Genomic DNA, 230686 nt, shown 5'->3' on the forward strand with positions numbered 1-230686 from the left:
CCCGTATACACGGGAATGACGGCAAATGAACGTTTACATCATCCAAGCACTGGCGCTGTCTCTTCGTCATTCCCAACTCGATTGGGAATCCTAATACAAGAAACCTTTCATAAACCACATAGTTTTTTATGATCAAGTCCTTTAAGATTCCCGTATACACGGGAATGACGGCAAATGAACGTTTACATCATCCAAGCACTAGCGCTGTCTCTTCGTCATTCCCAACTCGATTGGGAATCCTAATACAAGAAACCTATGCAGTTTGAACCGTGAACCTAGCTAGACTTACGAAGTTTTGAAAACTTCGTAAGTCTTCCTTTCATAGGCAGAGAGGGTGAAACATACAACACCAACCTCTCCCTAACCCTCTCCTTGAAAATGAGAGGGGATTGGTAGTGCTTAACTATGCTTACTACTAAACTTTAGAGTCTTCACAAACCTCTCCCTAACCCTCTCCTTGCAAAGTAGAGGGGACTGACACTGCTTAACTATGCTTACTACTAAACTTTAGGATTTGCACAAACCTTTCCCAAGCACACCTCTCACCCTCTTAGGGACAGATGTCCAAAGGACAGAGAGGGTCTAAAAAAAACCTCGCAAGTTTTAACACTTACGAGGTTCAGCGCTCATCATTTAATTACATGCTTTAAGCCTAGGGCTTAAATTTCTTATAAACACTATCAGGCAATAACTTAAGTGTTTGTATAATTTGGTTGTTCTGCGATTTATATTGATTAAACTCGCCAATCAACTGATTTTTTCGGTTATCATCCTGCATCGGCTGCAAGTCAAAATTATCACCGATGTTAAACAAAGTCTGTCCGTTTAAAAAGTACTCGCCCGAAACATAGTCGATCAAGTCACTAACAGTTTGTTTAAGCGGGTAGCGATGTATATTTCTAAACTGTCTTACCGTGTCTAAGCCAGTACCTACCCAAGTCACCACGTTAGGTGTCTTCACTTTGTAATTAGCTTGCATAAACTTCATTAACGAAGGTGTAATATCCAAATGACTTGATACTGCCCTAATACTGGCACTGCGTTTAAGCATAGGCGAGTAAATGATCAAAGGCACGTGGTAACGATCAATCTTGGTCGACATTGGGATTTCAGGTAGCCTGTGGTCACCTGTAATCACGAAAATGGTATTTTGATACGCAGGAAGCTTAGCAAACTCCTGAAAGAAATATTTCAACGCCTCATCACTGTACATGATGGTCGCATATTGGTCTTTGTAGTTTCTGTGCTCCCCTTTTTGCCCCTCATCAAAGCCCAATTTGTTCATTTGACTTTCCATTAAGCCATAATAACGATCCATTTCTGGCACCTTATAAGGCGTGTGCATGGAGATGGTTTGGATATAACTTACAAAAGGTTGGCTGCCTGGCAACTTGGCGTAATAACCGATGGCTTTCTTCATCAGGTCCAAATCAGGGTAACCCCAATAAGAGTTGTGCGCCGCAGGAAAATCATTAAAGTTAGCTTTAGAAATGATTTCATCAACCCCTTGCGATCGGATAAAAAGCCCTTCATTATCAAAAGCCACATCAGTGCTCATTAAAAACGACGAGTGGTAGCCATTATGTTTTAGCAAACCCAAAGTAGTAAAGGCTTTTGGCATACGTGCCCCCAATTCGTTATAGCCTTTATCAAAAAAAGGCAGCGAACCTAAAATAGAAGGCAATGAAGCAAAAGTACGTCCCTGTGCAGCCAAAAAGTTCTCAAAGTACAAACTTCTACCCCTTAACTGATCTAAAAACGGTGTGAAACTTCCCAAATAAGAATTAGGTCCACTAAAGGCCCTTCCTAAACCTTCAACCTGAATAAAAACAATATTAGGTCTTCTGGCACTGTCCACATTAAAGAAGTTGCCTAACACATCTGCGGTATTTTCCTCTCTCAAAAAAGGATAAGCGCTATTCACATACTTCATTTGTGGACCAAGAGCGTTTCCGCCATCAGCACCATCTTCAAAGTAGTTGGCCGCGTAAATATCTACATTAGGTTCGTTATCAAAAAAGTAAGCATAGCTATTCTCAAAGAAAAATGCTTCCTTATTAATGGCCACATTGTACTCATAATCCCTCTTAAAACCAGTTTGCGACGGCAATGAAGAAACATTAAAATAAAGTAACGCCAACGAAACCACCAACACTCCTGCGGCAATACGATAGTTGAAAGACTTTATTCTGGCAGCTATTTTAAGCGCAAACCATAAAAACACAAATGGTAAAATGAAAATAACGATGCTCAAAAAGTCAATACTTAAACCTGCTGATACAGTTTGCTTGATATCGGCATATGAATAGCCATAAAAATCAGATCCAAGCGGTACCAAAGCCGTAAAAAAGTATTTGAGCAGCAAAAGATAAATGAGAATATAAATGCTAAAAATGATACCCGCAGCAATGTAAATTTGCTTTTTCACTTTCAACGAGAAGAAGAAGAGCAAAAAGGGCAAATAAAGCACTGGCAAACATTTAAGCACAAAAATCACATCAAAAAACAATGACTTTAAAGCCAACAAGAAAAATTCCGATGGGATATTACCTTTGATGATAATGTAAGTATACTCCAGTAGCTTAATAAAAAACACCGTTGCCAACAGCGCTACTGCATATTTAATAAACAGTATGGCGCTATTCTTAAACCTGTCTAAAACTGGATATTCTGGTGCTTCAAAAAAAGTATTTTCCATATCTATCTAAATAGTCGTTGTTTGTTGTGGTACTTCTTCAGTCTTTTTTTCTTCCTTAAAACCTTTACGGGTCATCGCTCCCCAATTATTCTTCCCTATAAACTTGTGGATATTTCCTTTGATAGACCAATACACCGTTAAAGGATGGTACAAAATAGGCTCTAAGAAAGCAGCCAATAACAGCTTTACCAAATCACCGCCCTTAGTGTACTGTTGGTACGACATCTCTTCGAATAAAATGGCTATGGTAGACAACGCCAGTGAGAAGAAGTAAACCATAGAAATCAAGATCAGCGAAAACTCCCAGTTAATGTTCCCCATTAAAGCTAGCAGTATAAAAATACTGATACCCAAAAACTCGATGATAGGCGCCAACCATTCAAAAAAGAACCAATAAGGATAGCTTAGCATCCCTAAAATACCATATCTGGGATTAAAGAAAAGGTCTTTGTGCATCCACAAGGTTTCTATGGTACCCCTAGTCCAACGGTTACGCTGACGGCCCAAAATCTGCAAGTCACCAGGAGCCTCTGTCCAGCACAACGGATCGGGAATGTAAACCACTTTAAACCGTCTATCCTGCTCATACATGTAGCGTCTCATTCTTACCACCAACTCCATATCCTCCCCTACCGTACTGTCGTCGTAGCCACCTACCTTAATCACAATATTTTTATCAAACAAGCCCATAGCACCTGATATGATCAACAAACCATTCAATCGGCTCCAAGCCATACGTCCCATTAAAAAAGCACGAATGTATTCCAACACCTGAAAACGCGGCCATAAATTTTTGGGCATGTTCACTTCCACCAACTTACCATCCTCAACCTTACATGAGTTGGCAATACGTACCACACCACCCGTAGCAATCACCTGATATTTCTCTTCCAAATAAGGCTTAGCCAGTTTCAATAAAGCATCTTCCTGTACAATACAATCTACGTCGATACATAAAATCAAATCTTTTCCAGCTACGTTAATCCCTGCGTTAAGCGCATCAGACTTACCCCCGTTCACTTTATCAACCACCGTTAACTTAGAAAAAGAAGGTAACTTGGATTTATAAACGCCCCTGATCTCGTTACACTGAATTTGATAGTTCACCGCAAAATCAACCTTTTCCAACTGATAATAGTCGAACATCCGTTGAAAGGTATTGTCCTTACTGCCGTCGTTAATAATGATTACCTCATAATTACCGTAATGCAGCGAAAGTAGCGATCGGATATTTTCGATAATGGTTGCTTCCTCATTATACGCAGGTGCTAAAATGGATACCGACGGAGCCAAAGGCGATACCAATATTTCACGGTAGTTCACATAGCTGTTCTTTTTCATATAGCCATTCATTTCAATGGCCGAAAGCAAAGTAAGCACCACATACGACCCCATTACAAACATCGCGTAATAGAATATCCCATTGTTAAAGAAGGTCTCAAAAGTGGCTAAAAACTCTCTCATTATTGCTTAATACGGTGGTCTAAAACGTGTTTAATCAAGGCTTGGTTCTCTAACGTAGTTTGCTTATATATTTCTCTAAGCTTAGCTTCGCCATACGCAGGGTTTCTCTTAATGGCATATAGCGCTTCCTTTTTTATCTTTGGATCACTAGAGTAAATCCTCGATGATAAAAATTCATTATAGTTACCCGATGAAATTTTACCTAGGGAGTTCAATATCTCTAGCTTGATCTCTTCAGGCTGGTCAAAATACACTTCAAACATGTGTTTTTCTGCATCTGCCAACTCCAATTTCCCAATAATTTCTACCGATTTTTTTACCACTTTAGGATTATGGTGCTTTAAAAGTCGCTGCACCTCTTGTGAGGCATCAAACTGCATAAAATGATCAATCAGCTTTAAACAGAGCATCACTACCGTATCATTGGGCGAACGAAGCCAATGTGAAAAAGACGGAATGACTAATTGCTTGTTTTTGGTAATGATTTCGAACAATACCACTTGGTGCCAATCTAAGATACGTTCTTGCGCCCTGTCTAAAAAGCGAAAAGGATATTGTTCAGATAGTTTGATATAAGCCGCCTGCGCTTCCATACGTAAAAGGCCATTTTCATCATCAGTATACTTAATAATCTCTCCCGCCATTTCCTTAATACGCATCTCATTCGCTTCACGAATCCCCTCTATCTTTACCTCCCAATTTTTATTGTTGATTTTCTTCTTCGATTGCTTATCTAAGTTAAGGCGCCTATACAAAATAGAAAGTACTTCCTGTATCTTGCCTGTGAAGTTTTTATGATAAGTAAGAATTTCGGCTGTTAAAACTTGATTGACAATTGGATTTCGCAATGGCAACTTGCTCATTTTAGGATAAAAATGATCGACAATCTCCTCCGTACTATCGCTCTCATCAAAAATCACCAAATTAGCCAGCATATTATCAATATACTCCTTCCATTTAGCCTCATCTCGTTTCTTTTTAATTTGCTGCGCACGCCTAAAACTGATATAGAGATAAAGCTCCAATACCGCAATCACGCAGAAAAGAATGATCAGGAGCGAAATCCTAATATTAGATGGGAAATAAAATAAGCGATCTGTATAGGTTTCCCTGATGTAGTTGAAGATCGTTTGGAAAAAGTTCATGTTTTAGGCCAATCGTTTACTAAAAAACGTTCTGCTTGATGTATCTTTTGATCCTAACTGAAAGTTCGTTAAGGTTAAAGGGTTTGTAAATGAAATCGTCGGCTCCCAAATGAAAACCTTCTAATACCACATTTTCCAAACCTACCGCAGAAATTAATAATACTGGAGTACTCTTCTTAATCGGATCGTTTTTGATATAGCTCAAAATTTCCATTCCGCCCACAAAAGGCATCATGATATCCGTAAGAATTAGGTCGTAAGTATTGCTTTTTACCTTTTCCATAGCCTGCCTTCCATCGGCGGCCACATCAACCTGATAGCCATCTTTCTTTAGTTTAAACTCCAAAGCTTTAAGCATCAAAACCTCATCTTCAGCAATTAATATTTTCGACATCTTTCTTCCTGTTATATTAATGACATTACAATTTTCTTACCACTTATAAGAATGTGCCTAAACTCGCAAATACAATGGTTATCAAATACAAATATAGCGTTAAACACTCTTTTTCGGAGTACTAAATTCCCCACAATGTGGAAACGAGATATTAAAGGACAGTATCTAATCTATAAATTTGTCCTTTTCCGTCTACTAGGATCACTAATCCATCGGATGCTTTCACTGCATTACAGCTCAAACCCGAAATATTTTGCCAACGCTTGCCACCATCTCTTGAAATATCAGTACCCGAAGTACCAGTGGCTATTAAAAAATCTTTGGTTACAAAGGTCACTCCCGAACGATAACCACTTACAGGTTGAATGGGCTTTTTCCATTTTTTGCCTCCATTACTGGTCAATAGCACATTATTTTGGTTATCCTTATCATTTAAATAATTACCGCCAACCGCTACGCCATTCTTTTCATCAAAAAAATCAATAGAAAAAACACCTGTGCTATTTTCTCCTTGTATAATGGGACATTTGAAAACTTTCCAGCTTTGACCATAATTAGCCGAATAATAGATGTTGGAAACTACACCACCAGTAGCAATCCAAACCTTTCCGTTTCCTGCGGTTTTAATAGAAGTCCCACTGGCAGCAAAACCTGCCTCTCCTACTTTCATTGGCTGTTTGAGCTTTTCAGAAATATTTTTCCAGGATAAGCCCCCATCATCAGTACGCAGCAGTTGCATTTGATGATGAATTGGATCTCCGAACACGATACCGTTTTGAGCATCCCAAAAATCCATCCCGTTAAAAAATGCGGCGCTATCTGTATTCTTGTAATTTTCTCGCCAAGTTTTACCACCATCAACAGTTGATAAAATGTAAGCTGGCGATCCTGCATTCACGACAATAGCCTTGTGCTGATCAAAAGCTTGGATGTCCCTAAAATCAAGTTTCTCATAGCCTTTTGGTTGCATCCATTTCCAGGTTTTACCTCCATCTACTGATTTTCCGATGGTTCCCTTGGTGCCACTCACCCAAATCACTTGTTTATTGACTACCGCCAAACCACGCATGCTAATTTTAGCATCGGTAACCAAAGGTTTAAGTTGATAACTTTGGCCAACTGCCCAAAAAGGCAATACCAAGAATAATAAGATGTTGAAGAGCTTATGCATTACTTTATTTTATCCGTTTCCAAACTTCGGTTCTACCGATTAACGACACGCCAATAAAACCTCTAATGCTTAATTGATTAGGTTCTTTTAAAGTAAGTTTACAGCTATAGGTTTTGCCCGACTTGGGATCATAGATCGTTCCATCTTGCCATTTACCTCCGTCAAACTCAAAGTTTTTCAGAATCTCTAAGCCCAAAACAGGCTTGTTGCGCAAACTCTCATTAGGATTTTTATCATCGGTTTTTGGCTTTCCTTTTTCATCATTAGGTTCTTTGATCCAAACCAGTTTACCGAAAAATTTCTCTCCACGTTTGTAGATTTCTATTTGGCCTTCACCCGATGGATTAACCCATTTACCCAATATATCGTCTTTCTTTTGTGCAAATAACTGTAGCGAAAACGCTATGAACGCAATCAATAATGAAGTTTTCCTTAACATAATCTTGATATTTAATCTTTATAAAGTTAAGGATTAAGCGCCACAAAAGTTTCAAGAAATTAAAAATTAAGAGGTAGTATACGCTAAAAGGTTGTAACCCGCAAAGCACATCACAGCATCAAATTTAGAGGATGCTGGAGCATTACCTGATGCTCAAAAAAGCAATAATCCCAGCTTGAGTCTCCAATAACTGCTCTTCTGCTTGATATACTGCAAAATCATCATGATCATCTAAAGGCGTGGCGGTATACCCTTTGGAAAGGAATAGGGTAATGATTTGGTCTTTAAGTAGGATGGGTTCAAAATCACCACACACCCGTAAAATGTGGTCACAATCTTCAAGGTCAAAACTAGCATCAACACCCAAAGGCATTGCTTTGATCTCGTCAACAATTTGTTGAGCTACAAAAGTGCTGTCTATATTTGTTTTGAATACCTCGATCATCGTTTGATAGTGGGCGATAAAGCAAATAAAAATCTAGTTTTTTTTAAAGAGCTATAATAAAGATACTAAAGTAAATAGCAATATGAGCAACACTTCATTTATTTTTATCAGTGTTGCTCATTGCATTAGTTTAAGCCTTTTCTGGAAGGTTGTTCATGTCTAAATAAGAGATCTCCCAAATATGTCCGTCAGGGTCTTCAAAACTACGGCCATACATCCAGCCATGGTCTTGCGTGGGCACTGGCGAAAAACCACCAGCTGCAATGGCTAATTCAACCATTTCATCTACTTCTTCCCTACTTTGGGCAGAAATGCAGATTAACACCTCGGTGCTTTCCTTTGCGTTAGCAACAGGTTTATTGGTGAACTTCTTGAAAAAATCTTCTCGCAGCAACATCACCAAAATATCATCGCCCAAAATGATACTCGTTGCATCCTCGTTGGTGAATTGCTGATCAAAGCTAAAGCCCAATTTGGTGTAAAAATCAATGGACCTGTTTAGATCCTTCACAGGAATATTCAAAAACATTTTTCTACCCATCTCTGCTAAGTTTTGGTCATTAAATAACAAGTAACATGATATTATTGAGCAGCCTTTCCGTCCTGCGCCTCGTTATAGCTAATCATCCATTGAATTTGGAACTTATCGGTTAGCATGCCATAATAATCGCCCCAAAACATGTCAGCCATAGGCATCTGCACCGTTCCACCCTCGCCAAGCGCAGCAAAAATTCTGTCGGCATCTGCACGGCTATCTACACTTACACAAAGGGAGATATTAGTTCCAGCGGTCACTTGCGGCATGGTCGAGGGCACATCAGTCCCCATCAACATACTTTTGCCGATAGGAAGAGCAATATGCATGATCCCGTTGGCCTCATCTTCAGGAATACCTTGGTCCATACAACCTTCTTGATCATTTGATTCAGGAGGTGCTTGGTTAAAACGCATTAAGAAAGGAAAATCTCCGCCAAAAATGGCTTTGTAAAAATTGAAAACTTCTTCAGTATTACCGTTAAAGTTTAAATAAGGATTAATAATCATAGCTTTATTATTTTGATTTGAGATAATTGTTGGTTACAAATTTAACGGCCCTTTTTAGCTTTCCACGTTGCCGAACAGGTCAACTTTGAGGGCATTTAAGACATCTTTTTAAAAGGTTATTTGTTGAAGCTGGCGGGTATGTCGCTGAGTATGGTAAATCACAAAATGGATAATTTCCAACCGTGTCATGTATCCCCATACAGGAACTTCAAAAGCTAAACAAGTCGGACTTAAATCGATATCGTTCACCAACTTTACAAGGGTATCGCCTACATTTTTTAACTGGGTTAACAAAGCATTTTGGTCATAAACCTCATCCGCAGGTTCAATAAAATCTGGCGAAGTCATCTTCAAATCGAAATTGAGAAATACGTCTTTGATGCTAGCAACCTGTCTATCGGGAGCTCCTTCTGTTGCTCGAGTTTCCCCTAACAATACGTCATCTATTCCAGTTCCTGCCAAAGCTAAATGTTGCGCTACTTGCGCAGGTGTCCAGCCGCCTTTTGCTGGCCTTTGGTTAAAGGTACTTTCATCAAAGCGTTTAATGGCCTTGTCCAGTTCCGAAAAAGTACTTTCTAAAGTACTTACAAGGGTTGTCTTACTTTCCATCGCTTACATGTATTTCATGGCATCGTAACCTAGCAACCTGCGCCACAATGCAATTTGACCAATGCAATTCGCTTCACGATAGGTGTTAAAACTCACCATTTCAAACAAGGGGAAGCTCATTTGTTCCACTGGAAAATAAATCACTTTATCCAATTCCTCTTCACTCACATTCAAAAGTTTTTCTCTTAATATCGGCGATATACGATCCCACTCTTCTTCGTAAGTTTTTAGCGAAGGATATTTTTCTCCTTCCTTAATTCCTTGATGATGCTTAAACAACTCATCGGCACTTTGCTGTAACGATAGTCCCATTAAATTGCCCAGTTCAAAACGTTCTTGCAGCAAACTTCCAGCAATCCATGCAATATGGTTGGCCTTTGTATCTAAACGTTTCAGCGCATCTTCATCCTTTATGCCATCCAATACGTTGTGGTAATAAGTAGTGTGCATATCGTACAGTACCAAAAACCCGTACATTCTGTTACTAATTGGTTTAATGTTCATAGCTTTAAATTTTATAACACTAAGTTACAGCGGTTTTGCCCAATCATAGCTTGCCATTGTCGTCAAAGTTCGGGGGCATTCGCGACATTTTTAGTAATTTAGGTCTACCAAAATATAGACATGAAAAAAATAGGATTGCTCTTAAGCAGAGATTATAAGCTGTTGAGCGTAGCGGCAGTATTAGAAGTATTCGAAACCGTTAATAAATTTTCTGCCGCGAGTGAACAAGCAGTTCCTTTTGACATTTACCTCCTTGCTAGTGAAGAAACCATAGCGCAAACCAAAGAAGCTTTAGGTTATCAACTAACGGATTTAAAGGACGCCCCTTTGATGCAGATCATCTTAATCCCAGCCTTTACCTCCGATAATATGCAGGCCTCGCTAATGGCCAACCAAAAGTGTATCCCTCACCTTGTTGCACAATATCAGAAAGGAGCTTGCTTAGGCAGTTTTTGCACAGGTGCTTTTCTATTGGGAGCCAGTGGCCTTTTAAACGGCAAAATTGCCACTACTCATGTCGATGCCAGCGATGGCTTTGCCAATGCTTTCCCCGATGTAAAGCTTAAGGCAGATAAAACAGTTACGCAGGATGGTCGTTTATATACCAGCGGTGGTGCCACTTCTTCGTTCCATTTATTGCTCCACTTGATACATGAATACTGTGGTAGGGAAATGGCCATTCGTATTGCCAAGGTATTTGCCATTGATATGGACCGGGAAAATCAATCATACTTCAGCACCTTTCAGCCTTCCAAAGATCATACCGATGAATTGGTAGCCACAGCGCAGCGAAGGATTGAACAGAACTACCACGATGCCGCGACTATCGAAGAACTGATTAAGGATATCCCGACCAGTCGCAGAAACATTGTTCGCCGTTTTAAATTGATTACAGGCATTACCCCTATTGAGTATTTACAGCAAACTAGAATCGAGGCCGCTAAACAACTGTTAGAAAAAACCAGCCAGCAAATGAACGAAATCATTTATAGCTCTGGGTATAACGATGCAAAAGCATTTAGGAAAGTATTTAAGAAAAGTGTTGGAATGACCCCAACGCAATACAGGGAGAAATTTCAAGTAAGGTAATTAATCTGTCATTCCTGGTAAATCTCACACGCTGCTAAAACCTATTTGAGGGAATGACATAAGAAAACTCCCCTCTTTAAGAGGGGTGCCCAACGGGCGGGGTGTTTCAATCGTTAGATCTCTCTCCCGAAAGTTCGGGATCGAGATGACGACCCGTCATTCAGAAAGAGGATACCACACTAAAAAACCAACAATTCAACAATCAAACATTTACTCTTTAATCCGCTTCTTCTCAGCTTCCCAATAATCTTTATTCAATTCAATATAGTGCGTAGGGCTATCAATATACTTTGCATTACGGTCAACCCCACGATCAATCAAATCCTTCAAAGTATCGGGAATAAACCTGAACATCTTATCGTAATACTCCTGCTTACTCAAAGGCTTCGCATAGTACAAATCCTCTGCTTTAGGTTCACGAGCCTTCAATTGCGTTTTCAACAATAACTTCTCCAAATACACCCCCCTTAGCCAAACCATCAAATTCCCATCATTAGCAATTCCCACTACAAAATGTAAACCCTTCTTTTCTTCACCCCCAAGGTTGGTAGACATTACCAACAGTTGATTCTTTTCTTTAGCTTCTTTAAAGGTATCCTCAATCAATTGCTGAGGTAAATCCAAGGTATCCCTGTAAAACTTCTTATCCCTATACGAAACATACTGCAATACCAATTGCTTAGGAAAACGCAGGGGATCTGACACCCGCGGAGAATAATATTCATTTCCCCAATGACTATTAAAATTATTCACTTCTTCCCTGGTGTAAGAAAATCCCTCTCCATATTCATCCCCTACTGGATATAAGAAATAAATGTCGCGGATATAGATAGGAAAGGTATAAGGCGCATTTACACTGGCAAAAAAATAGTGTCTGTCCCAAGGCTTAAATCGCCATATTTTCCAAAGGCTAGCCAATACCAACGCCACCGCCATACCGATATATATTTTATTAACGAGGTTGAACTTCATAAAACAGTATTAATGTTGAAAGGCTTTGCCCAATTGCGCTGCGTACCAAATTAGGCCCATAAAGATTAAGAAAATCACCAAAGCAATGCCGAAGATCCATTTGCCCGCTCGATAAGCTTTTCCATGATAACTGAAAGCATACAAACCCATCAATACCACAAAAGCGAAGCTTATGAAAATAATCGACTCGAATTGCTCATTTTCAGAGTTGGGCGTGATATTCAGGAAAATTAGTAACAACAGTAAGTTAACGCCAATCATGATGACCGACAAACTACTGTTCTTTTGCTTAAGTGTCTCTTTCTCCATAAAATTCTCTCTGTGATAACTAGTAACCATACAAATATAAAATTGCTTTGTTCGCTTCAAAGAGATTATTTTAGCAGCTATAATTGATCAATCGTGAAAAAACAACTTATTCTTTGCTATTGCCTACTGATTGCACTGCCACTTTATGCGCAAAAATCGGAAACTAAAACACTACCATTCGACAGTGCTGCATTTGCATTGAGCAGGAAACAGCTTAACTCGCTTGATGCAAAACCATTTGAGAAATTAACATACAACACCGCAGGAGTAGTGCTACCCTATCGGTTATTAGCTCCCAAGGAAATCAAAAGCAGTGCAAAATACCCATTGATTATCGCACTACATAATTCATCAAGATTGGGCAATGACAACGAAAATCAATTAGAACCGTTAACCAGAACTTGGCTAGCAGCAGCAATGAGGACAAAGTTTCCAGCTTTTGTATTGGCTCCTCAATTTGAAACCCGACCAACGCAATATGCCTTCAACGATGCCTACCAAGTAACGACAGCTACGCCTCAAAAAAACCTGCAAGCCTTACTTCAATTGATTATAGAAATGTCCAAGAATCCGCAAATAGACACCAAAAGGATTTACCTGATTGGCTATTCTATGGGCGGATCAACTGTGCAGCATTTATGGAGTCAACAACCAACATTGTTTGCCGCTGCTATTGCCGTAGCGGGAGTACCCGATTTTTCTAATTTAGCCAGCATTAAAAACAAGCCCATTTGGTTGATCCACGGCAAGCAAGATGACGAAAATCCTTTTTCAGGTAGCCAGAAACTTTTTGAACTATTAAAGGGAAATACCAAAGCCCGTTTTACCATTTACGAAAACTTGAATCACAACAATATCAACTACCCCTTATTAGCCACAGATGAACTGGCCAAATGGTTATTCAAATGGAAACTTACTAAACACTAACCACTAGCTACTAATCACTATTTCAACGTTTCTTTAACCTCACCACATTCCAACATACTTTCGCCGTAATACGGGTTTTTGATTTCTTTTTGGTTGCTCAACCAAGATGCGCCTTTGTCATTTAAAGCCATCGGGCAATATTCCACATACACTTCGCCAGATTGTAAGCCTACCGCTTTTACTTTCGCCAGCATTTCATTGCTTAGATCAGAAAACAAGATCCTTTGTGCTTCAATGTTAGCCGCAGCGGTAATTTTTGCCGCCAAGCTAGCCAACTTGCCACCATTGCTAATGGCCTTTGCACCAAGCTCAACCGCCATTCCTGCTTCTTTAGCTCCTGCCATATCCGAATTTACCAAAGCTTTGCTCAGCAATAAATATTGCTGATAAACCAAGTTCAATTGATCGTCTTTTAAACTTACTTCATTAGCACTAGGCTGCGCAACATTTTTTTGCTGAACCTCCTGTTGTACGCCATGTTGATGTTGGTGTCCATTTTTCTTTTCAGAAGTTGTATTACATGCAGCTAATAACATTACTGCTGCTGTTAAACCTATTATTACTTTCATATTTTTAATCATTGTTTTTTATTTGATAAATCCTTTAGGGACTGCTTCGTTCCTCGCAGTGACGACCCCATTTACGTCATTGCGAGGAACGAAGCAATCTCTGTGATAAAAGTGATTGGGAGCGAATTTTAAACAATTTCTAAAAGTTCAGCACCGATCGTCAACCCTTAATTCTGCCGCTGTTAGCATCCTAGCGCTAGCCCGTTAAACCCAACGTTCTCCGTCAAACCCGACCTTGGCTGGTGCGGTCAGCAACCATTGGCAAAACCACCAACTCTCCAATGCCAGATGCAGTCGGTGGTTTTTGGTCCTTTTTTCCATAAAAAAGGACTAGGACACGCTGGCTATTGAGGCGTAATTAAACCCGTTAAGCCAATGCCAGTTACCAACACAACTATCCCAAAGGATGCTTCCCCCTTTTTAACACATACTCACTATACAACAAATAGGCACCAGTAACCACCACTTCTTCACCTGCACTAAGCCCCGAAGCAATCACTACGCTATTTTCATTGGCCGCTCCTGTAGTTACTGCTTTAGGCTCAAAACTATCCTTACCAGTTTTGATCCATACATGTTCGCCCTTTCCATCCCTAATCACGGCATCAATAGGCAAAGTCAGCCCCTTGCTCGAGCTTTCTCCATCCAACAATACTTTCACCTGCAAACCAGGTTGCCATTGTCCCTTTACATTGGGAATGCTACCTCTCATTTGAGTGAGCTGTGTTCCTACCTGTAAAGACGGATTAATAAAATCAACGGTCATCCATTGCGCCTGATCTTCCCAACCGTTCACAATCACTTTAAGTTTCTGACCGCTTTTAATCAACTTTGCTTCATTCGGATAAAGATCAGCCTCTACCCATAATTGATGGTAGCCCTCCAAACGCATCAAGGGACTGCCTTCAGAAACGTATTGTCCTTGGGTAACACTTAACTCGGCTACTACACCGCTTTGCGTAGCATAAACCGTTACATAAGGACTTTTCTGCTTGGTTTTACTCAAGCTCTGCACCTGTGCTTCCGTTTGTCCGTACAACAATAACTTTTGCTTGGCCGAGGCTACCAATTGTTGCTCCAATTTATCACCTGCAAACTGTTGCTGTTGTGCCAAAGCCATTAAATACTCTTGTTGTAAAGTAGCCAACTGTTCAGAGTAAAGCTTAAACAAAGCCTGTCCCTTAGCAATAGTTACACCCGTTTCTCTCATATAAAGCTGCTCTATCCTTCCCGCAATGCGGGCCGAAATATAATTGCTTTGTTGTGGGTCAACCACTAGTTTTCCATTCAACACCGTCTGGTTATTCACCTGTCCAGCATCGCCCAACTTCAAAGTGCCAATATTGGCCAGCAATTGCCTTTGAGCATCCACTTTCACGCTTTTATCATTGCTGTTTTTTTCAAATGGCACCAAGTCCATTCCGCAAATAGGGCAAGTACCCATTTCGTGCTTAACAACTTGAGGGTGCATCGGGCAAGTAAAAGTTTGAGATGGCTTCTCGGCCTCTTTAGCCCCACTTTTCGCATGCGCCTCATGCCCTTTCTCCGTTTCATTACCACTGCCCTTACAGCCCAGCAACACCCACGACATCAACAGGGCTATCAATAAGTTGATTGTAATTCTCATCACGCTATTATTTTGATTTCACAAAACTTTCACTATCCACTAAATAAGCAGCATTTTTAGCCAACTGCCAATCAGCCACATCACTTTTAACCTGTACCATGCCATTCATCCGCAATCCAGTTTGAACATTTTGGGCCACCATTACAGCACCCTCCTTTTTAAACACAATACTTTTGTTGCCCATGGTTAACACTGCAGATGCTGGCAGCCAATAACTACGTGGCACCAATACAGGAATTTTAGCCGTCAATATTTCGCCTGCCTTAAAACCTGGCTCATTAAGGTAAACCCTAGCTAAGGTGAAGTTCTCTCCAGCTTTAATGGTCGGTTGGATCATGCCAATTGCAGCCGTTTGAAAGGTACCTGCCTTATCTACTGTTTTAAAGAAAGCCAGCTTAGTGCCTTTAGCTACAAAGGATGCCAAATCAGGCTTCAACATAAATTCAGCAAGCAATTGGTTACTTTTATAAATGGTAAACAACGCTTCCCCTGCACTTACATATTGTCCTTCTCGCAACAGTACTGGTGTACTTTCAACCTTTGCTGGCGCAGGCGCAGCACTTGCGCTACTACTGCCACCGCTCATTCCAGACATACCATCACCTCCACCGCTACTACTTGGAGCCATCGAGGCACTTGCTGCAGCAGGTCCTGTACTTGTTGCCGACTTTTCTAAAATAAAACCATCGGCAGGGCTATATACTGGAATACGATAATTGACTTTCTTACTGCGTAAAACCGCTTGAACACTTTGTGCACTCATTCCCAACAACATCAAACGTTGTTTTGCTCGCTCCAAAAGTGCTTGGTCGCCCTCACTCTGCGAAAGGTAGATCAGTTCCTGTTGTGCCGCCGCTAAATCTGGGGCATAAATCTCAAAAAGCAATTGTCCTTTTCTAACGGGCTGATAATTGTATTTGATCCACAGTTTTTCCAAACGACCCGCAATTCTACTCGCCACACTGGTCTCACTACGCAAATCGTAATTCACAATCCCCTGCACTTCAGCCATCAAGATTTTGGTTTCGTGACTAGCCTTTACCAAAGTTGTTTTACCCACCACTAATTCATTGGAAGGTTTAACCAAAGCCTTTAGCGTACTATCAACGGTAATCTTTCCCAAATCATGATGTGCCTTTTGAGGCTTGCTTTTACAAGAAGTGATCAATAGCGTCACGGTCGCCAATAACATCAGCATTCTAGCGCTAACTTTCGTCATTCCGAGCGTAACTTGTACCGCTACTTCGGTAGCCGAGAACCATGAAGTGCTCAGCGAAGCTAAATCTTTGGACTTTAACAACCTCTGATTTCCGTCTCCAATCAAAATAATGCGGGTCAATAGCTTACTTATACAATTCCTTTTCATAATCCGCAATCATTAAGTAAAGTTTCAATTTTTCATCTAGCACGTTGCTCTGCATCATGTTAAGGGCTTCCCAAGCTGCAATCACCTCAGGAAGCTCCATTTTATTTTCACGGTACGACAACACACTTACATCTAAGGTTTTCTGCAGGGTTGGAATAATCTTTTTCTCCATCGCAGTAATTTGCTGTTGCATGGTTTTAATTTGGTACTGCATCCCATAAAGCATGCCCTGCGTTTCTTGTAACATGGCTGCCTTTTCCATTTGCATGGCTTCTACTTCATATTGCATGCCCTTCACTTCCGATTTGTACATCTTAGAAGACCACGGCACAATAGGAATACTCACCATTCCCATCACACTAAAAGCTTTGGGCATTCCCGAGCCTAAAGGCGACATATGGTCAAAGCGTAACCTAAAATCTGGCTTGCTTTGCTTTTTCATCGAAGCAATATTCAGCTGCATCGATTGGATATTATAGTCCATCTTTTGAATATCCTTTCTGGCCATCGCCAAACTTGCGGTATCTAAATTGGAAGCGGCTACAAATTGCGGTTCATAAGTAATATCTATAACAAAATCTGTATTTCCTGGTCTGTTCATTAGGCTATTTAACCAAGCTTTGGCCTTGCCAATTTCGCCCAACTGCATACGCTTCATATTTTCCGTTTCCTCCAGTTTTGCGGTAGTTTGGTAAACGCTGCCCAATTTCGATTGATTGAAAGGATACCTGATCTCCTCAATCTTCTTCATGGTCTGCATAATTTGCGTACTCTTATCCAGTACCGCTATTTTTTGCTGTGCCACCAACCAAGCGTAGTACAACTTTTTGGCCTGTGCTTTAAAATCATTTAAGGTAACATCCCTAGTGGCACGCTCTACCTTTGCTTTCGACTCAATGTATTTCTTTTGCGCATTTTGCTTGGCAAAGTTGGGAATGTCTTGCTCCAATTGCAGCATCAAAGAACCTTTATCCCTACCATCCATAATCATTTGTCCAGGATAAGGCGTCATAAACGTCCCTACCCCAACCATGGGTGCCATCCAAGCCGTAGCTGCTTTGGCATTGTATTGATAAGCCTCTGCTTTTAACCCGTACGATTTTAGCAATAAATTATTAGCATCAATGCGTTGTAAAACACTATCTAAAGGCAATACTGGCACTTTCTGCGCTTGTGCAAATGCTGGAAATAATAACAACAAGACTATTAACACCATGCCTACAAAGCGGAAAGTATTGTTCTGCAATTCCCCCCCTTGCACTAAACGCTCCTTACCCGTCATTTCGAGTGTAACCGAGAACCACGAAGTGCTCAGCAAAGCTAAATCTTTGGACAATGTAAGTTCCTCCCCCTGCCCCCTCAAAGAGGGGGATATAGCTTTTGCTATTTGCGCCCAGTGTCTCCCTTTGGAGAGCCTGCTCCGATCCTTCGGAGGAGAATTAAAAAGGGAGGAAATTTCCCATATTCGAACTACATTACCCTCAAAACCACAAGAAATATTCACATCCCCCCTCTCTCCCTCTAAGGGAGAGATGCCCAACGGGCAGAGAGGTTTTTTAATGCTGTACATCATGCACCTCCAATTTTCCAAATTTTCTCAATTCATATTCTTTCGACATCAAAAAGATGAGCGGTGTCACTAACAAAATGTGCGTCGACGAAGTCAAAACCCCACCAATCATAGGCAATACAATTGGGCGCATTACATCAACCCCTACTCCAGTAGCCCATAACACAGGTACCAAACCAAACAACGACACACAAACGGTCATTAACTTTGGTCTTAGCCTTTTAGCAGCCCCATGAATCACGTACTCCCTTAAATCCTCTTTGGTAATCGTTTCCCTCGAGTTGCCTTTTAACTTAATCAGCTGCTGCATGGCATCATTCAAATAAATCACCATTACAATACCCGTTTCCACCGCAATCCCAAACAAAGCAATAAAACCTACCGCTACCCCTACCGAAAGGTTTACGCCCCAGAAATAAATCATGTAAGCACCACCAATCAAGGCAAACGGCACCGTAATTAGACTTAAAAATGCTTCTCTAATGGAGTTAAAAGCAAAGTATAGCGAGAAGAAAATAATCAATAATACCACAGGCGCAATCCACATCAAAGTTTGTTGTCCTCTAATCAGGTTTTCATACTGTCCGCTCCACTCCAAAAAATAACCTTCAGGTAAAATCCCATCCTTTTTATTCAGCTGCTCCATCGCATCCTTCACCGTACTGCCCAAATCCCTATCCCTTACGTTAAACATTACCGCTCCACGTAAAATGGCATTGTCCGAACTAATCATCGGCGGGCCATCCTCAAATTTCACCTGCGCAACCGCCGAAAGTGGGATTTCACCAAAACTAGGCGACTGCAAAGGAATACGCTCAATTTGTGCTACGCTATTTCGGTAAGCCTGCGCCAAACGTACACTAATCGAAAAACGCTGCCTACCCTCAATGGTATTGCCAATACTAGCACCACCCAAGGCCGTTTCCACCACTTGGTTCACGTCATCAACATTTAAACCGTAGCGGGCCAGTTCTTCCCTTTTAATATCAATAGCCAAGTATTTTCCGCCAGTAATAGGCTCTACAAATAAATCGCTAACGCCAGCAGTACCCTCTAAAGCCGCCTTTACTTTTTCCGATACCGCAGCAATTGTATCCAAGTTTTGTCCAAACACCTTAATGCCCACATCCGTACGAATCCCCGTAGCCAACATATTTATACGGTTAATAATAGGCTGTGTCCACCCATTCACCACCCCTGGAATTTGCAACTTGGCGTCCAGTTCGTTAATAATATCCTTTTTAGTTACCCCCTCACGCCATTCGCTTTTGGGCTTTAAGGTAATAATCGTTTCAATCATGCTAATGGGCGAATTATCCGTAGCCGTACTTGCCCTACCCGCTTTACCCAACACCTTATCCACTTCCGGTACCGATTTGATGATTTTATCCTGCACCTGCAAAATGCGCTTAGCCTCTGCATTAGAAACATCAGGCAAGGTAACAGGCATAAACAAAATGCTCTGCTCATCCAAAGGCGGTATAAATTCAGTACCCAATTTGGCCAATAAAGGAATGGTAATCAACAAAGCCAAAAGGTTAATGCCAATGGTCGTTTTTCGCCATTTCAATACCCTTCTAATAATCGGCTCATAAATTCGCTCCAAAAAGCGGTTTACCGGATTGGCACTATCAGGCTTAAATTTTCCTTTCATAAAAAAAGAAATCAGCACAGGAGCCAAGGTAATCACCAATAACGCATCCACAATCATAATGAACGTTTTGGTGTAGGCCAACGGATGGAACAACTTACCCTCCTGCCCAGTAAGCATAAATACGGGCAAAAACGAGGTAATAATAATCACCGTTGCAAAAAACACTCCCCTCGAAACCTGCTTGCTCGATTTAGAAATGATTTCGATACGTTCTTCTTCGCTAATCCAACTCGGTTCTTTGCGAAAGATACGCTTTAACCAATTTTTCATGGTGTAATTGTTTTAAATAGTTCTTTATTTTCTAGAAAACATACAGTAGCAGTTCATCACCTACCAAAGCCCTGCTTTCCATTCCAAGTCCTCGCTTGCTGCGCTCGCTTGCGGGCTTTCCATTTCAATCAGGTTTAGGATACAAAAGCCTCTACAAGGCACTAAATTTTACTCTCGTTCCTAATAAAAATGAAAATCAACTCATCCATTCAAGCTTCGTCCTGTTTAAAATCCGCTGTCTTTCCAACTTTCAGACTCCCCAACTTCCAGACTTTCGGACTTCCTGACTCCTTAACTTCCCGACTTCCTATTTTTCACTTCCCTGCTTTCCCATTACCTCCGCATAACGCTCCGACAGATGTTTATAAGCATTCTCGCTCATGATAATCCCATTGTCTACAATGACCCCAATAGCCAGTGCAATGCCCGTAAGCGACATAATATTAGATGAAATACCAAAAGCATTCAATAAAATAAAACTCGCCGCAATAGTAATAGGAATTTGGATGATGATACTGACCGCACTGCGCCAGTGAAATAAGAAGATGATGACCACTAAGGAAACCACAATCATTTCCTCAATCAAGGTATGTTTAATGGAGTCTATCGATTCCTTAATTAACTCTCCGCGGTCATAAACAATGTCAAATTTAACGCCCTTAGGCAAACCTTTGGCCACTTCGGCCATCTTGGCCTTCACCTTATCAATCACCTCGGCAGCATTTTCACCATAGCGCATCACCACAATACCGCCTACCCGCTCACCTTCGCCATCTTGGTCAAAAATACCCAAGCGAGTTTCCCCAGTCATTTGCACCGTACCAATATCCGATACCCTAATAGGCGTACCATTCTGATTTTTAATAGGAATACTGGCTATTTCCTCTACAGATTTTAAATAGCCCGATGTTTTAATGATATAACCAATATCACTCATTTCAAACTTACGGCCACCAGCTTCGTTGTTGTTACTTCGCACCGCAGCAATCACCTGTGGCACCGTAAGTTTGTAATACAGCAGCTTATTAGGATCTAAAGCAATCTGATATTGTTTTTGGAAACCGCCAAACGAAGCAATTTCACTTACACCCTGTACATTTTGCAAGGCAAATTTCACGTACCAATCCTGTATAGCCCTTTGCTCGCCCAAATCAACTTCAGGCGCATCCAAGGTGTACCATAACACGTGGCCCACCCCTGTTCCATCAGGACCCAGTTGTGGTGCAGCCCCTTCTGGCAATGCTTTAGAGATGGTACTAATACGCTCCATTACCCTCTCCCTTGCCCAATACACATCTACATCATCCTCAAAAATCACATAAATAAAGCTCATCCCAAACATAGATGAACCACGCACATATTTGATTTTTGGAATGCCCTGCAAGTTGGTCACCAAAGGATAGGTAATCTGATCTTCAATCAATTGTGGCGAGCGCCCCATCCATTCCGTAAAAACAATCACCTGGTTTTCCGATAAATCTGGAATAGCATCTATAGGATTTTTCTTTACCGCAAAAATGCCCCAAACAAAGATACCAATAGCCAATACCAGCACGATAAACCGGTTGTGTATCGACCATTCTATAATTTTATGTACCATTTTAAAATACCCTCTTTCTTTAATGGCTAAATATTTTCAAAAATTCCCCCTCTCTCCCTTTTTAGGGGAGAGATGCCGAAGGCAGAGAGGGGTTTAGTGCGCTTTGCTAGTCTTGCCAGTACGATCGTATTTGCAGCAGCCAGGCAAATTCTCGTAAGTTTCGTCTTTAGCTTTATTTTTAGGCGTATCATGTCCCAATCCAGCTACTTTTTGCTGAATGGCATCATTAGTGATTTTAGAACTATCATAGCTAACCGTTAAAACTTTGGTGTCTTTGTCCCAAATGGCACTGCTAATGGCTGCATCCTTTAAGCCACTCTCGATACGCTTTTTACACATACCACAGTTGCCCAACACTTTAATTTTGTCTGTTTTAGTTTGTGCAAAAGCTGCACTTCCGATCATAGTCAATGCTACAATAGCAATCGTTTTTAATGCTTTCATGATTTTAATTTTTTGTTGCTGACCAAAATGCTTGCATAGCAAAACACCATATAATCAACGGGTTAAATAAATTGGTTTTTGGATAAAATGGCTTGAATAGCCGATTGGGTATGGATGTACTTTGTGTAGTCGTCATTCCCAACTCGATTGGGAATCTTAATACGATAACAAAGTTCATTACAATTCCTGCTGATGCTGGAACTATGGTATGGAGAACATACCCAAATAAAGAAAGAGGATATTTTAAATCCTGTAGGTACAGTTTTTAATAAAAAGGGGGAGTTGCTGCCCTAAAGGCGGCGCATTGCTATTTACTTCGTAAGCAATGGTGCTTACCAATGGGGTTATCTCAGCCGTAATAGGCTTTAATGAAGGTAAAATAAAAATCTGTTGCTCAAACTTGTAGATCTGCGCATTTGCTTTCTGCGCTTGGTCTACCTTGGCCTGTTGCTGCACATCCTTACAACAAGATTTTTCAGAAGCTTCCTTTTTCTCCATTCCGCAGAAATCGCAAGCCGCCTGTTGTGAATGTACTAGGCTCCAGTCTACCAATTCGCCCATGCAGTAATGAAGTTGCACACCAGCACCGCTGGCTACTGCCAGATAGAAAAATGCCATTAAGGTGAATACGATCTTCTTCATTACGCAGCAAATATGAACAAAAAGTTTAAAAGCTTTTTATATAATTTTCAAAATCTGTTACAGAATTGACAATAAAAAATTTGTGTTAGCCATGCAACCTTTAAAAATATCCACCGTCTTTTAAAATAAAAACCAAACACAAATGCGCCATCTTATTACAACCCTATCCTTTTTTCTCTTACTATCCAACTATGCCTTTGGCCAAACCCAAGTCGTAGTTTTAGGTAGTGTACATTTCCCTACACAGAAGGTAAATGCCGATTCTATTTACAACATCCTACAAAAATTCAAGCCCGATATCATTTTGTTAGAAGCCGATTCAACAAACTTCTACAACGACTTTACCTTTAAACATTTGTATGATGAGAATGAATATATTGCCACGGTAAGATATAAAATGAAAAATCCGAAGGTCAATATCAGGCCTATTGAGTTTGAGGGACGGAATAGCTATAGAAAAAGCATCGGGATCTATCCTGAAGCGGGGCCTGTATGGCAAAAACTAAATCAGCTCAACAACGAAAAGAAATTCAATAAAGAAGAGCAAATCATCTGGGACGAATTAGCGTATCTAGATTCGGTGGCAAGCGCCTATAAAAATGCCAGCTTACAAAACATCAATCAGCCTAAAATTGATCAAATCATTAACGAATTAATCGTGTCGCAATATGTATCCATTAAAAAAATTGTAGACACCAATCCTGTATTTGCAGAAGCAAAGCTAATTGACGCAAAAAAGGATACCATTACCATGAGGCAATATTTTGCATTATGGGCAAATTTTGAAGGCAACCTGAGAAACAATGCCATCGCCAACAACGTCATGAAACAGATCAAACTAAACCCTGGCAAAAAAATAATTGTCATCACAGGTTTTTACCATCGACCATTTATCTTAAATAAACTGACAGAAAACAAAATTCCCACCAAAGAATTTTATCAAATCAAATAACCCATAGCACTACAACCCTAAACACTAGCACAACTAATTACTAACCACTAATTCCTAATTCCTAGCTCCTAATTACTAGTTCCTAGCCCCTAAATTCCCTATCTTCGCCATCAAAAAAAGACAATGATTGCACACCACGTATTATTCTGGCTAAAAGCCGATACCACTGATGCCCAAAAAGAAGCTTTCTTAAATGGCCTTAAAAGTTTAGAAGAAATAGAAGTAGTGAAAAGTTTTCACGTAGGTACGCCAGCACCTATTGAGCGTGCCGTGGTAGATACCACCTATACCTTCAGCTTAATTTTATTTTTTGAAGACCTAGCAGCACATGATGTATATCAAGTTCATCCAATACACAAAGCCTTCTTAGAAGAATTTAGAGTGTTCTTTGAGAAAGTGGTCATCTACGATGCTCAATAAAAATGAAAAAGCCGAAGTTAAAACTTCGGCTTTTTAGTGGAATAACCGGCCTATTAAATTAGGTAGACCTAGTGGTAAATAGCTATTGTTTTTTCCACAGTCCAATCTCATTAACTGCCCATTCATCAACTTTACCAAGTTCTTTTCTATCATCTATGGACATTACGTAACAATTAAATCTGAATATGCCAATCTTTGTAAAAAGATAGCATTTATTACTATTAGGTAATTTTTCTATTTTATCACCGAGATAAGAAGCATTATATAACAGCGAATCGGTAAAAATGATATGCTTAATATATTCACCGACATTAGGTTTATTAAAGGCTTCTTTTTCATATAACGTATCCAATGCAAGCTGTTTTTCTTTTGATACTTCATCAGCTAAATACAAATAAAAACCTCTTTGATTATTTTTATAAGCAATATACCCAACAAATTTTTCGTTTAGTTGAATTTTAAAAAACTCCACCGACTTAGGCTTAATAATTAGATAATTTATTATAATCATAAAAACCAATATTACTAATGCTACTATTAACAAATTTTTCTTCATGCTCTATTTTTGATATCCTTTGGTATGCGGAACCAGCTTGAACGCTTTATTTAAAGCTTTAATATAGCCAGTTACTCCATGACTAAAGCTTGCTCCTGCTTTTAATTGAGGAGGCCCGACTGCGCCGCCTCCTGAAACGCCGCTCCAAGTCTTCTCGTATTTATAATTATTATCAAAATCGTATACTTTTCCCATACCTGGCCAAACCTCTGGTTGATTAGACTGCAGGTTGTTCCCCCACCAATAATTGCCAGATACTGCACCCACTCCAGCATTGTAAGCTGAAACGTTTCCTAGATAATCATTCATAGTCATATTCTGATCTCCAGAAGATCCGATATAATCCCCAGCAAATACTGAAACTCCAGCCCCAACAGACAAACCTAAAGTACCTGAGGCGGTTGCGAAGAAAGCCCCATTTCCGGCGTCTTTACCATCTAAAAAGTATGCGTATTGAAAACCTACAGAAGCTCCTCCTCCCACCGTAAACTCTCCTCCAATATTAATCCCAATAACATCTACATCGGGAAGCTTATTTGTAATTTTATTTAAATTAATATTTAAATCCTTCCCAACACTGACACTCTCGATTTTAACGTCCTTATCAATTTTATCAGTATAATATGTCGCGATAAGATTGCCCTCACTATCTTTAAAACGAATGTCCGTTGCCTCCATCCCATCAGGATCAATAAACCTCATCGGATTATTAAATACATAATTATACGGCGAATACCTCCTCATTTTCTCAGCCAACGGATCTATCACATTCCACCTTCCAATAATCGGATCATAGAACCTTGCCCCGTAATCATACTGTTCCAGTTCATCCTGCAACTCCTTGCCATTATAAAGATACTTATTCTGTAGCGAAACTGCACCGATATCATTCAATGCAGATTTCCTCATCCCGAAGGCATAATAGTTATCACGCTGTAATACCTCAATGGCGCTGCCGTTCACCTTGAAAGTTGCCCTAACGTTGCCCAAATGGTCGTTCAGATTATATTCATAAGTGTAAGCTCCATTGCTGTTCCTGGCAATCCCCTCCTCGGTCTGGATGAAATCAATGACGTTATTGGTGTACTGGATGCCGCCCACATAATCCGTAATGGTGGTAGCTCCTGTGGTGGATACCTTCCTCAGCTTAGCTCCAGTAGCATCGTAGGTATAGGTAAGGTTCAAACCACTCTTGCTGGCAGTAGTGGGCAAACTCAGGTGGTTGTAGCTAATCGTTACCCCGTTACGCCCATCGGTAGTGGCATTGCCATTGGCATCATATACATAAGTACCTGTTAAGCCTGAGACGCTTTGCAGTTGATTGCCCGTGTAGCTATAGGTCTTTACGCCTGTACCATCACGGTTAAGGCTGAGGATATTGCCCATCACATCATAATCCAGTACCTCCGTCATACCGCTGGAGGTTGCATTATACAACCTGTTCAACTTGTCATATTGATAGGTGAACGTATTGTTCCCGTTATTCGTGTAAATCTGCCCTGAGATATTGCCGTTGAACTGTTGATGGGCGCCATCGTTGTACTGCAAGGTCATATTAAACAATGGCGCACTGTTGCTGGTCTTCAGCCAGCCACGCTCATTGTAGGTAAAATTAGTCGCTTGCATGCCGTTATGTAGTTCCTTCGCCCTCAGCTGACCAATCTCATTGTAACGCATTTCAGAGAGCAGCACCTCCGTTCCACCCGTCTGCGGAGTACCGTAGGTAGTTTGATAAGTCTTGCTTTTACGGCCCATGTGGTCGTACTCGTAGCGGTTGGCCACTACCGTACTGTTGCCGTTATTCAAATGCGTGCGGGTGGTGTTCTTCACACTCCCGTCAAAGTTGTACTCCGTATCCACTACATCCGTACCATTGTTCAAATGGTGTTCGCTTTTGACTTGTATCGCACGACCGTAGCTATCGTAATAGCTTACAGCAAGCAACATGGTACCCGTGCCCAGTACCGTGGTTCTTGTTCCAGTGGGCAATCCCTTAGTCCTCGCCGAGCTTACCTGCGTGGTGCCATTGGGCTGGCCAAAAGTATTGTTGTAGAAATCATAATCATCATAATAACTAAAGCCATGATAATAAGTAATATTATTAACTGGAAAAGCCAAATTGCTGTAGCCCGTGCCCACAGCATTACTGTTGGCATTGTCACGTTCTTCCCAAAGTACCGCATGCCCATCTACCGCCAACTGCATGGCTGCTATGCCTGCAGTATTGTTGTACACCCCTGTAATCACAATACGTCCCAAGGCATCATATTTGGTAAATAACCATTGGCCCGCACTGCGCTGTAGAGCGTCCTGCGTGAGCACTACCTGATCCAGCTTATTGTAGACCATATGTTCCCAGCCCTTGCCTGGCAACTTCTTCTCGGTCAACCGTTTCAGCCCATCATAGCGGTATTGATAACAGAACTGTTCTAGTAGAGTACCATCTGGTACGCCCGCATCGGGATTGGCTCCTGGGGGCAGCACAAAACTGAGGTTGCCCAGGTCATCGTATACATAATAGGTACTCAGTACCTCGATATTGCCTCCTTTCTCATTGAACATACGTCTGAGCACTATTCGGCCCTCTTTGTCCTTGTACTCCTCTACCGTTCCCTTCTTGCCATCACTACTTTGCCAGTTCTCATCCTTGCTGATGGTTAAGTACAATTGGTTTGCGCCATAGTTGCCGTCGCTGGCCAAAGTACGTTCATGCTCTTGACCTGCCGTAGTTACAACATTGGCTTTGAACAACCTTACCGCAAAGCCCGTAGTGCCATAGTTGGTATCACTATTGTTGGCACCATATGCCAATCTTGTCGTATGCTCGTTGGCTACACTCCCTGGCTGCCATGCCCCACCAGAAAAGCCCTGGCGCTCCACACGGTTCAGCGGGCTAGGCTCAAACTTGGTAATGCTAAATGGATAGTCAGTTTTTACCACATTACCATCCCAACCGGTAGGCAATGTCTTATAATAATTGGACTGGTTGGTAAACCCGCTGGTCTTGTAACTGCCGTCAGCAGCCGTCTGCTCAGCATAGGGCAAATATTTTTTGCTCTCACGTCCCAGGGCATCATATTCAAATACCTGCACCAGATCCTTTCCTGCGGGGCTCCCCTGCCAAGTCACCGTCTGTAAAGGGCGACCAAGGCCATCAAAATACTGGATGGTGCGGTTGGCCTGACTCACAGGAAGTCCTGCCAACGAAGCCACAGTGGTTTTTCCAGAAACCTTTACCGAGGTTTCCATCACATAGTTTTGATTGGTGCTTGGACTTTGAGCAAATGCCGTCAGTCCCGTTCCAAATAATATACTTGTAATCAATAGCTTCTTCATAGCGCGTTAAGGTTTATAGTGATAATCATAGGCTTTAACAAGGTCACCAAAGCGATCCTTAAGGGACATCAGACGTCCATAAACATCATATTCAAATCGCTGCAACTGTGCAGGCTCCAAAATGTCTCTTACACCAAACAGTGGGAAATAAGTAAACGACTTCATAGGAAGGGCATCTGAAGGATAGATCATCACATCATCGATAATGCCACTGATCGACATCGATGGGCTGTAGGCCTGCGAAACCATATTCCATTTGCTACCGTTCCAGCTCCAATAGTTCAACACATAGTTTTTTCCATTAGGAGGCACAAAACTAAGCGTGAAATTACCATTATAAGACAAACCTCCAGTATGGCCGATAGCATAATTTCCATTGGTTTCAAAATCCGCCACATAAATTTCTGAAGCATCTGCATTATCAAATAATGCTTTCAAACGCAAGCCATCAGGTTGCCATAGCAGACCACTCTTCGATCCCTCAAAAGCACTAACAGTTAAAGGAGCGCCTTTGCCATTATAAGCATGAATAGCTTCTTTCACTCGATAACTTCCAGCGGGTAAAAGTTGCGAAGAATGATGTGCCATTGGAGCATATCCAGCCGTTTTCACTTGATAGGTAGCCGAAGCCCTAAGCGCCGAACCGAAGGTCGCAAAGTCCGTAGCTTCTCCAGAAATCAATGTCTGTTCTACCCCACCATCAAGTCTCCAAAGCTCCGTTTTCACAGCATTAGCAATTCTATTTTCAGCAACCAGTTGGTTAAACTGCCACAAACCAGTAAAATCATAAGGATAATATAGCTTCGTTTTGATACTACCATCGCTGGTTTGTTTGGTAATGGTCTTGGTTTGGTGCATCAAATCGTAGGTATAGCTCTGCTCCGACACTATTGCAGCTCCATTCTCATAAGTGGCTTCCTTTTGCCATTGTTTCAGAGAATTGCCGTAAATCGGATATTCTTGTCGAACCACAAATTGTTTATAGTCATTAACACCTGTATTGGCAGAGTAGGCAAGACCAGTTTTTAAAGACCTAAAATTTTCGTTCGCATGTTCCTCTATCGTAATCGCGTAACTATTTTCAACCAGCTTAAGCAAAGTTCCTGAAGCATTGTAGGTCTGTTCCTTTAACGGAAGTGCCGCAGCCCAAGAAATATATTCGCCTGGCAAAAAGGGATAAGAACCCGATCCCCCTCTATGAATAAGATCACTAAATTCATAAACCGTTTTGCCATTAGGAGTACTATTGCCCTCAAGTTCCTGTACAGTCACCCTGTTGTAGCCAATGGGGCTACCTTGTACCGAGCCCAAGGGTTGGCCCGATTCGCTGCTTCGATTAAAAAGATCTACTTTACCTGCTAAAAAGTTCGGGCCGTCGTATAATTCTCTGGTAGTTAAATAAAAAAAGCCATTAGTAGGCAGCGCGGCCAATTTCCCAGACGAACGCCCATTATCCATAAGATAACTAAAAGCCTTAGCAGAGGCAGGGATAGTAGCCGCTGTATCCAAATAATTGGTAATGCGCTTTGCCCTTAGGCCACCCACCAGTGTATTTTTAAAGCCCGTTTTATAACTAGCCGAAACATTCACGCTAAATTCCACGGGATATAAAAAGGCCGTACTCATTTGCACCTCCACTTTATATGGTCCCGAAGCAGGCAAGCTAAAACCGTTGAGCACAACTTCGCCAATATTCTTTATTTGCCCATAAGTCCCACTATACAATACGGTCGACCAAGTTCCCGCGGCATTACTCAGCACAATGTTAATCGGCGTGTTGTCTATATCTTCTTCAATCCACCATACGGGTTCTCCTGGCTGGGGCACAATCCTGCTTAACTCCATAAATTTTATGTAGAAATCTACCGCTCCAGGAGCATCACTAAAATCATAAGGATAAGCAATGTTAACAGTTGTTTTCCCTACGTTATAAGGACCTTTCTTTTTATAATCGATAAAAAAATCATTCTCCCCATAAGCCTCGTTAGCTTCCATCTCATATACCGTACTTCCTCCTGTAGGGTAAATAATTTTTTGTAACGAGCCCGATTTAACGGCTTCCGCATCTGTTCTTCTATCAGAACCATCCAAAAATGGATCAAAAGCCATCCCAAGAGTAAGTTTTGGAATAAGTGTTCCTGCGCCAGAAGTATTTGCATATCCCCAATAATCTATAGAAGTAGATGATCTTGCAGGCAAACTGCCATAGTAGCTAAAAATATAAGGAGGCTCTTGTTGCTGAAATGCAGACTTACGAAGTTCAAAAAGCTGCAACCTGCCGTTAAAATAACCTTGGGTCAATTTAAAATCATAGGCATAACCTGCATTATTAATTAAAATTCGATTCAAAGCATAGCCCCCAGTAAGATCCGTCCTTGAGCCGTAGCTAAAATCCACAAAAGTGCTATCTGGAAAACTAATTTTCTTTAACCTAAGGGCATACACGTGTGCATAAGTACTGGAACGAGAATGCTCATCTGTGTAGCCCACTGGCGTACCTTCTAATGGGTTGCCTGAGAGATTAATCGCCTTGCTTTCAGAATATCCTGTTTCATAACTTTGGAAACCACCATCATAATCAAAACGAATGCTGCTTTGACGGTCGGCAGACTTAATTTCAGAAAGATACCAACTAGAAGTATATTCATTCACATAATTCTCATTAAGCCCTTTTCCTGTAGTAAGCAGGGTATGCACAGTACTAGCCGTGGTTTCAGTCGCACTAAAAACATATAGCCTACCCTCATCATCAATCACTTCAAAACCATTCAATTGGAAAGGATGTAACCTAATGGGATTGATCTTCAAATTATCTAAGGATTGAATTAGAATAGAACCGTTTTTACCGATAAAAAACTTACCGCTCTTCCCATTAAAATTATAGAAAAAGATATCCTGAGCACCATCAAGGGAATTTCCTTCAATATCAAGTACCGTTTGAAAATCTGTCGGACTATTCGTCAAATTCACCGCATAACCTAAACCCACCTGCGGAGTTAAAATACCCCCACTGTATAGCGGCGTAGAGATATTGGGCAAAACTGAAGTATTCAAAAAACCAAGTGCCGCTTCATCTGGTCGCCCTCGCATCGTCCTAGTGATCACGCCACCTGCATTCAAGCTCCAACCTAAACCGACGTTAGAGGCTATCTCCTCTACCTTCACGCCACCTGCATGGTAGTTTAACGAAACATCGAGTGAAAGACCGCTAACTTCATTTTTCCAGTTGTAGATCGGAACACCTACTTGGGGCACGCCCGTATGGGTATTTACTGGAATATCCACAAATTTGGCCAAAGCCGCGGCATTTGGAGAGGGCGGCACATACCTATTGGCAGGATTGTGCTGCTGTGCATAAAGGGAGGTAGCTAATAAGGAAGCTACGGCTAAAAAAAAGCTTTTTTTGATCATGCGTTATTTAGTGGTTTAAAATATAAATGAAGGATTGGATACAAATTTTAAAGCAACCTAAAACGGTTGCATCCTTTTGGATTTAAACAAATAAAAATAAGGGATATAGGTTGCCTCTAAAAGGCTTGATGAACAAACGGAACAACAAATTGTTGCTAAATTAAACTGAGGAGCGATAATTAGCATAGAAGTGTTAATGAATATAACCAAAGCTAATCAATAACAAATAAAGATGCAAGCCATCTAAGAAATTGGAAGCAAGCTATTTCTTCATGCAAACCACTTCGAATTAAACCTTATCTCAATGATTATTAACCACATAATGAATTGCAGTTATGACATCAATAAAACTAAAGAGATAAAAAGGGAAAATAAATCACATTTCACCAAACCTTTTGATGGCGCTAGTGTTCTACAGCTATAAATCTTCAAAAAGTTTGTTTGGTTATGCCCACCGATGGATGTCAGTGGGCTTTATTTTTTTGCTCGCAACACTAGCAAGCACCTACGATCATAAAAGCGACATACGCCGCTACACTAAATGATCATTACGAAAGTGAGTTATACAATGCAAAAAATGAATGAGCACCGTCAAATCCCTTCTCCTTTTTACGAGTACCTGTTCCGATCTATCGGAAGGGCTAGGGAGAGGTTCATACGACAACTCCCCCAAACTTGCCACGTATTACCCCTCAAACTATTTGGTCATCACCACATAAACCGTCCAAAACAAAGCATTGATCCAAAAGAACAAAAAAGCTCTTCTAATGATTTTAACCTTATTAAAAGACAAAGGGAGTAAATATAAAAGCAGAATAATGACAGGAAAAACAAGTATTACTCCCTTTACAATCCAAAGCATCCAAGCTGAATCATCAGAAGGTACTGGAAGATATATCCCCAAAAGATGATATACCAAAAGACCTAGAGACAAGTAAGAGAATACAATTCCAGGAATAATTAAAATTATGGTGAATACCTTAAGGATTTTCATCTCTATCTATTACTTTTTTCTATCTAGCGCAAGCTTCAAATCGTAATTATCCCAATAGTTTTATTCCTAACATATATTTTTCACCAAAGAGGTGTCAGTATTTTTTCATAAAACGTTAGGGTTTATAGTGATAATCATAGGCTTTAACAAGGTCGCCAAAGCGGTCCTTAAGGGACATCAGACGTCCATAAACATCATATTCAAATCGCTGCAACTGTGCAGGTTCCAAAATATCTCTCACACCAAACAGCGGAAAATAAGTGAACGACTTCAAAGGAAGGGCATCTGAAGGATAGATCATCACATCATCGATAATGCCGCTAATCGACATCGAGGGACTGTAGGCCTGCGAAACCATATTCCATTTGCTACCGTTCCAGCTCCAATAGTTCAACACATAATTTTTTCCATTAGGAGGTACAAAACTAAGCGTAAAATTACCATTATAAGACAAACCTCCAGTATGGCCAATAGCATAATTTCCATTGGTTTCAAAATCTGCCACATAAATCTCAGAAGCATCTGCATTACCAAATAATGCTTTCAAACGCAAACCATCAGGTTGCCATAGCAAACCACTCTTCGGCCCATAAAAAGCACTAATAGTTAAAGGAGCGCCCTTGCCATTATAGGCATGAATAGCTTCTTTCACTCGATAACTTCCAGCAGGCAAAAGCTGAGAAGAATTACGTGAAATTGGAGCATATCCAGCCGCTTTCACTTGATAGGTAGCCGAGGCCCTGAGCGCCGAGCCGAAGGTCGCAAAGTCTGTAGCTTCTCCAGAAATAAGCGACTGTTCTACCCCTCCATCAAGTCTCCAAAGCTCCGTTTTCACAGCATTAGCAATTCTATTTTCAGCAACCAGTTGGTTAAACTGCCACAAACCAGTAAAATCATAAGGATAATATAGCTTCGTTTTGATACTACCATCGCTGGTTTGTTTGGTAATGGTCTTGGTTTGGTGCATCAAATCGTAGGTATAGCTCTGCTCCGACACTATTGCAGCTCCATTCTCATAAGTGGTTTCCTTTTGCCATTGTTTCAGGGAATTGCCGTAAATCGGATATTCTGGCAAAACTGCAAACTGCTTAAGAGAAACAGTATTACAATTATCTTTATAAATTAAACCTACTTTTAATGAACGGTGATTGTCATTTTCAAATTTATCAACACTCACGCTATAATCATTCTCTACTTTTTTCAACAGCACACCCGAAGCATTATATATTTCTTCTTTTAATGGCAAACCTGCCCCCCAATTAATGTACTCGCCAGATAAAAACGGATAAACATGATAAGACCCAAAATTTGTTAAAGAACTGAATTGATAGACCGTTTTGCCATTAATAGCATTATTGCCATCCATTTCTGCCACCGTAACCCTCGAATAACCTACTGGACTACCCTGCACAGAACCTAGGGGCTGGGTAGATTCAGAGCTTCTATTGATCAACTGTAAAGTTCCTGGTCCCGAAGGCCACCCGCAATTATACCATTGAACTAAGGATGATTTGTAGTAGTTAAAATTAGGAACCACAGAAAGTTTTCCTGAAGATAAATTGTTATTATCCAAATAACTGAAGCTCTTAACAGAAGCAAGCACCAATTCATTACTATCAAGATAATTAAGAATACGTTTTACCCTTAAGCCGCCTACCAACTTATCTTGAGGCTGGATATATACATTTGGTATAATCTGAGCAGAAAATTCAACAGGATAAAGCGTTGCAGTATTTGCTTGAAAATCTAAATAGTAATTACCGCTAGAAGGAACTGTTACACCATTTACTGTAATTCCTGTAGCACTTCTAACTTGACCATAAGTACCACTATAAAGTAATTGTGACCAAGTAGCTGCCCCATTTCTTAGAATTATGGAAACAGGAGTGTTGTCTTCCTCACCCTCTATCCACCAAACAGGCTCTCCAGGTTGAGGAGTAAGCCTACTTGTTTCAACAACTTCAATTCTAAAATCTATCTTATTATCCAATACATTTTCACAACTGATTAATTGTGGGGTATTCAAGTTCCCTTTATAAAAATTTAAAATATTAAGTTGCTGCTTATTCACGAAATAGTTTGTTTGGTCAAAAGCATCGTTACATTCCATTTCATATACTGTGCTTCCCCCTGTCGGATAAACTATTCGCGCTAAAGACCCATACTTAACTGCCTGTGCATCTGGCCTTCTATCAGAGCCCTCCAAAAACACATCATCAGAACGGTCCCCTAACGAAAGAATTGAAGAGATTCGAGATGTAATATTACGTTGGGTACCCACAGCATACCCCCAATAGTCTTGGCTCATTGAATCATGTGAAGGAAGTCCTGTATGATAAAAGAATTGATAAGGTATTTCTACCTCCATACCTGCAAATTTATTGAGTTTTAGCAACTTTAACCTCGCGTCTTGGTATCCTTGTTCCAAATTAAAACCATAATTACTCGTTCCTTCACCTATAGTTATACGCTTTAATGCATGAGACCCATTTAAATCCAACCTATAGCCATTTTCATAAGTAAATTCAACAAATGTTTCATCGGGAAACCTAATTTTTTTTATGCTTACCCCAAACAATTGTATAGCATTATACGATGCAGTATGGCTATTCAGCGTTCCTGGAGCATTTCCTGATAAAAAATCGGTATTATAGTTATAGCTTTTTGACTCGGAGAAGCCTGTATTATACGAATGAAAACCACTATCGTAATCAAAAAAAATAGAGGTTTGCCTATCAGCAGACTTAATCTCAGAGAGATACCAACTAGAAACATATTCGATGGGAGGCGATTGGTTTAAACCACTGTGACCTGTACTAGTAGTTAATTCCGTATCTTTGAATATATATAATCTGCCTTGCTCATCTATGACCTCAAAATAGGTAATTTTGTTACCTCCTGTTTGTACGGGGTTAATCTTAAGGTTATCCAGAGATTGAATCAATATAGAGCCATTTTTCCCAATAAAAAATTTTCCACTCTTCCCATTAAAATTATAATAGAAAATATCTTGTAGACCATCTGTCAAGTTGGCCTCTATATCCAATACTGTTTGAATGTAAGTAGGGTTGTTAGTACTGTTTACCGCTTGGAATGCATTAGTTGTCTGTGAAGTCAAAAACTCGCCATCATAAACCCCTGTATAAAGATTTGGCAAAACAGGTTGACTTAAAAAACCAAAGCCTCCCTCATCAGGTTGCCCACGCATGGTCCTTGTAATTACACCACCAGCATTCAAGCTCCAACCCAAACCAACATTTGAGGCAATTTCTTCTACCTTCACGCCGCCTGCATGGTAGCTTAAAGAAACATCGAGTGAAAGGCCACTGATGTCATTTTTCCAGCTATAGATAGGAATACCAACCTGCGGCACTCCCGTATGAATATTTACTGGAATATCCACAAATTTGGCCAAAGCTGAAGAATTGGGTGACGGTGGTACGTACTGGTTAGCTGGATTATACTGTGCATAAAGGGAGACAGACAGTAAAGTAGCTACGGCTAAGAAAAAGCTTTTCTTGATCATGCGTTATTTAGTGGGTTAAAATATATAAAGAAGGATTGGATACAAATTTTAAAGCAACCTAAAACGGTCGCATCCTTTGGGATTTAAACAAATAAAAATAAGGGATATAAGGCGAGCCCAAGAGGCTTGATGAACAAAAGGAACAACAAATTGTTGCTAAATTAGACTGAGGAGCGATAATTAGCATAGAAGTGTTAACGAGTATAACCAAAGCTAATCAATAGCAAAGAAAGATGCAAGCCATCTAAGAAATTGAAAGCAAGCTATTTCTTCACGCAAACCGCTTCGAATTAAACCTTATCCATATGATTATTAACCACATACCTAACTGTAGGTATGGCATCAACAAAACTAAAGAGATAAAAAATGAAAACAAATCACATTTCACCAAACCTTTTGATGGCGCTAGTGTTCTACAGCTATAAATCTTCAAAAAGTTTGTTTGGTTATGCCCACCGATGGATGTCAGTGGGCTTTATTTTTTTGCTCGCAACACTAGCAAGCACCTACGATCATAAAAGCGACATACGCCGCTACACTAAATGATCATTACGAAAGTGAGTTATACAATGCAAAAAATGAATGAGCACCGTCAAATCCCTTCTCCTTTTTACGAGTACCTGTTCCGATCTATCGGAAGGGCTAGGGAGAGGTTCATACGACAACTCCCCCAAACTTGCCACGTATTACCCCTCAAACTATTTGGTCATCACCACATAAACCGTCCAAAACAAAGCATTGATCCAAAAAAAAAAGCTCTTCTAATGATTTTAACCTTATTGAAAGATAATGGAAGTAAATACAAAAGCAGAATAATTAAAGGAAAAACCAGTATTAGTCATATTTCAAGCCTTAAACTAAAAATTAAATCATCAGGTGGCATTGGAAGATATAGCCCCAATAGATGATATACTAAAAGACTTAGAGACAAATAACAGAAAACAACTCCAGGAATAATCAGAATTATCGTAAATATTTTCAGTGCTTTCATTTACTAATTGCTAAAAAATATCATAAATACAGACTTACCTCCTTAACTCAATTCTTACTATGCGCAAAAGAGCTACAAAACAGTTTCCTCTACTTCCATTGATTTTTGAGAAAACTTTTCTATTACCTTTACATTAGCTGCATCTACCATTAACACATACGGTGTTAATATCGTGTCTCTTCCCTTAAAGATTCTTAAAGCAACATCTTCAACACTCTTTCTATCTACCACATAGCATATTTTTCCTTTTGGAAAATTAAAGAACTCATGAAATAAGTGCTTTTCCTTATTTGCTCCATAATAACCGTTAATATTGAAAGTAATGGATGAACGCTTGTTTAATATCAGGTGGTCAGCATTGAGGCCGAGAAATAATGTATCCCTCTCTGTTTTCAGATATAAATTATGTTTTTGATGGCTAAAATCATTAACAATTCTTTTGAATACCAAAAGAGCTTTTTTATTTGTATAATTTGTAAGTCTAACCCTTATAGGAAAAGAAGCCATTTCTGGAGGAAGTCTCACACTATCTATCTCCAATTTAATCTGATCAGGCTTAGCCTCTATGAATGTTAATGTTGGTTGGCTTCGAAAGCACCCTAAATTTAAAAGGCAGATGAAAAAAAAACTATTTCTTATTAGCGTATTCATCATATAAATTTTTTATCCATTGTTGAAAACCAGTTGTTGTACTTTTAAAACTAGAGTGATTCATCTGTAGCTTTACGGCATTGATATGCTCAGCCCTAGTTAGCCATCCATTATACATATGACCTCCCGCTTCGTGAACATATGTATTTTGTATATTGGCAACAGTTAAACTATTTTTAACTCCAGCAATATCTTTACTACCCCAGTTTTGTAAGTTAAAAGTAACCTTATTACCCACGGTATTAGCAAACGCATTGTCAGATATGCCCTTATTTACTTCCCCATAAACTCTTTCGCTTGCATTAACAGCTCTATTATCATACACAGAAGATACAGATCCTTCAAAAAGTTTACTAGGTCCCCAACCTTTCATATCATCTGTTCTTCCCGCTATATGATTAATAATTGAGTTTATTTCAGCCACCTCCTTGTCTACACGAGTACCACTAGGGCTTTTTGCAAGCCTATCTATTTTCTTGCCTAAAGTCTCTCCCAATTTCATTGCCTCAGAATGTTTCATTGTACCCTTCAGAATCTGCTCATCTTGTGTTTTAGAAAGCTTGCTCCATTGGTCTCTGGTCATCACAATTATTTCTCCATTAAAACCTTGATCATCCGTCCCCATAAAAAGTCCATCAACATAAATAGGACTAGCAGCATACATTCCGTCAACATCAATAAATCTAATAGGATTATTCAATGCATAATTATATGGGCTAAATCTTCTAGATATTTCTGACATCGGATCTATCGTATTAAAACGACCAATTTCTGGATCATACAGCCTCGCTCCATAATCATATTGTCCTAGCTCTTCTTGTAACTCTTTACCATTGTAAAGATAGTTGTTCACTCCTCCTAACACAGGCTTTCTTAACCCAAATGCATAGTAATTATCGCGTTGTAACACCCGAGGGGCATTATTATAAATATCGAAACTTACACGCACATTCCCAAGGTGATCTTTTATATCGTAATGATAAGTGTAAACTCCATTGCTGTTTAATGCCCGTCCCTCCTCTGTTTGTACGAAATCTATTAATCCATTAGTATATTGGACCTCGCTTACATAATCTATAGTGTTAGTTGTCGTCCCATTTGATACTTTTCGCAATTTTGCACCAGTAGCATTATAAGTATAATTTAAATTTACATTTCCCATAACACTTTGGGGCAAATTCAAATGGTTATAACTAATATCTGTAATTCCTTTACCACTGTCACTCCTTAAATTACCATTAAGATCATAGCCATAGTTACTATTGGTAAATCCATTTATACTGTTTAGCCTATTACCTGTATAGCTACTATAGCTATTTGTACCCTTATTATCTCTAGTAAGACTAACAATATTGCCCATAATATCATATTCAATCGTTTCGCCTAAATTTCCCGCAGCACTAGCTTCAAGCAACCTATTTAACCTATCATATTGATAAACAAAATTGTTTGACGTAAGGTTCTTATAACCTTGACCTGAAATATTACCATTATATTGAGGGTATGTACCATCATTATAGCTAAGGGCTAAATCAAATTCTTTACTGTTCATTGTCCTCAACCAACCACGTTCATTATAAGCATAGTCAATATGATAGGCAAATGACGAAATACTAGCGCTAAAACTAGCGCCTAACTTAACTTCAAACCCAGGCTCTAATACAATGCTATTACTAGCCACAACATCCCTATGCTCAGTACTTTCAACCACATCGGACACCCCTAAAAGAATATCTGTTCCCATAGCTGATCCTGTACTTTCTTTATGCAAGTTTTTTCCTTTAAGCTGTCCTACTTCGTTATAGGCCAGCTCAGAAAGTAATACTTCTTTACCGCTGGTTTGTGGACTGCCATAAGTAGTCTGCCAGGTTTTTATTTTTCTACCAAGATGATCATAAGCATATCGTTTTGCGATGGTAGTAGTGGTGTTACCTTTAACGTGAATTTTCTTTGTACTTTTTACACTTCCATCAAAATTGTACTCTGTATCTAAGCGATCACTTCCTCCTATATGATTTTTAGAAAGCACCTGTATTATTTTACCATTATCGTTGTAAGAGGTTATAGAAACCAACATCGTGCCTGTGCCCAGATCACGTACAAACCTACCAGTTTCTAATCCTTTGGTCATTATACTTCGCTCACCATATATTCCAAAAGGCACAAAGTTATAATTAACATTATAGTTAGGAAAATCATAGGTATCATAGTAACTAATCGTAAGATCCTCATTAAATGCTGTATATGGCCAACACCTATCGGTAGTATATCCAATACCATTTACGCTATTCAATTCCCATTGCTGAGCTTGTTGATTGACCGCGTTTTGTACCTGAACACGTTCAGGAACCCAAGCAGGAGTATTAGGTTTATGATAAATACCCGTCACAATTACCCTCCCAAAAAAATCATATTTTGTTACCACCCATTGTTGTGGCTGTTTACTTCTTTGAACAGCATCTTGCACTGCAACCAACTGATTTAGTTTATTATAAACAAAATACTCCCAGCCTTTGCCAGGCATTTTCTTTTCGATCAGCCGATGTCTATGATCATAACGATACTGATAACAATAATTATCCAATGTAGTCGACAAGGGAACTCCTGAATCAGGATTAGCACCTGGCGGCAATACAAAACTTAAATTACCCAAATCATCATAAACATAGTAAGTGCTCAACACCTCTAGTGCAGCATTCTTCCAGTTAAACATTCTTTTTAAAATAAGCCTACCTTCATGATCTTTATACTCCTCTACAGTTCCTTTTTTCCCATCTGTATCTTGCCAATTTTCATCTTTATAAATTGTCAATTGTAGCGCACCAGCACCATAAAAGTGATTAACGATTAAGCCCCCTGAATTAGACACTTTAAACAATCTTGCTGGAAAATTACTAATGGTACTTATACCATCATCATTAGTACTATAAATTACACGAGCTACATGACCTCCTCCCGAAGAAGAAGGTTGCCAAGGTGTTCCTTGAAAACCCTGAATAGTAACCCTATTTAAAGGACTAGCCTCAAATTTAGTTTCGCTAAAAGGATGCTGAGTTCTAATAACACTAGCATCCCAGCCCGAATTAGAATAAAAAATAGACTGTTGAGCTGATGCATTTGCTTTATAGCTACCATCGGCATTTTGTTCTCCATACGGTAAATACTTTTTGACCTCCCTGCCCAAACCATCATATTCAAAAAATTCCACAACATCTTTCTGCCTAGGGCTTGCCTGCCAACCTACTGTTTGTTGCGGTCTGCCAATACCATCAACATATTTAATTATACGATTTGCCTGATCCACAGGTAAGCCAATCAAAGACCCTTCTGTCGTTTTTCCCGAAACTTTCACATTAGTTTCGATAGTGTAGTTTTGAGTATTGGTCGGTGTCTGAGCGCTTACACCACTGATAACTAACCAAAACAATGCTAATAGCTGATATTTATGAATGATATATTTTTTCATGTAAAACTTCTTTTTATTGGCAAACTCCTTCTTCTACAATTACTCCCTGTTGAATCTTATACCATTTGTTCGGTCCTTGATCAGTTATTTTGAAAAAAGTATAATAGCCATTTGGAATAGCCATCTGCATAGTGCTATCGGTAAAACAATTCATTAAAACTTGGGGGGCATTATGGTAGTATAAACTCGTTACGTTTTTATCCATATCCGAAGTATATGCACACAAAGAGCTTAAATCATCAAAAAATACCATTTCATTAACTTGCCCATTTTGGAGCAAGGTGTTGCTGCCAGAATTTAAAACATCTATTTGATGAGCTGTACAACTCGTAAAGTTTGCAATCTGAAAGCTTTGACCTGGGATAATTTCAAGAATATAATCATGATACTCTCCCTCTTGATCTTCACCCATCGGACCAATGTATTCTCTTGTTTGTAGTTTTTCGCCCAAATTAATAACTCCAATTACACTAATAACAGTTTGCTGCCCATTATAGGTATAAGTAATGGGAACAGATGTCTGTTTAGGAAAAACCCCTTCTGGATCTTTAAAGGCTTTTATAGAGTAGGTAACATAGGTATCCCTATAGTTTCCAACAATTTCCTCTCTAGGTGATGTTGCACAAACTGTAACATAAGTTCCTTCCTCCAAACACTCTCCATTGGAATTAGCATAAATTTGCCCATTATTAGCAATTTCTATTGATGCCTGTGCATCTGCATCTGCTTGCGATACAATAGACGCATATTTAGCTGACGGCACAATATAGTTTTCCCCTAACCCATAATAGCCAATACTGCAATCATTTTTATAAACTTTTTTTGAAATCTGCTTATTATAATAGGTTTTTGGTCTCAAGTAATAATTATAATTTTTTATAATATTACCTTGATGATCTTTAACATTTAATAATCTTTGAAAACTATCATATTCATAATAAGTAGTCAATCCTTTAGCGTCAATCATACTGGTCATACCAACCAAAGGCTCATAAGTATAGGTGATCATTTCTGCATCCTTAGGGTAAATCCTAATATCGTCTACCGCACTCCCCATTAAAGTATGTGTATTATTTAGATAGGGGATTTCACCAGAATATTTCCATACACCATTTTGCACATAAAAATAGCTAATTACATATGATCTTTGATTAGGCACAACCCAATTTACAGTATGGTATGATGAATTTAAACAACCTTTACCTGTATGAGGTGTAGATGCACCAGACGTTCCTACTCCTGGCGCTTCAAAATCTTGGAAATAAAATTCCTTGTTTCCAGAAGGCACTGCTTTTTTCACTAGATAACTATAATTTACACCTGTAGTTACGGGCTTGTCTAAGGTAATTACTAGCGTATACGTTCCCGCTGGCATGTTGGTATAAGTAAAAGTAGAGGTATTACCTGAAGTACAAGCAGAAGGATTACCGAAGGAGAAACATAAAGTTTTATGATAGTATTGACCACCCGAAGAGAGTGAAGTTAAGATTTGAAAGTTAGTAGTTGGTGCACCAAAAAAGGCAATAGACAAATTAATATCACCTGCGTAAGCATGATTAAAAGTAACTGTACGTGTAGTTGCAACACCATAAGCCCCTTCTAGTGTCCCTGTAACTACCTGTGGTTCATACTCTACTTTATAGTTATTAGACACATTGGCTACCTCGGCAGTCATATATGTGTTCGTCACATCCCATTGAAAACTCTTTATTTGCCCCTGTAGAGTAGTTTGCTGGAGCAAGCTAGCATCTTCGGTATAATTGTCGTATTTTATTCTTTCTTCATATTTAGCATCATAAACAGCAGGATCCAGACTTGTTGGCATTAACGAACTAGAAGAAATGTTTTGGGGGTCAGCTTCATAAACCAACTCTTTATCAGCTACAATAGTTTCGGTTGGAGAAAGTCTGTATGGCGTCAAAATACTTCCTAGAAGTTGAGGCGCTTGCCCAATAGTCTGCATATATTTTTTTGTTTCTAAAGGAACCATCATGTTAGCGTCTGACATTCTCTTATACAAATTTGAAGTAAAAATAAACTGCATGGGATATGCGTAAGTCGTAAACTTACTAGTGCCATTACTATTTTTAGTTGTATTCTTAGTTAACAAGGAATTAAGATCATATTCGTATTCATTTTCAACAAGGCTCGGATTTTGACCAGAAACATTGTAAAGAATATCTATTTCTTTTTTGGGCAGATAAGAATTTGTATACATTTTAACTGCTGAACCACTCCAAGAAGACAAAGACCAATAATCAATTAAAAGTGAACGAGCATAGTCTTCATTTTTATTAATTCGTTGGTACTCTACTGTTCTCTCTTTTACCAATGCACCTTGATTATTGTAAGACCTAATACTTAGTGGCATACCTCTTTCATGGGCATTGGATATATAGTTATGTACAGCATATCCATCTTCAGAATAATGCACACTAACTTCGGGCTCATCCATATATTCTCCATTAGTACCATTATCAAAGTTGGAAAAAGTAGTTTTCACATACCCATTGTTTTCTTCAATCTCTGTCACTTCACTATAGGAAACATGAGGACCAATATTATTTGAGGCCAAAGGCGAATGACGAAAAGGAATTTGTGGATAGTATTGAGTAAACGAATTAGTAGCGCCAGAGATAAATAACGGCTGCCAGCCTAAGATACCCGATGACCTTCCTTGTGTATTTTGTAGAGAGTAGTTAATGTTATAGTTATATTTTTTCCTACCTAACAAAATATCAGAAGCATCATGGTTTGAAATCTCTTTAATTCTAACGCCTCCAGCATATTTATCGTTTAGATGTAACAACAGTGGCTCAGAACGCTGTATTTTTACTTCTTTTGCAAAAGTATGCGATTCCCAAACATAACTAGAATATCCCCCAGTTGGATATGTGATTTTTTGAAGCATTCCTACTGCACTATTAGCGACATCAGGCTCTCTAGAAGCCAAAAGAGCTGTATAAGGATTAGTTGCCAACGGTTTAGTGTTATAAAAACCCCAATGATCAGTATTAATAAAATGGTAAAAGTCTGGCACGTTGACGAAACTCCCGTTGTAATTAAAATCATACCTATTTCCAACAACATTATTTTTATCCTTCTCTGAGAGAGAAATAAGCGTTAAACGATCCATCGGAGTATTTTCATAATCAAAAAACTTCCTAATCAATTCATTTCCTCCTTTTTGCTTTACTGAAATATAATCTAACTTTGCAAACTCCTTCTGTTTTTCTGAACGATAGAACGTAATTTCTGAAATATCTGTAAGTATTTTTTTTAAATATACTGGATTGGACACCTGAACATTACTTCCTGAAAAAGATCCACCTTTCGGAAAAACTTCTGTAACCTCTTGTCCATTTTCATACTCATATAGAATCTTTTTACCTCCTGGAAATTTAATTTCAGTCAAATAAAAACTCTTAAAATCACCAGCTACTTTCTCAACTGACTGATTACTTCCGCCAAAAACATACCTAATCCCTTTAGTATCAATTAAGGTAACACGAAATAACCGTTTAATATTTGGAATAGTTACACCATCATATGTGGCGCGATATGGAGGTGTTTCAATAAAATCTGAACTATTTATTTCAACCCTAATCTTTTCTTTGCATCGCACTTTCCATTCCTTGTTATGATCTAAATAAAATTGCCCTGAAAGTCCTCCTGCCGAAAAAGAAAATTCATCTGGAGCAAAATCTCTTCCACTCTTTGCTGCAGCTTCTACTCTTGTCCTGCCAAACCAGTCATTACCTCCTAGTGAATGGTGATGCCAATAACCAGCCTGCATATCATAATTCTTTGGATATTCAAAATCATAACGATATGTTCTCTCATCATATCCTCCTAACACAGTCCTCGTAATCACTCCACCAGCACTCAAATTCCATCCTAGTCCTACCCAACTACCACAGAGTTTAGGCTTAACCATATTAGGATTATAGCTTAATTCAATTGGTAACGATAAACCTCCATAATTGAAATCATATACAGGAATATTAATCACCGGAATTCCAGAAGAACTCGAGGCAGGATAAACCCCAAAAATGCCAAAAGCAGATGCATTCGGGGTAGGAATTGTTTGACCTTTTAATAACCCATAGCATAAAAAAATCAACAAGGACAATAAATATTTCTTCATAAAAAACTTAGTAACTACTTTAAATAATAGACGATACGCTTAACAAACGGATTTAAACAATAAAATGAAATAGAATAACCTATTAAAGGCCTAAGAGTAATCTTATTTCGTTTTGAAACCGAAAAGCTAAAGAAAGGCGTTTTTTCATATGATGAGCATAAATATATTTAGATGAATCCGTAAGAGAGGATAAATATATACTTTAATTTAGGTATTAAAACACTAAATCTTAGCCCAATTCCTTAAAAACCTAACAATTAACAATTTAAATACGCACTTCGCTGTCGAGTAACAAATTACACCAGCCTACCCCTTCCGTTTCACCCAACCTACCTTTGTCACTTTTTTTCCCTCCTCAGACAAAACAGCCTTTTTCTCATAATTCACTAACTTCCCATCCTTAATTGCAACAGCCTCCATGATATTTGCCCAATAATAATTCTTATCATGCGAAGCAAAACTTCCATGGCCATCTTTATGCAGCAAATGCTGTTGGCAAGTCCCAAGTAACAACAATACCCCATTGCCCATGGGTTCAAAAGTAAAGCTAGCTTCCAAAGCCTCTTGCTTACGCCCTAACTTAATAAATAACTCATCCATCACCACCACATGCGAAGTTTCCTTATCTTCATCCAAAAAAAGCAGATAAAAGCGTATGCCCAAACCAATACAACGTGGATTTAACCTACCCTGCCCTAACACCAACGCATTCAAAGCCAATACTGTTTCACCACTTTTAGGCTCAACCCTCAATGACAACCTAAGGTTCAAAGAATCTTTCCACTGCCCATAATTATTGATTCGCCATTTTTTTAACAAAGCTACGTCACCTCCACACATTTGCTTATGCCCCACAGGATGTAAGCTATTTGTAGCAAACAGTTTCAACAAAACCTCTTTCAGTCGTCTAAATAAAGCATCTTCACATAGCCAATTTTCGTATTGCTTTAACGGTTCATAAATTTTTGAAGCCCAGCCCATAGCTCTCGAAAAATCAAGGCCTGCCAGTTTAGAATTAGCAGAAAGCGCATAGCTTTCCCCTTTCTCGGTTGATTTCTTTTTCATAAGGTAAATTATGTTATATTTAATCAAGCATTCTTGCAATACTCCTCCCATACATCTAAACTCCGTAAAAGTGCGTATAAGTCCATACAAGTGCGTACAAGTCCGTACATTTAGCACCTTGCTTCGCTCCAACTCCTATTCTGCTTCGTTCCAACTCCCACTCCAATAGCTTGATAACTCAATATAAGGATTATTTTTTTCCGATAATGCACTGCTGGTTAGCAAAACAAGGTAGGGTAGATGATCATTTCAGTCTCAAAGACTTTAGTCCCCATATACGGATACCATAAAATAGATTAACGCCTTGGTTTAAGCACCTCCAAAGATTTATGGAAGCGCAACTAGGCAAAATGCTAGTAAAAAGTGAATTAGGCAAAAGCAGTACTTTTAGTTTTTAGCTGACTGTGGTTTAGCATTCTCTCTTTTATAAAGATGCCCAAAAGACTGGTATTTGATGAAGGTTTATGATCGAATACCAATAAAAAAAAGCCACAATACTTATCGTACCACGACTTTAAGTACCAACCAACAGGAATACTTTAAACATTAAAAAAGCTTTTTCATTGCTTATTGAGCCCACAAACTATGACTTAGAACAAAAAAGATTCATATAAATGACACATCAAATTTCACTGCTTTTCATGAATGGGCTCTCACCAGATCATATCGGAACAAAAAAGTTGGCAAGTATTAAGCAAATACTTTTGTAGTATTGAATAACAGTCGCGGTTGTATTGAATAGGTAAAACCTAAAGGCCATTTATAAGTAGAAAAATTTCAGAAAACACCCCAACCTACACACTAAATATCTTTCCATTAGCAATAGCAGTAATTGGTAGTAAAAGCAAACACAAACAAAAGAAGAGCTTTTCATTTGGAGGGTATTTAATGACTTTTTGCTTAGTTTATACAAATTGTAGGAAAACAAACAATATTTAAAAGGAGTATTGAAAATTGATGAAATCAAAAAGCCGCAGTGCACGTAAAAACCACTTAAACGATAATCAAATTACTACGTATTTTATTTAAAAATCTCCGTCGGCGACATACCCGTCCAAGATTTAGGAAGGCCTTTTAATCCAAAAATTTTAGCTAACACTAATGACGTGTTTTTATTGCTACTAAAAAAGGAAGCAGTAATGCCTAAGCTTTTGATCTTTGGACCAGTAATGCCCCACGGGGTTTGCATTTCCTTCATCGATACCCCACCGTGGCCCGTGCCAACGCCGCCATGATCGGTAATCAGCAGAAAATAAGTATCGTTGAACAAATTCCGAGCTTTCAGCTGTTCGATAAAACCACCGATGGCAACATCAGCTTCTTCTATCGCCGAAATATACTCTGGAGACATCCACTTATGGCTATGCCCAGCATGATCGGTATGTACACTGTATAAAAATATCAACGTCGGGTCATTTGCGTTTTTCGCAGCAAAATCTATTGCCTTTGCGTAGTTATCTTGGTATTTATCATCTTTTTCGAAAGAAACCTCATCAATATACTTTTTGTTCATCGGGTTAACCAATTCGGCCCAATTGTAATAAAAAGCTGTTTTTGCGGTAGACTTTTTATCTTTCAACACCTTAAAAATGGATGGCGTATACCCGTTAGCATCAACTTCTATAGCTTGCAGCGGATGGTTATCGATCGTCCAGTTGTTGGCGGTTACTCCGTGTTCTTCGGGTCCTTGCCCCGTCAAATGGCTAGTCCAGTTAGGCAAGGTAACCGAAGGCATTACAGGCCTGTTATTTAAAGTTAATGTACCTTTGGCAAATAGCGCATCTATATTTGGATGTTTAGAACCCTTAAACCCCTCTGCACTAAAACCATCAAGACCAATAATGATTACCCGTTGCGCCTTAGCCTGAACAAATCCAATAAATAAAAGTGATAGTAAAAAGTGTTTTAATTTCATAATGTTATGGTGTTGATAGTTTAGATATTGATTTCATTTTCACCGAGGCCATAGAGATTAACAAGGTTGAGCACAACGCTGCAATAGAAACAACGACAAAAATTGGATGTGTGCTTCCAGAAACATCTAATATTTTACCAATTAATGGCTCTCCAAAAGCAGCAAATAGATAGCCAACCATATTCATACAGCCAATACCTGTGCCCGTTAACTTAGAACCCAACAAATCTGGGCTAAGCGGCCAAAAACAAGCTTGCGGACCGTATACAAAGAAGCCAGCTAAAAGCATCAATACTGATGATAAAACAAAATGGTCTTTAGAAACAAAATACATCGCAGCAGCAATAAATGTACTGGCCAACATGCCAATTTTTATCACTTGCACTCTATTACCTTTAAACAACGTATCAGACAACCATCCAAAACATAGGGCGCCAATAGCCATACCCAAGGGTAGAAAAAACGTTACCCAAATACTACCAGATTCTTGTTTCCAATTTTTCCCCAGATAATGGATAGGCACCCAAAAGATCAAACCATATCTCGCCATACTTTCGAAACCAAAAGCTAAGCAAATCAAAATAAAGTTCTTGTTTGCTAAAACTTTACGGTAACGTTGTTGCCAAGTTTCTTCTTCAGCAACAACAACATTTTGCGTCTCTTGCTCATTGTTATCAGGTTTATCTTTAACGAAAAGAAAAAAAATTGTCGCCGTTACCAATAAGCATAAAACAGGCAAACGAAACAACATTCGCCATTCATGCCCCTGTTGCAAAAGCAAAATAGAAAGTAAATAGGTAATTACGGATGACAATCCAGCCGACATGGTGTAAAAGCCAAAAGCCTTTCCCCGCTCCTCTTTGGCCCACCAATTGTTAATGATCTTGCCACCTGGCGCCCAAGCTAGAGATTGGAAATAACCATTTATCCCCCATAAGAAAAGGATAATATAAGCGTTATTAGCAAAACTAATGGCAACGTTGGTAGCTATAGATAAATAGGCTCCCGTTATCACCATTACACGCGGGCTAAAGCGATCGGCAAGATTCCCATTAACCAATTGTCCAATGGCATAGCCGATAAGCATAGCGAAACTGATCCATCCCACAAAACTAAATGGCATTTTTAGCTCCTCACTCATCCCAGATACTGCCCAACCAAAGTTATGCCTACCTGTATAAAAAAACAGGTAGCAAACCATAGTTAGCAACAACATAGTCCATTTATTCTTGGAATTAATTCTCATGACTATCGGTTGATAAATACGCCAACGCGTAATGGTTTTTTATCCAAAGCATAAGCAAATGCCTGATTAGCTTCTTCTAATGGAAATTCTTTGGTTACAATTTCATCAAAAGGAAAATCTTGATGGTAGTTGGTCATGAAATCTAAAGCGTGTTGTAAATCTTCAAAATTATAATTATGTAAGCCTTTGATCGTAATTAAACGACGGATAACCTGTTCTGCATCAACCTCAATTTTTCTTGTTTTAAAAACTGCACCTATCCAAACAGCAGTGCCGCCAATGGCTAACGATTCCAAACCAATTTCAGCGGCCTCTGGTGCTCCGCTCATTTCCAAAGCCACATCCACTTTTTGGGCAATAAGTTTTTCTTTCAAGTCTTTATCCTCTCCAATTTGATAAGTATGTGTTGCGCCAAAACGTTTTGCTTGTACCAACCTTTCCTCACTCAAATCTAAAGCGATAATATTTTTAGCTCCAGCGGTTTTGCTCATAGCTACCGCCAAGTTGCCCAATAGCCCCAATCCCGTTACCAACACGGTTTTCCCAGAAACATCTCCTGCTAAGCGCATGGCACCAGAAACTGTTGCCACTGCGCAATTGATGGTTGCAGCAATGGCCATTGACAATCCTTCTGGAAGTTTAAAAACCGCCGTATGTGGCTTTAAGACCGTATAGTCGCCTAAACCACCGTGAAACTTGTCATCTCCCTCTATTTTAGCGTGACCATACTTGAAAAGGTTTGCTGATTTTTGAGGCATTTTTTTGGCCAACCACTCATCTTGTGGGTCGGCAGCGAAAACTGCCCAGGTCACCAGGTCTCCGATATGCAACGAGGCACCATTGTAATCTTTTCCACTGTGGCCATTAGCAATCTCTGTTACCTTTCCTACAATTTCGTGACCTAATACAGTAGGTGTTTTTTCCTCACGCTTACCACAAAAGGTATGTAAATCACTACCACACAAGGTGGTGTAGGTATTTTGAATCAGCAGCTCACCACTTTTTAGCTCTGGGACTTCCATAATGTCGAGCCGTAATGGTTGATCTGCACCATCAAAAACAAGCAATCTTCCGTTTTTCATTTACCGTTTTTTTCTGAACGAGCTTAAGTTGACATCAACTCAATTAGCGTTTACCATCTATTATATTAACCAACTCTATTAAATCATTGACGATATAATTTGGCTTGGCCGATTTGAGCTGTGCCAAATTGTGGGCACCTGTGGTAATGCCAATGCTTAGGCCACAACCTGCATTTTGTCCTTCCTCAATATCTATGATTGAATCGCCAATTTTCACCACCTGAGCGGAATTTTCAATCTTGAACTTTTCTATTGCAAAGTTGATCATATCTGGATAGGGTCTATTTCTTGGCACATCCGATGCGGTTACCAGCGCATCAACATCCTTTCCTACCGTCCAATTTAATTTCTCCAAAATAGACTCCGCTGTTTTCCTGTCGTAGCCAGTATTTAGAACCCGAAGGATATTTCTATCTTTCAACGCACTAAATAGCTCATTTGCATTTGCATTGGGGAAAATATCTTCCACTTCATATGCTTTGGTGAGCTTTACCAAAAACACCTCGAACATTTTTTTGGCCAATTCTTCATCTTCTATATTCAAACAATTTTTTAAAACCGATTGAATGGCCTGCAATTTTTCCTTTCCAGCTCCATACGCTAATACTTCATCAAGTGAGAGCGAGAAATTGCCCACCTCGTTGATCACTTTCTGTAAAGTTTTGTAAACAATATTGTTTTCGTTTACCGATGTTCCTGCCATGTCAAACACCACCATCTTTATATTTTCTTTCACGTGCATTAAAAATTAATTTTAGCAAAATTAAAAATTGTTTAACAAAATTAAACAAAATAAGACTCATATTTTAAGTACAGCCATTTGTTAACAAACCAATAACATCAAATTAACCTTAGTAGGATCTCTTAAAAATCTTTTATTTTATGTTACATTTACCCCCTGTATTTTTATATATAAAATGAAAGACCACGCACTTCTACAGATCAGCCAGAAAATAAAAGATATCCGCAAAAGCATGAACATGACCGTTCAAGAACTTGCCGATAAAGCAGAGGTAACCAAAGGCCTGATCTCTCAGATTGAAAATAGCCGTACCGTACCCTCATTACTTGTCCTGATCCAGATCATCAAAGCGTTGGACATCGACATCAATGTTTTCTTTAAGGATATCAACGCTAACAAAAAAGAAACACCAATTTTGGTGGTAAGGGCAAACCAGACGAAGCCTTTTGAAAAGGAAGATGCAGTGGGCTACCAATATAACAGGATATTTTCTAAAAGTATAAAAAGCAGTACCACAGATTTCGTGCTGCTTGAGTTGGAGCCAGGTGCTGAGCGGGAAATGGTAAAAACCGAAGCTTTTGAATTCAAATACATCATTAGCGGCGAGGTTACCTATAAGTTTGAAAAAAAGAACATCATACTCAAAGAGGGCGATTCGATGTTTTTTGACGGCAGGATTGCGCATAGCCCAGTAAACAAAAGCAATTTGAAGGCGTTGATGCTCGTAGTTTATTTTTTTGAATAATATTGTAAAAGCAAACTCCCAATTCAGGCCTGGTTTTGTTTACAAAAACTAAACTATAACCAAAGGCTCTACATTTACAACCGCCTTAAAAAGAAGACTTCATAATCCAAACAGCTTCATAGATTACCTATACAATATTAAGTATTTATAAACTTTTAAATAAGGATTTATAACCATTCCTGAACGAAGATTATCTTTGCATTAACTTTTATAAACAATATTTACAAATACTAAACTGCATCTATTTTTGTTTCAACTTTTAACAGAAAATCAGATGAAACTTAAGTATTTACTTGTCATGCTTTTCGTAGGTCTATACTCATATTCCTACGCTCAAAAACGAACGGTAACCGGTGTTATCAAAGATCAGCAAGGTACGCTTCCAGGCGTTTCAATCACCCTAAAAAACGGTAAAATAGGCACCTCAACTAATATTTTTGGAGAATTCAGGTTGTCAAATTTGCCCACAGGGGATCAAACATTGGTCATCACCTCCATCGGTTATGTTACCCAAGAAAAAATGGTGACCATTAATGACAGCGCTGCAGTAAAATTAGATGCCATCGTGCTGATCTCCAATCAAAGAACGCTAAATCAGGTAGTAGTCAATGGAATAGGCTCTAACCGCGCATCAGAAGCCAGGGCGCTCAATATGCAAAAGACTTCTCCACGCATCGTAAACGTGATTGCCGCCGATGGAATTGGAAAACTACCTGATAGAAATGCTGGTGAGGCCGTGCAACGTATCCCTGGTGTTGTATTGGAACGCGACCAGGGTGAAGGTAGATTTGTTTCTTTACGTGGATTGCCTGCTGAGTGGAGCGCGGCTACAATTAATGGCGACCGTATTCCCACCGCCGAAGAACAAACCACTTCGCGCTCTACCGCATTTGACTTTTTCCCCTCAGAACTGATCCAGTTTGTTGAAGTATCTAAAGCCATTACGCCAGATATGGAAGGTGATGCCATGGGCGGATCCATCAACTTCATCACTAGAACATCTGTCGATAAAAAAACACTGAATTTCTCCGCTGGCGGTGGCTACAATGCTTATGCGCACGGTGGCTCCTATAGCGGAAACATCCTATATGGCGACCGCTCAAAAAATGGCAAGATCGGTTTTGTACTTAACGGCACAATCTGGAACAGAGATTGGGCAACAGATAATTTCGAACCACGTTTTTCTGGGAATAAAATTGCACGAATGGAACTTCGCGACTACTTCGGCACACGCCAAACGCTGGGTTTTAATGGCGCTGCAGATTATAAAATTGGTCAGCGATCAAAATTGTACGTACGTGGTTTGTTCGGAAAATTGAACGATGATGAAAAGCACAATAAGCTTCGCCTTAGATACGAAAACGGTCGCGCAGAAGCTCAAAGTATCCATAACATACTAAATTACAGAATGTACGGTGGAGACTTTGGCGGTAATTTCGAACTTGGCAGAAATTCGAGCCTCGATTTTAAACTATCGCACTACAACAACGATTTTAACTACGGCGATCTCCCAAATAAGGAATTTCCTTCTTATTATCTGGTCCAATACAACCAGACCAATGTGCCTTACGTGGGCAGAGATGCAGACAATTTTACCAGATATCAAATTGACGGTGGACCAATAAACCCAGAAAGCCCCCAAACATTGTTACCTAGCCAAAACACGGTAAACAATTCAAGCAACTATTCTTTCAACTCTGTTCAAATGGAAATCCACCACATCAATGAGACAGATAGAATTGTAGCACAAACGAATTATAAAATTAAGGTAATGTCCAACTTGGAACTCAAGTTTGGCGCCAAGTTTAGGGATAAAAAACGGACCGAACGTTATGAACTCCCAACTTGGACCTGGGACAACAAAGGAGGCACCCAACCTGCACCAGCCTATACCAGTTTGAACCTGATTGATAAACCATACGCCAATGATTATCTAAAAAATATCGGCAGCCAATATACTGGCATCTTCCCGAAATTTATAGCTCAAAATGATTTGGACGGCTTTTTTGACAAATATCGGAATAACCTAAAAGTAGATTCTGTAGGCTCGGCTTTGTTGGCCAATGGTGCGCAAGTAGGCTCTAATTTCGACGTTTACGAAAAACATACTGCAGCCTATGGAATGGGAACCTGGGAAGTAAGCAACAAATTTACAGTTATAGCGGGCTTGCGTGCTGAACGTACAGATTTGCGTGTAGACGGTTGGTTGTATGAAACAGTTGCGGGACAGCCCAACTACCGTGGCAAATTGACACCACAGACCAAATACAATGATTATACAACATTACTACCCATGCTACATTTAAAATATAGCCCTAACCAAAACCTGAACCTACGTCTAGCAGCTACCAAAACTTTCTCTCGCCCAGATTTCGGTTCTTTGGTTGCAGGCGGAACCTATAAGCTTCAGGATAATGTATTAACGTACGGGAACCCAGGTTTATCACCAATCAAATCATATAACCTAGATATTATGGCTGAATATTATTTCGGTGATGTTGGCGCAATCAGTGCAGGTGCTTTTTATAAAAACGTAAAAGATCCAATTTTTAGCAGTTCTCAATTGTATAGCTCTTTTAACGGTTATGATAATGTTAGAGTTTTACAAGACCAGAATGGCCAAGATGCCAATGTGGGTGGTTTTGAACTAGGCTTTAGCAAAAAACTAGATTTCCTTCCAGGAGTATTAAGCGGTATAGGTATAAACGCAAATTACACTTTCATCCGTTCTAAAATGCAGATCACCGATCGCGGTGGTTCTGTTAGAATACCAGGGCAATCAAACGACTTGTTTAACGTAGCCTTATTTTACGAAAAAGGAGCTTTGCAAGCTAGGGTGGCGTTAAACCACAAAGGAGTTAATATTATTGCCCATGGTGCATCGGCAAAATTTGATGAATATCTTGATAAAAACACCACAATGGATGCCAATATATCCGTTAAACTATCAAAACGTCTACAGCTTTTTGGCGAAGCTAACAACCTACTGAACACCAGATTTAGATTTTATTACGGAACACCAGAAAGGCCAACACAAGTAGAATACTACGGAATAAGAGGCCAAATGGGAATTAGAGCTAATATTTTCTAAAGACAACCCCATCATTTAAAGAAGCATCTCCCAACAGAGATGCTTCTTTTTTTAACATAAACACCTACAAACATTAACAATTTCTTAATCCGAAATTTGTTTACAAATAATAAACATTGTTTAAAATTGTAACATTAAAAAAACTTACAAATTCAAAATATAGGAAACTGTGGTTTTGAATTTGAATGGAATTACATACGAATATGCTATATAAATTTTCTTTAGTTAAAGCTAAAATTGCGAAATGCAATAGCATTTGGATAACCTTACTTGGCGCAATTGCTGCGTTTGGCTGCTATACTTCTATGTATGCCTTTAGGAAAGCCTTTGCTGCAGCCACCTTCGCCAATTTAGATTTTTTCGGTATTGATTTTAAGATTTGTATGGTTATTGCCCAGATGATTGGCTACACCATTAGCAAGTTTTATGGCATAAAGTATATTTCAGAATCAGACAAAAAGAATAGAGCACGCAGTATTGTAAAACTCATTTTCATTAGTTGGTTGGCTTTATTAGCATTGGCAATAGTGCCCGCACCTTACAACCTTGCTTTTATGGTTATCAACGGCTTTCCACTCGGAATGATTTGGGGACTGGTTTGCAGCTATTTAGAAGGCAGAAAAACCACCGAATTTATGGGGGCAGTTTTGGCCACCACTCTGATATTTGCTTCTGGTTTTATCAAAACGGTTGCGAGACAATTGATGGAATACACCCAAATTAAGGAAATATGGATGCCTTTTTGCATAGGTGCTTTGTTTTTCCTCCCACTTCTATTATTTGTTACCTTATTGGAGTTGATGCCTTCACCGACAGAAGAAGATAAAAAATTAAGGACCAAACGTGTTCCGATGGATAGAAAAGAAAGAGCTGCCTTTTTAGCTTTTTTCTTACCAGGAATCATCGTTACGGTAATCACCTACGTTATTTTTACTGCTTTAAGAGATATCAGAGATAATTTCGAGGTAGAAATATGGCATGGACTAGGTATTACCAATAACCAAATCTTTACGCAAATAGACACTATTATTAGTTTGGTGATCCTAGTATTGTTAAGCCTTTTAATTATTGTTAAAAGCAACCTCAAAGCATTTATGCTCATCCACGTAATGATTATTTTAGGCTGCGTGTTGATATTATTTTCATCTGTACTTTACCATTTCCAATACATCAACCCCGTGGTATGGATGACAAGCGTAGGAATCGGCCTTTTTATGGCCTATCTACCTTATAATGCCGTTTTCTTCGAACGTTTTATTGCTACCTATCATTACAAAAGCAATATTGGCTTTTTAATCTACCTTGCTGATGCTTTTGGCTATTTGGCCAGCATCGGTATCTTAGGGTTCAAACAATTTGGCAACCCTTCAATTAGCTGGCTCACTTTTTTTACAGATGCCTTAATCTGGGGTTCTTTTATTGGCGTAGCTTGTACCATATTCTCTATTTTTTATTTTAAACGCAAAGCGAGGCTTCAAGAAAAAAGAACCAGTCTGCAAACTTCAAACAACACAAAGCTATCTCTTATATAAACCGAAATGAAAAAAAATCACGATATCATTATTATTGGCGGCGGAATTCTTGGAACATTCCACGCCTATCATGCATTAAAAAAAGGTAAAACCGTACTTCAGTTAGAGAAGGACAATTACCCAGTTAGCTCGACAGTTCGAAATTTTGGTCAAGTTGTCCCTTCTGGAATGGAAGACAAATGGTTTGAATATGGCAGAACGGCAACCAAGATTTATAAAGAAATACAGGCTGAATTTGACATTTCGGTAAGAAACAATGGCAGTCTTTACCTGGCATCAGATGATGATGAAGCTACATTGTTGCACGAACTTAAAAAACACTACGATGGTTTGAATTATGAAGCAGAGCTGATGAGTGCTGAACAGGTGCTGGCCAAACATCCCAACTTAAGGAAAGAGTATGTTAAGGAGGCACTTTTTTTCCCTACGGAAGTAAGTGTTGAGCCTAACTTAATGATAAGAAGACTGCAGCTATATATGTCGAAAAAATTCGACAACTATACCATTTATTACAATACACCAGTTGTGGGTTGCGATAGCGTTACTGACGGCATTACAGTTACCACTTCAAAGGGCGATGTTTTTGAAGGTTCAAAAGCTATTCTTTGCAATGGCTACGAATTTAAATTGTTATTCCCCGAATTGTTTCTCTCAAGTGGTATCGTGATTAGCAAATTGCAGATGATGCGTACGGTTCCTATGCCCCATATCAACTTAGAAGGAAATATTCTAACTGGCTTAACAACACGTAGATACGAAAGCTTTGAACACCATTGCCCTTCTTTTAAGAATATTACAACGCCTGCTCATTACCAAGAGCTTAGAGAATGGGGCATCCATATTCTTTTCAAAAAAGCCGCAGATGGTTCTTTTATCATCGGCGATAGCCATGAATATGCGCCAGTTACCAATTTTGACGATTTAGGCTTTGATCTGAAACAGTACGTTAACGAATTGATGCTGACTGAAGCACAAAGAATTGTTGATTTTGATGTAAGGCAAATACAGCATTACTGGGCTGGTTTTTATCCGCAACATCCTACAAAGCACATTGTGACATACGATTTAGACGACCGCATTCATATTAGAACTGCCATAGGCGGAAAAGGCATGACAGCTAGTGCTGGTTATGTCCAAGAAAGTATCAATGAAATTTTAAGCTAGTTATAGAACAGGCTGTATACAATATATTGCTCAAACTTAATCTGCTAATCCTCCCGTAATTGTAAAGACCATGGCAGAAATAGTTTTGAACATAGATAAAGTAATGCAAAAGCGCTATTTAATATTAAAAAACCGTACTTTGACTTGTTCAAAGTACGGTTACACCCTAAGCATGCATACTTAGAACTGTACCGAGGATGGGAAATTCTTAGAACCACTTCTTAAGTTTTTAGATATTTTAAATCATGATAATTCAAACCAAATCACCATTTAATTATTTAATAAAGCGAAATTCAGTTTTTTAAAATCACCAGCGTATTTGTTGCTATCTTTAGTCTTTTAAGCAAATCATCGTATGAATTTATCAGAAGGCTTATTGAAAGATGGCGAGTCGAAAAATGGCACAGAAAAAAATAAAGAAGTAAAGATTTTGTCTCAGGAAGGCAATGAAACAAATAAAGAAAAGGTGGTATGGGATTTAAAGGATGTTAAAGGAAAACTTCATTTAGCCTACGACAATAATTCGGAAATCGAAGTACTAAAAATACTAAAGGACAATACATTTCTGTTCTATGATCTTTTTACTAGAAAATATGCAGTACAGCCCATCTTTCATGAACTGAATTTCGGCGGTAATTTTCGCTGTGATTTTGCTTGGCTAAATGATAATTCCTCTGGTCCTGAATGGGTGTTAGTAGAAATAGAAAAACCAAGTTTACGTCTTTTTAAAAAAGATGGAAAACCAACAGCGGATCTTCAGGGAGCAATTGAACAGGTCAAAACTTGGGACCAATATTTCAGTCAAAACCATGGTGAGAAAAGAAGAATATTTGGGGCAGTTGCACAATTTCGATTTATTCTCGTTGCTGGAACTGCCGAAGAATGGAAAACTGAGCATGCACAAAAATGGCGGGTACATCATCATCAAACCTCCAATATACAGATACGTTCGATGCAGACTTTCTTCGATGCACTCGACGTTCTTGAAAAACACCCTGAAGAATTTTGGAGCTTTGAAGAAACCCCAAGAACTTTATCCCATTCTAGGCTTGAGAGTTACTGGAAAAACTACGACTACATGGCAAATTGGAGAAAGATTTTGGATTAAATTTTTCTTTTTTAGCCTTTCAAAAAAGGCCTTATGCTGAGGACCGACACCCTATTTTGTATCAGTTTTAAATTAGTATCTTAGCCTTAAACACTTTTACCAACTTAACTACCAATCATATCATTGAGAGAAACCTGAACGCAACCTCTGCAAATTAACCCTTAAACCTCCTTCTTTAATGCCAATAGAAACAAACTATATCCTTACAGTCGGCAATAAACTACACTTTGAGGAAAAAATTATCGTACAAGTAGGAACAATCGTGAACTTTTGGGCACACGTCCTACCCGATTACCAATACTTTGATATAGCAGAAAGGATTGATTTCCAAGTCTACTTTCCTTTTGAAACGCCTAAAGGATTTCCAAATAAGATAAGATCCAGCCGTATTTCTGGTTTTGATCCTCGCTATTACTTTCGGATAGGACAAGGAGTTGCACGAGAAACCGGAGAATATAAATTTGGGATCAGGGCTACCGATGGTCCCAGAGAGCTGTTTGATGAAGATCCTTTTCTAATTATAATCTAAAATGCCCTTTCCAATACACATTATTACTTCAGAATCTGATCTATTGAACGATATCGCAACGTCCATACTTCCGTTGAACACCGTGCAAAAAGAGTTTATATTCCAGATAGCCGATTTGGATCAGCAAAAGAAAGGCTTCGATTTTAAAAGAGAAGCCTACACAAACGATGAAATCCATCAATGGCTCTCCGATTACAGAAGCAAACAAGGTTATTGCCCTTTTGTAATCCTTGTCATTTCCAAACCACTATCGGGCAAACTTGCCAACCTTTTTGGCAGTAAATCGAATGATGGGCTGGCCTGGTTTACCACTGAAACATTCGAACGCGGAACAGGGCAGTTTATCTTTGATCGGATAAGATTTTGCAGGTATTACTTTACAAGGTACGTATTGAGTTTTGTTAACCAGGATATCGCAAGTCATCAGACCAATACCTGTATGTTCGACAATAAAATATCTAAACGAGATCTGCTACTCTCTTACAGTACAGGAAAGCTCTGCGATAATTGTCGCCGTCAACTCAGTAGCTCTCCCAACTACACAGTAGCAGTTGGAGCCGCCATAGATAAACTTCTACATGTTGTGAGTAATCAAATGCCATTGGCCTTGGTCATGAAAGGCGGAGGGGTTAAAGGGCTTGCTTTAGTAGGAGCATTGAAGGAACTAGAAAAATATTTCTCCTTCAATACTTTTGCAGGAACCTCAGCTGGAGCAATTGCCGCTGCATTGTTGGCTGCTGGCTATTCTCCTTCCGAACTTGAACATATCCTACGAGAAAAAGAATTTAGCGAATTTAAAAATGGCTTCTTTACAAGATTTTGGAACGGCATAACCAAAAATGGACTTCACTCAGGCAAACATTTCCGCGAGTGGATTGACGAGCTAATTGTCGAAAAACTACCTAACCAGGTCTCGAATGTAAAGATGAAAGACTTACCGCACAGAGCAATCCTGTACGCTTCTTGGTCGCGAGGCGAGACACTGAAATTTGATAGTAAAGGGACACGTAACGAAACAGATGTAGCTTTCGCAACCAGATGTTCTATGTCAATACCATTGTTCTTTACTCCCGTTGAATTAGAGGGGAAAAAAGTATATGATGGAGGGCTTGGTAATAATTTTCCTCTTCGAAGATTTATGGCTGACAATAACCAATCCCTATTCATAGGTCTTTATCTTAAGCCGGAAAAATCCGCCGATAAAATTAAATCTGATCTGATAGATATCGTAACCGATTCGGACGAGCGAGAGATTGTCGATGCAAACTTGGACCGTATTGTCATTATCGATCCCTCCCCTATTAAAACGACGCAGTTTTCATTGACTGATTACCAAAAGGAATTTCTCCTTTCAGCTGGAAAGGTAGGAGCTCTTGAATACTTGTTGAAACATCATCAGGATATAAATGTAGATCTAGCATCACTGTCCAAGGAGAAGGAGAAAGTGAAACGCATGCGCAAGAATATCACAGATGCAAACAAAAAAGATATAGATGCTCACCAAACTGAATTAGGGATATCTAAATAGCGGAAAACCGAAGTTAGCGATAGATATAAAGACCCTTAAAACCATCGAAATGAGCGCTTTATACCAAAAAAAGCAGCTTTTCGAATATCCACCAATTTAATCACCTTTGGATGACCATTTTATTAATCCATCGATATATTCTTGCGAAAAGTTGTTACATACGATTGCGACACTGTATCTAGCTCTAGTCAAAGCCACATAAAATTTTGCGATATCGAATGCGTTTTTATGTTTTATATTGCCAGACTTATCTTTGACCTCTTTAGAGAGCCTTCCATCACACAAATATTTTGAGATAGTTTCGGTGGGATATATTAGTACCCGATCAAATCCCAATCCTTTGCAATTCCCGTAATTCCACTCTGGTTCAATTGCAAGCTGGTGTCTTAATACCACTGGATTGTATTTAACCCGATAAGCATCAATATCACCACTGCTTACAAGGAACACCCCATTGTGGGTACTGGAACTACTTCTACATTCAATGCAGTCGCATGGAATGCTTGGCTCAAGCAATGGATACAATTTTGACGAAAAGCTGCATATCTCAGCATTGTTCCTATGCGAACGACCCAGCGTGGTTTCATCAATAGTGCATTCCTTTGCACACTTATCGAGAATAAACTGTTTTATGTTACCATCTTTATAGTTATGATATTTCTTTTCGTTATGAGTAAGATAGGTAACTTGCCGTGGATCTCCGACCAGTGTCGTATTTATTTTGCTTTTAAAAAGTAACTTCAGAAATTCTAAATCGTTTCCAGCAAGATCCTGAACCTCATCTACGAAGACATAATTATATATGCGTTCAAGTCTATCCACCACCTTTCCTTTTGATTGCGTATTGCATTTAACAACAAATTTTGCAAGTTTATCGGAATACAACTTATCACTTTTTGAAAAGTAGTGCTTCTGAAAATCTTTTTCTTCGGTAAAGGGCACAGAGATACCCTGCTTATTTACGTAGTTTATTCCTGATGCTCCGTTAACTAACAGCATTCCTTTAATATGTCCGTCAAAAATAGTTCCTTGATATGGTCGTACTCCATGTTGAAGTAGGAAGGAAAACCAGGTCTGGATAGTAATATTAATCGGAATAGAACCATTGATGTCATAAAACTTCTTTTTAATCTCTTGCTCGTTAGCTTCTGTATAAGTTGTGATAAGTACGTTCCCATGAGACACTTTTAATGCCTCGCGAACTAAATAAGTCGTCTTACCAGACCCAGCAGCTGAAATTATCAGCTTGTTATTTTTCGATGGCATCCAGGATGTATTGAGGGAAAGTCAACTTTTCCTTTGTTTCAAAAATCTTCAGTGCACAATCGGTCTTGTTTGCCTTCATATACTCGTGAAGCTGATCTTCAGTTTTATTTTTCGTTCCCAAGATCCTATTGATGTTTTCTACGCCGTTTGACTTTAAAAACTTAGGCTCAAGCGTGTTATAGTTGAAAGGCTTATCAGCGATTTTTAGATCACCGACATCTACATTAACATCATAGCAAATCTTAATTCCTGGTTTGGAATTTACTCCCAAATAATCGGCATACTTAGCTTGGATTGCATCTGGCTTTCCATCATTATCTGTAACTACACTAACAGGTTTATTTATCTTTTCTGCAATCTGTAAAAACCTTAGAAAACTTGTTCCGACCGAAATCACATCCACTTGATCCTGTATAGGTAAACGGCCACCATTACTGTCCATATATGCACGTTGCACAAGCAGTTCATCGCAATCGCCCTCGACTAGAATTGCTTTTTTGCAAAGGATCAGCCTCAAGGTATCATATCCGGGTATCTTTTCAAAGAAGTCCTGTGTTGTAGAAGGAAGGTCTTTTAACCTCACAGACTTCCTATTTTCTACTATTATCAAATTTTCCAGGCCCAACTTATTTGCAACAAAACTACTATGGGTTGAAATCAGAATCTGCTTATCACTACACTTATCATGAATATTTCTGATCAATTGGTTTAGCCTAGAGTGTGACAAATGGTTCTCTGGCTCCTCTAAAAGGATGATGTTCGCTTCCTTTGACTTTTTATGTTCAAGAGCAAGTTTTGTTTTGATGATCGATTGTTCACCCTTTCCTATGTGGTGGAATGGAATATCTTCAACCGAGGTTAGAAAGCTTGCTTCCCAGGCATCTTTAGAAGAAAGATCAACAGTTAGTTTTATATTTTTATTATTGACCTCATCTTTTGCTAAGCCATTGATGATATTATTGACATTGACCACAGATGTGTCCTGAATAAAAGCAGCCTGCAATCTTCTATGGGCATGTGCCAATCCATTACGGTCCTTCTCGTCTAAGTGGTTTTTAATGATATGTGAGATATAAACGTCAGAACCATTCTTATAGCGATTTGAGCTAGAATCTATTAGAGCTGATTTAATAGGAATCTTCCTTGGAGTGATAGATTCTCTAGCGCAAGTTGTCCAGTCTACTTCGTAGAACTCAATTGGTAAGGCCGCAATTCCACCATCCTTTACGTAGTCATTATATTCTCCTCTAAATTTTTCAGCTAAAGCAATTTTGAAACAGATCCCACACTCGCTTCTTTTCGTGCTGTTATCATCTCCTTCAAAAAAAGGAAGATCATTTCCACCAATAAAAACCTCGATCGATATTTCAGGGGGCGGAAGTGGCTTATTCGTGTCCAAGCTATCGAGATATTCATGGACAGAATCATAATTAAAGAAATATTCTGATAGATCATTCTTAAAATATCTTCCGTTGGAAAGTCCAGACAAAGCAAGATGGATTGCCTCCAAGATTGTTGATTTACCAGTGCCATTATTTCCAACAATAATGTTGAGCCCCTTATTTAAATTCAAACAGAATGGTTCACGAAAGGATTTAAAGTTTTTTATAATGACTTTACTAATGTACATGATTGCGTTTTTGTGTTATAAGCTCACATATAAACAACAATCTTTTCGTCATCCAAGTAGCTTATAATCTATTATTTGTACAAAGTAGCATTTTTTTATTTTTTCTCAAAAATAGGTATAGAGATAAAGTAGTTAACATTACTGGAGGATGATTAGATATAATTCTATTCAACATCTGTTAGCTTGTTCTATGTGCTTTAACGGTTCGTTTAAATACCTTTACGATCATAAACCGTTAACCTTTCATGAAAACAACAATCTTATTAGCAGCAATTTTATCCAGCTGCAATCTTTTCTCCCAAACGCTCACCATTACTTCGGGAAAGAACCGTATTGTAACGGATGCTAAAGACTTTGCTTCGGTACAGTCAAGTTTCTTTGAAAGCGACTCGATGATCTTCACCTTAAATGATGGAAAGACTGGAAAGGACTCGGTTATTTGCTACATATTGATTGCCTTAAAAAAGAGTGCAACCAGCAAACCGTTCTGGATCACTGCCAAGGACGATGTGGTCATTTCAGGTCTTAAGAAAATTGATCTTAAACAAAGCAAAATGGTGATCACCATCCGAAGAAAACACAATAAGGACAAGATTTTTATTGTAGATGTCTCATAGCTTCGCTTCCTGATAATTTATCGTTCAAACTGCGGTGTTTTTTGCCGACCAAAAAAGCAAGATTGCCCCGTCTGTCAAACCGTGGCTGATACCTGATATATCCACGTTCGATCAGGTCGTTCAAAGTTCGGTGATAGGTATTAAAGCCGCCGATTCGGCTGATCGCCATCAGTTCCGCCCTTTTGAAAATAATGGGCTGCTCGCCGCCCTCCCTCTCCAATATGAACAGCAGGGCCGCATACAGGCTGATATGTATCGGGGCGATCCGCGGGTCGGTCCCGGCATCCATCAAAAATATTGACAATAGACTTTGCTCCATTACCTTCACCTTCCCACCTTCACTTCATTCCTACCTTGTTTATGGGAAATCTTTAATGGTTTCCCCTGTGCACCATTAGCAGGTACCTCATCAAGCTTAGCATTGTACTTCCTTCCATCCCGGTAGAGCTGCAGCGTCCTTTTTAGCGGCTGTGCTTCCAATTGAAATTTGGTTGGATTACCCCGAACTTCTATTTCCACTTCTACCCTTTTTCCCTGCTGGATAGCTTCGATAAGGTGCTTTGCACTGCCACTGATTGGCCTCAAGTTGTCTAGCTCTTTCTCCATATCAAAATCAGGTACGTTGATCTTACGGACCACATAGTTCCCCTGTGCATCGCGATCGTTGAAATCTATCATCTGCCAGTTGTTGCTTCCAACATAAACAGATCTTCCACCGGCAAGTTCAGCGGCCTGCGAGCTGTTGATCCCATCATCTGCCGTAAACTTGAAATGTTCCAGTTTTGTACCGGATTGCCTGGCCAGCTCGAAGCTCTCCACGCACAATCTCCCCCTGTCATCGGGGGCGATGTTTAGGGAATACTTCAACATTTCGGTTTCGTTTTTGGAAACAAGCTGCTGGATGGTGAAGCTGCGCTGGCCTTCCGCTAGCTTGCCACCGAGCTGCTCACCAAGACCTGTAAAGCCCAGCCTATCGATCTGCTGTAGAAGTTGGCTGTTCTCCTCTTTCTGTACATCGCCCTGTAAAAGTTGTGAAATCCGGCGGCCCACCGATACCGAACGGTCAAAAAGCCTTCGCACCATTCTGACCAGTGGATTTGGATAGAGCTGCTTTACCAATTGTCGGCGGTGTCCGCGGACCATCTTTTTCATCAGCTTTTCATCCCTGCTCAGACTGGGGTATTTTCTGTCGAGCAGGCGGTTGTACATGCCAAGTTCTGCCAGTTTAAAATCACGCCCGTTGCGCACCTCTTGCGAAAAGGAGAAAAGTTCGTCAAAACGTTTCTTCCATTTGATTATCTCCTGGAATGCCGACTCTATCCTGTTGATCATCTTATTTCCATTTTAGGAGAGTGAGTTACCTCACCCTCCCCCTTGAACGTTGCTTTTTGCTGGCCACCTTTTGCTTTGTTGCGGGGTCATTTTTCTGACCGTTCTTATGTTCCTGTTTTGCAGGCGTAGCCGCTACTGCCTTTGTATCGGCTGTCTCCTGTTTCTGCGTCTGTGCTTCTGGTTTCATCTTATCCACCTGTAAAACTTCGGTGCTTGTTTCGTTCACTACCGCTCCAGGCTTGTTTTCACCGTTCTCCTGCTTATGGGCAGAAACTTCGGTTTCCGTTGGCTGGCTTTCGGACTTTACCGCTTCGCTACCATTTTCCATTCGCTGGCTCTGGTCAAGTTGCTCACCAGTCTGCTGCTTTTTATCGTTTTCGTTGGCCAGGAACTGTCTTTTCATGTTCTCGTCATACAGGTTGATACCGTTGTAGCGCGGGGCGGCCTCGATATAGCGTTTTTCCTCCCTGTCGCCGTACACGAAATTCACCATCTGAATAGTGCCGCGGCCCAAGTTTGCTGCCAGGTTTTCCCGTACTTTTTCTACTTCGATATTCTTGATCGGCAGCTTCTGGAGCGCTTTGTCCAGGTCGAAGTTGAACGCCCTTTTCATTTGGAAGTTCCCGTCATCGGTGGTCTTCTTAAAGTCGATGTAGGCCCATGCGTTATACGGTTCCTTGTCTTTGGAGATAAAGGTCTTGTTCACCGACCTTCCATCCATGAGGTTATAGGCCTCATGCATCGAAAAGGAATTACCATAGTACATCCCAAAATTCTGCTTGATGGCATTTTCCTGTCCCTCCTTCTGCAACTGCATGTCGAAGGAATTGAAGAAATAGTATTCCTTGTCCGAAAGCTCGGGCCTGTTCTTGCCCTTGGCAAAGTTTAGGGTAACGTGCACCTTGTCCTTGCCTATCATTGCCGAGTGCTCGATACTGAACTCCTCCTTGTCCTTCAACATCTTCTTTTCCAGCTCCTGTTGGCTGATCTCGCTGAAGCCGCTGTAGGCCAGCTGTTTTGCCAGGTAGTCAAAGTTCTCCTGATTGATTTCTGCATTGCTCATAATCCTGTTGTTTATTGGTGAATGAATGACCTGATGGCATGTACCACCAGGCTAATTTTTACGATCAGAAGGAAATCGATCTTTCAAGGTGCCTGTTGGCTACCTTGAGCTGAAGATGCCTTCCCCCGTTCTTTTCATTGAGCTGGATGACCAGATTCTTTTTGTCGGGAATCGTGAACTTTTCAAGGGCCACTACGATCACCTGTTTGGATGCCGTATGTACCACCGTGGTGTTCCCATGGATATGCAGGGGTGACTGTTCAAGCTCCTGGGATGCGGTACGTTTGCTTTTTTTCTGGTCTATGATAAAGAAGCGCAGCTGGTCAATGTCATAGGGGATCTTACTGTTGTTGGCAAGCTGAAGCTGGAAGTAAAGTACGCCCTCTCTGATGAACATACCCAACAATTGCAGTTGGATGCCCGATCTGGAACTGCTCGGACCCGAAAGGCTCCTGTTCTTTACCGAAACGAATTCCGATGCGGTCAGTATCTTCTCCTGGTTGTCCTTTGCGGCGGCAAAAATGGCCAGTGGCTCATAGCCCATTGGCTTGTCGGCCAGCTGAAGATTCAGACTGGTCGGCTGTGCCGAAAAATTCAGCATGAACGAATAGAGCGAACCGTCCGCGGTGATGACCGAAAGGTTGGTCTGCTGGAAACTGTCCTTTGCCGCCTTGAGCTGCAGGACATTCTCCACTCCCTTGGCCTTTTGTACGAGCACCTCTGAGCTGCCCCTGTCCACACTGCGTATGGCAAAGGGAAAGATCAGGTTCGTTGTTTTCTGTAGCGAGATGCCCAGGGGCAGTGGTTCGAGCCTCGATTTGCTGTCGGTCTGGAAGGTAGCCTGCTGGGCCCATCCCTGGATGGCAGTCATCACCAGGGCGATGGCAATCAATAATGTTTTTGTTTTCATCTGATTTTCGATTAATGTTTATACCTATTTGTTCTTTTGCTGTTTAAGGTCGAGCAGCATGACCTGATAGCCCGATTTGACCTGTACCTTTACCAGTTTGACCTTCTTGGAGAACAGGTTCTTGGAAATCTCGATGCCTGCGCTTGCCGCCTGGGCCCCGAAAGACGGATCAAAGGTGCTCAGCCCCAGGTTCTGAACGGACCTGTCGGCCCCCTGTTTGGCCACTTCCCTGCTGATGGCACCAGGGATATAGATGCCCTCCATGCCGTCCATGTCATACACGCCCAGTTCTACGGGAAATAACTGGGAAAGGTAGCGGATGCTTTCAATGCTCACCGTGAGGCGCTCGCCGCTCAAATTGGCCGTTCCATAGACAAACTGGTCCTTGGGCAAAAACGTGCCGTTGATGAACACCGGATCAAGGAGCCTGAGCTTCACCGTACTCCCATTGACCAGGGTCTGGCTCTGGTGCACCACTGCCCTGATCGCCCTTGATGCGGCATCTGCTGGTTGCTCGGAAACCTGATCTAGTCCAAAGAAGCCGTTGGAACCCATGGGAACACTTCCCCTTCTATCCGGAACAGCTAGTGTACTGACCGGATTATCTTCGCCCGGAAGCGAAACGGGATACACACTGCCGCGGTTGAGCTCAGAGGTCTTTTTGATGCGCTGCTGTACGCGTTCAGGATGCTGTAGGTCAAGGATGTTCTCCAGTACAGCATTGACCTGCTTCATCTGCGGGTCCTCGGCCGGCTGCTGGTCGTTCATCCGCTGCATCATTTCTTCCAGTCGCTGCATCTCGGCGTTGACCGGTGCCTGCTCGGTCTGGTACCTTGCCCTTGGTGAGGACACGACTTCGGGTGCCGCGGGTTCTTTGAGCGACTGTTGCAGGGCGGCCAATTTCTGGTAGAGCCTTTTTTCGTTGGGATCTTCCATCTGCCCGCTGGTCCCAGAGGCAACTTCCATCCTGCCAAATCTGTCGATGCCGCCCGCGTGCTGTCCGTCAAGTGCAGCCGTATCAAATCCCATCTGCGAATACGGATCGTTCTTCATCAGCTTGGCCCTTTCCATCTCCTGTTTTTCGGCCTGGGAATAAAAGCCCATCTTGTCGGCAGGTTCCTCGACGTTGTTTGCGCTGGGCACTTCCAGGTTCAGGCCCCTTTTCTGTTCGGCACCTTTTGCAGCGCCTCCACTTCCACCGCCCAGGGCCCAGAAGATCAGCGTGGCAAAGGGGAACACCAGCACCGGAAATACCAATAGCATCCGGCGCTTTCTGTCATTGTTGTTGTTTTGCTGTTTCATATTTTATCTTTTTAATGGTAACATGTTCAGTTCAAGCTCGGCAATCGTATCCATAATGCCGGGATGACGGGCCAGGATACTGTCCCGTGCTTTTCTACCCGAACTCGATTTTCCCAGACTGTCCATGATCCGGTGGAACCTTTCGATATGCTGTCGCGTATCCTCCATCTGAGCTCCTGTAACCGCTTTCTGAAGGACAGGTCTTTGGATATGTCCCAGATCGGGCGGATCGTAACCTATCGCACCGATCATCAGCCCGATAAGGTAGCCGCCCGTAAGAAGGGCCGTGATGGTCATGGCGACCTTGCGCTTTTTGGGCGGACTGGCTTCCCATTTTTTGCCCAGCCAATTGGAGAACTTGCGCATCCTGGCATTTTCGACAGGGCTGGTGCGAGGGGCACCAGAGGTTAATATTGTTTTTAGGAATCTGATCATGGCTGACGCTGTTTAATGTCCATATCGTTGTTTTCGATGACCTTCCAGTTTTCTATTAAAAAACCGTGCGGATTGTTGTCCGATCTGTTGACGTTGCGCAGTTCACCTTCGGTCACCAAACTCCTGAGCACGATACTGGTGCTCCTGGTGATCTCCAGTTTGCCGATGCAGCGGAACAGGTAGGGATGGCTCTCCAAATTGACCACTACGCTATCAATGCGCAGGATCTGGCTGACGTTGCCCGAAATGATGTTATTGTAATAGCCCTTTTCCTTCAGGTTATCATATTCGCGCTTGGCGCTGGCATCGGCCAGATACAGGGCCCTGCCGATACTTTCCCTGATCACCTTGTCGTCGGGATCAAGATTGAAGAACAGCTGGTGGAAGGTCCTGACATGGTCGCGTGCCTCTACGGGAACGTTCTCCCTTCGGTCGGAGGCCAATGCTTCCAGAGCCTTTCCACCTGCAAGCACATAGATCTTCTGCTGCATCTTGGCAACAAAGTCCAAGCTTTTGAAGATGGCAAGGCCGCAGATCGTACAACTGGCGATGATCGCCACAAGACTAAATGCCCTGATATGCCTGAAGGCCGTATCGATATTTTTTGCTTTTTTGAACATGGCTGCCGGTCTATTGGTTTCCTTTTAACTTGTCCTTGAAATAGGGGTCGCTGTTGCCGTCATTGGCCATATCGCCGGAAGGGTTCATCGAGCCCATCTTTGCAAAATCACCGGCCATGTTTCCTGCGCCCGAAACGATACTGCCCGTGGCTCCCCCTGCCATGCCCACCATTCCGCTGGTCGTGCCGCCAAAGGCACTGGTGATCTTCTGCTGAAGGGCACCACCACCGGCTGCATGTACGATATAGTTGGCAACGGTCGGTACGGTGAAATAGCCCACGATGCCGATCAGAAGGAAAATCAGGTAACCTGCGTCCGTTGCGCTAAAGAAGGTGTCCCCTGCCGAATCGATCTGTCGGATATCAAGACGGATCATGTTCTCCTGTATCTTGCCGATGACCGCACCGAAGATGTTGGCCACCGGCAGCCAAAGGAAGATGTTGATGTAACGTGCAAGCCAGACGGTCAGCGTATGCTGGAACCCATCGAATACCGCCAGTCCGAAAACCAGAGGTCCAAGTATGGCAAGGACGATCAACTGGAAGGTGCGCAGCGTATTGATGCACAGCGCAGCTGCCTGGAAGAGGATCTCGAGCACCTGGCTCATCCATCCCTTGATGGCATTTCGGAAACTGTACATAGCCTTTTCGGCGGCAAAGCGAACATCGTTGCCGATACCTTCTACCCAACCCTCTTTCTGGTCTCCATAGGTGTACTTGTACCATTTCTCCCTGCTGCCTTCCCCCTCTGGCCCCACGTACATCTGCCATTTCGAAGTCTGCTTCAAAGCCTCCTGCTTCTGCTTCATCAAAAGCTCGATCGCCCTGTTTGAACCTTCCACCATCGCCGCCGTTCCGCTCACCGTCGGTTTCATGACCCCGTTGATCACCCCGATCACCGTGGGGAAGAACAGGATGCAAAGTCCGATGGCAAACGGCCTTAGCAGGGGATAGAAATCGATCGGTTCGGCACTGGCCAGGTGTTTCCATACACGCGAGGCGATGTACCATAGTGCCCCGAAGCCCGCAATGCCCTGTCCAATACCTATCAGTTGGGAGCAAAGCGGCATCATTTCTTCATATAGCTGGTCGAGTACACTATGCAGCCCCCCGATCTCGTTTGCTATCTGTGCACTGGCTCCCATGGGTACCATCAAGCACGTTACTGCGATAGCGGCAGCAATCATCCTTCCCTTCATCACCGTCATTTTTTTTACCTGATCCCGTGCAGCCCTTTCAGGTTCTGCATGTCCGTCCTTTCCCTCTCACGCTGTAGCACCAGTCCCTTGGCCTGGTTGTTGAACCAGCGCAGGAACATCACCTTGTCCTGTATATCGGCATGTATGCCGTCGATGGCCTTCAGCCGCTCATCGTCGCTCATCCGCAACTGACCGGCCGTGACGATCATCGTCAGCTCCTCCAGGTTGCGCAGGCTCGCCTCAAATAGGCGCTGGTAGATTGCCGCCAGATATTTCAGTTCATTTTCATTCAGCAGGTCGGCCCTTGCAAAATGCGCATTTGCCGCCCTGAACTCCCTGACCAGCACCAGCTGGTACTGGATGATCTCTGCCACTCTTCGGTATTTGCGTACCTGCGGGCTTACCGCATATAGGCCATCCAAAAAAGTCTTGTGCAGTTTGAAATTTCCTTCTGAAATATCCTTCACTGTTCCATAGCCCTTACTGATAATCTGGTAGCCGCTCTTCAGGTCCGAGAGGATCTGTTTGAACTGGGCCAGTTTCTCGATGTTCAGGGCAAGCTGGGCAAGCTCATCGGCCTGAGCCCTGGCTTTTGTTCCGGCCGCAACCATTACGGCCACCAACATGGTCCACCATAGTTTTTTCATATCCTATTTCTTTTGTAAGTACCTGCCCGAATTTTCCATTTCCATCTTTTCGCGTTCCCTTAAGATCGCCAGTTGCACCGCTGCAATGCCAAAGCTCTCCATGACCTGGAAATTGGACTGCATCTGACCGTAGAGATCGTTGATCCGCTCGATGCGCTCATCGTCCGACATTTGCAGCCCACCTGGGGCCAGCACCGCTTCCAGTTCGCCGGAAAGGGCATCGCAGTCCTTGAGTATCTCTCCAAAGATCCTTTCGATGTAGGCCAGCTCGTTTGCCGTAAGTCTCCCTTTGCCGGCAAGGGCTCCCCTGTATTGCTTCTCGGCGCTGATGGTAGCGCGGTGCAGCAGCAAAATGTCCTTTGCCTTCGGATAGTTGCGCACTTGCGGATTGACCTGCCCCAACGAGGTAAAGAAGGCATCGTGAAGATCCAGTTCTCCCTTTGTGGCCTTGCTGATAAAATCCAGCCCGTCTTTTGCGATCACATAGGTTTTCTGCACATGTCCGATATAGACCTTTAGTGCGGCGATCTGCTCAAGCAGATAGCGCGTCTGTGTCTTTTTTTGGTTGAACAGCTCGTCCCAGAGCTGCGCCCTTGCACTGCCCGCCGAAACAAGGCAGGCCGCAAGTATGATCAAAATCTTTTTCATCTCCCTTTCATTTATTACCTCATCCCATAGAACCGTTTGATGTTTTCCCTGTCCGCTTCGGATGCAGCGCGTGTCAGGCTCAGCCTTACGTTCTCATTGTTGAATGCCCTCAGGTCGCTGTAGTTCTCCTCTACCCGGTCGGCCGCATCGTTGATCAGCTCCAGCCTTTGGGCATCGCCCATCTGGGTTTTGAAACTGTTCACGACCAGCAACAATTGATCAATATTCTTGATGGTCTCCCGAAGAATGCCCGCATAGACGCGCGACATGTACTCGATCTCGGCAACCGTAAAATGCCTATCGGCCTTTAGTAATGCCCAGGTGCGCTCAAATTCCTTTACCAGTTGTATCTGTCGCTGGGCCATCTCTGCGATCCTTTTGTAATAGCTGATCATCGCCTTGACCCTCCACAGTTCATCGAAATACTGTTGATACTGTTCCCGCTGTTTATCTGTCCACTCGCTGATCTCTCCGAGCTTGAGCTTGGACATGGCGTTCTCAATGGTCTTCTGCGCATTCTGTAGCCAAATGACCTTATTCTGCTGTCTTTGGATGGCAAGGTCTGCCGCCTTGATCGCCTTGATGGCTGCTGCCCTGATGAGTCCGAACAGCGGGAATGCCGCAGTGGCTGGCCGGGCAAGGATGCCCACAATGAGTATCGCGCAGCAGATGTTGATAATTAGCTTTTTCATGATGTTGGTTTTTATCTTATGATTCTTTTGGGGCGGTTGGATAGCTTTTCCTTAGGTGGGGCCATCGCATCGATGACCTGCCGGCAGGTCAGGATATTTTTCGGATCGATGATTTCCATTGTTTTGCGGCTGAGTTCCTGATGGTAGCGATCCCTTAGGCTGATATCCATTTGTGATATCACAAAGGCATTGCATGCACCCAGCCGCAGGGTGAAATCGCAGATGATCTTTTCGGTATCCGTGTGGCGGGCATAGGTGCTCAATATGATCTTTTCACCGATCCCCTTTTCTCTGCCCAGCATGGACTGGAAAAGATATTTCTCCAGACTTGGCCCCAAATCGTCCGAGTATCCCCCATTGGTCTGGAATGCTCCCTGCCAGCCTTTTGCCATCAGCTGGGCCGAAAGCGAGCTGACCTCCTTCAATAATTTTTCTATGTATTCCCTCATCGCCTAGTGCTGTTTTGATCTGATCTCCTGTGCCATGGCGGCAATCGCCTTTTTCATGTCCCCTCCGTTTTCGGCGGCAAATTCCATCAGCCTGACCTTTTCGGTCTGTTCAGTGGTATAGGCCAGGTATTCCTCAAGGCTTACCTCCGTTCGATAAACCTTGCTCAGCATACCGCCCAGGCTGATGAATACTTCCTTGTATTTTCTGAGCGGATCGTTGGACCTGTTGACCGATAGCACCAGTGCCTTTTCCTTTTCGGTAAGCCCGAGCAGTTCCTGTATCTGGTCGAACTTGTTCTGGTACTTGCTCTGATCGAGCAGTATCTTGCAATCGCTGTTGTTGATGATCGCCTGTTTGACCACAGGCGATGAAATGATATCCTCCACATCCTGGGTCACCACGATGGCTTCCCCGAAGAATTTCCTTACCGTTTTAAAGAGGTATTTGATGTACTCTGCGAAGCCTTCCTTCATCAGCGCTTTCCAAGCCTCTTCGATCAATATCATTTTCCTTACGCCTTTCATCTTTCTCATCTTGTTGATGAACACTTCCATGATGATGATCGTCACTACCGGGAACAGGATCGGATGGTCCTTAATGTTATCCAGCTCAAAGACGATGAAGCGCTCCTGCAGCAGGTTGAGGTTTTCTGTAGCGTTCAGCAGGTAATCGAACTCACCTCCTTCAGCATAGGGACGCAGCACGTAAAGGAAATTATTGATATCAAAATCCTTTTCCTTTACCTGTTGGCCATGCAGTACCGGGACATAATCATCCTTTAAAAAAGTATAAAAGGTATTGAAGCAGGGAAAGATTTCCGGGTACTGTTCAAGATGCGAATAGTAGCCCGTGATGGCGTTGGACAGTGCTACATACTCACTACGTTTGAATTCTTCATCATCCTTTTTCCAAAGTGCCAATAGCAGGGTCTTGATGCTCTCTTTTTTCTCCGTGTCCAGGCTATCGCCCTCTCCGATGTAAAAGGGATTGAACCTGATGGGGCTGCTTTCCGAATAGGTGAAATAATACCCCTTTACCATATCGCAGAGCCCCTTGTAGGAATGACCTACATCGACCAGTACGACATGCGTCCCCTGTTCGTAATAGCTCCTGACCATATGGTTGGTAAAAAATGATTTTCCGCTGCCCGATGGTCCGAGTATGAACTTGTTCCGGTTGGTACAGATGCCCATCTTCATCGGTTCATCACTGATATCGACATGCACTGGCCTTCCCGTTAGACGGTCTCCCAAACGGATGCCCATCGGACTGAGGGAGGACCGGTAACCGGTCTCCAGGTTCAAAAAACAGGTTGCCTGTTCGGTGAACGTATCGAAGGTATCGTTCATCGGAAAGTCGGCGGCATTGCCTGGAATGCCCGCCCAGAATATCTGAGGAGCACCGAGTGTTTCCTGTTTGGCCACTGCATCCATCTGTGCAAGTGCAGAGGAGACCATGTTCTTCAGGTCCTTCAGTTCCTCCCTGCTATCGCTCCATACCAGCACATTGAAGTGCGCCTTTACCGGCAGTCGCTGCTGGGAAATGGCCTCGTTCAGAAAATCGTTTGTCGCATCCCTTGCGATCAGGTTTTCCCTGCTATAAGCGGATAAGGATTGCAGCCGTAATCTCTTGCTTTCAAGCTTTTGTATCGTCTTTGCAGAATCTTCTATAAAAATATATTGGCTGTACAGGTGATTGCAGGGAAGTAACTGTCCAAGTGTGCAGGCAAAGCCAACAGAGAATTTTGTGCGGTCGGTCGAATATTTATCATAGTTGATCCTGCTACCGCATAGCGATGGAAGATCCTGTGCATCGGCCAGGGTATATAGCTGGCAGTATTTGTCACCGACCAGTAGGCCTTCATCGAAAACAATATCACGGATAATCATCTCCTCCCATTTATCGGAAAGCTGCATATATTTTTCGATCAGTCCCCTTTTGCGGCCCTGGCTTTTGAGCTGGTCAGCTTTGATCCGCTCGAGCTTTACGAAACCACTGTCCTCCATGATACGTCTGAACTGTCCGGTGCTATCCAGGAAATCCTGCAGCAGCTGCACGCTCAGGGTCTGCTCGGGAACAATGGTTGTGCGGATGAGATTGGAGAAAAGCGAGGTGCTGATCTTTCTGCCCGAAGGTTTTTTGGTGAGCATGATGTAGCACTCATGGTCAAGGAACGGCCTTTCGTTGAAGAAACGGTCGCTGCTCCTGTTCAAAAAACTATCATCGGCCTTATTGAAATCAGGCCGGAACGTGCTTTCTACAAACCAATCCTGCTTGCAGAAGATACTGTGTTTGGGAAGTATCTTGATGGCCTTGATCCACGCCTGATGAAAGGCTTCATACTCCTGGTTGGAAAGCGTGAATATTTCGGGCAGGTGAGCCCTGAATATAACGGTAATGTCCCCCGATTTGCTCAGTATACAATCGTGCTCCACATCCATGATTGGTAAAATTTCCTCCAGCCTCTTTTCCATCTCGTTTACCTAATTATTGGTTGTACTATCTATGTGTTATAGCAGCGGTCTTTTCCGTTTGCCCCGTGACTGCTTTTTTTCCTGCCTGGCGACCTCCTTCAGTTTCTCGGTCCTGACCATAAGGCTATCGGCAAGACGTTCCCTGTTGGCACGAATGGCCTCAGGTATATTGGTGTCTTTCATCGGTATGACCACCGCTTCCAGCTTGGGGCGGGCAGGGTATTTAACCAGCCATGCGGTCGGCCCCATACCACTCTTGATGCCATATCCCACAGGATCAAGCTCAAACTCGCTCGGCACTGCAATGGCCTTCACCTGTTCGGGAATTGATACGGCGTCATGGTCCAGCAGGTATTCGCATTTCTTTACGGTATCGTACAAGAACATATAGCGATCGTTCTCAAAGTCAGGCTCCAGCTGGTTCAGGTGGATCTTGGTAACGTGCGTCATGGGCTCTGAATGCACGTGTCTCAGTTCTGCCAAGCGCAGATCGATTGTAAACTCGTCACCGCAGATCTCGATCACAGGCAGCTTTCCGCTCAGGCGCATGGCCAGTTCGGCATCCACCAGATGTACCCTATTATCGCTGGTGCGGCTTTCCCTGTTGAAGGCTGAAATGGACTCCGCATCCTTCCAGAAATCTTCTTTGCCCAGCTCAAGCGGTAGCCTGATGTGGATGGCCTCCACAATGTCGTCAGGACCGTCCGAACCTCTTACCGGCATCATTGTCCTGGCGTCCAGCGACACCTTGTAGTGTCCACTATCTTCCACCAGCTCGGCCAGCAGGATCTTGCAATCGGAATTTTCAGACCGGACCAGCACCTGTTCCGCACTGTCCAAATGGAACAGTTCATCGGCAATCAGCACGCTATTCTCTTTCACCTGTATCGGATACCTCATCTCTCTGCTGCTTGGTTTAATTATGCTATAGCGCATTTCAAAACTTAAGGGAGCCCTTTCCCCTTTTTTATCTTCTTCTTCGCCATTGGTTCAAAGGTTCTTTTGTTTGAACTGAGGCTACAGATGTCTTCCTTTTTTTCTTTGCGGTTTTATCGTAAAGGGTAAATCATCTACGTAATCTCCTCTTTTGCGTTCAATATTTTTATGGATATGGTTTGCCACAAACGTTTCTGCTAATGGATAAATTCTTGCCTTTAGCTCATGTTGTAGCGGATATTTTCCCAATAGTGAAAGCTCATCAATGTTTTGCTTTCTTGCCACACCGATAGGATCAAGCCACAATTCATGAGGCAATTCTATCATGACGGTATTTGGTGGTTCCTTTGTTATTTTATCAATATCTAAGTTTACGATATGATGCTTCTTATGGTCATAAAGAAAAACATAATTACCGTTGCCATTAATCGAAAGCATTTTTAGGATGATCCTCTTTGTTTGGTCATCTACGCTGTGCAACTCACCAAGCCTTACATCCACATGGTATTCCTTGCCCGCTATATCAATTTGTGGCAGCACTCCTTTCAAGCGTTTTTCGATTAATTTGGGATCGCAGCTTAGTCCGCTATCATCGGTTGGTAGGCTCTGTCTTTCTAAACCGTACTTGATACAAATTCCTTCAGGATCTAAAACTACCATCTGTCCGATAATATGTTTTTCATAAAGCGGATGCGGTGTTTCTGAAAGCCCCTGCAGCATCGGCTCAACATGTAATGCATAGCCACCTCCTTCACGGTCCATATTGTGGAAACTCACCCTACAATCGGGATATTCCTTGTGCCTTAATTCTGCAAAGGCTACATCTACGATCATGCTGATCCCGTCTATGACTATCTCGGGTAATTTTCTTTGTGCCTTCATAAGTTGACTTTTATAAATAAGTTGCCTGGTTCCCTGAACTAATGGCTTTGGCTAATCGCTTTTGCTAATGCATTCAGTTCACTTTCAAAACTTGCGGGAACGCCCTTTTTCCTTCTTTGCTGACACCTTTTTGGCCCTTGGAACAATGTTTTCCGCGATGTGCTTCTTAATGTTTTCCTGTACAAGCTTATCGACGCCCATTTCTTCCCATTCGACCTTGCGAGCAACGTAGTGCATCCTGACACCTGTCTCCTTGAGGTTGCTCAACTCATCAACTCCCAGATAACGGTTGTAGCCGACACGGTCCATGTCCTCTGGCGATTGTATTTCGACCAGGATAAGGCCCTTTGGAATTTCAAGGATTTCGTTTGACACATGTCTTAGCTCATGCTTTACCGCGTCATAGGGAAAGATATAAGTGCCGCTTTGATCTGCACGATAGACTTCTATATCATCGAAACGGATACCAGCCGCGCTGAAATCATCTTTGGGCCTTAATTCCCGCAGGCGGTGATCTACGAAAAATATCTGTCCTGCGATATCTACCGTAACCAACATACCGGCCCTTCTTTGCTGAAGGGCTTGCTGATCGACGATCAGATCGAAATCTGTCTTACCGGCCATCTCATCCATCTTCAGGCCATACTTGCGGGCCATACCTTCGGGATCGAGCACCACCAGTTCGGGGATTTTTACCAGCTTCACATCTTTATCGCCAGTACGGACTATCTTAACAGCTCTTCTTTCCCCTTTTTTGAAATGAAACTGGTAACCATTTCCATTTTCGGACATGTCCTTCAATACCGAAATCGTATTGGTGGAATACATCTTATCACGAAGCTCCATCCTCTCGACATCTATCCAGAATTCAGCGCCATGGATTTTAAAGACAGGAAGGATCTCTGCTGTCGGGGGAGCAAGCTTTACAGGATCATTGGGCCTACCGAGATGTATATTCCATCGATGGTCCTTACTGAACGAGTTCATTTCCGATATGAACAGGGGATCGTTCCAAAATTCTTCCTGCATAATCTCATTGGGTACAAATACTCCAAAGGAAAGCCGTTGTGTATCCTCCCACTCCATAAGTTCCCGTTGCGGCAACCTTGTATCCTTGCGGAGCAGAGCTGTTGAATGCGGACCTTCATCTTTCATGTCGGCCAAATAAAGTATATCATCCGGTTTATCGATCCTGATAAAAGCCTGGTTTTCGAAATCTACCCTGTAGCCGATATCTGCGATGTATAAAATCTTCTCTTCCATTTTCTATTTCCTTTCCTGGTTTTTCAGTGTAATGAACTTTGCCCTGCTCCTTATCCTGATGGCTTTGGGAATACTCCTTTGGGCCAGCGTTTTCATCAGGCCATGCTCCCCATATTTGTTGCTCATCCCATAGATCTTCACAACAAGGACGGTTCCCAAAAAGCCGATGATTACCACACATATCAATGGCGGTAGGCCGATGATGTACATAATGGCAAACACGATCAACAGCGCCACCACCCCCGCCCCGAGGTACCAGATGTACTGTGCCTTCAATCCCTTGAATTCAATGCTCTGGTTAATGCCCTTGTTGATTTGATATACACTGTTGCTCATTTTGATATTTTTGGTAATGTTGGATTAAAGTTCCCGGTGTACGATGGCGATGATGGCATGGCGCAGCTTAGTGTTGTCGACTTCCGCTTCGGTCGAAAAGCCAAAACCTTCAAAAGCATCGGCACAGCGTTCCATGATGCCTATGACCTTCGAGGTAAGTACACCCTGCTCCCTTAGTGCCGTAAACTCGCGCGGATACTCCTGCTCGATAACGGCCTTGAGGTAATTGAATTTTGAAGGCAGTAGTTCTGCCGTCATCAATGCCATATACCGCTCTATCATTTCATCATTGGTCATCCGTGCTATGTGGTGTTTTTCCAACTGCTCCATAGCAAGCTCAACTTTGTCATTGATGTACTGTGGAATGGAAAAACCACCTGTCCTCACCAATAGCTCCGGATTGTTCACCACGATATAGTGGTGCAGTCTTTCTTTCAGCAACTCTTTCATCGTGTTATGCTATATGCCAAAGAATGATCTGATCACCGTTGCCACCACTACCAGGAAAACGCAGCTGCCAAACCAGGCACTGGCCACCTTGCTGGTATCGGGATCGCCCGCATTCCATTTCTGGTACACCTTGATCGCCCCGATCAGGCCCAGGATCGCACCGATGGCGTACATCAGCTGCGTTCCCGAATTGAAATATCCCCTGACCTCGTTGTTGGCCGCATCGATCCCCGCGTTGCCACCCTGTGCACTTGCCTGCCAGGCCATAAAATTCAGCAGTGCCCACACTGCAATTCCCACAGCTCCCGCTGCGCTTCTGATCTTATCTTTCTCACTTTTCATATCCTTGATCTTTATTCTCTTTAAAAAAGGGAGCGGACAGCATCACGCCTTTCCCCAGCACCAATCCCGCTGCCCGTCTCCCCGTTGTACCGGAGCCGTAAACCACCCTACTTGCCTACTATGAAACCGGTCTCCGGTAATGCTTAGCGGGACAGGTTCTCCCACTCCTGCTCCAGTTCCTGCTCACTGAACGCTATCCCGCAATTTTCTCTGGCCTTTTCAATGATGTAGTTGTTGAGCGCATATCGGTAGCCGGGACGGCCCAACCCGCCAAAGCTTGCAACTCTTGAGCGGAGCTGATTGAGCAGCTCCTGTTTGGTTGCCTGTTTTCCCGGCTCCAACATATGCGCGATATCCTCGATGGTCCCTTCCAGATCCACCATCAGTTCGCCCAGCGGACTGTCATCGGTCTTCTCTTCCCATGCGTCTGTCTCTGTTTTTGTCGCTCTGCGATCCCTGATGCGCAGCAGCATCTCCTTCCTGTAGTAGATCAGCAGCACGGCCACGTAGTAGAGCGTAATCAGTACCGCCGCTGCCATCAGGTACTGTCCCCATGTAATGTCTTTGAATAAGTTGCTCATCGTCGTATCGATTAATGGTTATTGAAATCTTCGATACAAAGTTGGCCACGGCAACAGCGCATCTCTGACACCGCCATAGCACTACCAACTATTATTTTTGATTTTTTTTAAAAGGGCGGGATAGCGGCTGGGATCGGGTTTCAAGTGGAATTGAATGGAAGCGATATGAATTTTCCGCTGAAAAGAGTACACCGCTGCTGGAGTACCGATTTTCTATTTGCGCTCTTCGCTTTGGCAAGGCATCACCAACCTTAATGATTGTGCAAGAAAATAGAGATGCCAACTAGTGCAATTACAAAGATTGTTCTCATTGCAGAAGGTAGCACAAGTGCTAAAATCAGCTAGGGAAACACAAAAATTTTCAGCTCTGCAATCATCGTAGGACGCTAGGGAAACCATGGGCCGCGTAAAGAGATATCCTCTTGAACATTTTTTTCATCTGCCAGCCGTGACTATTTCTTTGGCAAACGTCTTATAGGAAAACAGTCGAAATCATGGGCAACAGACAGGATATCAGAGATCAGTTCTACAGTTACCTTCAGGGTACGGCAGATGCCAGAATTATAGAAGGGCTTTTTACATACTTTGCAACTGACCAGAGCAAAGTGCATCTTTCTGAATTGGTTAATGAAGCATTCGAAGATCAAACTGACGCTGATCCTGCCCTGTTGGCCAAGGTTGTACCGATTACCGATCGTGTAGGTATGAAGTTGGCTGAGCAGGTTAGACCAACAGATCAACGTCGAATGCTCTGGAAACAGGGATACACCATTATCGCTATCGCTGCGACCATATTGCTGGCGATCGCTTCTTTCCTGTACCTGAAGAATACTTCAATGCAAATGGAAATGCAGCAACACATCTTTGCCCTTGATGCCGCACCGGGTACCAACCGTGCCACACTGAAGTTATCGGACGGCAGGGTGATCGATCTTTCTTCGGCAGCCAATGGTAGCATCTCCGATCGAAACGGAATGCAGATCAGCAAGACTGCAGATGGCCAACTGGATTATCAAGGTGCAGAGAAAGGAACTGCACTGACCAATACCGTCACAACACCAAATGGAGGCCAGTATCAGGTGCGTTTGCCTGATGGCACCAAAGTATGGCTAAACGCCGCCTCATCTATTTCCTATGCAACAGATTTGTCTATATCCAACAAACGTATAGTCTATTTGAGCGGCGAAGCCTACTTTGAGGTTGCACATGACCGTGCAAGGCCATTCATCGTAGATACCAAGGAACAACAGATAGAAGTACTGGGAACACATTTTAACGTGAACAGCTATGCAGATGAGGGCCGCACGACAACAACACTTTCCGAAGGCTCTGTGAAGGTGACCCGTGATCAACAACATGTTACGCTCAAGCCCGGCCAGCAGGCAACGGGTGAAGGAAGTTCATTGCAGGTAATGCCTGCCGACATGGAGACTGCCCTTGCATGGAAGAACGGCAACCTTGCCTTCAAAAGTGCACCCCTCGAACAGATCATGAGACAGGTACAACGCTGGTATGATGTCGAGGTAGTCTACCAGGGTAAGGTCCGCCACCGGGTTTTCAGCGGTGGCATCCCGCGCAGCAGTAAGCTCTCCGTGCTGCTAAAAGTACTTTCCGACAGTGGAGTAAAATTTGAAATGAAAGAAACCCCTCAGGGTAAAACGCTCGTAATCCATGAATAAAACAACACAATGATTACAGTTAAAACCGAGCGCCTATGTAACATCCAACAGAACCAAAAATTAGGTTAAATAGTTAATTAAGACCCAATAAAAAACCGGGCTGATTCTGATCAATCAGTCCGGCAAATTTGGGACTACTGTTTTGCCTGTTAAGACAATCATTTTTCCAAAACCCCAAACAGAACAAAAGTATGAAATTATTTACATGCGGCAATGCCTGTCTTTTCAGGTGTTCGCGGCAGGTTGCATATTGGTTGCCCAAACAGGTACAAAATGCAAGACTATTAAAACAGATTATCATGCGCGCCTATCTCACAGCAGTTGTAATCACCTTGGCATTCGTAAATGTCAGTGCAGGCCTACGTGCGCAGAGCGTGACGCTGAAAGTCCAAAACGCCAAGCTCGTGCAGGTGTTCTCAGAGATCAAAAAACAGACTGGTTACCAGTTCTGGTACGAGGATAACATACTGGACAATTCCAAGAACGTATCGCTAGACCTTAGCAACGTATCGATAACTACAGCGCTTGAGACCACACTCAAAAACCAGTCACTGGAGTTTACCATCAATGACAAAACGATTGTGATCCGTGAGAAGGAGAAGAATTTATTCGACCGAATTATCGATGTATTTGCGCTGATCAACGTCAATGGCCGAGTTACCGATGAGAACAACCAGTCGATGGCTGGCGCGACAATAAAAGTAAAGGGTACAAACAAGCAAGCTCAGACAAACCGCAATGGTGAATTCTATCTGGAGAACGTCTCTGAAGACGCAATAATCGAGATCACTTTCCTAGGATACATCAAGCAGGAACTTAAGGCGAGGCCAAATATCAGCGTGCAGATGGAGCCGATCCCGAACGAACTGCAACAGGTGACGATCAACAAGGGATATTATAGCACCACAAGTGAGCTCAATACGGGTTCGGTGAGCACCGTCACAGCCTCCGATCTCTCCAGACAGCCCGTAAGCAATCCCTTGATGGCCCTCCACGGAAAGGTGACAGGCCTCTACCTGAGCCAGCAGAGCGGCGTACCGGGATCACCGATGACCGTTCGCCTGCGCGGTCTTAACAGCATTGCCAACGGAAACGATCCGCTGTTCATCCTCGATGGTGTACCATTTAGTTCAGCGGGCATTAACAATGCCAATGTATCCTCCGGGGGGACCTCGACCAGTCCCTTTTCGACCATAGGAATGGAAAACATCGAAAGCATCACGGTACTGAAGGATGCTGATGCCACGGCCATCTACGGAAGCAGGGGCGCAAACGGAGTCATCCTGATTACCACCAAAAAGGGAAAAGCGGGTTCCACCCGCGTGGATGCCAACTTTAACCAGGGATTTGGAATGGCAGTCAACCGATATGACCTGATGGACACCCAGCAATATCTGGAGATGCGCCGCGAGGCGTTTGCCAACGACAATGCCACCATACCTTCTACGGCCTACGATATCAACGGTACGTGGGACCAGAATAGCTATACCGATTGGGAGAAGATTTTTTTGGGCGGAACAAGTACACTGACCAATGCTTCGGCCAGTGTTTCCGGAGGGACCGACCTGTTGCAGTTTCTGATCTCGGGAAGTTATAGGAACGAAACGGCAGTCAATCCCGGCAACTTCCGCAACCGAAAGGTCGGAGTCCATTCCAATATCACCAACCGATCCGCAAACGGGAGGTTCAACAGTAGCCTTACCCTGGGCTATCTCAGGGACAACAACCTGCTGCCGACCCTGGACTACGCCAGCCAGATCTTGCTTCCCCCAAATACACCCTCGATCTACAATCCGGACGGCACACTGAACTGGGCCAATTCGACCTGGTCGAACCCTTTCGGACCGATCAATAACAACTACAGCAGCTCCGCTGCCGAGAACCTTTCCGGCGCGCTGAATCTCAGCTATGCCGTCATCGATGGCCTTAACATCAGTGCAAGGCTTGGCTACAACAGGATCAGTACCGAAACGCACAACGTGTTTCCGGCATCCGGAAAGAACCCCGCCAACCCAATCGTTCCGGCCAGCAGGCGCCATGAGCTAGGCACCAGGGCCACTGCTTCATGGATCGTAGAGCCTGCCATCAACTATGGCAGGAACATTGGAAAGGGAAAACTGGAAGCAACCATCGGAGCAACCTTTCAGGACACCAACTATTCGGGGGCATCCTTTGTCGGACTGGGCTTTAATTCGGATGCCCTGATGGAAGACTTCGGCGCGGCAGGCACCATCAGCTCCGCCCCGACGCAGTTTGGCAAATACCGTTATAATGCCCTTTTTGCAAGGGCCGGCTACACCTATAGGGAAAGATATGTCATAAATCTCACTGGCAGGCGCGACGGAAGCAGCAGGTTCGGGCCTGGCAAGCGGTTTGGCAACTTTGGTGCGATCGGCGCGGCATGGCTCTTCGCCAAGGAAAAGGGTATCATAGAGCTTCTTCCGATCCTGAGCAGCGGTAAGCTAAGGGCCAGTTATGGCATTACGGGAAACGACCAGTTATCCGACTACAAGTACCTTTCGACCTACAGTTCCAGCGGGCTGACCTATCAAGGCATTTCGGGCCTCAACGCCACACAGCTCACCAATCCCGACTATAGTTGGGAGAACGTGAAGAAACTTGAGGCGGCCATCGAGTTCGGCTTAATGAAAGAAAGGATGACCCTGCTTGCTGGGTGGTACAGAAACCGCACGGGAAACCAATTGGTGGGCTATCCCCTTCCCTCGATCACCGGCTTTACCAGCGTACAGGCCAACCTGCCGGCAGTGGTACAGAACCAGGGCTGGGAGTTGGAGGCGAGCGGCATCCTGGTCCATCAAAATGGTCTCCAATGGACCCTTGGCGCCAACATCAGCATCCCCAAGAACAAACTGGTCTCCTACCCGAACCTAGCTGCCAGCAGCTATGCCAACAGGTACATCATCGGCGAGCCGCTTTTCATCAACCAGAGATACCACCTTACGGGTGTTGATCCGCAAACCGGCGTCTATACCTTCACAGACCGCAATGTTGATGGTTCGATTACCAGTGCCTTTGACCGTTTTCCGGTCTTTGTTGGCCAGCGTTTCTTTGGCGGACTCTCCAGTGAGTTTAGCTACAAGGGTATCGAGCTGAGTGTACTGTTCCAGTTCGTCAAACAGCAGGGCTACGATAATAATATCACCTCGGCGCCTGGAAGGTTCGTTAGCGGACTGGGCAACGTTTCGCAGAGACTGCTTGACCGTTGGCGCAAGCCGGGCGATGTGGCCGCCTTCCAGAAATATACCCCGTCCACTTCAAGCCCGGCAGGTGCGGCATACGCCCTTTATCAGCTTAGCGATGGGATTATCACCGACAAGTCCTTTGTACGCATGCGCAACATCACCCTTTCCTACAGCTTGCCAAAGAGCATGCTGAAACATATCGGTATCGCGGGACTAAAGGTCTACGCTCAGGGACAGAACCTGTTGACCTTTACCAGGTACAAGGGCGTAGATCCCGAGATCTCGGCACTGGACCTTGCCACGCCCTCGATGAAAATGACCACATTCGGTCTTCAGGTATCCATTAACTAAACCAATGCACCATGAAAAAGAAACTATATACGATAATGCTCCTTTCAGTGCTTCTGATGCGCTGCGAGAAGTTCGTCGACGTGGGCGAACCAAAGAACCAACTGGTGACCGCCTCGGTATTCGAGAACGATGGACACGCCATAGCGGCCATTACCAATATCTATTCCCAGATGATCAACAAGGGCAACAGTTACCTGTTGCCATACTACACAGGTATTGCAGGCGATGAGCTGACCAACTATTCCACCAACGGCCTGTACGTACAGCTTTACCAGAACAGTGTCCAGCCGCTGGATGCGCCAACCAACAGTTTTTGGGACAGTGCCTATAGCAGCATCTATCTGGCCAATGCCGCCTACGAGGGGTGCGATAGGTCAAGAGGAATGAGCAGTTCGGTGAAAAAACAGCTGATGGCCGAAGCGCGATTTGTACGTGCCTTCTGGTACTTCTACCTGATCAACCTGTTCGGGGATGTTCCGCTGATCACCGGCACCGACTATCAGGCCAATGCCATTGCGGCAAGGAGCTCAAAGAACAACGTGTACGATCAGATCGTAAGTGATCTAGACTACGCCGTACAGAACCTGAACACAGGCTACGTAGATGCAAGTTCCGTGAGCACCTATAGCGAGCGTATCAGGCCCAACCAATTTGCAGCGCGTGCCCTGCTGGCACGTACATACCTGTACATGGGAAACTGGGCCAAGGCCGAAGAGCTATCGAGCACGGTCATCGCCAATACGGCAACCTATGATCTGGCAAGCCTTTCGGGTGCCTTTCTGAAGAACAACAAGGAGGCCATCTGGCAGCTGAGCAAGCCGGACAACGTCGGCAACCTATCCACCCAGGAGGGACAGGGCTTTATCCTAATTAACAAACCGATCGTCACTGGCGTGCTGAACTGTTCGGCGATCAGCCCGCAGCTGCTGGGGGCATTTGCATCCAACGACCTGCGCCTCTCTACTTGGATAGCCAGCTATATCGATAAGACCGTTACGCCGAACGTTACCTATTACTTCAGCAACAAATACAGGGAGCGCAACAATACCACGTCGGTAGAATACACCACGCCCCTGAGGCTTGCAGAGCAGTACCTGATCCGCGCAGAGGCGCGCAACGAACAGAACAACACTGGCGGCGCAAGGGACGACCTTAACAAGGTCCGTTCAAGGACGGGTACCGGAAATACGTCGGCAACCACGCAGGCTGACCTGCGCGTGGCCATATTGAAGGAGCGCCAACTGGAGCTGTTCACCGAATGGGGACAGCGTTGGATGGACCTCAAGCGCACGGGCAATATTAATACTGTGATGGCAACGGTCGCCACCACCAAGGGTGCAATTTGGAACAGCAACAAGCAGCTCTTCCCTATCCCGCAAAAGGATATCGAGGCCAACAGGAACCTAAAACAGAATACAGGATATAACTAAAAGAAAACATGTTAAGATTAAAGATAATGCTGGTACTGATGACCTTTCTGGTACCGGCTATCGCTCTCAATTCAAATGCACAGAACCACGATGACGATGAAGTCGACTATCCGAAGGTCGGCGAGCAGATCAAAGACCATACCTTCACCGACCTGGAGAACTTTCCAAAGAAAGAAGTGAAGATCAGTGATTTTAGGGGCAAGTGGTTGATATTGGATGTTTGGGGATATGCATGTGGAAGTTGCATTCTCAGCTTTCCGAAAATGAATAAATTGGCAAAGCAATTTGAAAAAAGGGTTCAATTAATCATGGTTGGAGAATATTCAAAAACTGGTCAAAGTTATAAAAGAACTAAAGATACTTTTGCGGATTTAAAGAGAGAACATGAGCTTACCTTTACAGTAGCTTACGATAGTACATTTTATAAAAAATATGATGTAAAGTTTGAACCATTTATATTAGTGATTGACCCCAGTGGAAAAATAGTTGCAAAAACAAAGGCTGTGGATGAAACGCAGTTAACCGAATTGCTTCAAGGAAAAAATCCAGCATTCACAAGAGCTTTTTCAAAACATGAAAAGATAGAATATAATGAATCAATTCCTCTATTAACAACTGGAACTTTGGCTAACGGTGGAATCGATACCGCATTCCTTAGCAGGTCATTGTTGATGAGATTCAATCACAATATCCCTTATTTGTTTCAGAAACCACTAACTCATAAAGACAGTGAGGCAGTAAAAACTGGCCATTTCGAAGTATCCAAAATTGGATTAAGCGGTCTTTACAAGTTTGCATACTTTGGCTCTGATGAGTTTACATTTGGAAGTTCAGATTATATTAAGTTCAATACAAATCTGGCATTGGAAGTAAAAGATAAAAAACCATTTTTCGAAAGTAAGGCGACCTTGGAAGGCCTTTATGCATATAGTTTGAAAATCCCTAAAAAGTACTCTTCAACAAATTCAATCATGCATGCGATACAGAATGATTTAAGCCGAAACTTCCCATACAATATCACTATTGAAAAAAGAAAGGCAGAAGTGTATAAGCTGATTGTAATCGATAGTAACTTAGCAAATAATATAAAAACGAAAGGAAATACCAGTTCTAGTTTTATAGTTGGAAAAGTTTTTAGTAAAGGCTATTCAGTAACAAATAAAAGTATAGCAAAATTTCTAGTTGTCTTTCTAAAATGCCTTCCGCCAAAAAGTAAGTTGATCGATAGGACAGGAATTGAATTTAACGTTGATATGCAAATTTTAGCAAACATGTATATAAAATCAGATGTAAACAATGCCTTGAAACAACTCGGTTTACAGATTGTGTCTGGATTCGAAGACTTTGAAACAATTGTAGTGCGAGATAAATAACTCAGATGAAAAAGGGCCGATAGGTGATCGGCCCTTTGAATAATTAGAAACCCTGATTCTGTTCGAGTGGCTTATTACAGCCAGGAAGTTCGTAAAGCTGATGAGCACCATCGCTTGTTGTTTCGTAAGTACAACCAACCCCTTCTATGTCACAGTCAATGTCAAGGAAGTCATTGGTACAGCCAGTCATGTTTATTTCATCCTGATAATAATACACAGTTTTCCATACTTGTGTTTTTGTGGTTGCAAACGCAGTTCCTACTGCGAACAACAGGGCGAATACACCCAATAAAGCATTTTTTTTCATGTTGTTTTTTAGTTTAAGTGGTTTAAAGATCAGCCCTCGTCAAGGCCAAGTGTGCACAGTATTATACGTACAGATCGGCAGCGGTCTGCCGTTGTACGGGCGGTCTCCGCTTTAACCAGATGGCTAATGCGGCAAGCAGCGTAAAGAAGATGTTGAAGAAGAAATGCTGTTTCCAGGTAAGCTCACGTATCAGTCCCCCGCATGAGCACGGCAGATGATCTTGCGTAAATACGAGTGCGGAAACATAGGCCGTAAAGGCGATCATCAGTGCAAGTGATCCCCATAGACCTAGCGTCCTTGTCCGCGGTACAAAGAGCAGTATTGAAATTGCAAACTCGATGAGCGGTAGCAGGATAGAAAGTGGTGCGGCCCACTCTCCGACAAATGGCGACCTTCCAAGATCCTTTACATAGATCGAATAGATGAACAGTTTGCTGAATGCCGTATAAAGGAAAAGGATGATGAATGCATAGGCAATGGTGTCGATAATGGTAGCGCGTTTCATAGGTATTTTTGTTTAGTCGATTTCTTCAATGGTTCCCAATAGCTTTGTTGTATTGGCCTGTCCCTCGAACACGCCGCGCAGGTTGCGGTCACGGTCATAGATGGCAAGCAGCGGCGTGGTAGCAGAATGGAAATGCCTCGGAAAATACATTTGGTAGTCATACGCAAGCATTATGTTCGGATACCTCTCCATGTGATAATGCCTTCTAAAGATGTCCACGCTCTTCAGACCGTGGATCGTGAGGAAAACAATGTTCGTTCTGCGTAGCTTATCGATGTGCAGCAACAGGGTATCGGTCTCCTGCTGGCATCCAAGACAGTCCGCATCAAATAATACGAACAGGTAAGGGACATCACGCGGCAGCTGCGATGTACTGATCGTAGAGCTATCAGAAAGCATCAGGTTAAAGTTGGGCATCCTTGCCAGTCTGTCCTCACGGCATGAGCCGTAAAAAAATAACAGGGCTAGTGCCACGATTAGGCCAAAGCAATGGTTCTTCATCGTACAAAATTTTTCAGAAGCCGTTTTCTTCGAACAGGCTCACGCGGCAATTTTGCCTGTCGTACAACTGGCGAAAACCGATCGCTGTTTCCTGGAAGCACTCCCCTTCCCCGACCTGGCAATCGACATAAAGTTCTTCCGCTAGGCAAACGTTCTTTTCGATATCATCATCCCAGAAATAAACCACACGGCTTGTGCGGCTATGGGTAGTTGCGTATGCAGACGATGCTGCAACCAGCAGCGCAAGCATAGCTGAGGAAAGATTTGGTTTCATGGCAAAGAGGTCTAATGGTTATACCCTTCAAATCTAGGTTCGGCACCAGTATAGACCATTATGATATCTGTCCGCTTAATTGTAAATATTGTCCGGAAAGTTGTGTGTGGTGACCGATCTCAAAAAAATCCCATCCCGACCGTGATAAAAGATTTGCTATTCGTCTTATGGATATGAGAAAGAAAATTTTAGAATACCCGCAGCATACTTTCCTGGCTGTGGTCATTGTCGCATCATCCTTTCTGATGTTCGCAGTTTTTAGTGCAGGGGCACAACAGGTAAAAAGCGAAAAAGAAGATGATGAGATCAGCTATCCAAAAGTCGGCGAACAGATCGAGGATCATGTCTTCACCGAACTTGAAAACTATGCCGCTTCAAGTGCGAAGGTCAGTGACTTTCGTGGAAAGTGGCTCATCTTAGATTTCTGGGGGTGGGCTTGCGGAAGCTGCATAAATAGCTTTCCAAAAATGGATAAGCTAGCAAAGGAATTCAAAGATCAGATTCAATTGATCATGGTAGGCAGCTATCAGCCAAAATTCAAGGACAGCTACCGTAAAACGAAAGAGGTCTTTAGATTAAGAAAAAACGATCTTGGACTTTCCTTCACCGTTGCTTACGATTCTTTGGTTGACAGAAAATATGATATCTATTCCGTTCCTTACATTTTAGTGGTTGATCCAAATGGGAAAATCGTTGCTAAAACATCCGCGGTAAGCAGAGAACAATTAAAAGAACTAATTGCTGGAAAAGAAGTACCTTTTGCAAAGGCATTTTCGGGTCATGAAAAGTTGGAGTATAATACCGCATTACCATTGCTGACCACAGGAAACCTGGCCAACGGAGGGGTTGATACTGGATTTGCTTTTCGATCGATACTCGTAAAGCATAACAATAAAATTGCACTGCTAAGACCTCGCCCACTTACTCATCCACAAAGTGAAGCGGTGAAATCGGGTGTTTACGAAATTTCGCGAATTGGTCTTTCAGGCTTGTATAAGGCTGCTTATTTTGGCGCCTCAAGTATTCTGTTTGGAGGAAAGGACTACGAACAACAAAGTGAGCAACTAGAATTAAATATCAAAGACAAGTCTCCCTTTGTCGAAAACAAAGCCAACCTCAGCGGCCTATGGGCTTATAGTTTGAAATTACCGACATCAAAGTCCTCTGCAAGTGAGATTATGACTGCCATGCAATCTGATTTAAAGCGCTTCTTCGGTTACAATGTAAATGTAGAGAAAAGAAAAAAGCTAGTTCATAAATTAATAATCATAGATACTTTACTTGCTCGCGCATTAGCGACAAAAGGCGGAAAGCCTTCCTATAAAAGTGAAGAGGGAATGGAAATAAAGGGATATGGCGTCATAAATAAGCGACTCTTTGATTTTACGCAAGCCCTACTGAAATGTATACCCCCTGAAAGCGTTCTTTTAGATCGCACCGGAATTACATTTAATGTTGACATCTATATCAAGGCTAATATGATGTCATTAACGGCCGTGAACGATGCTCTTGAAAAAGTTGGTCTTTGCATCAAACCAGATGAAGAAGAAATGGATGTTATCGTGGTGCGAGACGAATAAAAAATGGGCAACTAACGTCGCCCATTTTTATGTTTAGAATCCGGTTTCCTGATCTAGTGGATTGACACATCCAGGCAGCTGGTAAAGCTGATGGATACCATCATTCGTTGTTTCGCGGCGGCAGTTCTCATCACCGGGCGAGCAATCGATGTCAAGGAAATCATCGGTACAACCAGTTTTTTCTGTTTCATTCTGGTAGTAGTACACAGTTTGAGGTGTCCTTGCTTTAGTTGTTGCAAAGGCAGTTCCTACTGCCAGCAAAAGGGCGAAAAGGCCCAGCATAACATTTTTTTTCATGTGGTTTGTTGTTTAAGTGGTTTAAGTTTTCGCCTTCGTCAAGGCTTGAAATGTGCACGGTTTAGTAACCAGGTTACGGCTTCAAATCTATGCTGAATGCAAACCTCGATTGTTACCTAATGTGACCAACATATTGTAAATGTTGACCAGTAAATTGTGGATATTATCCTTTACAGCTGCACAGAAAAAAAAAGGAGATGAAAACTCACATTGTTAAATAAGGAACTACATCTAAAACAAATCATCAGTATCTTTATTGATTAACCATTTTAACACCTGTATGCCACGTATCACCATCGATAAAAAAATCGTAATCAAGTACGATCACCGTGCCAGAGATAAATATTGGAAGGCCCTTTCCACGCGCCTTTCCGATAAGCACGGAAAGGGGCCCCATACTGATAGTGCCAAGGTCGAGGAGATGTTGCTCGAGGCCTTTAATTTTCTTGTGGGCGCTTTCCGCGAACTCATCGGAAAGGAAAACCGATATACCTTTTTCCTATATGTGCACTGGCTCCACGAACAGTCGATAGAAATCCATCTGGCGACCTTGAACAAGCTTAAGCTTGAGAATATCACCGAGAGCGAATTCGCACTCTATCGTAGGATACTCAAGCTTATATTGGAGCAGGGCTGCGACAAGGATTTTCCGGCAACTGCACAGATCAATGGCAGGGATGTCCTTGCCATGGACGAGCTGATCCAGGAGCTGCTCTACATTGCCACCTGGATTTACAACTTTGCCGATATGGTTGCTCTTCAGAAGATGATCGAAGATTGCCACAGCATCGAATTTGAAGCAGATGGAATGTTGGCAGTCGGCTGGCAGTACCACTATGGAGGTGCCTACAAAATCCTCTTCCCACTGGTCAGCAGCGAATATGTTGCCGCTGCCTTGGATACGGAAGCTATAAAAGAATTCCGTGAAAAAATAGAGGAATGCTTCCAGACGGAATATGATTTTGCGGGAGGGATCATCTGGGAGATCCAGAAGCACCATAGCCCGAACGCCCCAAATTTTCAGACCGTCGAGCGGGCCGTTCTCCCACTTAACCTGATAGAAAACTATGGTATGGCCGCGGAGTTGGCCGAAGCATTCTATGACGGCCTTAGCATCTCTAGGGACAACAAGCTTTCCATTGAGGATGCGGTACTGAAACCGCATTCGCTCCAACGGTATATGTTCAGGCCAATCTTGGTGTATAATATCAACGGCGAACGTCGGGCCCTTGTCGGAAAACAGAAATGGATCGAAAGTATCATGGTACTTTCCACCAATGCCATACATTGGAATGCCATGTTCCCCGAATGGTTTAAATTACGCGTAATGAGGGATTTTTTGAACAAAAAGGGCCATGAGCACGACAGGATACTGGAGGATAGGATCGAAAAGATCGTGAAGGATAAGCGATTTTACTATACGCGGAACATCAAGTCGTTCAAAAGGCCTGGCATGAACAACCTAAAGATCGACAATGAACTTGCCGGGGAGATCGACCTGATAGTGGTCAATCCCGTACTTAGGATCGTTTATGTGGCAGATGCCAAATATAACCGGGCCCGTTACGAGCCTGTCGGCTACCGGACCGACTATACAAATTTTCTGAAATCCTACGAAAAGCAGTTGAAGAGGAAAGTGGATTGGATCGCTGCGAACTTGGTGATCCTACAGGAACATCTGAAGATCATCAACGGTAAAAATGATATCGATCTTACCGGCTATCAGGTTCAGGGCATCTTCATCATCAATACGCCAACTTTCTATATGTTCAATGGCGATTTTTGGGCCATTACGTTGGGAAGGTTTGCAACATTCCTCGATGGCAAATTGCCGTTGCCGGAGCTACATCTCAGTGATGAGAAAACAGGAAAGGTACAGATAGTGAAGCATCCATACTTTAGGAAGCCTGTGCAGAGTTAGGCAATCGAATCTCATTGGCATGCTTTGGCGAAAGTCCATAGTATTTGATGAAGGCATTGGTAAAGTTGGCTGGTTCGAAGTAGCCTACCGCCACTCCTACCTCACCAATGGTTAGCTTACCTTCCCTGAGCAGTAGCAACGCCTTCTCCATCCGGTTCTGCTGGATAAACCTGTATAGCGAAATGTGGTACTGCTTTTGGAACTGCTTCCTCATAGTAGAAGCGCTGATGTTGAACTTTTTTGCCAGATCGGTGAGCGATAGCCGATCATCCAAGTGCGATAGCACATGGTCGTGCAGGGCTGTAATATGGTCCCATACCGACTTCATGACGGATTGTGCATTTCAAGGGTGACCGTGGTTCCCCCCTTGGCAACCGAACTTATCTTTAGCTTTGCGTTGAGCAGTGCAGCACGTGTGCGCATGTTGGTAAATCCGTGCCTGGGCGGACCGAAGATCTTCTCATCTCCGATGCCGATACCATCATCGGTGATCGACAGCACCATATCCTTACCCTCCCTCTTCAGTTCTACCTTGATGAGCTTGGCCATCGCGTGCTCAGTCACATTCCTGATGGCTTCCCGTGCGATCCTGTACATCACCAGTTTGGTGCCATGGTCCAGCGCATCATCGTCGAAACCTTCACAGTTTAGGGTGACGCCCGTTCCGTCCCTTCCCGCCAGAACCAGTTCGGCCTCGATCAGTCCCGTAAGTGATTGAGATTGGAGGTAATCACCGTTCATCGAATTGTTTAGCATGCCAATCCGCTCGTTAAGCTTTACGATCAGATCAGCGGTATCGGTATCATCTGTTGCTATTTCGGGATGCTCTCTTTTCATCCTTATCTGATGGGTGATATGGACGAGCTCCTGCTGAATATGGTTATGAATCTCTGTCGACAGCTCACCGATAAAGAGCTCGTACTCCCTTATCATTGCCCTGAGCTTCTGCTCCTTCACCGTGACGCCCCTTAGCTCAATGATCGTATAGACAAATCCGCTAGCAATCATGGTCATCATGAGCGTAACGATAAACATCAGTGCGATTAAGGTGGCTGGAGTAATATACACGGCTATTGAATTAGTTGGCGTAACTGGAAGAACATCAGGGTAAATGTCAGGTACATCGCGATGTTAACATAAAGGTGCACGATGTTTAACATAATTGCATAGTGCGCATCCTGTTCAGAAAAATGGTTAAAGAACAGGAAATTCAACATACTGGCAATCCAATAGAACAGCAGGGCGCAATCGATCCAAAAGGGCGCATAAACGGAAAGGCCTATAGAGGTCTGCCGCCTTGAAAGAAGTATCATGTGATAGGTGGACAGTCCAATGACCGTAACTCCCGAGGCGATCAGAAAATAACTGTTGATATAACTATCAATCTGGACAAACAACAGGTTGAATATGCCGTACGCAACGGCAAGGGGCAACAGTAAGATCACAATGTTCCGACTGTTCATCGACACGGAGAAATAACAGAGAATTAGGGCAAGTTGAACGATATCTCCCACGTTGTAGACCACGGTATTGGAGTGTATCAAATATTCACTGGCCAGAGCAAGGAGCTCGATCAAAAATACAGAGATCAGGTAGCCATAGAAAACACGCAGCGGAAATCTCATACGCTTGATTACGCATGCACCGATCACGATACACAATGCAATGCAAAAGAGGTAGACACTCAGTAGGAAATTTATGGTATTCATGCTGCTAAGGGTTGGATGTACTGGCGCTGGGACAATTTGGAGGACAGGGCTTTGCCCTGTCGAGCAGGTAACTGCCCTGGTAGACGACCGTTGCCCCGGCAGCGTTCTTTCCCGAGAGGATCACCGTAAGCGCATTTGGATCAAAACCTGCAAAGACACCATAGTGCCCTGCGCGGATATAGCCTGGAGTATGCGATAGGGAAATGCTCACGTCGGTAATGCTGTTGTCCTGGAGATAGCTGCGCAGTGCATTGGCATCTATTGACCAGGACCGAAGCTTGACTGTGGAATCGCCGGCAAGGCTTGTTACATAGCTGGAGATCATCATCGCTGCGGTATCAACCGGGATAAAGACAGGATCTATCATCGCTACCGATGCGATTTCGCCCTGGGCTGCTGCGATCTGCTCCTCTCCTTCTTTATTGCAGTTACAAGCAAGTAGGTTAACGGAAAAAATTAAGATGTACCTGTACATATTTTTTGTATTTAATGGTTAGAGATTAATGATACCAAGCTGGATCGCTCGCAGCGTCAACTTTCCCTTCGAGGAAACCTTGAGTTTTTTGTAGCAGCTCACCTGTACCTTTTTCGCCCTGCTTGCCGTAAGGCCCATCTGCGTACCTACATCCTCGTACGTAAGATCAGAACCCGCATACAACTTGATGAACTGTCGCTCGCGGTCGGTAAGGACCTGCACTTCGATACTGCCTTTCAATACCTCATCGAACAGTTCCTGCCCCGCATTGCTCGTATAGGCCCAACCTGTATCTGCGATGGATACGATGGCCTGGTAAAGCTCTTCCAGTTTATGATCCTTGGTCAGGTAGCCATTTGCCCCATAAAAGATGGACTTGGTGATGGTGATCTCGCTGGGCTGCTGGCTATACATCAGGCAGGGCATACCAGGCCATCTTGTCTTGATCTCCTTTAGCAGGGTAATGCCGTCTACCAACGGCATGGAAACATCCAGCACGCAGATATTCGGTACCGGCACATGTTCCTGCAGGTATTTGATCAGCTTGCTGCCATCATCGGTCTCAAGTACTACCCTGATGTTCCCCTTGCTGTTAAGGTAGTTGGCAACCGAGCTGAGCACGACCGGATGATCATCCACGAAAGCTACTTTGATGGTATCCCAAAGGTTCATGATGGAATTTATCTACACGCTTAATGAAATCATAGCCGCTTTACGTAAAATTTTCCCAAAGGGGGAGTATTTACTCCCCCTGAAGAAAAATAATTATGATTTAATCCAAAAAAAGAGGGGAAATTTCATAGAAACTTACAAACAGCGATTTGTTTAACTATACGTTGGTTAAAACTGAAATACTTCACCTGTCGTTTTTTCGTACTTCGGCTTTTTCCATTGCCTGAATTCCCTACAACCGCCATAACCTGTATGCAAATTTGTGATCATCGGATTGCGCATTAATTGTACGGATATGATAAAATTTGCCAACCAGTTACGGACCGACATGGAGCGAGAACTGGAAGAAGTAGCCCTTCGGTATGAGCGCGATGCACTGCGCTCAAAAGCCAGCTTTGAGATTGTAAATCGTGCGATGCTCCAGTTAAGGGAATTCATGAGTTCCTACCAGTTTAGCGATGCCGCCGAGGAGGTCAGGTTCTTCAAGGACATCAAGCCCAGTTTTCAGCATTTGGCGATCTACTTTGGGGAGCTCGCCTACCTGCAGGGCTCCAGGCCCATCGGCGATAAAAAGGATATTGTCAGATATCTCCAGCGCGCTATAGCCAACAACAACGATTTCATCAACCGGCACGGACTGCTCTACAGTTATTATCTTCTGGGACATACCGCAGAGGATGATCGGCTCTTTGTGCGCAATGGTCTTCCAGCCTCTCTCTATCCCGTTTACACAGCTGCGCATGATACAAGTTTTTCATCCCAAAGCAGCGAATTACTTTCCCAACTGCTGGCCTATGAAAAGGTAAACGATCATCTGGTTCGCGAGATCGAATATATCGAAACAGGCATAAGGCCACAGGTTGCCCAGCAGAACCAGGCGATCGAAGACATGGTCTGGACGGACAAGATCTCCAACCTGATCGAACTGGCCTATGCACTCCATGCCTCGGGAGCGATCAACCAGGGCAAATGCCAGGTACGGCAGATTGTTACGGCATTGGAATTTATGTTCAAGGTCAATACCGGTAACTTCTACAGGGCTTTCCAGAACATACGGCTGCGAAAAAAAAACAGGACTTCCTTTCTCGATTCGGCAAGGGAAAGGTTGATCAGGCATATGGACGACACCGACATGCAGTAATATATACCTGTCGAATTGGAAAAAAACATCTAGTTGAGCAGCGTGTGTCCATTGCCATCGCCGTTCATATCGTTTCTGATAAGCCAGCGCGTATCGAGCACCTTGGCTTTCAGAAGGTCGGCGGAACCTTCATTCCTCAAAAATTTTTCGACCCAGATATTCAGGGATTCTTTCAGGCGTTCATGGATACGGTGCCGGTTTTCCAGCACTGCATTCTCGTTCCTGATCGTAGAAAAATGTAGGCCCCAGTAGATGTAAAGTGGTTCGGCATTTTCCTGGAGGAAAATCCCGTTGGCATGATGGAAGGCACCAAGGATCGTCCCATCAAATAGTTTTCCGTAGAAATTCTTTGCGAACCCTACTGCCTGCAGATTGGGAATCTCTCTCAACGAGCCTATGTAGCCCCTTGCCCCCGCCACAAGAAACTGGTTTGAGATAACCCCCCAGGACCAGCAGGCATTGTTGAAGATCACCGGACGACGTCTTGAGCCTACAAACTGCGAAAAGTTTGCGTTATAATGTGAATATTCACATGAGATCGCATTGGAGTTCTGCACCCTGTCCAAGTCCGCCAGATACTTGACTTTTTTATCTGTGAAGGCCTTACTGATCACGCCTTCAAGCGAAGCATAAAGCTCGTTTGGATAATCCATCGCATCAAGTTCTGCACTGCGCCACCTAAGGCCGTTAAGCTTCCTGAAATAGTAAAGCGATTCCACCAGGTGCTGATCCAAATATGGAGTGATACCAATACTCAATACATGGTCAAATTCTACGGAGTGCCTTGTTCCATTAGCATCGCTAAAACTAACCTTGCAGTAATGTCCCTTGACCGCGCCACCATGGCTGCAGATGTGGAGGATATCAAATGGATAAAGCTCGATGGTATTGCGCAGGTTGAATAGCGAGGCCCCCTTTCCAAGGAGCTTCCGGAGGTAGAAGTTGTGATGCTCGAACAGCGGAATGAAGGCATGCACTTCCTCATCGGGCGCAAAGAATCCCGGAGAGAAGACTGCAGCAGATCCACACCCCTGATCGTATTCGGAAATGATAGCGTTAAATACGAAGAAATCCGGCCGATAGATATGGTTCACCATCGAAGTGGGTATCTGTGTTACGCAGAGCGGATACGGAAGCCCGTCGGTGAAAAAAGTAGCAAAGGGATAACCTTCGAAATCTACCGCTCCGATCCTCATATTGATCTTTTCTCTCAACTGTCCAAGCGCCCCAAGGTCGCCGGCCTGCCAGCTTTCCAGCAGGTGTAGCACTTCATCGTTTTCCCTTTTCTGAAGTCCGTCGACCAGCAGCAGATCGGCCCCGATACTCAGTGCATATCCAACCCCTATGATCTCCTCGCCACTTCCAGTCCGTTCGACCACGATAAGTCCTCGGTCACGGGTGGCATCCGCCGGAGGGACAACCTGGCCCAGGACCGTTCTCCTTAGTTTAAGGTTATGGCGAGCTGCATAGAAAAGGGCTTCGCAAACCTCCTCGCTACGAAATTCAAAAACACCGCCCTTATCGACTGCAAAACCATCGAGGTACGGCTCTATATCGTCATGGCCATCTATATCCAGAATGTTGTAATGTGGACGTAGGCTTTCAAGAAAAGATTTTTGGTTATCGCTCAGGCCAAGGAATACGAGGTTTTCACAACCGTCGTTTTCGATGAGCGCATTGTTGAGGAAGACCGCGAACTCCTCTGCCCTCCTTCGCTGGATGGCATATACATCGGGTTTGAGAACCTCGCTATCCTGCGCCACCTCTACACCCGAACAAAGGAATACCGGCAGGTACTCACCAGATCTGTACAGGTAGGAAAGAGCAACCGCCAAAAGGGCGGGCTTTCCACGATGCACAACGATAGTAAAATCCTTTCTTGAAATGGGAGCGCTAAATTTTTTCAATGTTTACAAATATAGATTGTTGATAGATCAGTAGCGAAAAGATCACCGGTTGCTTCCAAGGATGATTCCAAGAATGATCGATAACTGCAGACCGGGACGTTTCAAAAGGTATTCCCTGATGGTATGCATCGACTTTTGGATATGGTCATTTACCGTCGTGGTGGAAACTTGGTACAGTTCCGCCACTTCCTTGTAGCTCATCCCTTCGAGCTTACAGTGCACAAATATCTTTCTTCGTTGCGGTGGCAGCTGATCAATGGCCCGCTGGAGCATAGCGTGGTTCTCCTTCTGGAAAAGTGCCTGTTCCACATGTTCGTAAAGCTCGGTGGAGGCGGCAATGATCTGGCTGTAGATCTGCTGTTCCCTGGTGGCCCTTCGCATCAGGTCGATCACCATGTTCTTTGCCACCTGGTAGAGGTACGCGCGAAGCGACGTTTCGATATTGATCCGATCACGGCTGTTCCAAAGCCGCAGGAACAGGTCCTGCAACAGCTCTTCGGCAAGCTCGGAAGATCTGACCATTCGCAGGATGCGCAGGCCCAGCTCGATCTTGTACAGGTCATAGATCTGGTGGAAGGCCCGATGGTCGCCCTGTTTAAGGGCAACGAGCAGCTCGGAATCGTTGGCAACCGCAGTCTTCATCTTTTATCAGGTGTTATAACCAAGTTCGACGGTGATCTGGCCACTGGCGATGATCCTACCCGCCCCGTCCCATTTTACCGGGGTGATCGCATCTTTTTCCATGATCCATTTGCCCTGCTTCTTTGCGGCGAAACTGCCGGCTGGCACCACGGGCGGGAGTTCCAGGTTCAGCGGTAGGCGGTTGCGCATGGCAATCGAGGTCTTTGACGAAACATAGGAAATGAATACGGGATCGCTATCGTTTATATCGCTCAGCCATTTCAGCTGGTCGATATCCAGTTCGATGTTACTGTCGATCCAGCCAATAAAATCCAGGTAGACATCCTGCGCCTGTGCCAACAGGGCCGCATCGGTCAGGGCATAAAGGTTGGTCTCTAGATCCTTGATGCCTTCAGGGGTAAGTGGAACCTTGCTCATAAATTTACTTGGTTAATGAAGCCGATATAAATTTCCGCATAAATCCAGCCTGTTTACGTAACAATGATGTTACAAACAAAACACCTGTCCATAGATGTACGTTATCGGATCGAACAGCCTCTAAATAATGATCACGTCCGTTTCCTCCAAACCCGTAATCAGCTACAGGGACAGAGCCTTCCGCTTCATCGCCTGTTTGATCGGGGCCCACATCATTATCCTGCTCGGCGAGGATATTTCCACCTTCAAGGCATTTACCATCAAATCCTACTACCCCACGCTGGCCATCAACTATGCCATCGCGCTGATCCTGGCATGGATCGTCCGCAGGGTCACTATGAAGCTTGACCGCCGTTTTTCGTGGGAAGAGAATATCTGGTGGCGCTTTATCCTGCAGCTGTTCTTCGGTGTGGTGATGGTCTCGCTGATCTGTTTCCTGCTGGTGTTCATCTACTTTCGCTCGTTTGGATACAGCATCATGGAATCGGACTATGCCACCTACCAGTTCCCACTTTCTGTCGCCCTTTTGGGCCTATTGAACGCCTTCTATGTCGTCTATTACTTCTACCACCGGGTAAGGATACTTTCGGCCGTTTCCGGACCTGCTCCATCCCAGTATGCTGCCCATATCATGGTCATTGACGGAAGGGAAAGGATCAACCTGCCCACGGGCGAGATCGCCTATATCAGCCTTGCCGGCAAGGAATCGCTGGTCACTACCTGGGAGAAGAAGAACTATCTGGTCGAGCATACCCTTGACGAGCTGGAAGGTCTGCTCGATCCCGAGCTATTTTTCAGGCTCAACCGTAGGGTGATCGCCCACCGGGCCGCCTGCCGCTCCTACCAGCCGCTGGAATATGGCAAGCTCGAGGTCAGCCTGGTGCCCGCATTTTCCGAAGGGGCAACCGTCAGCCAGCGCAAGGCCGCGCTGTTCCGCCAGTGGATCAAATAAAAAACTTGGCAAGAATCTGATTTTGATTCGATTATAAAATATTTTGTTGTTAGATTTGCGCCGAGAGCGTTAATTTAGATGGGATGCAGCTTCGCCCAGAAGCTGTGTTCCTTTCTTTTTAAAATACCTACTTCTGGGGATAGTTTCTTTTACGGAAAATGATTATCATTGTTCTGTAAACCAAATCATTAAACGCAACTCACATGAACCCGCTCCGACCTTGGGGCTTGTCCCTTTCATGGGTAACCTCTGCGATGTCATGTCATTGCATCCCTAAAAACCCAAAAACATGAAAAAAACAAACCTGATCACCGCAATTTTGGGCATTGGCCTAATTACCTATTATCTTACCTCCTGCAATTCCTGTAACCGGCGGGACATTGCCTACGAACTGGTAGAGGTGGACAGCACAGGGATCGACGCTTCCTTTAGGGCACGGGACAACCAACCGCTTGTACTGGCAAAGGGCCCGGTATGGGAAACTTGGAAAAAACTTCACAAGGCCTGTATGGAAAACGCCTTTTTCAGAAACCCGACCTATCTTGGCCTTTCCAATACGGTTGATCTTGGTTCGGTCTACAGCAAATCGGGCGACGTACTGGAATGGGACTTCAACAAGCTTTTCAGCGACCAGGATCGCAAAAAAGTAATCAACTTCGGGCAACCACAGCCCTGCACCTATACCGAACAGCTGAAGGTTGATTTCCAGTCCTTCCTCGCGACCGAACTACCAAGTACCGGTGTCGAGGGCGAGCTCTCTGCGGCGATCAGGAACAACAAGGATATCTCCGTGAAGATAGACAATTGGCAGATCGACAATCTTGTGAAGAGAGAGTTGAAGATGCTTTTGGATTCCTCGACAAACCCTAGGGTAATGCAGTTCAAAAAGGACCTGTTGGAGAAAAAAATGATCATGGTCTCGCAGGCAGCAAGGATCAACGGCTTTTCTTCTATCATCAAACTGGAGACCGATATGTCCGCTTCCCTTGAAGCAAAGTTAAAGGAGGGCATCGTCAAGAACATCGGCAACACACAGGCAAAGATCAAGTTCGAATATTCGACATCCAAGGAGATCAAGGTAACCACCCAGGGAAGTTTTGTGGTCTTCGTAGATTTCATCAGGGCAAAAAGGGTCAACGATTAATGGTAATCAGATGAACAAAATAATTCTTTCGCTGGCAATGGCCATTGGCGTCATGACCAGCACTTTTGCACAGAAGCAATTTGAGGTGGAGGTAAGATATCCCAGTGCTGGAGTCACTTCGAAAAAAATCACATCGCTGGCCAAGCTGTCCGATGCAGACATCAACAAGGCATTCAAGGCGATCAGGACCTCCGGAATGGAATTCCGCTATCCCCAGGGCGGATGCCAGCAAAGGGCCGAGATGATGCATGCTATACTACACGATATTGGTATCGACCATGCCAAGATATGGCTGTTCGCACCATCCAACACCGATCCCGGCTCCCAGACCAAACTGGAGATCAACGATCCCAACGGACTGGTTTTGGGCGGTAAGATAACATGGGGATACCATGTGGCACCGCTCATCATGTCCTCACGTGGCGACACGCTGATCCTTGACCCTTCCATAAGCAGGGATGCGCCCATTAAACTGAGGGATTGGTTCAGGGCGATCAACAACAGTTCGGTCTCCAGCTATACCATACTGGATCCCAACCAGTTTTTCTTCTACACGGACGGCAACGGCAAGATCACGGGAAGTTTTTATAAGTATGAACCATTGGCGGGCTATTCGACGATGTACGATAAGTTGGTGCTCGAAAGGGAGATTGCCGTAAACGACGTAGCCATGTTCCTTAAGGGCAAACTGGACAATGGCTACGCGGATTCTGCAAACCAGATAAGAACCCTTGTTTCCAATGTCAACAATATGGTCAACTTTTTTGCAGCTTCCGAGAAGATGGAAGCATATCTATCAGGTGTAACCGTTAGGAATCTGCTGACCAAACATCCTGCATTGATGAATGAAGCAATGAAGTATTATGCCGACAGGGTGACCTATTGGACTGATTTTAAGGGCAAGTTGAGGTAGATTTTGAATTACAATTGGGGATAGCGATTGGTTGGGCCGCTATCCTCTTACATATACCAGCATTAGGCCCTACGGCTTTCGATCGCCCGACCGATCTGTTCCAGTACATTGGGTCCGATCAGGTCCGTAGATACCCAGCGCTGTCCGGTGTCTTTATCGAACTCGGGCCAGATCCGTGCTAGGTGCATGGCTCCCTGATAGATTTCATAGATGCTTTCGGCGGCAAGGAACAGGTCACGTTCTACGCGCAGGGCCTCGATCTTTCCGGCAATCTCCAGTTCGATATGGAATACCTCCTTTTCGTTCATGGGGCGAAGGTATGGGATAAAGATGGACTATTTGATCAAATGGTTCCTGATCTCCATCAGTGTGCTGCTGATAAAACCAAGATCATCTGCCTGTGGCATCTTATAGGAGATATAGCCATAGAAGCTCCACAGCTCGCCTATTTCCTCTATCGGTGTACGGTACGGTTCATACTCGTTATTTAAAGAACGCAGCAACAGGTTGCCATCCTTTTCGATGGTGACATTCTTGAAGACCAGTCCGTGCTGCGCACTGATGACGATGCATGGGCTGTCCGCATTGAGCGTTGACCAGTCCTGGACATACCTGGCAATGATATGGCTGCCATCTACGATCGGTAGCATCGAATTCCCTTCGATCTGGAAAATGCGGAACGTACCTTTTTCCGGAAGAAAGGGAATATGTAGCTTATCCAGGGTAGAGATATATTCGGGATCGCCGAAACCGGCCAGGTAGCCCGCCTTGGCCCTGATCGGGACCACCTCGACGTTTTCCCTGTTCTTGCCATCAACGCTGATCGAAAGCACGCGCAGTGTCCCGCCCCTGATATAGACATCCTGCCCCCCTTCCAATTTGCGCAGGTTCAGCTCGCCAAGCTTGGATAGCTCCAGCCTCAGCAAATTATCGATCGTGATACTGAAATGGTCGGAAACCTTCATGTAGTCTTCGGGCAGGGGAGATTTTACGGTCGCATTTTCCCAGGAATTCAGCTTGGCCCTGGTGATGCCCAGGATTTCGGCCAATTCTTCCTGACTCAATTTCGCCCTGTTCCTTAGGAACTTAATGTTCAGACCAAAAATAAATTTTGCAGTTTCCATTTTCATTTGATAGTATTAATATCAACAATTTGTTATTAATAATAACAAACATAACAATTTTTTGCATTATGGAAAGAGCAATTGTGCATATGGACCTGGATACCTTCTTCGTGTCCTGCGAAAGATTAACGAACTCACAGCTCAATGGCGTCCCACTGATCGTAGGCGGGGGACAGCGCGGCGTAGTGGCCTCCTGTTCCTATGAGGCAAGGAAATTCGGCGTCCGCTCGGCCATGCCGATGAAAATGGCCCTGCGCCTGTGCCCCCAGGCCAGGGTGGTCAAGGGCGATATGGAACTGTATTCGAAGATGTCCCATACGGTGACCGAGATCATCAGGGAAAGATCGCCCGTGATGGAAAAGGCAAGCATCGATGAGTTCTATCTCGACATCTCGGGCATGGACCGTTTCTTCGGGGCCTATTCCTGGACCAGCGAACTGGCGGGCAGGGTCAGAAAGGAAACGGGCCTGCCTATTACCTTTTCCCTTTCGGTGAACAAGACCGTATCCAAGATCGCCACCGGAGAAGGCAAGACCCAACGTAGCAACCTGCACGTAGAACAGGCGCACGTCAGGCCCTTCCTGGATCCCCTTTCCATCAAAAAGATCCCCATGGTCGGCAAGGAGACCTTTGAGCTCCTTTCACGTCTGGGTATCCGTAATATCAAGACCCTTTCGGAAATGCCGCAGGATATCCTCCGGCAGATGATCGGAAAGAACGGCACCGAGCTATGGAACAAGGCCAATGGCATCGATTTGAGCGAGGTCAAACCCTATCGCGAACGCAAGTCGATTTCCACCGAGCAGACCTTTGCCGAAGATACCATCGACATTGCTAATCTACATGCCCTACTCATCGGAATGGTAGAGAAGCTGGCCCATCAGCTGCGCAGTGAACATTGGCTCACCTCGGAGGTGACCGTAAAGATCCGCTACAGCAATTTCGATACGGAGACCAAACAGCGCAGGATCGCCTATACCTCGGCCGACCACAAGCTCAATTCCCTGGTCAGGGAACTGTTCGATGGCCTATACCAGCGCAGGATGAGGCTCCGTCTGGTCGGCATCAGGTTTTCGGGACTGGTCAGGGGCACCGACCAGATCTCCCTGTTCGAGGATTCGGTGGAGATCATGAACCTGTACCAGGCCATGGACAGGATCAAGAAGCGTTATGGGTTCAGGGCCGTGATGCGCGCTGCCGGGGCACCACTTGACCAAAGGGAGGATTAACATGTTTTTGAACTGCCACTCTTTCCATAGCCTGCGCTATGGTACCATTCCTTTGGAGGAACTGGTGACCGAAGCAGCTGCACTGGGCATAACCGCTATGGCACTGACGGATATCAATACCGTAACGGGCATCTATGATTTCTACAGGGCATGCCGCAGTGCGGGCATCAAACCGCTGGTGGGCATGGAATTCCGTTCCGGCCAGCAACTTCGGTATATCGGCCTTGCAAAGAATGCCGCTGGCATTGCAGAGATGAACCGTTTCCTTTCGGCCCACAACCTGCAGGATACGCAGGTTCCCGACCGTGCCCCCTATTTCGAACATGTGCTGGTCATCTATCCGATGGAGAATGTGCCCGAAGAACTTCGGAATAATGAAAGTATCGGGGTCAGGCCGTACCAGATCAACAAACTGGTCAATAAACGCTGGACGGGCCTGCTTAACCGCATGGTCATCCTGCATCCGGTCACCGTGCGTTCGCAAAAGGAATTCGAGCTGCACAGGGTACTGCGGGCGATCGATGCCAACATCCTGCTATCGCAGCTGGACAGGGACAGCCATTGTGCCCTTTCAGAACAGCTGATCAGTGAAGGCCGGCTACTGGAAATGTATGCGGGGCATCCCCAGCTGATCGAAAGGACGGCCGAGGTCGTGGCCGCCTGCGATTTCCAATTTGATTTCGGCGTTTCGCGCAACAAGAAATGCTATACCAACAGCCGCAAGGCGGACATGAAGCTGCTGGCCACCCTTACCTGGCAGGGAGTGGAAAAGCGTTATGGCAAGGACCACGTGCAGGCCCGCCAGCGTGCCGAAAAAGAGCTGAAGGTCATCGATGAGCTAGCGTTCAGCGGGTATTTCCTGATCACCTGGGACATCATCCGATACAGTAATTCCATGGGCTTCATGCACGTGGGGCGTGGCAGCGGGGCCAACAGTATCGTAGCCTACTGTTTGGGCATCACCGATGTGTGCCCGCTGGAGCTCGACCTGTACTTCGAGCGCTTTCTGAACCAGAACCGCAAGAGCCCGCCCGATTTTGATATCGACTGGTCATGGAAGGAGCGCGACGTGATCCTGGAATATATCTTCGACCGCTATGGACGCGACCATGTGGCCTTCTGCGGCACCAATGTAGAGTTCAAGTACCGCTCGATCTTCCGTGAGGTCGGAAAGGTTTTTGGCCTGCCAAAAGAAGAACTCGATCAACTGGCAAAGAATCCCATGGCCCGCCACGACAGCAACAAGGTTGTGGCCGAGGTACAGGAATACGGCATGATGATGGAGAAATATCCCAACCAGCGCTCGATGCACTCCTGCGGCATCCTGATCTCCGAAGAGCCGATTACCAACTTCACTAACCTGGAGCTTCCGCCAAAGGGATTTCCCATCGTACAGTTCGATATGCACGTGGCCGAGGAGATCGGCTTTGACAAGTTCGACATCCTTTCCCAGCGCGGACTCGGCCATATCCAAGAAGCGGTAAAGCTCGTGGAAAGCAACCGCGGGATCAAGGTGGATATCCGCAACACCCGCGCCTTCAAGTCCGACCCGCTGCTCAATGAGCGGCTGGCCCAGGGCAGGACCATCGGTTGTTTCTATATCGAAAGTCCCGCCATGCGCGGACTGTTGCGGCGGCTGAAATGCGATAACTACCGGACGCTCGTTGCGGCCTCCTCGATCATCCGTCCAGGGGTGGCCCAATCGGGCATGATGAAGGAATATGTATGGCGGCATAACAATCCGGGCAAGTTCGAATACTTCCATCAGGCTTTCCAGGACCAGCTTTCCGAGACTTATGGCATCATGGTCTACCAGGAGGACGTGATCAAGATTGCCCTGCATTATGGCGGGCTGCAGCCCGCTGATGGCGATATCCTGCGCAGGTCGATGAGCGGCAAGGGAAGATCCAAAGCCGCCATGCAGAAGGTCAAGGAGAACTTCTTTTCCTCCTCGCAGCAAATGGGACATTCACTGGCCGAGACCACCGAGGTCTATCGCCAGATCGAAAGCTTTGCGGGCTATTCCTTCTGTAAGGCACACTCTGCCTCCTATGCCGAGGAAAGCTACCAGAGCCTTCTGCTGAAGGTCTACCACCCCATGGAGTTCATCACTGCGGTGATCAACAACAGCGGCGGCTTCTACCGGATGGAAGTCTATGTGCACGAGGCAAGGATGTCGGGGGCCACCGTGCATCCGCCATGCGTGAACCGTAGCGAAATGCTGGCCACCCTTGATGGGAACGATATCTATCTGGGGCTTTTGCACCTGCAGGGACTGGAGAATTCGCTGGTCAGTCAGATCCTTTCCGAGCGCCAGCGCAACGGCCCCTATTCCTCACTCCAGGACTTTATCAAACGCATACATATCGGTATCGAATCGCTGCAGGTACTGATCTTCATCGGGGCCTTCAATTTCACAGGGCTCGGCAAGAACGAGCTACTGATCAAGGCCAGGCTGATATTGATAAACTTCAGGCCCGAACAACGTGCGCCCTCGCTGATCGACCAGCCCATAAAGGAATACAAGCTGCCCCAACTGCAGCGCTCTCCCTTCGAAGATGCATTTGATGAGATAGAGCTGCTCGGTTTCCCCGTTTCCTGTTCCCCGTTCGACCTGCTCGTTACAAGACATCGGGGCGATGTGATGGCCAAGGACCTGACCAGCCACCATAAAAAACAGGTGCGCATGCTCGCCTACCTGATCTCAAGGAAACATGTTCCCACCAAACGGGGCGAAATGTTCTTCGGGACCTGGATCGATGTAGAGGGGAACTATTTCGATACGGCGCATTTTTCCGACTCGCTCAAAACCTATCCCTTTGAGGGCGGTGGCTGCTACCTCCTGCTGGGCACGGTCGAGGTGGATTTCCATTTTCCGACTGTGACCATCCAAAAGATGAAAAAACTGCCCTTTATTGCCGATCCGCGCTATTCGAATTCCGATACCAATCAGTTTGCTGCCCATCGTAACCTGCGCGAAGATGTGAGCATGACGCACCGTGCGCCCTATCCGAGCGAACAGGAGATCGGCCTTCCGAGGCATAGGATAAAGGGCTGACGGCTTAAGATAAATTCCTATCTTGTGGAACAGAGTAAACCCTTAATCAAACAGACCACATGGAAATATTTTTTGATCAACTGGAACAGACCTTGATACGCGAACTGGAGAGTGCCCGTAAATCATTACAGATCGTAGTGGGCTGGCTGGATTTCAGGAGATTTGAAGCTACGTTCATCAACCTTGCTAAAAAAGGTGTTGACATTAAGATTGTCGTAGGAAAAAATAACGATAATGATAAGTGGCTTAAAGGTACATCTCTTGGCTCAAGTAAAGCTGTCGATATCCGGTTCATCAAGGTACCCAGAGGGTATGGAATCCTGCACCACAAATTCTGCATCATCGATTCAAAGACAGTGATCACTGGCTCCTACAATTGGACCTATACTGCCGCCTCCGACAGTTTCGAAAACTTTGTAATCATCAGGGATCAGGAAAGGGTTGTAGATAGGTTCTCGGATGAATTTGATGTAGTTTTTCACATGACCGAAGATCGTTTGTACCACATACAGCATCTGGAAAACTGTACGGCAGAAAAATGTAAAGGAAAACTGGTGAACATCCTGGTCTACCAGGATACCTCTGATAAATATGGAGATGTCGTAGGAGATATCATAGAAGTATGCTCAGAGGAGCCCTATGAGCATTACCGTCAACTCGATGAAGTTGTGATCGATCCAAATCTCAATCGTATGGCCGAAGAATTTGTGGAGTTCAGCAGGGAGCTTTATGACCAATACCAGGATGAACAACTGACTAAAGAAGATATCGATGAACGGATAGCCTATCACATGGACCGTAGGTTTGTCAAGTATTCCAATACCCACGTCGTAAATATCGCTCCAGGCATCACACTACATGGATGGGGCATGATAAGGCAGTATCCCCTGTTACATAAACATGACGATCCGGAAAATTACGTCAAAATCTATTGGAAGGATAGGTTTGTCTCTGATCAAATCCTTGATGAATATGAAGACACCTTCTCTCTTTGAGGACGTAAGGTCAATCTGATAACCATTCTAATGAAAGTCATCTCTATCGCGCCCATCATTTAAGAATTTCTGGGATAAGCCATATCTGATGTTATTGAATTTGCTTTCCTGCTTCATCGAAAGGAAATAGTTGATGTTTTCATCCGTTTCTCCCCAACGTTCCAGAACGAATGAGATCATGATAAGGTGCTCATAGACAAATGGAAGTTCCACTTCCGCCGGCATTGTCACACGATAGCGCTTTATTATCTCCAAGAGGTAAGGCGTAAACCTTCTCAGATATTTTTCGTTGAACTTGTTATAGAAAAAATAGGCAATATATTTCAGACAGGATTCCAGACATGGCTCAGATTGCAACAATAGTTTATTCAGAAGTGCAATAATATGCATTTCATAGGCCGTGCGCTCATTGCGATAGTACAATAGACTCATCAACTCATTTACAGCGCCCAATACGTTATTATGCTCCCTGCTGGTTAGTCCTTCCAAAAGGTCATTATAGCTCCTCTGTTGGATATGGTGACGATCTATAAGATCAACAGTTTCATCATAACCAGGAAGTGTGTGCAACACCTGCTTCTCGTCTCTGAGAAAATCACGCATCTCTTCCAGAATGAAGGCGAACAGGTTTTCAATCATCGAAGCGCCCTGACGGACTTGCATCCACTCATTGATCTTTGCGGTGGTCTCCCGCAATTTTTGATAGATGACCGCAATTTCGGCGGGACTCCATTGAAGCCCTGTTACGGTATGGTTTTCTTCGCGGAGAGCCGTTAAGGAAATAAATTCCGAATTACCGGAAACCCCAGTGCTGTCTGGCCTGAATCCCGCATTCCAGAGGTCGCTGCTCTTAAGAATGGCATCCTTGATTTGTTGCAAAGCTCTCTCCCGTTTAAACGCACCGTCGGGTATCTTTTGGATCAGCTCATCCGTACCGATGAAGTGCAAAAATATTCGCCAGGATCTCGGATTGCTTACCTTTGAATAGTCCATATCCATCACCACGTTGCTGATTGCCAGATTCTCACCTTCAGTAAGAAGCTCCGACATGTTGCCTAACGCAAAGATCAGATTGGGTTGTTCATTTAACCTGTCGATAATAGGGAAAAAGCCCTTTACAAGTAACTTCCTAATTTCGGCTGATTTATGTTTAAGGGCATGGTTATTGGCCAATGCGTAAAGATAGTCACTCACAAGATCAGAAGGCACTTCCGATTTTTCAATGGCGTTCAAGCACGTATCGACCACTATGGCCAAAATTTTGGGAGCCTGAACATATCTGAGCGCTTTTTCCAGGAAATCGTCGCTTCTGTCGAATCTTGGTACAAATAATTTTCCATTTTTCTCCGCGTCTTTCCAATACTGTTTAAAAAATGGTTCCCAGAGCGATGGACTAACGGCAAGTACCAGCTCCGAAAGAAAAATCGGAATGCTTTTGAGATATTTTCTGGGAACATGTTTATCTGAATAGGCATGGGTCGTACTGCTTGCTATCCTTTCCAGCTCTTCGTTGGTAATATGTTCATTGTAGATATAGTCCTGGGCCAATCTTTTTAACATTTTCTCATCGCTATACTGTAGTGCATAAAAAAGCGTAGGAAAAGGATAATAAGAAAAAGATCTGCTTGCGACCAGATAAAAATCATCGCTACTAAGCCAAGCGGTGTAATTACCAACAGCAGGAAAACCGCTCTGCATAAGGAGACCTAATACCTGAAAGCTAAGTCCGTGGTCAGAATTATTGGTAAGGGTGATAGAACGGTTGAAACTTGCTTTACCACTACCATATGGAACAATTTTTTTCCTTGCCCTTTTCAGCTGATCAATCAGAAGCGTTACATGTTGGTTTAACTCATGTAATCCCTTGGCCTTTAACTGACGCCTTTCTTCTAGCTGCGCTCGGTCATCTCCATACCGTTCCCGAAGTCCCGAAAGGAGTTCAAGTTTATAAAGATGTTCCTGAAGATTTCTTTGAGTCTCTTCTTTTAGCACTCCCCTGGCCCGCTGCTGATCAATCAAGCTTAAAAGCCCGGCTTTATTGATTAGCCAATGACCATTGGCGCGCCAAATGGCCAACGACCTGTTCATGCTGCTAAAATTCAGATTTATGGCATCCTTAAGCGCTACGAGATACGACAGTTCTTGCTGGATTTTTCCATTTTTGGCCACCTCCAAAACTTTGATAATACTAACAGCCCGGTCATTTTCCAGCTTCCAGATTGAATCTCGGAGATCTTCCAAAAGAAATCCAAAGTGAGCATCTCTTCCAGCTTTCTCCCCCATCCCCATTAGAAATGCAAATTCGTTCGTAGTTTTATCAAAGATCGAGGAATGCGGATAATACTGTGATCTGATCAGCTGCAATATGCCAAATAGTTCAGCTGAAGGTATCTTGGTTTTCCGGTCCCGAACATAACGAACATAGTTTTGCAGAAAATCCGCACGCACAGCATCATAGTTAAAGTGTGGTGAGGGGAGTCTGTTAAATTCTGCCAGTTCTCCGATATCAATTAGTCTTCGGCTAAAACTTTTTTCATTCGGTATTTTACGATCCATGCTTCGAATTGGCAGCTCTTTACACAGGTTTTCATATTGGCTCCTTTTGTAAAGTTCCACAGCCGCCACTGCTCTGGCCTGCGACGCGGTTTTCCTCAAATAATCAAAAAATAGAGAAAACACCGCCTTAATGTGTAGTGCCTTCTGCGCTTTGCTCATCGTATCAAAATCCGCCGACGGATCGATATCTCCCCCGACTTCCCTTTTTAAAAAAGCAACACAATCAGGATGGAGAATCGGGATGAAGGCAATTTGATGGTTCTCATGGAAGATTGCAGTAGCGGCATCTGCCGGCTTGTTTGATGTGCCGATCAGATAAATCTTTTTCATGCCGCCCTTATCATCGTGCTCAAGTGGTTTTTTGAAAATAATATCACGCACCCATCCAATCCACGCCAGAAAGTTCGGATCGGTACCTGAAAAACCGACCAGGCAAAAAGCTTCACGAAGCAGAGAAATCCTCATAAGCTGGGTGAAAGCCTCGTGTTTAGTCGGATAGGTATCATAGTCCTCCTGACAGATAACATAATGTTTTCTTGGATCAGTATCGAACCCAAACTTATCTTCAGGGCTTAGCCTTAAAGATCCATGTAATTTAATAATGTTTCCATTACGTTTAAGGGCCAGCTCCGCCGAATGCCGTACGAGATTTGCGCAGTCCCGTAACTGCTCTTCCACCTTGTTAAGAAGCTCCTTATGTCGATCTAATTCTGACTTCTTCCAATATAACTCCCCATTTACCTGTCCCTGTGGAGCACGCTGCTCCGCCAAGCTCCTTTCATGCTGATCCCACTCCTCTTTTTCAGCATCACTTAGCACATATGAAAGATTTCGGATCTTATACCCCTCAACCTTCTTTTCCAGATCGGTGATCAGGTCATCTATATCCTTCTTTTTTTGGCCGAGCTCCTCAAGTTCCTTCTCGAGTGCATCCATGATCTCCCTTGTCATTTTTTTTTGTTCCGTCAGAGATCTTTCCAAGTCTTGATCGGTACAGGATTCCAAAAGATTGTCATAATTGGTCGTGAAGATGTTGTTCCATGGCAACCTGACCAACTTTTTATGCAGCTCCAGATCTTTATCAGTGAGGACTCGCTTTTTAGGTACACCGTCAAGATCATAACAGAGATTATGCTCCTTATCAACAAACGGTGTTACCTGCTCGATGTAGTGTTCCAGTGCTTCCCTGTAGCCCATACGGTCTCTGTACAGGCTGGGCACCTTAAGGTAGCCTACTTCATCAATAAATTCATTGTACCTGTTTTCGAGGTAAGCTTTCTTTTTGCTTGCGGGTAGCTTGGTCTTTTTGAAATCCTCCTCAAATTGTTTGCCTTTGATCTTGTCTACCATCCGATAGAGCAATTGTCCCCAACTGGGAAAGGCCGGATCAACATTCTTACTAAAGCCTGCCCCTACCAATATGGAAAGGTCTTGGCCGCTGAGATTTTTCTGAAGCTTTTCCAGATGGTGAACATAAGGTGTGTTAGAGCTCATTTAGTGTGGGCGTAAAAGGTTATTTGGCCTTTAAAATTATCCATTTACTTTTTGCAATCCAAATTACATTCCCTATAGGGTAACGAGACTTTGATACCCTTCGGTTTCATTTAATAAAAGTATCTTTACTTCATGAAGTCAAACTTTACATTAACTGTAGCGGAACATCAGCTCGACCTTATTTCAATGAATGCAGGATGTCCTAAACTATTCCAGATTTTTGTCAATGTCGAAGGACAAAGGAAACGCTTCCATTTACAAGGTGATGGAGCAACCTATCTTTCATTTGCCAATCCAGAGGATTGTCCCCCATTTCTTTTGGCTCTCGAAAAGGACATTGCCAACATGATATTCGACCAATACAGAAAAATTAGTTAACTCCATACAACAGCTGAGCATGCAGACAGATAAAGCAATCACAAACCACACGGAGGACAAACTGAATAGAGAGATGTTTGTCAACGCATTGGCCCAGGAAATCCTCGCAATCCAGAATCGAGATTGTACAGTGATCGGTCTATATGGTAAATGGGGGGCGGGAAAGACCAGCATTATCGGATTATTGGAACAGCTTCTGCATGAGAAGTATTATTTCACTGCCTATTTTAATCCTTGGAGATACAAATCCGAGGATATTATCCTTAGGGAACTGTTCATGAAGATAATAGAAGGCGCACGCAGCGATCGCAAGCTAGAAAGCAAATGGGAGAAACTGGGCGTGCTATTCTCAGAGTACGGTCAGTTTATTTCTCTGCCTTCTGCAAATATCAAAGGTATAAAAGTAGATTTTTCCAAGCCATTGCAAGGGCTGGTTACAGGCTTAGGAAGATTATTTAAGGGAAAATCAACAATAGATGATAAGAAGGCCGCCATCAACGAGATTCTTGACCAACTTGCGGTGCCTCTGGTGATCTTCATCGATGATGTCGACAGGCTTGATGTAGCTGAAATCCGTTCGCTATTTAAGCTGGTCAAACTGACCGCAGACTTTAATAAGCTAATCTATATCATTGCCTTTGATGAGGATATAGTAGCAAAAGCCTTGGCACAGAACTATGGCACCGGTGAACCTGGCGACGGCAAGGCCTTCCTGGAAAAGATAGTCCAACTGCCATTGAGGATTCCAACTGTACCCAATAAGGAACGATTTACATACACCATAAATCTTCTTAACGAATGGGCCCAATCACAAGCTTTCGAGTTTCCCGAAAAATATCAAGCGTTATTCGTCAAACATTTCAAAGATCTTCATGACAACTTTATCAAGACACCCAGGGATTCCAAACGCCTATTGAATGCCGTCTCCTTTTCCTATCAATGTCTAAGGGATGAAGTAAATGTTTACGATATCGTTCTGCTAGAAACAATACGCATATTTCTTCCCGCGGTTTTTGACGAGCTTTTAGCGGTACAAAGCGAGCTTTTCAAGTTGCAAACGGGGGAGAACGGCTACACGATAAACAATAAAAAAAGCGATGCAGGCGTTGCTTTTGAAAAGCGTATAAACATGTATGCGCACACCCTTCCACTTATAGCTGATGTAACGGATTATCTCTTTCCCTTCAACAATCTCTTTAATCTCGGCTTTAATAGTAACAGAAGCGAAAAGATTGCAGATCTTTTCGCCCACCAACGGGTCGCCATCCGAAGGTATTTTGACCGTTTTACCGAGTTTAAGATTGCAGGGGAAGACATTTCTGACCTAGAGTTCAAAGGTATTCTTTCCAGGTTCAACACTTTACCCTATTCGGAACTTACTGATGAAATACAACGGCTTTGCATGTTCCCTAAAAATGACATCTACCGACTGTTCCATTATTTCAGAAGTCAATTGGAAGAGACAGGTAAGATAAACGTTGCAACCATGCTGTGTACGAAAGAACATTTCTACTTCGACAACTCATTTGAATCAAGATTTTTCAGGATGATAGACTTATCGCTAGAGCTTTTAGCCGGAGTTGGCCAAATGAAACGTATCGAGAGCCTAAGACAGATTATATTCACCTGTCCAAGCATCCATCATTCACTGTCCATCATCTATGACGCACAATATGTAAGTGATAGGCAAAGAGATGCTAAATTTCATCCAATTGAAGCACTAAAGGATATCACAAAAGAGTACATTTTCAAGATACAACGGTTGCCCTTAGCTGATTATTTTAAAAATGTCGATGATGAAAAATGTGATATCCTCTGCCATCTGATTGACCAGTACGGTGACGCAGAAAAATTCAGGACGGAACTGATCAACTTTTTAGATCAAAAACCTGAAAACGTCATGCTGTTCATAAAATCGATGTTGCCCATGAGCTATATCAATATGTCTCCGATTGGCCAGTATAGCAACCGCATAGATTATGACAAGTTCCGCACCATTGAACAATATGTCCGAAGGGAGGTACTTATTGAAAAATGTCTAATTGTGTACCCCGATGCATACCAAAAAATAGATATTAACCCAGATGAACGCCAAAGCATGGAAATTGATCATAAGATCATTATTCAATACCTGCTGTTTGCACGGTCTGAACAGGCGACAGAGATGTCGGATGGTTGAAATGATGCACTCAATTTTCTATCTGTTTGAAATTACAATTATCACCTATCACACCTGAATAGTCTATCATTTTAATCCCTCACAAAAGACTTACATGGCCCTTCTAAAGACAAATCTTACACTAGGAAATCGATTTGTTATACTTGATGGCAACTACGATAAAGCGCAGCTATCTTTTATAGCACCAGACCCTAAAGATCGCAGTAAACTTACTGTGGTTACTTATGACCACCCTGGAGAACCGATCATTACGCCTTTGGACAACTTCAGTTCGGATTACTTTCCAGACCTATTACACCCTAGAATAATCCTGACCAGAAGACAATCAGAATTACGTTCGATATTTATCAAGATCCAGCATGAACTTGCGCAAACCCTATATGGTTCCAGTAACCGTCGGCTTACACTTAACCAAACCCTGAAGAAACTGGTTAGCCTGGGCTGCGCGGACAATTCCGAAGCCGAGGCCATGCTAATGCTCTATCTGGCAAGGGGGCTTTTCACATTTACCAAACTAAAGAAAGAGGGCTACATTTCGTTAAACAAGAACCTGCAAGGCATGGAGGACATGAAGCGGTTCCTGCATAGCATTACCGACGAGCTTATTTCAAAAAGCGACCGTATCGAGCTATTGGTCAAGCACAACGTTTCAAAGGGCAATTACAGGGAAATGCTCCTGCGCTCTGTTCTGCAGAAATATGTTCCTAAAAAATATGAAGTAGTTACCGGTTTCATCGAAGGCTGCCATCGCCAGTGTGATATCATCATCTACGATTCGCACAATTTCTCCCCCTATTTCCGTGAAGGCGATCTTGTTGTAGTTCCACATCAATCAGTGCGTGCGGTCATCGAAGTGAAGACGACCTTGGATGCCGGTGCGCTTGAGGAGGCGCTAGACCTATTATCGGACATCTCAAGGAATTATAATGATCCTGCTCCTTTCTTTAGGGCAGTCTTTGCCTTCAAAAAGGGTAATTATAAAACAGACGAAGCCTTGGCAACGGCGGTCAAGAAGTTCTACCACCGTAAGGATGCCAAAAGCGGAAAAGACAATACGATCCATGCTCTTTTCGAAACGATCAATACCTTCTGCGTGATGGATGAACAATGCCTGGTAACCGATGTGGTCGATTATACTTTCAATGACCATTCGATAAGGCCCAGGATATATTCGGTGAGATCTTCGACGACCGATCTGAGAGTTTATTCGGCTGCATTCTTCAGGGAACTGTTTTCCTATCTGGATGTCGAAAAACGTGCTAAAAGAGTTACCAAGGATTATTTCTGGTGGCTCAACGGGGAAATGCTTTATTACCATATACTCGATCTTTACGACAGGAGTTGGAAACCCCTTACGCAATTCAAGAACGAGCACGACTGGACCGAAGACGGCTTATGGCAACGGGTGTCCGATCTGTACAACTGGAAAGCTGGATTGGTCAGTGCACAGGATATGGAAGAAAAATATTTTGCTGAAATACTCCATCCCAGGGACCTGCAAAAGATTGCCAAAGGAGGATATCCATTTTAACAGTCCTCTGGCTGGAAAATACGCTATAAGCACCTTCCCTTTACCCTATAGCGGACCTCCGATCCCCTTTCTCAGAGGTACCGTTACCAACTATTTGCGTTGACCTATGCCCGCTGCCACGCACGGGCCTGCCCCAGGCTAAGGCCATTGCGGCCAGCGGCTGATCTGCCCTTCCAAACAGACTATGCAAAGCTACGGACGGCCATTGTCCTCCGAAACTCTTCGGCGCAGTGCCTGCGCCTTGCCTTGCGGTTTCCCAAAAAAAATCTCCACCGACCGGTTCCGCCCTTTCCCGAAAGTTAGGGCGGCGGTCGGTCGTATTTTTTTCCGGAAAACTTTCTCCGGAAAATGACAGTCCGTTCCCGGGCAACGGTTTGAAAGGCCAGGCTAACGCCGCTTTTGAGCCCCACAATGACCGGGAGCCTAGTGGCCGAGTTCCCGCAGTGGTCCAAAGCGGGCAAATTGGCCACCTGAACAGCAAATAGCCTAGTAAGGGCCCGGCATCGGAGAAAGCGGGTTGGAAACCAACTGTCCGGCTACCTGAGTAAAAAGAACGTCTGCTGGTACACCTCCAGCACTGATGAGACCTCAGGTAGGTCGAAACGTAAACAAAAATGGCTTATGCACTATTATGAACATGCGCTGCTAAGTGCACACAAATTTGGCTGCGCAATCGAAGACACCTTGCAGCTCCACAAACTGATGGATAGCTCCAAGTTCTTCTTTCCCGCCAGCCAGCACAGGTTGTTCTCGCACAACACATGGTTTGTCCATGTCCTTACCGAACTGATCGGTGACACCATTCCAAACTCCGTTAACGGCCAAAGACTATCTACGCGGGACGTGCTGTACGAGCACCTGCGCGAAGACCATAACGGAAAGACCCCATCGCTGCAGGACTGGCTCGGCTGCCTGCACTTTGAGCTGGACGAACAGACAAGGACCTGGTTCAACCACCCGCGGGGCAGCGACAAGAACCTGCTCAAAGAAATCAAATCACTGATCCTAAACCCCATTGACAATGAACAACCTACCCCTATCGATGCAACAGCGATGTGACGAGCTCACCGCTTCTGGCGCAGAACTGTCCCTTACCTGGCAAGGTGGCGGCGACGAGGGCTGCTTTGATCTGCTACTGGACGAAAAACCTTTGGAAGAGCAGAGTGAGCTGGAACAGGAGATCATACATTTCATGGAAGAGGCCATTGGCTATGGCTCATTTGCCGGAGAATTCTACACCGAAGGCAAGCTGGTGTATAACCATATCACGAAATGTTTTGGTGGAACCGATAACTACTCCGACAGTGAAGGGGCCACCAGGGAGTGCCAGATCGCCATCCACGTGCCCGAGCACATTTGGTTCGAGCACCTGGTTATCAACATAAGGGTCGAGTACGAAGACGCCAATCCAGAGGTCAGCATCGAGCCACGCCTGAGAAATGGCCCCCTGCCACCTGAACTTGATAGGCTGATCGCCAAATGGGAACGGTACCTTCGTGCAAAGTTCGCAACCGAGATCGACCAGTTGGAAGATTTCGAGTTTATGGCCATCGAACTCATCGCCGAGCGCTCCCAATTCACGGTGATCGGAGATATACTTCGCTTTGAGATCGATGCATTTGACTATAGCAAGTCTGTATCGAGCGAAAAGGAACTCTCTATCTACTTCACTGAAGAAGCCAAGAACCTGGCAGACCAGCAATATACCCTGCCGCTCTGAGCAGGTCATTATTAAACTTTCAATTTTAAGATCATGGATTTAAAACAGATTCAGCAGGCAAGCTACTATGTCAGCGGCCTGCAGGGCTTTGTACTCTCCGAGGCCATGCGCCTATGGAAAACCAAGTTCGAAACACTCCAGGATTTCCAAAGGGAGGTGATCATCCATCACAGCCTGAACGAACTCGGAAATTTTGTTTCAGAGATGTGGGAAACGATAGCGCCCATCACCATTGCACAGGCGCTGTCAGAACAGAACCTGGAAAAGCGAAGGGTCATGTTCGACTGCATCGGCGTTGCCAAACTCTTCGCCGGCCTGGAAGCGAAACTGCTCGATAAGACAACGCTCCAGAAAGTGCGCACACGCTGGGACGAGGAAAACAAACCCTATCGGCACACCTTCGAGGACACCTATGAGCTCTATCAGATCGATAGCGAGAAGCTCTTCGGCGTACAGCCCACCTTGCGCCAACTGACACCGGTATTTGCGGTGCGCTGCTGGTGCACGACAACCTCCAGGGAATATTGGATCTACGTGCCCGAACTGGCAGCACTTGGTGTTCAGCGCTGGCAGCTTAAGGATGCCAAACCAGACGCGATCAGGGCCATCGCATGGACGATAAGGATCGATATCACCGAGCCCAAAAGGATCTACCGACAGGGCGATATCATCGTCGTGGAGGAATCGGAAAATTCGAGGGAAGTAGCGCCCTATCACCTAAACAGGGAACAGTACCTGGAACTGATGTATTCGGAAACCTAAAAACAATAGTTATGTACACAAACAAAGCAAAAAGGCTTGTCCTTGGAGAGGGCGAGACTATCGGGCACAAACATGTGCTGGAGTCAAGTAAAGAGATCAGCTACCGAAGGGTGGACAATTGCATCCACCTTTTCCTACAGGGCACCGGGGTGCTGACGCACGACGAACACGACAGGATCGTGCTCAGCAAGCAGAAGTACCGAAGCTATCATCAGGTCGAATTCAATCCGATGGATGGCAGCATCAGCGAGATCTTCGACTGATCGATCAATTCACAGGGGGCCACGGCCCCCTTTTTTATTCACCTAAACTTTCAAGAAATGGGACAATACTATAAGGCCGTCAACCTGGACAGGCAAGAATTCGTATCACCATATACCTACCATAGCGGCGCAAAACTGATGGAGCATTCGTGGCTGTACAGTCCGATGGTCAATGCGGTAGTAACGGCAATAGCGCCTGCCGGAACCTGGCATGGGTGCAGGCTGGTCTGGGCTGGCGACTACATGGACGAACAGCTTTTTCTAAAGGGACTGGGCAAAAGGGCCAGATCGTTCAAAACACTTTATGACTGCTGCCAGTCCCCCGATGAAACCGATACGCCCTGTATCGCACCTGCCCAGCTAAAGATCACCGATGGCCCCGCAGGAGCTTACCTGGCCAACCATGATAAAAAACAACAGGTTGCCCTTAGCGATCTGCCCGAAGAGGACCCCAATGAAAAGGGCTGGCACATCCATCCCCTGCCACTGCTATGCTGCTCGGGCAATGGCCGTGGCGGCGGAGACTTCAGGGGCGAAAATCCATACACGGGGAGCTGGGCCGGGGACAGGATCTCGGCCGAGTACGGCCCTTTGGAAGGCTACCAGTTAATCGTCCCGGCATTCACCGAGCAGCAGGACAATCATGAACGTTAAAAATTACTGCGATGGATACCAACATCAAAATTGCCCAGGCAAGTATCTACGTGGGCACCTACTTCAAATACAACTCTGGTTCGCTCCAAGGTAAATGGATGGACCTTTCGGAATTTTCTACTAAGGAAGAGTTCTACAGGGCGGCCTACGAACTGCACAAGGATGAGCAGGACCCCGAACTGATGTTCCAGGATATGGAGCACATTCCCGATAGCCTGGCCAGCGAAAGCTGGCTGTCGGCAAAATTCTTTACCGTTCGCGATGCATTGGAGGGCCTGGAAGAAAAGCTGCACGAGCCCTTTTTCATGTGGTGCAACAACGACCACTATGATCTTTCCAAGGAGGACATCGATGAGCTGATCTCTTCCTTTGCCGACTGCTATCAGGGGCTATACGATAGCCAGGAGGATTTCGCGCGCCAGTACGTGGCGGAACATCATCAGCTAAGCGAATTTTCGCTCAACTACTTCGATTATGAAAGCTATGCCCGCGACCTTTTCTGCGAGAGCTTCTGGTACGATGGCGGCCATGTATTCACCAACAGTTAAGCTTCTACATATGCATCGCGAACGATTTTCTCCTGAACGGCTGAGGCTGATCCGGAGGCTAAGGAGGGCACGCAGGCTCTACCGGAAGATGCCACTGTTTGCCTTTGACCTCATGCGTGCCGAAGACCCTAGCTACACCTATGAAGAATTCGTGGATGACCTCCGTCTTCGAAACAAACCGAAGGTGCGCAAAGCCAAAGATCAGGCGGTCAGCTTTGGCAGGTATTACCGCATTAGAAAGCTTTTGGCGGGCTATCATGCCAGTGGCGATACAGAATTACTGCTTGCAGCTTCAAAGCTCTGGCAGCGCCTTAGAAAGCCCTATGTGGTGGTAGCCAAGCTGAAGGACGAACGATTCGAATTTCATTTTCCACCAAAGGTTCCCATCGAGCGCATCGAAACATTCACCCTTGACCTGCGGCATTGCAAAACCATAGCGCAGGTTCAGGAATGCTACAGGCGTTTCAGCTCAACGATCAACCTTTACTAATCAACAATATCATGGAAACAAAACCATTAGCACTCATGAAGGCCACCGAACGGGGTGCCCTTTTGGCTGATCTTTTTCCCGAGGAGATCGACAGCCTGATCAATTTCATCGATGGCATGTGCCTGACCATGCTCGAAGAGAAAGCGCATGCCATCAGCCTTGCAAAGAAAATGGATATCCCCTATGGCAGGTGGATCAGGGCGGTGAAGAAGAGCAAGAAGATGATCGACACCTACAGGCCCAAACAGGAGCTCAGGTTCCTGATGATCCTTTTGATGGGCGGGGATGACCTGGAGTACTTCAACATGTACTGCGCCAATTTGATGGTCACCACCCGTAGTTCCGAAAGCCATTCGGAGCAGTGCTTCCACCACGCCATTCACATGCTCTTTGACTAACGGTCCTGGCCATGGAAGCGCTGACCATACTTTCCTTCGGTGCGGGCCAGGACAGTACCTGTATCCTGTACAAGATCATCTATGATGCGGCTTTCAGGGAGCGTTATGTAAACGGAAAATTGCTGGTGGTCATGTCGGACACCGGCAACGAGCATCCGCACACCTACAGGCATGTGCGTTATATCGGGGACCTGTGCAGGGAGCACGGCATCCCCTTCCATTTCCTGCGCAGCTCAATGGGATACCATCCCCGAACCTGGCCATCGCTCCAGGGGCAGTTCATTGCCAATTCGACCATCATGTCGATGATGTTTCCAAGGACCTGCACCGACAACCTGAAGATCAAACCTATCTATGCCTTCATCGACGACTACCTCGGACGGACCTATTACGGTTACACAGATCCGCAGATCGCAAAGGGCAAGCAGTTCATCAAGCGTTTTGCGGCCCAGCACGGCAAGATCAAAATGATCCTGGGCATAGCCGCCGGTGAAGAGGGCCGGATCAAAAGTTCGGCAAGAAAGCAGCTCAGGGCCTCACAGCTCAAACTCTTCACCAGAGCCAGGCGACAGATCCCCCAATGGATGGAACTTGCCATCGAGAAAAGCTACCCGTTGGTCGAACTGGGCATGGACAGAAGGGCATGCCAGCAGTATATCACCTCTACGGGCCACGCCGTCCCCTATCCTTCCAACTGTATGATGTGCCCTTTTCTGAGCAAGCCCGAAATGTTGTGGCTCTACAGGAACCTTCCCGATGAGTTCGGCCGATGGGTGCAGCATGAACGGCGCAAGATCAGCCGAAGTGCAGGCCGGCGCATCAACCACGGGGTGAAGGGAGAAAAAACACTACCGGAAATTTTACGGGAAGCCATCGAGCAATTCGGCCACCTGACCAACACTGAACTGGACGAGCACAAAATGAGCCATGGCCACTGCGTGCGCTCCAGTTTCTAAAACACCATAAAAATCCAACATCATGACAACAAAAACCAAAACAAGAAGGCAGAAAGTGCTGTCTAGGACAGCTGTGCCTCCAGGTAGGAAAACCGATCAGCCACAGACGGCCGACAACTACCTCAACATCGCCACCAACCTGATCGACATCAGTCCCCTCAACCACAGGAAGTACTATGACGAGGATGCGCTCAAATCATTCGGTACCGAACTAAAGCAACATGGCATCATTTCACCGATCATGGTCCGTATCGTCAAACCGGGCAGATATGAGCTCGTTGCAGGAGAAAGAAGGTTCAGGGCTTCCAAACTTGCAGACCTGCAGACCATGCCCGCAGTGGTCAGGGAGCTGACCGACGAACAGGTCATCGAAATACAGCTGGCCGAAAACATCCAGCGGGAAGATCCCCATCCACTTCACGAGGCACAGGGCATCGCACAGCTCCAGACCCTTGGCCTGTCCATCGAGGAGATCTCTGCCCGGTTGGGACGTAGCAGGAAGTATATCTTCGGGCGTATCCGCCTGGCCTCGCTGATCGAACCCTTGCAGCTCATTTTCCTAGCAGGAAAGTTCAGCCTTGCCGATGCCAATGCCATCGCCGCAATATCGGCCGACGGACAGCAGGAATTCTTCAAGCAGGAATGTAGGAACTGGCAGAAAAAGGAGTTCCGCATCTACAACCTGAGCGGCATACTGAACCAGTATCGGTACGATCTTAAAAGAGCGCCGTTCGATACCAAGAACAAAATGCTGGTGCCAGAGGCCGGGGCCTGTACCAAATGTCAGTTCAATACCGCAGTGCTCAAAGAGCTCTTTCCCGAGGAAGCCAAATCGGCCACCTGTACCAACAAGACCTGTTACCAGTCCAAATGCAGCGCGCACTTCAACCTGATGATCGCCTCTGCCGTTTCCGAACATCAACCAATTGCACTGATCACGGGCTACAATGTGTCGGAACGTACCCTTGCAGCGCTAAAGGCAAGTCCGCTGACCAGGGACCTGCCTATCCACCAGGCCGATGAGATCACCATCTTCGAAGAACCTGTGATGCCGACAAAGGAGGATTTTACCGATCCATGGGCACAGGATGACGATGAAGATGCCGAGTTCGACCAGGAGGGATTTGAGGTGGCACTACAGGAACACCAGGCCGAGCTATTGGAATTCCAGCAGATCAGGGAACGTGAGAGTACAAAGATCGGGCTAAGGGTTTGGGACTCCAGTGTGAAAGCGGTGCTTTTCAATACCGAAAGGCCACGCTCTGCCCGCTACGGTTCGGCGGCATCGGTCACTTCAAAACAGGTCCAGGAAGCGATCAAGAATGGTACGGCTACAGTCGAGCTCCTTATCGGAGAAGTGGCAAGGCTAAAGGGACGCGAAGAGCGGGCAAAGCAGATCGATCGCGATAAGGTACAGGCGGCCGTGCACCACCAGTTCGCCGAACATTACCAGCAGCTTGAGCACAACCTGGAGCAGACCGATGCAGATACCTGCGCCCTGCGTCTTCTGATCTTCGAGGGACTGGACTACCACAGCAGGAACAAGGTGAAAGCGACCATTTTTGACCAGCAGCCCGATGAAGCAATGGACGAACAGGAAGCGACCTACCAGGCACTGTGCAACCTTACCCTGCAACAGCACCTTCTTTTGGTGCGCATGGCCCTTGCGGCCAAACCGGAAAGCAAACTTCCTCGAAGCCAGGCCGCCTATACCCTGTACAAGGTCGCGGAGCAATCGGGACTGGATGTAGTGGCCATCGAAAATGCCCAACAGGAAATTGCCGAGGCAAGAAAGGCGCGGATGGAAACAAAGGTGGCCCTATTGGACAAGAAAGTGGAAAGGTTGCAGCAGGTCACCCTGGAGGCGGAATGAAGGGACCCGAAGGTCCCTTCCATTAGCCCTTAAGCTGTTGGATGGCATTGAGCTTCCTTGCCAGCTCGGTAAGGCCCGATTTTTCCATAAACCCGTCCACGAGCTCCCGCAGTTCTTGGAGCGATTCGGCGGGCATGGCCTCCATCATACCGGTGCCATCTTTTGCATCCAGGCCGCGCTCGACCACCTGCGAAAGCAACAGGACCATTTTGCGCGAAACCTTTACATCGATGCGCACGCTTTCGTTCATGCCCGGGATACACAACAGTGTATCATAGAGCAGCTGTTCATTCTTGTTAGCCATAATCTCAATCTTAAATCAACTTCACCATGCAAAGCTATCAAAATGCCCGAGCACCCACCCGTACCATTTTGGTACAGGTTGCCCAAATACCGGTTATGCTGGATAATTTCGTATCACTAGAACAGAGGGGAGGAAAAAATGTGCAGCGCAAAAAATAACAGGATCACCTGTAAACAGGCAAGGGAAATCGATCTGGTAGATTTCCTTTCCAACATCGGGATCGAACCGGCCAGTGTAAAGGGCCACCAGTTCTGGTACCACTCCCCTTTCAGGGACGAACAGACCCCCTCGTTCAAGGTCAACGGCGCCATCAACAGGTGGTACGATTTCGGGGATGGCACCAATGGTAGCCTGATCGACCTTGGCATCAGGCTAAAAAACTGTAGCGTCAGGGAATTCCTGCAAATGCTCGAAAGCGGAACATTCACCCACTGTCCCCATCGGCCCGGTGAGACGAATGTTGATGGACCAGCCATTGCTGTCCTCAGCAATACTGCGCTAAGCTCGCCCGAGCTGGTCTCCTACCTTAGCTCGAGAAAGATCACATTGCAAGTGGCCAACCGATACTGTAAGGAGATCCATTACAGCTGTAATGGCCGAAACTATTGCGCCGTAGGTTTTGCCAACCGTTCCGGCGGATTTGAGCTGCGCAGCAAAAACTTCAAGGGGACAGTTTCTCCGAAGGACTACACACTGCTTTGCCAGGGCCGAGCCGAGCTTGCCGTATTCGAGGGTTTCATCGACTTTATGAGCTACCTGCTGATCATGGGGAAAGATCCCCAACAGGATTACCTTATCCTCAATTCGCTTGCTTTCTTCCAAAGGGCAATGGAATGCATGATGGGCTATAGCCGCGTGCAGCTTTGGACCAATAACGACGATCGCAGCAATGAGGTCGTGAGCATGGCCCTGGGGCATTCCGACATCTTTGTTGACCAGCGGAACTTCTTCTTTGGGTACAACGATCTCAACGACATGCTCAACAATAAACCAATTGTTCAACGCATAAAAAAAAGCTAAAGCTTCGATCGGGTTTCAGCTACCAGGGGTTCCTGTTGGCACGCGAACCCGGCAAGATGTTCCGAAGTATCACACTTCGGTTTTTTGGGCCTTCCTCGGAACTCGGCGGCCCTGAAATAAATGGATAGACTGACGCATTTGGTGAAGGAGAAAAGTGATGGAGAAAAAGACAAAAACGATCAGAAAAAAATGGCTGCATGTAAGGCTCGATGACCAGGAGCACGCACAGATGATGCAAGCAATGGCAAGGTCGACCGAGAAGAAACTGAGTTCCTACGCACGCAAACTATTACTTTCAAAACCTATTACGATCGTGCACCGTGACGGCTCGGTGGATGCCCTGGTTGCCGTTCTGGTGAAGGTACAGAACGACCTGAACGGCATCGCAAACAACTACAACCAGATGGTGCATAAACTGCACATGAGCGATACCTCCGGGCAGGTCAAGGCCTGGATTTCCCTGTACGAAAAGGAAAAGCGCGAGCTCTTTGAGAGCATCGCCCAGATGAAGGAACTGATTGGTGAGGGGGCAAAAAAATGGTTGCGATAATCGGTTCGGGAGTCTCCATCAGGCGTGCTTTTCTGTACAACGAGCACAAGGTCGAAACAGGTGCGGCCAGGTGCATCATGGCGGCAAACTATCCACTTGAAATCGACCAGATGCAGCAGGTGCACCGGCTTAAAATGCTGACCAAAACAGCGTCACTCAATCCCGATGTGAAGCGCAACTGCATCCACATCAGCCTGAATTTTGCACCGACCGAAAGTCCCTCGGACCAACTTCTCTCAGAGATCGCCACCGAATATATGGACCTGATCGGGTTCGGGGGACAGCCCTTTTTGGCCTACCGCCACCATGATGCGGGCCACCCGCACATCCATATCGTATCGACCAATATCAGGCCCGACGGCAGTCGTATCGACACCTTTCAGATCGGCAAAAAAAAGTCCGAACCTGCTCGGAAACTGCTGGAGAAAAAGCATGGCCTGGTAGCTGCAGAGCAGCAGAAAAAACACCTCTACACTCCCGTTGCGATCGATCCGGCAAAGGTGATCTACGGCAAACAGGACACCGTAAAGGCCATCTCGGCTGTACTGCAAAATGTACTTTCCGACTATAGATATACATCGCTTTCCGAGCTGAATGCCGTACTGGGCCTCTACCATATCCAGGCCAGCCGCGGAGCCGAAAATTCGAGGACATACAAACATCGCGGGCTGCTCTACAGGGTGCTAGATGGCCAGGGGCAACCTGTAGGCGTACCCTTAAAGGCAAGCGCTATCCATAACAATCCAGGGCTAAAATTCCTTGAAAAGAAATACCTGGCCAATGATGTGCAGCGTGCAGATTTTAGGGCCAGGACCTGTTCGAAGATCGATCTGGTGCTGCTCAGGAATGCCAACCTTGACCTTGGCCAGTTCATCCAAAAGCTGAAAGAAGCGGCGATCGATGTAGTGCCAAGGATCAATGAAAAGGGACAGCTGTACGGCCTGACCTATGTCGACCACCAGCACCGATGTGTGTTCAACGGCAGTGCCCTTGGAAAGAAATATACCGCAAGCGCAATCTTAAAACAGCTCCGGGCCAAGCCTCCGCAGCCTATCCCGTCTGCCGTCAAACAGGCCGGAACAAGCGCTATCCCATCTTTGGAAACCACCGCTTCCCAGCCACCGCAACAGCCAAACAGTGCTGAAAAAAGCAATCATGAAAACACCCTGCTAGATGAGCTGATGGGCTACCAGTACGCCGACCAGCATGTCCCTCTTGCCTGGAGGAAGAAGAAAAAGAGAAAGAAAAAAAGATAACACCAACATTTAAGGGAGGAAAAATCATGGCACTTCAAACAGGCGAGAACGAACAGGCACTGCGCAAGATCACCGACTTCACCAGGTTGATCAGCGTAACGATCCTACTGCTCCATTTTTATTACGAATGCTACCAGGTCTTTGCTGGCATGGGCATTTCTACCAAGCTTACCGACCAGTTGCTCGGCAACATCGCCCGAACGGGACTGTTCTCATTTTTTGTAAAGCCCAAGCTCATTGCCCTTGGCCTTTTGGCGATCTCACTGCTTGGCGCAAAGGGAAAAAAGGATGAAAAGCTTGGCTACAGAACGGCTTTGGGCTACATCGTTACCGGGCTCTGCTGCTATTTTATTTCGTGGCTCGCCCTACATGCTCCGCTTGAAATCGCAGCACGGACGACCCTTTATATCGCTATCACCTCCCTTGGCTTCCTGCTTGTACTCAGTGGCGGCACCATGCTGACCAGGGTGATCCGCGATGCACTGAACAACGATATCTTCAACTCGGAAAACGAGACATTTCCACAGGAGGAAAGGCTCCTTGAGAACGAATATTCCATCAACCTGCCTGCCCGCTACCAGCTCAAAAGCCGTATCCGTAACAGCTGGATCAACATCATCAATCCCTTTCGCGGACTGCTCGTACTGGGTACGCCAGGGGCCGGTAAAAGCTATTTCGTCATCCGCCATATCATTACCCAACACATCAAAAAGGGCTTCACCATCTTCGCCTACGATTTCAAGTTCCCCGACCTTTCGGTAATCGTCTATAATACCTGGCTGGCCAACAGGCACCTGTATAAAGAAAACTGTGCCTGTTATTTCATCAACTTCGATGACCTTTCCCGCAGCAACAGATGCAATCCACTAGACCCTTTATCGATGACCGACATCACCGATGCGGCCGAAAGTGCGCGCACGATCATGATGGGACTTAACCGCGAATGGATCAAAAAGCAGGGTGATTTTTTTGTTGAGAGCCCGATCAATTTCCTGACGGCCATCATCTGGTTCCTTCGAAAATACCAGGGCGGAGAGTACTGCACCCTTCCCCACGTCATCGAATTTATGCAGCTCCCCTACGATGATCTTTTCACGGTACTACGCTTGGAAAAGGAGATCGAGGTCTTGGTCAATCCTTTTATCAATGCCTATATAAACGATGTCATGGAACAGCTCGAGGGCCAGATCGCCTCTGGAAAGGTTGCCATTGCAAGGCTCTCCTCCCCGCAGCTATACTATGTCCTTTCTGGCAATGATTTTACGCTCGACATCAATAATCCCCGAGAACCCAAGCTGGTCTGTTGCGGCAACAATCCGCAAAAGATACAGATCTACGGGGCGGTGCTCTCGCTCTATGTCAACCGCCTGGTAAAGCTCGTCAACCAAAAGGGGAAGCTCAAATCGAGCCTGATTTTTGATGAATTCCCTACCATCTACCTCAACGGGATCGACAGTCTGATTGCTACCGCCCGTAGTAATAAGGTTGCCACAACTTTGGGCATACAGGACCTCTCACAGCTGCGAAAGGACTACGGAAAGGAACAGGCAGATGTGATCATGGGCATCGTCGGAAACATCGTTTCCGGCCAGGTGACAGGCGATACGGCCAAGCAGCTTTCCGACCGAATCGGAAAGATCATGCAGGACCGCCAGAGCCTTTCGATCAATTCCGGCGATACCTCCATCAGCAAGAGCAAACAGCTTGAGGCTGCCGTTCCACCCTCTAAGATCGCTGCCCTAAGCAGTGGAGATTTTGTAGGAATGGTCGCCGACAATCCCGAAGAGAAAATCTCGCTAAAAGCCTTCCATTGCCAGATCATCAATGATCACAAGGCACTGAGTGAAGAGGAAAAGGCCTACAAACCCATACCCATCATACGCAAGGTCGACAATGATATGGTGCAGCGCAACTACCAGCAGATACGCCAGGAGGTGCAGGATATCGTCTATGCCGAGATACAGCGAATGATCCAGGACCCGAAACTCGAGCATCTGATCATCCGAAAAAACTAGCTGGCCGCGGTCAACTTTTAACCATGATTAATCAATATACAGTATGCTTATTCCAACATTTTTTGCCAAGCTGATCAGGGATTTCGATGAGCTTGGGTTTACGCTCTCGCTGATGGAAAAGATCAACCTCAAGCAGGAGCTTGCGTACTTTGATAACCGCAGGACCTTCTTTGCACTTCAGGGGAAGATCGATGGGACCGATTTTGAGGCTACCTTTTTTATCGTCAGGCCGAAGCACGAAAACTTTTTCGCTATCCGTCACTACCAGTTCAAGCTCAAAAGTGAAGGGACGCAAAAGTGCCAGGTCTTCAAGGTAAACTATCTTGAAAATGATTGGTTCCCCGTCAAACTAAAAGGGCCTATCTCAAAGATCATGGCCTACAACCTGCTATCGGGAAGGGCCGTCTTTAACGATGAAAGCAAGGCATGGTTACAGATCGATTTCTCTAAAAGGTGTTCCGAACTTTCACCGGCCGAACTTAACAGCGGTGATTACCTCATTAACGCCGACAGGTTCGATCAGCTCCACGATAATTTTGTAATGAGGAAATATGCCGATTTCGATCTGAAAAAGGAGCTTACGGCACTTGGAATTGATAACGTAGACGACGTTGAGAAAAGACTCCGCAACGGTGATGTTGTAAAGATCCAGGACGACAGGCAGAAGCTTTCCATGATGGTAAGTCCCAAGTTCCGCTACATCAGGAAAACAGTTGTCCAGCCGCACCGAATATCGCTTGGAGATGGAGCGTCGTTCAAAAACAGGATACGCAAAAGAAGAAAAAAATAATAAAGTCAGAAGTATTCTATCATTTGAAAAGCTTTTGATTTAAACCAACTATTAAATCGAAACGAAATGAAAAATCCGATCAAGTTCATGGGCTGCCGCGCCCGACCGTTCTGCAATCAAGCCGTACGTACCCTTTAATGCTGGCCAGTTTTTTCGCCAAACCGCTGCCCTTTCTTTTCAACCCCGACATTTCTATAGCTAATCCACTTACACCCAGCACATCTATATAAAATTATTTTTATCTTAGAGCACTTTAAACTCTCAACCCAAGCAGTACAATGATAGAACCCTCTATTAAGGATGAATTTCTGGACCTCTTCTATGCTGATATCGTTGATTTGGAACTTGAAAACTCCAATAGGCTCAATGTATTCACGCTGAGGATCAGCAATAACAGTTTTGCCTATAGTGATCTGGTAGAACATTTGGGAAACAAACTATATCATTTTGCCTTATCTAGGAACGAAATAAAAGTATTAAAGGAATCCGATCAGCTAAATACCTTAATTAGAAAATCGAAAGAAAAGCTCGTCGATTATATTGAAAGGGAAAAGGAGGAAAAAAAACTGACCGGAACAGAAGGTGGTGAATTAGGTGAACTCCTACTGTACTGTCTGCTCGAATGCCATTTAAAGGCGCCCAAGATCCTAACAAAACTGGAAATAAAAACGTCCCAACAGAAGTATGTCAATGGTGCCGATGGTGTCCACCTATTAAAGGTAAATGAGAAGGATTACCAATTGATCTTTGGGGAATCAAAACTGCACGCTGATCTTACCCAGGGCATCTATAAGGCATTCGAATCCATAGGTACACTCCTGGAAAACAGAAGCAAGAAACTCAATTTTGAAATTGATCTGGTGAACAGCCAGCTTTTAAAGGATACCTTTGACGATCAAACCTATAATACTATTAAAAAAATCCTCCTACCGAGTGCCAGGGAAGATGCTACCAATATGGATTATTCCTTCGGAATATTTCTCGGGTTTGACCTTGCCATCACTGAAGAGGAATTGAAGAAGAAAAATAGTGATTTTAGGGACGCGGTCCGAGCAAGGATTAAAAAGGAAATAGAGGAAAAAGTTGAATCGATCAACTTTCAGATAAGAAAGGAGCACTTCACCGGGTATAATTTCTATCTATATATCATCCCGTTCAGCGACCTGGCTAAAAATAGGCTGGAAATCATCAAAAGCATAAGCGAATGAGCGAAATATTAATTGATAAGCTGACTGAAGAGATTCTCAAAAATGAATACTTCCACAACCTATTGGATCGCTGTTCCACCTCGAATGCACTTCAAAATTTTCCTGGGCTCAGTGCAACTTCATGGTCGGAGTTGACTGACAAGGAGCTGAAGGACGCCTTGAGGTTTGCTGATCTTCTTTCAAACTCATCAGACAGCGACGCGCGCAGCTATGCCTACCAGATTGTCACTGATCTCAATCCTTCATTTGCGGAAAATCCATTCTATAAAACGGTGGCCAAAGCCGTGTATTCAAAGCTTGGTAATTATCCTGCAATAAATTTTCTTTCACTACGAAACGGCAATGAAGCAGAGATACCGTTTGACAGACTATTGCAGTCTGAGACAAAAAAACTTCTACAGGCAGTTCCGTTCCAAGAGGGACTCTACTTCACCGATACGCAGTTCAAGCTATACTCCCGGTTGATCGCCAGTTCGGAATTCAGTTTTTCCGGACCAACTTCGATGGGAAAATCTTTTATCATCAAGACGTTTATTAAAAATATCATAAGAAATAGTCCGCGTGAGAACTTAGTCATATTGGTACCAACCAGGGCACTTATCAACCAATTCACGATTGATCTAAAAAAGGACCTCAATGAAGACCTTAACCAGTTCAAGTACAAGGTCATCACAAACTCCAACGTAACGGAGCTGACAGAGGACAATTTTAATTATATCATGGTGCTCACTCCCGAGCGCCTTATCTCTTTCCTATCTAACGATCACCAGACACCGGTGGGCTTCCTGTTCGTCGATGAGGCGCATAAACTTGCCCAGATAAAAGACACCCGAAGTGTTACGACATACATGGCGATCGAGAAAAGTCTGTTCAAATTTGGCAGGAACCTCAAACTGTATTTTTCGTCCCCGAATGTTTCAAATCCGGAGATTTTCCTTAGCCTGTTCAATAGGAACGCAAATAATTTTTTTAAGACCACTGAGTCACCAGTTACGCAAAAAATATACTTTGTAGATCTGATAGAAAAAAGTATCGAGAAAATAAGCAAGGACAAAATCGTCAACAAACAGTTACCCTTTGACGATAGGCTGGTCGATATCAACAGCATAATTTCATTGCTCGGCAGAGATCAAAACAACCTCATCTACAACAACAGCAAAACCAAAACGATTAATACTTCGAAAAGCTTTGCCGATACAAGAAAGGTAACAGAGGATGAGCCTCCTGAAGTGTCAAAAGCAATCTCGCAGATCAGGGAATATGTACATCCCGATTATTACTTGGCTGAATTGATCAGCAAAGGTGTCGCTTACCATCACGGTAAACTGCCACAGCTTATTCGCAACATCGTCGAAATACTTTACAAAAACGAAAATGTAAAATATGTCTTCTGTACTTCGACATTGCTCGAGGGCGTGAATATGCCGACTAAAAACCTGTTCGTACTCAATAACCAGAATGGCAGAAGCAAATTGCAGGAAATCGATTTCTGGAACCTTGTCGGTAGAGCAGGCCGCTTGAACGTGGAACTTTCGGGAAACATCTACTGCGTGCGCCACGATGATTGCAATTGGGACAACAGGGAAAAATTATTTGAAAAAGGAGACCTAACGATAGTACCCACCGTCACTGCAAGGATCGACAAGAACCTGAAGAAGATAGAAAAAATATTACAGGAGCAGGATATTTCGGGACCAGAAACTGAACAGGATGTACTTAAATACATTGCAAATATCATCTCTATTGATACCCTTCAACTGAAGGGTTCCTATCAAAGTCCTCTTATCACGAAACTGATCGAGGAGAAAAAGGATAAAATCATAGAGCTTGCAAAATCAAAGGTCCAAAATATTAATGTTCCTTTCGGCGTCCTGAATGGAAATGCATCGATCAATATTAGTATCCAGGAAAAGGTATATAATCAATTACTGAAGGCGCATCAACGCGGGGAAAAAATTGTATTGCCAAGCAGTAATAGCGACCAGTTTTACGAGACCTGCTTGGCCCTATTGGAAAAGTTCCATCAATTATACGAGTGGCACAATGCAGAGAAAAAACTTCGAAGCCTGAATAGCATGTCGTACTATGCGATGTTAATGAACAAATGGATCAGTGGTTTCAGTCTAAGCCAGATCATCCAGCAGTCGCTGGACTACTATGAAACTTCGGGAAGTACTATTGAAGTGGATCACCAAGTTTATTTACCATTTGAAAAGGGAAATATTCAGCACATCAATATCGTGATCGAGAACATCATCGAAGATTTGGAATACGTGCTAAGGTTTCTCTTAGAAAAGTACTTTAATCACTATTACCAGGTACTGATCGGTATCCTCGGCGAAGAAAATGCGGCGGAAAACTGGTCAAGCCTGCTTGAATACGGTACCCAGAACCGTATCGTTATAGCTCTTCAAAATATTGGCCTGTCAAGACATACCGCAATAGCTGTTTATTCAAAAGGAAGAAATCATCTTGTAATAGAGGAGAAAAAATTAAAAAGTGTCGACAAACAGGGGCTATTAAAAGTCTTTAAGGTTAGCTCAATTGAATATGATGAAATTCTACACATGCTCTAATGACCTGCGCTTAAAATCTCATCGGATTTGAAAAAGTAAATACGACAGCTCCTTTCCAAAATTAGTTCTAAAATTTAATCGTCGCTACGGATTCCAACCGATGAATAGAGCTCAGTCACCAGATCTGATTGCCAGTACTCCTTAGTATCTATATCCATTATCGTTAACCGCCCTTCATGCGAGGTACCAGTATCAAGATTGAAGATATTGAACGCCTTCATCGGCTGATCGGTATTCCAGTTTTGTGTTGGTGTGTGCCCTATGAAGATCTCTGCGAATTTTGTTTTACATGTTAGTTCCAAACCGCTATCGGCATGTGCCAATGCCTCTTTCCATAAGCTCCTGTCCCAATAGAATTCTTCTGCATCCTGCTGGTCAAACGGGAGCGCTCTATTAAATCCTCCATGCACAAAACAGCGGTTCTCTTTATCGATAAAATGGGTGAGCTGTGAAGTAAAAAAAGCCCGGTGTGATGCGGGAATATCCGTTGGAACAAGTGCCGATTTATATCCATTGCCGCGCTGAAAAAACATCCCTTCCTTTCCAGCATGCTTTAGATATGAATCAAGCGTTCCCCTTCCTCCATGGTTCCAGAAGTAGGGATGATATTCCGTATCTATAAATTCCCTGAACCAATCATCATGGTTTCCCTTGATCGCGATAAGGTTTTTGATGCCCATCAGTTCCTCCACACATTCGTATACCTGGCCGTATCCATCTACCACATCACCGGTCTGCACCAGCAGATCATTTTGATGATCGAAACCACAACGCTCAAAGCATTGCAGCATCGCCAGGTGCGCGCCATGGATATCGGCCATCACAAATTTTCTCATCTCATATCTAGGCCTTAAGATACGAAAAACACCGACAACCTGTAGGATGGATAAGCTATAAAATTGTTCCGGAAGCTAAAAAAGAGTGTTTTCACTCTAAAAAAAGAATGTTTTCACTCTTTTTTTACAGCGATAGCTTGCTTAGGTTTGATATGTTGTTTAAACTTCCCCATCATGCTGTACTACAGTATGGTGCACAAATAGACCCGAACAACAGCAATATTCGCTATTTATTTTGCCGGCAGCAGCTATATTTGAAGTCCTTAAAACGATGATATAGGCCTTCGGCTTTATAGATAAAAAAATTGCGTAAGCTATTTCTTGCTCTGAAAACCGCCAATTCGAAGTACACAAGAAATAGACTGAATGCTCCACCATGTGCGGGCATTGGTCTATTTGTGTGCGGGTACGGCGGTACCTCAGAGCGGTAGGCTGATGTCCCGCGCAATTTTTGAATGTCTGGCTAGGATCTAGGGAAGAATTTTCTTCTTTAATGACCATAAGACGAAGCAGACAGTGAGACCTTAAATCAAGCACTACTCTAGGAGTACATGCTCCCGCTCCAGCGCAGGCACCATTTTCACTAGTTTTTCTTCTGCATCCAGTACGCCAATTGTTTTTTTTTTTTACCGCAAGGTGGTAATGATGCCCTGAAAATTAGTTAAATTCTGTAACAGAAGTATTTTACAGCGCTGCCCAGTAATACTTCAGGAGATCGTTCAGCCTCTCAAAGAGAACATCAAACTACACTTATCACCAAGACCATGAAAAACATATTGCTCATAGCAGCAACTTCAATTTCGATATTATTCAGTTTCGATTCTTCCGCACAACTGAAAGTTTTTCCCGCCAATCGGGTCGCTATTGGCCCTACCTTCGGATCGACCCTTCCCGGAACGGAGACCGTCTTTATTAACGGCGGGGTTGATATTACCTGTATTCCATCTTCCAACGGCATCTCCATCGCCGCGATGAGCAGCAGTGCACCCATCATCGTGCCCCAGTGGAACCATTCGGCATGGATCGGCCGTCCAGGCTTCGCTTTTTTCAGGACCTATTCCCGTGAGCTGTTTACATTAAGCGGAGGTGTGCTGGGATACTCCGATATCCGCCTGAAGAGCAACCTCAGACCGCTCAATGGTTTCAATGCGCTCGATCAGATACTAAAGATCAAGACCTATACCTTCGACTACAATGATCTGCTGTTCAAGAACATTCCTGCCGACAGGAAGGCAAAACTTGAAAGCGAGAGCAAGAACCTGATTGGTTTTGTTGCCCAGGAACTCAGGGAAGTCGTGCCCCAGGCAGTGACCTTCGACGAAGAAGCTGGCTACTATGCTGTGAACAGCACGGTACTAATTCCGCTGTTGGTTGAAGCGATCAAACAGCAGCAGGCACAGATCGACGAGCTTAAGCATCGTCTGGAAGAGCTCAAAAAATAAAAGCACCTACATGAGGGTACTGGCTGCAATACTGATGGTGACCACGATCCTTTCCTGCAAGAAGGACAGGGAAAAGTACGTATCCCCAGACGATGGGAACTTTAATGTTAGCGCATTACTTTCCATGAACGGCCAGTGTGTAATAGAATTTTATGTCTACATGGCCAGTGATCCCAAGATCAGGGAATACCTTGAAATGGATAAGGGTGGTGCCTTTTGCTATGCATGTGTGAACGACAGTGCCCAAAAAATGCTCTCGGATACCAATCAGTGGAACCTCGATACACTCCAGATCACCTGCAGGTTAGCGACCTCCGAGGAATTAGCAAGTCAATGCGCCAAGGGCAAGCACCTGTACCTGACCAAGGTGACCAATGTATCTATAATTAATCAGCGACGCCGATGAAAAAATTGCTATCAGTATTTGTAAGCTGTTGTTTGCTATCCTGCCACAAGGATCCACAGATCAATCTTGCTAGGCCAGCAAGTTTCACCATGCAGGCGTACTATGTACGAGCCAACTGGTGCCTGACCGGAATGGTTGCAATCGATGTCAGGGATGCCGATTTGCGAAAGTACATGATGAGCTTTGCAAAGGACACCGGTCAGCGGGACATATTCTTTTTCACCTGTATCGGCGATAGTTCTGAATTTCTTTTTCAGAATCCCAACTATAAGGATTTTGACACTTTCGACATCACCATTCGTTACCCCAAAGGACGCGAAGGAGCTTTTACCTGCACCGGAGATTGGACCTTTCCCTTCTCGCTGATGTACGTTACCAAGATCAAAAAACACTAAACCATAAACCAAATAAAATATGAAGCATATTATCCATATAATGTGTCTGCTCGGTCTCATGGCTTTCCTTGATTGTAAGGCGCAGCCCATTGACGTCGGGGATTCACTGACGACTTTCGTTTTATACAGGGACGTTCCCTTTTATATAGATCGGGTGCCCAACCGCTTCTGGGTGCGCTACAAACTGGGGCCGGATGACCTTCCTATTGCAACTCCGCCCGATTCCATGGTGGTGCACCACATCCACAATGGCGGCTATATTCTGCGGGGCGACTCCGTTGCCCTCCTTAATATGCTGGAACCGTACATCGATGGCTTCCAGCCGACCTATAAGCACAGGCCGCTTCCCCCGGAATATGAAAACCTTAGGGATAGGCTCGACAGTAATTATATCGTCTCCTGCGAGATACTGCTCTACCCGATTGCGGGAAAGGAAGCAATGCTGGAGGACTATATCGCCGGACTCCATGTGGCAAATCTGGAAAAAGATGGCAAGTTTTGGACGGTGACGGTCAACCTTGGTCAGAACTCGGTGGTACTAGCTAACCAGATTGCCGTTCGCGGCTATACTGTTTATTGTAATGCCAATCACTATATCCAGATGGAGGTGGCATCTATCCCGAATGATCCCTATTATGGGAAACAGTTCTACCTGCGGAACACTGGGCAGGTCATCAACGACGGTGCATCGGGAACCCCTGGCGCCGATATCAATATCGAACCAGCCTGGGACCTGACCAAGGGAGATACCAATGTCAAGATCGCCGTTGTCGATGAAGGTGTTACCGACAACCATCCCGATATGCCTTCGTCGTCACAACTGCGCTTCGCTAGAAGCAATTTTTCTACAGGCCTGTTTACCGAAGCAAATACCTATGATGCAAGTAATACTAGGGCATTCGATCCCAACCTACCTTCATGGATACAGCCAGGGGACCCTAGTCCCAGCCACTTCTTTCACAACTATCATGGCAATGCCTGTGCAGGCATTATAGGGGCGCAGCACAATAATCAGGGAATTGCGGGAATAGCGCCAAATACGATTATTGTTCCCATCAAGGTCCCATTCCCCTCCACCACAGTAGGCAAATACAGATCGGTACCTGAAAATATTTATTCTTTTGCCATTCGGCAGGGTTATCTGGATTTTGTGGATATCAGCAATAACAGCTATGGAGGTACGGGCTACCCTTACGAATCTTCCCCTACCTTGGAGACCGCGATCAAGGACATGGTAGCAGATGGAAGGGGAGGCAGGGGAACTGTCGTCCTATTCTGCGCGCACAATTGGGGGGCGCAGTATCCGCAAGGATCACTTCCAGCATTGATCGACGTACCGGGACTGATCGTGGTCGGCGCCACCGATATGAACGACCAAAAACCACCCTACAGCAACTACGGGCTTAATATCGATATCGCAGCGCCATCGGGCAGACAGCCGGTCCGCACCTACGGTTTTAACTACGATGTATGGACGGCAGATATTCCAGGCAATGTCGGGGCGAACCCTTGGCATCAGAGACCAGAGATGTTGGGCATTGACGACCTCACTGTCGGCGCGATCGATCCTGCCACCGGACCTAATTATGATGCTTTTACCGCATTTTTTAGCGGGACTTCCGCGTCTACGCCAATGGTTGCCGCAGTTGCAGGGCTGATGATCAGTGAAAATCCGTGTCTTTATGCCACAGAAGTAGAAACTGTGCTCAAGCGCAATGCCGATAAGGTTGGAGGTTACGATTACTACAGCAGCCCCGTTCCAGGGTTTTCACAGGAACTTGGTTACGGACGGCTCAATGCTTATAAGGCCATCACCGATCCCCAGTTCCAACAGAATGTGACCTATACTGGTGTGATGTACACAAAGGCAGGCACATTGACCGCGGGTAGGAATGTGACCGGTAACTTGCCTGTTGGGAATGTCACCGTAAAGAGCGGTGCGGACGTTAACTACAGGGGCGTATATGGAGTGACCATGACCGAAGGTTTTTCGGTTGAACCTGGGGCCACTTTTCTTGCCGAATGCGTACCGGTAAAGACAAGTTGCGCTAGATGGGATGATCTGGCAATGCCATCATTGGACCAACAGGCGATTATGCGGGCTTCTGGAGCGATGACGGTAAGACCCAAAGCAAACCCTATGCTTTATGGCAGCAAGCAGGAAATTGCTCAAAGCCTTCACAAAAAGGAGATACATTCGGAGCTCAGCCGAAATATCCAGCTGGATGTATATCCCAATCCAGCGGCACAGAATAGTGTAGAGATCAAGTTCAGCCACGTACTGCTGGAAGAAGCGCGTATCGAGATGTATGATATGCAGGGCATTCTCGCAGGTCACTGGGAAGCAGGTGTTGGACAACATACCCTACAACTGGATATCGGCCAGCTCAGAACAGGCATTTATACCTTAACGATTACCTATGAAGGTAGAAATACCGTCAAACGTATCGTTAAATTATAGTAAACCATTTACGGTTATAAACGGTGTTAAAGCTTTCTATAGCATTGTTTTTAGCGAATGTCGAAAAGTAGACGGCAGCCTCTATTGAAGCTGCCGTCTTTACCTGATAAGATATTTGCGCGGTGGCATTCAAAGTGCACCGTGCGGGTTTACGGGTTATCAACGATGGGCGCCGTGGTTGGCGTCCATCATTTTTTATAGCTCCAATATAATGTTATTTCCTTGAAACCTTTCGAACGATGGTTTCGCCGTTGCCAATGATTCGGATAAGGTAGACACCTTTTGGGCTGGATGACAGATCAAACGATATCCGCTCCTCTCCTGCCGAAATCTTCTTTGTTGCCATTACCTTTCCCGAAAGATCGGTCAACTCTGCACGCTCAAATCTTCCAGCGCCAAGGTCCACCGTTGCCGTCCCCGTCGTCGGGTTCGGATATGCGGCAAAGGCGCCTCCCAAAAAAGAAATGTGGGCAGCACCTTCGGCAAGATCAGCCATCGTGCCGTCGTCATCGAGCTGCGAAAGACGATAGTAGTTGTTTCCGTTGCGGGGAAAACGATCGGTGAAGGTATAGATTTCTGCCACTCCTGCAGCAACCTCCCCCACTTTGGTAAACTCGCCGCCATCGCCCTTTCTATGGATGATAAACGCTTTGTTGTTGCGCTGCTGGGCTACCCTCCAGGTAAGCCTCACGCTGTTGCCGGCATCGGCCTTTGCCGAAAAATCGATCAGACGAACAGGTAGCGTACCTGAGATTGGTCCTCTTAGCGCACTCTCCACCGCAGTTCCCGCAACCGATCCATCGTTGACCGTAACCTGGAAACTGATGAACTTGTTCACATCAGCAGCCGTAAGGACATAGGTTTTGGTAACTGGTGCCAGCTGTACCTTGTTCAGGCCACTGCCGTTATCTGACCGGAACCATTTGAACGTTGAGCCCGTCTCCGCATCGCCGTCCGTATCTGTATAGGTATATGCGCCTGTGAGCGTCTCTCCCAGCTCCAGCGTTCCGGTATGGCTTACGGCACTGGCCGTTGGGACCGTATTGAAGATCGGATTGGTACCGGGAAAGGAACCGGTGGCAGAACCGGGCACGAGGTCGTAAGTGACCGCATCGTCGCTCCCCCAGTTTGATCTATTGCAGATCCTTGCCAGCATATCGGCTTTGGTACCACCCACGGCTCCGGTATAGGCGTAGTTGTCCAGCGAGGAAACCGTCGTAGTGGGAAAACCGATCGCATTGGTCCCGTTGGCCAGTCCCGTGGGAAGGTTGCTTAACGAGTTGCCAGAGGTGGCCGTGGTGTTCCAGCCATTGACCACATCGGCGCCAAGGTTACCTGCATTGAAACCGAAGATAAATGTCGGTGAGGCCAGCGAACCCTGGTAGATCAGTACCTGATCGCCATTGGTACCGAACGGCGAGGCAGTGGCGGTACTGGTCCAGCCGTTGACCACGGTCAGTGTCCCCACCGCTGGAGATGAAACAACAGATGGCGACGCGCCCGACGTGATCGCAAAACGGATGACCGTTCCCTTTTTGATAACACCCGTGGTCGTCCAACTGAAGATGCCTTCGGTGGTGATGTCCGCCATAAAAGAGCCACCAGAAGTGGCCGTCCAGCCCTTGTCGGTAATAAAGATCGTTTCCCCCGAATTGATCGTTGCCAGTGTCACCACTGCAAAATCCTTGGTAGTCGTTGAACCATCGCTATTATAGCCGACAACTGCAATGTCGCCGACGCCCACTGTGGCCCAGGCGGATTGGGATGCCGCCCCCAGCATTGTCAGGAGCATTGCCCCCAGCAGCTTTTTAGCTGCGCTTTTGTAATCTTTCATCATTGTGATATGTATTTGGGTTTTGAAAAAAATGCATAAAAAAAGGCCTGCATCCGTATGCAGGCCTTGTATGGTTTACACGAAAAAAAATTGTTCAATAGGATTCCAGTGATCGATAGTCCACTATCAAATCCATACCTGATCAGGGCCGGTGGTGAGATACGCAACATTAATTTCAGAGCTATTGAGAGTAAAGCTATGAATAAAATTACAGACGGAAGAAAATTAACACAGTGAAAATGTTTCTCCTTCTCAAGCCCAGAAAAACCCTCGCAATATGCATGCTATACACGGACAGGTCGCCCTACTTGGTTTTCGTTTGCTTTTGGATTGATCGCATGATATCCTCAGCCCAACGATCGATCCTTTCCACCGCGGTACCATCACGGCGGCGTGCCTGTTGGAAAAGGACAAACTTTTCACGCTCCAGCTCCCAGTCCTTCAGCGTGAAGATCCGTTCGGTAACCTTTCTTTTCGTGCTCACATAGTCGTACAGATCCTGGTACGGCAACAGCCCGCTCAGGGTCTTTTGTATTTCCTTTACCGTACCTGGCCTGATCAATTGGTACAGTTCCTGTAATAGATCATATAGGATCGTACTGGGTGCAGAGGCAAGAACGGCCTTACCAATGCTCGGCAGCCCGATCTCGGAAAAATGTAACGAGAGCACCAGCCTCAGTCCCTCTTCCATCGACATACAGAGATCCGTCGTGTAGTAGGCATATTTCAGTTTGAACTCTTCGAGGGAAAAATCATCCGAACAGCTATTGATCGCATAGGAAAGATGTTCGTTCTCGACCCTATCAGCAAAGCTCATCAAAGGCACGATTCTTTTACCGTTCCTACTTTCCTGGAACCTCGGTGCAGAAAGCAGTTCGTAGATGGCGCTCTTGAAATAGATCGGCCTTCGCTGATAGGTCACCTGGCAATACAAGGGATGGCTATTCCTGCCATGGAACGGCACCTCTTTCAACCATTGGTTGAGATAGGTCTTATAGCTAACCTTATACTTCTTTGCCATGGCTAAAAATAATAAAAATACCAACCGATAAAATGTTATAATATATTTCATTTCATAGTAACATTTTATTATATTCGTACTGCTAAGCAGCAGGAGGATAGTGTGATGGATAAGATGAAGAAAGGTTCTTCCGGGCAGGAGGTCATGGAGGGAGACTGCCCAAACTTTGGGAAAAGCGAACTGCAGCTATTGGAGCTCGTCGCGCAGATCATTGTGGAAATGGTAATGGAGGACGACAGCGAAGAGAAAAAACGGCCGGGCTGATCAACAATTTAGCCCGATCGGGAAAACAGAAAACAATTTAATACGGCTAAAAAGCAATTATGGTCGCGACAAAAAAAACCGTTGGCTACCTTGGAACAGGCAGCTGCAATCAACCAAAATCCTCGTCTGAACATCAGCTTGATTCGATGAAGAATTATTGTCTTGAGAACGCACTAAAGCTCATGAGCATCTACGGCGATACCGCACGAAAACAACCAAATGATAAGGAGTAAAATATATGACCAGAACGAACAGGGCTATAGGCTATAGGAGGCTAAGTGATAAGGACCAGTCAAAGTATTCATTGGCGCATCAGGATGAAGCGATCAAGAACTACTGCAGCAGGAATGGTCTTGAGCTCATCAACATGTTTACCGACAACGGCGAATGCAGCGATACGTTTGATAGGGCCGATTACCGCGCACTGGAAGCCTTTATCAAAAAGAACAAGGGCGAGGCAGGATATCTTATCGTAATGCACCACGACAGATTTTCAAGAAATCTTCCCGAGGCACTCATGAAGATAGATGAGCTGGAAAGCAAATACCGCATCAAGGTATTGGCAACAAGCGAAGATGTAAATCTTGATACAAAAGATCCCGCTGTCTTTATGCAGAGAGCATTCAATTACCTTATGGCCAACTCCGAACTGCTACGAATCAGGCAGCGCACCAAAGATGGAATTCGGATGGCACAATCCCAGGGCCGGTTCGTCAATGTCGCACCATTTGGATATATCAACGCACGGGATGCAGAAGGCAAGAGCGTCCTTCTAATTGATGATGCAAAAGCGCTGATCGTTAAGATGGTCTTTGAGGAGTATCTATTGGGTACCCCTATCTATCTTATCTATGATATGGCAAAGAAAATGGGCTTTACCAGAACGGGAAATAGCGCCATCCATAATCTTTTAAACAACAGTCTATATGCTGGCCTTGTAAAAGTCAATGGTGATCGGAAAAACCCCGATAAGCTTGTCAAGGGAATTCACCAGCCTATCATAAAGGAAGCTGACTACTGGCTTGCCCAGGAATACCTTGGCAACAAACGACCTTCAAAGACGCAGCCAAGGGATGAATTCCCGTTGCGGGGAATATTGAAATGTTGGTGCGGCAATAGTATGACGGCAGGATATTCAAAAGGTCGTAAGCAATACTATCTCTACTATAGATGCACAGTTCACGGTGGTTGCAACATACCAGGTAATATGTTGCATGAAAAGTTCGAGGAACTACTTCAATTACTTAGCTTCAGCCAGCACCAGGTTGACCATATCAGGCAAAGATGTCTGGCACTATTAAACGATGCAACTAAGAACCAAACCACCTTATTGGCTTCAAGAGAAAAACAGCTGAAAGACATCGCTAACAAAATTGATAAACTCGAAGAGCGTTTGATGAATGATGAGATCAACGCAGATACCTACAAAAAATGGCAACGTAAATTCTCACAGGACAAAGCACTTTTGTTCGACGAAATTGAAAGCAGCAGAAGTGGACAGAGAGAGCAAAAACTCAAAAAGCTAAATCGTTTACTTCCCCTGATGAGCAACATAAGAATGATCTATTCTAATGCTACCCTTTCACGTAAGCAATCTTTAATTCGGGGTGTGTTCAAACATAATCTCACGTACGTCGATGGTACGTTTAGAACCGCTTCCATCGAACCAGCATTCCGAGATAACGCATTGATAGCCAATAAAAAAGGCCTCCTCGAAATCGAAGAGGCCAAAGACATTTGGGATGAAATCCCATCCAGTACCCAGAAGCAGATTCGAACTGCCACGCCGTTGCCAGCGCCACCCCCTCAAGATGGTGCGTCTACCAATTTCGCCACCTGGGTATCTTAATGCTGCAAAGATATCATTTGAATTGAAAAAAATACAGGAATATCAAATTGTTTTTAGCATCCCAACAAACTAAACAACTAACCAACTAAAAAACCAAACTACAACTCAATAGTCAAGCCATCGTAAGCCAGCTTAATGTGAGCTGGCAATTCCTTGCTCACTTCGGCATGTAAACCCAAGTTGTGGCTAATGTGGGTAAAATAAGTCATCTCTGCCCCTACTTTATTCGCTAGTTCAATCGCTTCAGAAAAAGTTAAATGAGAAATATGGTCCTCCTTCTGCAGGGCATTCAACACCAAAACCTTGGTTCCTTTTATTTTCTCCAAAGATGCTTCACTAATGGTTTTGGCATCCGTGATGTAGGTAAAATCCCCAATCCTGTAGCCTAAAATGGGCAATTTATAGTGCATTACCTCAAATGGAACGATGGTGTTTTCCCCAATAGCAAAGGGTTCATCAGTAATGGTATGCAAGTTAATTTGTGGCAGACCATGGTATTTAGTATCTGCGAAAATATATTGGAATTCTCTTTTTAAAGCCTCTTGTACCCGTTCAGTTGCATAAATATCTATCCGTTTTTTAAGGATATAGTTATAGGGGCGAATATCATCCAATCCCGCCACGTGATCTTTATGCTCGTGCGTATAAAGAATGGCATCCAGATCATCAACCCCTGCCCGAAGCATTTGGTATCTGAAATCAGGGCCGCTGTCAATCACGATACTTTTATCGGCTGTCTTTACCCAAACAGAAACCCTTAATCGTTGATCTTTTTTATCGGCAGACTGGCATACTACACATTTACAACCAATTACTGGAATGCCTTGTGATGTGCCCGTACCTAAAAAAGTAATCTTCAAAATAGTTGTTTTACGTGATTTTCGAAGATAATAAAAAAGGGCTTAAGCTACTAGCCTAAACCCTTTTCGATGTATAATTAATTTTAATTCAGTTACCTCAAATCAACCACTTCAACCCCTGGATATTTTTTGGCATCAAAAGCAAAGGTAGTTTCAGGAACTTTAACGTTGGGTGAAAACGTTTTTACATTGTACGTGTAAGTATTACCATTTTTCTCAAAAATCACAATGTTGGCAATTTGTTTAGCCGCTTTATCAATGCTCAAACGCACTTTAAATACATTTTTCTTGATATCTGTCGGTGATAAGTCAATCATTTGATAAACCTTTGAACCTACTTTTTGCTCGCCAGTATAAATGTACTTGAAGCCTTTTTCGTAAATGGTAAATATTTTGGCAGGATTTAAGGCTTCGCCGCTAGGATCAACATTAGAAACCTGTACTTCTTTATCGTTTTTCAAGTAAGTCCATTGCACCTTACCATCGCTAATCAACTCTTGGTTAGTCATAGCTACTTTATATTTATTGGCGTTAGCTTTTACGTATAAAGTACCTTGTTGTGTTTCTTTTACCTTGGCTTGCTTATTATCCAACGTAAAGGTAAAATCAGTTTTCACCACATCATACGAACGGTATTTCTTACTTACTTCTGCTAAAATTGCTTTGGCTTTTGGATCTGTTTGTGCTGATGCTACCGAAGCAAAAACACCTAGTGCTAAAAACGCTATGATTGCTCTCTTCATTTTATCTATTATTCTAAATTCTTTTAACTATTGTTAAGGTTACTCAAGAATTGTTCCAAAGCGTATTCATCAGGAATTAAAACTTCTCTTGCCTTGCTGCCTTCAAACGGACCAACCACTCCCGCAGCTTCCAATTGGTCAATGATTCTACCTGCCCTATTGTAGCCCAATTTCATTTTCCTTTGAATCAATGAAGTAGAACCTTGTTGGTGCATTACAATCAATCTGGCCGCATCTTCAAACAATGGATCTTTGTCATCTGGATCAAATTCTTTAGATGAACCTTCCCCGTTTTCATCAACATATTCAGGCAACAAGTAGGCATCAGGATAGCCGCGTTGGTTACCGATAAAATCAGAAATACGATCTACTTCTGGCGTGTCTACAAAAGCACATTGTAGCCTAATCAAGTCGCTACCAGTAGCTAAAAGCATATCACCCCTACCAATCAACTGATCAGCACCACCACTGTCTAAAATGGTACGGGAGTCAATTTTTGACAGTACCCTAAACGCCAATCTGGCAGGAAAGTTGGCCTTAATGGTACCTGTAATTACGTTTACTGATGGACGTTGTGTGGCCAATACCAAGTGAATACCAATCGCACGAGCCAACTGCGCTAAACGGGCAATTGGTGTTTCCACTTCCTTACCAGCCGTCATGATCAAATCGGCAAACTCATCCACCACCAAGACAATGTAAGGTAGGAAACGGTGACCATTATTAGGGTTCAGCTTGCGCTTGATGAATTTTTCGTTGTACTCTTTGAGGTTCCTCACCATCGCATCTTTCAACAAATCATAACGTTGATCCATCTCAATACACAAAGAGTTCAAAGTATGCACCACCTTTTTGGTATCGGTAATGATCGCATCTTCCCCACCTGGCAATTTAGCCAAGAAATGACGTTCTATTTTATTGAATAGCGTGAGTTCTACCTTTTTAGGGTCGACCAATACAAACTTCAATTGTGAAGGATGTTTCTTGTAAAGCAACGACACCAAAATAGAGTTAATCCCTACCGATTTACCTTGTCCCGTAGCACCTGCTACCAACAAGTGGGGCATTTTGGCCAAATCGGCAATGTAAACTTCGTTACTAATGGTTTTACCCAAAGCAATAGGCAAATCCATGTTCGATTGCTGAAACTTCTCTGTAGCCAACACACTTCTCATGGCCACCATCTCTGGATGGGAATTTGGCACCTCAATACCAATAGTTCCTTTACCAGGCATTGGCGCAATGATACGGATCCCCAAAGCCGCTAAACTTAGGGCGATGTCGTCTTCCAAATTTTTGATCTTAGAAATACGGACGCCTGGCGCTGGGATAATTTCGTAAAGTGTTACGGTTGGACCAATCGTAGCCTTAATCTTATCAATTTCAATATTGTAGTGATTTAAGGTCTCTACAATTTTATTTTTATTAGCCTCTAATTCGTCGGCATTTACCGAGATTTTGTTGGTGCCGTAATTTTCTAATAAATCTAAGTGAGGATATTTATAGTGTGATAAATCCAAGGTTGGATCATAGTTGCCAAATTGCTCTACCAACTCATCCGATTTAGCTTCTTCTTCTGTTTTCTCAATGATAAATGCAGGTTCTTCTGCTTTCTCAGCTACTTTTGGCGTAGGGGTAATTTCCATCGCCAAACTCGCTGCTGGACTTAGCGTTTCCACCACAGGAGCAACTACTGGTGCAGCCACCGTTGGCGTAAGCAACACATTGGTAGGTAACGGAATGCCTGCATTGTCATCATCCTCCACCTCTGGTTCTTTCCTATCAAACCTACTAGGCGTTAACGTAATGTTCTGCTCTATCTTCTGTTGATTTCTATATCTATCATTTAAACTAAACTCAACGGGTTCCGACTTCGTTTCGTCTTCCAGTTCTATATTTTCAGGCACTTCAGGATCAACAATCCTTCTTGGATTAGGTGCTGGCTGTTTTTCTGGGATTTTAAAATCAATATTGTAAGCTACAATCAATACCGAAAGCCCTAAGAAAATCAATAGACCCGCAACACCAGTTCTACCAATCTGCACTTCTAGCAGCTTATTGCTCCAATAACCAAACTCACCTTCAAGAAAATGTGGAGTTTTAGCAAAAAACGAGTGTCCAAAACCAAAAGCCAAGGATACGAACAACAAGAAAAAGAAGCTATAAGCCAATACTTTTTCAATAGCGAATATCCTTACCTTTAACAGCATGCGATAGCCAATCACAAAAAACACAAATACGAATAGGAAAGAGGCGACACCAAACCATTCGTAAATAAATTGGTGTGACAATAAAGCGCCTATTTTACCCAGCCAGTTTTGTACAATCGGATCTTCAACACCACTTTGCTTTAGTTCGTCGATACTTTTAAACAGGTTGCTCCATCCACCGTTGGCATCAATCACGTAACTCTGGTCTTCTTCCCATGTAAAAATGTAAGAGGTAAAGGCCACCAAGAAATAAATAGAAAAGATAATGAACAACAAGCCGATAATTTTGACCAGTCGCCCATCCTGAAGGTTAAAATTTGGAAGATATTCGGCTTTTACTCGGGGCTCTTTAGGACTATTTTTTTGCCCACTTTTACCTGATTCTGCATTTTGTTTAAAAGAATTGGATTTAAATGAATTTCCCCTTACCGACATCGTATCGTTTATAATTTTAATGAACAAATATAAGAAACTGTTTATATTCTTTTACTTTCCGCCCCCTTTAACTTGTTTGCTTCAAAATTTGAAGCAAGGCTTTAAACCTTATTAAAGCTGTATAGTCTTAAACATGTTCAGCAATTAATTTATTGTATAGGTTTTTTATTTTAGTTTTATCCTGCACAGCAGCTAACTGTGCAGGATTTTTTGTTTTAAAAATGTTAATAAATTTTCGTTAATTTAACCTGTTGGCGAAAACTAATTTATAAAATGGACATTACGCAACTCGAGACGCTTATAGAAAACAACCAATTAGAGGAAATTGTAGCCCTTTTGTCGCAAAAACCTAGCTTGGCAACCCAACTGACTTCCCACCAGATTTCGCCCATGCTATTGGCCTGCTACTATAAAAAAATGGATATAGCCAATGCCATCGTAGAGTTTATGCCTGAGCTAAGCATTTTTGATGCTTGTGCCGTAGGTAAATTTGATGATGTCACGCTACTCGTGTTTAAAAATCCGAAGATCGTTAACGAATATTCTGTAGATGGTTTTACCCCTCTTGGGTTGGCCTGCTACTTTGGCCACGAAGAAATTGCTCGTTTTCTGGTATTAAAAGGTGCCGAAGTAAACTTGCCAAGTAAAAATGGCTTTAACGTTTTCCCGATCCACTCTGCCGTGGCAAGCAACAACTACAATATTGCCAAAATGCTGTTGGACGCTGGTGCTTATCCCAACGTATGTCAAAAATCGGGTGTGGCACCGTTGCATAGTGCTGCTCAATTGGGAAATATAGAAATGATTATCCTTTTGCTGGAACATGGCGCCGAAGTAACCTTAAGAATGGAAGGTGGCAAACTGCCTGCTGATTTAGCTGCCGATAAAGGTTTTAACGAAATAGCAGAAATTTTAAGGGACGACGATTAATGGAGTTACGAGTTAAAGGTTGAAAGTTAAAAGCAGTTTAAATCAAGTCAATAAATAACTATTGTCTATATACTATTTAACCTGTAACGCAAAACTCGTAACCCGCAACTCAGCTACTCCCAAACCCTCAATCTAATACGTTTCATGTAGTTCCTGATATCCAACACTACAGCAGCTAAAATATAGAACAGGATAGGAAACCCTACAGCCAAAAACGAGGAATAGATAAAAAACAGACGTACCTTGGCGGTACTCATATTCAACTTATTAGCCAAATAGGCGGAAACCCCAAAGCTGCGTTGTTCAAAGAAAGTAACGATACGTTGAAACATTTTACCTGATTTTATATCCTAATTTACAAAATTAATAGATAAGCGCTACATTTTAAATTCGAATTTTATAACGTGACATTTCTAGGTTCTGATATGAATATGATTAGAAATGTTCGCATTCAGAAAAAATCACTTAGTGATATTAGGATCACCGTATAAAAGAACAGTCCAGCAAAAGATTGCTGAACTGTATAATTAAATTTAGCCACAGATGCACAGATCGCGTTGTCGTCAAATCAAATTGAACGTTTATAGTTTCTCATTCAACAATAACTTTTAGCACAAAAATCTTTTGCCTTCTTTCAACTATTTTATCTGTGCATCTGTGGCTATATTTTAAATAACCGATTATAGTCTATTTTTTAGCATTAAGCGTAAGGCCAATTTCAACATCTTTTGAAATCATCCAGTTTTCCGGGCTACCTTCTGTTTTATAATTAATTCCCCAAGCACTTCTATCAATTACAAATTTAGCTGAAGCGGTCACTGAAGTGGCAGTCACTTGAACTTTTGCAGGGAAGGTTACGTTTAATGTTTTGTCTTTAAGGGTCAAGTTACCACTGATCAAATAATTTGGATCGGCAATTAGGCTAGCGCCATCTGCTGCAGTATATGGAGCCACTTTAGTAATGACGAACTTAGCGGTTGGTGCTTTCTCAACATCAAAGAAATCTGGACTTTTCAAGTGTCCTTCAAGATCTGTAGCTTTTTTGCCTTCTTCTGTTACCGATGCGGGATCAACTTGAAGAGATTTCATATCTACTAAAAACTCACCCCCATTTACGGAATCCTTTTCTACGGAAATAGTTCCAGAAGTAACTTTGATTTTACCCCAACGCGGTGCCAATCCACCTTTGTGAGCACCTTTCCAATCTACCGAAGTAGTTAGCGTGTCAATCATGAAGTTTTCACCTTTTTGTTCAGCAGCAGTCTGCTCCGTGGTTGTTGTGGTATTGTTCGACGAACCTCCACAAGATGCCAGTAAAAAAAGCGCAGGCAGCGCAAAAAGTAATTTTCTCATTTTTCTGATTTTAATTATTAAAGTTTAGTTTAACTACAAATGATGGCCACAAAACTAAGCTGCTTTAAACGCATAGCTCTTGACCTATGTTAAGAATTTCAAGCCAACATTTATTTACATTTACGAAATCACAATTAACCCTATCTTTTCAAAATCTTCAAACCAATACCACAATTTAAGCATTTTTTCTGGTCGCAGTAGTTTTTTCTCAACTGTAATAAAGCCTGTGTCTGATAAGCATTTTCTATATCCACTCCTGCATTTTCATATTGGGAAATCACTTTGTTTTTTTCCGCAGCAATACTTTCCAATAAATAGAAAGCCCTGGTTTGATAATTGGCCTGCTGCGTGTATTTCCCGTAGGCAAACAAAAATAAGCTCACGGTATTAATCAAAATATGATCAATGGATTGTGTGCCCAATTGCACATTCACATGCGCTGTTTCTTTATTAAAGTGGTAATGCGTTTCCCAAAATTTGTTTACTGGTAAATCCTCAAACAACAGATGCAATTCCTTGATCTTCTTCACTTCTAACACCGAAGAAAATAAATGGTTTGATTTTACAATGAGCGCTGCAAATTGTGCTAACCTAAGTGTAGGGAAATTTTGCGGACGCATCCTCAGGAATTTCCATAAGGCAACACCCATATCCTGTAAGCCGTACTTCTTCTTTAAAAAAGTATATTCCTTTTTTAACAAATTAGGATACTCCGCTTCAAACTGCTGGTTTAAAAAACCTGCCTGCCCAAAAACCAGTGCTTCAATCTGCATCGCTTGATTTTTATGCTTGGCAAATAAATGTTGTGGCAAGCTTTGCGCCAACAACTGCATCGACAAAGCATTTACCTTAAAACCAAAGCTTCTGGCCATAAAGTGATAAAAGGTTTCGTCCCAATTGCCATTCAATTGCTCCAAACGTTCAAAAACTTCATCACATTTCTGTTCCATCCGTTCTACCAATACCCTGGGCAAAAACCCATTGATCACAAAGCCGTCAATTTCACCAATCTGTTTTTCGCATGGGAAAGCATAAGGAGCACCAATTAACGCTTGATATTTTTCTAGTAACTGTTCGGTGATTCTTCCTTTCAAAGAAAGGGTTGGCAATGTAGCACCATCTGCCGTTTGAACTTGCATATCATCATCCAGCACCACATGTAAAATTACATTATTGTAGGCGGCATCGTTTTGATGACCATGGGCATACCAATCCGAAGACTTCAAGTGAATTTCAACCTGCCCTGCCCAAGTGGTTTCCCCGATGATGATCTTGGCGTCTGTAAAATCGGGACCTGCATGCTTATTGGCATAGCCACAATTTAAAATTTGTATACGTTCATGATTGGTCGTTTGCAGCTCCGTACTATCATAAAGTCTCAACTGCCATATTAAATGAATAAGTTCTTCAGGTATACGCATAACGAAAGTTAAGTAATAAATCCATCAACTCATTAACTTAAAACTTATCCGATTAAGCTATTTTACTTCCGCTTTTTTATAGTTGGTAATAAACACACCCAGTATAATCAATACGGTAGCAATCAGCAAATCATAGGTAACGGTTTCATTAAGCACGAGCCAACCTAAGAAGATGGCAATAATGGTATTGAAATAAGATAAAATGGAAACTTCGGTAGCACTTACTCGCTTTAACGCATAGTTGTAACAGAAAAAACCTACCACCGAGCCAAACACACCCAAATAAACAATGGCAGCCAAACTTTGCCATGTCCACTGACTAATATCCGTTGATGGAGAAACCAAGGAAGCAATGATCAATTGAGCCACAGCGGCATAAGCGAACTGATAAAACAAGTCTAAAAAGAGGTTCTCACTTTTGTGCGCATATTTCTTGGTATAAATAGTTCCTGCCGCCCAACCAGAAATGGCCATGGCTAAATAGGTAACCCCTGTTTTATAGTTTGGATCCAGCAAGTCGCCAATGCCATCTCTAAAAATAAAGGCTACGCCACTAAAGCCTACCAATACACCAATAAAACCTTTTAAGCTTGCTTTTTGTAAGCCGAAAACTACACTTCCTAAAAACACTATGATGGGTGAAAGGGCGGTAAGCAAAGACGTTAATCCGCTGGGGATACTCTCTTCAGCTACAGTAGTCATGCCATTGGCAACAATGATCATTAAGCTGGCTACCAATATTTGACGGCCCAGGCTTTTCCAACCTATCCATTTAAATTGGCCTTTAGCAAGTAAAATAGTAAGCAATATGCTCGAAGCAACCACCTGCCTTAAGCCTGCCACAAACCAAGCAGGAATGGTATGCACCGCAATGCGAATTCCCAAATAAGTGGTTCCCCACACAATGGCAATGGCAAAAAGGGCTACAATAAGCTTTACATCTTTTTTTTGCTTCATATCAGCTGAGCAGCTGTTAAGATCTGCTCCATTTCTTGTTGAAGTGCTAAAGCTTCTTCTCTAGCTTTTTCGGCAAAATCTTCACCGCTACCTGCATAAATAATGCTACGGGCCGCATTGACCAACAAACCACATTGTAGGTTTAAGCCATGCTCGCAAACGGCACTTAAGCTACCGCCTTGCGCCCCTACTCCTGGCACCAATAAAAAGTTATCAGGGGCTAAACGACGTATATTTTGAAACTCCTCTGGCTTGGTTGCACCTACCACGTACATCATTTGCTCACTGCTGGCCCATTGAGATGAAGTCGTAATGACCTGCTCGTACAATTTTTGGTCGTCGCTTTGTTTAGTTTGAAAATCTTTACTGCCCTCATTAGAAGTCAGCGCCAATAAAATAACCCATTTATCTTCATAGCTTAAAAACGGAGAAACCGAGTCTCTTCCCATGTAAGGGGCTACGGTTACCGAGTCAAAGCTCATTTCGGAACTGGCTTCGTTAAAAAAAGCTTCTGCATACATGGCCGAAGTATTTCCAATATCGCCACGCTTAGCATCGGCAATGGTAAATACATCTTTAGGAAAATGTTGCCAAGTTTTAACCAAGGTGCTCCAACCTTTTACACCTCTAGTCTCATAAAAAGCGGTATTGGGCTTATAGGCCACGCATAAATCATGCGTTGCATCAATCAACTGCTTGTTAAACTCAAGTATAGGGTCCTCGTATTTTAACAAATGCTTAGGTAGTTTATCCAAAACTGGATCTAAACCGATGCATAAGAAAGACTTTTTACGTTGAATTTGCTCAAATAGTTGCTGCTTGTTCATTTTTTTGGTGCGATTTTATGGATTGCTGCAAAGATGCTAATAATAGTTTTCAGTTCACAGTTTTCAGTTCACAGTTTTCAGTTCACAGTTTTCAGTTCACAGTTCTCAATTGTCAATTTAGTGCAAAAACTTCGTAGGTTTTGAAAACCTGCGAGGTTTAGATAATAACGATACTTGTCATCCTGTACGCAGTGAAAGATCTAAAGCCAAAGCATTAAAGGAGTAGATTCCTCCTAAAGTTGGAATGATCAACAAAGTTTCCGCAACACGCTCATACGCCTACAGGTCTTAGCCACAAGGCGGGTATCCGCCTATGTCGGGTTGAATTGGCAAGTGCTATGCACAGGTTAAGGTTTAATAAACCCGATTGAAGCGGAAATACTTTTTTATTGCGCACGGGCTTAAGAAACCTCTTAGGTTTTAAAACCTACGAAGTTTGGCGAAAAAAAAAGATTGCAGCAAAAAGCGGGGCTACCAAAGCCATTAAAACTAAATGTACCTTTTCAACGTTTAAATTGAATAGGTGAACTTTTAATAAGCAGATTTAGCAATTAAAGCATTGACCTGATGAATAAAACACCTAAGTGATGATGAAAATTTTTACGAAATATCTTGCAGATTAAAATCCATTTTCCTACAATTGTGCCATAATTCCCAGAAAGTTTATCTGAATACCTTCCAAAAAAATCTTAGCAAGAAAATTTCTTAAATCTTTTGAGCCTCTTTTTTGGTTGTATGTTTGGGTAAACCCTAAAAATAAAATTCTCGACAAGACATAAATGTTTAGTAAAACAGAACTAACTGAAAAGCTTACTACCGAACTGCGTGAGTTAGCAAAAGCAAACGGTGTAGATAAAGCAGGTGATTTGCGTAAAAGTGATTTAATTGAAGAAATTCTTAAAAAACAAGCTGCAACGGCCGAAGTGGCAGTTACGCCAGCGCCAGCAGCAGAAACAGATACCGAAAAACCTGCCAGAAAAAGAACCCGTATTGTAAAAGAAAATAAGGAGGCTACTCCTGTTGCTGAGGAGAAAAAAGCTCCAGTAGAATTAAAAAAAGAGAAGGCGCAAAAGCCTACCCTTTTTGATGATGATTTGATTGAAATTCCAACGCCTGATTTTGAGGCGATTGCTCTCGTTACTGGCCAAGACTTACAAAAGCAAGAGAGTATTGCTGATAAATTAGAAAATCAGAAGAAAAAAAGAGATCGTCTGCCTAAAGATAAAGACAGCTCAACAGAAGCGGAAGTGATTGTGGTAAATGAAAAACCTGTTAAGGAAGAAAAGCCACAAGAACAAAACCAGCAACAAAGAAAGCAAAATAATAACAACGGCAACAACCACCAAAAACAGAACGAGACCAGCTATTCTAACTTGGATTTCGAAAATACCATCACCAATGAAGGTGTTTTAGAGATTATGCCTGATGGTTACGGTTTTTTACGTTCTGCAGATTATAACTATCTATCGTCTCCAGATGATATTTACGTTTCGCAATCGCAAATCAAGTTATTTGGTTTAAAAACTGGTGATACCGTTAATGGTAGCATCCGCCCACCAAAAGAAGGCGAAAAATACTTCCCTTTGGTTAAAGTAATTAGCATTAATGGTCGTGTACCTGCTGATGTGCGTGACCGTGTACCTTTTGACTACTTAACGCCGCTTTTCCCTACGGAGAAGTTGGACTTGTTTATTGATAGCAATAACCATTCTACCCGTATTATCGATTTGTTTACGCCAATTGGTAAAGGACAACGTGGTTTAATTGTGGCACAACCAAAAACGGGTAAAACCAATTTGTTAAAAGAGGTAGCTAATGCCATCGCTAAAAACCACCCTGAGGTTTATTTAATTATTTTGTTAATTGATGAGCGTCCGGAAGAGGTAACTGATATGGCACGTAGCGTAAGAGCAGAGGTAATTTCATCGACTTTTGATGAGCCTGCCGAAAGACATGTGAAGATTGCGAACATTGTTTTAGAAAAATCGAAGCGTTTAGTGGAATGTGGACATGACGTAGTGATCTTGCTTGACTCGATTACACGTTTGGCCAGAGCTTATAACACTACGGCGCCAGCTTCAGGTAAAATCCTTTCTGGTGGTGTTGATGCCAACGCTTTACACAAACCAAAACGTTTCTTTGGTGCTGCTCGTAACATCGAAAAAGGTGGATCGTTAACTATTTTAGCTACTGCCTTAACTGAAACAGGCTCTAAAATGGACGAGGTGATTTTCGAAGAGTTTAAAGGTACGGGTAACATGGAGCTACAGCTTGACCGTAAATTGGCCAACAAACGTATCTTCCCTGCTATTGACATTACGGCATCAAGCACGCGTAGAGACGACCTATTATTGGATAGAGAAACTTTACAACGCATTTGGGTACTACGCAACCACTTGGCCGATATGAACAGCCAAGAAGCAATGGAACTAATCCAAGCTCAAATTAAAGGCACTAAGAGTAACGAAGAATTCCTTTTAGGAATGAACGGATAATAAAAGTTTTACGTTTTAAGTGGTAAGTTTTTTTTGCTTACCGCTTAAAACTTATCACGTATAACTTATAACCTATCACTCCATGTTTAACCTCCCTAATGCTTTAACCTGTGCCAACCTTTTGTCGGGCTGTATAGGTATTGTGTTTTGTTTTAATGGCGATTTAAAATCTGCCGCTTATTTTGTCATCCTATCGGGAATATTCGATTTTTTTGACGGAATGGCTGCACGAGCATTAAAAATAAAGGACGGCATTGGAAAGGAGCTTGATTCCTTGGCAGATATGGTTAGCTTTGGTTTTTTACCTGGTGCCATTATGTATCATTTGTTTAAGGCAAGCGACGGCACTTACGAATACCTTCCCTATTTAGGTTTTCTCATCACCCTATTCTCAGCACTAAGGTTAGCTAAATTTAATTTAGACACTCGGCAAACAGTAGATTTTATTGGCTTGAACACCCCAATGAATACCTTGTTTATCGTGTCGTTACCTTATGTAGCAGATTACCACCCACAAATTATTGGAAACTGGATGGTTTTAGCGGCTATTTCAGTCGTAAGTAGTTATTTGTTGATTAGCGAAATCAGGATATTTTCTTTGAAGTTCAGCAACTTTAGCTGGGGAGAGAATAAAATCAAGTTCATCTTCATGATTTTATCTGTAGCACTGTTCTTTTGGCAACAGTTTGTGGCATTGCCCCTAATCTTGTTGCTTTACATAGGCTTGTCCTTTGTGTACTTCAAGAACAAATAAAGGGATTTTCAATAAAGTCAAATCCCTGTTTAAAACCTAAAGTTGTTTTTGTAGCTCCGCTTTTGATTTACCTACTTGCTGCAAAATAATTTTCAATTCTTCCTTTATTTCGGCAAGTACTTTCGGAATATTATGCACATCAATACCTTCTTTCGCATTACGCTCAATCAGCTGTACATAATCCCTAATATCTTCTCTGCCTACATAGTAAAAAGTAGGCTTCACTTTATGTGCAAATTCAGATGCAGCTTTCCAATCCTTTGCATCTACGGCTTTTTGCAAGTCTTCTAAATAAACAGGAATTTGCTCTACCAAAGTATCAAGCATTTCAATCATAAATTCAGCGCTATCGCCAGACATCTCTTTCAAATATGACAAATCTAAATCTTCTTTACTTTTAGCCGGATTAATCATTTTGGTTATACGTTATATTTTCTGAACAGTTAATTTATCGGTCAAGTTAGCTAAAATGCTTGAAATTTTTTCCTTAAAAACAGGATGAATAAAATTTTCGGCAATTTCATTTAAAGGCTCCAGCACAAATCTTCGATGATGCATCTCTGGATGTGGCAATTGCAATACCTCTCCGTTTGAAAGCACTAAATCTCCATAAAAAATGAGGTCAATATCTATTAAACGTTCCCCCCATCGCTCTAGTCTTACCCGTCCCATCTTTTGTTCAATGGCCAACAAGGTTTGCAGCAATTGTAAAGGAGGCATATTGCTTTTTACGGCAATGGCCTGATTTAAAAACCCAGGCTGATCTGTTTTGCCCCAAGCCTCGGTTTCATAAACACTCGACTTTGCAAAAACCGCTCCTACCTCATTGTCAACATAAGAAATAGCTGTATTTAGGTTTTCTAGCCTATCGCCCAAATTAGTACCAAGTAACAAATAAGCATCTCTGCTATCTAATTTCATGTAAGGTCAATTTAACCGCAAAAGTAAATCAGCTACTTCATTTGAAATACCTAGTTTATCACAATGCTTTTTTTAACTTTACAAACTTAAATCAATAAAATTTAAAAACCTTTTCGATCTTATTAAAATCGAAAAACATTTCATCACCTTAAGAACATAATTAAACATGAAAGAGTTCTTCAAGTACGTTTTTGCCACAGTAGTTGGCATTGTCATTTCGGCAGTCGTTTTAGGCATTTTAGGCTTCGTAATCATTGTAGGGATCATTTCTTCCTTCGATAGTGATACCAAAGCTGTCGTCAAAGCAAACTCCGTACTATACCTTAACCTTGATCAGGCCATTACAGAACGTACCCCGAAAGAATCTTTCGGCAGTATGTTTTTTGGTAACGGCAACAAAAGCATTGGTTTTAACGACGTGATTAGGGCCCTTGAAAAAGCCAAAACCGACGAAAACATTCAAGCGGTTTATATTAACGTAATGGCTCCAAATGCGGGCATGGCTACACTATTGGAAGTAAGAAATGCCATTCTAGATTTCAAAACCAGCAAGAAACCTGTGATAGCCTACAGTGAAGTATATAGCCAAGGGGCTTATTATTTAGCTTCGGCAGCCAGCAAGGTTTACCTAAACCCAGAAGGCGACTTGGAGTTTAAAGGTTTTAGCGCCAACCTCATGTTCTTTAAAGGGGCATTGGACAAATTGGGTGTTGAACCACAAATTATCCGTGTAGGTAATTACAAAAGTGCCGTAGAACCTTTCATCAACACCAAAATGAGCGACTACAATCGTCAACAGGTGAGTGTTTACGTCAATGGCTTATACCAAACATTTTTAGCTGGCATTTCCGAAAGTCGTAAGTTAAGTACAGACAGTTTATTCCAAATTGCTAACCAATTGAAAATTCAAGCGCCTAACGATGCTTTGACCCATAAAATGGTAGACGGCTTAAAATATAAGGATGAAGTTTTAGATGAACTGCGAAACATTACTGGTAAGGGCAAAAAAGACGATATCAATAGCATTACCATTAACGACTATATCAAAGACCTTCCTTCTCAAGGAGATATTGCCTCTAAAAACAAAGTAGCCGTAATTTATGCCAATGGAGAAATTATTGGCGGCGAAGGTTCTGATGAACAGATTGGCTCTGAACGTATTTCACGTGCCATTAGAAAAGCCAGATTGGATGAAGATGTAAAAGCCATTGTTTTACGTGTAAACTCTGGCGGTGGTAGCGCATTAGCTTCTGACGTGATTTGGAGAGAAATTGAATTGAGCAAAAAAATTAAGCCTGTAATCGCTTCTTTTGGCGACGTTGCGGCTTCTGGCGGATATTACATCGGTTGTGCTGCTGACAGCATCTTTGTACAGCCTAATACCATCACTGGTTCTATTGGCGTTTTTGGAATGTTCTTTAACGCACAAAAACTAATGAATGAGAAATTGGGAATTACTTTTGACGGCGTGAAAACTGGCCAATACGCCGATATCATGAGTGCCAACAGACCAATGACTCCAGCAGAAAGATTGATCTTGCAAAGAGGCGTTAACAACATCTATAATACTTTTATTACCAAGGTTGCCAATGGCAGAAAGAAAACCAAAGCACAAATTGACAGCCTGGGTGGTGGTCGTGTGTGGACAGGTAAAGACGCTGTGACTAATGGCTTAGCCGATCGCATTGGTAGTTTTGGCGATGCCATCTCTTCTGCTGCTAAAAAAGCGAAGTTAAAAGATTACAAAGTGGTGGAGTATCCCGAAAAAATAGACCCTATTAAAGAGTTTTTGGGTGCGGCTAAAGATAATGTAAGTGCTTATTATGCCAAGAAAGAATTTGGTGAAAACTATGTGCTTTACCAACAAATGAAAAAAGCAATGAGCCAAACTGGTATTCAAGCGAGATTAGACCACGAGATTATCATTAAGTAAAGAGATTTGAGTTAAGCGTTTGGCTTAATATGGCGATCACAATTACGCCAAACGCAACACGTACTGTAAGATGGAAAACAAACCCATAGCACGCACACTAAGGTTATTATCTCAATTAATGGAACTTCACAATGAAAATCCATTTAAAGTAAAATCTGTAGCCAACGCTGCATTTAAAGTAGACAAATTACCTTTTGCCATTGCTACCAAACCCGCTACCGAAATTGATAAAGTAGATGGGATTGGCAAAAGCATTGCCGCTAAAATTATTGAACTACTGGAAACAGGAACCATCCAAGAGCTTGAAACGCTCATTAGCCAAACGCCTACTGGCATTATTGAAATGCTAGCGATTAAAGGCATTGGCCCAAAAAAAATAGGTATTATTTGGCACGATTTACAGATAGAAAGTGTTGGAGAACTTTATTACGCCTGTAATGAAAACAGACTGATAGAAGCCAAAGGTTTTGGACTAAAAACACAGGAAGAGATTAAGAAAGTACTGGAGTTTAGAATGGCTGCCAACGGCAAATTCTTATATGCACAGGCAGAACCTATCATCAAAGATTTACAAGAAAAATTAACTGTCTGGTTGCGTCAAGCAGATATGCTTGCTTTATTTGGTGTAGCAGGCGACTACAGAAGAGCTTGTGAAATTATTGACGAAGCAGTATTAATTATTGGAACCGAAAGCCCTGATCTATTGATTTCATTAGTGTCTACTTTTGAACTGGGTTTTATAGATGATGGCACTAACATTTTAACAGTACAAACTCCTGAAGGACTAAATGTTAAGTTATTTGTAGTACCTACCAATAATTTCTACCTCGAATATTTTAAACTTACTGGAAGTGAAGCACACGTGAACCAAGTGCTGGCCCTAGCGGGTGATCACGCTTTCTATTCCGAAGAAGATATTTATGAAAAAGCAGGGCTTGATTTCGTTTTACCTGAATTACGTGAAGGACTTGACGAAATAGAACTAGCAAAAACACATCAGTTACCTGCACTCATTACCGATAAAGATTTAAAAGGCAGTTTGCACAACCACTCCGACTGGAGTGATGGGGTACATACCTTAGAAGACATGGCACTATACTGCCGCGATGTTTTAAAACTTGAATATTTGGGCATATGCGATCACTCTAAGTCTGCATTTTATGCCAATGGTTTAAATGAACAAAGGGTTTATGCGCAACACCAACAAATTAACGAGCTGAACCAAAAATTAGCGCCTTTTAAAATTTTTAAGGGTATAGAAAGTGATATTTTATACGATGGCTCGCTTGACTATAGCGACGAAATTTTAAAAACATTTGATTTTGTGGTGGCCTCTGTGCACAGCCAGTTGAAAATGACCAAAGAGAAAGCTACCGAGAGATTAATTACCGCTATAGAAAATCCTTACACCACCATTTTGGGGCATCCAACTGGCCGCTTATTATTAAGTAGAAAAGGTTATGATGTTGACTTTAAAAAAGTAATTGATGCCTGTGCGGCCAATAACGTAGTAATAGAAATCAATGCCAATCCGCTTCGTTTGGATTTAGACTGGCGCTGGCATCGCTATGCGTTGGAAAAAGGCGTATTACTATCTGTGAACCCAGATGCACATCGCAAGGAAGGCTTTTTGGACATGCGTTATGGCGTATTGGTGGGCCGCAAAGGTGGCTTGACTGCAGAAAAATGCTTGAATGCTTTTTCATTGCAGCAAATCAGCGATTTCTTTACCAGTAAGCGCTCATGAATAAAAAAAGTGTTTCGATAGTCATCCCCAATTATAATGGCCGCCACTTGCTGGAAGAATTTCTTCCTTTTACGGTACAAGCTATAAAAAATGCAGCGGTTGATTACGAAATTATAGTGGTAGATGATGCTTCGAAAGATGACTCCATCGTTTTTTTGGAAGAGCGCTATCCAGAAATCATTCTGCTCAAAAATGAGATTAACAAAGGTTTTTCAGCTACCTGCAACAAGGGAATCATGCAGGCTTCCAAAGAGCTCATGTTGATTTTAAACTCTGATATTCAACTGAGTCCAAATTACTTCGACAACCAATGGCAATGTTTTGAAGACGAAAATACCTTTGGCGTAATGGGTCGTATTATTGATACGGGTTCGAATACCCATGACGGCCCTAGACTACCGCAAAGGCTTGGTTTTAAGTTTAAACAGAACAAAATTTACGAAACTACAGATCAGAATCAGCCCGCTCCCACTATTTTTCTGTCTGGAGCTAATGCCTTAGTTTGCTCAAAAAAAATCAAACAAATTCTAGGCTTCGATGAGATTTTTTCGCCCTTCTATTTCGAAGATGTCGATTTAAGCTTACGAGCTTGGCGTTTGGGCTGGCAATGCTATTATGCTTTTGCCTCAACCTGTTACCATCTCGGATCATCTACCATTAATGCCAACAATCTTAAAAAAAGCGTAAAGGCAACCTACTATCGCAACCGCTACATTTTGCACGGCATCCACCTAAACAAAACACAGTATACTTGGTTTAAAGTACAAACCTTTATCTTTGAGGTTCTACCCAAAGTACTGATGGGACAATTTTGGGTTTGGAAAAGCTACAGTGCATTGAGTGCTTATCAGGAAAAGATAGCCAGTTCCAAGTTAAGGCTCGACAAGCAGTCTAAAAACACAGGAACAAGGCTTTCTCTTTTTTCACTCAGTGCAAAAATTAATGCGATATTGAAAGATGGGAACTATCAAGTTTCCTAAAAATTTCTTGAATGATTAAAGCAATTGTAATTACCCCCGTTAAAAACGCTATCGAAAATACGCTTCAAACTATTGCGGCGATTAAACAAAGCGATGTAGCGCTGGAGTATATCGTATATAATGATTTTAGCAACGCAGAAACCAAAGCGGCGCTTACCAAAAGTGCTGCCGAACTGGGTTTTGAATTGGTTAATTTAGAAGACATTACCGATACACCATCACCAAACTACAACTTGGTATTGGAAGATGCACAAAAACGTGCGATAGTTAAAAATATTCCCTTAATTGTGGTAGAATCTGATGTAGAGGTTAAACCAGATACTTTCAGCAAATTACTTGATTTCAACGAAAAGCAGACCGACTCTGGGATGATTGGTGCCGTAACGGTTGACGAAAAGGGTGAAATCAACTTCCCTTACTTAAAATTTAAAGGTAGAAAAGAAGCTTACACCCTCACTAACAGGAGCCTTAGCTTTTGTTGTACACTGATGACCATCCCTTTTCTAACCAGCTATAGTTTTAGTGAACTAGACCGCAGCAAAGATTGGTACGATACGATTATCTCTAAAAAATCAATTGCCTTAAATTTCAGGAACTACATTTTATTTAATGCTCCTGTATATCACAAGGCGCATGGTAGTCGCCCGTGGAAACAATTGAAATACACCAACCCTTGGAAATACTATTGGCAAAAATTCACCAAAGGAAGAGATAAAATCTAATGCTGGTTACCGACGTAAAAAGTATTGAATACCAACACCAAGTACCGTTTGTAGTTTGGACTTTTTGGGCGGGAAATGCCATGGAAGGCAACCGTCTGTTGAGTTTCCAAATTTTACAACAGCACATTGGCGTACCTATTTTTTTGGCGAGCCCTCAAAACTGGCATCTGTTGGAATTACCTGAACATCCCTTTCATCCAGCCTTTCCCTATTTAAGTGTAGTGCACCAATCTGATTATATCAGGATTTACCTGTTACATCATTATGGTGGTGCATGGCACGATATTAAGGCTACCGAAGTAAGTTTTGCTGCTTGCTGGGAGCTATTCGAAGATCCAGAAGTTTACATGATTGGCAGGAAAGAAAGTAAAAACGGTGCAGCAAGGGTTCATGACCAAAATGGCAATTGGATGCCCGATTTTTACGAAGATCTCATTTCCGTAACGGCGTGGATTGGTAGAGGTGGTACGTCACTTTCCAAAGAGCTGCTAAATAACCTTCATTTGTTGCTGGATGAAAACTTGGAGCAGTTAAAAAAATATCCTGCCAAACATCCTCGAGAAAGAGCACTAAAAGGGAACAATTTTTTGAGCAGAAGCATAGAGCGGGTAAAGAATTTATTTACTGGCCGACAAAGTAACTATCCCCTACCTTGGACAGTTTTTGGAAATCTTTTCCATCCCCTAAATCTAAAATACAAGGCACATGTAAGTATCGATTTACCTGTTAACAGCGTGAAAAATGCGGGGGTTTATCATCGGTAGCTAAATAATTAATCACGTCATTGCGAGTTTACTAAGCAATCTCACAATGATGATATATTGAAAATTAGCTTTAGGATTGCCTCGTAAACTCGCAATGACGTCATATTAACGTTCCGTCATGCTGAATTTATTTTACTTCGTAGCTTTTCGCTTCGCTACAGGTCAGCATCAGTTTCGAAAGTTTAAGCTCATTATTTCAAGTTCACTTCAGCAATCCAAAAAGCCTTAGCAATCTGTTGTATCGTTTCGATTGACGACGTTGGAAACGCATTGGACCATCCAAATATCGGTAAACAAAATCACGATGATGTGTATTGATATAATCAATCAATCTTTGCTTTTTTTGCTTATCCATTCCCTTTCTACGTGAGTTTGGGCTAATCCGATAATAAAATCCAGTGATGGGCAACTGCACTACCTTTCCCCCGTTTTTGAGCATGGCAATCCAAAATACCCAGTCTTCGCTTACCCAACGCAAATCCTCTGGATAACCACCACAGGCTTCCCAATCACTTTTCCGATAAAGAGCACTTACAAAAATCATATTATCCTTCGCCAAGTTATCTAAGCTAAAAGGCTTTAAATTCCATTTACCTGTTTTAGCGCCAAATTTTTCGGCTTCGCAATACACCACTTTAACCGTAGGATCTTTCTTAAAAGTAAGAATAGCTTGGTCAATATAATCTGGAGAAATAAGGTCATCACCGTCCAACGGCAAAATGAAAGTTCCAGTAGCTTTGCTAATGGCGTGGTTACGAGCCACCGAAGGACCGCTATTTGGCTGCTGATAGCATGTGATGATAGGATGTTGCTTAACTAAGGCTTCTACCACTTGCATGGTTTGATCCGTAGAACCATCATCCACAATAATGATTTCGATGGGCAAATAAGTGGAAGCTAATACCGATTGAATCGTTTCTTCAATCAATAAAGCTTGATTATAACACGGAATAATTACGCTAACGGTAAAATCGTCTTGCTTGGCCATCATGGCTTAAAGATAAGCTTTACTTCATGTTTTGAAAAAAATCTGTGCCACTAAGCTTAGAAACATGAGTAAGCCACAGATGCACAGATTATTTTAAAGGATATATTCGTTTTAATCCTCCACTTTTATTTCCTCAAACAAGCACATATGCAATTTTCTATTCCTCTCTTTGCGGGGCAGGAGGAGGAAATTTAGGTGGATAATTAAGTACACTCATATTATTTAGTAATTTGCGCAAACAAAAACACACCTTTCATACTTTAAACCTAATGAAGCAACTTTTTATTGTTAGACACGCAAAGTCTGATTGGGGAGACGCTAACCTAAGGGACTTTGACAGGCCGTTGAACCATCGTGGCCATAAAAACGCTCCTGAAATGGTTAATCGCCTAGTGGAAAAGTCCATTAAGCCCGATGCCATTGTGAGCAGTCCTGCCCTTAGAGCTTTCACTACCGCTAAATATTTTGCCGCAGGTTGGCAACTACCAGCCGAACAATTGAACACCAATGCAAATATTTACGAAGCTAGTTTAAAGAGCTTGTTAAAAGTGATAAACGACTTTGATGCGGAATTTGATAAAGTAGCATTATTTGGTCATAACCCAGGTTTAACGGATCTGTTAAATTATCTTACTGGTGAATACATCAGCAATATGCCCACGTGTAGCATAGCCATTATTGAATTCCCTTTTGATGATTGGAAACTCATTAGTAGTGGTACTGGAAATTTAGTGTTGTTTGATTACCCAAAGAGTGGATTGGACTAACCCGCTCTGTCCTTTGGACATCTCTCCCCTGTTAGGGGTGAGAGTCGACTTAGGAACATTTATTGCCATCCAAGACTAAAGAAAAGCTAACTCCTCTTAATGTCTATGGGCTTCAATTAGAATTGAAGGTGCTTAACCGTTAAGCCTCCATTGATCAATTGTTTTAGTGAATCGATACCGATTCGAAGATGTGTTTCCACGTAGTTAGCCGTAACTGAACTATCGCTCTCGCTAGTTTTTACACCCTCGGGGATCATTGGCTGATCTGAAACCAATAACAAAGCTCCAGTTGGAATTTTATTAGCAAAGCCCGTGGTAAAAATGGTGGCGGTTTCCATATCTACTGCCATGGCACGTAAACCCTTCAAGTATTTCTTAAACTCCTTGTCATGCTCCCAAACCCTGCGGTTGGTGGTGTAGCAAGTTCCAGTCCAATAATCACGGGAGTGTTCCCTAATGGTGGTAGAAATGGCCTTTTGCAAAGCGAAGGCAGGTAATGCAGGCACTTCGGCTGGTAGGTAATCGTTTGAGGTACCTTCTCCCCTAATGGCCGCAATTGGGAGGATCAAATCGCCAATTTGGTTTTTCTTTTTTAAACCACCACATTTTCCCAAAAACAACACTGCTTTTGGCTGAATGGCCGTTAACAAGTCCATCATGGTCGCCGCTAATGGACTTCCCATCCCAAAATTGATAATGGTAATCCCGTTGGCAGTAACACTTTGCATAGGCTTGTCTAAACCATAGATCGGTGCATTGTCATTCCATTCAGAAAATAAAGTGACGTACTTGCTAAAGTTGGTTAACAAAATGTACTGACCAAACTCCCCTAACGGACGACCTGTGTAGCGAGGTAGCCAGTTTTTTACGATATCATCTTTACTTTTTAAACCTTTTCTAACTGGAGTTTCAACCTCTTTCACCTTTTTGGCATTTTTTACTGCTTCTTCATCTTTCTTTACATCTTTTTCTTCATTCATACATTTTCTCCTTTCTTTAAATTTATAAAATAATAATTAACATTTTTCATAAAAAAAAACATTAAGAAATTAAGGATATTAAGTTTTTAAAAAGAGAAGTATGTTCCTTAATGTTTCTTAATTTCTTAATGTTAAAAGACCCTTTAATATTCAACCTATCTTAACTTTCAAAAAGAATAGGTTAAAAAAAATCCCGAACAAGTCGGGATTAGTATTTTTTTATGCAGCTTTAAGTTTTTTGAAATCTGATTTCTCAAACTTTTCTTTAGCATAGTCGAGTGTAATCTCCAACTCTTTCACATCTTTATCAGACGGCGTTTCAAACATGGCATCCAACATAATGGATTCGCAAATAGACCTCAGTCCCCTTGCCCCAAGTTTATACTCCATCGCCTTATCCACAATAAACTCCAAAACTTCTTTATCAAACTTTAAGCTTACGTTCTCGTAATTGAACAGCTTCACGTATTGTTTGATCAAAGAGTTTTTAGGCTCTGTAAGGATATTTCTCAGAGCTTCCTTATCCAATGGCTCCAAGTGTGTTAAAACTGGCACACGTCCAATTAATTCAGGAATTAAACCAAATGATTTCAAATCCTGAGGGGTGATGTATTGGTAAAGGTTTTTAAGGTCTAACTCTACTTCATCTTTCTTTACTTTATAACCCACTGCCTGAGTACGCAAACGATTGGCAATTTTTCTTTCGATACCATCAAAAGCGCCACCACAGATAAACAAAATGTTATTGGTGTTTACTGCAATCATTTTTTGGTCTGGATGCTTTCTACCTCCTTGCGGTGGTACGTTAACAATGGTACCTTCCAAAATTTTCAGCAACGCTTGTTGTACACCCTCACCACTTACATCTCTGGTGATGGATGGATTGTCGCTTTTACGAGCAACCTTATCTACCTCATCAATGTAAACAATACCACGTTCGGCCGATGCCACATCATAATCAGCAGCTTGCAACAAACGGGTTAAAATACTTTCAACGTCCTCTCCCACATAACCTGCTTCAGTAAGTACCGTAGCATCTACTATACAAAATGGCACGTGCAATATCTTAGCAATGGTTTTGGCCAAAAGGGTTTTTCCTGTACCCGTCTCACCCACTAACATGATGTTCGATTTTTCAATCTCCACCTCATCTTTATCTATCTTTTGGCTCAAGCGTTTGTAGTGGTTATAAACCGCTACCGAAAGCACTTTTTTAGCATCGTACTGGCCAATTACATATTGGTCCAAGTGCTCTTTAATTTCGGCTGGCTTTAAAAGCTTAAACGTTTCGTCAAAAGCTTTGCCTTTTTTGTTGCCTAGCTCTTGCGCTAGTAGTACGTTGGCCTGATTAACACATTTGTCGCAGATGTAAGCATCCAATCCCTCAATTAACATCAGGGTTTCATTTTTTGGAGTGCCACAAAACGAGCAATGTGAATCTTTTCCTTGTCTAGCCATTTTTTCAGTTTTCAATTTTCAATTTCAGTTCTCAGTTCATGCGCTTATCGCCCACTGCAAACTGAAAACTGCAAACTGTATTATTTATTCGATCCTAACACCTCATCAATCATTCCAAAACTTTTTGCTTCTTCCGAAGTCATCCAGTAATCACGGTCCGAAGCTTTCTCTACCCATTCGTAAGTTTGGCCAGAGTGCGATGAAATGATGTCATATAATTCCTTTTTCAATTTAAGCATCTCTCTCAAATTGATCTCCATATCTGATGCCACACCTTGCGCACCTCCCGATGGCTGGTGAATCATCACTCTAGAATGCTTTAACGCTGCACGCTTGCCTTTAGCGCCCGCCACCAATAAAACTGCTCCCATAGAAGCTGCCATACCAGTACAGATGGTTGCTACATCTGGCGAAATATATTGCATGGTATCGTAAATACCTAAACCTGCATAAACAGAACCGCCAGGTGAGTTAATGTAAATTTGAATATCTCTATGTGCATCTACCGATTGCAAGAACAACAGCTGCGCTTGAATGATGTTTGCATTTTGGTCATAAACGGCATCACCTAAAAAAATGATACGGTCCATCATCAAACGAGAGAAAACGTCCATTTGTGCAACGTTCAACTGACGCTCCTCAATAATATAAGGGGTCATTGATTTTGGTGAATTGTTGGTAGCACCAATAAATCTATCTACGTTCAATCCGTTAATGCGATGGTGTTTAACGGCATATTTTCTAAATTCGTCTTTATCTATTTTCATCTTGCGATTAGGGTTTGGCGTTTGGTGATGAGTGTTATCTACTATCCCAAAGCTAATTTATTTCAGTAAATATTTTCTAAGATTCGTTAATTTTCGTGCCAATCTCCGCACTCCGCTAAAATAGCAGATTATACGACAATATGAAATACCATATTTATGAACGAAATCTTATCCATAGTCTATTTACCCTTCAAAAAACCTATTCAAGCACTTTAAAAACGCAAGATGAATGGCTTTTATATAACAAGAGTCCCAATTTTATATCGGGACTCTTGTTTATTTCATGACTGACAAACGGTCAGTTTAACTATTTATCGTCATTGCGAGGCACGAAGCAATCTTACAACATTATGAGGAAAACATTCGCTTTAGGATTGCTTCGTGCCTCGCAATGACGTAATGCTTACCACGCTTATCTCTTACTTCAACTCAGTAAATTTGTTGTAAGTAATTTCTTTCTCGTTTAAAGTAGCCACCGATTTAATGTAATCGAATACTTTCAAAGCCTTTACCTCTTCGAAAATACGGTTAGCATTTTCTTTTTCTTGCAAGAAGTTAGCAGCATATTGCGCCAATTGATCTTCTGGAAGAGGAGTTGGGCTGTACATTCTGAATTGTGCATCTAAACGTTGTTTAGCAGCTTCAAAAACATCTTTGTAATCAATTTTGATATCGTTGTCTTTGATGATTTTGTTTTCAATCAAAGTCCATTTCAAGTTTTTAGCAAAATCATCATAACCTTGAGCCAACTCTTCGTCAGTTAATTTTTCGTTGGTAGCTTTTAACCACTTACGTAAAAACTCATCAGGCAATTGCATTTTAGTTTGCTCAGTTAATTGAGTGTAAATGTCGTTTTGCAATTTACGGTCAGCATCTTGCTTAAACATCGACTCAATTTCTTCAGTGATTTTAGCAGTGAAACCAGCCTCATCCTTTACCGCATCAGCACCAAAGATTTTATCAAAGAACTCTTGGTTCAAATCAGCTTCCTCTAAACGGTTTACGTTTTTAACGGTTACTTGGAATTTAGATTTCAATTCTGCAGCATCTTCTTCACTAATGTTTAACAATTTTGCAATTGCAGCAGCATCACCACCAAAAGCCTTGTTTACATCAAGTTCCAAAGTATCGTCTTTTTTAACACCTACTAAGGTTTTCAAGATTTTCTTGTCAGTAACGGCATCAGTACGGATAGAACCAGTAGCTGAAATACCACCTTCAAACTCAGAACCATCGTTAGCCAATTGCTTCAATTCAGCATAAAGGATATCACCTTCTGCAGAAACCTCAGGATTGGTCATTTTACCATAGCTCTTACGGATATTTTTGATACGCTCGTTTAAAGTCTCTTCGTCAGCTTTAACATTGTACTGCGTAAATTTATCTTTCGATGAAACCTCGATATCAACTGCTGGTGCCAAACCTAACTCATAAGCAAAGTTAAAAGTATCGTTATAGTCCCAGTTGTATTGGTTCTCGTCTTCTTGTACAGGAAGTGGTTGACCTAAAATCTCAACGCTATTATCAGTTAGGTATTTTGAAATGTTATCGTTCAACATCGTGTTGATTTCCTCTACCAAGATGCTTTTGCCATACATTCTTTTAATGTGTGCAGCTGGCACCATTCCTTTACGGAAACCTGGTAAATTAGCCTTTTTAGCTTGCTCCTTAATCGCTTTCTCTACGTTTGGAGTATAATCTTCAGGGGCTAAAGTAATTTTAACTAAAGCATTTAAATCGTCAATTTTTTCCTGTACGATATTCATTTCTAAGATTTTAGTATTGAGTATTTAGTATGTAGACATTTAGATATGTGCCCATACAAACTCGGTTTGCATTTTAATTTATCAACCTCTTTTTAAAATAAAACCGTCCCGATTTGCATCGGGACGGTCAATCTTTGGTGCGGAAGAAGGGACTCGAACCCCCACGCCGTGAAGCGCCAGATCCTAAGTCTGGTGCGGCTACCAATTACGCCACTTCCGCAGTTAGGATTTATTTAGGACTGCAAAAATAGAAATTACATTGATTATTTCATAACAATTGCGAAAAAAAATTCCATTTTATTTTGCTACATATCCTAAGCCATTCATATTCAACCAAATTAAAATTGCTAATATCCAGCTCCGCTAATCGTTAAGCTTTCTGCTCCTACTGCTATCTGCGCTTTCGATGCGTTTACGTCGAAATATTTAACCGCGGGACACATCATTTCTGTATAGCGTGTTTTCTTAAAAGGCACGGCCGTTAGCTTTCCATTCACCAATCTATACAAGTTCGTTGCTTTCCATTCGGCATTCAACACTTTAGTTTTGGTAGCTTGCACAGGCTTGCCTTCATTGCCCACCTGGTCAATGGCGTTTACACGCTTAAACTCTCCCACATCCTTTAGCAAATAACCATCACAATCAAATTCCCGTTCAAATTTCTTGCCCGCACCCTCCACTACAAATCGTATTTTTTTATCCGCAACTAAAACCAACGACATTTTAATCTCCTCTCCAGGGTACCAGTAGTAAGCTTTGTCTGCAGGAGCATTTTCAAAAACTGCTAGTTGTCCGCTCTCATGTCCTGTACGTCTTAAAAATGGCCTAAAAGCCTTACGCTCCTTCGAAACCTGTCCGTTCTCTTCTTTAACCACTTCCCAAGCCATTCCTATGTCCGTTTCCTGATTGCCCATGCTACCACCTAAATAAATAGATGGATTATCTAAATACTGCCCTGGCTTTTTAGCATGTACCCGCTGTGGATCAAATTCAATACGAGGCAGCACCACTGTTCCTTCAATACCACGCCAATAATCATGGCTCGAAACAAGTTTACGATAATAAGCGCCTTCAAAACAAGGCTTTTGTGCTACTGGCAATATTTCATTCGCAATACTCACATCAGCCGCTTCATTAAGCTTGGCTGTTTTACTTACACCACAAGCCAGCAAGCTCATGCTTAACAAAGAAAATCCAACATTTAAAATACGCATAATTCAAAAATTTAAAAACTAAATTATAATTTTTAAATTATTTTAAAAATAGATTCCGAAAGTTATTCGCTAAGTATTTGATTTTGAAAATTAAAGAAATATTGCACCGCCTTCACCAAACGACTGCCATACCACGAAAACATCTCTCCATCAACCAAAATCACTTTGGCTCGCGGCAAAACCTGTTGAAGTTCTTCAATATGTTTTTCTTTAAACGGATACGGTTCTGAAGACAGAAAAACAAATTGCGGCTGAAGTGCTACCAGTTCCGAAACACTAATTTCTGGATATCTATCTACCTTCACCACGTTACGCAGTCCAATTCTCCTTAAAATATCATCAATAAAAGTATTTCTTCCCGCAAACATATAGGGGTCTTTCCAAATCACATAAGCCACCGTGTGGTCAATCCCTTTGCTCAATGCCAAAGTCTGCAAATCGCTAAAACCAGCGTTAATCAAATGGTTCAAATAAGCTGCTTCAGGCTGCCTGTCTACCAAATCTCCGATATCGCTAATGGTCTGCATGGCATCTTCCAAATGATAAATATCGCTCATCCACACGGGAAACTCCTGCTGCAACAATTCAATATCAGCCCTGCTATTTTCCTCCTTGTTGCCAATAATCAAATCTGGTTGCAGCTCCCTAATCACCTCAATCCGCAACTTTTTGGTACCCCCAACTTTCTGTTTAGCCGCGAACATTTCAATCGGATGAATGCAAAACTTCGTCAGCCCAACAATTTGTTCGCTCAAACCCAACTCAAACAGCAGCTCCGTTTGCGAAGGCACTATCGAAACAATCCGCTTGGGCGGCCAATTAATCGTTACCTCGTTGCCCAGCTGGTCTGTAAAAGTCTTTTGCATCTAACAAAGATAGGCTATTCCCAAAAAAGATTTGAAAGTGAAATCCAATACAACTATCAGTAACCAGCCCTGCTATTCAGTACAACCAATTTGAAATTGGTTTCCCTTTCTATCAGGCTTATTGAACAACGGTCCTTCAAAAAATGTAATGCCAATCTCAAAAGACACTGCTTTTTGACATCCAAACAAACAAAAACCGCTTTTATACCTTTTTATACATAAGATACTTTAGAGATTAGCATGAGCAAAACAATTATTATTTCGAACAGACTACCCGTAAAAATCACCAAAAACAACGGAAAATATAGCTTACAAAGCAGCGAAGGCGGCCTAGCCACTGGATTAGGCGATGCCTATAAAAACGGCAATATGCTTTGGGTAGGCTGGCCTGGCATCGACATTCCGCCGCAAGACCAACCACAAATCAAAGAAAGGCTGGCCAAAATGAATTTGGTTCCAGTATTCCTCACCCAAGAAGAAATCAACCTATTTTACGAGGGATTTTCCAACGAAGTGCTATGGCCAGTTTTCCACTACTTGGTAACCTATGCCCGCTTTGAGCAGGTGTATTGGGATAGTTATGTTTCGGTAAACGAAAAGTTTGCAGAAGCTACACAAAGTATATTTACCGAAGGCAATAAAATATGGATACAGGATTATCAGTTGTTGTGCTTGCCTTCCATGTTGAGAAACCGACTTACTGATACCACCATAGGCTTTTTCCAACACATCCCCTTCCCTTCCTTTGAGATTTTCAGACTGATACCATGGCGAGATAAATTAATTGAGGGCATGCTAGGTGCCGACTTAATTGGTTTTCACACTTATGACGATGTGAGACATTTTTTAAGTACAGCATCTCGTTTAACACCCGTTAATTTTTCTTCAAATATCATTTCTCTAAATAATAGACAAATCATTGTAGAACCATTCCCTATGGGCATCGACTTCGACAAGTTTGAAAAACTACCATTACAACGACAAGTACTTGCCGAAATAGATAATCTTCAAACAGAAAAACAAGGCAGAATGATACTGTCTATTGACCGCTTGGACTACAGCAAAGGAATTTTAGAACGCATTAGGGCATTTGAACTACTGCTGCAACTTCATCCAAAATTTATTGGCGAAATTTCTCTGTTTATGATTGTGGTTCCCTCAAGGGATACCGTTGCACAATACAAGGAACTCAAAGAAAAAATAGACCAGTTGGTAGGCAATATCAATGCAAAATATCGCACCCTAGATTGGGTTCCTATCAGCTATTTTTATCGCTCCTTTTCTATTCAAAGCCTCTCTGCACTTTATAGTGCTGCTGATATTTGTCTAGTAACACCAATGCGAGACGGAATGAATCTAGTAAGCAAGGAATATGTAGCCAGCCGTCGAGACGAAACAGGCGTACTGATTTTGAGCGAAATGGCTGGAGCTTCAAAAGAATTAAATGATGCACTTATTGTAAACCCCAACAACATTGGTGACATTATGAACGCCATTGTAAACGCACTACAAATGCCCGTAGAAGAGCAAAAAAGACGCATGCAGAGTATGCGGGCATTGGTGAAGAAATTTAACGTGAACCGCTGGGTCAACAATTTTTTAAGCCGTATGGACGATGCAAAGCTCTTGGAACATTCTCTACGTACCAAACATGCCGTTAACAAAGTTAGTCAAGGCATTGTTAGCAGATATGCCGCCACCCAAAAACGCATTATCTTTTTAGACTACGATGGTACCTTGGTCGGTTTTAAAGCGAACATTGATGAAGCTAGCCCAGACAAGGAGTTACTGACTTTATTGGAAAACTTTGCCAAAGACCCTGCTAACACAGTAGTGGTCATCAGCGGACGCAACCATAAAACATTAGAACAATGGTTTGGACATTTGAACATCAGCATCATTGCCGAACACGGCGCTTGGCAAAAACGACAACATGATACCTGGCATGCACTCCCACTACTTAATGACCAGTGGAAATCTGAAATCAGGAGCATTTTGGACACCTACACAGATAGGACACCTGGTTCGTTTATTGAAGAAAAAAGCTTTTCGCTCGTTTGGCATTACCGTAAAACCGAGCAAGGTCTTGGTGAGCTGAGAGCCAATGAAATCATTAATAACTTAAGGGTATTGGCGGCTGATAAAGGTTTACAGATTATGCCTGGCAACAAAGTAATTGAGTTTAGGAATATGGAGGTAAACAAAGGCAAAGCGGCATTAAACTGGCTACATGAGACTGAACATGACTTTATTTTAGCCATGGGCGATGACCACACGGACGAGGATATTTTTAAAGCAATGCCTAACAATGCCATCACGATCAAAGTAGGCAGTGAGGTTTCGGAAGCTAAGTTTTACTTGAATGATTACCATGAAGTAAGGGATTTGCTTCAGTCGATATTAACTGAAACTGCTATAAAAAACGTATCAGCGTAAATGTTCCGTCATTTCGACCGCAGCGCAGTCACGAATGTTCAAGGGGATTTGTCCCGACTCTTCGGGGGAAATCTTTGGATGAGAATTCGTCATACTTCTAAATTATTTTAACCGCAAAGAAGTCAAAAGTATTCGCAAAGTGGCGCAAAGAAAGCATTATCTAAAACCTTTGCGTTCTTAGCGTTACTCTTATTTTCCTTTGCGGTTAATCGACTAGTCGTCATTTCGACCGCAGCGCAGTCCCGAATGTTCGGGAGAGAAATCTTTGGAAATAAATGACAAAATACAAGGTTAAAAGATTTCTCGGCTACGCTCGAAATGACGAGAATGTATAGCCTTCACCTTAAAATAACCAACTACAAAAACACGGGCCTATCCAATTTCTTCGCAATGCGATACGCAGCATTCATCAATCCCACATGGCTGTAAGCCTGTGGAAAATTACCCCACTGACTGCCTGTTTTCGCATCTACATCTTCGCTGAACAACAACAAGTGGTTGCTAAAGGAAATGATATTTTCAAACGCCTGTATCGCCTCATCAAGTCTGCCTACGCAAGCCAAAGCTTCCACATACCAAAAAGCACAAATAAGGAACGTCGTCTTCGGTTTACCAAAATCATCTGCATGCAGATAACGGTAAAACAAACCATCTTCAGTTTTCAATTCCTTCTCCAAACCTGCCAAATGGTCTTTCGCACGCTGTGACGACGGATCTAGATAATTCATCACGATCAACTGGAGCGTGCTAGCGTCCAGATGTTTACTTCCCACAGCGTTGGTATACACCTTTCGTTCCTCATCATAACAGGCTTCAATATGAGCAGCAGCTTTATCAATCAATATCTTTGCCCTGTCTTCTAGTGCCTGATTGCCTATGGTTTTAGCCATTTTTAACGCTGCATTAGCACCAGCCCATTGAAACAAGTTACTATAGCAATGCATATTTGCAATGTTCCTAAATTCCCAAATCCCCGCATCTTTCTCATCAATGGTCATCTCAATTTTTTTAAGAACACCGTCTATCCAACGAACCGAATCTCCTCTTTCAGAAAAAACAAAACGATGATCCGTATAAAGCGGTAGCATGGAAATAAGCACCTGACCGTTAATATCATTTTGAATATGCTCGTAAGCCTGATTACCCACACGAATAGGCTGTTCGCCCATGTAGCCTCTTAAATGCTCCAATGTTTCTTCTACAATATGACGCTTCCCAGTAATGCCATATAAAGGTTGATATCGTTTATCCGTATCAAAAGTAATATCAGAAATGTAGTTGAAGTACTTTTCCATTTCCTCAAAGTGGCCAATATGATTCAGGGAAGTCAGCGTATAATAAGAATCACGGAGCCAGCAATAACGATAATCCCAATTCCGAGTACTTCCTGGGGATTCGGGCAAACTAGTAGTACTTGCCGCAATAATGGCCCCAGTATCTTCGTATTGATGTATTTTAAGCACCAAAGCTGAACGAATGACGTAAGGCTGGTAAAAACCTGCAATGGAAGAATGTTTGATCCAAACCCGCCAATAAGCAGTTGTTTCTCTCAAAAATTGCTCCGCAGTAGCTACAATAGGTGCATCCAGCGTATAGCCATAAGTAAAAATGAGGTATTTCACATCATTGAGCACAAAGTCCTGCTCTTTTAAGATATAATTTAGGGAGACATTGGTGGTTAGGCGCAAATCTTCATCACAACCCATATAATCAATATGATTACTGCCAATGGCTGTTCTCATTTTACTTCTCCCATAATCGCAAACGGGTTCACAAGCGATTTTTATCCTGGGATTACCTTCCAAAGGTTCTATCTTTCTAATGAGCATCAAGGGCTTAAAATAACGCTCGTGCAAATGAAACCGAGGTGCAAAATCTGTAATGCGATACCTACCATCTGCAGCGGTAATTTCTGTTCGCAATACATTGGTGTTTTCTATATAATATTGATGTGAGCTGTAATCTGAAGTAGGCAGAATCGTGCATTTACCGCCTTTTTCTTCATCGAGCATACTGCCAAAGACAAAGGAACTATCGAATTTAGGCCAGCATAGCCAACTGATATTTGTGTTTTTATGAATGTGAGCGATGTACGAGCAATTACCGATGATTCCAGTTTGATATAAGTGTGTAGCTGTCATAAATAAAAAAGGGATGTTTATGATTACAACAGCAAAAGCACTCGATGGTTTAAAAAAGACTGAAATCGCATAAAAAAAGCGGGCCATTACCCGCTTTACTTTTATCATTTATGCCAGACTTTTACATTGTCTTTAGTGCTAAATAAAGGAAAAACATCCTTAAATCACGGTGCCATTTGGCACTATGGCTCCTTTTTTAACCACTACAATTCCATCCTTAACTACATAAAAACCATAATCACCTTCAGCCAAATGCGCGCCACCATTGATGCGTACATCATTTCCTATTTTCGAGTTTTTATCGATAATGGCATTGTTGATGTAACAACGATCACCAATACCAAGTAAAGGAATTCCCGCTCTACTGGCTTCGTTAATTTCTTCCAGTGTTTGATAACGATCACTGCCCATCACATAACAGTTAGCAATGGTAGTTCCCCGTCCAATACGTGACCTAATCCCTAACACGGCATGCTCTACCCTACTGGCCTGAACAATACAGCCTTCCGCGATAATGGTCTTTTCCAAAGTAGTGCCTGATATTTTTGAAGGAGGCAACATCCTCGACCTTGTAAAAATGGTGTGGGCAGTGTCAAACATGTTGAACTGTGGCAAATCATCCGTTAACCCCAAATTGGCTTCAAAAAACGAAGAGATATTACCGATATCTGTCCAATAGCCTTCATATTGATAGCTCAATACTCGGCTGTTTTCCAAAGCCCTCGGGATAATTTCTTTACCAAAATCTTTCTCCTCAGGGTTTTCATTTAACATCTTGATCAATACGTCTCGATTAAAAACGTAAATACCCATAGAAGCTAAGAAATTTTTACCGTAGCGTGCCATTTCCACTCCTGTATCGGAAGTCCAGTCTGGCAATAATTCTGTTTTAGGTTTCTCAATAAACGAAGTGATGACATTATGTTCATCCGTTTTCATGATGCCAAAATCTGTGGCATCTTTAGCCGTAACAGGAATAGTAGCAATGGAAATTTCGGCTTCAGCATCAATATGCGCTTTTAGCATTTCCTTAAAGTCCATTTGGTACAACTGGTCACCAGAAAGAATCAAGATATAATCAAACTCATGACTCACAATGTGGTGCATGCATTGACGCACGGCATCGGCAGTACCCTGAAACCAAGCTGGATTATCAGGGGTTTGTTCTGCGGCCAAAATATCCACAAAAGCCTTCGAAAAATGGCTAAAATGGTAAGTGTTTTTGATGTGCTTATTTAACGAAGCCGAGTTGAACTGCGTGAGCACGAACATGCGATGTATACCAGAATTCAAGCAATTGGAAATTGGAATATCGACTAAACGATATTTACCCGCAATTGGCACGGCTGGTTTTGATCTGGTTAATGTTAATGGTGACAATCTTGAACCTTGACCACCTCCAAGGATCACTCCTAATACTTTTTCCGTCATAGCTTTGTTTTACATTTGGTATATATCAATGTATTGCTGTGCCGAGCTGTCCCACGAATGGTCTATCGACATCATATATTTTCTAATTTCTTTCACTTTTTTCTGATCTAAATAAAGTTCGTATGCCCTACCTATGGCGTGTCCAACATCCCAAACACTACTTTGATCATGGCAAATGCCAAAACCACCATCTCCAATATCAATTACCGTATCCTTTAAACCTCCTATGCGCCTTACAATAGGAATGGTTCCGTACCTTAACGCATACATTTGATTAAGGCCACAAGGCTCCACTCTTGAAGGCATCAACAAAAAATCTGCACCCGCATAAATTTGATGCGACAAAGCTTCGTTGTAACCAATATAGGCATTATACTTGCCAGGATAGTGTTGCGTAATTTCATTCAACCGATCTTCAACTTGTGGATCTCCTGAACCTAGCACCAAAATATTAATTCCACCACCGCTTTGCGCCAAGGCATTGTAAAAAATATCAGGTAATAGGTCTGCTCCTTTTTCTCCTACCAAACGACCAATAAAGGTGTAAAGTGGTTGATCTGGATCGAGGTTAAAAACACGGCAAAGCTCATCTTTGTTTGCTTTTTTTCCACTTTCTAAAGTTCGGGCATTATACGTTTTTACAATCATCGAATCCTTTTGCGGATTCCAAACTTCGATATCTATCCCGTTAAGCACACCAATAGATTTACCTCGCTCTTGTGCCAGTAAACTTTCTAGTCCGTTGGCTGCATGACTGATTTCATCCAAATAACTTGGCGACACAGTGGTCACTCTCCAAGCACATTTAATGGCTGCAGCCAAAGGGTTAATGGCACTGCTCCAATCTAACTTACTGGTATTAATCAAATCAAAAGGTGGCAGATAATGTAATTTATCCCAACCAAATTGTCCCTGATATTGTGCATTGTGAATGGTCAATACTGTTGGAACTTGATTAAGCTTGCTGAACTGAAAGCAATTGCTCATCATAAAGGGAATTAACCCCGCATGATGATCGTGAACATGTACCACATCTGGTTGATGTTCCCATTGAGCCATCCAATCTAGCGCAGCAATTTGAAAAGCCAAAAAACGTTCGGTATCATCAGCAAACCCATATACGCCATCTCTATCAAACAAGCCAGCAATGTGTACCAAATAGATATCAAAACCTAGTTTATTGGTCGATTCTCTTAATATGCGAGCCTGATAACTGACAGCGCCTACTTTTACCCAGCCATCGTAAACCGTCTCAAATTCGTTTTCGTATAAAAATTTAGAATTGTAGGCAGGCATCACTACCTTGGCCACATGGCCAAGCTTGTTCTGATATTTAGGCAGTGCACCCACAACATCACCCAAACCACCTACTTTAGCAATAGGATAACACTCGGCACTTAGATGTATGATCTCCATAAATGATACTCGGATAGAAATTGTTTTAAATTAGGCAAATCATTGAGTATTGCAAACTTTTACGCCAAATAAATTTCTAAAATTGCCGAAGATCAGTTTTGCCACAGATGCACAGATAGAAAATAGTAGGTATAATTTTAAGCAAGAACTTCGTCATTGCGAGGTACGAAGCAATCTTAAAAAATTAAAGAGGCTGTTACTCGCTTTAGGATTGCTTCGTACCTCGCAATGACGTCACACAAAAACTCATAAAAAGAAAAAGCTGGGCTTGGGGCCCAGCTAATCACAACCAAACAAAAATATTACTCTAAGTAATAAGCTTTTAATATTCTTCTTGCGCCATAATGGCGTAGAACTGATGGATGGAATTGAACTGCGGATGTAACGACACCACATTTCCAAATACCAGTAATGCTGGCGAACTCAATTTCTTTTCTTCTATTAATTCTTCGATGGTGTCTACAATGCCCACGACTACATTCTCTTCTTTAGACGATCCATTTTCGATGACCGCCACTGGCAAATTTGCTTTACCTTCAGCTTTAAATATTTCTGCAATTTCTTTGATTTTTTCGATGCCCATTAAAACTACAATGGTCGCATTTGATTTTGCAGCAACATACAAATCAGGTGAGATTAGCCCCTGTGAATTGGTCCCTGTAACTACCCAAAAACTTTCGCTCATGTTGCCATAAACCATAGGGATTTTCTGTAATCCTGGTACGCCAAGCGCACTAGAAACGCCAGGTACAATCTCTGTTGGAATGCTATAAGATTCTGCTACGTGGATTTCTTCGTATCCTCTTGCAAATACAAAAGGATCTCCGCTTTTTAGCCTTACGACATGGCCGTAGTTCAAAGCATAATCTATCATCAATTTGTTGACTAATTTTTGAGAGAAAGATTCATCATCGGACTGCTTACCTACATAAACTTTAATTGCTTTTTCAGGCGCATGATTTAGCAAAGCTTCGTTTACCAAAGCATCGTACAAAACCACATCAGCAGTTGCCAATGCTTTTACACCTTTTAAGGTTAACAAATCTGGATCACCAGGACCTGCACCTACCAAAGTTATCTTAGGTTCTATGGTATTTCTTTCTACTTTTTCTAAAATCATCTTTGCTCTTTTTTAATCAATGATACAAATGTATATAAATTCTACCTATTTAGTAGTATTTATTTAAAAAATAAATACTACTAATTGATCTTCAAGCAAATAAATTAAAGGAAAGAAATATATTCTCTCTAAACATTTATCTATAAAATAAAAAAGCCACCCTATAAAGGTGGCTTAATATTCCGTAAAAATTCAAATATCATCTGAAATATTTGAATATCGTTTTTATTTGTTTCCCATGACTTTTGGTTTTAGTTATTCATATTGTAAGGCAACTTTTTCTGCAATTCTTTGAATTAAGTGTAAATATGGTGATAATAAATTAGTGTTTCTAGTGGTTGGCAAAATAATTTTATTTTCTCTGCTTTCTCTAATATGTACTAAGACATTACGGATTTTTTCGACATTTGTTTTAACAGTCTTCAAAAAAGTTTTTGAGGTGTTATCTAGCTCTTGAACTGAGCCAACTAAAGCGCTAATAACAAATCCTCCATCAAAGGTAATATCTTTTTTGAAATATTCAATGTTTTCAGCAATTTCAAGTTTTATGTCTTCAATTGAAAGGAAATCAATTATTAATTTTTCCAACTTAGCTGAGTCATCGTTTTGTTTGAAATTATCTTTAAATTCTTCAGTAATTAGTTTTCCATAAAATGACGAGTTCTCAATCAAATCAGGTCTTTTTATAATATTTGTGATTTTTCTTTTGAATTCTTCTGAGAAATGATAATACGAGCAATATTCTAATACTTGAAAATAAAACAAGAACTTCATTCTTGTATTGGAAGTTACTCTTGCTACTTCAAAAAGATCTATTAAAACTGGATCCAGTTTACGGACATTCATCGTTTTAGGGTAATCATTTGAATTGTTATAGCAGGGAACGCTAAAGTTTTCTGTTTCAGCATCAACCTCATAGATAAGTATAAAAGGTGATCTGCGATCGTAATATTCAAGATAGAAGTTTAAGTTTTTTGAAAACTCTACAAAATTTTCTTCAACGCCCTTAAAATTTCCTTTAACCTTGAAGCTAATTGGTTTTTTCTTCTCGAAATACCTCTGTATATGATTTGGCAGGTCGTCTTTAATATAAAAATCCCTAAATTTTGATAAATTTCTATAATTTGTACTTGAGCTTATTTTCTTTTCTCTAAAGCCTTTTGACAGGACTCTAAGTGCATCAGAAGGTTCTGAAAATTCTGCCTCAAATTCATCGCCTCTGAAATAAAAATTGAATTTTCGTCCAACAATAGCGTCTTCTTCGTTTAGGGGAGTATAAATATATTCAATAGTTTTACTATCGGTATGGTATAATGCGGCAAGTTCTGGCGGAAGAAATATATGTTCTAAACTAGAAAAATCCTCATCATTTTTAAACCTGCACATGAAAGTATCATCATCCCATAATCCTTCTAAATTTAAATGTTCTGTTTCATTAACTACATTAATTTGATCATTCGTAGCTTTTAGTTTCTTTAAGAATTTATTCTGCATTAAGAGTTTAAGTTAGATTTATATTGATACTAAACTATTTTAATTGTTTATAAATTCCAAATAAATTCTTTCTTACTAGTGCTTAGAGGTAGGTACGTCCACCAAATTAGCCCTTACCTTAAAGGTAATTTTGCCTTATGGGTGGATTAAAAGTTGGTGCAGACAGGGGCTTGAGCTATACGGGCTTTCCTTTCTATTGACGAATCTAACTATAAATAGTGGCCGACAGATATAATAAACTATTTAGAAGCTGGAGATTCTTCGCTACACTCAGAATGACAACCAGGTTAAGAAACAATTAATGGCGAGGCAATAACCTAAGTCAAATTCCTATCTCTAAACCAAACCTCATCTGGCTTGGCAGAGAAATTTTGCATTTTTTCGACTAATACGGCTGCATCAGCTTCATTAAATACCAAATCTCTATTGGCTTGCTTTAAAAAACGATGCTGTACCATCACATCCATTTGTGCAAAAAGCGGATCATAAAAGCCACCAACATTCAATACACCGATGGGTTTGGCGTGTAAGCCCAATTGCAACCAAGTAAGCACTTCAAAAAACTCTTCCAAAGTACCAAAGCCGCCTGGCAAGATCACAAATCCATCAGATAAATCGGCCATTTTCTGCTTCCTTTGATGCATATTTTCGGTAATGATCATTTGTGTAATGCCTTTATGCCCTACCTCTTTATCCATCAAAAACTGCGGAATTACTCCTGTTACCGTTCCGTTCAACTTTAAAACTTCGTCGGCAATGACGCCCATTACCCCTACGCTACCGCCACCATAAACCAGTGTAATTTCTTGAGCTACCATTGTTTTTGCTAAATCAACAATCGCTTGCTTTAGTCCTTCGTCTCCATTAAAATTTGCGCCACAGTAAACGCAAAGTGATTTCATATTTTCCATGCTGTAAAAAATGTATGCGAAGATAAGCTTTCTTATTTTTTCCTTAAATAAAAAATGGCCAGCACAAGTACCGACCATTTATCTTCATGATGATTTATCTAAGACTTACGACGCTTCATAAACTTCGTAAGTCTATTCTATGACAACATTAAAAAGTATATCTTATCGTAGCGCCATACGTTCTTGGATCGCCCAATACCCCAGCGTACAAACCTGAGTTTCCTGCTGCTGCTTGTAACTGCTCAAAATAGTTCGTGTTTGCCAAATTACGTCCCCACACAAATAGCGAGAATTTCTCTGACCTAAATCCTATCCTTGCATTTAACAAGGTATAACCATCTATCACTAAAACTTTGGATGGTGTTGGGTTTGAAGAATATTCCGAACGGTAGCTCACATCACCCGCGATAAAATATCGGCCTTCTTTCTCAATCAAGTTGCCAGCAGTACTCAATTCAGCACCTCCAGATATATTCCATTTAGAAATACCCGGCAAGCGACCTCCCGAAGCATCTTTAAAAGCTACTTGCGTTGAAACACCGTTGATTACTTCAGTATGACCAGTTTCTTCTAACGGCAATGGTGCATTGGTGAATTTCACATATTTACCATCCAAATAAGCAACCGCAGCATTTAAGGTCAAAAACCTGCCTGCCTGATAACTACCATCAATTTCCAAACCTCTCACTCTCACTTTTTCGGCATTGGCTAAATAGCCTCTGTTTGCGCCTAATTGAGGCGATTGCACGTTGGTTTGATAATCTTTAATATCGGTATTAAATGCAGTAATGTTTAACAAAGCGCCAGCAGTAGGCTTGGTTTTCACACCCAATTCATAATGCTGTACATATTCTGGTTTTACCCTGGCAACCGAAATATCTGCAGCGCCAGATGATGTCGTTGGTAAACCGCCCACATTCACACCTACAGGCTTATATCCCGTTGAATAAGTTGCAAAGGTATTTAGTCGATCATTAGGTCGATACGACAAAGTCAGGTTACCTGAAAGGTTATTGTTTTCGGTGCTAATGTTGAATTGCTGATTGGCGTAAACTGCGGCTTTTAACGCCAGCAAATTAGCATCCGTGGTTTGCAAACCTCCGTAAGTTTTTCTATCGTAATCCACGTCTTTTTTATCATAAGTGAACCTAATCCCCGGCAACACATGAAGCTTATCAATCACTTCCCAATCTACTTGGGCAAAAGCCGCTGCACTTAAAGATTTAATGGTTGAATTGGTTCTGATCCCGAATCCATCTAACAATCCTGGAGTTGAGTATAATGCTTGTTGACCTGTAGCACTTGTTTGCACAAAACGCCATTGATCTTTGCCTACTTCTTCGGTTTGCCCCAAACCTTGTAGGTTTTGACCAAGTACAAACACGCCTACTACACCACTTAACTTATCGGTAATATCACCAGCATATCTCACTTCTTGCGAATATTGATCGTGACGAGTATTTCCTTGCGACTTAGTTAATGCCGAGAACTCTGTAAAGTCTCTATCGTTGGTAGGATCCCAATTCCAAAATCTCCAAGCGGTGGTAGAAGTCAATTTACCATTACCTATTTTATAGTCAGCATTTAAAGAAATCCCCCCTATTGATTGGTTGTGTCTCCAAGGCGTATTGGTATAAATCTCTCTTGAAAAAGGATCAATTTTTGGCTGTTGATAACCTAAATCGGAAACAATTTTAGCGTATTGGCGATAAGCACTTCTTTCTGTGGTGGTTACTCCCGCCGCTACTAAAGGATAGCCTGCTGGATGCTGCACACTCACATCACCGCTTAACAACAACTCTAACTTTTCGTTTGGCGTGTATAGGAACTGTGCTTTAGCCCCTAAATTGTTTTGTCCGCTATATTTACGTTCTTCTGGAACATTCCATATCGTACCATCACGTTGCGTACCCGATATGGATATTTTGGCAGCAAGATTTTTGGCCAATGGTCCTGTTACCGTTGTTTTGGCCTGGATAAAATTATAATTACCATAGCTCAGTTCTACTTTTGCGCTTGGAATTAAGCTTGGCTTTTTAGTAGTGATATTAAAGGCACCCGCAGTAGTGTTTTTTCCAAACAAAGTTCCTTGCGGACCCCTAATCACCTCAATTTGATCAATATCGATAAAATCGGTTGAGGTTGCCGCAGGGCGAGCATGGTAAACACCGTCCACATAAAAACCTACGCCTGGATCTATCCCGTCATTGGTTAAACCAAACGTTGAACCCAATCCTCTGATATTTAAAGTCGTATTTCTTGCATTTGAAGCATAAAGCTGTACCGAAGGCACCAATTCTTTCAATCGGTTCACGTTAAAAGCTCCTGCATTTTCAGCGGCCTGTCCACCAATTACCGTAATGGGAATAGGTACTTCCTGTAACACTTCCGAACGACGTCTGGAAGTCACCACAATTTGATCCAGCTGTGAAGCCTCCAGCAAAACAAGCTCTAAAGGCGTAGCTGAAACAGTTAACACTTGGAAATCTTGCGGTTTAAAGCCCACCGAGCTTACCTGAATATAAAAAGGTACTTCAGGAACTTGGGCTAATCTGAATTCGCCTTTTTCATTGGCACTTGTCGAAATATTAGCCCCTCTAATTTTGATGGTGGCGTGGGGAACTGGAGAGCCGTCAGCCCGTTTGACTATCCCTGTTAAGGCAGTTTGGGCGAAGGTAACATTTGCTGAAAATGTTAGCGATAAAAGAGCTAGGATAAAAAGGTAGATGTGATTTCTTAGTGAGTATAGTTTGATTTTCATTTTTTGTATAAAATGTTATAATATTTGCTGTATGGGTATTTTCAGATAATTGAAAGCGTTTTTCTTCATACAGCAACACATGGGATTAAGTGATCTTTTCATGTTCATTTTTTTAATTATATATAATATCTATAGATTTAGTAGACAAATATATTAAAGTTTTTACATTTCAACATTTTATTTTAAAAAAATAACGGTTACGCAGTTACAAAGCGAAAGTGAATTCAGCAATTTTCGGATTTTATTACTGCTCCCCTATCTGAATATTTGCAGGATAAACATAAGCGATCAGCTACTCAAAAAATGAGCTGAAAGCGAATTAACATCATATATTATGCAAAGATTCACAGGCAAATTCGCACTGATTACTGGTGGCACCAATGGAATGGGCTTCGCCACTGCAAAACAATTTATCCACGAAGGTGGTCATGCCATCATTACAGGTCGAAGTGCTGAAACCGTAAACCATGCTTTGGAACAGTTAGGCCCAAATGCCCACGGCATTGTATCCAATGCAGGCAAAATGACTGATATCTGGAAATTGAGAGAAGAAGTTAGCAGATACACAGATTCCATCCATCTCCTTTTTGTAAATGCAGGCTACGGTAAATTCTCAGGGATAGCAACAGTTAGCGAGGAACATTTTGATGAACTATTTGACATGCTGGTGAAAGGTACCTTTTTCACTGTACAGCAAATCCTTCCCTTAATGCGTAGCGGCAGTTCGGTAATTTTTAACACTTCCTTTGTCACTACCATTGGTACGCCACATTTTTCTGTTTATTCTGCCGCAAAATCAGCGGTGGTTTCATTTATCAAAACTTTTTCAGCTGAACTTGTAGACCAGGGTATACGTGTAAACGGAATTAGCCCAGGGCATATCAAAACCAATATTTTCAACAACACAGGCTTAAGTAAGGATGATATTGATTCAGCTCTACAAAATATCATTCCTAACATTCCATTCAAAAGATTGGGTGAACCAGAAGAAATTGCCAAAGCAGTTCTCTTTTTAGCCTCAGAAGACGCTTCCTATATTCACGGTGAAGAACTAAGAGTGGATGCTGGGATTTCTCAAATCCGCTAGCAAATAGCAAAAAATAAAAAACGGGGCAATCAAATGATGCCCCGTTGCTTGTATTTTATGGTTAAGCTACCGCTAACTACTTACTGGTGTAATTTGGCGCTTCTTTAGTAATTGTAATATCATGTGGATGACTTTCACGCATACCCGCAGCTGTAATTTGTACGAATTGGGCTTCTTGCAATTTATCAATAGAAGCAGCACCAACATAGCCCATACTTGCACGTAAACCACCAATGTACTGGTACATTACTTCTGCCAAAGTACCTTTATATGGCACGCGACCTACGATACCTTCTGGCACCAATTTCTTAATATCGTCTTCTACATCTTGGAAATAACGGTCTTTTGAACCTTGCTCCATGGCTTCGATAGACCCCATACCACGGTATGATTTAAACTTACGTCCTTCGTAAATGATGGTTTCGCCTGGGCTTTCTTCCACACCTGCAAACAATGACCCTGCCATTACCGTGCTAGCACCAGCGGCAATAGCTTTGGCAATATCACCAGTGTGTTTAATTCCTCCATCAGCAATTACCGGAACACCTGTACCTTTTAAAGCCTTGGCACACTCAAAAACTGCATACAATTGCGGTACACCTACCCCAGCGATAATTCTCGTAGTGCAAATAGAACCCGGACCAATACCCACTTTAACAGCATCAGCACCCGCATCAGCCAAAGCTTTTGCCGCAGCACCAGTAGCAATATTACCAGCAATCACCTGTAATTCTGGATATTTGGCTTTTACTTCTTTTAATTTATCAATAACCCCTTTAGAGTGACCGTGAGCCGTGTCAATCGCAATCACGTCAACACCTGCTTTCACTAAGGCGTCAACACGTTGCATCGTGTCAGCAGTTACACCAACGGCAGCACCTACACGTAAACGACCTTTTTCATCCTTACAAGCTACTGGATAGTTTTTAACTTTTTGAATATCCTTGAAAGTAATCAAGCCGCTCAAAAAACCTTGCTCATCTACCACAGGTAGTTTTTCAATTTTATGGTTTTGCAAAATCTCTTCTGCCTCTTTTAAGTTAGTTCCTTCAGGGGCAGTAATCAAGTTCTCTTTAGTCATTACTTGCGCAATTGGCTTGCTCATATCCTTTTGGAAACGCAAATCTCTATTGGTAATGATACCTACCAGTTTGTTATCAGAAGTAACGACTGGAATACCACCAATTTTGTGCTCCTTCATAATTTTAAAAGCATCTGCAACAACCGATGTTTCTAACAAAGTCACAGGATCTTGGATCATACCGCTTTCCGAACGCTTTACTTTGCGTACCTCTTCGGCCTGTCTTTCAATGCTCATGTTTTTATGAAGCATCCCCAATCCGCCATTTTGGGCAATGGCAATGGCCAATTCCGCCTCAGTAACGGTATCCATTGCTGCCGAAACTAAAGGAACGTTCAGCTGGATTTTTTTGGTTAAGAAAGTGCTAGTGTTAACATCTCTAGGCAATATTTCAGAATATGAAGGCACCAAAAGCACGTCATCATAAGTCAAACCTAAAGCAATAAATTTTTGGGGATCGAGTTGCATAGCAAATAAATTACGAATTATTATTTGCCAGGCAAAGATACAGTTTTTTAGCTTAAAATAAAATTCCGATTGTTATATTTTGGTAAAGCAATTGTTGTTTTTCTTTGACAATTCCAGTCCTGCTGTACGTTACTATCTTTTTGTTTCTTCGACTGGGCTGCAAACCTCGTAGGTTTAACTTTTGTTCCAAATTATCCTTCAGCCATAAAGTTTAAGGGTCGGTTGTTTCAGAAACCTACGAGGTTTGCAAAATACATAGGCCTAGCTAGTGAAACAAAAAGGATATCCATTTCCATCAGGTTTATTTTACCTCAAACTTTACAACTATTCACGCTAGTTTGTAGCGTTTATCAAAAGTGTTGCGTATTAACACAAAACCTAAATCATGAATAAACCAAACCTGTATTTTATTTACATACTTTTATTTAGCCTATTTTTCGCCTTTGGCTGCAAAAAAGGAAAAAACCATAGTAAAACTAAGGATGAGCAAGAACTTCAACAGTTGATGGTAAAAATCAAAGCCTTAGCAGAAACCAGTAAATGCGGCGACAATGCAGAAATCTTAAGTATTGCAGTAGGCGAAAAAGCCTGCGGCGGACCAAAAATTTATGTACCGTACACTTCGAGCATTAACGTTGATGAGTTTAAAACCTTAGTGGCGAAATATACAGCACTCGAAAAAACATACAACAATAAATGGAACATCGTCTCTGATTGTGCTTTGGCTCAACCGCCCAAATCAGTAACCTGCCAAAACGGAAAATTGATTGTACAATACAATTAACCTACACTACTGATATGAAGCGTCTCTTTTTACAATTGGTAGCAGTAGTTTTATTGTTGAGTTGCTTAAGCTGCAGCAAAGACATTGTCGAGAACAAAAAAACCTTAGATAAACTTTACGAAGTTTATAAAAACGGTCAAATCAGCATTTGCAAGTACAATGGTCAAACGGTTTATAGCGCCATGCAAAACGTTTACGATTCCCCAGAAGTAATATATGATAAAAATGGGAATCCAATAGGCAATTGTAATTATGCTTGGGGACAAGTAGATGCGATGTGTAAAGAGGTAACAAATTGCAAAATAATTTATATGGTAAAAGATAATATTTGGGGCCAATCCGCAACAAATGTTTTCAAATTAGGCAAGTAATAACATCATTAAACTTAAAACTAATTGATCATGGATAATTTGTATTTATATATTAAAGTTTCATTTCAATTCTTCTTCGACAGATATTTATCCTAATTTCATTACCACAATTAGGAATTATTTAAATGAGGAATTTATTTGTTGCAATCCTATTACTGATTGCAAGTTTTAGCTACGCACAGAATTTTAAGTATGCTTTTGTAACCGACACCCATGTGGGTACCGCAACTGGCGAGGAAGACTTACGAAGAACCGTTACCGACATCAATCAACAAAACGACATCGATTTTGTGCTAGTTACTGGCGACATCACCGAGATGGGCACCAATGAAGAGCTCAAATTGGCAAAAGAGATCCTCGCTAACCTCAACAAACCCTATTACGTCATCCCCGGCAACCACGATACTGGATGGTCGGAATCTGGTGGGGTTTCTTTCATTACCACCTTTGGCTATGACAAATTTACCTTTGACCATAAAGGCTACCGTTTTATAGCGTGTGCTTCGGGGCCGTATGTGCGTATGAGCGACGGACACATTCCTCGTGATGCCACCGTTTGGCTCGATAGCTTATTGAAGAAAACACCTGCATCAATGCCAGTTGTTTTTGTGAACCACTACCCTATCGACAACAGCCTTGACAATTGGTATGAGGTTACTGATCGTTTAAAAACCAAAAACATTCAATATGCCATTTGTGGTCATGGGCACCAAAATAAAGCTTATAATTTTGAAGGCATAGCCGCTACGATGGGACGTTCTAACCTACGTGCAAAGGACAGTATTGGTGGTTATAACATTGTAAGCATGGCCAAAGACACCGTGTATTTTGCCACGAAAAAGCCTACTGAAACGCTACTACCAGCTTGGCGAAAAATTGCGCTTAAAACTTTTGTTAAGGACGGAAAAACCTATGAAAGACCAGATTTCTCCATCAACAAAACATATCCCAACGTTAAAGCCGTTTGGACTTACCATTCTAATGCGAACGTGGTTAATACGCCAGCATACAGTAATGATTTAATTATTTTTGGAAATAGCTTGGGCTTAGTTGAAGCGCTAAACCGCAAAACAGGAAAGCCCATTTGGACCTTTCAAACCAAAGGGGCTATCTACTCTTCTCCAATTATTACCAACGGATTAGTCATTTTTGGCTCTGGCGATGGAAATATATACGCTTTAAATCAAACATCGGGCAAGTTAAAATGGAAATCCGCAGCTAGTAAATCTGTTTTGGGATCGCCTGTAATTGAAGGACAAACATTATTTATTGGCGCAAGTGACAACACCTTTAGAGCACTTGATATTAAATCGGGACAAATTAAATGGGAATTTAAAGAAGTAGAAGGCACTATTGTAGGCAAACCACTCATTTACCAAGGGAAAATCATTTTCGGTTCATGGGGCAGACATTTATACGCTTTGGATCTCAACAAAGGCAATTTAATCTGGAAATGGAACAATGGAAGTGCCAACAGAATGTTCTCGCCAGCCATGGCCACCCCTGTAGCTACAAAAGGAACAATTTACATTGCAGCACCTGATCGTGTCCTTACGGCTATTGATGCCAATACAGGCGAAACTTTATGGCGAAACAACCAAGCTAAAGTTCGAGAATCTATTGGTATTTCTACCGACAGCTCTTTAGTATATGGCAAAACCATGCAGGACGAAATTGTAGCTTACAAAACCACTCGAACAGACGAAGGTATTGCTTGGCAATTTAATGTAGGCTATGGTTACGAACACACCCCTTCAGATCTGATCGAAAAAAATGGCAAGCTTTTCTTCGGAACCAAGAATGGAACCGTGTACTGTGTTGATCCTGTCGCACGAAAAACCTTATGGGCCCACAAAATAGACAACTCGATGGTGAACACATTTAAAGTGATTGACGATAAAACATTACTGGTGAGCACCATGGATGGAAAGGTAACGTTAATTACAGAAAAATAACTAAAAAGCCATTTCGCAAAAATACCTCACAAAAAAGTCCCGCATGTGCGGGACTTTTACATTTATTTCTTTCCTACCACCACTCTCGCCATCGCGTTCCAATCTAAATATTTATTGGCCATCTCTTTCAAATCTTGAGCAGTAATGTTTTTAACGGTTTCTACGTAATTGCTATAGTAGCTGTAATCTAATCCAAAAAAATGGATGTTCTTGAACTTATCAGCATGCGAAAAAGCATTCTCCAGACTGCCCAGCATAGAACCCAGCATATAGTTTTTAACCAAGTCTAGTTCCTCATCAGCAACAAGGTCTTCTCTTAAAAGCGTAATTTCCTTTTCAATTTCTTTCAAGGCATCGGCACATACATTAGCGCCAACTTCTGTAGCTAAAAAGAAATAACCTGCATGTTTTAACGAGGCAATACCCGAACCAATACCATAAGTATAACCCTTGTCCTCACGTATGTTAGCCATTAACCGAGAACCAAAATAACCACCAAATACACAATTTAACACTTGCAAAGCAGGAAAATCGACATGAGTGCGATTAATGCTCAAATTACCCATTCTAATGGCAGACTGCAATGCTTCTGGCTTTTCAATGTAAATATCTTCACCAGCTTTTACTGAAAAACTGAAATGATTTCGGTCGAAACTTTCGCTGTTTTGCCAAGCGCCGCCAAAAACCGTATCCAATACCTCAAAATCCTTATCTACAAATTTACCTGCAATAATGATGGTACAATTTTTTGGTTGGTAAGCTGCTTTGAAATAAGCAAGCAAATCTGTTTGCTGCAATTGGTCATAATCCGATGGATTAATATCAGAACCATAAGCCGTATCCCCAAAAATAGCATGGGCAAAAGTTTTACGGGCTAAATAATCGTTCTTTTGCAAGCTCACCTGCAATTTTTGCTTCTGATTTTGCTGATAAATTTCCAATTCGTGTTGCGGAAAAATGCTCTCGTTTAACACCGAAAGTAAAATGGGCAAAACTGAAGACAAGTGCTTGGTCAGTGTATACAGCGTAATGGTCGTAAAATCGGCGCTATATTCTGTCTGCAAAAACGCACCATAGTAATCAACACCATCCGCAATTTGTTTTGCCGTTAATGTTGACGTTCCACTGTTAATCAAACCATTTACCGCTACCGCTTGTAGAGGCTTTTGCTCGCTCCAGTTGGCATTCTCAAAAATAAACTCGATACGCACCAACTCCTGTTCGCCAGCATTTAAAATATAAACTGGAAGCCCGTTGGCCAGTGGTTTCGAAATAGGTTGAATAAAATTAATATCACTTACCTGATTAAATGCAGGAGCTACTGTTCTGTTAAGCATTGGCTAAATAATATAAGGTTGATGATTTTTCTTTCTTAAACGTGGTGTTGGCCACCGCTCTAATCTGCTCGGCTGTTATACTCAAGTATTTGTTAATTTCTACATTCAACGAGGCTGCGTCGCCCAAAAGTTCGTAGTAAGCCAAATTCATTGCCTTATCCAACAAGCTCATTTCGGCAAATACCATAATCGATTCCGATTTGTTTTTCACCTTGGTCAACTCGTCATCACTGACCAGCTCTGTCGCAATCAATTCAAGTTCTTTCCATATCGCTTTTTCAGCCATTTCCATACTCACCCCCTCTACCAGTTTACCTTCTACCACAAACAAACCTTCGTCTAAACTACTGGTGATATACGCATTGATTTCACTAAACAGCTTTTGTTCCTTAAGTAAACTGTTAAACAACCTCGACGATTGCCCCTGCGACAAAATATCCGAAAGCAAATCGAAAACCTGGTAATTGGCATCTGTTCTGCCCGACATTTTAAATGCTTTATAAATCGCATTCAAAGGCACATCTGCTGTTACCGTCAAACTTCTTTCTGCTACTTGCTCAGGTTCCTGAGGAAGGTTCCGCTCATATTTATCACCTGCAGGAATTGGTCCAAACCATTTTTCAGCCAATTGCTTTACTTCCTCAGTCTTCACATTTCCGCCCACCACCAAAATAGCATTCTGCGGAGTGTAATGCTTTTTGAAAAATGCTTTCACATCTTCCATTTTTGCATTCTCAATCTGTGCCAAATCCTGCCCAATGGTGGCCCAGCGGTAAGGATGCTTTTGGTAAGCCAACGGACGCAACTTTAACCAAACATCGCCATAAGGCTGATTAAGGTAACGCTGCTTAAACTCCTCGCAAACCACATTACGCTGTGTTTCCAAGCTCTTTTCCGAAAAAGCCAAGCTCAACATCCTGTCACTCTCCAACCAAAAAGCCGTCTCAATGTTGGCCGCAGGAAGGGTGATGTAATAATTGGTGATGTCGTTACTGGTGAAGGCATTGTTTTCGCCACCTACACGCTGCAAAGGTTCGTCGTAACTTGGAATGTTCACCGAACCTCCAAACATTAAATGCTCAAACAAATGCGCAAAGCCCGTTCTTCCCTCCTCTTCGTCCCTCGCGCCAACATCATAAAGTATATTTAAAACTGCCATTGGCGTGGTTGCATCCTCATGCACCAAAACCTTTAAACCATTAGCCAGTGTAAAACGATTAAAATTTACCATAGGCAACAAAGATAACCGAATTGTTGAATTGCCAAATTGCCGAATTGTTGGCAGATTGTAAAGATGAGGGTGCTTATGTAGACTAATATTAGTCGCAGTTTTTCTGGAAAATGAGCATCAGCATTCCATCGTTGCTGTAGTCCCGCTATCCGCTATAGTCCCGATACTCGGGAGCTGCCGCTACTATCGGGTTTAATTAACTCACGACAAAGCTGCTATCAACCATCTACTTTGCGCCCGCTGCGAAATTCACTATTTTTCTTTGCGGTTATTTTTTGTGGTAAAATCATAATTTACAAACCTCGTAAGTTTTTAAAACCTACAAGGTTTAATCTTATTTAATTAACGCCAAGTGCATTAAACCTATAAGGTTTGTACGAATTCGACAATATAATTTATACGTTAAAATTCGTTAATCTGAGCAATCTCATCATCTGTTAATCCCGATAATACTTACCTTTGTACTATGAATACAGGAGAATTACTGCAAAGGGCACTTCAGTTTGATTTTTTGAGCAAAGAAGAAGGTGTATTTTTATATCATAATGCCAGTACTGCCGAATTGGCTTACGTGGCCAATGAGCTTAGAAAAATACAGGTACCCAGTGGTAAGGTAACTTGGCAAATTGACCGCAATGTAAACACCACCAACGTTTGTATTGCCAACTGCAAATTCTGTAATTTCTTTCGTAGACCAGGGCACGATGAAAGTTATATCACCGATATTGAAACCTACAAGGTAAAAATCGAAGAAACTTTTCGTTTGGGGGGCGACCAATTATTATTACAAGGCGGCCATCACCCTGACTTAGGTCTAGAATTTTACACCACTTTATTTAAGCAACTTAAAGAGCTTTATCCTGATTTAAAACTACACGCTTTAGGTCCGCCAGAAATTGCACACGTGGCTAAACTGGAAGGCATTTCGCATACCGAAGTATTAAGCGCTTTAAAAGAAGCTGGCTTAGACTCCTTACCTGGTGCTGGAGCAGAAATTTTGAACGACAGGGTAAGAAGGCTCATTTCCAAAGGAAAATGTGGCGGACAGGAATGGCTTGACGTCATGCGTGCCTGCCATCAATTAGACATTACCACTTCGGCCACCATGATGTTTGGCCATGTGGAAACCATTGAAGAACGTTTTGAGCATTTGGTTTGGATACGTGAGGTACAAAGCGAAAAACCTTCTGATGCGAATGGCTTTTTGGCCTTTATTCCTTGGCCTTTCCAAGATGACGGCACTTTATTGAAACGCTTAAGAGGCATTAGCAATAATGTCACTGGCGATGAATATGTACGCATGATTGCGTTGAGCCGCATTATGCTGCCCAACGTTAAAAACATACAGGCTAGCTGGTTAACGGTGGGCAAATCGGTAGCGCAACTTTGCTTACATGCTGGCGCCAACGATTTTGGCTCGATCATGATTGAAGAAAATGTAGTTTCGGCCGCAGGAGCACCACACCGTTTTACCGCAAATGGCATACAAACGGCCATCAAAGAAGCTGGTTTTGAACCTCAATTGCGTGGACAGAAATACAACTACCGCGAATTGCCTGAACACTTGGAAGAACAAGTAATCAACTACTAACGGGCTGCTTAAAATTGTTCAGATGAAAAGAATTGTCCTGATTTGTGTTTTTGCATTATGGAGTGCATTTACTTTTGCTCAAAAAAACTGGGTAAAGCAAAAACTTACTAGCCACTTTACGGCAAGTTTCCCATCTGCTCCAAGCCAAACGGCTAGCACCACTTTTGCACTTAAAGACAGTACCAACGTAATTTATACCGCCACTTATAGCTTTATTGCCCAAAATTTAAAAGTGGAGGAAAAGATTTTTGAGAAACTAGCAGCCACTAACGAATTTGCGGGTGAATTTTTAAGCACACTGCAGGCTACGCTGCCTCAATATAGCTTGGAAAAACTACAGCTTAAACAACATAAAAATTACGTCAACTACCTCACCTCTGGCAGAAACGAGACGGAGAAAAAGACCATTTTCATGAATATTGTTTTTGTGAACGGTGTATATTACAGTCTTTCGTGTATCGTGCCAGATGGTATCCAAAGTAACAAAGATCTCTTTTTAAATTCGTTTCAGATTGACAAATAACAGCTGAGCCATATCGGCTCTGATGTTTTTGATGGCTATTTTCCAGTTTCGGCGTATTTTTTATAAATTGAGCCAAACTAAACGATGGCAGCATTAAACACAATTATTGTTGACGATGAGGAATTTGCACGTTCATCATTGTACTTCTTGTTGCAGGAAAACTGCCCAGAAGTAAATATTTGTGGCATTGCAAAGTCCGTTGGCGAAGCAAGAGCACTATTGCAGAGCTACGATGTGGACCTTATTTTTTTAGACATTGCCATGCCAGGCGAAAATGGTTTTTCGTTAATTCCACAGGCTCAAGAAGCAAACGCCACCGTTATTTTCACTACAGCTTATGACCAATACGCCCTAAAAGCCATTAAAGCAAATGCCATTGACTACCTTTTAAAACCCATTGACATAGAAGAACTGGTTGCAGCCGTTGAGAAAGCCACTAAATATCAGCAGCTCAACCAAGCATTGCACCAAAATACGGGGCTTAAAAACCTAGAAACAGCATTAAAAGAGCAAAAAGGGATCAATAGGTTAACTTTACCTAGTGGGCAAGGTTATCGTTTAATAGATGTTGACGACATCATTCATATTGAAGCCGATAGCAACTACTCGATCTTTCATCTCAAAAACAAAGAAAAAATCACCGTTTCTAAAGTATTAAAGGATTACGAAGAAATACTTCCTGAAGAACGCTTTTTCAGAATCCATAAATCAAGTATCGTGAACCTTAAATATGTGAAGGAATACAACAATAAAAACGGCCTGGTATTGTTATTGGAAAATGGAGAATCTCTGGTGGTATCAAGAAGGCGAGCAAGTGATTTCTTCGAAAAAATAAAAACCTATGCGCTACTGCAAAGTGAAAAATAAATCTGCAATATGGCTAATAGGCTTTTTATTGATCATTCTAAATAGCTTAAGCACCTTTGCCCAAACCGTTTACCTTCCCCACTACAGCACCAAAGATGGTTTGCCTAGCAATAATTGTTTTTATATGCTACAGGACCAAAAAGGCTTTATTTGGATTGCCACTGATGCTGGAGTAAGTAGATTTGACGGTGCCGTTTTTGAAAATTTTTCGGTGGATGATGGGTTGCCCGACAACCAAATTCTGCAACTAAGGGAGGACAGCAAAGGCCGCATTTGGTTCATGGCCCTTAATGGACAATTGAGTTATTTCCTCAACGGCAAAATCCATAATGAGAAAAACAACTCGAACTTAAAGGACTTGAACTTTAATGGTGTAGTGGTTTCTTTTTTGGAAGATAGCAAGGGAAGGCTATGGTTTGGAACAAATAACAATGTTATTGGTGTGTGGGATGGCACTAAAACAATTAAAATGGTATCCAAGGATTCCCATTTCAAATATCAAAACGCCTATCTTTATGAAGACCACAATAAGCATATCAAGGCGTTTACCAATATTGCGGCATTTAGCTATAAAAATGGAAGCTTTACGCTAACGCATCAACAGCGTTACCCTTTATCGTATAAAACAATTTACCAACGCAGAAACGGTATCTACTTTTTGGATAAGGATGGTTTAAATCACTTGAGCAATACTGGACTTAAGCAGATGCTACCAATTGATCAAAAGCTGCTTGAATCTAATTTAGGCTACATGTACATGAATGATAGTGAGCTTTGGATTTGTAACGAGACAGGTGTTAAAGGAATGAGATACGATGGCAGAAGCGCCAGCTTTTTGCAGGGAGTTAACGTAAACCAAGTGATTGAAGATAGGCAGGATAATCTTTGGTTTACCACTAAAAACGGCATATACAAACTTCCCCAGCTCAAGGATCAGCTATATACCTTCAACCGAGAAGACGGCTTGAACAACAGTATGATCAAAAGCATCTTGAAGGATAAATATAATCGATTGTGGTTAGGTGCCAACAATGGCATCATCAACATATTGGATTTAAAAACAAAAAATAGCGTTCAAATTAATTTACCTAACCCAGAGCAGTACAACGTCATTAAGCAGTTAGTGCTCGACAAGAAAAACGCGAAAGTATTTTTCGCCTCAGATTATGGTTTAGGAGCTGTTAATAGTAATTATCCTGTAAGCAAAGATTTTAAGTTCTTAAGAGAGACCAACAACAACATGTTTGTGGTCAAAAACTTTACTATCGATACCACTACCAAACTTACGCTATCCATGTCTTCAGGGGTAGTAATTATCAACGACAGGAACAAACTCGAATTCTCGGTATTGAAATACAAAGAGCAGCAAGATTTTTTTAGGGACCGTTCTTATAGGGTATTTTATGATAAAGGGCAAAATCTATGGTTTTCCAATATCAGCGGCTTATCAGAGTTTAACCACAACAAACTGAATAAGCATTACGAAAAATACCCTCTACTCACCAAAAGGATTAACGATATGCGCCAATTACCAGATGGCAGTATCGCTATGGCGACAGATGGTTATGGCATTATCATTTTTAAAGGTGGAAAAATCACACAACTTATTGATTATAAAAGAGGGCTTAGTAATAACATCATTAACAAGTTGTTTGTAAGGGACAACAATCTTTGGGCAATTAGCAATACGGGAATCAATAGGATATCCTTTAACAAAGAAAAGGCCATCGTTAGCGCCTTTGATGACGTGAACGGCATTTTATCCGACAATTTGAACGATTTGTATATTGACAAAGACACCGCCTATTTTGCGACCAATAACGGGTTGGTTTATTTTGCCTACAACCATTTGCTCCAAACCTCTCAGGCACCCAAAGTTTACATTACCGCTGTGGTTAACAATAGGCAGTCTCTCGACCTCAACAGTAGTTTTAAGCTTAAACCTATTGAGCAGAGTTTAATTATCAATTATAGTGCGATCGATTTTAATAGCAAAAATATAAGCTATAGATACAGGCTTAAAAATAATGGAAATTGGATTGAGACCAAAAATCGCAGGTTAGAACTTTCATCACTTGAACCAGGCGAATATATTTTTGAAGTAAGTGCTAAAAACCAGAACAGTAACTGGGGCGAACCTGCTAAAATTAAACTGATTTTGGAAAAGAAGTTTTACCAAACTTGGTGGTTCATTGGAGCTTTGTTGCTACTTGGTGGTTACCTCATTTATGTGATTAGTGTAGCCATTACTAGGAGACAAAAAAACAAGGAACAGGAACAATTATTACTGAAAAATAAAATTCTGATGTTGGAGCAACAGGCTTTACAGGCCATGATGAATCCTCACTTTGTATTTAATGTAATGAATTCAATCCAGCATTATATCAATACCAAAAACACGTCGTCGGCCAATAAAGTGCTTACGGGTTTTGCCCGTTTGATCAGGAAAAACCTGGAAATTTGTACACAGAGCTATATTTCTTTGGAAGAGGAGATCAACTACCTTAACCTATATCTCAACCTGGAGAAAAATCGGTTTGGAGAGAAATTTCACTTCGAAATCCATGTTGATCCGCAAATAGACAAAGAAGAAACAATGATCCCATCGATGTTGCTACAGCCATATATCGAAAATGCCATTTGGCATGGCATTATGCCAAAAGAAGAGGGCGGCACAGTGACCATCAACATTAGTGAACAAAATGAGGAGACTTTGCTCATCAGGATTATTGACGATGGTATAGGCATAGACAATTCCTTAGCTGCCAAAAAAGACGGACACCAGAGCAAAGGGATGGATTTGACGAAAGAACGAATCAACTTGTTAAACAAAATTGAAGCAAAATCCATACAACTGGATATTAAACAGCACGGAAAAACAGGCACTATTGTTTCCATTTCTATTCCGTTCACCCCATAAAATACCGTTTACTCAAATATTACTACCACTCACTAAATAAGCGTGCATCTTAGGCTTTTTTGTATTAAACTTGTTTTAAGAAATTAAACAAACATTAATTGTTTGTTCTGAGAGCGTTCTTATAGAATTGACTAAAGATATTTTTTAACCTAACCTAAAAGTATATCTCAATTCAGGTTTCATTTGTGTGTTAAAAGCGTCCCGATTTTTCAATTAGGACGCTTTTTTATTTTACATCCTCCCTCTTTATAAGGCCTCAAAAAATATCGCTAAAAAGTTCAAAAAAAGTTTTCGAAAAATGGTTTTTATTCTATTTTTGGGCCTGCGAAAAAACGAAACAAACAACGCTGTTTTCTATTTTAAAAAAGATTTTTGTAACTTTAATTAGCGCATTTAACTTTCGAACTATTAACAATTTTTTGTGTAATGAAAACGCCAAAAAAACCTATTCAAGACAAGCCTACTGGCAAGCCAAATTCTAAGAAAGAAGAGATGGATGAAGAACTAGATGACGTCCAAGATGAGAAAAATGTAGATGAGGACGAAGATGACTTTGACATGCCTCTGGACGACTTCGACAATTTCGAGAGTTATGACGACGATGATGATGAAGATTATTAAAGAACAGTTTATAAACATTATCACAAAAAGCATCCTAAACAGATGCTTTTTGTTATTTTAGCCCCCACATGAAAGTCTTAGCAGTTAACAACGATCAAACGCAAAAACAATTTCTTGACGTGGTAGAGCCTCTTTACCGCAATGACAAAGCATACATCAGACCTTTAGATCAAGACGTTGAAAAAATATTTGATATCCAACAAAATTCATTCTTTAAGCATGGACAATGCACAAGATGGATACTGCTAGACAACAAAGGCAAAGTAATTGGAAGAGTTGCCGCTTTTGTAAACGAAAAAAAAGCTTACGGCTACGAAGTTCCTACTGGTGGAATGGGGTTTTTTGAATGTATAGATGATCAAAACGCTGCCAACCTACTTTTTGATACTGCTAAGACATGGTTAATTGAACGTGGCATGAAAGCCATGGAAGGTCCCATTAATTTTGGTGAAAACGACAGTTTCTGGGGACTTTTGGTAGAGGGCTTTATTCCCGCATCGTATGGCATGAATTACCATTTGCCTTACTACCATCAACTATTTAAAAATTATGGATTTGAGACGTCCTACGAGCAGCTCACGAACATTATAGATTTAACCATCCCCTTCCCTGCCCGATTTACTAAAATAGCCAACTGGGTAGCTGCTAAGCCTGGATACACTTTTGAATATTTCAAAAAAGACAAAGCAGATAAATACATTAGCGACTTGATGGAGATTTACAACGACGGTTGGAAAGACTTCGAAAACTTTGTTCCCATTAAGAAGGAAATCCTACAGGAGAGCTTTAAGCAGATGGAGGTAATTATGGACGAGAAGTTAATTTGGTTTGCTTATGTAGACGGAGAACCTGCTTCTTTTACCGTACTTATTCCTGATGCTAACCAAATGATCAAAGACTTTAACGGAAAGCTTGGTCTGTTACAGAAATTAAAATTCGCTTACAGGCGTTGGGTTGGTGTTACACGCATGAGGGCAATTGTAATGGGCACCAAAACAGCCTACCAAAAACATGGCTTAGAATCGGCCCTATTTATCAAACTTGGTGAATATGTACTCCCTAAAAATCAATATACCGAGCTAGAATTGTCATGGGTAGGAGATTTTAATGAGAAGATGTTGGCCATACACGAAGCGACTGGTGCTAAATTTGGCAAAAAGCATTTGACTTTAAGAAAGGATTTTTAAGATTCGTTTCCTATGTGACTATGTGGTTCATTTAGACCACATAAGTAACCAGAAAGCGCAACCACGTAGACACATAGCGGCACATTAAGAAACGGGACAAGATAGATTTAGTAGAGATAAAAGACCCTCTCTGCCCTGTGGGCATCTCTCCCAAAGGGAGAGAAAAGAGCAAGGTTAACTAAGCAATATGCTGCTCTCTCCCTCTGGTAGAGATGGCGTAGCCAGAAAGGGTAAATTACTATTTAAAGAACCAACGAGATTCGAAATACCTTACAGACCTAACTTATCATAAAGGTCGATAACCTTCTTTTGAAGCTTCATTATTTCTGTATCCTTATCCGCAAGCAGTTTTTTCAAAGAGGAAATTTCGGCTATATTTTGTGATGGTTGAATGTTAGCTGGAGCATCTTTATAAAGAACAGCAGTTATCGAAACCTCAAAATACTTTGCTATTTGAATTAAACGAGATAGATTAATATCTGTTTGTCCATTTTCAATTTTTGAAAGCGCAGCTACTGAAATACCCAATGCCTTGGCTACTTCAGTTTGCCCCTTTCCTTTATCCAGTCGCAGCTGCCTAATGTTGCTTCCTACCTCCGTAATTAAGTGCTGACTGGTCAAAATATTAATTGGTTTTCAACTCACTGGCCAGTTTTGGTAAATCAAGCCCAGCATAAGTACCAGAACTCATTAACAGCAAGTTGGTTTGATGATAATTAAGACTTTTCAAATAAGTTTCTAGTTTAGTTGGATCGTCAAAAAACAATAATTTATCGTCCTCAAAAGCTTCCTTGATATCTGCTTCAGTTAATGGTTGCATTTTTTTCTGCTCAAAAGTCTTTGCATCGATATATACCATGGCAACATCAGCATCCTTCATTGCGCCGCTATATTCCTTCAAAAACTGCTTATTCAAGCTACTAAAAGTATGCAATTCCATAAGAGCTACCAATCTCCTATCTGTAAACTGTGTCTTAACCGCATGAATCGTCGCTTTTAGTTTAGACGGCGAATGGGCAAAGTCTTTATAAATATTGGTTTGATTTACCGCAGCCACCAATTCCAGTCTTTTCGCAGCGCCTGCAAAAGAAGCAATGGCTTCGTTAAAACCTTCCTCTGCAATACCTAATTTAGCACAAACCTGTTTGGCTGCATTTAAGTTCATTAAATTATGATCTCCAAACACATTTAACGGGGTTTGTTGCGGCAACAGATAGGTCACCCCATTTCTTACCTCATGAGCAGGAACACCATAAGGAATTTTCTCTACGTCAGCCGTAGACTTTAACACCGTTTGATTTAGTTCTTCATCCACTTCGCAATAAATCAACGTACCTTTTGGCGTAATGGTCTCTATGAATTTAGCAAACTGCTCCACGTAGTCGGCAAAAGTTGGGAATACATTGATGTGATCCCAAGCAATACCGCTAATTACCGCTATATTGGCATGGTACAGATGGAATTTCGGTCTTCTATCAATTGGAGAAGCCAAATATTCGTCGCCCTCAATCACCATAATCGGTGCTGTATCGGTAATTTTCACCATGGTATCAAAACCAGCCAACTGCGCTCCAACTAAATAGTCGAAATCCTTTTGATGATAATTAAGCACATGCAAGATCATAGAAGTAATGGTGGTTTTGCCGTGGCTACCTCCAATAACTACCCTGATTTTATCTTTTGATTGCTCATAAATGTACGCTGGATAAGAGTAGATTTTCAATCCCAGTTCCTGAGCTTTCAGCAATTCTGGATTATCTATACGAGCATGCATCCCCAAGATGATGGCATCAATATCTGGTGTGATACGGTTTTCATCCCAACCCATTTCGGCTGGCAGCAAACCATATTTATCCAAGCGGCTTTTAGAGGGCTCGTAAACCACATCATCTGAACCGCTTACTTCAAAACCTTTTTTATGTAGTGCTATCGCCAAATTGTGCATGGCAGCACCACCAACAGCGATTAAATGAATACGCATATCTATAAATTTTGAATGAGTGAATTTTGAATGAGTAAATTAACATCCTAATCATTCAAAATTCACTCATCCTATCATTCAATTATTTTTTTACAAACTTCGCGGCTACCCAATCCCCCATTTTTTTATGGTTTTGGTAAACTAAGCCGTACTGTTCTGCATGCGATTTGATAATATCCAAATCTGGGGTTTCATAAAAACCACTGAATAAAATCAATCCACCATTTTTAAGCACAGCGGTATAGCTCTCTATCTGATCTAAAAGGATATTTCTGTTAATATTCGCCAAAATGATATCGAAAGTCGTTTGAGGAATGACTTCTTTACTTCCATGTAGAGAAACCAAATTTTCGATAGCGTTTAGCTTTGCGTTTTCGATAGCGCTTAAATAGCAAACTTCGTCATAATCTATCGCTACAATATCCTTTGCTCCTCTTTTTGCTGCCAAAATACCTAAAATTGCTGTGCCTGCCCCCATGTCCAATACCGAAGCATCGGTTACATCGGTTTCAAGCACATATTGCATCATCATGGTGGTGGTTTGGTGGTGTCCTGTACCAAAAGCCATTTTGGGGTCAATCACTATCTCATATTGATATTGTGGCTGAGGTTCATGAAAAGTTGCCCTTACATAGCAATTATCACTAATGATCAATGGACTAAAATTCTTTTCCCACTCTTCGTTCCAATTTTGAGGTGCAATTTCCTGCGCTTCATAACGAACGGCAAAATCCAGTTCTTCCACCACTTCTTTTAGCTTAGTCTCTTCAAATTGATCAGCAATGATAAAGGCATCGAAACCTTTTGTAGAATCTACAAAGGAATCGAAGCCAATCTCGGCCAGTTGGCCAACTAAAAGATCTTGCTGGTACTCTTCGATTTGCTCGAAGCTAAAACTTACCTGTATATAATCCATTAAGAATTTAATGCTTTAACAATGTCTGTAAAATCACGTGATTTTAATGAGGCTCCGCCAATTAAACCACCATCAATATCAGCCTGTGCAAAAAGCTCAGGTGCATTTTTGGCATTACAGCTTCCACCGTATAAAATCGTGGTATCGTCGGCAGCGTTTACGCCATATTTTGCTTCAACTTTAGAACGGATAAACGCATGGATATCTTGAGCTTGTTCTGGTGTAGCGGTTAAACCAGTTCCAATAGCCCAAACGGGTTCGTAAGCCAATACTACTTTTGCGAAATCTTCGGCACTTAAACCAAAAACACCTTCTTCAAGTTGGCTTTCAATCACATTAAAATAGCTTCCGTTATTTCTTTCGTCCAAAGTTTCACCAATACAGAAGATAGGCACTAAATTATTTTGTAATGCAGTAACGGTTTTTTCTGCCAACAGTTGATTGTTCTCAGCAAAATATTGTCTACGCTCAGAGTGACCAATAATCACATACTCTGCGCCTGTAGATTTGATCATTTTTGCAGAAATTTCTCCTGTGTAAGCTCCGCTTTCATTTTGATGGCAGTTTTGTGCTCCAATTTTAACCACACCCGACGATAGTTGTGCTAGGCTATTCAAATGAATAAATGGAGCGCAGATTACCGCAATTTGGTCACCTTTTTTCTCGTCTCTTACCATGTTTACAATTTCAGAGAACAATGAAACTCCTTCATTGTAGTCATTATTCATTTTCCAGTTTCCAGCAACTATTTTTTTTCTCATATCTATATTGGGGTTTTTAAGTTTGAATCGTTATAAAGTTGTAATGTTGTAAAGTTAGCGTATTAAAACCTTTCAATCCCTAACCTTTCAACTTTCCAACGCTTAAATTCGTAAATTTAAAAGTGTCTATATTGTTTTGTAATTTCAAAGATGTGGGTGATGATTCCTCTTTCTATTTCGTCTAAAGCCGTATCTCTACGTTCGTAAACTTTTTCGGTGGTTTCCAGCATTTTATCTAAAGCGTAAACGTCGAAACCATGCGAACCGCCCCATGAAAAATCTGGGATGAAATTACGAGGGAACCCTGCTCCAAAAACATTAGCGCTTACGCCAGCTACCGTACCCGTGTTGAACATGGTGTTAATGGCGCATTTGGCATGATCGGCCATGATTAAACCACAAAATTGCAATCCCGTTTTTCGGAAAGTTTCTTTATCATAGTCCCATAAGCGCACTTCTGCATAGTTATTCTTCAGGTTTGAGTTATTGCTATCAGCACCGATATTACACCATTGACCTAATACCGAATTGCCCAAATAGCCTTCGTGGCCTTTTGAGGAATAACCCCAAATCATGGCATTGTTAATTTCGCCTCCTACCCTACTAAATGGCCCTATGGTTGTTTTACCATAAATTTTGGCGCCCATTTTCACTTGAGAATCATGGCATAAGGCAAATGAGCCACGGATATGGCAACCTTCCCAAACCTGGCTATTTTTACCCAAATAAATTGGACCTTGTAACGTATTAAAGGTACTGCATTCGGCCGTTGCACCTTCTTCTACAAAAATGTTATCGCCCAAAATGGTATTGGTGCTGCTTAGCTTAGCGGAAGTTTTTCCTTTGGTAAGTAAAGCGAAGTCTTTTTGCAGTTCGATGTCGTTAAATCCAAAAATCTGTTCTGGATAGTCAATCTTTACAAAGCCATAGAGATAAGCGACTCTTTCCAACTTACTCATTGCCTCTGAATATTGGAGCGTAGCAGATGATTTGTAAGCGATTACCACATCGGCGGCATGTAGTACCTGACCATCTTTTAAGTTTGCGATGGCTTCTAACAGCTCGGTATCTGGGCAAATTGCTCCGTTAATAAACAATTCTGCCTGTATCACCGAATATTTTTTGCTTAGATAGTCTTCTGTTTGGAAGCCAAATGCTACGTCAAGATGCTTGCCCCATTTCTCTGCAATGGTGAGGATACCGACTCTTAAATCGGCCACAGGTCGTGTAAACGTTAGCGGCCTAAGTGTTAGCCAAGATTTGTCATCAAAAAGGTTGATTGCCATAAGCTACAAAAATAAAAAAAGTCCCGGGCTTACGCTCGGGACTTTCAAAAAATATCTCTTTAGCTAAATTATTTTTTAGCGTAACGGTTTTTGAATTTATCGATACGACCTGCTGTATCAACCAATTTCATTTTACCAGTATAGAAAGGGTGAGAAGTATGAGAAATCTCTAATTTATAAAGAGGATACTCGTTACCATCTTCCCATTTAACAGTTTCTTTAGTCTCTACACAAGATTTTGTTAAGAAAGAATAGTCGTTAGACATATCTTTAAATACAACAAATCTGTAGCTTGATGGATGCAAATCTTTTTTCATAATCTATTTAATTTTATTTTGAAACCTCAGCGCAAGCTTTGCAATTTGCTGGCAAACGATGCTGATGAGTGCCTCTTATCTTTTATCTCTATTTTTAGAGGTGCAAATATCTAGATTATTTTCCATATAAACAATATTACAAAAGAGATATTTTTATAAAATCATTTTTTAAAAACATTGACCCTTATTTTCTTACACCTGAGTGCCGTTTAACATCGCAGGCATCACCTTTCAAAATATTTTTAGCCAAAACATTAAAACATCGGAATACTCCCAGAAATCAAATCGGTATCAAAAACTGCACGAGCATCTCCTTGTTTAATAAAAACAGTTCCACCTTTGCTATTATCGATATTTATGATCCCATAACGTACGTTACGGAGCAAATCTCCATCTTTAACGCCAGAAATGACGATACCAAAAATAGCTAAATTACTGCCTTGTACGGCTTTTACTTTACCATAAATGGTAAAATCATTCCCCTTTCCACTAATTGCAGTAACAATACTTGTATCTGCGTTACCAACAAAATTTTTACCAATTAGCTTTATATTGTTGTCTTTATCCTGGGTGAAGAATTTTACTGAAACATCATTAAAAACCATATTTGCAGGATCTTGAGGACGATTGCTTTTCAACAATCTCAACGGTTTAATGCCAAAAGCGCCTTCAAGGTTAGGTGGCTCTACCTCCTGATTTAATACAATGCCCAACTTGGCTAGCGTATCTTGGTATTGCTTGGGAATAATATCATTGATTTTCCTTGTCAGCTCCTCTTTTTTGATTGCTTCAACAACTTCATTTGTGTCGTTATCTTTTTTACAAGCAAAAATCATCATCACACAAAACGTTAGAAATAACGTAGTTTTCATTTTATTCATTTCAGTACGGTTTTAACCTTGGATTAATTTCCAAACCAAAATTGAAAGTAAAAAATGCGCCAACATATACCACAACGAGGTATTTTACAAGCACTTAAAAACAACACTATTTTAATCCTTGCTGTATTGCTTTTAAAATCGCCTCTGCTTTTGATGCCACATGCAATTTTTTGTAGATATGCTTGATGTGGGTACGTACTGTTTCGTAACTAATGAAAGTTTTTTCGGCAATGTCCCTGTAGTTATGACCGTCCACCACCAACGAAAGAATTTCTTTCTCGCGGGTGCTCAAATCGAAGTCGGTATCTTCTGGCTGAACTAAAATCACGTTTTTACGCACAAAAAAGCCCATCACCTTTTGCGCAATGGAGGTCGACATTGCTCCTCCTCCAGCAAAAACTTCTTTAATGGCTTCCAACTGTCTTGTAGGACTGTCGGTTTTGAGAATATAACCAGAAGCGCCAGCACACAAAGCATTAAATATTTTATCACTATCGTTAAAGACGGTTTGAATTAACACCTTTATCTCTGGAAATTCCTCTCTTATTATTTTTGTAGCTTCTATTCCATTTAAACCAGGCATTTCAATATCCATTAAAACTACGTCTGGTTGGCTAAAATGAATATCGGCCAGCACTTGATTAACATTAACAAAGGAACCAGTGCAAACAAATCCTGGCGAACCGTTGATAATTGTCTGCAAAGCTTCTCTTATCAACTTATTATCCTCAAATATTGCTACTTTAATGTTCATGTTCATTTATTTTGATGCCTTTAAAACTTATAACTAAAATGAACATTTGTTCCAACACCTAACTCACTTGATATTGATAGCTGCAGATTAATTTCTCTGGCCCTATTTTTCATATTCAGTAAGCCATTCCCTTTTGTTTCTTCTTCCACTAAAAAGCCCTTCCCATTATCTCTAATAGCAACCATCAGTGTTTTATGTTTAATTTCAAAGGTTACCTCCAACACCTCTGCTTCACTATACTTTACCGCATTATTAATGGCTTCTTTACCTATCAAGTAAATATTTTTTCGAGGCTGCATGGGCAATTTCACTTCGTCTAGTGTACCTATTTTGTTAAAGATTAACTGAATTTGTTTAGCGTTTGTAATTTGGATGGCAAATTCCCTAAGTCGTTCTATCAAATCGACCAAATGATCTTGCAAGGGGTTCACTGTCCAAACAATATCATTCAGCTTTGCCACCATCTCGGTGGCATTCTCTTTAATCACATTCAGGGAGTTTTCTACTTCTTTTTGTTCCCCTTGTTTAATTTGCTCTTTAGCGATGTAGCTATACATACCAATACCACTTAAAGTTGCTCCAACTTCATCATGCAAATCTTGGCTAATTTTTGTCCTCAAGTTAGCCAACCTCAATCGCTGAAGCGCATAATAACGATAAGCGACAAAGACAATTACCAATACGCAAAGCACTAATAACAAAACATAAATTCGGGTATTGGCTAAACTTTGTTTATTCTTCGACTCTGCCAGCTCTAGCTTGAAAATAGTCTTTTCATTATTGATTCCTGTGAGTAATAAAGACTGTATTTGCTGATTATTCCGATGGTAAGTGGCCGTTTCTCGTTTCGATTTTAGCTCCAATGTTTTATTAAGTAATTGTATATCGCCGTATTTACGATAAAGTTTAATGGCAATTTCCAAAAACATAGCCGCATAAAAATCATTCAGTTGTGGATACTTATGTAACACGAAAAAGCCTTCATTTAGATATCCAAAGGCTGCCTCTTTATTGCTATTTGCGGCAGCACATTCGGCCATACCACTATAAGCTGTCAACTCCACATCAAACTCATCCGCCTTGATGGCGTACCATTTGGTAAGCTTAAAATACTTAAAAGCACTATCCACTTGTTGATTTAGCAGATAGGCATTACCAATATTTAAAGCACCCGTTGCCACGCCCCTACCAGAATTAATTTCCTGCGCCTTTTTTAAGGATAAAAGGCTATAATAAATGGCACTATCTGGTTCATTCAGTTTTTCGAAGGTCTCCGCTAAATTTCCTAGGATGTGATGAGGTTTGGTTAAATCCATGTACACCTTTTTATAGGGAGGTTGTTTGGCAAAACTCAAAGCCCGCTTAAAAGCCATCCGTGCTTTTTGCAGCTTATTTCCGTTTAAATGGAACAAACCAATAAAATTGTAGGAATCGGCCATGAGCACGCTATCTCTTAATATCTTAGCAATATTTTCTCCTTTAAGAGACTCTTGCAATCCTAGCAGATGTAAATTATTATAATAGTATATTTCTGCCTGACAAGTAGTGAGATAGTAGGAAAACTGGGTCGGTTTTCTGGCGCTATCTATGGAATAGATTTTATTTAGGCAATATTGAGCAGAATCGTATTGATCATTACTCATATAGTCATACGCCTTATTTAAAATTTGTTTCTGAATGAGTGTGCCTTCTTTTTTTTCTACACCTTTTTGCCCGTAAACCAAACTACCTAACAACAACGGCAAGAAAAAAAGAAATCTATTTTTCATTTTAAGAGAGTTACAGCTCTAAACAAGCCGACAAACATTTGCAATATAAATACTTAAGCCTAAAAAACCGATACCCCATTGGGGTATTTATCAAATAAAGAGCATGCCATTTTTTAAATGATGAGTGTAACAAAGCTGCCTTAAAAATTGGCCAAAAATCCTCTAATCGTTATATTGCGAACTTACCTATTCCGAAAATCTTTAATTTTTATTCATGGAGTTATACTATTCGTTTTCTGTTCTCATTGTTCTTGCCTCATTTTTTTCTTATCTAAATCTTCGATATTTAAAGCTGCCCTCTACCATTGGCATTATGATAATCGCCATGTTATCCTCCATCATATTGGTTATTACAGGGCACTTATTTCCAGATACTTTTACGCATTTTTCCAATCTTTTGCGAGATGTAGATTTTACTGAGGTACTGATGGGAGCCATGCTAAATTTTCTTCTATTTGCTGGCGCTATCCACATTAACCTTAAAGATTTGAAGGAACAAAGAGGCCCAATCGTTATTTTCTCTACAGTAAGTGTGGTCATTTCCACTTTTGTGGTCGGCGGTTTGCTATTCTACATCGCACCAATGCTTCATCTCAATATTCCATTTTTGTACTGCTTGCTATTTGGCGCTTTAATCTCTCCTACAGATCCTATTGCCGTAATGGGTGTTTTAAAGGAGGCCAAAGTTAAAAAGTCACTTGAAACCAAAGTAGCAGGCGAATCTCTTTTTAATGATGGTGTTGCGGTGGTGGTTTTTGCCGTGATTTTACAGCTAACTCAAAGCTCGGACATCGACATTTCTTTTGGCAATATTTCCTGGCTTTTGGTTAAAGAAGCTGCTGGTGGATTTATTGTAGGTGCTTTACTAGGTTTAGGTGCCTCAAACGCCATGCGTAAAATTGACGATTATAAAGTTTCCGTGCTCATTACCCTATCGGTAGTTATGGGTGGCTATCTCATTGCAAGAGCAATGCACATTTCTGGTCCGCTCACCATGGTTGCTGCTGGTATTGTGATTGGTAATTATGGAAAAAGAACGGCCATGTCGGCCACAACCAAAGATTACTTGAACAAATTTTGGGAGTTGATTGATGAAATTTTAAACGCCATTTTATTCCTTTTCATCGGTTTTGAATTATTGCTCATCCCTAACATTACCAATTATTGGCTAATGGGTGGAATCAGTATCATCGTTGTGCTTTTTGCCAGATTTATATCGATTTATATTCCTGTTAAAGTCATTCCTTTTAGGAACAAATTCAGCAAAGGAACCATTAAAGTATTGGTTTGGGGCGGTTTAAGAGGTGGTGTTTCCATTGCCTTGGCCTTATCTATTGACGAAGGACCACACAAGCCAGTAATTTTAGCGATTACTTATTTTATTGTGGTTTTCTCTATTATTGTACAAGGGTTGAGCGTAGGCAAAGTAGCTACAAGGGCACTTTCTCAAGAGGAAGAGTAGTTTTATTTCGCCACAGATGCACAGATAATTTAAGATCAAATCTGTGCATCTGTGGCTAATTATTTAGGTGTACTCGTCTACCGTCGGTCCTCCGTCCATCCACCGTCGGTACTACTACTGTGATTGGAGCCTTGATAAATAGGCTATGCTGCAATGCTTCATGGCATGAATTCTTCGCTAATTTTAGATGCTTTAAGATTTCGAATACTTATTCCAAATTTCCAGTTTTGCTTTTTGCCTAGCGATGTAAGCATCTGCGATTACTTCACCAGAACTTGAATTTTCGGCACTTTCCAGCAACCGCTTCAATTTATCCTGATCTACATCAGCGCGATAAAGAATTTGCACCAACTTTGGAAAATCATCTTCTACCAAATATTCAAAAGCCCTTACCAGTACTTCACGTAGTTGGGCTTCAGATATTTCTTCTGGTAGTTCAAAGTCTTTACCTACCATCTTTGCTAACGACATTCCGCTCATTTGATCTCCTGGCAAAGTTCTATCAATACCCCATTCGTAGTTTTTGGATGCACGAAGCAAATCAATTTGTTATCTGCACCTTTTTTTGGCTCTTCGTTTAACAGCACAAAACCTTCTGCTTTCAACCTTTCCATTTCTGCATAAATATCATCCACATCAAAAGCGATATGATGTATTCCCTCTCCCTTTTTAGCGATGAACTTGGCAATAGCACTATCATCAGCTGTGCTAGCTAACAATTCTATCTTATTCTCGCCAGTTTTGAAAAACGCCGTGTCTACGTTTTCACTCTCCACTCGCTCCGTTTTATAGCAGCTAGTGCCTAACAACTGCTCGTACAAAGTCGATGCTTTCTGTAAATCAGCCACCGCTATACCAATATGTTCTATCTTGTTCATATTTTTAATCAAAAAAGTTATCAGTTGCGAGTTATGAATTACGGGGGTCTAAACACATCAGTCGTAACATGCAACACATAACTCCACGCTCTCGTTATCAGAATGTAAAAATGCAGGTTTTATCTATAGCTTCATAGCCATTATTTATAATTGTTCGGAAAGTTTTTTCGTATCTTTGTAGTGTTAAAGGCTGAAAAGTGTTAAACGCTCAGCTAAAATTTTTAAAAACGATATTAGATGGAACTTCCTATTTATTTAGATAATAATGCTACAACACCTCTAGACCCAAGAGTATTAGAAGCGATGTTGCCTTACTTTACCAACAAATTTGGTAATGCAGCTAGTCGTAACCACGCTTTTGGATGGGTTGCTGAAGAGGGTGTAGACTATGCCCGTGAACAAGTTGCAAAATTGATTGGCTGTACAGAAAAAGAAATCATCTTTACTTCTGGTGCTACCGAAGCTGATAACTTGGCGATCAAAGGTGTTTTCGAAATGTATGCAGATAAAGGTAATCACATCATTACCGCTACAACAGAACATAAAGCTGTTTTAGATACTTGCAAACACTTAGAAAAACAAGGTGCAAAGGTTACTTATCTAAACGTAAAAGAAGATGGTTTAATTGATTTAGCTGAATTAGAAGCTGCAATGACGCCAGAAACCATTTTGGTAACCATTATGTACGGAAATAACGAGATTGGTGTTATTCAGCCAGTTAAGGAAATTTCTGCGATTGCCCATAAACACGGTGCTTTATTCATGACTGATGCAACGCAAGCAGTAGGTAAAATCCCTGTTGATGTTAATGCAGATGGTATTGACTTAATGGCTTTTAGTGCACACAAAATGTACGGACCAAAAGGTGTTGGTGCTTTGTACGTGCGCAGAAAAGGACCAAGAGTTAAAGTTACCGCTCAAATGGACGGTGGTGGTCATGAGCGTGGAATGCGTTCAGGAACCTTAAACGTACCAGGTATTGTTGGCTTGGGTAAAGCTTGTGAGCTTTGCCGTTTAGAAATGGACGAAGAAGCAAAACGTTTATCAGCTTTACGTGATAAATTAGAAAGCGCTTTAACGGTATTAGAAGAAAGCTATGTAAATGGTAATGTTGAACATCGCTTACCTCACGTAGCGAACATTTCTTTCAAATATGTAGAAGGTGAAGGCTTGATGATGGCCATGAAAGATTTAGCAGTTTCTTCAGGTTCAGCTTGTACTTCTGCTTCATTGGAACCATCATATGTATTAAAAGCTTTGGGCCTTTCTGATGATTTGGCACACTCTTCGATACGTTTTGGTTTAGGTAGATTTACGACTGAAGAAGAAGTTGACTACGCAATAGAAAATACTAAAAAAGCAGTTAACCATTTGAGAGATCTTTCCCCACTTTGGGAAATGTTTAAAGAGGGTATTGACTTGAGTAAAATTGAGTGGGCAGAGCATTAATTTGCTTTGCAAATTAATGCGTTAAAAGTTGCGAGTTAAAAGTTATGGGCTTTGACCGACAACACGCAACTCGTAACATATAACAATATTATTAAGATATAAGAATAAAGACATGGCATATTCAGAAAAAGTAATTGATCACTATACCAACCCTAGAAACGTTGGTACTTTAAATAAAGAAGCTAAAAACGTAGGTACGGGTTTAGTGGGTGCTCCAGAGTGTGGCGACGTAATGCGTCTACAAATTGAAGTAAATGATGAAAATGTAATTACAGATGCTAAATTCAAAACTTTTGGATGTGGTTCTGCAATCGCTTCTTCATCTTTAGCAACCGAGTGGCTAAAAGGAAAATCTATTGACGAGGCTTTGGCTATCGACAATATGGATTTGGTAGAAGAGTTGGCTTTACCTCCTGTGAAAATCCACTGTTCGGTATTGGCTGAAGATGCAATCAAATCTGCTATTAACGACTATCGCGTTAAAAATGGTTTGGAAGCATTAGAATTACCAAAATCACACCACTAGTAACTGTTACGAGTTATAAGTTTTGAGTGATGGGCTTAAGCGCCTAGATTCTCAACTTGTAACCCGCAACTCATAACAAAAATATCATGATTACTATAACAGATAAGGCAAAAGATAAGATAGACCACCTGATGCAAGATTCGCAATTGGGCTCTGATTACTTTTTACGTGTTTCGGTAAAAGGTGGCGGTTGTTCTGGTTTATCATACAATCTTGATTTTGATAACGAAGAAAAAACTGGCGACCAATTTTTTGAAGATCGCGGGATTAGAATAGCCTTGGACATGAAGTCGTTTCTATACCTAGCTGGTACGGAGCTTGACTTTTCTGATGGCTTGAATGGTAAAGGCTTCAACTTTGTTAATCCTAATGCGAGCAGAACCTGCGGTTGCGGGGAAAGTTTCTCTGTTTAAGTTTTTAAAACATACTATAGAAGGCATTGCTACACCGCAATGCCTTTTTTTGTTTATTAACAACTTGAAAGAGTTGAGAAATTAAATGATATTCTATCAATGGCAGGGCTTGGTATAAAAATTGAGCAAACTTTATCAAAAACCATTGCCCATGATTTTACAAGCGATACAATCTAAAAATTTCGACGAAGCAAAACAGCATCTACTCGCTGGAGAAAAACTCGATCCTTCTATCAACATCTATACTAAAAGTCAGCTCTTTGATACTTTACTCAAAGAAAAGCAGTTCGATATCTTTTCACTATTGGTAGCCGATAAAACGATTGAGTTAGACATTTACGAATACGACAGTTTCAACAACTCCATCTTCGATAGAATTTTATACACTTTAAATACCGATGAAGATTCGTTGGCTTTTCTAGACGATTTCTTTTCCAAAGTTGAAAACATCAATGATGAAGTAGCTGGAAAAACACTACTCTCCTATTTTCTCGAAAAAGAAGCTCCCTTAGCATTTATCTCAAGTTTAGTGAATGCTGGCGCTGACGTGAATTTTAAAAACAATGCCGAAGAAGGCTATTTACACCAAGTGGCCAAAACCTATGCTAGAAATGCCGAATTGCTAATCAGCTATATCAAATTTCTAACAGCACAAGGGCTAGACGTTAACGCTGAAAATGTTGTAGGACAAACGCCTTTACATTTAGCGATTGATTTGAATAGAAAAGAATTGGTAGCACCCTTACTTGAAGCGGGTGCCGATCCCAGTCAATTGGATAAAAAAGGGAAGAGCAGTTTTTACCTAGCCGTTGCCGAAAAGCTTGATCCAGAAATGTATCAGCTATTAAGCCAATACGGAAGTCCAGATTTTGATCAGCTCAATAAAGATCAGGTGAGTCTATTTTTCGAATACGTACGAATGATTTATAGCGACAGTGAAAGAGAGCTTCAACTGTTGGCCGAGCTTTTAAAAGATGGTGCCGATCTATATCAAGCGAACACCTATTACGGCAGAGCAACGACTCCCATAGATCTGATTGCAGAGAAAAAATCTGAAATACTACAAACCGTACTTACTAATGGCAACATTGACATTAACCGACAGGATGACGAGGGGAATACACTTTTACATAAAGTTTGTGCCTACAATGTGAACTATGAAGCAGATAAAGCAAAAGAGACTTATCGGAAAGTAAAGCTATTACTGGAAAACGGCGCAGATAAAAATATCAGCAACAATAAAGATCAAACAGCTTTGGCACTTGCCAGCGATGATAACCTGAAAATTAAAACGGTTGAGTTGTTGATGAAATAGTGATTTTGTTCATCGTTCACCTGTTCATTGGTTCATTAGTTCATTGGGTTATTGATCATTTAAAATTCAAAAATTTACTTATTTAATATTTCTCTCTTATGTCGATGTCATTTATCATTGCCTGCGAATCAGGAAAAAGAAAAATAGCCGAGCTATTACTTAGCAACGGAGAAGCGGACCCAAAATATACCGATGAAAAAGGAAGAACAGCACTTCATTATGCTGCCCATCATGGCTTTTTAGATTTAGTAAAAATGCTGCTCGATCATGGTGCCGATATTAATTACGAAGATCAAGCGGGAGAGACACCGCTGTATTTTGCATTGCTACAAAAGCAAAAACAAACTGCTCTCTATCTTCTAGAAAATGGGGCGAGCACAGCAATTAGAGATCATAAAGGCAATAGTTTATTGCATTTGGCCGCCATTTACGGACAAGTAGAAATTTTGGATAAATTATTAACCACTGATTTATCGGTAGACAATGGAAACAATCTTTCACAAACGGCCTTACTGCTCGCAGCTGGGAACCGAAATCGCCAAATTATTGAGACGCTTTTGGCTAAAGGAGCCGATGTAAACACCACTGACAAACAAGGCAATTCGCCTTTATTGGTGGCCGTTGCTTCGAAAAATCTACCCATCGTTGAACTGCTACTCCAAAATGGTGCCGACATCAATCATAGCAATCACAATGGCGAAAATGCACTACTATTGGCCTGTTATGATACCAATAGGATGATGATTAAACTTTTGGTAGAAAACGGAGCAGATGTACTGACGACCAATAAAAATGGTTTGTCTCCAATTTGGTATGCTTGTGCACATAATCAGAAAGAGATTGTGGAACTTTTCTTGGATAATGGCGTTGATGTAAATTATGCCAAACCAGTTGTGCCTTCCGATCATTCCATGTCGTCGTACCTTGACTGGGTAGAAACGGCTACTAATTTAAGTAACGATTCCAGTTTTACACTCAATCACACCTACAGTTATGGCGGTGAAAGTTTAATGCATGTAGCCGCAAAGAGTGGCCATATCAGTATGATTAAATTATTGCTCAACAAAGGGGCTAACATCAACGTACAGGATGAAAGTGGAAATACGCCGCTACATTATGCAGCCGCCAATGGCAAAAAAGATATGGTAGCACTGTTATTAGAAAACCAAGCTGACCCCACAATAGTGAATACCAAAGAGCAAAAAGCTATTGATTATGCCAATATTAAAGGCTTTAATGAAATTACGGAGTTACTGCTTAAGTATGGTCCAGCTAATTCTGCTGCGAAAATTGCTGAACCTGTTAATACCACAGCAGAAAAGCCTGCCAGTGGAGTTGATAAAAAGCAAGCGTTATTGGATTTAAAGGAACTATTGGATGCAGGAATTTTAACGCAGGAAGAGTTTAACTCAGAGAAAACAAAAATCCTTCAAGGAAATTAAATAAAAAAGTCCCGCACATGCGGGACTTTTTTGCTATCAATAGGCTTCAAAAACCATATTACCAGAGAAATCTATTTTATAGGTACCAATCTTATTTCCGTTACCATCTTCTACAATTTGGTTGCCAGAAAAATCTTTTTTATAAATTCTTATCACCCTACCAGAACTGTCTTCCACCACCTCGTTGCCAAAAATATCCTTTTTGAATTTCCCTAGCACATTTCCTTTTCCATCCTCTAATATCGTATTCCCAAAAATATCTGTCTTACGGATCAATTGAACTTCACCTCTCCCATTTTCTACAATATCATTTCCGAAGATGTCTTTTTTGTATTTAGCACTCACCTCTCCTCTTTCATTTTCTACCACAGTATTTCCAAAAATATCTTTCTTATAAATCTGTTTTGATCCGTTTGCACTTTCAATCACATCATTCCCAAAAATATCCTTGCTGAACTTTTTAATCGTCTTCCCACTACCATCCTCTACTATCGTATTGCCAAAAATATCTTTTCCATATTTGGCTAAAGTTTTACCATTGCCATCTTCAATAATGGTGTTGCCAAATATATCTTTTCGTTGTTTAAATTGAGTTCTCCCATTGCCATCTTCAATTATATCATTGCCAAAAATGTCTCTTTTAAATTTAGCTATGGTTCTGCCGCTTCCATCTTCGATAACCGTATTGCCGAAAATATCTTTCTTATAAACACGGTGACCAGATTCATGTTGGTTTTTTAGCCAAACTCCCAGCAGCAAATCTTGCGCTAAAACAACGTTGGTAAGGAAAATTAAAGTGATGGTGAGCGATATATATCGCAAAGCAGACATTCGCCTTTTCCAAAAGGCAAACATCCCAAATTCATGAGTTTTCATCATTCAAGTTTTTTATTTGTGTGTAACTCAAGATAGCTAATTTCAGTCCATAAACAACTACGTATCAATTATTTTATGCTGCCATTATTTCTCATTTTTTACCAACAATCATCAATTCATTTTGTATTATTAGTTACAATGCTTTATCATTGTCGGTTAAAACCCACCAAACAGTAAATGTAACATGGTAACATTCAACGAATTTTCTACCGTACCTTCGCTATTACGCAATGTTGTGCAGCATATCCATACACCTGAAACCACTTTTCTAATCCATAAAAAAGGGGCTGAATGGGAGGAAATATCATTTAAGGAAACGTTGGCAAAAGCTGATGCTGTTGCTGCTTTTTTTCTTGAGAAAGGCATTGTTAAAGGCGACAGATTGGGCTTGATGATAGAAAATTCGCCTGAATATGTTTTTTACGACCAAGGTATACAGCAAATTGGTGTGATTAACGTTTCTATTTACCCTACCCTTTCTGAGCAGGAAGTTGCTTATATCATCAACGATTCTGGCATTAAGGCGATTTTGGTTGGAAATCCATTTTTATTTAAGAAAATCTTAAAAGTTGCGGAGAACTGTAAGGAACTTAAATACATTATTCCTGTCTTTGCAGATTTTGGTAAAATTTCAATTCCTGAGGATTTAAACATTGAAGTGATCGATTATCAGGATATTTTAAACAGACCTGTTAGCGACACTGAAAAAGCCACCATTGACCAAATGCGTAGTGAGGTAAAACCAGCGGATGTTTCTTCGTTGATTTATACTTCGGGTACTACAGGGACACCAAAAGGTGTAATGCTAACTCATAATAACTTTGTAGAGAATGTGAAGGTATGCCTGGAGCAAATCCCTGTGATTGACGAAACCGAAACTTTTCTTTCGTTCCTACCTTTGTCTCACGTATTTGAACGCACTGCTACTTATCATGTTTGCTGTGCACAAGGTTGTAAAATTGCTTTTGCTCAAAGTTTAGAGTTATTGGCCAAGAATATGGGTGAAGTAAGGCCAACGATAATGAACTGTGTACCTCGCTTGTTAGAGCGTATCCACGACAAAGCGATTAAATCTGGTACCGCAGCGGGAGGTTTAAAGGCAAAGATATTTACTTGGGCCTTGGAAACTGGAAGTGCCTACAGAGAGAAAAAGGAAGCGGGCAAAAACCCTGGATTGGTGTTGAGCGGTAAAAAAGCATTGGCAGAAAAATTGGTTTTCAGTAAGATTAAAGAGAAAACTGGTGGCCGTTTAAAGTTCATGATTTCTGGTGGGGCTGCCCTACCTAAAAATGTGGGTGAGTTTTTTGGAAACTTAGGCATCAAGATATTGGAAGGCTTTGGCTTAACGGAAACCTCTCCAGTAATGGCGGTAACTGAATATCACCGACAGGTATATGGCACTGTTGGTCGTGTAATTCCTGGGATTGAAATAGGCATACAAAATGTAGATACTAAGCAAATGTTAAGTATACAGACTCACGATACTTTTAACGAAGCCTTTGAGTGTGAAGAAGGTGAAATTATTGTTCGTGGTCACTGTGTAATGAAAGGCTATTTTAACAAGCCTGCGGAAACAGCGGAGGCTATTGACAAGGATAACTGGTTCCATACGGGTGATATTGGTCGTTTTTACAAAGGTAACCTACAAATTACGGACAGGCTGAAAAATATGATCGTAAATGCTTACGGTAAAAACGTATACCCTACTCCAGTAGAAAACATTTACTTGAAAAGCCCTAAAATTGACCAATTGTTTTTAATTGGTGATAAACGGGAATACATTACGGCCATCATTATTCCGAACAAGGAAACTTTACAGGAGACTTTTAACTTGAAAGAAGAGTTTTTCCAGCGTGAAGGCGATTTTATTGATGAGCAGGAGATCAACGATTGGATGGAAAAGGATATCAAGAAAATCAGTAATGAGTTAGCGAAATTTGAACGGATCAAGCACTTTAAAATCAAGCGTAATCCGTTTAGCATTGATGAAGGAGAAATTACGCCAACGTTAAAAGTTAAGCGTCGTGTGGTGGAGAAGAAGTATGCTCCAGCTATTGCTGAGATGTATGCAAAGGATAGTGCTGAAGCGGAGTAGTTTAGGAGATTCTTCGCTACCGAAGAATCGGTACAGGTTACCCTCTGAATGACAAAAGAACAAAGCTCCTACTTAATTATCAATAATACCCACCCCAAAGATTAGAAGCACAGCCCTTTTGTCATTCCGACGAATGGAGGAATCTCTTGTAAACATTGCACAGTCCTGAGATTTACTTCGTAGCTGCTTGGCGGTCTTCGCTACCGAAGAATCGGTACAGGTTACCCTCTGAATGACAAAAGAACAAAGCTCCTACTTAATTATCAATAATACCCACCCCAAAGATTAGAAGCACAGCCCTTTTGTCATTCCGACGAATGGAGGAATCTCTTGTAAACATTGCACAGTCCTGAGATTTACTTCGTAGCTGCTTGGCGGTCTTCGCTACCGAAGAATCGGTACAGGTTACCCTCTGAATGACAAAAGAACAAAGCTCCTACTTAATTATCAATAATACCCACCCCAAAGATTAGAAGCACAGCCCTTTTGTCATTCCGACGAATGGAGGAATCTCTTGTAAACATTGCACAGTCCTGAGATTTACTTCGTAGCTGCTTGGCGGTCTTCGCTACCGAATAATCGGTACAGGTTACGCTCTGAATGACAAAGCAACAGCGCCAAACGAAGATTAGAACCGTATTCAAAGATTTCTATCCCGAAGAATCGGGACAGACACTCCGAATTGTCAGAATGCGAAGTCGAGATGACGGTCTTATTAGTTGCAAAACCTTTTGTTATTTAAACGGGATAGCAGCGAAAATCCTTTTTGCTTTCTTGTCATTCTGAACGCTAGTGAAGAATCTGTAAGTTATTGCACATAATAGGTAGATTCCTCGTTCCTCGGAATGACAGGCATACAAGCAAAAAGATTGTAGCGGATGGCCCGACGAACATTAACTTCAGCACTAAAACTGCTTTACCAATAAAAAAGCCGGACATCGTAAATGACGCCCGGCCTCGGTATTACTCAAAAATTAATTGCTTGATTTCTTGGTATCGTCGTTATTGATACTACGTTCGCTCTTTTTGATAGATCCTTCGAACTTTCCAAATTTCCAGTTTAAGCCTATACTTGCACGTCTAAAAATGTTCTCACGGATACGTTCTTGGGTAAAATTCTCTCCTTCGGTATAGTTTCTATAGGCTCTATATTGTTTGAAAGGGTTCGACACCATGGCAGAAAAGGTCAATTTATCTTTAATAATGTCTTTGCTACCGCTAAAACCGATGTAGTAGTAATCGTTTGATTTACCTTGCAACAATACGTCTGGTGCGCCATAGTTCACAGATACGCTTGCTTTCCAAGTCTTTTCAAATTTATAACTGGTATTAAAGTTTACATATCCAGTTACACCATTATTTTTTGTCAGATTACCGTTAATCAAACCTTCTAATTGGATGTAGTTAAGATTTCCGCTTAAGTTTAAATTCCATTTGGCAGTGATAGGATAGTTAAAGTTAATGTTTGTACCTACCAACCTTTCTTTACCAATGTTTTGCGAGGTTACCCTAGTGATATTTTGTGCTTCTGCGAACTCAAAAACTCTCTGTTGTGTGTTGTTAGCAAAATTGTAGGTTAAGCTTATGTTGAGTGAACCTTTTTTAAAATTGCTATAGGTTACTTCAAAGTTATTGCTCAACACGGCCTTCAAATCTGGGTTACCAAAATATTCGAAACCTGGTCGAGATTTATCTACGAAAGGATTAAGATCCCAAATACCTGGACGCTGAATACGTTGGGTATAACCAACACTAAAGCTCTGGCTATTTTTTAAACTCTTGTTAAAGGAAACAGATGGAATAAGGTTAAAATAATCTGTTTTTACTTTTGAGCCAGTACTTTCGAAATTACCCGTTACGTAAGTCCCTTCTAGGCGTGCTCCAGCTTTAAAAGTCCAATCTTTTACTTTAAAAGTATAGGTATTATAAATGCCATAAATGTCTTGATCATTACTGTAATTATTGGTTTGGTCTGGATCAATTACATAACCATTTTGGGCAGCATTGTATTCTAAAAACTGGAAATTACTTTTGCCACTTCTCAAAATTGCTTTCACTCCCGCTTCTACGGTAACTACTTTAAATGGGTTAATATAATCTAACTGTGCGGTTTGCTCCATTGACTTGCTGGTGTTGTCTTGCTTATAGTTAATTCCTGTAAAATTAACTGCATTAGAGAAACGTACATCATTAAGCTGAGGCTCTGAACTATCGAAAAGTTTATATGAAAACGTTAACAAATGTTCTTTTTTATCCTTGAAACCGCGTTGATAGTTAAACGTATAATCGGTTCCTCCCCACTCGTACCTCGTTCTGCTATCCATGTTATAACTCCTTATTTGCGTATCCCTAACGTCAAAAATCTGGCTTAAGTCTTGTTGGTTATAACCTCCGTAAGGATTAATTTCTGCGGTAATTAGGTTCAATGAGTCAATTTCATAGCTCAGCTCACCGCCACCCCAGCCCCAACGGTTATCAATTTTTTGTAGACCTTCAGAATAAAGGCTAGTACCTTCAGCCGTTCCTCTACCAGTTCTACGGTCGATGTTTCTAATGCCCTTTACTCTCCATACGCCAGTACCACCATAAGCATTTACACCAAAGTTGCCTTGTTTTAAGGTGAAGTTTGCGTTACCACTAGGACCACCTGGAAATTGGTTACGCATATTTACGTTTCCGTTGTAACCATTATCTGTTTTTTTAGAGGTGATGATGTTAATTAAACCTGCCAAACCTTCACTTTCATATTTAGATGGTGGCGTGGTAATCACTTCAATTTTCTGTACCCCATTGGCAGGCATGCTTCTTAAATATTCCTTTGGATCTCTGGTTAATATCCCTGATGGTTTACCATTGATAAGAATACGGTAATTACCTGTTCCTTTTAGCTTTACGTTATCATCGGCATCTACCGACAATAATGGCACTTTGCGCATCATATCCAACACGGTAAGCACTTTACTTTCTGGATCTGCTTGGGTATCGTAAACAATACGATCTGGCTCCTGCTTAATAATAGGCTTACTGCCCACAATGGAAACTTCATTCAAGTCGTTCCCCTGTGGTTTCATTAAAATTTTGCCCAAGTCGGTTTCGTTACCAACTTTTATGGCAATTTGTTTAGACTTATAGCCTAATGAACCTACAATTAATGTATATGGACCTGGGTTTACTGCTGCAAAAGAAAATTTTCCTTGTTCATCGGAAATGACGCTTTTAACGACTACCGAGTCTTTTTTAAGTGCGATGGTAAAATATTCTCCAGGTTTTTGAGTAAGGCTGTCGATGACAACACCTTTTACCTGCACTGCTTTGTCTTGTGCTTTGAGGGCGGTAGCGTTAAAAAAGATGCAAAGCATCAAACTACATAAAAATAAAAAGGATCTGCTCATTGTGTGTTTTTGTTTGGTCAGCAAAAAAGTTTTGCATCGTTCATCCCATCAGACGTAAAACATTTCACAACGTTGCACCATTATCAAAATAAAATCTGAAATACACTCAAATTCAAGCCAATAAATTATCTATGAGCATTAATTTTTTTAAGCCTGTTGTTTTCTTAATTTAGCGGGAGATATGCTACAAAAACTTTCGATACGCAATTACGCTTTAATTGATACCCTAGAAATTGATTTTGACCGAGGATTAAACATCATTACGGGTGAAACTGGTGCTGGTAAGTCGATCATTTTAGGGGCTTTATCACTTATTCTAGGGCAAAGGGCAGAAAGTAAATACTTTTTTAACCAAGATAAAAAGTGTGTGATTGAAGGAAGTTTTTTTCTGGCAGACGAACAACTGAAATCACTGTTTGAAAATAATGATGTAGATTTTCAACAGGAAACAACTCTGCGTAGAGAGATTGCCATTGATGGTAAATCTAGAGCGTTTGTAAATGATACGCCTGTAAATTTAGCAACGTTAAAGCTGATTGGAGAAAATTTGATTGCGATCCACTCTCAACATGCTACGTTAGAAATTAGCAATGCAGATTTTCAATTATTGATTCTGGATGTATTGGCTAATCATCAGTCCTTACTTAAAAGCTATAAAGAAGGTTTTAGACAACTGAGACAAACTGAAAAACAACTTGCTTTGTTGACTGAGCAAACCGAAGAAGCTAAGAAGAAGCAAGATTACGAACAGTTTTTATTTAACGAACTGGAAGAAGCGGCTTTAAAGGAAGATGAGCAAGAGCATTTGGAGCAGGAGCTGGAAAAGCTCACCCATGCGGAGAGCATCAAACGTTCTTTAATTGCAAGTGCCAACTTGATTAGCGAAAGCGAAACTGCTGCGATCAACCTTGTCAAGGAAGCTGGTTTGCAACTGAATAGCATTGAAAAATTTGATCCAGCGATTGCGGAAATCAACGAAAGATTAAAATCTACGTTGATTGAGTTAAGGGATATTGCCAGTGAAATTAGCGGGATAGAGGAAAATACGGAACACAATGCTGCCCGCATGGAGACTATTCAGGAAAGATTAGACCTGTTTTACGCTTTGCAGCAAAAGCACCGAGTGGGCAGTAATGCCGAATTGTTAGCGATACAGGAACAGCTTTCGCAAAACCTAAATGCACTACTGAATAGCGATGAGCAATTAGAAAAACTTCAGCAAGAAATTGATGCGCTAAATAAAGATTTGCGTCAACAAGCAAAGGAATTAGATGGCAACAGAAGAAAAGCGATGGTCATTGCTGAAAAAGAAGTTGGTGCGGCATTAAAGCAAATGAATATGCCTAATGCTTCGATTAGTTTTAATTTGACCGAGCAAGCACAGCTAAATAATAATGGTATGAATGAGGTGCAGTTATTATTTACCGCCAATGCGGGGCAACAAGCCGCTCCTGTTGGCAAAGTAGCATCGGGTGGTGAGCTTTCGAGGTTAATGTTAGCCATTAAAGCTTTATTGGCTAAACATACTGCTCTGTCTACCCTTATTTTTGACGAAATTGATACTGGAATTTCTGGCGAGACTGCCCTACGTGTTGGCGAGGTGATTGATGCCTTAGCACAAAACATGCAGATATTGGCCATTACCCATTTGCCGCAAATTGCATCGAAAGGTAATTCGCATTATTTTGTTTACAAACATGAGAAAGCCGACAAAACCACCACAGGTATTAAGAAATTGGATACTGAGGAACGAGTAAATGCTATTGCAGAGATGTTAAGTGGCAAAAATCCAGGTGCTTCGGCATTGCAAAATGCGAAAGAGCTGTTAAATGTCTCTTAACTTTTTTGGTTTTTTCATTTATCTCTAACAACTTTATAAGTTTCTTTGGAGGGCAGCGACACCTTTCCATTTGCTCCCACCGTTTTTAAATAGTAGTAATTATTTTGCGTGGCATCAAAACTTGTATCATTAAAACTTAATGCGCTATGGTTAAGCGTTGCAATTTTAACCGCATCTTTACCTCTTACATATCGATAAACTTCGTAACTGGCAACACTACTTTGTGGCGCTTGCCATTGTAACATGACACTTTTTAAATCGGCACTATAAAATGATTTTAGGTTTGCGGGCGGGTAAACCATTTCAAATTGGTTTGTACCAAGCTCATTGCTAAAGCTGCTTTCAACTCCAGATAGATTAACACTTGTAATTTTATACTCCACTGCCATATCATTGAGCTGTATTACATCTTTGTAAGAGTTCTTTAGCGGTAATACCAACGTTCTATTAATTTTCGCATAAGCACCTGTTCCTACTTTCCTGTAAATATTATAGCCCGCAGCAACTGAACTGGCGGTTTCATCTTTCCAAAAAATAAAAATGCCATCATTTACTTTATTAATATCAATTAATGTTGGCTGGGATGTAATTGTATTTTGATTCTCGACATACACGATGGTTGAAAAATTGCTTCTAACGTTACTCAAATTTTCGGCCACAACAGCATAACCTATTTTACCCGATAAGTTGG

General features: G+C 42.2%; 195 protein-coding genes, 2 tRNA genes and 1 pseudogene (1 of these 198 cut by a window edge). 79 read left to right on the forward strand and 119 right to left on the reverse strand.

The features are described 5' to 3' along the window. Positions 1-652: 652 nt before the first annotated feature. From DUT70_RS06910 to DUT70_RS06960, 11 genes are all read right to left on the reverse strand, one after another. Positions 653-2698, reverse strand: coding sequence for an LTA synthase family protein (locus DUT70_RS06910; RefSeq protein ID WP_113646605.1), 2046 nt, complete (start codon positions 2696-2698; stop codon positions 653-655). Between the two features lie 6 nt (positions 2699-2704). Next, positions 2705-4162, reverse strand: a complete 1458-nt coding sequence (locus DUT70_RS06915; RefSeq protein ID WP_113646606.1) for a glycosyltransferase family 2 protein — start codon at positions 4160-4162, stop codon at positions 2705-2707. Next, positions 4162-5307 (reverse strand): HEAT repeat domain-containing protein, encoded by a 1146-nt coding sequence (locus DUT70_RS06920; protein ID WP_113646607.1) that lies wholly within the window; start codon positions 5305-5307, stop codon positions 4162-4164. Before DUT70_RS06920 ends, DUT70_RS06915 begins: the two co-directional genes overlap by 1 nt. 19 nt (positions 5308-5326) lie before the next feature. Then, the gene (locus DUT70_RS06925; RefSeq protein ID WP_113646608.1) at positions 5327-5701 is read right to left on the reverse strand and encodes a response regulator transcription factor; all 375 of its coding nucleotides are present in this window, start codon (positions 5699-5701) and stop codon (positions 5327-5329) included. Between the two features lie 151 nt (positions 5702-5852). Beyond that, positions 5853-6872, reverse strand: a complete 1020-nt coding sequence (locus DUT70_RS06930) for a WD40/YVTN/BNR-like repeat-containing protein (RefSeq protein ID WP_162926585.1) — start codon at positions 6870-6872, stop codon at positions 5853-5855. Positions 6873-6876: 4 nt separating this feature from the next. Continuing rightward, positions 6877-7311 carry a DUF2147 domain-containing protein gene (locus DUT70_RS06935; RefSeq protein ID WP_113646609.1) on the reverse strand — a complete coding sequence of 145 codons (435 nt, stop codon included), beginning with the start codon at positions 7309-7311 and terminating at the stop codon, positions 6877-6879. 142 nt (positions 7312-7453) lie between these two features. Further along, positions 7454-7756, reverse strand: a complete 303-nt coding sequence (locus tag DUT70_RS06940) for a hypothetical protein (protein ID WP_113646610.1) — start codon at positions 7754-7756, stop codon at positions 7454-7456. A gap of 130 nt (positions 7757-7886) precedes the next feature. After that, positions 7887-8297: a VOC family protein gene (locus DUT70_RS06945; protein WP_113646611.1), complete on the reverse strand. Its 411-nt coding sequence runs from the start codon at positions 8295-8297 to the stop codon at positions 7887-7889. A gap of 41 nt (positions 8298-8338) precedes the next feature. Then, positions 8339-8800 (reverse strand): VOC family protein, encoded by a 462-nt coding sequence (locus DUT70_RS06950; protein WP_113646612.1) that lies wholly within the window; start codon positions 8798-8800, stop codon positions 8339-8341. Between the two features lie 108 nt (positions 8801-8908). Next, a complete protein-coding gene (locus tag DUT70_RS06955; protein ID WP_113646613.1) occupies positions 8909-9409 on the reverse strand; it encodes a DinB family protein in 501 nt (166 codons plus the stop codon). Positions 9410-9412: 3 nt separating this feature from the next. Then, on the reverse strand, positions 9413-9913 hold the full coding sequence (locus tag DUT70_RS06960) for a DinB family protein (RefSeq protein ID WP_113646614.1): 501 nt from the start codon (positions 9911-9913) through the stop codon (positions 9413-9415). Positions 9914-10033: 120 nt separating this feature from the next. Here DUT70_RS06960 and DUT70_RS06965 point away from each other — a divergent pair, with 120 nt between their 5' ends. Beyond that, entirely contained in the window at positions 10034-11002 is a 969-nt protein-coding gene (locus tag DUT70_RS06965) for a GlxA family transcriptional regulator (protein WP_113646615.1), read from the forward strand. Between the two features lie 210 nt (positions 11003-11212). On the opposite strand, the gene DUT70_RS06970 is transcribed toward DUT70_RS06965, so the two are convergent. Continuing rightward, complete coding sequence (locus tag DUT70_RS06970) at positions 11213-11974, reverse strand: DUF2931 family protein (RefSeq protein WP_113646616.1); 762 nt, start codon at positions 11972-11974, stop codon at positions 11213-11215. A 9-nt stretch (positions 11975-11983) separates the two neighbouring features. After that, complete coding sequence (locus DUT70_RS06975) at positions 11984-12283, reverse strand: hypothetical protein (protein WP_113646617.1); 300 nt, start codon at positions 12281-12283, stop codon at positions 11984-11986. A 93-nt stretch (positions 12284-12376) separates the two neighbouring features. On the opposite strand from DUT70_RS06975, the gene DUT70_RS06980 reads away from it, so the two are divergent. Further along, positions 12377-13210: a carboxylesterase family protein gene (locus DUT70_RS06980; protein WP_113646618.1), complete on the forward strand. Its 834-nt coding sequence runs from the start codon at positions 12377-12379 to the stop codon at positions 13208-13210. A gap of 17 nt (positions 13211-13227) precedes the next feature. Here DUT70_RS06980 and DUT70_RS06985 read toward each other — a convergent pair whose 3' ends face one another. The 8 genes from DUT70_RS06985 to DUT70_RS07020 all read right to left on the reverse strand — a co-directional run bounded on the left by DUT70_RS06985 (position 13228) and on the right by DUT70_RS07020 (position 22952). Continuing rightward, entirely contained in the window at positions 13228-13779 is a 552-nt protein-coding gene (locus DUT70_RS06985; protein ID WP_240432052.1) for a DUF3347 domain-containing protein, read from the reverse strand. A gap of 394 nt (positions 13780-14173) precedes the next feature. Further along, on the reverse strand, positions 14174-15406 hold the full coding sequence (locus tag DUT70_RS06990; RefSeq protein ID WP_240432053.1) for an efflux RND transporter periplasmic adaptor subunit: 1233 nt from the start codon (positions 15404-15406) through the stop codon (positions 14174-14176). Between the two features lie 7 nt (positions 15407-15413). Beyond that, a complete protein-coding gene (locus DUT70_RS06995) occupies positions 15414-16772 on the reverse strand; it encodes an efflux RND transporter periplasmic adaptor subunit (RefSeq protein WP_240432054.1) in 1359 nt (452 codons plus the stop codon). Further along, entirely contained in the window at positions 16750-18108 is a 1359-nt protein-coding gene (locus tag DUT70_RS07000; protein ID WP_240432055.1) for a TolC family protein, read from the reverse strand. Before DUT70_RS07000 ends, DUT70_RS06995 begins: the two co-directional genes overlap by 23 nt. Before the next feature lie 220 nt (positions 18109-18328). Next, positions 18329-20266 (reverse strand): efflux RND transporter permease subunit, encoded by a 1938-nt coding sequence (locus DUT70_RS07005; protein WP_113646621.1) that lies wholly within the window; start codon positions 20264-20266, stop codon positions 18329-18331. A 307-nt stretch (positions 20267-20573) separates the two neighbouring features. Then, the gene (locus DUT70_RS07010; protein ID WP_113646622.1) at positions 20574-21866 is read right to left on the reverse strand and encodes an efflux RND transporter permease subunit; all 1293 of its coding nucleotides are present in this window, start codon (positions 21864-21866) and stop codon (positions 20574-20576) included. Between the two features lie 93 nt (positions 21867-21959). Beyond that, entirely contained in the window at positions 21960-22310 is a 351-nt protein-coding gene (locus tag DUT70_RS07015; protein ID WP_113646623.1) for a heavy-metal-associated domain-containing protein, read from the reverse strand. A 243-nt stretch (positions 22311-22553) separates the two neighbouring features. Beyond that, positions 22554-22952, reverse strand: coding sequence for an HYC_CC_PP family protein (locus tag DUT70_RS07020; protein ID WP_113646624.1), 399 nt, complete (start codon positions 22950-22952; stop codon positions 22554-22556). A gap of 142 nt (positions 22953-23094) precedes the next feature. Here DUT70_RS07020 and DUT70_RS07025 point away from each other — a divergent pair, with 142 nt between their 5' ends. After that, on the forward strand, positions 23095-23904 hold the full coding sequence (locus tag DUT70_RS07025) for a hypothetical protein (RefSeq protein WP_113646625.1): 810 nt from the start codon (positions 23095-23097) through the stop codon (positions 23902-23904). A gap of 123 nt (positions 23905-24027) precedes the next feature. After that, complete coding sequence (locus DUT70_RS07030) at positions 24028-24324, forward strand: Dabb family protein (RefSeq protein WP_113646626.1); 297 nt, start codon at positions 24028-24030, stop codon at positions 24322-24324. 82 nt (positions 24325-24406) lie between these two features. On the opposite strand, the gene DUT70_RS07035 is transcribed toward DUT70_RS07030, so the two are convergent. From DUT70_RS07035 to DUT70_RS07100, 13 genes are all read right to left on the reverse strand, one after another. After that, positions 24407-24880 (reverse strand): hypothetical protein, encoded by a 474-nt coding sequence (locus DUT70_RS07035; RefSeq protein WP_128353324.1) that lies wholly within the window; start codon positions 24878-24880, stop codon positions 24407-24409. Between the two features lie 3 nt (positions 24881-24883). Next, positions 24884-28216 carry a DUF6443 domain-containing protein gene (locus DUT70_RS07040; RefSeq protein ID WP_113646628.1) on the reverse strand — a complete coding sequence of 1111 codons (3333 nt, stop codon included), beginning with the start codon at positions 28214-28216 and terminating at the stop codon, positions 24884-24886. A gap of 6 nt (positions 28217-28222) precedes the next feature. Next, the gene (locus tag DUT70_RS07045) at positions 28223-31627 is read right to left on the reverse strand and encodes a hypothetical protein (RefSeq protein ID WP_113646629.1); all 3405 of its coding nucleotides are present in this window, start codon (positions 31625-31627) and stop codon (positions 28223-28225) included. Between the two features lie 697 nt (positions 31628-32324). Continuing rightward, on the reverse strand, positions 32325-32621 hold the full coding sequence (locus DUT70_RS07050) for a hypothetical protein (RefSeq protein WP_113646630.1): 297 nt from the start codon (positions 32619-32621) through the stop codon (positions 32325-32327). A 115-nt stretch (positions 32622-32736) separates the two neighbouring features. Continuing rightward, the gene (locus tag DUT70_RS07055; RefSeq protein WP_113646631.1) at positions 32737-36147 is read right to left on the reverse strand and encodes a hypothetical protein; all 3411 of its coding nucleotides are present in this window, start codon (positions 36145-36147) and stop codon (positions 32737-32739) included. Positions 36148-37210: 1063 nt separating this feature from the next. Then, complete coding sequence (locus DUT70_RS07065; protein ID WP_113646633.1) at positions 37211-37792, reverse strand: hypothetical protein; 582 nt, start codon at positions 37790-37792, stop codon at positions 37211-37213. Continuing rightward, positions 37767-41255 carry a DUF6443 domain-containing protein gene (locus tag DUT70_RS07070; RefSeq protein WP_113646634.1) on the reverse strand — a complete coding sequence of 1163 codons (3489 nt, stop codon included), beginning with the start codon at positions 41253-41255 and terminating at the stop codon, positions 37767-37769. Before DUT70_RS07070 ends, DUT70_RS07065 begins: the two co-directional genes overlap by 26 nt. A gap of 13 nt (positions 41256-41268) precedes the next feature. Then, positions 41269-45402 carry a DUF5977 domain-containing protein gene (locus DUT70_RS07075; RefSeq protein ID WP_113646635.1) on the reverse strand — a complete coding sequence of 1378 codons (4134 nt, stop codon included), beginning with the start codon at positions 45400-45402 and terminating at the stop codon, positions 41269-41271. A gap of 306 nt (positions 45403-45708) precedes the next feature. Then, positions 45709-46467 carry a hypothetical protein gene (locus DUT70_RS07080; RefSeq protein ID WP_128353325.1) on the reverse strand — a complete coding sequence of 253 codons (759 nt, stop codon included), beginning with the start codon at positions 46465-46467 and terminating at the stop codon, positions 45709-45711. A gap of 1021 nt (positions 46468-47488) precedes the next feature. Then, positions 47489-48382 (reverse strand): alkaline phosphatase family protein, encoded by an 894-nt coding sequence (locus DUT70_RS07085; protein WP_113646637.1) that lies wholly within the window; start codon positions 48380-48382, stop codon positions 47489-47491. 4 nt (positions 48383-48386) lie between these two features. After that, positions 48387-49628, reverse strand: coding sequence for an MFS transporter (locus tag DUT70_RS07090; RefSeq protein WP_113646638.1), 1242 nt, complete (start codon positions 49626-49628; stop codon positions 48387-48389). A 2-nt stretch (positions 49629-49630) separates the two neighbouring features. After that, positions 49631-50710, reverse strand: coding sequence for a zinc-binding dehydrogenase (locus DUT70_RS07095; RefSeq protein WP_113646639.1), 1080 nt, complete (start codon positions 50708-50710; stop codon positions 49631-49633). A 43-nt stretch (positions 50711-50753) separates the two neighbouring features. Then, positions 50754-51446, reverse strand: coding sequence for an HAD family hydrolase (locus tag DUT70_RS07100; protein ID WP_205529756.1), 693 nt, complete (start codon positions 51444-51446; stop codon positions 50754-50756). 181 nt (positions 51447-51627) lie between these two features. On the opposite strand from DUT70_RS07100, the gene DUT70_RS07105 reads away from it, so the two are divergent. The 7 genes from DUT70_RS07105 to DUT70_RS07135 all read left to right on the forward strand — a co-directional run bounded on the left by DUT70_RS07105 (position 51628) and on the right by DUT70_RS07135 (position 61149). Then, positions 51628-52197: a helix-turn-helix domain-containing protein gene (locus DUT70_RS07105; protein ID WP_113646640.1), complete on the forward strand. Its 570-nt coding sequence runs from the start codon at positions 51628-51630 to the stop codon at positions 52195-52197. Positions 52198-52471: 274 nt separating this feature from the next. Then, positions 52472-55288: a TonB-dependent receptor gene (locus DUT70_RS07110; RefSeq protein ID WP_113646641.1), complete on the forward strand. Its 2817-nt coding sequence runs from the start codon at positions 52472-52474 to the stop codon at positions 55286-55288. 203 nt (positions 55289-55491) lie between these two features. Further along, entirely contained in the window at positions 55492-56820 is a 1329-nt protein-coding gene (locus DUT70_RS07115; RefSeq protein WP_205529757.1) for a DUF5690 family protein, read from the forward strand. A 6-nt stretch (positions 56821-56826) separates the two neighbouring features. After that, positions 56827-57984 carry a TIGR03364 family FAD-dependent oxidoreductase gene (locus DUT70_RS07120; protein WP_113646642.1) on the forward strand — a complete coding sequence of 386 codons (1158 nt, stop codon included), beginning with the start codon at positions 56827-56829 and terminating at the stop codon, positions 57982-57984. 355 nt (positions 57985-58339) lie between these two features. Continuing rightward, positions 58340-59092 (forward strand): Shedu anti-phage system protein SduA domain-containing protein, encoded by a 753-nt coding sequence (locus DUT70_RS07125; protein WP_205529758.1) that lies wholly within the window; start codon positions 58340-58342, stop codon positions 59090-59092. 178 nt (positions 59093-59270) lie between these two features. Then, positions 59271-59621: a hypothetical protein gene (locus DUT70_RS07130; RefSeq protein ID WP_113646643.1), complete on the forward strand. Its 351-nt coding sequence runs from the start codon at positions 59271-59273 to the stop codon at positions 59619-59621. Position 59622: 1 nt separating this feature from the next. Next, a complete protein-coding gene (locus DUT70_RS07135) occupies positions 59623-61149 on the forward strand; it encodes a patatin-like phospholipase family protein (RefSeq protein ID WP_113646644.1) in 1527 nt (508 codons plus the stop codon). 96 nt (positions 61150-61245) lie between these two features. Here DUT70_RS07135 and DUT70_RS07140 read toward each other — a convergent pair whose 3' ends face one another. Together DUT70_RS07140 and DUT70_RS07145 are read right to left on the reverse strand one after the other, a co-directional pair. Then, on the reverse strand, positions 61246-62415 hold the full coding sequence (locus DUT70_RS07140; RefSeq protein WP_113646645.1) for a UvrD-helicase domain-containing protein: 1170 nt from the start codon (positions 62413-62415) through the stop codon (positions 61246-61248). After that, positions 62399-64045 carry an ATP-dependent nuclease gene (locus tag DUT70_RS07145; RefSeq protein WP_113646646.1) on the reverse strand — a complete coding sequence of 549 codons (1647 nt, stop codon included), beginning with the start codon at positions 64043-64045 and terminating at the stop codon, positions 62399-62401. Before DUT70_RS07145 ends, DUT70_RS07140 begins: the two co-directional genes overlap by 17 nt. Before the next feature lie 245 nt (positions 64046-64290). Here DUT70_RS07145 and DUT70_RS07150 point away from each other — a divergent pair, with 245 nt between their 5' ends. After that, positions 64291-64662 carry a hypothetical protein gene (locus DUT70_RS07150; protein WP_113646647.1) on the forward strand — a complete coding sequence of 124 codons (372 nt, stop codon included), beginning with the start codon at positions 64291-64293 and terminating at the stop codon, positions 64660-64662. On the opposite strand, the gene DUT70_RS21120 is transcribed toward DUT70_RS07150, so the two are convergent. From DUT70_RS21120 to DUT70_RS07250, 20 genes are all read right to left on the reverse strand, one after another. After that, positions 64643-64981 carry a hypothetical protein gene (locus DUT70_RS21120; protein ID WP_128353326.1) on the reverse strand — a complete coding sequence of 113 codons (339 nt, stop codon included), beginning with the start codon at positions 64979-64981 and terminating at the stop codon, positions 64643-64645. The genes DUT70_RS07150 and DUT70_RS21120 overlap by 20 nt on opposite strands. A 5-nt stretch (positions 64982-64986) precedes the next feature. Continuing rightward, positions 64987-65994, reverse strand: coding sequence for a hypothetical protein (locus DUT70_RS07160; protein WP_113646649.1), 1008 nt, complete (start codon positions 65992-65994; stop codon positions 64987-64989). Between the two features lie 25 nt (positions 65995-66019). Beyond that, positions 66020-67057, reverse strand: coding sequence for a hypothetical protein (locus DUT70_RS07165; RefSeq protein WP_113646650.1), 1038 nt, complete (start codon positions 67055-67057; stop codon positions 66020-66022). A 64-nt stretch (positions 67058-67121) separates the two neighbouring features. Next, positions 67122-67967, reverse strand: coding sequence for a conjugative transposon protein TraN (traN, locus tag DUT70_RS07170; RefSeq protein ID WP_113646651.1), 846 nt, complete (start codon positions 67965-67967; stop codon positions 67122-67124). Between the two features lie 24 nt (positions 67968-67991). Next, positions 67992-69269 (reverse strand): conjugative transposon protein TraM, encoded by a 1278-nt coding sequence (gene traM / locus DUT70_RS07175; protein WP_113646652.1) that lies wholly within the window; start codon positions 69267-69269, stop codon positions 67992-67994. A 3-nt stretch (positions 69270-69272) separates the two neighbouring features. Then, on the reverse strand, positions 69273-69704 hold the full coding sequence (locus DUT70_RS07180; RefSeq protein ID WP_113646653.1) for a ferritin family protein: 432 nt from the start codon (positions 69702-69704) through the stop codon (positions 69273-69275). Then, positions 69701-70324 carry a conjugative transposon protein TraK gene (traK, locus tag DUT70_RS07185; protein ID WP_113646654.1) on the reverse strand — a complete coding sequence of 208 codons (624 nt, stop codon included), beginning with the start codon at positions 70322-70324 and terminating at the stop codon, positions 69701-69703. Before traK ends, DUT70_RS07180 begins: the two co-directional genes overlap by 4 nt. Positions 70325-70334: 10 nt before the next feature. Further along, positions 70335-71531, reverse strand: a complete 1197-nt coding sequence (gene traJ / locus DUT70_RS07190) for a conjugative transposon protein TraJ (protein WP_317047812.1) — start codon at positions 71529-71531, stop codon at positions 70335-70337. Positions 71532-71536: 5 nt separating this feature from the next. Next, the gene (locus DUT70_RS07195) at positions 71537-72169 is read right to left on the reverse strand and encodes a P-loop NTPase family protein (protein ID WP_113646655.1); all 633 of its coding nucleotides are present in this window, start codon (positions 72167-72169) and stop codon (positions 71537-71539) included. Between the two features lie 3 nt (positions 72170-72172). Further along, positions 72173-72817, reverse strand: a complete 645-nt coding sequence (locus DUT70_RS07200; RefSeq protein ID WP_113646656.1) for a hypothetical protein — start codon at positions 72815-72817, stop codon at positions 72173-72175. Between the two features lie 14 nt (positions 72818-72831). After that, entirely contained in the window at positions 72832-73509 is a 678-nt protein-coding gene (locus tag DUT70_RS07205; RefSeq protein WP_113646657.1) for a conjugal transfer protein TraI, read from the reverse strand. 11 nt (positions 73510-73520) lie between these two features. Then, positions 73521-73958 (reverse strand): hypothetical protein, encoded by a 438-nt coding sequence (locus tag DUT70_RS07210; RefSeq protein WP_113646658.1) that lies wholly within the window; start codon positions 73956-73958, stop codon positions 73521-73523. A gap of 3 nt (positions 73959-73961) precedes the next feature. Further along, the gene (locus DUT70_RS07215) at positions 73962-76433 is read right to left on the reverse strand and encodes a TraG family conjugative transposon ATPase (protein WP_113646659.1); all 2472 of its coding nucleotides are present in this window, start codon (positions 76431-76433) and stop codon (positions 73962-73964) included. Positions 76434-76469: 36 nt separating this feature from the next. Continuing rightward, positions 76470-77333: a hypothetical protein gene (locus tag DUT70_RS07220; RefSeq protein WP_128353327.1), complete on the reverse strand. Its 864-nt coding sequence runs from the start codon at positions 77331-77333 to the stop codon at positions 76470-76472. Positions 77334-77450: 117 nt separating this feature from the next. After that, positions 77451-78251, reverse strand: coding sequence for a hypothetical protein (locus DUT70_RS07225; RefSeq protein ID WP_113646661.1), 801 nt, complete (start codon positions 78249-78251; stop codon positions 77451-77453). Between the two features lie 84 nt (positions 78252-78335). Further along, entirely contained in the window at positions 78336-79514 is a 1179-nt protein-coding gene (locus DUT70_RS07230) for a hypothetical protein (protein ID WP_113646662.1), read from the reverse strand. Between the two features lie 3 nt (positions 79515-79517). Then, positions 79518-79850, reverse strand: coding sequence for a DUF4133 domain-containing protein (locus DUT70_RS07235; protein WP_113646663.1), 333 nt, complete (start codon positions 79848-79850; stop codon positions 79518-79520). Positions 79851-79874: 24 nt separating this feature from the next. Continuing rightward, positions 79875-80300 carry a hypothetical protein gene (locus DUT70_RS07240; protein WP_113646664.1) on the reverse strand — a complete coding sequence of 142 codons (426 nt, stop codon included), beginning with the start codon at positions 80298-80300 and terminating at the stop codon, positions 79875-79877. A gap of 9 nt (positions 80301-80309) precedes the next feature. After that, the gene (locus DUT70_RS07245; RefSeq protein WP_113646665.1) at positions 80310-80642 is read right to left on the reverse strand and encodes a DUF4134 domain-containing protein; all 333 of its coding nucleotides are present in this window, start codon (positions 80640-80642) and stop codon (positions 80310-80312) included. 143 nt (positions 80643-80785) lie between these two features. Beyond that, positions 80786-81223 carry a hypothetical protein gene (locus tag DUT70_RS07250; RefSeq protein ID WP_113646666.1) on the reverse strand — a complete coding sequence of 146 codons (438 nt, stop codon included), beginning with the start codon at positions 81221-81223 and terminating at the stop codon, positions 80786-80788. Positions 81224-81717: 494 nt separating this feature from the next. Between DUT70_RS07250 and DUT70_RS07255 the strand changes: the two genes are divergently transcribed. From DUT70_RS07255 to DUT70_RS07270, 4 genes are all read left to right on the forward strand, one after another. After that, positions 81718-82902 carry a FecR family protein gene (locus tag DUT70_RS07255; protein WP_113646667.1) on the forward strand — a complete coding sequence of 395 codons (1185 nt, stop codon included), beginning with the start codon at positions 81718-81720 and terminating at the stop codon, positions 82900-82902. 191 nt (positions 82903-83093) lie between these two features. After that, complete coding sequence (locus tag DUT70_RS07260; protein WP_113646668.1) at positions 83094-86456, forward strand: SusC/RagA family TonB-linked outer membrane protein; 3363 nt, start codon at positions 83094-83096, stop codon at positions 86454-86456. Between the two features lie 11 nt (positions 86457-86467). Then, complete coding sequence (locus DUT70_RS07265; protein ID WP_113646669.1) at positions 86468-87886, forward strand: RagB/SusD family nutrient uptake outer membrane protein; 1419 nt, start codon at positions 86468-86470, stop codon at positions 87884-87886. An 8-nt stretch (positions 87887-87894) separates the two neighbouring features. Next, positions 87895-89259 (forward strand): TlpA family protein disulfide reductase, encoded by a 1365-nt coding sequence (locus tag DUT70_RS07270; protein WP_113646670.1) that lies wholly within the window; start codon positions 87895-87897, stop codon positions 89257-89259. A gap of 43 nt (positions 89260-89302) precedes the next feature. Here DUT70_RS07270 and DUT70_RS07275 read toward each other — a convergent pair whose 3' ends face one another. The 4 genes from DUT70_RS07275 to DUT70_RS07290 all read right to left on the reverse strand — a co-directional run bounded on the left by DUT70_RS07275 (position 89303) and on the right by DUT70_RS07290 (position 90846). Continuing rightward, positions 89303-89566, reverse strand: a complete 264-nt coding sequence (locus DUT70_RS07275) for a DUF6520 family protein (protein ID WP_113646671.1) — start codon at positions 89564-89566, stop codon at positions 89303-89305. A 61-nt stretch (positions 89567-89627) separates the two neighbouring features. Continuing rightward, positions 89628-90071 (reverse strand): MauE/DoxX family redox-associated membrane protein, encoded by a 444-nt coding sequence (locus tag DUT70_RS07280; RefSeq protein WP_113646672.1) that lies wholly within the window; start codon positions 90069-90071, stop codon positions 89628-89630. Between the two features lie 12 nt (positions 90072-90083). Next, positions 90084-90572, reverse strand: coding sequence for a peroxiredoxin family protein (locus DUT70_RS07285; RefSeq protein WP_113646673.1), 489 nt, complete (start codon positions 90570-90572; stop codon positions 90084-90086). A 13-nt stretch (positions 90573-90585) separates the two neighbouring features. Continuing rightward, on the reverse strand, positions 90586-90846 hold the full coding sequence (locus DUT70_RS07290) for a hypothetical protein (protein ID WP_113646674.1): 261 nt from the start codon (positions 90844-90846) through the stop codon (positions 90586-90588). 173 nt (positions 90847-91019) lie between these two features. Here DUT70_RS07290 and DUT70_RS07295 point away from each other — a divergent pair, with 173 nt between their 5' ends. After that, positions 91020-92426: a TlpA family protein disulfide reductase gene (locus DUT70_RS07295; protein WP_162926586.1), complete on the forward strand. Its 1407-nt coding sequence runs from the start codon at positions 91020-91022 to the stop codon at positions 92424-92426. Positions 92427-92459: 33 nt separating this feature from the next. Here the strand turns inward: DUT70_RS07295 and DUT70_RS07300 are convergent, their stop codons facing one another. Beyond that, positions 92460-92723, reverse strand: a complete 264-nt coding sequence (locus DUT70_RS07300; RefSeq protein ID WP_113646676.1) for a DUF6520 family protein — start codon at positions 92721-92723, stop codon at positions 92460-92462. A 280-nt stretch (positions 92724-93003) separates the two neighbouring features. Here DUT70_RS07300 and DUT70_RS07305 point away from each other — a divergent pair, with 280 nt between their 5' ends. Next, positions 93004-94644, forward strand: coding sequence for a hypothetical protein (locus DUT70_RS07305; protein WP_113646677.1), 1641 nt, complete (start codon positions 93004-93006; stop codon positions 94642-94644). Here the strand turns inward: DUT70_RS07305 and DUT70_RS07310 are convergent. From DUT70_RS07310 to DUT70_RS07325, 5 genes are all read right to left on the reverse strand, one after another. Further along, a complete protein-coding gene (locus DUT70_RS07310) occupies positions 94622-94972 on the reverse strand; it encodes a helix-turn-helix transcriptional regulator (RefSeq protein ID WP_113646678.1) in 351 nt (116 codons plus the stop codon). The genes DUT70_RS07305 and DUT70_RS07310 overlap by 23 nt on opposite strands. Further along, on the reverse strand, positions 94969-95661 hold the full coding sequence (locus DUT70_RS07315) for a sensor histidine kinase (RefSeq protein WP_162926587.1): 693 nt from the start codon (positions 95659-95661) through the stop codon (positions 94969-94971). The genes DUT70_RS07310 and DUT70_RS07315 overlap by 4 nt, the downstream gene beginning before the upstream one ends. Positions 95662-95714: 53 nt before the next feature. Next, positions 95715-96269, reverse strand: a complete 555-nt coding sequence (locus tag DUT70_RS21125) for a hypothetical protein (RefSeq protein ID WP_128353329.1) — start codon at positions 96267-96269, stop codon at positions 95715-95717. Positions 96270-96357: 88 nt separating this feature from the next. After that, entirely contained in the window at positions 96358-96828 is a 471-nt protein-coding gene (locus tag DUT70_RS07320) for a hypothetical protein (RefSeq protein WP_113646680.1), read from the reverse strand. Positions 96829-96846: 18 nt separating this feature from the next. After that, the gene (locus DUT70_RS07325; RefSeq protein ID WP_113646681.1) at positions 96847-97500 is read right to left on the reverse strand and encodes a response regulator transcription factor; all 654 of its coding nucleotides are present in this window, start codon (positions 97498-97500) and stop codon (positions 96847-96849) included. A gap of 295 nt (positions 97501-97795) precedes the next feature. Between DUT70_RS07325 and DUT70_RS07330 the strand changes: the two genes are divergently transcribed. Continuing rightward, positions 97796-98641 (forward strand): RteC domain-containing protein, encoded by an 846-nt coding sequence (locus DUT70_RS07330; protein ID WP_113646682.1) that lies wholly within the window; start codon positions 97796-97798, stop codon positions 98639-98641. 29 nt (positions 98642-98670) lie between these two features. Here the strand turns inward: DUT70_RS07330 and DUT70_RS07335 are convergent, their stop codons facing one another. From DUT70_RS07335 to DUT70_RS07345, 3 genes are read right to left on the reverse strand one after another with little or no spacing between them, the layout of a single operon-like run. Then, positions 98671-100548, reverse strand: a complete 1878-nt coding sequence (locus DUT70_RS07335) for a hypothetical protein (RefSeq protein ID WP_113646683.1) — start codon at positions 100546-100548, stop codon at positions 98671-98673. Between the two features lie 42 nt (positions 100549-100590). Beyond that, positions 100591-101190, reverse strand: a complete 600-nt coding sequence (locus tag DUT70_RS07340; RefSeq protein ID WP_113646684.1) for an RNA polymerase sigma factor — start codon at positions 101188-101190, stop codon at positions 100591-100593. 6 nt (positions 101191-101196) lie between these two features. After that, a complete protein-coding gene (locus tag DUT70_RS07345) occupies positions 101197-101607 on the reverse strand; it encodes a hypothetical protein (protein WP_113646685.1) in 411 nt (136 codons plus the stop codon). 127 nt (positions 101608-101734) lie between these two features. Between DUT70_RS07345 and DUT70_RS07350 the strand changes: the two genes are divergently transcribed. The 3 genes from DUT70_RS07350 (at position 101735) to DUT70_RS07360 (ending at position 104616) form a co-directional block, all read left to right on the forward strand. Continuing rightward, the gene (locus DUT70_RS07350; RefSeq protein WP_113646686.1) at positions 101735-102559 is read left to right on the forward strand and encodes a LytTR family DNA-binding domain-containing protein; all 825 of its coding nucleotides are present in this window, start codon (positions 101735-101737) and stop codon (positions 102557-102559) included. Positions 102560-102848: 289 nt separating this feature from the next. Next, positions 102849-103703, forward strand: a complete 855-nt coding sequence (locus DUT70_RS07355) for a hypothetical protein (protein ID WP_113646687.1) — start codon at positions 102849-102851, stop codon at positions 103701-103703. A gap of 10 nt (positions 103704-103713) precedes the next feature. Next, positions 103714-104616, forward strand: a complete 903-nt coding sequence (locus tag DUT70_RS07360) for a protein-glutamine glutaminase family protein (RefSeq protein ID WP_128353330.1) — start codon at positions 103714-103716, stop codon at positions 104614-104616. Between the two features lie 62 nt (positions 104617-104678). Here the strand turns inward: DUT70_RS07360 and DUT70_RS07365 are convergent, their stop codons facing one another. Together DUT70_RS07365 and DUT70_RS07370 are read right to left on the reverse strand one after the other, a co-directional pair. Beyond that, entirely contained in the window at positions 104679-104924 is a 246-nt protein-coding gene (locus DUT70_RS07365; protein ID WP_113646689.1) for a hypothetical protein, read from the reverse strand. A 27-nt stretch (positions 104925-104951) separates the two neighbouring features. Next, on the reverse strand, positions 104952-105740 hold the full coding sequence (locus DUT70_RS07370) for an XRE family transcriptional regulator (protein WP_162926589.1): 789 nt from the start codon (positions 105738-105740) through the stop codon (positions 104952-104954). A 68-nt stretch (positions 105741-105808) separates the two neighbouring features. Here DUT70_RS07370 and dinB point away from each other — a divergent pair, with 68 nt between their 5' ends. Genes dinB through DUT70_RS07385 form a run of 3 tightly spaced genes read left to right on the forward strand, consistent with a single transcriptional unit; the run spans position 105809 to position 111022 of the window. Continuing rightward, positions 105809-106969 (forward strand): DNA polymerase IV, encoded by a 1161-nt coding sequence (dinB, locus tag DUT70_RS07375; RefSeq protein ID WP_113646691.1) that lies wholly within the window; start codon positions 105809-105811, stop codon positions 106967-106969. 1 nt (position 106970) lies between these two features. Further along, complete coding sequence (locus tag DUT70_RS07380; RefSeq protein WP_113646692.1) at positions 106971-110027, forward strand: DNA polymerase III subunit alpha; 3057 nt, start codon at positions 106971-106973, stop codon at positions 110025-110027. A gap of 59 nt (positions 110028-110086) precedes the next feature. Beyond that, the gene (locus DUT70_RS07385; protein WP_113646693.1) at positions 110087-111022 is read left to right on the forward strand and encodes a phospholipase D-like domain-containing protein; all 936 of its coding nucleotides are present in this window, start codon (positions 110087-110089) and stop codon (positions 111020-111022) included. 27 nt (positions 111023-111049) lie between these two features. Here the strand turns inward: DUT70_RS07385 and DUT70_RS07390 are convergent, their stop codons facing one another. Then, the gene (locus DUT70_RS07390; protein WP_113646694.1) at positions 111050-115072 is read right to left on the reverse strand and encodes an SIR2 family protein; all 4023 of its coding nucleotides are present in this window, start codon (positions 115070-115072) and stop codon (positions 111050-111052) included. A 132-nt stretch (positions 115073-115204) separates the two neighbouring features. On the opposite strand from DUT70_RS07390, the gene DUT70_RS07395 reads away from it, so the two are divergent. The 13 genes from DUT70_RS07395 to DUT70_RS07460 all read left to right on the forward strand — a co-directional run bounded on the left by DUT70_RS07395 (position 115205) and on the right by DUT70_RS07460 (position 126824). Next, entirely contained in the window at positions 115205-115450 is a 246-nt protein-coding gene (locus DUT70_RS07395; RefSeq protein ID WP_113646695.1) for a hypothetical protein, read from the forward strand. A 19-nt stretch (positions 115451-115469) separates the two neighbouring features. After that, on the forward strand, positions 115470-117629 hold the full coding sequence (locus DUT70_RS07400) for a KAP family P-loop NTPase fold protein (protein ID WP_113646696.1): 2160 nt from the start codon (positions 115470-115472) through the stop codon (positions 117627-117629). Between the two features lie 94 nt (positions 117630-117723). After that, complete coding sequence (locus DUT70_RS07405) at positions 117724-119160, forward strand: DUF6602 domain-containing protein (protein WP_113646697.1); 1437 nt, start codon at positions 117724-117726, stop codon at positions 119158-119160. A gap of 621 nt (positions 119161-119781) precedes the next feature. Beyond that, positions 119782-120219 carry a DUF6915 family protein gene (locus tag DUT70_RS21130; RefSeq protein WP_128353331.1) on the forward strand — a complete coding sequence of 146 codons (438 nt, stop codon included), beginning with the start codon at positions 119782-119784 and terminating at the stop codon, positions 120217-120219. Beyond that, complete coding sequence (locus DUT70_RS07415; RefSeq protein WP_128353332.1) at positions 120182-120880, forward strand: hypothetical protein; 699 nt, start codon at positions 120182-120184, stop codon at positions 120878-120880. Before DUT70_RS21130 ends, DUT70_RS07415 begins: the two co-directional genes overlap by 38 nt. A gap of 33 nt (positions 120881-120913) precedes the next feature. Then, positions 120914-121642: a hypothetical protein gene (locus DUT70_RS07420; protein WP_113646700.1), complete on the forward strand. Its 729-nt coding sequence runs from the start codon at positions 120914-120916 to the stop codon at positions 121640-121642. A gap of 11 nt (positions 121643-121653) precedes the next feature. Beyond that, positions 121654-121905 (forward strand): hypothetical protein, encoded by a 252-nt coding sequence (locus tag DUT70_RS21135; RefSeq protein WP_128353333.1) that lies wholly within the window; start codon positions 121654-121656, stop codon positions 121903-121905. A 57-nt stretch (positions 121906-121962) separates the two neighbouring features. After that, on the forward strand, positions 121963-122559 hold the full coding sequence (locus DUT70_RS07425) for a hypothetical protein (RefSeq protein ID WP_113646701.1): 597 nt from the start codon (positions 121963-121965) through the stop codon (positions 122557-122559). Between the two features lie 11 nt (positions 122560-122570). Continuing rightward, the gene (locus DUT70_RS07430; protein ID WP_113646702.1) at positions 122571-123107 is read left to right on the forward strand and encodes an antirestriction protein ArdA; all 537 of its coding nucleotides are present in this window, start codon (positions 122571-122573) and stop codon (positions 123105-123107) included. A 112-nt stretch (positions 123108-123219) separates the two neighbouring features. After that, entirely contained in the window at positions 123220-123597 is a 378-nt protein-coding gene (locus tag DUT70_RS07435; protein WP_113646703.1) for a hypothetical protein, read from the forward strand. An 11-nt stretch (positions 123598-123608) separates the two neighbouring features. After that, positions 123609-123995 (forward strand): hypothetical protein, encoded by a 387-nt coding sequence (locus DUT70_RS21140; RefSeq protein WP_128353334.1) that lies wholly within the window; start codon positions 123609-123611, stop codon positions 123993-123995. Positions 123996-124006: 11 nt separating this feature from the next. Next, a complete protein-coding gene (locus DUT70_RS21145) occupies positions 124007-124951 on the forward strand; it encodes an adenine nucleotide alpha hydrolase family protein (protein WP_128353335.1) in 945 nt (314 codons plus the stop codon). Positions 124952-124973: 22 nt separating this feature from the next. Then, on the forward strand, positions 124974-126824 hold the full coding sequence (locus DUT70_RS07460; protein ID WP_113646708.1) for a ParB/RepB/Spo0J family partition protein: 1851 nt from the start codon (positions 124974-124976) through the stop codon (positions 126822-126824). 22 nt (positions 126825-126846) lie between these two features. Here the strand turns inward: DUT70_RS07460 and DUT70_RS07465 are convergent, their stop codons facing one another. Then, the gene (locus DUT70_RS07465; protein ID WP_113646709.1) at positions 126847-127128 is read right to left on the reverse strand and encodes a hypothetical protein; all 282 of its coding nucleotides are present in this window, start codon (positions 127126-127128) and stop codon (positions 126847-126849) included. Positions 127129-127266: 138 nt separating this feature from the next. Between DUT70_RS07465 and DUT70_RS07470 the strand changes: the two genes are divergently transcribed. The 7 genes from DUT70_RS07470 to DUT70_RS07500 all read left to right on the forward strand — a co-directional run bounded on the left by DUT70_RS07470 (position 127267) and on the right by DUT70_RS07500 (position 136543). Continuing rightward, positions 127267-128148 carry a CHC2 zinc finger domain-containing protein gene (locus tag DUT70_RS07470; protein ID WP_113646710.1) on the forward strand — a complete coding sequence of 294 codons (882 nt, stop codon included), beginning with the start codon at positions 127267-127269 and terminating at the stop codon, positions 128146-128148. Between the two features lie 157 nt (positions 128149-128305). Continuing rightward, positions 128306-128698, forward strand: a complete 393-nt coding sequence (locus DUT70_RS07475; RefSeq protein WP_113646711.1) for a plasmid mobilization protein — start codon at positions 128306-128308, stop codon at positions 128696-128698. Then, a complete protein-coding gene (locus tag DUT70_RS07480) occupies positions 128686-129954 on the forward strand; it encodes a relaxase/mobilization nuclease domain-containing protein (RefSeq protein ID WP_113646712.1) in 1269 nt (422 codons plus the stop codon). The genes DUT70_RS07475 and DUT70_RS07480 overlap by 13 nt, the downstream gene beginning before the upstream one ends. A gap of 26 nt (positions 129955-129980) precedes the next feature. Beyond that, positions 129981-131969, forward strand: coding sequence for a conjugal transfer protein MobC (gene mobC, locus DUT70_RS07485; RefSeq protein WP_113646713.1), 1989 nt, complete (start codon positions 129981-129983; stop codon positions 131967-131969). Positions 131970-132012: 43 nt separating this feature from the next. Continuing rightward, positions 132013-132759, forward strand: a complete 747-nt coding sequence (locus tag DUT70_RS07490; RefSeq protein WP_113646714.1) for a hypothetical protein — start codon at positions 132013-132015, stop codon at positions 132757-132759. 278 nt (positions 132760-133037) lie between these two features. Continuing rightward, a complete protein-coding gene (locus DUT70_RS07495; RefSeq protein WP_113646715.1) occupies positions 133038-133967 on the forward strand; it encodes a HamA C-terminal domain-containing protein in 930 nt (309 codons plus the stop codon). Further along, positions 133964-136543: a DEAD/DEAH box helicase gene (locus DUT70_RS07500; protein ID WP_113646716.1), complete on the forward strand. Its 2580-nt coding sequence runs from the start codon at positions 133964-133966 to the stop codon at positions 136541-136543. Before DUT70_RS07495 ends, DUT70_RS07500 begins: the two co-directional genes overlap by 4 nt. Positions 136544-136617: 74 nt before the next feature. Here DUT70_RS07500 and DUT70_RS07505 read toward each other — a convergent pair whose 3' ends face one another. Continuing rightward, the gene (locus DUT70_RS07505) at positions 136618-137379 is read right to left on the reverse strand and encodes a metallophosphoesterase (RefSeq protein WP_113646717.1); all 762 of its coding nucleotides are present in this window, start codon (positions 137377-137379) and stop codon (positions 136618-136620) included. A gap of 764 nt (positions 137380-138143) precedes the next feature. On the opposite strand from DUT70_RS07505, the gene DUT70_RS07510 reads away from it, so the two are divergent. From DUT70_RS07510 to DUT70_RS07525, 4 genes are read left to right on the forward strand one after another with little or no spacing between them, the layout of a single operon-like run. Further along, complete coding sequence (locus DUT70_RS07510; protein ID WP_113646718.1) at positions 138144-138821, forward strand: tail fiber domain-containing protein; 678 nt, start codon at positions 138144-138146, stop codon at positions 138819-138821. 10 nt (positions 138822-138831) lie between these two features. Beyond that, positions 138832-139227 (forward strand): hypothetical protein, encoded by a 396-nt coding sequence (locus DUT70_RS07515; RefSeq protein ID WP_113646719.1) that lies wholly within the window; start codon positions 138832-138834, stop codon positions 139225-139227. After that, positions 139224-139622: a hypothetical protein gene (locus DUT70_RS21150; protein ID WP_128353336.1), complete on the forward strand. Its 399-nt coding sequence runs from the start codon at positions 139224-139226 to the stop codon at positions 139620-139622. The genes DUT70_RS07515 and DUT70_RS21150 overlap by 4 nt, the downstream gene beginning before the upstream one ends. A gap of 19 nt (positions 139623-139641) precedes the next feature. Continuing rightward, the gene (locus tag DUT70_RS07525; protein WP_113646721.1) at positions 139642-142083 is read left to right on the forward strand and encodes a S8/S53 family peptidase; all 2442 of its coding nucleotides are present in this window, start codon (positions 139642-139644) and stop codon (positions 142081-142083) included. A 214-nt stretch (positions 142084-142297) separates the two neighbouring features. Here the strand turns inward: DUT70_RS07525 and DUT70_RS07530 are convergent, their stop codons facing one another. After that, the gene (locus DUT70_RS07530) at positions 142298-143920 is read right to left on the reverse strand and encodes a T9SS type A sorting domain-containing protein (RefSeq protein WP_113646722.1); all 1623 of its coding nucleotides are present in this window, start codon (positions 143918-143920) and stop codon (positions 142298-142300) included. A gap of 301 nt (positions 143921-144221) precedes the next feature. Beyond that, positions 144222-144938: a hypothetical protein gene (locus DUT70_RS07540; RefSeq protein WP_128353337.1), complete on the reverse strand. Its 717-nt coding sequence runs from the start codon at positions 144936-144938 to the stop codon at positions 144222-144224. 105 nt (positions 144939-145043) lie between these two features. Between DUT70_RS07540 and DUT70_RS21325 the strand changes: the two genes are divergently transcribed. Then, on the forward strand, positions 145044-145202 hold the full coding sequence (locus tag DUT70_RS21325) for a hypothetical protein (RefSeq protein ID WP_205529759.1): 159 nt from the start codon (positions 145044-145046) through the stop codon (positions 145200-145202). 238 nt (positions 145203-145440) lie between these two features. Further along, positions 145441-146226: pseudogene (locus tag DUT70_RS21545) on the forward strand (recombinase family protein); the annotation flags it as partial. A gap of 734 nt (positions 146227-146960) precedes the next feature. On the opposite strand, the gene DUT70_RS07550 reads toward DUT70_RS21545, so the two are convergent. The 4 genes from DUT70_RS07550 to DUT70_RS07565 all read right to left on the reverse strand — a co-directional run bounded on the left by DUT70_RS07550 (position 146961) and on the right by DUT70_RS07565 (position 151299). After that, positions 146961-147044: transfer RNA gene (locus DUT70_RS07550), tRNA-Leu, on the reverse strand. A 105-nt stretch (positions 147045-147149) separates the two neighbouring features. Continuing rightward, positions 147150-147911, reverse strand: a complete 762-nt coding sequence (locus DUT70_RS07555; RefSeq protein ID WP_113646725.1) for an MBL fold metallo-hydrolase — start codon at positions 147909-147911, stop codon at positions 147150-147152. 92 nt (positions 147912-148003) lie between these two features. Continuing rightward, entirely contained in the window at positions 148004-148654 is a 651-nt protein-coding gene (locus DUT70_RS07560) for a LolA family protein (protein WP_113646726.1), read from the reverse strand. Between the two features lie 23 nt (positions 148655-148677). After that, on the reverse strand, positions 148678-151299 hold the full coding sequence (locus DUT70_RS07565) for an FtsK/SpoIIIE family DNA translocase (RefSeq protein WP_113646727.1): 2622 nt from the start codon (positions 151297-151299) through the stop codon (positions 148678-148680). A gap of 273 nt (positions 151300-151572) precedes the next feature. Here DUT70_RS07565 and DUT70_RS07570 point away from each other — a divergent pair, with 273 nt between their 5' ends. Beyond that, on the forward strand, positions 151573-152229 hold the full coding sequence (locus DUT70_RS07570; RefSeq protein WP_113646728.1) for an ankyrin repeat domain-containing protein: 657 nt from the start codon (positions 151573-151575) through the stop codon (positions 152227-152229). A gap of 113 nt (positions 152230-152342) precedes the next feature. Here DUT70_RS07570 and DUT70_RS07575 read toward each other — a convergent pair whose 3' ends face one another. From DUT70_RS07575 to pyrF, 5 genes are all read right to left on the reverse strand, one after another. Then, positions 152343-152561 (reverse strand): PspC domain-containing protein, encoded by a 219-nt coding sequence (locus tag DUT70_RS07575; RefSeq protein WP_113646729.1) that lies wholly within the window; start codon positions 152559-152561, stop codon positions 152343-152345. A 355-nt stretch (positions 152562-152916) separates the two neighbouring features. Then, positions 152917-153582 (reverse strand): YceI family protein, encoded by a 666-nt coding sequence (locus tag DUT70_RS07580; RefSeq protein ID WP_113646730.1) that lies wholly within the window; start codon positions 153580-153582, stop codon positions 152917-152919. A 140-nt stretch (positions 153583-153722) separates the two neighbouring features. Continuing rightward, positions 153723-155003 carry a DUF2851 family protein gene (locus DUT70_RS07585; protein WP_113646731.1) on the reverse strand — a complete coding sequence of 427 codons (1281 nt, stop codon included), beginning with the start codon at positions 155001-155003 and terminating at the stop codon, positions 153723-153725. Between the two features lie 57 nt (positions 155004-155060). Then, entirely contained in the window at positions 155061-155960 is a 900-nt protein-coding gene (locus DUT70_RS07590) for a DMT family transporter (protein WP_113646732.1), read from the reverse strand. Then, entirely contained in the window at positions 155957-156787 is an 831-nt protein-coding gene (pyrF, locus tag DUT70_RS07595) for an orotidine-5'-phosphate decarboxylase (protein WP_113646733.1), read from the reverse strand. The genes DUT70_RS07590 and pyrF overlap by 4 nt, the downstream gene beginning before the upstream one ends. A 779-nt stretch (positions 156788-157566) precedes the next feature. Here pyrF and rho point away from each other — a divergent pair. Next, on the forward strand, positions 157567-159282 hold the full coding sequence (gene rho, locus DUT70_RS07600; RefSeq protein WP_113646734.1) for a transcription termination factor Rho: 1716 nt from the start codon (positions 157567-157569) through the stop codon (positions 159280-159282). 82 nt (positions 159283-159364) lie between these two features. Then, on the forward strand, positions 159365-160036 hold the full coding sequence (gene pssA / locus DUT70_RS07605; protein ID WP_113646735.1) for a CDP-diacylglycerol--serine O-phosphatidyltransferase: 672 nt from the start codon (positions 159365-159367) through the stop codon (positions 160034-160036). 36 nt (positions 160037-160072) lie between these two features. Here the strand turns inward: pssA and DUT70_RS07610 are convergent, their stop codons facing one another. Together DUT70_RS07610 and folK are read right to left on the reverse strand one after the other, a co-directional pair. Next, positions 160073-160450, reverse strand: a complete 378-nt coding sequence (locus DUT70_RS07610) for an Hpt domain-containing protein (RefSeq protein ID WP_113646736.1) — start codon at positions 160448-160450, stop codon at positions 160073-160075. A gap of 12 nt (positions 160451-160462) precedes the next feature. Continuing rightward, the gene (gene folK / locus DUT70_RS07615; RefSeq protein ID WP_113646737.1) at positions 160463-160957 is read right to left on the reverse strand and encodes a 2-amino-4-hydroxy-6-hydroxymethyldihydropteridine diphosphokinase; all 495 of its coding nucleotides are present in this window, start codon (positions 160955-160957) and stop codon (positions 160463-160465) included. Between the two features lie 166 nt (positions 160958-161123). Here folK and sppA point away from each other — a divergent pair, with 166 nt between their 5' ends. The 5 genes from sppA to DUT70_RS07640 all read left to right on the forward strand — a co-directional run bounded on the left by sppA (position 161124) and on the right by DUT70_RS07640 (position 167103). Further along, positions 161124-162890 (forward strand): signal peptide peptidase SppA, encoded by a 1767-nt coding sequence (sppA, locus tag DUT70_RS07620; protein WP_113646738.1) that lies wholly within the window; start codon positions 161124-161126, stop codon positions 162888-162890. A gap of 70 nt (positions 162891-162960) precedes the next feature. Then, positions 162961-164637: a DNA polymerase/3'-5' exonuclease PolX gene (locus DUT70_RS07625; RefSeq protein WP_113646739.1), complete on the forward strand. Its 1677-nt coding sequence runs from the start codon at positions 162961-162963 to the stop codon at positions 164635-164637. Continuing rightward, positions 164634-165617: a glycosyltransferase family 2 protein gene (locus DUT70_RS07630; RefSeq protein WP_113646740.1), complete on the forward strand. Its 984-nt coding sequence runs from the start codon at positions 164634-164636 to the stop codon at positions 165615-165617. Before DUT70_RS07625 ends, DUT70_RS07630 begins: the two co-directional genes overlap by 4 nt. Before the next feature lie 11 nt (positions 165618-165628). Further along, a complete protein-coding gene (locus DUT70_RS07635; RefSeq protein ID WP_205529760.1) occupies positions 165629-166339 on the forward strand; it encodes a glycosyltransferase in 711 nt (236 codons plus the stop codon). Then, positions 166339-167103 carry a capsular polysaccharide synthesis protein gene (locus tag DUT70_RS07640; RefSeq protein ID WP_113646741.1) on the forward strand — a complete coding sequence of 255 codons (765 nt, stop codon included), beginning with the start codon at positions 166339-166341 and terminating at the stop codon, positions 167101-167103. Before DUT70_RS07635 ends, DUT70_RS07640 begins: the two co-directional genes overlap by 1 nt. A gap of 202 nt (positions 167104-167305) precedes the next feature. Here DUT70_RS07640 and DUT70_RS07645 read toward each other — a convergent pair whose 3' ends face one another. Continuing rightward, positions 167306-168094: a glycosyltransferase family A protein gene (locus DUT70_RS07645; protein ID WP_205529761.1), complete on the reverse strand. Its 789-nt coding sequence runs from the start codon at positions 168092-168094 to the stop codon at positions 167306-167308. 266 nt (positions 168095-168360) lie between these two features. Between DUT70_RS07645 and DUT70_RS07650 the strand changes: the two genes are divergently transcribed. Beyond that, on the forward strand, positions 168361-168858 hold the full coding sequence (locus DUT70_RS07650) for a SixA phosphatase family protein (RefSeq protein ID WP_113646742.1): 498 nt from the start codon (positions 168361-168363) through the stop codon (positions 168856-168858). A gap of 116 nt (positions 168859-168974) precedes the next feature. Here the strand turns inward: DUT70_RS07650 and DUT70_RS07655 are convergent, their stop codons facing one another. The 7 genes from DUT70_RS07655 to DUT70_RS07685 form a co-directional block, all read right to left on the reverse strand. Continuing rightward, positions 168975-169838, reverse strand: coding sequence for an AMP nucleosidase (locus DUT70_RS07655; protein WP_205529762.1), 864 nt, complete (start codon positions 169836-169838; stop codon positions 168975-168977). Between the two features lie 219 nt (positions 169839-170057). After that, positions 170058-171296, reverse strand: coding sequence for an ATP-dependent Clp protease ATP-binding subunit ClpX (gene clpX, locus DUT70_RS07660; protein WP_113646743.1), 1239 nt, complete (start codon positions 171294-171296; stop codon positions 170058-170060). 80 nt (positions 171297-171376) lie between these two features. Next, positions 171377-172063: an ATP-dependent Clp endopeptidase proteolytic subunit ClpP gene (gene clpP, locus DUT70_RS07665; protein WP_113646744.1), complete on the reverse strand. Its 687-nt coding sequence runs from the start codon at positions 172061-172063 to the stop codon at positions 171377-171379. Between the two features lie 419 nt (positions 172064-172482). Continuing rightward, entirely contained in the window at positions 172483-173829 is a 1347-nt protein-coding gene (tig, locus tag DUT70_RS07670) for a trigger factor (RefSeq protein WP_113646745.1), read from the reverse strand. 135 nt (positions 173830-173964) lie between these two features. After that, positions 173965-174049, reverse strand: a tRNA-Leu gene (locus DUT70_RS07675). Between the two features lie 127 nt (positions 174050-174176). Then, positions 174177-175043, reverse strand: a complete 867-nt coding sequence (locus tag DUT70_RS07680) for a hypothetical protein (RefSeq protein ID WP_113646746.1) — start codon at positions 175041-175043, stop codon at positions 174177-174179. A gap of 62 nt (positions 175044-175105) precedes the next feature. Next, positions 175106-175909 carry an ABC transporter substrate-binding protein gene (locus DUT70_RS07685; protein WP_113646747.1) on the reverse strand — a complete coding sequence of 268 codons (804 nt, stop codon included), beginning with the start codon at positions 175907-175909 and terminating at the stop codon, positions 175106-175108. A gap of 240 nt (positions 175910-176149) precedes the next feature. On the opposite strand from DUT70_RS07685, the gene DUT70_RS07690 reads away from it, so the two are divergent. Beyond that, positions 176150-178345 (forward strand): bifunctional alpha,alpha-trehalose-phosphate synthase (UDP-forming)/trehalose-phosphatase, encoded by a 2196-nt coding sequence (locus tag DUT70_RS07690; protein ID WP_113646748.1) that lies wholly within the window; start codon positions 176150-176152, stop codon positions 178343-178345. Between the two features lie 356 nt (positions 178346-178701). On the opposite strand, the gene DUT70_RS07695 is transcribed toward DUT70_RS07690, so the two are convergent. The 7 genes from DUT70_RS07695 to DUT70_RS07725 form a co-directional block, all read right to left on the reverse strand. Next, complete coding sequence (locus DUT70_RS07695; RefSeq protein ID WP_113647205.1) at positions 178702-180486, reverse strand: glycoside hydrolase family 15 protein; 1785 nt, start codon at positions 180484-180486, stop codon at positions 178702-178704. Between the two features lie 159 nt (positions 180487-180645). Further along, positions 180646-181917, reverse strand: coding sequence for a glucose-1-phosphate adenylyltransferase (locus tag DUT70_RS07700; RefSeq protein WP_113646749.1), 1272 nt, complete (start codon positions 181915-181917; stop codon positions 180646-180648). Between the two features lie 9 nt (positions 181918-181926). Then, positions 181927-183333: a glycogen synthase gene (locus DUT70_RS07705; protein ID WP_113646750.1), complete on the reverse strand. Its 1407-nt coding sequence runs from the start codon at positions 183331-183333 to the stop codon at positions 181927-181929. Between the two features lie 322 nt (positions 183334-183655). Beyond that, positions 183656-184453, reverse strand: a complete 798-nt coding sequence (gene cobA / locus DUT70_RS07710; protein ID WP_113646751.1) for a uroporphyrinogen-III C-methyltransferase — start codon at positions 184451-184453, stop codon at positions 183656-183658. Positions 184454-184708: 255 nt separating this feature from the next. Beyond that, positions 184709-185947, reverse strand: a complete 1239-nt coding sequence (locus DUT70_RS07715; RefSeq protein ID WP_113646752.1) for a hypothetical protein — start codon at positions 185945-185947, stop codon at positions 184709-184711. Between the two features lie 317 nt (positions 185948-186264). Then, positions 186265-186858 carry an LOG family protein gene (locus tag DUT70_RS07720; protein ID WP_317047813.1) on the reverse strand — a complete coding sequence of 198 codons (594 nt, stop codon included), beginning with the start codon at positions 186856-186858 and terminating at the stop codon, positions 186265-186267. A gap of 148 nt (positions 186859-187006) precedes the next feature. Then, positions 187007-189619: a TonB-dependent receptor gene (locus tag DUT70_RS07725; RefSeq protein ID WP_113646753.1), complete on the reverse strand. Its 2613-nt coding sequence runs from the start codon at positions 189617-189619 to the stop codon at positions 187007-187009. Between the two features lie 334 nt (positions 189620-189953). On the opposite strand from DUT70_RS07725, the gene DUT70_RS07730 reads away from it, so the two are divergent. Beyond that, positions 189954-190706, forward strand: a complete 753-nt coding sequence (locus DUT70_RS07730; protein ID WP_113646754.1) for an SDR family oxidoreductase — start codon at positions 189954-189956, stop codon at positions 190704-190706. Positions 190707-190782: 76 nt separating this feature from the next. Here the strand turns inward: DUT70_RS07730 and guaB are convergent, their stop codons facing one another. Further along, the gene (gene guaB, locus DUT70_RS07735) at positions 190783-192255 is read right to left on the reverse strand and encodes an IMP dehydrogenase (RefSeq protein ID WP_113646755.1); all 1473 of its coding nucleotides are present in this window, start codon (positions 192253-192255) and stop codon (positions 190783-190785) included. A 385-nt stretch (positions 192256-192640) separates the two neighbouring features. On the opposite strand from guaB, the gene DUT70_RS07740 reads away from it, so the two are divergent. The 3 genes from DUT70_RS07740 (at position 192641) to DUT70_RS07750 (ending at position 195365) form a co-directional block, all read left to right on the forward strand. After that, positions 192641-193039 carry a hypothetical protein gene (locus DUT70_RS07740; protein ID WP_113646756.1) on the forward strand — a complete coding sequence of 133 codons (399 nt, stop codon included), beginning with the start codon at positions 192641-192643 and terminating at the stop codon, positions 193037-193039. A 14-nt stretch (positions 193040-193053) separates the two neighbouring features. After that, complete coding sequence (locus DUT70_RS07745) at positions 193054-193410, forward strand: hypothetical protein (RefSeq protein ID WP_113646757.1); 357 nt, start codon at positions 193054-193056, stop codon at positions 193408-193410. A 125-nt stretch (positions 193411-193535) separates the two neighbouring features. After that, positions 193536-195365 carry an outer membrane protein assembly factor BamB family protein gene (locus DUT70_RS07750; protein WP_113646758.1) on the forward strand — a complete coding sequence of 610 codons (1830 nt, stop codon included), beginning with the start codon at positions 193536-193538 and terminating at the stop codon, positions 195363-195365. Positions 195366-195427: 62 nt separating this feature from the next. Here DUT70_RS07750 and DUT70_RS07755 read toward each other — a convergent pair whose 3' ends face one another. Beyond that, positions 195428-196702, reverse strand: a complete 1275-nt coding sequence (locus DUT70_RS07755) for a M16 family metallopeptidase (RefSeq protein WP_113646759.1) — start codon at positions 196700-196702, stop codon at positions 195428-195430. Beyond that, positions 196695-197933 carry a M16 family metallopeptidase gene (locus DUT70_RS07760; protein ID WP_113646760.1) on the reverse strand — a complete coding sequence of 413 codons (1239 nt, stop codon included), beginning with the start codon at positions 197931-197933 and terminating at the stop codon, positions 196695-196697. Before DUT70_RS07760 ends, DUT70_RS07755 begins: the two co-directional genes overlap by 8 nt. A gap of 466 nt (positions 197934-198399) precedes the next feature. Here DUT70_RS07760 and mqnC point away from each other — a divergent pair, with 466 nt between their 5' ends. The 6 genes from mqnC (at position 198400) to DUT70_RS07790 (ending at position 205642) form a co-directional block, all read left to right on the forward strand. Beyond that, positions 198400-199524, forward strand: a complete 1125-nt coding sequence (gene mqnC, locus DUT70_RS07765) for a cyclic dehypoxanthinyl futalosine synthase (protein WP_113646761.1) — start codon at positions 198400-198402, stop codon at positions 199522-199524. Positions 199525-199546: 22 nt separating this feature from the next. Further along, complete coding sequence (locus tag DUT70_RS07770; protein ID WP_113646762.1) at positions 199547-200047, forward strand: hypothetical protein; 501 nt, start codon at positions 199547-199549, stop codon at positions 200045-200047. An 84-nt stretch (positions 200048-200131) separates the two neighbouring features. Beyond that, on the forward strand, positions 200132-200914 hold the full coding sequence (locus DUT70_RS07775; RefSeq protein ID WP_113646763.1) for a LytR/AlgR family response regulator transcription factor: 783 nt from the start codon (positions 200132-200134) through the stop codon (positions 200912-200914). After that, positions 200889-203834 (forward strand): ligand-binding sensor domain-containing protein, encoded by a 2946-nt coding sequence (locus tag DUT70_RS07780; protein WP_113646764.1) that lies wholly within the window; start codon positions 200889-200891, stop codon positions 203832-203834. Before DUT70_RS07775 ends, DUT70_RS07780 begins: the two co-directional genes overlap by 26 nt. Before the next feature lie 426 nt (positions 203835-204260). Beyond that, positions 204261-204455, forward strand: a complete 195-nt coding sequence (locus tag DUT70_RS07785) for a hypothetical protein (RefSeq protein ID WP_113646765.1) — start codon at positions 204261-204263, stop codon at positions 204453-204455. Positions 204456-204523: 68 nt separating this feature from the next. After that, positions 204524-205642 (forward strand): GNAT family N-acetyltransferase, encoded by a 1119-nt coding sequence (locus DUT70_RS07790; RefSeq protein WP_113646766.1) that lies wholly within the window; start codon positions 204524-204526, stop codon positions 205640-205642. A 270-nt stretch (positions 205643-205912) separates the two neighbouring features. Here DUT70_RS07790 and DUT70_RS07795 read toward each other — a convergent pair whose 3' ends face one another. The 9 genes from DUT70_RS07795 to DUT70_RS07835 form a co-directional block, all read right to left on the reverse strand. Beyond that, positions 205913-206263: a helix-turn-helix domain-containing protein gene (locus DUT70_RS07795; protein WP_240432056.1), complete on the reverse strand. Its 351-nt coding sequence runs from the start codon at positions 206261-206263 to the stop codon at positions 205913-205915. A 4-nt stretch (positions 206264-206267) separates the two neighbouring features. Beyond that, positions 206268-207623: a UDP-N-acetylmuramate--L-alanine ligase gene (locus DUT70_RS07800; protein WP_113646767.1), complete on the reverse strand. Its 1356-nt coding sequence runs from the start codon at positions 207621-207623 to the stop codon at positions 206268-206270. An 82-nt stretch (positions 207624-207705) separates the two neighbouring features. After that, complete coding sequence (gene prmA / locus DUT70_RS07805) at positions 207706-208539, reverse strand: 50S ribosomal protein L11 methyltransferase (protein WP_113646768.1); 834 nt, start codon at positions 208537-208539, stop codon at positions 207706-207708. Further along, positions 208539-209300, reverse strand: a complete 762-nt coding sequence (gene tpiA, locus DUT70_RS07810) for a triose-phosphate isomerase (RefSeq protein ID WP_113646769.1) — start codon at positions 209298-209300, stop codon at positions 208539-208541. Before tpiA ends, prmA begins: the two co-directional genes overlap by 1 nt. 116 nt (positions 209301-209416) lie before the next feature. After that, positions 209417-210586: a putative sugar nucleotidyl transferase gene (locus DUT70_RS07815; protein ID WP_113646770.1), complete on the reverse strand. Its 1170-nt coding sequence runs from the start codon at positions 210584-210586 to the stop codon at positions 209417-209419. 68 nt (positions 210587-210654) lie between these two features. Beyond that, positions 210655-210903 carry a type B 50S ribosomal protein L31 gene (locus DUT70_RS07820; RefSeq protein ID WP_113646771.1) on the reverse strand — a complete coding sequence of 83 codons (249 nt, stop codon included), beginning with the start codon at positions 210901-210903 and terminating at the stop codon, positions 210655-210657. 254 nt (positions 210904-211157) lie between these two features. After that, a complete protein-coding gene (locus tag DUT70_RS07825) occupies positions 211158-211784 on the reverse strand; it encodes a hypothetical protein (protein ID WP_128353338.1) in 627 nt (208 codons plus the stop codon). A 106-nt stretch (positions 211785-211890) separates the two neighbouring features. Then, the gene (locus tag DUT70_RS07830; protein WP_205529763.1) at positions 211891-212538 is read right to left on the reverse strand and encodes a response regulator; all 648 of its coding nucleotides are present in this window, start codon (positions 212536-212538) and stop codon (positions 211891-211893) included. A 20-nt stretch (positions 212539-212558) separates the two neighbouring features. Then, complete coding sequence (locus tag DUT70_RS07835) at positions 212559-214307, reverse strand: tetratricopeptide repeat-containing sensor histidine kinase (protein ID WP_113646774.1); 1749 nt, start codon at positions 214305-214307, stop codon at positions 212559-212561. A 214-nt stretch (positions 214308-214521) separates the two neighbouring features. Between DUT70_RS07835 and DUT70_RS07840 the strand changes: the two genes are divergently transcribed. Further along, positions 214522-215769 carry a cation:proton antiporter gene (locus DUT70_RS07840; RefSeq protein ID WP_113646775.1) on the forward strand — a complete coding sequence of 416 codons (1248 nt, stop codon included), beginning with the start codon at positions 214522-214524 and terminating at the stop codon, positions 215767-215769. A 192-nt stretch (positions 215770-215961) separates the two neighbouring features. Here DUT70_RS07840 and DUT70_RS07845 read toward each other — a convergent pair whose 3' ends face one another. Both DUT70_RS07845 and mce read right to left on the reverse strand, forming a co-directional pair. Further along, the gene (locus tag DUT70_RS07845) at positions 215962-216240 is read right to left on the reverse strand and encodes a hypothetical protein (protein ID WP_113647208.1); all 279 of its coding nucleotides are present in this window, start codon (positions 216238-216240) and stop codon (positions 215962-215964) included. A gap of 5 nt (positions 216241-216245) precedes the next feature. Further along, positions 216246-216647, reverse strand: coding sequence for a methylmalonyl-CoA epimerase (gene mce, locus DUT70_RS07850; protein WP_113646776.1), 402 nt, complete (start codon positions 216645-216647; stop codon positions 216246-216248). Positions 216648-216884: 237 nt separating this feature from the next. On the opposite strand from mce, the gene DUT70_RS07855 reads away from it, so the two are divergent. The 5 genes from DUT70_RS07855 to DUT70_RS07875 all read left to right on the forward strand — a co-directional run bounded on the left by DUT70_RS07855 (position 216885) and on the right by DUT70_RS07875 (position 221792). Next, on the forward strand, positions 216885-218096 hold the full coding sequence (locus tag DUT70_RS07855) for an IscS subfamily cysteine desulfurase (RefSeq protein ID WP_113646777.1): 1212 nt from the start codon (positions 216885-216887) through the stop codon (positions 218094-218096). A 112-nt stretch (positions 218097-218208) separates the two neighbouring features. Then, entirely contained in the window at positions 218209-218622 is a 414-nt protein-coding gene (gene iscU, locus DUT70_RS07860) for a Fe-S cluster assembly scaffold IscU (protein WP_113646778.1), read from the forward strand. Between the two features lie 86 nt (positions 218623-218708). Next, positions 218709-219035 carry a HesB/IscA family protein gene (locus tag DUT70_RS07865; protein WP_113646779.1) on the forward strand — a complete coding sequence of 109 codons (327 nt, stop codon included), beginning with the start codon at positions 218709-218711 and terminating at the stop codon, positions 219033-219035. A gap of 121 nt (positions 219036-219156) precedes the next feature. After that, positions 219157-220350: an ankyrin repeat domain-containing protein gene (locus DUT70_RS07870; protein ID WP_205529764.1), complete on the forward strand. Its 1194-nt coding sequence runs from the start codon at positions 219157-219159 to the stop codon at positions 220348-220350. A 98-nt stretch (positions 220351-220448) separates the two neighbouring features. After that, positions 220449-221792: an ankyrin repeat domain-containing protein gene (locus DUT70_RS07875; RefSeq protein ID WP_113646781.1), complete on the forward strand. Its 1344-nt coding sequence runs from the start codon at positions 220449-220451 to the stop codon at positions 221790-221792. 36 nt (positions 221793-221828) lie between these two features. On the opposite strand, the gene DUT70_RS07880 is transcribed toward DUT70_RS07875, so the two are convergent. Beyond that, positions 221829-222671, reverse strand: a complete 843-nt coding sequence (locus tag DUT70_RS07880) for a hypothetical protein (RefSeq protein ID WP_113646782.1) — start codon at positions 222669-222671, stop codon at positions 221829-221831. Between the two features lie 181 nt (positions 222672-222852). Here DUT70_RS07880 and DUT70_RS07885 point away from each other — a divergent pair, with 181 nt between their 5' ends. Then, positions 222853-224763, forward strand: a complete 1911-nt coding sequence (locus DUT70_RS07885) for an AMP-dependent synthetase/ligase (RefSeq protein ID WP_113646783.1) — start codon at positions 222853-222855, stop codon at positions 224761-224763. Positions 224764-225737: 974 nt separating this feature from the next. On the opposite strand, the gene DUT70_RS07890 is transcribed toward DUT70_RS07885, so the two are convergent. Next, a complete protein-coding gene (locus DUT70_RS07890; protein WP_113646784.1) occupies positions 225738-228155 on the reverse strand; it encodes an outer membrane beta-barrel protein in 2418 nt (805 codons plus the stop codon). A 181-nt stretch (positions 228156-228336) separates the two neighbouring features. Here DUT70_RS07890 and recN point away from each other — a divergent pair, with 181 nt between their 5' ends. Then, complete coding sequence (gene recN, locus DUT70_RS07895) at positions 228337-229995, forward strand: DNA repair protein RecN (protein ID WP_113646785.1); 1659 nt, start codon at positions 228337-228339, stop codon at positions 229993-229995. 14 nt (positions 229996-230009) lie between these two features. On the opposite strand, the gene DUT70_RS07900 is transcribed toward recN, so the two are convergent. Continuing rightward, positions 230010-230686 carry the end of a fibronectin type III domain-containing protein gene (locus DUT70_RS07900; protein ID WP_113646786.1) on the reverse strand. It continues 1357 nt past the right edge of the window, so 677 of the gene's 2034 nt are visible here — the last part of the coding sequence; its start codon lies beyond the right edge, outside the window; it ends in the stop codon at positions 230010-230012.

It is taken from the genome of Pedobacter chitinilyticus, assembly GCF_003313385.1.
GTDB classification, from domain to species: Bacteria; Bacteroidota; Bacteroidia; order Sphingobacteriales; family Sphingobacteriaceae; genus Pedobacter; species Pedobacter chitinilyticus.

What these genes read in the sequence shown, in the direction of transcription:
- DUT70_RS07725 (WP_113646753.1), bottom strand. Translation starts at nt 189,619, where the DNA reads ATGAAAATCAAACTATACTCACTAAGAAATCACATCTACCTTTTTATC.
- DUT70_RS07730 (WP_113646754.1), top strand. Translation starts at nt 189,954, where the DNA reads ATGCAAAGATTCACAGGCAAATTCGCACTGATTACTGGTGGCACCAAT.
- DUT70_RS07150 (WP_113646647.1), top strand. Translation starts at nt 64,291, where the DNA reads ATGAAAACAACAATCTTATTAGCAGCAATTTTATCCAGCTGCAATCTT.
- DUT70_RS07645 (WP_205529761.1), bottom strand. Translation starts at nt 168,094, where the DNA reads ATGATGGCCAAGCAAGACGATTTTACCGTTAGCGTAATTATTCCGTGT.
- DUT70_RS06915 (WP_113646606.1), bottom strand. Translation starts at nt 4,162, where the DNA reads ATGAGAGAGTTTTTAGCCACTTTTGAGACCTTCTTTAACAATGGGATA.
- DUT70_RS07075 (WP_113646635.1), bottom strand. Translation starts at nt 45,402, where the DNA reads ATGAAGAAATATTTATTGTCCTTGTTGATTTTTTTATGCTATGGGTTA.
- DUT70_RS07475 (WP_113646711.1), top strand. Translation starts at nt 128,306, where the DNA reads ATGGAGAAAAAGACAAAAACGATCAGAAAAAAATGGCTGCATGTAAGG.
- DUT70_RS07310 (WP_113646678.1), bottom strand. Translation starts at nt 94,972, where the DNA reads ATGAAGTCGGTATGGGACCATATTACAGCCCTGCACGACCATGTGCTA.
- DUT70_RS07030 (WP_113646626.1), top strand. Translation starts at nt 24,028, where the DNA reads ATGATTGCACACCACGTATTATTCTGGCTAAAAGCCGATACCACTGAT.
- DUT70_RS07815 (WP_113646770.1), bottom strand. Translation starts at nt 210,586, where the DNA reads ATGGCAATCAACCTTTTTGATGACAAATCTTGGCTAACACTTAGGCCG.
- DUT70_RS07820 (WP_113646771.1), bottom strand. Translation starts at nt 210,903, where the DNA reads ATGAAAAAAGATTTGCATCCATCAAGCTACAGATTTGTTGTATTTAAA.
- DUT70_RS07470 (WP_113646710.1), top strand. Translation starts at nt 127,267, where the DNA reads ATGTGCAGCGCAAAAAATAACAGGATCACCTGTAAACAGGCAAGGGAA.
- DUT70_RS07085 (WP_113646637.1), bottom strand. Translation starts at nt 48,382, where the DNA reads ATGAAATTAAAACACTTTTTACTATCACTTTTATTTATTGGATTTGTT.
- DUT70_RS21150 (WP_128353336.1), top strand. Translation starts at nt 139,224, where the DNA reads ATGAAAAAATTGCTATCAGTATTTGTAAGCTGTTGTTTGCTATCCTGC.
- DUT70_RS07200 (WP_113646656.1), bottom strand. Translation starts at nt 72,817, where the DNA reads ATGAAAAAGATTTTGATCATACTTGCGGCCTGCCTTGTTTCGGCGGGC.
- DUT70_RS07370 (WP_162926589.1), bottom strand. Translation starts at nt 105,740, where the DNA reads ATGGAAACTGCAAAATTTATTTTTGGTCTGAACATTAAGTTCCTAAGG.
- DUT70_RS21135 (WP_128353333.1), top strand. Translation starts at nt 121,654, where the DNA reads ATGTACACAAACAAAGCAAAAAGGCTTGTCCTTGGAGAGGGCGAGACT.
- DUT70_RS07065 (WP_113646633.1), bottom strand. Translation starts at nt 37,792, where the DNA reads ATGATGAATACGCTAATAAGAAATAGTTTTTTTTTCATCTGCCTTTTA.
- DUT70_RS06955 (WP_113646613.1), bottom strand. Translation starts at nt 9,409, where the DNA reads ATGGAAAGTAAGACAACCCTTGTAAGTACTTTAGAAAGTACTTTTTCG.
- DUT70_RS07690 (WP_113646748.1), top strand. Translation starts at nt 176,150, where the DNA reads ATGAGCAAAACAATTATTATTTCGAACAGACTACCCGTAAAAATCACC.
- DUT70_RS07560 (WP_113646726.1), bottom strand. Translation starts at nt 148,654, where the DNA reads ATGAAGAGAGCAATCATAGCGTTTTTAGCACTAGGTGTTTTTGCTTCG.
- DUT70_RS07575 (WP_113646729.1), bottom strand. Translation starts at nt 152,561, where the DNA reads ATGTTTCAACGTATCGTTACTTTCTTTGAACAACGCAGCTTTGGGGTT.
- DUT70_RS07290 (WP_113646674.1), bottom strand. Translation starts at nt 90,846, where the DNA reads ATGAAACCAAATCTTTCCTCAGCTATGCTTGCGCTGCTGGTTGCAGCA.
- DUT70_RS07460 (WP_113646708.1), top strand. Translation starts at nt 124,974, where the DNA reads ATGACAACAAAAACCAAAACAAGAAGGCAGAAAGTGCTGTCTAGGACA.
- DUT70_RS06970 (WP_113646616.1), bottom strand. Translation starts at nt 11,974, where the DNA reads ATGAAGTTCAACCTCGTTAATAAAATATATATCGGTATGGCGGTGGCG.
- DUT70_RS07120 (WP_113646642.1), top strand. Translation starts at nt 56,827, where the DNA reads ATGAAAAAAAATCACGATATCATTATTATTGGCGGCGGAATTCTTGGA.
- traJ (WP_317047812.1), bottom strand. Translation starts at nt 71,531, where the DNA reads ATGACGGTGATGAAGGGAAGGATGATTGCTGCCGCTATCGCAGTAACG.
- DUT70_RS07610 (WP_113646736.1), bottom strand. Translation starts at nt 160,450, where the DNA reads ATGATTAATCCGGCTAAAAGTAAAGAAGATTTAGATTTGTCATATTTG.
- DUT70_RS07050 (WP_113646630.1), bottom strand. Translation starts at nt 32,621, where the DNA reads ATGAAAATCCTTAAGGTATTCACCATAATTTTAATTATTCCTGGAATT.
- DUT70_RS07205 (WP_113646657.1), bottom strand. Translation starts at nt 73,509, where the DNA reads ATGAAAAAGCTAATTATCAACATCTGCTGCGCGATACTCATTGTGGGC.
- DUT70_RS06925 (WP_113646608.1), bottom strand. Translation starts at nt 5,701, where the DNA reads ATGTCGAAAATATTAATTGCTGAAGATGAGGTTTTGATGCTTAAAGCT.
- DUT70_RS06950 (WP_113646612.1), bottom strand. Translation starts at nt 8,800, where the DNA reads ATGATTATTAATCCTTATTTAAACTTTAACGGTAATACTGAAGAAGTT.
- DUT70_RS07635 (WP_205529760.1), top strand. Translation starts at nt 165,629, where the DNA reads ATGATTAAAGCAATTGTAATTACCCCCGTTAAAAACGCTATCGAAAAT.
- DUT70_RS07160 (WP_113646649.1), bottom strand. Translation starts at nt 65,994, where the DNA reads ATGATCAACAGGATAGAGTCGGCATTCCAGGAGATAATCAAATGGAAG.
- pyrF (WP_113646733.1), bottom strand. Translation starts at nt 156,787, where the DNA reads ATGAACAAGCAGCAACTATTTGAGCAAATTCAACGTAAAAAGTCTTTC.
- DUT70_RS07580 (WP_113646730.1), bottom strand. Translation starts at nt 153,582, where the DNA reads ATGAGAAAATTACTTTTTGCGCTGCCTGCGCTTTTTTTACTGGCATCT.
- DUT70_RS07340 (WP_113646684.1), bottom strand. Translation starts at nt 101,190, where the DNA reads ATGAAGACTGCGGTTGCCAACGATTCCGAGCTGCTCGTTGCCCTTAAA.
- DUT70_RS07865 (WP_113646779.1), top strand. Translation starts at nt 218,709, where the DNA reads ATGATTACTATAACAGATAAGGCAAAAGATAAGATAGACCACCTGATG.
- DUT70_RS07280 (WP_113646672.1), bottom strand. Translation starts at nt 90,071, where the DNA reads ATGAAACGCGCTACCATTATCGACACCATTGCCTATGCATTCATCATC.
- DUT70_RS07130 (WP_113646643.1), top strand. Translation starts at nt 59,271, where the DNA reads ATGCCAATAGAAACAAACTATATCCTTACAGTCGGCAATAAACTACAC.
- DUT70_RS21120 (WP_128353326.1), bottom strand. Translation starts at nt 64,981, where the DNA reads ATGGAGCAAAGTCTATTGTCAATATTTTTGATGGATGCCGGGACCGAC.
- DUT70_RS07090 (WP_113646638.1), bottom strand. Translation starts at nt 49,628, where the DNA reads ATGAGAATTAATTCCAAGAATAAATGGACTATGTTGTTGCTAACTATG.
- DUT70_RS07295 (WP_162926586.1), top strand. Translation starts at nt 91,020, where the DNA reads ATGAGAAAGAAAATTTTAGAATACCCGCAGCATACTTTCCTGGCTGTG.
- DUT70_RS07245 (WP_113646665.1), bottom strand. Translation starts at nt 80,642, where the DNA reads ATGAAAAGTGAGAAAGATAAGATCAGAAGCGCAGCGGGAGCTGTGGGA.
- DUT70_RS07325 (WP_113646681.1), bottom strand. Translation starts at nt 97,500, where the DNA reads ATGAACCTTTGGGATACCATCAAAGTAGCTTTCGTGGATGATCATCCG.
- DUT70_RS07770 (WP_113646762.1), top strand. Translation starts at nt 199,547, where the DNA reads ATGAAAAGAATTGTCCTGATTTGTGTTTTTGCATTATGGAGTGCATTT.
- DUT70_RS07630 (WP_113646740.1), top strand. Translation starts at nt 164,634, where the DNA reads ATGAATAAAAAAAGTGTTTCGATAGTCATCCCCAATTATAATGGCCGC.
- DUT70_RS06920 (WP_113646607.1), bottom strand. Translation starts at nt 5,307, where the DNA reads ATGAACTTTTTCCAAACGATCTTCAACTACATCAGGGAAACCTATACA.
- DUT70_RS07625 (WP_113646739.1), top strand. Translation starts at nt 162,961, where the DNA reads ATGGAAAACAAACCCATAGCACGCACACTAAGGTTATTATCTCAATTA.
- DUT70_RS07760 (WP_113646760.1), bottom strand. Translation starts at nt 197,933, where the DNA reads ATGGTAAATTTTAATCGTTTTACACTGGCTAATGGTTTAAAGGTTTTG.
- DUT70_RS07230 (WP_113646662.1), bottom strand. Translation starts at nt 79,514, where the DNA reads ATGGAAGAGAAGATTTTATACATCGCAGATATCGGCTACAGGGTAGAT.
- traM (WP_113646652.1), bottom strand. Translation starts at nt 69,269, where the DNA reads ATGAAACAGCAAAACAACAACAATGACAGAAAGCGCCGGATGCTATTG.
- DUT70_RS07115 (WP_205529757.1), top strand. Translation starts at nt 55,492, where the DNA reads ATGCTATATAAATTTTCTTTAGTTAAAGCTAAAATTGCGAAATGCAAT.
- DUT70_RS07750 (WP_113646758.1), top strand. Translation starts at nt 193,536, where the DNA reads ATGAGGAATTTATTTGTTGCAATCCTATTACTGATTGCAAGTTTTAGC.
- DUT70_RS07355 (WP_113646687.1), top strand. Translation starts at nt 102,849, where the DNA reads ATGAAAAAAACAAACCTGATCACCGCAATTTTGGGCATTGGCCTAATT.
- DUT70_RS07025 (WP_113646625.1), top strand. Translation starts at nt 23,095, where the DNA reads ATGCGCCATCTTATTACAACCCTATCCTTTTTTCTCTTACTATCCAAC.
- DUT70_RS07885 (WP_113646783.1), top strand. Translation starts at nt 222,853, where the DNA reads ATGGTAACATTCAACGAATTTTCTACCGTACCTTCGCTATTACGCAAT.
- DUT70_RS07525 (WP_113646721.1), top strand. Translation starts at nt 139,642, where the DNA reads ATGAAGCATATTATCCATATAATGTGTCTGCTCGGTCTCATGGCTTTC.
- traK (WP_113646654.1), bottom strand. Translation starts at nt 70,324, where the DNA reads ATGTTCAAAAAAGCAAAAAATATCGATACGGCCTTCAGGCATATCAGG.
- DUT70_RS06990 (WP_240432053.1), bottom strand. Translation starts at nt 15,406, where the DNA reads ATGAGAATTACAATCAACTTATTGATAGCCCTGTTGATGTCGTGGGTG.
- DUT70_RS07890 (WP_113646784.1), bottom strand. Translation starts at nt 228,155, where the DNA reads ATGAGCAGATCCTTTTTATTTTTATGTAGTTTGATGCTTTGCATCTTT.
- DUT70_RS07740 (WP_113646756.1), top strand. Translation starts at nt 192,641, where the DNA reads ATGAATAAACCAAACCTGTATTTTATTTACATACTTTTATTTAGCCTA.
- DUT70_RS07055 (WP_113646631.1), bottom strand. Translation starts at nt 36,147, where the DNA reads ATGATCAAGAAAAGCTTTTTCTTAGCCGTAGCTACTTTACTGTCTGTC.
- DUT70_RS06985 (WP_240432052.1), bottom strand. Translation starts at nt 13,779, where the DNA reads ATGAAAGTAATAATAGGTTTAACAGCAGCAGTAATGTTATTAGCTGCA.
- DUT70_RS07045 (WP_113646629.1), bottom strand. Translation starts at nt 31,627, where the DNA reads ATGATCAAAAAAAGCTTTTTTTTAGCCGTAGCTTCCTTATTAGCTACC.
- DUT70_RS07010 (WP_113646622.1), bottom strand. Translation starts at nt 21,866, where the DNA reads ATGGTACATAAAATTATAGAATGGTCGATACACAACCGGTTTATCGTG.
- DUT70_RS07570 (WP_113646728.1), top strand. Translation starts at nt 151,573, where the DNA reads ATGGACATTACGCAACTCGAGACGCTTATAGAAAACAACCAATTAGAG.
- DUT70_RS06975 (WP_113646617.1), bottom strand. Translation starts at nt 12,283, where the DNA reads ATGGAGAAAGAGACACTTAAGCAAAAGAACAGTAGTTTGTCGGTCATC.
- DUT70_RS07390 (WP_113646694.1), bottom strand. Translation starts at nt 115,072, where the DNA reads ATGAGCTCTAACACACCTTATGTTCACCATCTGGAAAAGCTTCAGAAA.
- pssA (WP_113646735.1), top strand. Translation starts at nt 159,365, where the DNA reads ATGTTTAACCTCCCTAATGCTTTAACCTGTGCCAACCTTTTGTCGGGC.
- DUT70_RS07680 (WP_113646746.1), bottom strand. Translation starts at nt 175,043, where the DNA reads ATGCGTATTTTAAATGTTGGATTTTCTTTGTTAAGCATGAGCTTGCTG.
- DUT70_RS07790 (WP_113646766.1), top strand. Translation starts at nt 204,524, where the DNA reads ATGAAAGTCTTAGCAGTTAACAACGATCAAACGCAAAAACAATTTCTT.
- dinB (WP_113646691.1), top strand. Translation starts at nt 105,809, where the DNA reads ATGGAAAGAGCAATTGTGCATATGGACCTGGATACCTTCTTCGTGTCC.
- clpP (WP_113646744.1), bottom strand. Translation starts at nt 172,063, where the DNA reads ATGAAAATAGATAAAGACGAATTTAGAAAATATGCCGTTAAACACCAT.
- mobC (WP_113646713.1), top strand. Translation starts at nt 129,981, where the DNA reads ATGGCACTTCAAACAGGCGAGAACGAACAGGCACTGCGCAAGATCACC.
- DUT70_RS07585 (WP_113646731.1), bottom strand. Translation starts at nt 155,003, where the DNA reads ATGCGTATACCTGAAGAACTTATTCATTTAATATGGCAGTTGAGACTT.
- DUT70_RS07530 (WP_113646722.1), bottom strand. Translation starts at nt 143,920, where the DNA reads ATGATGAAAGATTACAAAAGCGCAGCTAAAAAGCTGCTGGGGGCAATG.
- DUT70_RS07095 (WP_113646639.1), bottom strand. Translation starts at nt 50,710, where the DNA reads ATGAAAAACGGAAGATTGCTTGTTTTTGATGGTGCAGATCAACCATTA.
- DUT70_RS07145 (WP_113646646.1), bottom strand. Translation starts at nt 64,045, where the DNA reads ATGTACATTAGTAAAGTCATTATAAAAAACTTTAAATCCTTTCGTGAA.
- DUT70_RS07275 (WP_113646671.1), bottom strand. Translation starts at nt 89,566, where the DNA reads ATGAAAAAAAATGCTTTATTGGGTGTATTCGCCCTGTTGTTCGCAGTA.
- tpiA (WP_113646769.1), bottom strand. Translation starts at nt 209,300, where the DNA reads ATGAGAAAAAAAATAGTTGCTGGAAACTGGAAAATGAATAATGACTAC.
- DUT70_RS07435 (WP_113646703.1), top strand. Translation starts at nt 123,220, where the DNA reads ATGCGTGCCGAAGACCCTAGCTACACCTATGAAGAATTCGTGGATGAC.
- DUT70_RS07540 (WP_128353337.1), bottom strand. Translation starts at nt 144,938, where the DNA reads ATGGCAAAGAAGTATAAGGTTAGCTATAAGACCTATCTCAACCAATGG.
- mce (WP_113646776.1), bottom strand. Translation starts at nt 216,647, where the DNA reads ATGAACAAGATAGAACATATTGGTATAGCGGTGGCTGATTTACAGAAA.
- DUT70_RS07360 (WP_128353330.1), top strand. Translation starts at nt 103,714, where the DNA reads ATGAACAAAATAATTCTTTCGCTGGCAATGGCCATTGGCGTCATGACC.
- DUT70_RS07165 (WP_113646650.1), bottom strand. Translation starts at nt 67,057, where the DNA reads ATGAGCAATGCAGAAATCAATCAGGAGAACTTTGACTACCTGGCAAAA.
- DUT70_RS07210 (WP_113646658.1), bottom strand. Translation starts at nt 73,958, where the DNA reads ATGAGGGAATACATAGAAAAATTATTGAAGGAGGTCAGCTCGCTTTCG.
- DUT70_RS07260 (WP_113646668.1), top strand. Translation starts at nt 83,094, where the DNA reads ATGAAATTATTTACATGCGGCAATGCCTGTCTTTTCAGGTGTTCGCGG.
- DUT70_RS07305 (WP_113646677.1), top strand. Translation starts at nt 93,004, where the DNA reads ATGCCACGTATCACCATCGATAAAAAAATCGTAATCAAGTACGATCAC.
- DUT70_RS21140 (WP_128353334.1), top strand. Translation starts at nt 123,609, where the DNA reads ATGGAAACAAAACCATTAGCACTCATGAAGGCCACCGAACGGGGTGCC.
- DUT70_RS07565 (WP_113646727.1), bottom strand. Translation starts at nt 151,299, where the DNA reads ATGTCGGTAAGGGGAAATTCATTTAAATCCAATTCTTTTAAACAAAAT.
- DUT70_RS07650 (WP_113646742.1), top strand. Translation starts at nt 168,361, where the DNA reads ATGAAGCAACTTTTTATTGTTAGACACGCAAAGTCTGATTGGGGAGAC.
- DUT70_RS06995 (WP_240432054.1), bottom strand. Translation starts at nt 16,772, where the DNA reads ATGAAAAGGAATTGTATAAGTAAGCTATTGACCCGCATTATTTTGATT.
- traN (WP_113646651.1), bottom strand. Translation starts at nt 67,967, where the DNA reads ATGAAAACAAAAACATTATTGATTGCCATCGCCCTGGTGATGACTGCC.
- DUT70_RS07480 (WP_113646712.1), top strand. Translation starts at nt 128,686, where the DNA reads ATGGTTGCGATAATCGGTTCGGGAGTCTCCATCAGGCGTGCTTTTCTG.
- recN (WP_113646785.1), top strand. Translation starts at nt 228,337, where the DNA reads ATGCTACAAAAACTTTCGATACGCAATTACGCTTTAATTGATACCCTA.
- rho (WP_113646734.1), top strand. Translation starts at nt 157,567, where the DNA reads ATGTTTAGTAAAACAGAACTAACTGAAAAGCTTACTACCGAACTGCGT.
- DUT70_RS07720 (WP_317047813.1), bottom strand. Translation starts at nt 186,858, where the DNA reads ATGGAAAATATGAAATCACTTTGCGTTTACTGTGGCGCAAATTTTAAT.
- DUT70_RS07405 (WP_113646697.1), top strand. Translation starts at nt 117,724, where the DNA reads ATGGCCCTTCTAAAGACAAATCTTACACTAGGAAATCGATTTGTTATA.
- DUT70_RS07495 (WP_113646715.1), top strand. Translation starts at nt 133,038, where the DNA reads ATGATAGAACCCTCTATTAAGGATGAATTTCTGGACCTCTTCTATGCT.
- DUT70_RS07780 (WP_113646764.1), top strand. Translation starts at nt 200,889, where the DNA reads ATGCGCTACTGCAAAGTGAAAAATAAATCTGCAATATGGCTAATAGGC.
- DUT70_RS07830 (WP_205529763.1), bottom strand. Translation starts at nt 212,538, where the DNA reads ATGAACATTAAAGTAGCAATATTTGAGGATAATAAGTTGATAAGAGAA.
- DUT70_RS07465 (WP_113646709.1), bottom strand. Translation starts at nt 127,128, where the DNA reads ATGGCTAACAAGAATGAACAGCTGCTCTATGATACACTGTTGTGTATC.
- DUT70_RS07775 (WP_113646763.1), top strand. Translation starts at nt 200,132, where the DNA reads ATGGCAGCATTAAACACAATTATTGTTGACGATGAGGAATTTGCACGT.
- DUT70_RS21325 (WP_205529759.1), top strand. Translation starts at nt 145,044, where the DNA reads ATGGATAAGATGAAGAAAGGTTCTTCCGGGCAGGAGGTCATGGAGGGA.
- DUT70_RS06910 (WP_113646605.1), bottom strand. Translation starts at nt 2,698, where the DNA reads ATGGAAAATACTTTTTTTGAAGCACCAGAATATCCAGTTTTAGACAGG.
- DUT70_RS07380 (WP_113646692.1), top strand. Translation starts at nt 106,971, where the DNA reads ATGTTTTTGAACTGCCACTCTTTCCATAGCCTGCGCTATGGTACCATT.
- mqnC (WP_113646761.1), top strand. Translation starts at nt 198,400, where the DNA reads ATGAATACAGGAGAATTACTGCAAAGGGCACTTCAGTTTGATTTTTTG.
- DUT70_RS07420 (WP_113646700.1), top strand. Translation starts at nt 120,914, where the DNA reads ATGGATTTAAAACAGATTCAGCAGGCAAGCTACTATGTCAGCGGCCTG.
- DUT70_RS21130 (WP_128353331.1), top strand. Translation starts at nt 119,782, where the DNA reads ATGCACTATTATGAACATGCGCTGCTAAGTGCACACAAATTTGGCTGC.
- DUT70_RS07745 (WP_113646757.1), top strand. Translation starts at nt 193,054, where the DNA reads ATGAAGCGTCTCTTTTTACAATTGGTAGCAGTAGTTTTATTGTTGAGT.
- DUT70_RS07655 (WP_205529762.1), bottom strand. Translation starts at nt 169,838, where the DNA reads ATGAATGAAGAAAAAGATGTAAAGAAAGATGAAGAAGCAGTAAAAAAT.
- DUT70_RS07080 (WP_128353325.1), bottom strand. Translation starts at nt 46,467, where the DNA reads ATGAAAAAGAAATCAACCGAGAAAGGGGAAAGCTATGCGCTTTCTGCT.
- DUT70_RS07005 (WP_113646621.1), bottom strand. Translation starts at nt 20,266, where the DNA reads ATGAAAAATTGGTTAAAGCGTATCTTTCGCAAAGAACCGAGTTGGATT.
- DUT70_RS07590 (WP_113646732.1), bottom strand. Translation starts at nt 155,960, where the DNA reads ATGAAGCAAAAAAAAGATGTAAAGCTTATTGTAGCCCTTTTTGCCATT.
- DUT70_RS07640 (WP_113646741.1), top strand. Translation starts at nt 166,339, where the DNA reads ATGCTGGTTACCGACGTAAAAAGTATTGAATACCAACACCAAGTACCG.
- DUT70_RS07285 (WP_113646673.1), bottom strand. Translation starts at nt 90,572, where the DNA reads ATGAAGAACCATTGCTTTGGCCTAATCGTGGCACTAGCCCTGTTATTT.
- DUT70_RS21145 (WP_128353335.1), top strand. Translation starts at nt 124,007, where the DNA reads ATGGAAGCGCTGACCATACTTTCCTTCGGTGCGGGCCAGGACAGTACC.
- DUT70_RS07105 (WP_113646640.1), top strand. Translation starts at nt 51,628, where the DNA reads ATGAAAGACCACGCACTTCTACAGATCAGCCAGAAAATAAAAGATATC.
- DUT70_RS07240 (WP_113646664.1), bottom strand. Translation starts at nt 80,300, where the DNA reads ATGAAAGAGTTGCTGAAAGAAAGACTGCACCACTATATCGTGGTGAAC.
- DUT70_RS07035 (WP_128353324.1), bottom strand. Translation starts at nt 24,880, where the DNA reads ATGAAGAAAAATTTGTTAATAGTAGCATTAGTAATATTGGTTTTTATG.
- DUT70_RS07880 (WP_113646782.1), bottom strand. Translation starts at nt 222,671, where the DNA reads ATGATGAAAACTCATGAATTTGGGATGTTTGCCTTTTGGAAAAGGCGA.
- DUT70_RS07320 (WP_113646680.1), bottom strand. Translation starts at nt 96,828, where the DNA reads ATGTACAGGTACATCTTAATTTTTTCCGTTAACCTACTTGCTTGTAAC.
- DUT70_RS06945 (WP_113646611.1), bottom strand. Translation starts at nt 8,297, where the DNA reads ATGGGTAGAAAAATGTTTTTGAATATTCCTGTGAAGGATCTAAACAGG.
- DUT70_RS07345 (WP_113646685.1), bottom strand. Translation starts at nt 101,607, where the DNA reads ATGAGCAAGGTTCCACTTACCCCTGAAGGCATCAAGGATCTAGAGACC.
- DUT70_RS07215 (WP_113646659.1), bottom strand. Translation starts at nt 76,433, where the DNA reads ATGGAAAAGAGGCTGGAGGAAATTTTACCAATCATGGATGTGGAGCAC.
- DUT70_RS07255 (WP_113646667.1), top strand. Translation starts at nt 81,718, where the DNA reads ATGGGCAACAGACAGGATATCAGAGATCAGTTCTACAGTTACCTTCAG.
- DUT70_RS07140 (WP_113646645.1), bottom strand. Translation starts at nt 62,415, where the DNA reads ATGCCATCGAAAAATAACAAGCTGATAATTTCAGCTGCTGGGTCTGGT.
- DUT70_RS07875 (WP_113646781.1), top strand. Translation starts at nt 220,449, where the DNA reads ATGTCGATGTCATTTATCATTGCCTGCGAATCAGGAAAAAGAAAAATA.
- DUT70_RS07365 (WP_113646689.1), bottom strand. Translation starts at nt 104,924, where the DNA reads ATGAACGAAAAGGAGGTATTCCATATCGAACTGGAGATTGCCGGAAAG.
- DUT70_RS06960 (WP_113646614.1), bottom strand. Translation starts at nt 9,913, where the DNA reads ATGAACATTAAACCAATTAGTAACAGAATGTACGGGTTTTTGGTACTG.
- tig (WP_113646745.1), bottom strand. Translation starts at nt 173,829, where the DNA reads ATGAATATCGTACAGGAAAAAATTGACGATTTAAATGCTTTAGTTAAA.
- DUT70_RS07755 (WP_113646759.1), bottom strand. Translation starts at nt 196,702, where the DNA reads ATGCTTAACAGAACAGTAGCTCCTGCATTTAATCAGGTAAGTGATATT.
- DUT70_RS07020 (WP_113646624.1), bottom strand. Translation starts at nt 22,952, where the DNA reads ATGAAGAAGATCGTATTCACCTTAATGGCATTTTTCTATCTGGCAGTA.
- DUT70_RS07490 (WP_113646714.1), top strand. Translation starts at nt 132,013, where the DNA reads ATGCTTATTCCAACATTTTTTGCCAAGCTGATCAGGGATTTCGATGAG.
- DUT70_RS07415 (WP_128353332.1), top strand. Translation starts at nt 120,182, where the DNA reads ATGAACAACCTACCCCTATCGATGCAACAGCGATGTGACGAGCTCACC.
- cobA (WP_113646751.1), bottom strand. Translation starts at nt 184,453, where the DNA reads ATGATTTTAGAAAAAGTAGAAAGAAATACCATAGAACCTAAGATAACT.
- DUT70_RS07385 (WP_113646693.1), top strand. Translation starts at nt 110,087, where the DNA reads ATGGAAATATTTTTTGATCAACTGGAACAGACCTTGATACGCGAACTG.
- DUT70_RS07135 (WP_113646644.1), top strand. Translation starts at nt 59,623, where the DNA reads ATGCCCTTTCCAATACACATTATTACTTCAGAATCTGATCTATTGAAC.
- DUT70_RS07695 (WP_113647205.1), bottom strand. Translation starts at nt 180,486, where the DNA reads ATGACAGCTACACACTTATATCAAACTGGAATCATCGGTAATTGCTCG.
- DUT70_RS07515 (WP_113646719.1), top strand. Translation starts at nt 138,832, where the DNA reads ATGAGGGTACTGGCTGCAATACTGATGGTGACCACGATCCTTTCCTGC.
- DUT70_RS07270 (WP_113646670.1), top strand. Translation starts at nt 87,895, where the DNA reads ATGTTAAGATTAAAGATAATGCTGGTACTGATGACCTTTCTGGTACCG.
- sppA (WP_113646738.1), top strand. Translation starts at nt 161,124, where the DNA reads ATGAAAGAGTTCTTCAAGTACGTTTTTGCCACAGTAGTTGGCATTGTC.
- DUT70_RS07785 (WP_113646765.1), top strand. Translation starts at nt 204,261, where the DNA reads ATGAAAACGCCAAAAAAACCTATTCAAGACAAGCCTACTGGCAAGCCA.
- DUT70_RS07700 (WP_113646749.1), bottom strand. Translation starts at nt 181,917, where the DNA reads ATGACGGAAAAAGTATTAGGAGTGATCCTTGGAGGTGGTCAAGGTTCA.
- DUT70_RS07330 (WP_113646682.1), top strand. Translation starts at nt 97,796, where the DNA reads ATGATAAAATTTGCCAACCAGTTACGGACCGACATGGAGCGAGAACTG.
- DUT70_RS07300 (WP_113646676.1), bottom strand. Translation starts at nt 92,723, where the DNA reads ATGAAAAAAAATGTTATGCTGGGCCTTTTCGCCCTTTTGCTGGCAGTA.
- DUT70_RS07195 (WP_113646655.1), bottom strand. Translation starts at nt 72,169, where the DNA reads ATGAAAAAACTATGGTGGACCATGTTGGTGGCCGTAATGGTTGCGGCC.
- DUT70_RS07685 (WP_113646747.1), bottom strand. Translation starts at nt 175,909, where the DNA reads ATGCAAAAGACTTTTACAGACCAGCTGGGCAACGAGGTAACGATTAAT.
- DUT70_RS07395 (WP_113646695.1), top strand. Translation starts at nt 115,205, where the DNA reads ATGAAGTCAAACTTTACATTAACTGTAGCGGAACATCAGCTCGACCTT.
- DUT70_RS07235 (WP_113646663.1), bottom strand. Translation starts at nt 79,850, where the DNA reads ATGAGCAACAGTGTATATCAAATCAACAAGGGCATTAACCAGAGCATT.
- DUT70_RS07125 (WP_205529758.1), top strand. Translation starts at nt 58,340, where the DNA reads ATGAATTTATCAGAAGGCTTATTGAAAGATGGCGAGTCGAAAAATGGC.
- DUT70_RS07265 (WP_113646669.1), top strand. Translation starts at nt 86,468, where the DNA reads ATGAAAAAGAAACTATATACGATAATGCTCCTTTCAGTGCTTCTGATG.
- DUT70_RS07825 (WP_128353338.1), bottom strand. Translation starts at nt 211,784, where the DNA reads ATGAATAAAATGAAAACTACGTTATTTCTAACGTTTTGTGTGATGATG.
- DUT70_RS07040 (WP_113646628.1), bottom strand. Translation starts at nt 28,216, where the DNA reads ATGAAGAAGCTATTGATTACAAGTATATTATTTGGAACGGGACTGACG.
- DUT70_RS07840 (WP_113646775.1), top strand. Translation starts at nt 214,522, where the DNA reads ATGGAGTTATACTATTCGTTTTCTGTTCTCATTGTTCTTGCCTCATTT.
- DUT70_RS07225 (WP_113646661.1), bottom strand. Translation starts at nt 78,251, where the DNA reads ATGAAGGCACAAAGAAAATTACCCGAGATAGTCATAGACGGGATCAGC.
- DUT70_RS07500 (WP_113646716.1), top strand. Translation starts at nt 133,964, where the DNA reads ATGAGCGAAATATTAATTGATAAGCTGACTGAAGAGATTCTCAAAAAT.
- guaB (WP_113646755.1), bottom strand. Translation starts at nt 192,255, where the DNA reads ATGCAACTCGATCCCCAAAAATTTATTGCTTTAGGTTTGACTTATGAT.
- DUT70_RS06965 (WP_113646615.1), top strand. Translation starts at nt 10,034, where the DNA reads ATGAAAAAAATAGGATTGCTCTTAAGCAGAGATTATAAGCTGTTGAGC.
- DUT70_RS07400 (WP_113646696.1), top strand. Translation starts at nt 115,470, where the DNA reads ATGCAGACAGATAAAGCAATCACAAACCACACGGAGGACAAACTGAAT.
- folK (WP_113646737.1), bottom strand. Translation starts at nt 160,957, where the DNA reads ATGAAATTAGATAGCAGAGATGCTTATTTGTTACTTGGTACTAATTTG.
- DUT70_RS07350 (WP_113646686.1), top strand. Translation starts at nt 101,735, where the DNA reads ATGATCACGTCCGTTTCCTCCAAACCCGTAATCAGCTACAGGGACAGA.
- DUT70_RS07180 (WP_113646653.1), bottom strand. Translation starts at nt 69,704, where the DNA reads ATGATCAGATTCCTAAAAACAATATTAACCTCTGGTGCCCCTCGCACC.
- DUT70_RS07425 (WP_113646701.1), top strand. Translation starts at nt 121,963, where the DNA reads ATGGGACAATACTATAAGGCCGTCAACCTGGACAGGCAAGAATTCGTA.
- DUT70_RS07250 (WP_113646666.1), bottom strand. Translation starts at nt 81,223, where the DNA reads ATGAGCAACTTATTCAAAGACATTACATGGGGACAGTACCTGATGGCA.
- DUT70_RS06930 (WP_162926585.1), bottom strand. Translation starts at nt 6,872, where the DNA reads ATGCATAAGCTCTTCAACATCTTATTATTCTTGGTATTGCCTTTTTGG.
- DUT70_RS21125 (WP_128353329.1), bottom strand. Translation starts at nt 96,269, where the DNA reads ATGAGATTTCCGCTGCGTGTTTTCTATGGCTACCTGATCTCTGTATTT.
- DUT70_RS07430 (WP_113646702.1), top strand. Translation starts at nt 122,571, where the DNA reads ATGGATACCAACATCAAAATTGCCCAGGCAAGTATCTACGTGGGCACC.
- DUT70_RS07070 (WP_113646634.1), bottom strand. Translation starts at nt 41,255, where the DNA reads ATGAAAAAATATATCATTCATAAATATCAGCTATTAGCATTGTTTTGG.
- DUT70_RS07315 (WP_162926587.1), bottom strand. Translation starts at nt 95,661, where the DNA reads ATGATGACCATGATTGCTAGCGGATTTGTCTATACGATCATTGAGCTA.
- DUT70_RS07110 (WP_113646641.1), top strand. Translation starts at nt 52,472, where the DNA reads ATGAAACTTAAGTATTTACTTGTCATGCTTTTCGTAGGTCTATACTCA.
- clpX (WP_113646743.1), bottom strand. Translation starts at nt 171,296, where the DNA reads ATGGCTAGACAAGGAAAAGATTCACATTGCTCGTTTTGTGGCACTCCA.
- DUT70_RS07835 (WP_113646774.1), bottom strand. Translation starts at nt 214,307, where the DNA reads ATGAAAAATAGATTTCTTTTTTTCTTGCCGTTGTTGTTAGGTAGTTTG.
- prmA (WP_113646768.1), bottom strand. Translation starts at nt 208,539, where the DNA reads ATGGATTATATACAGGTAAGTTTTAGCTTCGAGCAAATCGAAGAGTAC.
- DUT70_RS07705 (WP_113646750.1), bottom strand. Translation starts at nt 183,333, where the DNA reads ATGGAGATCATACATCTAAGTGCCGAGTGTTATCCTATTGCTAAAGTA.
- iscU (WP_113646778.1), top strand. Translation starts at nt 218,209, where the DNA reads ATGGCATATTCAGAAAAAGTAATTGATCACTATACCAACCCTAGAAAC.
- DUT70_RS07505 (WP_113646717.1), bottom strand. Translation starts at nt 137,379, where the DNA reads ATGAGAAAATTTGTGATGGCCGATATCCATGGCGCGCACCTGGCGATG.
- DUT70_RS07220 (WP_128353327.1), bottom strand. Translation starts at nt 77,333, where the DNA reads ATGAGGTATCCGATACAGGTGAAAGAGAATAGCGTGCTGATTGCCGAT.
- DUT70_RS06935 (WP_113646609.1), bottom strand. Translation starts at nt 7,311, where the DNA reads ATGTTAAGGAAAACTTCATTATTGATTGCGTTCATAGCGTTTTCGCTA.
- DUT70_RS07800 (WP_113646767.1), bottom strand. Translation starts at nt 207,623, where the DNA reads ATGCGTATTCATTTAATCGCTGTTGGTGGTGCTGCCATGCACAATTTG.
- DUT70_RS07845 (WP_113647208.1), bottom strand. Translation starts at nt 216,240, where the DNA reads ATGTCGTTAGCAAAGATGGTAGGTAAAGACTTTGAACTACCAGAAGAA.
- DUT70_RS07510 (WP_113646718.1), top strand. Translation starts at nt 138,144, where the DNA reads ATGAAAAACATATTGCTCATAGCAGCAACTTCAATTTCGATATTATTC.
- DUT70_RS07015 (WP_113646623.1), bottom strand. Translation starts at nt 22,310, where the DNA reads ATGAAAGCATTAAAAACGATTGCTATTGTAGCATTGACTATGATCGGA.
- DUT70_RS06940 (WP_113646610.1), bottom strand. Translation starts at nt 7,756, where the DNA reads ATGATCGAGGTATTCAAAACAAATATAGACAGCACTTTTGTAGCTCAA.
- DUT70_RS07855 (WP_113646777.1), top strand. Translation starts at nt 216,885, where the DNA reads ATGGAACTTCCTATTTATTTAGATAATAATGCTACAACACCTCTAGAC.
- DUT70_RS07715 (WP_113646752.1), bottom strand. Translation starts at nt 185,947, where the DNA reads ATGCAGAATAAATTCTTAAAGAAACTAAAAGCTACGAATGATCAAATT.